This window comes from Burkholderia pyrrocinia (assembly GCF_018417535.1).
In the GTDB taxonomy this organism is placed as follows: Bacteria; Pseudomonadota; Gammaproteobacteria; order Burkholderiales; family Burkholderiaceae; genus Burkholderia; species Burkholderia pyrrocinia_E.
The window spans coordinates 624,065-854,750 of the sequence record NZ_CP070978.1 but is presented as its reverse complement, the minus strand read 5'-3'; the positions used below and the strand labels follow the sequence as shown (position 1 = coordinate 854,750).

The following is a 230,686-nucleotide window of genomic DNA, read 5'->3' as shown; positions in this document are numbered from 1 at the left end:
GCGCGGTGGGTGCCGGGCGCGGGATGTCGTGTTTCGACCTGAAGGGCGGGATCGGTTCGGCGTCGCGCGTTGCCGTCGCGGCCGGCCGGCCCTATACGGTCGGCGCGCTCGTGCTCGCGAATTTCGGCCGGCTGCCGATGCTGACGCTCGGCAGCGTGCCGCTCGGGCGCATCGTCGCGCAACGGCGTGCGGCCGGGGCCGCGCGCGCGGCGCCGCCCGAGCAGGGCTCGATCATCGTGTTGCTCGCCACCGATGCGCCGCTCGATGCGCGGCAACTGTCGCGGCTCGCGCGTCGCGCGGGCGCGGGGCTGGCCCGCACGGGCTCCGTCTACGGGCACGGCAGCGGCGACATCGCGCTCGCATTCTCGACCGCGTACACGATCGCGCACGATACGTCGACCATCACGCTGCCGGCCCTCGTGGCCGATGCGGCGCTCGACCCGCTGTTCATGGCCGCGGCCGAAAGCGTCGAGCACGCGATCGTCGATGCATTGCTGCAGGCCGTGACGGTCGCCGGGCGCGACGGCCACGTGCGGCAGTCGCTGCGCGACGCGGTGCCCGACCTCGACCGGTTGTTCAACGAAAGCAACGAAGGACGTTCTACCCAGTCATGAAGATCCTGATCTCGACCGACATCGAGGGCGTCGCCGGCGTGTTTGCCACCGAGCAGACGCGCGCCGGCAATCCGGAATACGAGCGCGCGCGCCGCTGGATGACCGCCGAGGCGAACGCGGCGATCGAAGGCGCGTTCGCGGGCGGCGCGCAGGCCATCTGGATCAACGATTCGCATGGCGGCTTTCGCAACCTGCTGCCGGACGGGCTCGATGCACGCGCGCGCGTCGTGCTCGGCAAGCCGCGCACGCTCGGCATGATGGCGGGCCTCGAACAGCAGCCCGACCTCGTGTTCATGATCGGCTATCACGCGAAATCGCAGACGCGCGGCGTGCTCGCGCACACGATCAACAGCTTCGCGTTTACGCAGGTATGGCTGAACGGCGTCGAGCTCGGCGAAGCCGGGCTGTACGGCGCGCTGGCGCGCGAATATGGCGCGCACGTCGCACTGGCATCCGGCGACGACGTGTTCGCCGAGGAAACGCAGCCGCTGTTTCCGGATGCGCGTTTCGTGACGGTCAAGACGGCCGGCGGCGCATCGAGCGGCGACACGCTTACGCCCGCTGCCTCGTGTACGCGAATCGCGACCGCCGCACGCGAAACGGTCGCGCAGGCGCTGTCGGCAGGCTTGCGCGCGGGCGCCCATCGGCCCGCGCCGGCCGCTTGCACGCTGCGCGTGCAGACGGCCGCGCTGGCCGACCTGTTCTGCGTGCTGCCGACGCTCGAGCGCGTCGATGCGGTGACGCTGCGCTTCGACGGGCCGTCGGTCGAGCATGTGGTGCGTACGCTGAACAGCCTGTCGGCGATGTCGTTCATGCTGCGGTGATGCGCGCCGCAACGAGGCCGCTTGCGTGCGGCGGGTCAGTCGCTGACGACGGGGTGGTCTGTCGCGGCGAGCAGGAACGCTTCCATCGCCGCGACCAACGCGAGCGGCGTCTCGTTCATCGGATAGTGGCCCGCATTGCGCAGCACGTCGACGGTGGCGCACGGGTAGCGCCGCAGGTAGGTGCGCGCCATCAGCGCCGCGTCGAACGCCGGGTCGTGCTCGCCGATCAGCACGTTCACCGGATGCACGCCCGCGATCTCGTCGCTGAAATCCGTATCGGCCCACGCGCGGAAGTACGCGCCGAATGCATGCGCCGACGAACAGGCTGCCGAATACGCGGCTTTCCACTCGACCCAGGCGGCGGGCAGCCGGCCGCCGGTGCTGCGATCGATGATGGTCCTGCGATCGGCGAGGTGGCCGGCGGCGCGCTCGAATAGCGCACGTCGCTCGGCGTCGAACGGCAGGCCGCCGCACGGAACGGGCGCGATCGGCACCAGCGCGCGCACGCGTTCGGGCGCGACGGCGGCGATTTTCTCGATCGCCATGCCGCCCATCGAATGGCCGACGAGGCTGAAGGTCGGGAAGCCGAGCGCGTCGGCGAGCGCGAGCGTGTCGGCGGCGATCTCGTCGATCGTGTAGTCGCCGCGTGCGTCGCGCATGCGGCCGTAGCCGCGGTAGTCCATGAACACATAGCTGAAGCGCTCGCGCGACAGCCACGCTTCGACGGGTTCGAACGCGCGGGCGTCGCCGAACCAGCCGTGCAGCACGAGAACAGGGTGGGGGCCGTCCCCCACGCGATGAAACGTATTGGGCATATTCGCTCCGATGAGGTTGCAATCCGGCCGATCAGGCCGACGGGTCTTGCGGCCGTCAGGTCGCGCAAGCGTGGAGCGGATCGTAGATCGATCGAAGGAGACCCGCCTTCGATATCGGGTCATTGATGATGGAATTCGGGCCGTGAGAAATACGCTGCTAGATCCCTACGAACACATTCCCCGGAGCGTGGTCGTGACCGCCAACGACTATGCGGCGGGCACGACGTTTCCGGAACACGCGCACGGGCGCGGGCAATTCGCGTTCGCGTCGCGCGGCACGATCAGCGTGTCGACGCCGCACGGCCGCTGGCTGGTGCCGCCGCAGCGCGCGTGCTGGGTGCCGGCCGGCGTGCGGCACGAAATGACGATGACCGGGCCGGTCACGATGCTCAACACGTTCGTGTCGGGCGACGCCGCGCAGGAAGCGGGCCTGCCCGCGCAGTGCGGCGTGTATGGCGTGTCCGCGCTGCTGCGGCAACTGATCGACGATGCGATCGACCTGCCGGCCATGTACGACGTCGACGGCCGTGCGGGCAAGCTGATGGCGCTGCTGATCGCGGAAATCGCGACGATGCCGCGCCTGTCGCTGCATGCGCCGCTGCCGGTCGACGCGCGGCTGGCGAAGGTGTGCCGGCACCTGTTCGCGTCGCCGTCGATCGCGGCCGATCTCGACCGGGTTGCGGCCGACGTGGGCGTGAGCCGGCGCACGTTCACGCGGCAGTTCCGCGCGCAGACGGGCGTGAGTTTTGCCGCGTGGCGTCAGCAGGTGTGCATGCTCGCGGCGATTTCCCGCCTGAGCGACGGACAGCCGGTGACGCGCGTCGCGCTCGATCTCGGGTATGCGAGCGCGAGCGCGTTCACGTCGGCGTTTCGCCGCATTCTGGGCGACACGCCGAGCCGGTATCTGGAGATTCGGCGCTAGCCGAAAGGATTGGGCGGCCGGCGCGGGACACGCCCGGTCGCCCGTCGCCGCGGCAAAAAAATACGCGCCTGCCAAATTCGGCCAGACGCGTTTAAAGGCACTCGGTCAGAAAAAAATGCGCGCACAGCCAGCGGGGCGGTGTCGCGCATTGTTCGCGGGATTATTTCCTCGTCCGATTCAATCCTGTCGGCGCGTAGTGGATACCGAAGAGTACGCCGCATAACGAGCAAACGATATCCCGTCGGCCCGACGATTCATGTGCTGTCGCAGCATGCGTTTCAATCGCGTGTTCGATGTGGGGGCAGAAGCCCCGAGCAATGGACATCGGCAACCGCGTTCCGTCGCGATGCGGCGCAGCATCGAAAGATTGCGACGGAACACGAAAAACGCCGCGTGGCGCGATCCCTGTCGGTATCGCGCCGCGCGGCGGTGCGTCGGCATCCGGAACCGGCCTGCGCCGGCGCGTGCGTCACACGTCGAAGAACACCGTTTCGTCCGGCCCCTGCATGCGGATGTCGAAGCGGTAGACGATCGGGCGGCCCGGCTGCGCGTCGCGTTTCGCGACGAGCGTCGCGCGACGCTCGGCCGGCACCGCGTTCAGCACCGGGTCGGCCGCGTTTGCCGCGGCTTCGTCGTCGAAGTACACGCGCGTGAACGCATGGGTGAGGATCCCGCGCATCATTACGGTCACGTTGATGTGCGGCGCGTCGTCCGCGGCGATGCGGCCCGGCTTCACCGTCTCGACGACGAAGCGGTGCTGCGCATCGGTGCCCGTGCCGACCCGCGCGAAACCGGTGAAGCCGGATGTCGCGATGTCGTCGCGCGACGCGGGGTAGCGGCCCGCGCCGTCCACCTGCGTGAATTCGAGCACCGCGTCGCTGACGACGTTGCCGTCGCCGTCGAATACCTGCCCGACCAGCAGCACGTGCTCGCCTTCGGCGTGCGTCGCGGCGATCGTCGGCGTGAACAGGCTCTTCAGGTCGTAGTCGTATTGCTGCGGGCACAGGCCGTATGCGAAGTACGGGCCGACCGTCTGCGAAGGGGTTTGCTTCAGCGTCGTCATGGTTCAGCGCTCCATCGGGGTAGCGTCGCGGCCGCGCAGCACGATGTCGAATTCGTAGCCGAGCGCATAGCCTTCTTCGGTGATGTCCATCGAGAAGCGCGAGATCAGGCGATCGCGCGCGGCCTCGGGCGTGCCCTGGAAGATCGGGTCGTACGCGAGCAGCGGGTCGCCGGGGAAGTACATCTGCGTGACGAGACGCGAGCCGAAGTAATCGCCGAACAGCGAGAAGTGGATGTGATTCGGGCGCCACGCGTTCGGATGGTTGCCCCACGGATACGCGCCGGGCTTGATCGTCAGGAAGCGGTAGCGGCCTTCGTCGTCGGTCACGCAGCGGCCCGCGCCGAGGAAGTTCGGGTCGAGCGGCGCGTCGTGCCGGTCGACCTTGTGCACGTAGCGGCCGGCCGCGTTCGCCTGCCACACCTCGACGAGCGTGTTGCGCACGGGCTTGCCGCCTTCGTCGAGCACGCGGCCCGTGACGACCATGCGCTCGCCGAGCGGCTCGCCGTTCTTCACGGCGTTCTTCGTCAGGTCGTGGTCGAGCGCGCCGAGATCTTCCGCGCCGTAGACGGGCGCGTACTGGTCGCGCAGCTTGTCCTTCAGCGGGATCAGCGGGCGGGTCGGGCCGCGCTTCACGGACGAACGGTACTCGGGGTGGACATAGGCCGGATGCGACGGCCAGTCGCGCGGCGTGAGGATCGTGGGGGAATCCATCGGGCGTCTCCTGATAGGTATTTCTCGAAGTGGATGGCAGGACTTTAGCCAATCCGGAAAGTTATGCAAAATGACCTTTTTTCGCGAGACGCATAACCGTTCGTTATGTTCTCTGCCCCAATGAAAAATCCGCCGGACAGGGATGCCTGTCCGGCGGATGAAAGCGATCGGGCTTCGCGTCGTCGGTGACGACCCCGTGCACGGCCCTCCAGCCAGCCCGTCGCTATTTTTTGTCTTTTGTTCTTGTTGTTATCCGGTCTCCCTGAGCCTGCCCGTTGTTATTTGCGGTCAGGATCGAACACGATCCCGTCGAATTCGAGCGACAGCGTGCCGCTGCGCAGCAGTGCGGCCGGCGTCGCGGCGCGGTCGGCACCGATCACGTCGCTGACGTACTGCGCGCAGAACCCGCGCCGCGCCCGCAGGTTGAAGCGGTTGCCGAGCAGCGCGTCGATCCGCTGTTCGGCCGTCGCATGTGCGTGGCGTTGCGCGTCGGCGGTCGGTGCCGCGACGCGGCGCGCCAGCGCGATGCGGCCGCCGTCGGTACGGGCGACGAAGCGCGACAGCGGCGTGAGCTTCGTCCACGCCAACGCGGGCTCGGCGATCACGGGTTCGTCGCCCGACGTATCGACGACGATGCCGAAGCGGTTGGCCCATGCGCCCGTTGTGCCCGCCGCGTCGCGCGGCGAACCGGCCTGCACGCGGATGAACACGAGATCGCCGACGTGAGCGGTGGCGGCCAGCGTGCGGACGGTCGCGAGCGGCATTGTGCGATCCGTGTCGCGTGCATCGCGCGGCGCGGTGTGCTGCGGTTCGTAAGCGGCGGTTTCGGTTCGGGTGGCCATTTCGGCTCCGTCGTTGAGTGACAGGACGGAGCGGATTATGCAGACAAGTATCCGAATGTGCCCATATGCATGCGCAGGTGGCCTAATATCTGACCTGAAGCATCATTTTTCGATACCAAAATGACCGAAACCGCCCAACTCATCGAAACGCTGAAGCGCCAGTTGAAGGCGCAGGGAATGACCTACCGCGACGTCGCGCGTGCGCTCGACGTCTCCGAGACGAGCGTGAAGCGGCTGTTCGCGAGCGGCCGCTTCACGCTGGAGCGCGTCGCGGAGATCGCGCAGTTGCTCGGCTATACGCTGGCCGAGCTCGTGCAGGAGGCATCGGCGTCGGCGCCGAGGCTGCACGTGCTGACCGAGCAGCAGGAGGCGCTGCTCGTGTCGGACGAGAAGCTGCTGCTCGTCGCCGTCTGCGCGATCAACTACTGGACCGCGCAGGACATCGTGTCGGCCTATCGCCTGACGAAGGCCGAGTGCGTGAAATACCTGCTGATGCTCGACCGGATGAACGTCGTCGCGCTGCTGCCGGGCGACCGGATCCGCGTGCGCGTCGCGCGCGATTTCGACTGGTTGCCGGGCGGGCCGATCCGCCGGTATTTCCATACGCACGCGCTCGGCGATTTCCTCGACAGCCGCTTCGACGGCGCGGGCGAGACGATGACGTTTTCGCAGGGGATGCTGACGGAGGCCGCCGCCGCGGAGCTCGAACTGGAATTGCGCCGGCTGCGCAGCAAGGCGGCCGCGCTGCATGCGGAATCGTCGTCCGCGCCGCTCGGGCAGAAACACGGGACGGGCTTGCTGATCGCGAAGCGGATCTGGGAGCCGACCGGTTTTCACGCGCTGCGGCGTGACGCGTGACGTTTCACCGAATGCTTGGGCTTATCCGGAAAGTTATGCAAAATGGCATTTCATCGTCATTCGCATAACCACCCGTTATGAATAACCGTATCGCCGACGGCCGCGTCAAGTTCCGGCACCTGCAGTGCTTTCTCGCGGTCGCGCAGTTGGGCGGCGTGCAGAAGGCGGCCGAAAGCCTGTCGATCACGCAGCCGGCCGTGTCGAAGACGATCGCCGAACTGGAGGCGATCCTCGGCGTGAAGCTGTTCGAGCGCGGCCGGCAGGGCGCGCAGCCGACGCGCGAAGCGCAACTGTTCATGCCGCACGCGAACGCGTGCGTGCTGGCGCTGCGGCAGGGCGTCGGGCTGCTCGCGCGCGAGGGCGGGGCCGCCGCGGCGACGCTGGAAATCGGCATGCTGCCGACCGTCGCGGCATCGCTCGCGCCCGCGTTGATGAAGGCGCTGGCCGCGCGCTGGCCGTGCGTCGTCGTGCGGATCGCGACGGCCGCGAACGCCGACCTGCTCGAGCGCTTGAAGTCCGGTGCGATCGAATGCGCGATCGGGCGGCTGTCGGAGCCGGAGCGGATGATCGGGCTCGCGTTCGAGCAGTTGTACAACGAGCCGCTCGTCGCGGTCGTGCGCGCCGGGCATCCGCTGCTGTCGAGCGCGGCGCCGGCCACCGAGCTCGCGCGCTATCCGGTCGTGCTGCCGCCGTTCGGTACGCTGATCCGCCAGTCGGCCGAGCAACTGCTCGGCGCATGCGGCGTGCCGCCGCTGGATTCGTTCATCGAGGTGCTGTCGGTATCGGTCGCGCGCGCGCTGGCGCTCGAGAACGACGCGGTGTGGTTCGTGCCGCTCTATGCGGCCGAATACGATCTGTCGGCCGGTGCGCTGGCGCGCCTGCCGCTGCCGTCCGCGGGCACCGACGAGCCGGTCGGGCTCATCCTGCGCACCGATGCGCAGCCGTCGCCGGTCGCGCGGACGCTGATCGACGCCGTGCGCGACATCGCGCGGTCGCGGTTCGGCGATGCGCGACCGCACCGGGCGCCACGCGCCGCGCGCAAGCCGGTTCGCGGCGATCGTTGATCCGTCGGGTCGGTCGACGGACAAGCCTGGCCCAATCCCTTTCACAGCTTCTGGATTGGCCATCCGGCCAGTAGCCGTCCTCGTGGTGCTTGGCATGCCGTATCGTTTTTGGTACGCTTGGTGGCAAGGCGATGGCGAGACAGCAGATCCAGGTCACGCTTGGCGTGCGGTTCTTCAGCACGGCATGCGGCAACGAGCCGGTACGCGAATGGCTCAAGGCGCTTGAGCGCGCGGAGCGAAGGGCGATCGGCGAAGAGATCAAAACCGTTCAATTCGGCTGGCCGCTCGGCATGCCGTTGGTTCGGAAGATGGCGAGGGATCTGTGGGAGATCAGGATCGTGCTGCCCACGCACAACGCTCGTGTCCTGTTCACGGTTGTCGGCGACATGATGGTCCTGCTGCACGGGTTCATCAAGAAGTCGCCGGCCACGCCGTCGGACGATCTCGACGTCACCGTCGCGCGCCTGAAAGCGCTGACGCACGCCATCTGAATTTCCCGGTTGCGCCGGAACGCACCGTCTCCGACGGTCGGGCAGCCGGCAACGCCATGCACTGGAGTACGACATGACGACCACGAACAACCCGCATATCGGCAGCGACTTCGATACCTTCCTCGAAGAGGACGGCAATCTCGAGGCGGCCACCGCCACCGCGATCAAGCGCGTGATCGCGTGGCAGATCGGGCAGGAAATGAAGGCGCAGCACATCACGAAAACCGCGATGGCCGCGCGGATGAAAACCAGCCGTGCCGCGCTCAACCGGCTGCTCGACGAAACCGACACGAGCCTCACGCTGGCGACGCTCGCGAGCGCGGCCGCCGCGCTCGGCAAACGGCTCAGCTTCGAGCTGGTGCCGGCCTGACCGGCGTGACGAAACGGCGCGCGGTCGGTTTGCGGCGAGCGTCCGCGTGAGGCGCGCGGCGAATTGGCCGGTGATTCGGCCTGCGATTCACCGGCGCGTCGCCGCAAGCGGGCGGGCTTCAGCGCATGCGTATTCGCCGGGTCACATCACATTCGCCGGGTCACATACGCCGGGTCATTTGCGCGGCCCGGTCACCTGCAGATACAGCAGCGCACCACCCGCGAGCAGCAGCGGGCACAGGAAATACCATCCGGTCGTCAGGAACAGCCCCGCAACCGCAACCAGCGAAATCCATGCGCAGCGGTAAGCGATGCCGCCACGCGGCAGCAACTTCAGCGCGGCGGCCGCACCGAGCCCATACACCATCACGAAACACCCGGACGTCACGAGCACGAGCGGTTTCGGCCCGACGTCCGAGATCGTCGTCGCGGCCAGCGCGGCTGCCGCGAGCACGGCGATCACGCCGAGGCTGCGGCGCGGGACGCCGCCGACCTGGCTGCCTTGCGCGAGCCACGCGGGCAACGCACCGTCGCGCCCGAGCGCCGCGCCGAGCTTGGCCGCACCCGCGAAATACGCGTTCATCGTGCCGAGCGTGAGCAGCAGCGCGGCCGCGGCTGCGAGCACCTGCGCGTGGCCGCCGATACCGCCCGCGATCAGTTCGGCAAGCGGCGCGCCCGATGCGCCCGCGGACGGCCCGAGCACTGTCACGCTTGCCGCGGCGACCGACAGATACAGGAACCCGACGACCACGACCGCGATGCCGGCCGAGCGCGGCATGTCGTGCGCGGGCCGGCGGAATTCGGCCGCGAGATGCGTGATCGCTTCCCAGCCGGCGAAGCTCCACACGAGCAGCGCGGCGGCCTGGCCGACCGCGAGCCAGCCGTGCGGTGCGAACGGCTGCAGGTTCGCGGTGCGCGCATGCGGCGCGGACGCCAGCACCGCGGCAAGCAGCAGCGTGACGAGCAGCGCCGACAACACGAGCTGCATGCGGCCCGATACGGTGACGCCGAATGCATTCGCGGCCGACACGGTCGCGATCAGCGCGGCGGCCGTGACGATGATCGTCGTGTGCCCGCCGCCCGTGACGGCCGCGACGTACGCGCCGCCGAACATCGCGGCGGCCGGCGCACCGGCCGGCACCGCAAAGTAGAAGCACCAGCCGACGATCGCCGCCGCCTTCGGCCCGAATGCGCGTCGCGCGTAGGTCGAGACGCCGCCCGCATCGGGATAGCGGGCGCCGAGTGCGGCGAAGGTGGCCGCGAGCGGCCCGGACAGCACGACGAGCGCGGCCCACGCGAGCAGCGACGCCGGGCCTGCCACCTCGGCGGCGAGCGCGGGCAACGCGATCACGCCGGTGCCGAGCACGGCGCCGATATACAGCGCGGCACCCTGGAAAATGGTCAGCGAGCCCGCGTGATGAGCGGCGGGCGAGTCGGCATGCGACGGCATGAGCGGCAGTCTCCGGAAGTCTTGTTTTGTCTGGGCGCGGGAGCCCGCGCGGTGAATCGTTCGATGCTACCCGAACGATGGCGGCAGCGCGGCCCGGCGATCAGTAGTCCGTGCCGCGCGCGTGTCAGCTGATGTCAGCAGTGGCGCGCGAGTCGCAGGCGCGCATCCTCGCGCGCGGCGGGTGACAGTTCAGGCGCGTAGTGAAACGTACCCGACACGAGCGATGCGACTGGCACGCCGTCGCGGAACAGCACGCGATTGCCGGCCAGCGCCGGCACCTTGTCGCCGGGCAGCAGCGTGCCGGCGAGATTCAACGGGTCGGCGCCCGTCACGCATACGTACTGCCCGTCGCCGGGTTGCCGCCGCAGTTCGCGCAGGATCGGGATCGCCTCGGGCAGTGCGAACTGCTCGCCCGCGAGCCCGGCGACGAAACGCCCGCCGCGTATCTCGCCGCGCGCTTCGAGCCGCTGCATGACGCGCACGAGTTCGCGCCAGCTCGGCAGCCAGTCGGCTTCGCGTTCGAGCAGCCGCCAGAACACGACGCCGTAGCGGCGCAGCAGCGTCCACGCGATGTGTTCGAGCGCGTCGGGATCGGTCGCGGCCGGGCCGCGTTTCGGCGCCGGCGCATCGTCCGGCGGTGCCTGACGCTGCACGAGCGCCCAGCGGCCCGCGTCGTCCATCCCGCCGATCAGCGCGCCGCCGCGCCGCGTGCGTGGCGCGTAGGTCGCGCTGCGTTTGACGACCGGTTTCAGCAGCGCGCGCAGGCCCGCGTAGCTGTCCGCATTCACGAGGCCGGCCGACACGAGCTCGCCGAGTGCCTGTTCGAGTTCGACGGGCAGCATGTGCAGGTCGTCGAGCAACGCATCGAAGAACATCGCGCCGTGTGCCGCGAGCGCGTCGCGCACCTGCGTGGCCCGCGCGGACAGCGCCGGTTGCGCGTCGGGATCGCGCAGCGCCTGCCATGCGGCGAGGTGGCGGCGCGGCAGCAGCACGATCGGCGTCGTCTTCACGGGCGTGCCGGCCGCACGCGCCGGCGCGCCGATGCGGGTCCATGCAAGCTTGCCCGAGCGGCACAGCTCGTCGAGGCCGCCCGCCATGTAGTCGGTGAGCCGCGCGGGCAGCAGCGCGTCTTCCCACGCGCTCGCCGCCGCTTCGTAGCCTTCGAGCTGTTCGACCACGGCCGCGAGTGCGTCGCGGCCCGTGCCGCGCGTGTCGGGCGTCAGGTGCTGCCAATGGAACAGGAAGCGCATGAAGTCGGCGCGCTCGACCGGTTCGATCTCGCGGCGCAGCCGCTTTACCGTATAGCGATGAATGCGCGCGAGCAGATGGCGTTCGCACCATTCGTCCGTCGTCGCGCCCGGCGTGAACCGGCCGCGCATCACATAGCCTTCGCGCTCCAGCGCCGTGAGCGCCGTTACGATCGACGCCGGCGGCAGGCCGAGCGGTGTCGCGATCGCGTCGAGCGCAAGCGGCCCGAAGCCGGTGAGCCGTGCGCGGATCACGTCGACGAGTGCGGCATCGGCTTCCCACGGCTGCGCGCAGGCGGCCGGCACCTTGAGTGCCGGCGCTACGCGCGCGTCGGGATGGAGTGCGCGCATGCACACGAGCCGCTCGACCGGCACCCACAGCGCGGCGCCGCCTGGCGCGACCAGTTTGGTTGCGCGGCGGCGTTCCGCGAGTTCCGCGAGCCGGTCGGGCCAGCCTTCGTGGGCCTGTGCTTCGCTGTCGGCGACGCATGCGAGCGTGAGCAGCGCGTCGTGCATTTCGTCGGCGTCGCGCACGAGTGGCCATGCCTCGTCGCGCACCGCATCGATCGCATCGGCGTCGAGCGCGCCCAGATCGTCGGCCGATTCGGGATCGCTCCAGCGGCGCGACTGCACGGCTTGCGTGCGGCGCTCCTCGAGCGGCGCATCGTCGAGGAACGCATAGGGTTTGGCGTTCAGGATCTCGGCCGCGAGCGGCGATGGCGCGGGCAGGTCGCGCGCGACGAGTTCGATCGCGCCGCTTTCGATCCGGCGCAGCAGCGCGAGCCAGCCATCGGTGTCCATCGCGTCGTGCAGGCAATCGTCGAGCGTCTGGTCGACAAGCGGGTGATGCGGTATCTCGCGTTCGCCGACGATGTTTTCGAGGCACGCGACCTGGTCCGGGAACACGGTCGCGAGCAGATCCTCGCTCTTCATCCGCTGCAGTTGCGGCGCGGTGCGCCGCCCGCCCGTGAAGCGCGGCAGCGCGAGCGCGGTCGTCGCGTTCCAGCGCCAGCGCACGCCGAACATCGGCGCGTCGAGCAGCGCCTGGACCAGCACGTGCTCGGCGCTGGCCGAACGCAGGTAGCGCCACACTTCCTCGAGCGCGAAGCTGTGCGCGAGCGACAGCGACAGGATGATCGCGTCGTCGGTCGCGGCGGCCTGCAGTTCGAAGTTGAAACTGCGGCAGAAGCGCTTGCGCAGCGCGAGCCCCCACGCGCGGTTGATGCGGCTGCCGAACGGCGAATGGATCACGAGCTGCGTGCCGCCCGATTCGTCGAAGAAACGCTCCATCACGAGCGTGTCCTGCGTCGGCAGCGCGCCGAGCGCGGCGCGCGTGCGGGCGAGGTAGTCGGCGATCTGGTGCGCAGCGTCGGGCGACAGGTGGAGATCGTCGACGAGCCAGCGCAATGCCGGCGCGAGTCGGCTTTCGGCGGAGGCGAGAGCGGTGCCTGTTTCGGTTTCCGCTTTCGCTTCCGCTTTCGCTTTCGCTTTCGCGTTGCTCGCGGCGTTACCGCCCGCGCGCTTGCGTCCGCCGGTGTCGGCTTGCCGGTCGCCGTCGGCGAACAGCCCGTCGAGCCGCGCGCGCAGCCGGCCGACCGCCGCCGACAGCTCGTCGCTGCGCCCCGGCGCCTCGCCGAGCCAGAACGGAATGTTCGGCGACTGGCCCTGTGCGTCCTCGACACGCACGCGGCCCGTTTCCACGCGAATGATCCGGTACGACTGGTTGCCCAGCTGGAACACGTCGCCGGCCAGGCTCTCGATCGCGAAATCCTCGTTGACGGTGCCGACCTGGATGCCCTGCGGTTCGAGCAGCACCGCGTAGTCGGCCATGTCGGGGATCGTGCCGCCCGACGTCGTCGCGGTCATCATCGCGTTGCGGCGCGCGCGCACCGTGCCGCCGACTACGTCGCGATGCAGGTACGCGCCACGCACGCCGCGGCGGCTCGTGAAGCCTTCGGCGAGCATCTTCATCACTTCGTCGAAGCGCTCGCGCGTGAGCCGCGCGTACGGCGCCGCGCGCGTGAAGCTCGCATACAGCGCGTCCTCCTGCCATTCCGCGCACGCGACTTCGGCGACGATCTGCTGCGCGAGCACGTCGAGCGGCGCTTCGGGAATTCGCAATGCGTCGAGTTCGCCGCGTTGCACGCAATCGAGCAGCGCCGCGCATTCGACGAGTTCGTCGCGCGACAGCGGGAACAGCCGGCCCTTCGGCACGCCGCCGACGTGGTGCCCCGAGCGGCCGACGCGCTGCAGGAACGGTGCGATCCCGCGCGGCGAGCCGACCTGGCAGACGAGATCGACGTCGCCGATGTCGATGCCGAGTTCGAGCGATGCCGTTGCGACGAGCAGCTTCAGTTCGCCGCGCTTCAGGCGTTGCTCGGCATCGAAGCGGTGCTCCTTCGCGAGACTGCCGTGATGCGCGGCGATCGCTTCCTTGCCGAGCCGGTCGGCGAGATGGCGCGCCATGCGCTCGGCGGTGCGCCGCGTGTTGACGAACACCAGCGTCGTGCGATGCGCGGCCGCGAGCCCCGCGATCCGGTCGTACACCTGTTCCCATACGTCGGTGGCCATCACGGGTTCGAGCGGCACGTTCGGCAGCTCGAGCGCGAGATCGCGCTCGCGCGTGTGGCCGGTGTCGACGATCGTGCAGTCGCGCGGCGCATCGGCCGGGCCGCCGACCAGGAACCGCGCGACCGCGTCGATCGGCTTTTGCGTCGCCGACAGCCCGATGCGCGGCAGCGCGTGGCCGGCCAGCGCGTCGAGACGTTCGAGCGACAGTGCGAGATGGCTGCCGCGCTTGGACGACGCAAGCGCGTGGATTTCGTCGACGATGACCGAGCGCACGTTCGACAGCATCTGTCGCCCCGATGTGGACGACAGCAGCACGTACAGCGACTCGGGTGTCGTGACGAGGATGTGCGGCGCGCGCTTGCGCAGCGCGGCGCGCTCGGCCTGCGTCGTGTCGCCGGTGCGCACGGCGGTGCGGATCGCCGGCACCGGCAGGCCGAGTTGCGCGAGCGATTCGGCGATGCCGGCGAGCGGCGCGTCGAGGTTCACGTGGATATCGTTCGACAGCGCCTTCAGCGGCGACACGTAGACGACGAGCGTCGCATCGGGAAGCGTGCCGTCGTGCGACAGCGCATCGCGCACCAGATCGTCGAGCGCACACAGGAACGCGGTGAGCGTCTTGCCGGAGCCGGTCGGCGCGGCGACGAGCGTCGAGCGACCAGCCTTGATGTGCGGCCACGCGAGCGCCTGCGCACCGGTCGGCGCGGCGAACGTGCGCCGGAACCACGCGGCGACGGCCGGGTGGAACACGTCGAGCGCACTGGCGGCAGGGCGGGTAGCGGTGACGTCCATCGGAGCGGTGAAATGGGGTGCGAGCGCGCGGACGGATCGCGCGCGAGTCGAGTCGTCAGTGTGCCAGACGTCGCGCGTGCGTGCCGGGCATCGCGTGCCGCTCGGGCACGCGAGTCGACGATTCGGATTCAGATGGGGTTCCGCATCGCACTTTCAATGGACGGAAAGGTGCGTGCGCGTCGGCACGCCGATTCCGCGCCGAACCTCGACTACACGCGATGCAGCCAGCCGAGCCAGTGTTCGAGCAGCGGCGCGCGCGCCCATAACGACTGCGCGAGCCACAGCGTGCCGCCCCATGCGGCGGCCACCACGATCAGGTCGCAGTGTCCGCTGTTCCACAGGTTGAGCGAATGACGCCGCCAGATCCACGGCACGCCGAGCGGGTTCGGCCAGTCGGCGAGCAGGTGCATCACGCCGCCGCACGCGAAGCCGAACAGCGGCGCGGCCCACAGCGGATGCGGGTGATGGGTGAGCCCGTGCCACCCGAGCGCGAGCAGCGCGACCCAGCCGATGCCCCAGTGCGTGACGGTGCGGTGCGTGATCCACAGCCGGCGCTTGCGGCTCCACCATGCGACTTCGAGCCAGTCGGGCGCGGTGCCGCCCGCGACGCCGGCCGCGAACGCGGCGAGCAGGCCCGCATGCCACGGGCCCGTTGTACCGATTTGTGCGACGAGAACGGCGGCGGCGACGCCGGCCGCGAAGCCGGACGCGTGATGCGCATTGTGTGATGCCATACGGAACGAGACGAAGAAACGTGAAGCGGCGCGTGAACGAAAGAAAATGATGCGGCGCGAAAGCGGGGCGCTATCTTCTCAGATCGGTCTGCGCAGCGGGTGGCTCGTCCGCAGATTTTTTTGTGTGCATGTGTTGCATGCAGCGCAGTTCGCAACTTTCCGTTTTGTGCGTTGCGTAATGACGCGTCGTACCGCATGCAATTTCGATCGATCCGCATGCAAGGGGTGGCGCCACTGCGTGACCGGGCGCACACAATCGAAGCGCTTTCGTGGCGCGCCGCGTGTTCGACCCTTTTTGTCCCCCTATACTACGAAACCGGCATATGGCCGTCGGCGCGCCAGCGGCTATAAGCGGATCAGGTGCTTTTCCTGCCTGAACGAGATCCACATGGGGGACATGCAATGACTACGCTGAATCGCTTCAAATCATCCGCTGTCGTGCTTGCGACGGTGGCCGGCATCGGTTTCCTGCCGAACGCGCCCGTCTATGCGAAAGGGCCGCAGCCGGCGGTCCTGACGAGCTCGGCGGTCGCGGTGGCCGACAAGTACAGCGCGGATGCCGCGGAGCGGATCTTCAAGGAAGGCGGCAACGCGATCGACGCGGCCGTCGCCATCGCATTCACGCTCGCCGTCACGTACCCCGAAGCCGGCAACATCGGCGGCGGCGGCTTCATGACGATCTACAAGGACGGCAAGCCGTACTTCATCGACTACCGCGAGCGCGCGCCGCTCGCCGCGACGAAGGACATGTACCTCGACAAGGACGGCAACGTCGTCAAGGGCATGAGCCTGTACGGCCCGCGCGCGGTCGGCGTGCCGGGCACGGTCGCGGGCATGTGGGAAGCGCAGAAGCGCTTCGGCAAGCTGAAGTGGAAGCAGGTGCTCGCGCCGGCGATCCACTATGCGCGCGACGGCTTCGTCGTCGACGAACAGCTCGCGCAGCGCGGCGTCGACGCGTCGAAGGAGTTCGGCGGCAAGACCAACTTCGACAAGTACTTCTCCGGGCTGAAGGCCGGCGTGAACTTCAAGCAGCCCGATCTCGCCGACGTGCTCACGCGGGTCGCGAACGACGGCGCGGAAGGGTTCTACAAGGGCAAGACGGCCGAGTTGATCGCTGCTTCGATGAAGACCGGCGACGGCAACGGGCTGATCACGACCGAGGATCTTGCGCAATACCGCGCGGTGTGGCGCCAGCCGGTGCAGGCGAAGTGGAACGGCTACGACGTGATCACCGCGCCGCCTCCGAGCTCGGGCGGCATCGGCCTCGTGCAGTTGCTGAAGATGAAGGCCGACCTCAAGCAGGACTTCGAGGGCGTGAAGCTCAACTCGCCGCAGTACATCCACCTCGTCGCGGAAATCGAGAAGCGCGTGTTCGCCGATCGCGCGCAGTATCTCGGCGACCCCGACTTCTACAAGGTGCCGATCGCGCAGCTGACCGCCGATGCGTATATCGCGAAGCGCGCGGGCGAGGTCAACCCGAAGGAGCCGTCGGACACGAAGAGCGTGCAGCCGGGCCTCGGCACGACGATGCCGGAGAAGGCCGAAACGACGCACTTCTCGGTCGTCGACAAGTGGGGCAACGCGGTGTCGAACACGTACACGATCAACGGCTATTTCGGCTCGGGCGTGATCGCCGACGGCACGGGTATCGTGCTGAACGACGAGATGGACGACTTCTCGGCGAAGCCGGGCGTCGCGAACATGTTCGGCGTGGTCGGCAGCGATGCGAACGCGATCGAACCGAAGAAGCGCCCGCTGTCGTCGATGTCGCCGACGATCATGACCCGAGACGGCAAGGTGTCGCTCGTGATCGGCACGCCGGGCGGCTCGCGCATCTTCACGTCGATCTTCCAGGTGATCAACAACATCTACGACTTCAAGATGCCGTTGAAGGAAGCCGTCGGCGCGATGCGTTTCCATCACCAGCTGCTGCCGCCGAACACGATCTTCTGGGAGCCGTACCACCCGATCGAAGGCGAACTCGCGAAGCAGATCGAGGCACGTGGCTACACGCTGAAGGGGCAGGACTTCAGCGGCGATATCCAGGTGATCAAGATCGACGGGAAGACGCCGGAGGCGATGGCCGACCCGCGCGGTCGTGGCGTGACGCGGATCATCCATTGACGTGACGTGACGTGACGTGACGTGACGTGACGTGACGTGTGCGCGTGCGCGTGCGCCAAAGCGGGCGCGCATGCCGTTGCGCCGCCGGGCTTCGACACCCGGCGGCGCAACGCACTCAGCCGGTAGTCCGGATGAATCCGGCGATCCGCGCCGCGATCGCTCCGGGCGCATCCTCGAAGCAGTAGTGTCCGATGCCCGCCAGCCGCTCGACAGGCGCGGACGGAAACAGCGCAGTGAAGAGCGGCAGGAAGTGTTCGGCGCCGAGCGTTCGATCGGCGTCTCCCCAGATCGCGAGCGCGGGTTTGGCGCGTATCGCGTGCAGTGCCTCCGCATCGGGTTCCTCGAACCGGTGCGCGCCGGCGGCAAACCCGCGTGCCCATCCGATCGCGCCGAGACAATCGGCCGGTTTTTCAAACGGCGCACCGTATGCGGCGAGCCAGGTGTCGTTGATGACCGCGTGATTCTCGAAGCCGTTGAGCTTCAGCGTGCTCAGGATATTGAAACCGAGCTGTCCGAGCACCGTTTCGAGTGTATCGTCCGCCGCCGCGCGCATGATCCACTGGAACCACGGGGCGTCGCGACCGTTCGCGGCCAGGCGTTCGGCAAGGTCGGGTTGCCCGAACGGCGTCGGTCCGTTCGCCGACACGATGCGCCGGATCCGGTCCGGATGCCGCGCGGCAAGCCCCATGCCGACCGGGCCGCCGAAGTCGTGCATCACGAGCGTCATGCGATCGAGCTCGAGCGCGAGGACGAAACGCTCCAGGTTGTCGATATGGTCCTGCAGCCAGTAGCTGCGGTCCTGCGGCGTCGCGCCTTTTTCCGAATCCCATGTGATCGGGCACGACGACGCGGTGCGTCGGACTCAGCGCCGCAACCAGATGGCGGAACAGATAACCCCAGGTGGGCTCGCCATGCAGGCACAGGACGGTTTCGCCGTCGCGCGGGCCCTCATCGATGTAGTGCATCCGGAAGCCGGATGCGTCGTCGAAATGCGGGGCGAAGGGAAACGTGCCGTCGAACGTGGCATCGAACCGGATCATCGAGCGCTCCTTTGGTAGTCGGATAGTTTGGTTTCAAGTTGAAACCATGTTGAAGCGTAGGATACGAGGTTTCAAATTGCAACCGCAAGAATGATCCGACCGGCCGCTGAATGGCAGAGTCGTGGTGCGTCGTGGAGCAAGGTATGGTAAAAAGACCGAGATATATCGACCGATCCGCATGAATCGAATCACCAGTCCGCGCTGCAACGTCCGTTCCGTTCATCTATTGCGAACAGGCGGGTCAATACGATTGATCTTTTGCATGGTTGGTTTTATATTGCAACCATTCTTGGCAATCGAAACGACCGCCGTCCGGCCCGCATCCCGGCAACGGCATCGCCGCAAGCATCGATGAACAGACGAACCACGCACGAGGATTCCCTATGCGGCGTTGCCCGCCCGCTGGACGCGATCGGCGATTGGTGGTCGCTGCTGATCGTCCGCGACGCGTTCGACGGGCTGTGCCGCTTCGGCGAGTTCCAGAAGAACCTCGGCCTCGCGAAGAACATCCTGGCGGCGCGTCTGCGCAACCTGGTCGCGCACGGGATCATGGACATCGTGCCGGCCGCCGACGGCGGCGCGCATCACGAATACGTGCTGACCGAGAAGGGGCGCGGCCTGTTTCCGCTGCTCGTCGCGCTGCGGCAGTGGGGCGAGGATTTCTTCTTCGAACCGGACGAGGCGCATGTGCTGCTCGTCGACAGGAAGACCGGGCTGCCGGTCAGGAAACTGGAGCTTCGATCGCAGGACGGGCGCGTGCTCGGGCCGGAGGATACCGTCGTGCTGCCGCCGCCCGACTGACGCTCAACTCCGGTCGTTCGCCGCGTTGCTTTCGAGGAAGCTGTCCACCGCCACCAGCGATTGCTCGTCGAGCGTGCCGAGCACACTCTTCAGCTTCAACTGCAGCTTCAGCGCATCGAGATAGCTGTCGAACAGCTTCTGCCGGATACCCGAGATGTCGCGCCGCAGGTTCAGCGTCTCGTACGTCGTGCTGTAACCGACCTGGTGCGCCTTCATCGACGAATCGTACGCGAGCCGGGCGGCCTGCAGCGACTGCTGCAGTGCACGGATGCGCTTGCCGACCGATTCGAGCGCGGACAGTGCCTCGCGATGATCGGTGCCCAGTTGCTCCTCGACTTCGCGCAGCCGGTTGCGGTACTGCTCGGTCACGTGCTCGGCCTCCACCTGCCGGTAGTACACGCTGCCGCCGGAGAAGATCGGGATCGTCACCTGCACGCCGAACGCGCTTTGATGGAAGTCCGAGCGATCGGTGAGCCCGCGCAGGTTCGGGTTGAGCCCGCGCGAATACGACGCGAACAGGTCGACGGTCGGCAGGTGCTCGGCGCTGACGCGCTTCGCCGCGAGCCGCGCGACCTGGACGTCGCGATAGGCCTGCCGGTACGCGGGGTTGTCCTGCGGCGCGTAGTCGCCGGACGGAATGCGCGGCGACGACCCGCGCATCGCCAGCCGCGGCCAGCGCGAGAAGTCGATCGTCGAACCGAGCAGCGTCTCGTAGCGCGCGCGGCGTGCGTCGACATCGGTCTGCGCGAGCGCTTCGTCGGATTGCGCGAGGCTGCGCCGCGCCTCGATCTCGGCCGTGTCGCCGATCGTCTTCATCCCGAGCTGCGCCATGCGTCGCGTATCGCTTTCGAGCCGCGTGAGCGCGCTCACTTCGTCGTCGGCCGACTGCAGCTTCTCGCGCGCGCTGAGCAGGTCGAAGCACGCATTCGCGACGCGCAGGATCAGATCCTGCTTCGCGACCTCGAGCTTCTGCTTTGCCGATTCCTCGTACTCGGTCGCGCGCCGCATGTCGTACAGGTAGGGTACGTTGAACAGCGCCTGCGTGACCTGCGCGGCACCGTATGCGGCATTGTTCGAGCCGCTGACGTCGATGCCGAACAGGTTCGCGTGCGTGCCGTAGCGCCCCCATTCGAGCTGCGCGGTGGCCTGCGGCAGCATCTGCGCGCGCGCCTCGGGGAATTTCTGGCGGGCCGCATCGTATTCGCTGCGCGCCTGCAGGTAGCGTGGATCGTGCACGGCCGCGTACTGGTAAGCGGTGTCGAGGCAAAACGCATGCGCGTTCGCAGACACGCCGACTATCGTTACAGTGAACAGTGTTACGGTTGCAAGTAGGGGATTCCACCTAGTCGAAAATCTTGATAGGGAATTACCCGTATCCCGCACCGCCGATCCGCGATTCGCGCGCCTCGTTTCAAACATGGCCGTCTCCGTCTCCTGCCCGTGCCGCAACGCATTGCGGCGGGATTTAAACGTTTTGAAATTGAAATTCAAACAGCGTGAATGACTGCTATCCGCAGCGCATCGAAAAACGCGCCTGTAAGAGTGTGTCCTCCATTGAATTCCGATGCGCCCGCATGATAGCCTGATTTCGGCTCGTAATCGCGGTGATTATTAGATTAACAAGTCGCTTGGGATTAAAAGCCGTTTGTCTTTCAATGAAGGTTCTTTGCATCATCTTTATTTTTTACGAGGAGAGAATGATGAAGGTCATGACGACGGAACAGGTCAGGAATGTGCATGGCGGCGGTGCGATCAGCTCGCTGGGTAGCCTCGCCGTTGACGCCGCGCCGGTGGTGACCGCGCTCGGCCAGTTCCTGCCGAGCCTCGGCAATTACCTGCAGAACCCGAAGACGTTCAATAACACCGGCAAGTAACCGCCGTGCGCGGGGAGGCGCCCCCCGCGCGAAATGCTGCGAAACAGAAGCAAAAGAATCGATCGCCGCAACAGGAATAAAGCGAATCCGGAATGAATTATCCTGGTTCTGGAAATTATCAGGGGGCGGGAATGCCGGATTGTCCCCGTAATAAAGTCAACGGTCGTCGAGTATTCGATTGGTTGACGGCTGCAGGCATTCCGACAATATAAAGGCCATAAAAATGCGAGACATCACGGAAGAACAGGCCCGCCAGATTCGCGGCGGCGCGTCGCTTTACTCCAATTCGGCCGCCTATACGGTCGATCTCGTCAACCAGTCGATCGGGTCCACGCTGCAGGGCCTGATGACCCAGTACCAGACCCGCGCCGTCGAACAGTTCCGGATGTCGCTCGGCTCGTCGCGCTGAGCGGCCGGGAACCCCGATCTTCCGTCGCAACCGGCCGCGCGCCGGCTGTGCCCATATGTTTCGCGCACGACCCGCCACGGGCTCGCACCGGTAGGCCCGGGCGTCGCGTTGTCGCGCCCCGGGTGCCCGACCATGCTCTTCAATACGCGTAAAGTCCGTCCGGTCCTGCAGGACGAGGTGACGGAGTGCGGCCTGGCCTGCCTCGCGATGATCGCGTCGTGGCACGGGCGCGAAACGACGTTGCGCACGCTGCGCAACCGCTATCCGGTCCGGATCGATTCCGGGCTGTCGTTCTTCGACCTGATGGAGATCGCGAACGATCTCGGCCTGCGCGCGCGCGGGCTGCAGTTCGACGCCGGCGAACTCGACGCGCTCAAGACACCATGCATCCTGCACTGGGGGATGAACCACTATGTCGTGCTGACGAAGGTCGGCTACGGCAGCGTGCACATCGTCGATCCCGCGCTCGGCGAGACGAAGCTGCCGCTCGCGCAGGCGCTCACGCACATCACCGGCTATGCGCTCGAACTGAATCCGGACATCGGCTTCACGCACGCGGGGCCGGCCGACCGGATCCGGCTGCGCGACTACCTCGAAGGGCTGACCGGCATCCGCAAGAGCCTCGCGATCGGCATCGCGGGCGGCGTCGCCGCGCAGCTCCTGCTGCTGCTCGGCCCGTCATACGTGCAACTGACGATCGACGAGGCGCTGAAGAAGACCGACGTCGACATCCTGTACCTGCTGACGATCCTGTTCGCGATCGTATTCCTGTTCGACACGCTCTATGCGAACCTCGTCGGCAACATCAAGAGCTACCTGCGCAACATCGTGTCGCAGCAGTTGTCGGCGAACATGGTCGGGCATCTCGCGCGGCTGCCGATCGGTTATTTCCTGTTCCACAACACCGGTGATTCGATCTCGCGCGTGTCGTCGGTGTCGGAGGTCGGGCGGTTTCTCGTCGACGGCCTGGTCGGCGGGCTGCTCAATATCGTCACCTGCACGCTGACGCTCGTGCTGATGCTGTACTACAGCCCCGTGCTGGCCGGCATCAGCCTTGCCGGAATGGTGCTGTTTGCGCTCAGCCGGCTCGCGATCCAGCCGCAACTGCAGGACGCGATGTCGCAGATCCTCACGCGCGGCGCCGAAGCCGATGCATTGCTGATCGAGAACATCCGTTCCGCGCATTCGATCAAGCTGCTGTCGGCCGAGACCGCGCGCAGCAGCCTGTGGATCAACGCATTCACGCAGAAGCTGCAGGCGATGCGCCAGCAGGAGCGGCTGCAACTGCTGTTCGATGCGGTGTCGAAGGGGATCGTGCACGTCGAGCAGCTCGTGATCGTTACGTACGGCGCGTGGCTCGTGATGCACGGGCAGAGCACGATCGGCGTGATCTACGCATTCATCCAGTACAAGAACCTGTTCGCGGACAAGTTCATCGATTCGATCCAGCTCTATGTGCGCCGCAAGGTGCTGCAGGTTCACATGGACCGCGTCGCGGACGTGCTGCAGACCGAGACCGAGGAGCCGGCGCCGGATGCGGTCGTGCGGCCGATCGACGGTTTCGACGGCGCGCTGTCGATCCGCGCGCTGTCGTATACGCCGAAGGGCGGCCACCGCCCGATCCTGCGCGATATCGCGCTCGACGTGCCGGCCGGCGGCAAGATCGCGATCGTCGGCCGCACCGGCAGCGGCAAGACGACGCTGCTGAACCTGATCTGCGGGCTGGTGCGGCCCGAACCCGGCACGCTGTTCGTCGGCGACGTCGATCTCGCGGAAGTGAACCTGCGGCAGTACCGCAAGCATCTCGCGGCCGTCACGCAGTCCGACCAGCTGTTTCGCGGAACGATCCGCGACAACATCACGAACTTCGCGCCCGCGCCGCGGATCGGCGCGATGTTCGACGCGGCGAAGCTCGCGTGCATCCACGACGAGATCGATCGGCTCGACCATCGCTACGACACGCCGCTCGGCGATACGCAGAAATTCCTGTCGGCCGGCCAGATGCAGCGGCTGCTGATCGCGCGGGCGCTGTATTGCGAGCCGCGCCTGCTGATCCTCGACGAATTCTCGTCGAACCTCGACCAGGCGACGACGCACGAGATCTGCCGCAACGTGCTGACGCTGCCGTGCACGATCGTGCTCGTCACGCACGATGCGTCGATCCTGTCGATGGTCGACCGGATCTACCGGATGCACGACGGTGTATTGACCGACGCGACCGACGCATGGCGCTCGGTCGAGGAGGCACGGTGATGCTCGGGCGACTCTTCCTGCTCAATCCGTTTTCGTACGCGTTCCTCGCGCGCCGCGCGGTGCGTGCCGTTGCGCTGCGCACGTCGCCCGCGCGCGGGCTGAAGCTGATGCGCTGGTGCTCGGGCGCATGCCTGCGCTGCTTTCCGTGCATTCGCGAATCGATCGAACGCGCGGTCGCGTACATGCTGAGCGCGCACCTGAACGACGATCCGCGACGCGTGCGGGAAGTGTCGGCGGCGATCGTGCGCGAGCTGTTCGAGGCCGAGTTCGCGGGGCTCAAGCTGCGTACGCACAGCCTCGAATCGATGAAGGCGATGATCGACGGCATGGCGTGCGAAGGCGACGCGCAACTGCAGGCGGCGCTCGCGCGCGGCGGCCCGCTGATGCTCGCGGGGCTGCACTTCGGCAACCTGATGCTGTTCGTCACGAAGCTGCGCTTCATGATCCCCGACGACCGCAAGCTGATGGTGATCCTGCACCGGGACGCGCCGGGTGCGTTCTTCGGCGATGCGCTGCGGCTCGTCGCCGAGTACGGCGCCGGCGAGGTCGAATTCATCGACATCGAGGAACGCGTACACCTGCGGCGGCTGATCACGAGCCTGCGGCGCGAGGCACCCGTGTTCCTGCTGTTCTCCGACCTGCACGGCAAGTTCGGCAAGACCAACCGCTGCCGGCTCGGCGGGCGCTGGGTGCGGATGGCCGGCGGCGGCGTGAAGCTCGCGGTCGAGCAGGGGATTCCGTTGCTCGTCGCATACGCGACGGGCGTGCCGTTTCGCGATCGCTGCGCGGTGCATTTCACCGAACTCGCGGCCGGCCCGCTCGCGCCGATGCTCGGTGCGGACGACGACGCGTCGCCGGTGCGCGCGACGCACCAGCGCATCGTCGACCGTCTCGAGCAGGCGCTCGTGCGCCAGCCCGAGCAGTGGCATTTCTGGGAACACTTCACGCCTTACCTGATGCCGACGCCGCTGCTCGATGCGGCCGCGCGGCGTCGCTCCTGACGAGCCCGCCCCATGCCGACCTGGAACTCCGCTTTCCGAGAACAGAAGCCGTCGCGCAAGCTCGCGCGCGGCACGACCTTCGGCACCGTGATCCACGGTGTCGTCGACGTGCCGGTGTCGATGCGGTTCTTCTGCTACCTGTCGCTGGCGATGTTCGCGATGTTCGTGACCGCGCTCGTCGAACTGAGCTACGCAAATACCGAGAGCGTGTCGGGGATGCTGACGCCGCGTTCGGGGCTGATCGGCGTCAGCGCGCCGCCGGGCTGGGCCGTGCGCGACATCTACGTCGGCAAGGACCAGCAGGTGAAGGCCGGCCAGCGGCTGCTGGCGGTGACGCGCGACACGAGCTTCGTCAGCCAGGCGAACAACGTGCAGGGGATGCGCGCGGCGCTCGACCGGCAGCGTGTCGAGGTGACGCAGCAGATCGACGCGGCGCGGCTCGAATACCGGTCGTCGGTGCAGCAGATCAACCAGCAGATCGCCGCGCAGGGCGAGAGCCGCGGGCTGATCGACCGGCAGATCCAGGACCAGAAGCGCATCGTCGACGAGTACGGCGAACGGCGCGCGCGCGTGAAGCAGTTGCTCGACGAACAGGTCGTGACGCTCGAACAGTACAACCAGGTCAACACGCAGTACCTGCAGGCCGGGCAGGCGTACCAGGACCTGCTGCTGCGGCGTGCCGAGCTCGCGAAGAACGCGATGAAGCTGCGCGGCGACCTCGACACGATGCAGAGCAAGTACGACGGCGCGAACGCGGAGCTGAAGATCAAGCAGGAGGAGCTGAACGCGAAGGAATACAACATCGACGAGAACGTGAACCAGGTGCTGTACGCGCCGGCGGACGGGCAGATCGTGCGGCTCGACGTCGTGCAGGGCGGTGTGATCGACCCGCCGGGCACGCGCGTCGTCGAGATCCTGCCCGCGAAGGCCGACGGGTTGATTGCCGAGGTCTACATTCCGTCGTCGAAGGCCGGCTTCGTGAAGAAGGGGCAGGAGGTGAAGGTTGCGTACGCAAGCTATCCGGTCGAGAAGTTCGGCACGTATCGCGGCAAGGTGCTGTCGATCTCGCCCGTCGCGTTCTCGGCGAAGGAGCTGAACCTGCCGGGCGATGCGGCCACGCCGCAGACCTACTTCAAGACCTGGGTCGAGCTGGCCGACCGCACGCCGTCGTTCGACGGGCGGCCGCTGTCGCTGCGGGCCGGGATGATGTTGAAGGCCGACATCGTGCTCGAACGACGCAGCCTGCTCGAATGGCTGTTCGAGCCGCTGTACCGGATCCGCCAGCGCCTGTTCGGCGTGCCGGCCTGAGCCGATGGCGCGTCGCGACCAATGCCGCCGCCGCGCGCGGCCGGGCTCCGCGCGTCCGCTGTCGCGCTGGCTCGGCGCGACGCTGTTCGCGTGCGCGGCCGCCGCGCACGGTGCGCCGCAGCCGGACGGCGACGCAGAGCCGCGCTGGCAGGCCGGCGCCGACGGGATCGGTTTCTGGCCGGGCGGCGACGCGGACGGGTTCGATGCGAGCGCATGGGCCACAGATGCCGGGCCGGCGCGCGGCGGGCGCGACGGTTCGGCCGACGCGCCGCAGCCTGCCATCCCGCTGACGGCGCGCAAGATCACGCTCGGGCAGCGTGCCGACGGGGCGGGGCGCGCATGCGCGGCAGCGCGCGACGACGGCACGGACGGCATCGGCTTTGACGACGGCGGCGCGGTTGCCGGCTGCGATCCGGCCGCCGCGCGCAATGCGGCGGACGATACATCGGCGCACGGCGTCGTTCACGCCGACCGGATGCCGTACGAGCTGCACCCGGTCGATCCGTCGCGGCTGCCCGATCTGCCGGCGGCCCAGGCGCCGCCGTTGCTCGAGCAACTGATGGGCGACGATCGCAACATGGTCGGACTCGGCTGGCACTTCGTCGGGACGACCGGCCGGTCGACGCCCGTGACGACGCATACCGACGCGCTCGGGCTGAACAGCTTCCGGAATCAGGGGTCGAGCCTGTCGCTCGGCAATACGAACACGCTGGCGTTCACGTTCACGCATTTCTTCTCGGAGAACTGGGCGGCCGAACTCGGCGGCGGCATTCCGCCGGTGCTGACGTTGCGCGGGCACGGCAGCATCGCGCTGCCGCTCGACCGGATTTTTTCCGGCGTCCAGGGGCGCTTTCCGCTGATCGATCTCGGGAACACGCAAAGCAACCCGCTCGCGACCACGCGCGCATGGCTCGGGTCCGTCGTGTTCAAGTACTACCTCGGCGAGCGCGACGATCGTTTTCGTCCGTTCGCCGGCATCGGCATCAGCTATACGCGCTTCACGAACACGAACCTGAATCCCGTGTTCCAGCGCAAGCTCGCGTCGCTCGGCGGGCTGCTCGCGGCGGGCGCGGACATCGGCAGCCTGCAGTCGCTGCTGCTCGATCCGGCGCTGTTCCAGCGTATTTGGGATGCCGGCGGCGACCTGCTGCTGTCGGGGAAGACCAATGTGTCCGCGAAGGTGAAGAGCGTGTGGGAGCCGGTGTTCACCGTCGGCGCGAGCTACCAGATCACGCGCCAGTTCTGGGTGACCGGAATGGTCACGTATGTCCCGCTACGTACGAAGATTACGCTGGACATCGACCAGCCGAACCGGCAGCTCGCGTCGAACACGTTCGATATTTCGGCGAACCCCGTGCTGGCCAGCGTACTGTTCTCGTTCCGGTTCTGACGGGTACGACAGACGGCTTTCATCAATTTGACGCGCGATACTGGGATAATGGCGAAGTTTGCCTGCGTCAATGATGGAAGGAGGCCCCATGGGCGACAACGATACCCGCACCGAGACCGACAACCTCACCGATACGAGTTCGATGGAAACGCGCCAGCGCCGTTTCGAGGAAGATCTCGTCGACGCGTACGACGAAGAGCTCGAGATGGAGCTCGACGACCGCCGCTTCGACAACGGCGAGGACCTGCTGTTCTCGCCGGAGCGTCGCGAGGCGCGCAAGGAGTATTTCCGCGAGCTGTTCCGGCTGCAGGGCGAGCTCGTGAAGCTGCAGGACTGGGTCGTGACCACCGGGCACCGGCTTGTCGTCATTTTCGAGGGGCGCGACGCGGCGGGCAAGGGCGGCGTGATCAAGCGCATCACGCAGCGCCTGAACCCGCGTGTCTGCCGGGTCGCCGCATTGCCCGCGCCGAACAACCGCGAGCGCACGCAATGGTACTTCCAGCGCTACGTTGCGCATCTGCCGGCCGGCGGCGAGATCGTGCTGTTCGACCGCAGCTGGTACAACCGTGCGGGCGTCGAGCGCGTGATGAATTTCTGTACCGACGACGAGTACGAGGAGTTTTTCCGGTCGGTGCCCGAGTTCGAGAAGATGCTCGTGCGCAGCGGGATCCAGATCGTCAAGTACTGGTTCTCGATCACCGATCGCGAGCAGGAGGTGCGCTTTCAGGCCCGGATCGAGGATCCGCTGAAGCAGTGGAAGCTGAGCCCGATGGACCTCGAGAGCCGCCGCCGCTGGGAGGCCTATACGGCCGCGAAGGAAGAGATGCTGCAGCGCACGCATATTCCCGAGGCGCCGTGGTGGGTCGTGCAGGCGGTCGACAAGAAGCGCGCGCGGCTGAACTGCATCCACCACCTGCTGGGCCAGGTGCCGTATCACGACGTGCCGCGCCCGACGATCGATCTGCCGCAGCGCGAGCATCACGAGGATTACATCCGCCGGCCGGTGCCGGACACCATGATCGTGCCGGATATTTACTGACGGCGGTGTCTATCAGGCAAGCGCGCCGCACGGGTGGCGCGCTTGACGGCTCTGGATTGGCCGTGCGGGAAAAGGCAGACGCGTCACCCGCGCCTCAAAGGTCCGGAAACCCCGACCGCCCCTGCGTCAGATCGAACAGTTCGGTTCTCGCATCGGCTTCGGCGGTCTCCGGCAGCTTGATCACGAGCTTCACCGTCATCCCGTACGCGCTGTCCACTAGTTCATAACCTGCCTGTTCCACCCAGCGGCGCACGCGCGCCTCGTCCGGGTAGCCCATCTCGATCGCGAGCCGCGTCTGGCGGATGCGTTCGACGCGCTCGGCGTCGAGCAGCGCCGACGCAATCGCATCCGTATAAGCGCGCACCAGCCCGCCCGCACCGAGCTTCACGCCGCCGTAGTAACGCACGACCGCGCCCAGTACGCCGTCGAGATCGTGATGGCGCAGCACTTCGAGGATCGGCCGGCCCGCGGTGCCCGACGGCTCGCCGTCATCCGACATGCCCGACTGGCCGCCCGCCAGCAGCGCCCAGCACACGTGGGTGGCCGCCGGATGCTCGTCGCGCAGGCGCTGCAGCACCTGCATCGCGGCGTCGCGGTCGTCGACGGGAATCGCGTATGCGATGAAGCGGCTCTTGCGGATCTCGAGTTCGGTCGTGCGGGAAGCGGATAGGGTGTAAGTCACGTTGATCGTCAAGGGCAAGCGCGATCGATGCGATCGCTTGCCCGTATTCCGGGTGTTGTCTGGATCGGCCGCGGCGGATGCGCGGCGCGTGTCGAAGCATACCGCGTGCGAGCCGGGAGGGCGGCGAAACGTCTCGCGAACGGGCCCCCGCTCAGCGTCCGCCGCACGCGCCGGTCCGTCGATATCGCGCCCGACGTCACCGCACGCCGACCGACGACCGCAGCGCCGCGCCCAGCGTGCGCAGCGCCTGCCGGGCCCGCGCATCGGTCAGGTTCGAGTAGAGCACGACATCGCGCATCGGCAAGGGCGGCAGGCCGTATCGCGCGCCCACCTCGACCGTACCGGCGGGCGCCACGCGATGCCCGAGCGCCGCGACGGCCAGCCCCGCGGACACCGCCGCGCCGATCGTCGCGACGCCGCCGCCGACAAAGACTTCCGTCCACGCGATACCGGCTTCGTCCAGCGCACCGACCGCCATGCGGCGCACGCTGCAGGGCTCGGCCTGCGTCGCGAGCCGCAGCGATTGCGGCGGATGGTACTCGAAATCGGCCGCGGCCATCCAGCCGAACGACTCGGACAGGATGGTTTCGCCGTCCAGCCGCCGGTTGTCGTGCTGCAGCGCGACGGCCGCGTCGAGCTGACCGCGGTCGAACGCATCGAGCACGTCGGGCGACGCGGCGACGCGGATCTCCAGCACGAGCCCAGGCTCGGCCTCGCTCATGCGCCGAAGCAGCATCGGGAGATCGGCGCCGACGACATGGTGGCTGACGCCGATCACCAGCCGCCGCTGGGCGGTGCCGAACGCGCCGACCGCACCCTGGTGCGCGGCCACCAGTTCGCGCGCCGGTTCCAGGAACGCGGTGCCGTCGGCCGACAGGCGGACCTGCCGCGGCGTGCGCTCCAGCAGGCGGCGGCCGAGCCCGTCCTCGAGCCGCTTGATCTTCAGGCTTACCGCGGACTGCGTCATGTCCATCGCTTCGGCGGCCCGCGTGAAGCTCTTGAGGTCGGCGGTCAGCACGAACGCCTGCACGGCTTCGATATCGAGTGTTTTCATCGTGCACCATTCATTTTGAAATCGAATCATTGAAATATTCTGCCATCGTATTTTCAAATGATTCAAGGTCTTCTACGCTGTTCACAAGCCGTCCGGAATTCCCGCGTTTCTTTCGCCAGGAGTCGACCATGCTGACCGCGTACTACGTGCACCGCCTGCCGGCGGACTACGACCTCGACATCATTCGCAATCGCGTCCGTGAGCGCGGCAAGCTCTGGGACGACACGCCGGAACTGGTGTTCAAGGGGTTCCTGCTGCGCGAGGCCGGTCGCTACGGCGCGACGGAAAACGGTTATGCGTCGTTTTATCTGTGGCGCAACGACCAGGCGTTCGCGGCGTTCGTGACGGACGGCCGCTATCGGGTCGTGACGGACAGCTTCGGGCGCGCGCCGATCGACGTCCGGGTCGCGCTCGATGCGCGCAAGGGGCGCGCGTCGACGGCACGATTCGCTCGTTTCGAGGACATCGACATTCCGGCGGATGCCGATCTCGATGCGACGCTTGCGCACGAGATCGCGCACAACCGCGAAGCGGCGGCGCGGCCGGGTGTCGTCGCGGCCGCCGTCAGCGTCGATCCATTGCGCTGGCGGTTGACGCGGATACTCGTAACGGAACACGAACCGGACAACGGCGGTGCGGGCACGGTGTACCAGGTCTTGCATCTGGCCCAACCGTTGCTCGACACGCTGGAAGGAAGCGGCGCGTGATGGCCGGCGTGTCGCGATCGCGGGCCCGGTTGGCGGTGCGCGGCCGATGGCCCGGCAGGGCGGGCGATGCACCATCGATGCGATTGCCCGCCGGCCTGGCGGTCGGGGCTCATCTGGCGGGCGTGGCGGCGGGGATAGCTGCTATCGCCGTGCTGACGACGTTGCTGGCGCTGATGGTCCGGTAAAGATCGTCAGCGGGCGGGCAAGCCCGGGGGGGCCTCGGAACAAGCAGACAGGACGAGACGCGATGCAGTTCTCGCGCCGTCGCATGACCGGAAGCGCCGCACGCGATACGCGCTGCGCTTCCGGCCGCTTCTCATCGCCGCTTAGTTGCCTTGCAACCGGATATCGCGCGACGACGCGCCGACATACACCGTCCCGCCCGGCACAACGCGCCAGCCGTGGCGCGACGTATCCCACACGCTCTGCATCCGCGGCGACACGGTGACGCGAACATGCCGCGCCTCGCCCGGATTCAGCCGGATCTTCTCCCAGCCGACCAGCCGCTTCGGCGGCTCGTCCTTGTACGGCACGCCGAGATAGACCTGCGGCGTTTCCGCGCCGGCGACGCGCCCGTCGTTGCGCACGGTGAACGCGACGCTCAGCGAGCCGTCCCATTGCTTCGACACCGACAGCCCCGAATACGCGAAGTGCGTATACGACAACCCGTAGCCGAATTCGAACATCGGCTTGATGTTGCGCGCGTCATACCAGCGATAGCCCATGTTCAGCTTCTCCGCGTAGACGGGATCGTTCTCCAATGCGCCGTTTTGCCCCCAGGTCGGCGAATCCTGGTCGCGGGCGGGGAACGTGACGGGCAGCTTGCCGGACGGGTTGACGGCGCCGAACAGCACGTTCGCGATCGCCTTGCCGCCGGCTTCGCCCGGATACCACGCCTCGACGATCGCGGACACCTGGTCCTTCCACGGCATCAGCACCGGATTGCCGCTCTGGACGACCACGATCGTATGCGGATTCGCGCGCGCAACGGCTTCGACGAGCGCATCCTGGTTCGACGGGTTCGCGAGGCTCAGGCTTTGCAGATCGCCGAAATCCTCGCCGGCCGGCTGCGCGACCACGACGATCGCGACGTCCGAGCGGCCCGCGAGCGCGGCAGCCTGGTCGATCTCCTGCTGCGTGTACGCGCGGAACGGCGACTGCTGGTCGCTGTTGCCCGCGTACGTGACCTGCGCGGCCGGCGCGAGCGCACGGATCGCCGCGACGATCGGCACGTCGACCGTCAGCCACGGATTACGCCACCAGCTACAACCCGCCGATGATCCGAACGTCAGGCCGCCGCAGCCCGCGAACGAACCCGTCACCGGGTCGCGCGTGTTGCCCGAGCCGCCGCCCGACAATACGGCCGCATCGGCATGGCCGCCGATCACGGCGATATGCGACAGCGCCGACGCGGCTAGCGGCAACTGGTTGCCGTCGTTCTTCAGCAGTACGATCGACTGCTCGGACGCCGCCTGCGCGAACCGGTTCGCGGCCGCGAAATCGATCGTGCCGCCACCCTTGGCCGGATCGTCCATCACGCCGACGCGGATCATCACGGCGAGCTTGCGGCGCACCATGTCGTCGAGGCGCGCGGTCGACACCGAGCCGTTCGCGATCGCCTGCTTGACGGCCGCCGGCGTCAGGTACACGGTCGTCCCGACGTCCTCTTCCTCGTCGAGCCCGGCGTTGATCGCGGCGGCGGTGCTGTGCGTGGCGCCCCAGTCGGACTGCACCTGGCCCTCGAAGCCCCATTCGTTCTTCAGCACGTCGTTCAGCAGGTGATTGTTCTCGCACGCATACGCGCCGTTCAGGCGGTTGTAGCTGCACATCACGCTGCCGGGCCGCCCGCGCTTCGCGGCGATCTCGAACGGCAGCAGGTAGAGCTCGCGCAGCGTGCGTTCGTCGATCTGCGTGTTGCCGCCCATCCGGCCGTGCTCCTGTTCGTTGCCGGCGTAGTGCTTGATGGTCGCGATGACTTTTTGCCGCTGCGTCGCGAGCGTGCGTTCGGCGAGCAGGTCCCCGGCGAGCAGCGGATCCTCGCCGAGATACTCGAACAGGCGGCCGCCGCGCGGTTCGCGCGCGAGATTGGTACCGCCGCCGAGGCCCATGCCGAACCCTTGCGCGCGCAACTGGATCGCGACCTGCTTGCCGAAGTCGTACGACAGGCGGCGATCCCAGCTCGCGGCGACGGCGATCGTCGCCGGAAACGTCGTGCTGGCCTGCGACGTGCTGCCTGAACCGGTCGCCGAGTCGACCATGTTGAGATCGGGAATGCCGAGCCGCGGCACACCCTGGATATAGCCGGCGCCACCGCCCGGCACCTTCGACATTTCGTATTGCGAATGAATGAATTGCAGTTTCTCGTCGAGCGTCATCCTGCGCACGAGCACGTCGGCGCGCCGTTGCGCGGCGGCCGATGCGAACGCGTCGGTGGCGTCGCCCTGCGAGTTGAAATCGGCGTTGCCCGCGTAGGCGGTGGTGCAGAGGGTCGCTGCCAGCACGACGGCCGGCCAGAGTTTGTCCCGCATGTTGCTCTCCATGATCGTATTGCTCGTTGTTCGGATGATGTCTGGAGCTGCGCACGCCCGGTGGATTCGCACCGGACGCATTCGGCTGGCGATGCAGGGTGGTTGCGCGTCGGCATGCCAGGCCAGGCGGGGAATCGTTACGGCCGGTTGGGCTCGACCGGTCAACGCGGGCGGCGACGCACGGGCCGTCCGACGCTGCCGAATCGGATGTAGCGACTCTCAGCAGCGACTAATGGTATGAATGTAGTTCGACTACAGCATCGGTGTTTCTACCGATACGTACGATCTTTATTCGGGACGGTCGCGCGACGCGGCGAAAAGACGGTCATCGTTCCCGATTGCGACCGTGTGGCGGAGTAAGAAGTACTCGGGCGGGGGGAATCGTCGTCCATCGTGATGTCGTCGAACTGCCGTCCCTTCGTGTCGGATCGATACGCATCCAGTGCGTGCAGCAGCGCCAGGATCCCTGGCCAGTTTCTGCCGTATCGGGCGCGCAAGGATTTTTCGGACCCGCCTGTCCACTTCGGTTATTCCGCGCACCTTTCGTCGAGAAATCCGCCCCTATTCTGAGACTGGTTCGCGCGTTCAGATGCGAGTACGCGCATTGAAGGTGGTCGACAAGGTCGCGAAACGATGTATGCGAGATTGGGTGATCGCCGAGAATCCCGCTATTTAACTTCAATTTTTTGCGTCGCAATGGATTGCGATCGCAGGAGCGCTCAAATGACAGCAGAATTTCCGGCTACGTATATCGTTGGTACGGCGACAGGCCTGACCGCAAGAACGCTTCTCCAGGAATTGGTCGATTTGCCGATGAGTGTGAAGCGGTTCGGGGTGATGGGCGACGGTGTGACCGACGATACAGCGGCACTACAGACAGCGCTCAATGCCGGGATCCCGTTGTATTTTCCACCGGGTACTTACCTGTATGGCAATACGCTTACTGCGACGGCCTCGATCGTCGGGGCCGGGTGGAACTCGATCTTGCAGTGCACGACATCGCAAGGCCAGAATTCGGTGATTTACTGGAGGAAAGTCAGTAATTTCAAAGTACAGAATCTGCAATTTTTTTCGAAAAATTCGACTGCGTATTATCCGGATGAGAATGCCGGTTCAGTCAATATGCTGGACTGCAGTCAGTTTGAAATTTCGGGATGCAAGTTCAATAACTCGGCCGGTGGCGGCACGATAATGCGCAGTTGCGTCAACGGAAAGGTTTTCGATAATACCCTGTTCAATATCTGGCATGACGGCATTCATGTTACCAAGGCAAGCTCGGACATCACCATCACGAATAATGAAGTGATCAATGGCGGCGATGATGCGTTTGCGGTGGTTGGTTATTTTAACGAGGGCGTCCGTCCTCGCCGCATTACGATTGCAAACAACCGGGTTGTCGGAACCAAATATGCACGTGGCATAGCGATTGTGGGTGCTCAAGACATCACGGTGACCGGCAACCAGATCTACAACCCCATGGGGGCCGGTATTTATGTCGCGTCAGAGTTGACGAGCGTTTACCAGTCGTACGGTAACGATAACGTGACGGTCGCCAATAATGTTCTGGATACGTGCGGGGTGCAATCCAACATCGGCGCAATAGTCAATTCGCCAAACGGCCCGATCGGCTATGCGGCATTGGCCGTGACCGCGACGAGTGGATTCAATAATTCGAATATCACGATCGTCAACAACACGATCAAGAACGCGGCGGGAACGCCGATCGGACTATGGCAGCCGGCCGGAAACAACATCCACGTCAATATTTCGCAGAACACGATCAGCAATGCATGGGATCCAAACAACAAGAACGGATTCCCGCTGACGACGATCAGTGCGACCTCGGCGGCTCTGACGCTGAACTTTGCCAATACTCCTGGCGTTGCCGTCGGCATGACGGCCTGGTATTTCAACGGTTCGACAAGCGTACCGATCGGCACGGTCGTATCGGCAGGCGTATCGACGGTAACGCTGAACCAGAATGCGACTGTACCGAGTGGCGGGACCGTGATTTTTTCAGGCGTCGGCTTGTTCGGCGCGACGATCGCAACGACCGCTTCCGCCGCGAGTGCCGCCACGTCGTTGACGTTCGCCGCGACGACCGGCGTCACTTATAACGACAACTATGGCTTTGGGTCGCCTGGCAATGAAACAACGGGCGTGTCGATTGGGCAGAGCGTCAGCGGTACCAACATCGCGTCCGGGACGTTCGTGACCGGTGTGACGGCGAATTCGGTGACGCTCAGCAAGGCGACGACCGGCACCGTGGCGAGCGGTGCTTCCATTGTCTTTACCCCGATGGTCTGCATGACGTCTCAAACGATCACGACCTCGGCCGCATCGGCGACGGGAACCAACACGCTGACGTTTACGCCGTATCCGTCGGCACGCGGCTGTGCGGTGGGGCAAGGCGTATCCGGAACGAATATCCCGGTCGGCACTTACGTGACGTCGGTTTCCGGTAACGGAAATGGCCCGACCGTCACGCTGTCCAATAATTTCACGGGCAGCGGAATTGCCAGTGGCGCGTCGATTACGTTCACCGGGACCGGCGGACTGAGCGCCGTTTCCGGAATCACCCTGTACAACACCCGAGGGTGCATCGTCTCGAAGAACCAGCTGTCCGGCATCTCGAAGGACGGGATCTACGTGGACGGATCCTGCACGTCGTTCACGGAGATCAGCGGCAATACCGGGGAAAATATCGGCTGCTGCAACGGGTTCGCTCGCCTCATGACGATCGGGACGCTCACGGCCGGGGCAGCGCTCAAACTGCGGGGAAACTATATGGCCCAGCCGGTCAATTATCCTCGCGCAATCGACTCGCTGATCTCATCGAGCTCATGGGCCTACACGTCGTGGAGCGAAGACAATATCGCGCAAAACGGCTTTGTCGGCTTCGGCGTGCAACTGACGCCGGTTGCGCAGACGGTGGGTGCTTCGCCGTGGACGTTTGCGAACAACAACCTGAGCGCGATCAGCATGTCGGTCGCCGGCGGTACGGTGTCGTCAATCAGCGTGTCGCGAAACGGACAGCAGGCGTATGCCACCGGGTTGACGAACGGCATGGTCGATCTCAAGCCGGGCGACGCCATGACGGTTACCTATAGTGCAGCGCCCACCGTCACGATGATTCCGAGACTGGGGCAGTAGCGCGGGAATCGAACGCGACGCGCAAGCGGGGAGGGGCGGGCGACGATGATGTCGACCCGCCCCGCGTTCATCTCGGAATGCTGTTTCGTATTCCGGATGAATGGGCCGAAACGGGTCGGTATTTTGCGTCGCGTGTCGATTTTCGGAGGCTGACGTTGCGCAGGGTTACTTGGTGACGAGCGCGCCGGTCAACCCCGCGCTGATCGCCGGCAGCAGCAGGTTCAGCACGCGGCTCGCGCGGACCAGCCCGGTGTTGTCGACATAGACGATGTCCTTCGACGTGAGCGGGAACTGGTTCGCTAGCAACATCGAAACAGGCGACTCCATGTCGAGGTGATAGATGACGGGCGCGCTGTCGGCGGCCTTGCGCAGCACGAACACCTGTTTGGCATTCGACGTCTGCTGGTTGAGCTGGCCGGCTTCCGAGAGAGCTTCACTCAGCGTGAGCGAGCCGTCGCGTTGCGGCGGCACGGCCTGCGGCTTGTTCACTTCCCCCATTACGTAGACGGGATTGTCGTCGCGAGCGCCCACATGCAGCAGGTCGCCTGACTGCAGCATGATAGCGGCGGGGCTCTTGCCCGTTTTCATCATCTGCGCGACATTCACCGGATAGATCGTGCCATTGCGCGTGATCGTCACGCGACTCTGATCCGCGGTCGGTGCAAAGCCACCTGCGCGATTGACCGCTTCGACTAGTGTCATTGGAATGTCGTTGATCGTCTGCGAACCGGGTGCGCGCACTTCGCCGTCTATATACACTTGCTCGGCGCGGAAAGATGCCACGCGAACGGTCACTTGTGGTTTGACAAACACCTTCTTGAGTTCGGCATCGAGTTCCCGCTGGATCTGCGCCGCGGTCTTCCCGGCTGCGTGGATCGGTCGTGTCACGTATGGAAACTGCACGTTACCGTCACTATCGATAACGAAACCCGGCGCTGCGTCAGAGGACTTCGTGTTCTGCGTTGGCTGGCCGACAGCGGCAGCGAACTCCGGGTGATCCCATACCGTGATTTGCAACACGTCGCCCGGGCCGAGCTTGTAGCCATTCGGTTTGCCGAGCAGATTGCTCGGGATTGGCAACGCAGTGCGGCCCTTTTGCTCCGTGCGAATCTGGTTGATCAGAGTCAGATCGATCTGCTTGAGTGGAACCTTCATGTCACTAGTCACGTTGCCGTTGTCGGCGGTCGTGACCGGTAATGCAGCTGGTTCTGCCATGTGCTGGCCTGGCGCAAACGCACACGCCGAAAGCAGAGTGGAAATCGCCAGGGAGAACGCAGCGTACATTTGACGCACCGCATGGTTGTTCTTGTTCGGCACCAACGTGTCGAATAGCTGGTGGTTGTTCATGTCGTCATTCAGCATAGTTAAACAAGAAATATTTACGCGAAGTACTCTGACGTTCGCTATTTTCCGGACCACCACGGAGCGACATCACACGCGTTCGCTCGTGTTCGTGACGTGATTGATTCCATCCCAACGATCTTGCCGATTGCTCGCGTGCAACATCGGAATGCATTCGAAAATCAACGATGACAGCGATGCCGCGTGGAATGTCCGCCTGCGATCCATGCTCAGCTGTCATCGGTTCGGCTTGCCGTTTCGATGAACCGACTATCAAACGCCTTGACTTCGTCGCATGCTGCCAGGCGTGCCGGCCGACCCATGATCCGGGGAGTGGAAAACCGGACAACCGTCGTCTGACGCAGCCCGGTCACATGCGGGCAGTGTGCAAGGCCGAGATTCGTTCCTGCATGGTTCACGTTGTATGATCCAGGGAAGAGGGACGTACGTTAATAGACGGTTTCATAAAGACCTGAAGGGACTGTTAACCTTGCCGGCGAGCTGTTAACACTGACGTTCCAAGTGATGCGAGTCGACGGGATGGGGCAACCAGTCATCGACGACGAATTGTGGACACGGTTCGAACCGTTACAGCCGGTGCGGAAGCCGCGGCGCAAAAAAAAATCCCGGTCGATTGCCTGAAGCGGTACGTGAGGCAGCGATTCGCGTGGTCCGCTTCGATGCGACGGGCTTCTGCACATTGCCGTCGGTTCAGCGTAGTCGGTCACCACGGGGCTGCCTCACAAGATTGAACCGAACAGGCAATACCGGCGCGGTGTCCTTTGGGCAGTGGAATGCGGCACGAACACGCCGATCCATATCCAATGCAGGACCGGCGGTTGATCGATCACAAACCTGTCCTGTTCTATCTGCCCGCCTACAGCCCCAAGCTCAACAAGAACGAGATCGTATTGAGGCAATTCAAATATCGATGGCGACGCTTCTTCATCTGGACCAAGGAAACCATCGATGCGGGAACTGCCGACCTACTGGCCGGAGTTGGCATCAAATTTCAAACCAACTTCTCGTGAATATTTACCGTGCCTTTGCGTACCAGAGCGTTTCATCTTTATATCCTCGCATCAATGATCCCACGCCGCCCTGTTTGAAAAGAATTGTCAAAACTGGGGGCGAAACACTGGATGAGCGATATGACATGGCGCGTCCACGTCATGTGTCTGACTTCGTCATCAAGCCACCGTATTGCCATAATCCGCTCGCTAGCGAAACGGAACTCCTAACATAGCACGAGACGGGTTGGCAACCCAGTGATTCGCTTCACCAGTGTCTCTTAATGTAAGCCATCGCACTTAGCACGCCGAGCATTTATCGCATAGTGGTCCAGGCAAACAGAATCGTTTGTTCTCGGGGCAAGGGTTCGGTGGCGCGCTTTTTGCGTGCCGCGGTCGGATACGGAATAGGTGCCAGAGGTGAAGTGACCCGGCACGAATGGCGCGGCATGCGTGACCGAAAGCACGCACTGCGACAAGAACCCCGTCAGGGTGGAAATTTTGGAGCTTGTGCATGGCATTGGATAGGCCTTCATTGAATGAGCATCGCGACGGAGCAGGAAGTGCTTCTCGCGATACGTTTAGGCTTACGCTGGCCGAATTGCTGGAAAATGTGTTTGATCATCGATACGTCTTTCTTGCCGTTTTCCTGGGGTGTTTGCTGTTGGCACTTATATATGCCATGGCAGCAACGCCGATATATTCCGTTGACACGTTGATACGAGTTCAGGAAAACAAGCATAGTGCGCTGGGTTCGCTCTCGGAGATTTCAAATGCACTGGACATCGAAAACTCGGCGGTAGTCGGCGAAATCGATATCGCTCGCTCGCGCACGGTTGTCACCCAGGCGATCGAGGCGACTGCCGCGCAGGCTGATGTTTCGGTCGGGAACCGGATTCCGCTCGTCGGCGGTTTCCTTGCTTCGATTTTGTCGAAAGATGCGGATGGTCTCGTCGTCCCGTTGTTCGATACGCCGTTCTGGGCGTGGGGCGGTGAAAGAATCGAATTCAGGAAATTCGACGTTCCGGATGCACAGATTGGCAAGAAGCTGGAGTTTGATTATCTTGAAGGCAACCGGTTCTTGTTGAAGGACAGTAACGGTCAGGAGGTGTTGAGGGGGGTAATCGGCAAACCGAGCGCAGGTAATGGTTATCTGGTGGATGTATCGCGGATCGTGGCGCGCTTCGGTACGGAATTTCGCGTGCGGCGGGCCCCCACGCCGGTGCGGCTCGACGCGATCCTGGAGAAATTGAGCGGGGCGGAAACGAAACGCCAGTCGGGCATTATGCAGCTGAGTCTCGAGGACCCCGATCCCGTGTTTGCCGCACGACTACTCAACGCCATTGCTGCGGCCTATCTGGATGCCAATGCAAGACGGCGCTCCGAGGACGCCGAGCACAGTCTGGCGTTCCTTGACACGCAATTGCCGGTAGTGAAGGCGCGGCTGGAGCAGGCGGAGCAGGCGCTGAACACGTTTCGCAACGCGCAAGGGTCGATCGATTCACAAGGCGATGTGAAGCTGCTGATTGACCAGTTGGCGCTGGTCGAAAAGTCGCGCCTCGAAGCCAAGCTCGAATATCAGGACTTGTCGTCCAAGTATGTTGCCGGACAACCTCAGATCGCCGCCGTAGCCAACAAGCTGAAGACGCTCGATCAGCAGTCGGCCGAATTGAAAAGCAAAGTTGCGCATTTGCCGTCGCAGCAGCAGACTTATTTGCGCTTGGCGCGCGAAGTCGAGGTCAACAATCAGCTATATGTCGGTTTGCTGAACAACACGCAGCAGTTGCAGATTGCGAAAGCGGGCACGGTTGGCAATGCGTCCATCATCGACAAGGCTGACGTTAGCGACAAACCGGTTCGGCCGAAGCGTATGCTCGTGATTGTGCTGGGCGCAGCGATCGGACTGATACTGGGCGTTGCTGCGGCTCAAGGCCAGGCATTGTTCTTTCGATACGTTCGCGATCCGAAGCATTTGGAAACGATGGCCGGCGTCCCGATGTTTTGCGTTCTTCCGGCCGCGCCACATCAGATTGACGCCGACATGAGCGATAGGTCTGCGTTCGTCGCCGTGAGGGAGCACCCTGATACGCCGCTGGCCGAAGCACTGGAAAATCTGGCCTTGCTATTGCGTTACAGGGTGACTGCAGAGCGCGGCAAATCAAAGACCGTTCTGATTACATCTCCCGAGCCGGGCCAGGGCAAGTCGACGATCTCCGTCAATCTTGCCTACCTGTTCTCGGAAAGTGGCTTCAAGACCTTGCTTGTGCGTGCCGATGTGGGCGATTCGAGCACTGAGCGATGCTTGTCGGTGAAATACGAGAAAGGTTTGTCCGATGTGTTGAAGGGCTCACTCGAACTCAAGAAGGCGATTTCCCGTATCCATGAAAATTTTGACTTACTGCCTGCGGGAAAACGTGTCAAGCCGTTGCGGAATCTGTTTGGATCGGAAAAGCTGGAGGCGCTGCTCACCTCGCTGCGAGGCGAATACGACATGGTCGTCGTGGATGCGCCATTGGCACGTCCGGTCGCAAACGTCGCCATGTTATCGAGGTTCGCCGACGTTACGTTGATGGTGGCACGGCAAGGCTCGGTCAGCTACACCGGCGTGGTGGAAGCGATTGAGAACTTGAACAAGGTTGGAGCGAATGTGGATGGGCTGGTGTTCAATGGCTTTGAGCCTTCACCGTTTCGTTACGGCTATTACGCGAACGCGCGTCGACCTGCGAAAGAACCCCGGCCGCAGGCAGATTCAGGCGACGTCGTATCCGATACGCTTTTGCTCAGGGCATGGGGCCGATTAAGAAAGGAGCTGCTCAGAAACGTTGTGTGATATTGGTCAACGCGGAGCGTACCAAATAGGTGATTTGGCTGTAGCGGAAAGCATACGTCAAGTCGATTCAGATGCGGCGTGAGTTATGTCGTTCCTCGGGCGTGGTCGATGAGCTGGAATGGCGTGATGCGGTACAGGCTCGTTGTATTGAATTAACGCCGGGCTTTTACGACTTCACCGTGAAGGCGATTGGCATCTTGGCTGAGCTGCGTTCGATCAGGCGTTACCGGACGCAGCTCGTCATGTATCCACTGCGCGCGACCGCAATCGCACGCTTAAGCAGTTTGAGCATGCTGTATCAGGAGGATTGGGTTCTCACGCCGCCAGATATCCACCTGGTCGGCGGACGTGCAGGGGGCATTTTCATCGTGTGCCGCACCCCGGACACGTGCGAGGTTTCATCAAAAAGCTGAAAAACCGGTACGTCGGGTTGACACAGCCGCTGATCGCCGCGGCGGATTTGACGAAGCGGGCCGGAATCAAAGCGTATTTGGTCGGAAACGTGAGCGACGAAGATCCTGGCTATTCTTGATCTGCGGATGTGCATGTAGTGCCGGCATTGCAAGAAGGCGTCGGAAGCACGGCGCTCGAGGCGCAACTCGTGGGTGTCCCGGTGGTTGCGTCGGACCGCCGGTGCACCGAGACGCGATGGAGCATTCCTGATCGCTGCCGACATGCTTAACGCCGCTGTCTGGGGCCGGTAAGCCGGCCGGCTTGTCAATGACGGGTTGCTTAAGGATGGACGGGTGCACAACGGCAAGGCAAAAGCGCAACGACTTTTATCGCAGGCGGTCGGCTCACAGCTGCGTGGTGCACTTGATCGGGCGGTGCATGAGCAATGGAACGAATTTCGGATTGCAGCATGATAGATAAGACGACGCGAGCGATACGGGTCAACGAAGGTCCAATATCCGCAACTGGCGTGATGGTATCGACGCTATTTACGCTTGCGTTGCTGATCAATGCGGTGATGCCGGCGCTCGGAATGAAGGAGTCGAGCGCCATGTGCACGTTGTTGTTGGCGACATTGGGACTCGTCGGTCTGGTCAAATATCGACCGGTGTTTGCAGTGTCAATGCTCTACGTGCTGGCGATCGGACTGACCGCATTCCTTGCGGGGGTGGGATTGGAGGACGGCGGGTATCTTCGGGAAACCGACATCGCCGGTGAAGCGACCGGCGCGTTTAGCCGGCTCTTTTCTTTCTATCTGATTTTTGTCGTCTGTGCGCTCGTTGCATTTGGCCGGTTCCTGGACGAACGCCCTGCGCATGAGCCGATCACGGCGCGGATAACGTTGCAACCGATAAGCATTGTGGTGGGGTTCGGACTTGCGGCCGCGATTATCGTTACCGGTGTGCTCGCGGGGCTAACGTCGGGATTCTCGTTATTTACCGGCATCAATAGGTATGCGTTGCGTAATGACGCCTCGAACGGGACGATGTTCAACCTGTTCCTGAACAACCAGACCTTCATGGGTTTTTTGTTGGGGACCATCGCCACCAGTTATGACAAGCGCATCCGGTTGTTGGCGATCGTTACGATGGCTGTCGACTTGGGGCTTAACGTGCTGCATGGCGAACAGTTCATGGCAGTGCTGCACATCGGCCTGTGCTCGCTGGCTCCGTTTATCGCGATTCATGCGATGAACGGCAAACCGGTCGTTCGTTATCTGGGTGTTGGCGCGGGATTGGCGCTATTGCTCGGCACCGTTTCCATAATTTACGCCTATAGGGGGCAGGGGCTGGAAGTAACCGATGTGATCTCTTCACGCTTCCTGCTGCAGGGCCAGCCCTGGTACGTGGTGGACAGCGACGCACATATGTTCACGGCACCGATGCTGGGTGGCACCGCTGCATTTTGGCGTTTCGTGAACTCTCTCGGTTCCTGGACAATGCCAACCTTTTTCAACGATGCTGAACCGAGTGGCTTGCGTGACTTGATGATGTCGTATACCGAGCCCCAGCTCCTCAAGGCCTACATATTCGACGACGTCACCTTCACGATGGGAAACATGGCAGTGCCCGTGTATTGGTTTGGTTATGCCGGAGGGGCGGTCTTTGTCGCGATCACCGGCGTCGTATACGGTGCGCTGGGCGCGCTACAGATTCTGGTTGCGATGCGCGGCGGGGTCGTGATGCTATGGCTGATGGCGAAGGTCTTTTCATATGCGACCTTCGCTGTTCAGCAAGGCGATTACTGGATGATGTTCGGATCGCGTACGGTCTTTTATGCGCTGGCCGCACTGGCTTGGTGGTATTGGGTCGATACGAGGAACGCAGACTTGAATTGAAGCAGATGAGGTAATCCAGGACTCTTTTGTCCGCGGTAAACATTGACGCTTTGCCGTCATGCTGATTTTCATGGTCGCTATCGGCTGATCATGCAATCGTCGAGCATATCGGAACTTGCGTTGACCTCGGCATTCGTATTGTTCGTCAGCCGATCGTGCTGGGTTCGTCGATGTCCTGGGCCGGATCCAGGAATGGGTGGGTTTTATTGTTTTGTCGGTGTAATGAAATGGATTGTTAATTATTTAATATTGGCAAAATTGTTTATTGGGTTTTCATCATTCCAGTCATGTCAAGAGCGAAGAGTTCGGAGCATTTTCAGCATGTCGATGCCATGCGCGCCGTTGCGGTGATATTCGTCATATGGACGCATTATGCCGAACGCTTTGCCCCCCTTGCGGGCTCGCAACACGTGCTCGACACACTGCAACGCTCCGTGAATTTTGGAAGAATTGGCGTGGTGATCTTCTTCGCGATTAGTGGCATGCTGATTCCTACCAGCCTGTACGGCGAGGTTGGTGCGGGCACGAAGCGGTTCCTTATCCGAAGATTCTTTCGACTGTATCCTGCATACTGGTTGGCGCTTCCTGCTGGATATTTTGTTCATTGGTATTTGTTTGATAAAAAAATGGATATTTATGGTTTTTTTTCAAATGTGACTATGATTCCAGCCGCATTTGGAGAAAGCCTGATCTTGCCGCATGGCTGGACTCTGGAAACGGAGTTGTATTTTTATGGGCTGTGTCTGATATTGTTCTGGTGCGGCGCGCTTCATCGGATGTGCTATTTGTGTCTCGTCAGCATCGGGTTATGCGGCCTATTTGTGGTGACTCTCGAGTTGAGACTCTTTCCAGCCAATGTGCTCAGCGAATACAAGACCATGTCGTATCATCTCGGAATCATGTTTTGGGGTGCCTGTTTTCGCCAGGCGTACGACAATCCTTTTCAGTTGTTACGTGTTCGATGGAAAAGCAGCGGTGCGCTGACTCATGTATCTATAACTTATAGATCGGCGGCAACCTGTGTGGCTATGTTGATTGTCGGCATTGCGCTGATGGGTGCTATCAACGATTGGCGACATCACAACCTGGATCACCTGCCGAATTCGCTCGCTTACTTGATTGGCATCGCGATATTCGTGACACTTGCGACCTTTCTGAAGCTTCGTATCCGCCTGCTTTCATGGCTTGGCGAGATCAGTTACTCAATCTACTTGCTGCACAGTCTCCCGCTTTTCGCTGCATTCTGGTTGTGTCAGCGCTTTCACATCGTTGGCTGGCCTCTCGGTGTTTACATGATCGTGCCGATCGTGCCTTTGATTCCATTGTCTTGGGCCGGCTATCGATTGTGTGAAGCTCCGTTTGTGCAGCTTGCGCGTACGCTCACTGCGCGACGGAGTAGTGGTGCGTTCGCGTCCGGTGGTGCCGACGGCTGATCCGTGCACGTCGATCTTATCGGCGTTCAGGCCGGCCGGAAAATGTGGAAGCCAACGTTTCGTGGAATTGAGAAACGGAGGGTTGGATGAATCGAATTCCAAGAGCGGTCTATACGAAGGGGCGACCCTGTCGCGGAGAGGCGGCTGGAGCAGCCCCTTGAAACACCGGACACAGCCTCTTGCTCAAGCTAGCGGCCAGGCATAAGACCGTGTCTTTGACTAACAACGGGCGGGAAGCGATGGAAGTGTTGACGGGGGACGGAGCGTCGGCGCCGCTGGACGGCGCGGCAGAATCCGGCGATGGTGCGGGGGAGCTTCGAACCGGGGTAGTCGGTTTCGATGGTCGTGTGCCAGTACGACGTGAATCCCAACCAGCAGTTCCACGGGGGCAAGCTGTACCAGGACGGGAGCCTGTCAGCGGTCAAGGCTGGCGAGGACGTGTTTCCGGCCTCGGAGTGGGCGGACGCGCTCAAGCAGATTCGCGAGCTGCAGCGGATGCTCGGCATGACGGCGATGGAGAACGAGATCTTCCACGAAGCGATCGAGTACGGCCTGGCAGAAAAACGGATAGCGCACTTGCCGTTGCTGCCGGAGGACGGTCAGTGAAACTGGTCTGTGAAGTTGTTGGCGTGTCGCGAAGGAGCGTATTGGCACGACTGTCGCGTTCGGCGACGTGGCGCGATGGTCGTCAATCGAAGCGGATCGACGACGATGCGGGTTACACGGCGGACGGCACGCACCGGTTCGCAGTGACCATCGGCCTGAATCCATTGACCACGTCGATGTGCTGCCCACAAAGTAACGGTATGGCCGAGAGCTTCGTGAAGACGATGAAACGCAACCGTGTCGCCTTCATGCCGAGGCCGGACGCAGCGACTGCTGCACGTAACTTGACCATAGTGTTCGAGCATGACGACGAAAGGCATTCCCATCGGGCGCTGAAATCTCGCTCGCCATGCGGGTTCCGGCGCTCGATGAATTCAGCAACCTTCGTGTGATGCCGAATCCGGTATTGCAGGGTCAACTCCAGTTAGTGAAACAACGAAGAGGCTAACAGAGCCGGCGGCGGGTTAACCGCCCCTGCCACTCATTTTGTCAGAGCGAGGACCAAATCATGACACCCATCCAGTTTAATGGATGCGTCGGCTGGCTTCACGAGGGTACTCGAACACATGGCATCGTAATTTGCGAGCCACTAGGTCACGAAGCGCTTTGGCTTCATAAACTCGTGCGTTTGCTCGCCGAGCATCTTTCGGACCGTGGCTTTCCGGTGCTGCGCTTTCACTATCCGGCGAGCGGCGACTCGCTTGGCGACGAACGCGATGCCAACCGCTTTGACAGCATGCTTGGGAGCGTTCGGCTCGCGGTTCAGACATTGCGGGAGCGCGTCGCGCCAGACAGTCTGACGCTCGTTGGCGTGCGTGCCGGCGCGGCGGTTGCGCTCCTCGCTGCGGATGACATCCCCGGGCTTACTCACTTCATCGCGCTTGCGCCCGTGGTGCGCGGTCGCAGCTACCTGCGTGAGCTTTCTTCCGTCGCGCAACGCTGGCTCGACAACGTGCCACCGACCGTGCGGTACGTGGTTCGCGATGAGGCGCCGCTCAATGTGCTCGGACACGTGTATCCCGACGATCTGGTCGCGGCGCTCCGGCGTATCGACCTGTGCCACGCTGCCGGTCAATTGCGTGCGTTACCGGCGCGCGCATTGCTTGTCGATGCACCGTACGGCGACGGTGCGGCGCTATCGGATGCGTTACAGGCGCGTGGTGTCGTGGTGAGCGTCCATCCATGTGCCGACTGGGCGGTCGCAATGCGGGAGCCCCTCTGGTCGCGGCTGCCGGATACATTGCTCGACACGATTGCCGGCTGGATCGACGACGATCCCGACCGAACCGTTCGCGTATCCGCGCGGCGCCCCGACTCTGGTGTCGTACTCACCGGCAAAGGCAGTGTCGAACGAGTGGTTCGCGTGGGGACCCGACAATTGGTTGGGGTGCTGTGCGAACCGACCGAAGACATGATGCGTGCAGCCGCGCCGACCCTGCTGATCACCAATACGGCCGCGAATCCGCGCATCGCAGACGGGCGGCTCGCGGTTCGACTCGCCCGTTCGCTCGCGGCGCGGGGTATCTGCAGTCTGCGCATCGATTCGAGCGGAATCGGTGACAGCAGCGAGCGTGCGCGCGACAACCAATTGGACATCCCGTATTCGGATCAGATGATCGTCGACATGGTCTCGGCCGCAAACTGGCTGAAAGCCGAGGGGCATCATAAGGTCGTCGCATTCGGGATTTGCTCCGGTGCGTACACGTCGCTTCATGCCGCCGCTCGTGGGCCGTTCGCCGGCGTGATCGCGGTCAATCTCCCGCTCTTCGTGTGGCCGCGCGGAGAGACTCTCGCGAACGTGATCAAGAATCAGACGAATTCGATGCGCGGCTATTTTGCATCGCTGCGCAGCCCAGGCAAGTGGCGCCGCCTGCTGCTCGAAGGTCGTGATCTGCGTCCAGTGCTGCGCGTACTGTTGCGCTTCCTTGCGGATTTCATGTCGGTGCCGATCATGCGCGTCGCGGAGCATGTCGGGCGAGGCCCGGGCAAGGATACGCCACGGGGATTGCTGCGCGACATGTCGACGCGCGGCATCCGTACCCATCTCATCTACGGAACGTTCGATCCAGGCGTCGATGCATTGGTCCGGCATTTCGGTCCGGCATCGCGTGCGTTCGCACGCTTGCCGAACGTATCGGTCGACATTCAGGAAACAGTCGATCATTCGCTGCACGGCGGTACCGCCGCGCAATACGTTATCGACCGTTGCGCCGAGCTACTTGCGGGTTGGCGGACGTCGGCGGAGCTTGCGGCACCGGCGAAATCAAAACGTGTGACTTCGTCGCATTCACGCAAGCGTCGCACCGAGTCAACGCGCTAAGCCGCAGCGGGATCATGGTAGACGGGGCGCGTTGTATCGCTGCCGCTACCACGGTCTTCGTTTCGCGTGCTGCGGAAAAATTTTCCGGCGCGCCGAGCAATTCTGACGAGACCGTTTCTAAGTAACCGTGCGAACAGATTCGCCGCTCCCGAAACATTATGGTGGTCGTGTCGTTTTTCGCGTGGCCAATTTTTCGAAGTGGCGCGGCACCGTGACTCCGCTCAGGAGTATCGAGGAAACGAAATTGCAAGGAATGCAGAAAATTGAGCAAACTTTACTGTCAACAAGCGGCCCGCAGTATCACGCGTGCCGCACGGCGGGGCGTCGGATTGCGGAACAGCATCGAGAAGATCGTGCGAAAGCTCGACGACGATGGCACGGCGCCGCTCTGCCGGTATAACGTATATCGAGGTCCGTCGTGATGCGCGTGTTGGTCGTCAACGACTTCGTTCGAAAGGGGGGGGCGGAGGAGGTATACCGAGTGTCCGTCGACGTGCTGCGTGCACGCGACGACGTGGTGGTCGAAACCTTTGACGAGCATGCACTGTCCGGTGTCGAAAATAATCGGCGCGCACGTGCGTGGTCGCCTGCCGCTGCACGTGCCCTCGTGGCATTGCTCGAAAGATTTCGCCCGCAACGAATTCTCGTACACAATTATCACAACCTGCTATCGAGCGCGATCCTGCCCGTGCTCGCCCGCTACAAGAGGCGCTCGGGGTGTGGTTTGTACATGACCGCACACGACTACCATCTTGTGTTTTACAATCCGAGCCTTCAAGTCTATTCCCGCGGACACGCGCAGCCGTTGTCGCTTGATCAGTTGCATGGGGGCAGGCGCTTCGTCTCCATCGCCAGTCCGCACGGCGTTCTCCACGATGTCGCGAAGAAGTTGCATTGGCACGTAGTCAATGCGCTTTTTGACCCGCTTGGCCTGTTTGACGAGATCCTCTGTCCGAGTCCGTTCATGCGTGACCTGATCGCACGATTTGGGCGAACGCGCGCCACACTTCTGTCGAACCCGATTGACGCAACATTGGTTCCGTGCGCACCGAAACCCGCGCGGTCCGCTCGTCTGGATCTTGCGTTCGTCGGTCGTATCGAAGCGGACAAGGGCCTTGCCCAGTTTCTCGCGCTCATGGCCGAATCGGCCGGCGATGCGATTGCATCGTTCACCGTTTATGGCGACGGATCGGAGCGCGGCAACCTCGAGAAACGCCACGCAGACCTTGTCAAAGCCGGAAGGCTGCGTTTTGCCGGTCGTCTCGATCATGCTGCACTTTTCGCCGAACTGCCAAAGCACGACGCTCTTGTGCTGCCGTCGATCTGGGTGGAAAACGCCCCCCTCGTGATAGTCGAGGCAGCGATGCTCGGCCTGCCGGCGCTGGTGCACGACATCGGGAGTCTGTCGACATTTGGGGATGAGATCGGCAACAAGATTCTCTATCGGAACACCCCCAAAGATTTCTCGCGCGCAATCAACGCGCTACGTGCACACCTCGACAACGAAAGTCGCCACTACGATTGGTCGCGTTACTCGGTCGACTGCTACGCATCGTCGCTGTATGCCGTACTGGGCATCGATGCGCACGTACCGCGCACGTACGCACATTGACAGTCGGCGCACTGTTCACTATCAGCCCAGAAGGCACGATGACTGCCATTCGCAAAAACTTCGCCATGTTGTTCGCGTTGCAAATCTCGACGTATGTCGTGCCGCTCGTCACGTTGCCGCTCTTGACGCGTGCGCTCGGCCCCCAGCAGTACGGCCGACTGTCGTTCGTGCTCGCGGTTACGACGTATTTCATCAATCTGGTGAACTACAGCTTCGACCTGACGGCAACGCCGCGTGTCGCGCTCGCACGAGACAGGGTCGAGCGATCGAGAATCTTCTGGACAACCGTTTGCGCTCAGTGGTTGATAACCGTCGTAGGTTTCGCAGTGCTCGTTGCGATGACGCAGTTGATCCCGTACTTTGCGGCGGAACGCACGCCACTGTTGATCGGATTCGGGATGGCAATCGGTGCTGCGCTTACGCCAGGCTGGTACTTTCAGGGAATTCAGAAGTTGAGTGTGTACAGCATGACGGTGGTGGTGTACCGCGCACTCAGCGTCGCCGCCTTCTTCCTGTGGGTCCGCACACCGGACGATATCCTGCACGCGATTGCCATCAACGCGGCGGTGCCGTTGCTTTGTGGATTTACCTTGCTCGCTTACCTGTTCTTTCGTCGCGAGATTGCGAGCGTCCGCGTGCGGTTCGCCGATATCGTCGTCGCGGTGAAAGGCGGCTCGCAGGTCTTCCTCGCATCAACGTCAATCTCGTTCTATGCGTCGACCAATACCGTCCTGCTGAGTATCGTTTCGGGTAATGTCGCCGCAGGCTATTTTGCAGCAGGCGACAAGCTGATCCGTGCCGCCGTTGGCATGTTGCAGCCACTGAGGGCAACCACATACCCGCACATCACCTATTTGATGCATAACGCGCGTGACGAAGCGTTCGCGTTCCTGCGCAAGCTGATCGTCGTGCAGGGTGCGCTAGTGCTGGCAATGTCGGCAGCGATCTACGGGTTCGCGCCGCTCGCGGTCCGGATTCTGTACGGCCCCACGTTTGCGCCGACGGTCGGCGTGCTGCGTTGCCTTGCGCTGGTGCCGTTCATGGCTTGCATGACCGATCTGTTCGGCGTTCAAACGATGCTGCCGCTTGGCATGAAGCGCGTTTTCAGCATCATCCTGATCTCGTCCGGCCTGCTGAACGTAACGATACTGCCGCCACTCGCCTCGCTATTTGCAGAGCGTGGCGCGGCAATCGCGGTATTGATGGTCGAAACGGCCGTGGCCGTTGCGCTCGTGTACGTACTCTGTCGTGAACGGGTCGGCCTGATCAACATGCCGGCGAAATCGAGGTAAGGCGATTCGCGCTCTACATACGCGATGTGCGCGCGGAGCGGTAGCGCGACCGACCGACGATTCTGTCGAACCAACGTGATCGAGTAGAATCGGCCGGGATGTAACGCATGTCCATGCACCATGGCAAAGACGGAGGTGGCGCACAAGACGCTGCCCGCTGGGCACGAGCCGACCGACTGGCAAGGCAGACGTGATCGGCACAGTCTGCCAGCACCTGCATCGTCGGCAGGAATTGGCCGATCTGCCGATGAACGTGAGAGGGAATCGTCGTTGACGGCGACATGACTGACGATACGGCACGGCTGCTCCGGTCATCGCGATGATTCCGAGGTCGAGCGATAGCGCATGTCTTGATTTCGACGAGGATAGGGCGCGAGCGCGGATGATGTCGACTCGCTTCCCGTTCCCAGTGCTCCGTCTCGGCGACGGCTTGCATCGATCGCCCTACAGCCCCTTGAATATTTCCGTCATCATTTCCGCGCTTCTGCTCCAGCGATATTTCTCCGCATGCAGAATTCCCTTCCGCTTGAGCTCGGCTCTGAGCTCGGTGGAATCCAGCAGGTTCCGCAATTTTTCCGCGATGTCGTCCTGCGAATACGGGTCGCAGTACAGTGTTGCATCGGAACAGACTTCCGGCAGCGCCGCGGATTTTCCGACAACCGTCGGGCAGCCATATCGCATCGCTTCAAGAGGTGGTATGCCGAAACCTTCGTAAATCGACGGGTAAAGGAAGCACGCCGCGTGTTGATACAGCGCCTTCAATTGTTCGTCGCTTATATAGCCGACGTACTTGATGTTCGGTTCTGCCGCCGAGACATGATCCGGTTTTCCGAACACGGTGGTGTTCCGCATCCCGACGATGACGAGGTCGACCGACGGATCGTTGATCTGCCGAAACGCCGCGATGAGTCGGCCGAAGTTCTTGGTGGGATTCATGCTGCTGACCGCGAGCACGAACCGGTCCGGCTTCAACGAATGTTCTTCGAGCACGCTCGTGTCCGGTTCCAGTGAGTCGAGGTGATCCGCACCGAGCGGAACGACGCTGATTTTCTCAATGGAAACGCCGCAGTGGTGGGCGAGGCGATCCCGTGAAAAATGGGAATTGGTCAGCACGCAAGCGGAGGTTCGTGCCAGGATCCAGAACATGATCCGGTACCAGGCCCGGAACGGCCGGGAAAAGTGTGCGGGGGTGTCGAATACGGCCGCATCATGCATGTAGATGATCTGGTTGCCGACGAAAATGGAAGCCGAATTGCTGAGATTGACGAGGCGGCTGCGACGTGCGAAAAGGGGGAGCACCAGCTGCTCCCAGACCACACCCTTGTAAAAACCCACCTTGACCGTCTTCGCTCCGCTTACCGCGACGCCCGGCTGCGGTGGGACAAGGACAGTTACCGGATCGTGCGGTTGAAACTCGATCAGGGCGGCGATCAACTCGCGTGCGACTCTTTGTACCCCGGTCGTCTTCTGCGTGGTGAATCGGCCGTTGTACACGAGTTGTTTCGGTTTTTTGAAAGCGATCATGTCAACAATTGAATATCGAAATCGGAATCAGGCTTTGACGTGATTCGGGGCAACCGGCTTGAAATCGCCGGTGTCGGCACGAGACTCGTCGGTGTCCAGCCCGTAAAGGGCATGCCACTGCCGGAATATCGTGCCCATCGAAAACCGCTGAATCGCCAGTTTCCGGGCTGCCGCGCCCATTTGCTCGCGGAGGTGCCGGTCGTCGCGGAGCATGGACAGATACCCGGCCATCTCGTCGGCGCTCGACGCGACGTATCCGCTCACGCCGTGAATCACTACGTCGCGATTGCCGATAACATCCGTTACCACGGCCGGTATGCCTGCAACCTGGGCTTCGATCAGCGCGACCGGCATGCCTTCCCAGCGAGAGGTCTGGACGTAGATATCCAGTTCCGACGTGAGCTCCAGCGCACGTGTGCGGGTTACCCAGCCGCTGCAGACAACGGCCCGGCTTTGGCGGCGATCCGGGATCTCGGCAACGTTGCCGCCGATCCAGAGGAACTCGACGTCGGCGTCGTGCAGCTTGTCGGCGAGGCGCACAAACGCTTCATGGTTCTTCTGGAACGATGCTCGACCGCTCATCCCGATGACGACTTTGCGATCGTCGCGCGCGCGACGGGGCGGGATCTCCGCCACGTCGACACCGTTTTCCACCAGTACCGCTGATTTCGCACGGACCTTTCGCTTGATTTCTCCGAGCTCACTGCCCGAGCACGCGACGATGGTTCCGCCGATGCGAGCTGCGATTCGTTCGAAGCTCAGATACGTGAACTGCTTCATGCGCGAAACGTCGCAGCGCAGGAACGAGAGTCCGTGCGGCGAGTAGAGGACCGTCGCATTCGGGGCGGCGATCCTGGCGGCGACCCGTCCCAGCACGCCAGCCTTCGACGAATGCAGGTGAATCGTGGTCGGCCTGCAGTCGCGAAGGTTCTTGACCAGCGCGCGCAAGCTCAGAAGGTCCTGTTTAACGCTGACCTCGCGAGCCATGTCGACGTGGACGAGCTTCACGTCAGGCCGGAACAACGTTGAAAAATCGGTTGGCGTTTCCGGTCGGATCGAGTGCAGTACCGTCACATCGACGCCGATTGCCGCGGCATGGTTGGCGAGATGGGTCAGCATCGAAAGCACGCCGCCACCAAACGCTTCGGCAATATGAACGATCTTTTCTGTGGTCATCTTTGGGTCTATCGATTCGATCGCGCTTTCCGTCGCCCACCGTGAAGATGGGTGGCCGGGGAATCGTCAGGTCGCCGGCGAGTTGTGCAGGCGCAGCATTCGATTCAGTGAGCTATGTATTCCTAATTGATAAGTGAATGCCAATCGTGGTCATTCGATCCCTCCTGTCGTCGGCAGTCTCGCGGTTGGGGGACGCGGCCGGGTTGCTCGGGCGGACATCGGGCCGACTTTGTCGGCAGGCGATGCAGTGACCAAACATGAAAGCGACCGGCAGCAGGGTGTTGCCCGGGCGCGACGACGTGACAGGAATCAACGCCGTGCGCTACGTGCGGGGTCGGTCCTGCGGTACATCGGATACCGGCGTTCGGTCACGGCGACTCGGGATCACGCAACCGCGAGTGCCTGTCGCGGCGCGTGCATCCACCGGTCCTGACCATTGTGAAGCGCATGCACGACGTGCTGGGTGCGATGGCTTACCGAAGAAGCGATTCGGCGGCGGCAATCCCGGCCCGACGACGTTCATCGAGCATTGGCTCGATGAACGGGCGACTTGCGCGCACGGGCGAGTGGATTGGAGAGATAGCGAATAGCAGGGTTGCTCGGTGTCGACGACGGCAGCAGGCATGCAAGCGACAATCCGGCGCCGGCCAATTTCCTGGACGGGCGACAGAACGGATTGCGCAGTACCGTATGCCAGTCGCGCCCGGATTCGAACAGGAGCCAGCGGCAGCGCTTCGCGAACCGTGCGCACTCTGCACGAGCGCCGAATCGATCGCGTCGCGCAGGTGCGCGCCGTGGTTGCAGTTGCGGATTGCGATGGTCAGTCATGAACGGGGTTCGGGCGAGCCGGGCGCGGATGACCCGGAGGCCCGGCGTCGCTCGTTGCCCATCGGCGCGATGCACGTTGGGGGCGCAACGCCGGCGGCGGGACGTTGTTGTGGGGATCAGGCATTCGCTCGATTTGTGCCGTAACGTGTCGTATGGCGACGGGTCGCAGTGGGGCGTGGCCGGCCGGCGCACACCGGGCGGCCTGGATTCACGACCCGGATCGACCAGCACCGATGCTGCCCGTCGATGCCGAATATCTTGGTCTGCTGACGCACCGAAGCCCGCCCGGATCAAATGATCTAATCGAAAGTATCGTCTCGTCCGTTTCGATGGACCCGCGGACATGCCCCGCGGTCAGCGGTCAACAATCAACGGGAAGGCTGCTCACTACCGCTGCGGGGGCAGTCGATGTCCGCGCATCGGTCGTGAACCGTGTTTTCCGCGGCAAGCAGCCGTTCGAGCGCGTATACCGAGGTGTGCCAAGTTGTTCCAGGGAAATGATTCGATATGCGTAGATCACCATGCCTGTCTCGCGTATGCACCGTGGTCGCCGGCATGTTCATGGCCGGCGGGTTGTCGTGGCCGGGGTTCGCCATGGCTGTATCCGGAGCGCCCGGACCGGGCGCGCTGCATGCGAACGTACCGGATGCGTACGTTCATCCCGCCTCCGACGCAGCCGATCAGGCTGATGAGTTGCAACGCGCGCTGGACGTGTTGCAGCCGGGCCAGCGACTGGTGTTCACGCCGGGGCGGTATGTCGTCGGCCGTTCGCTGGTCGTGCGGCAGCCGCATGTCGTGCTGTCGGGTTACGGCGCGACGCTGATTGCGACCGTCCCGGACGACCAGACGATCGAGATGCGGGGCGACGGTACGATGCTCGTTGGGTTTCAGATCACGGGAACCGGCGCGACGCGCCTCGCGACGCGGGAGTCGACCAAGGTCGAGGTGACGGGGCACGACGTGCAAGTGCTCGACAACGTCATCGACGGCGGCGCCAGCGCCGGTATCTTCGTGTTTGGTGGAGTGGACGTCGCGATCGTCGGCAACAAGGTGCTGTCGACGCTCGCGGACGGCATTCACATGACGCACGGCGCGCGCAACGTGCTGGTTCAGGGCAATGTCGTGCGCGGCACCGGCGACGATATGATTGCCGTGGTGAGCTACCGGGGCGACGGCGTGCTGAGCCGCAACGTGCTGATCACCGGCAACTCGCTCGAAGGCAACACGTGGGGGCGCGGGATCACGGTGGTCGGCGGCGCGGACGTGACGATCTCGAACAACATCGTGCGTAACGTGCAGGTGAGCGCGGGGATTCTCGTTGCCCAGGAAGACAGCTACCGGACCTACGGCGCGTCCAACGTCCGGGTCGAGAACAACGTGATCACGGATATCCAGATGGTCACCGGCCGGACCGATCCGCGCCCGCTCACGCAGCAGGGCGCGATCGAGGTCAGCACGTGGTCGGGTTCGGTGACGCGCGTGGCGGTGATCGGCAACCGTGTGTCGCAAGCGCGGTTCGACGGCATTCGCTTATGGGGAAACGTGTCTGGCGTCCGGCTCGCGGATAATCAATTGTCGGGGATCGGCAGTATGCCGGTCCGGGTTGGTCCCACGCAGGATTGCGCTGCCGGCAACGCGAAAGCTGCGCCGTGTGCGGCGGTGCTTCAATCCCGGTCAGTCGCGCCCGACGTGGTCGGAGCAGATGCGTCGTTGCTGCCGGGCGTACGCGAATTCGTCAGACAGCCCCGCTGACCGCAGAGCGATATCGATTGACGGCGGAACGCACCTATCGAACGATGTCGCTCACTGCGGTGTTCGCGCGCACTTCGGGCGGGGCGAGCTGTATCGCTATATCGGCTATGCCTGTTGCGCAGGCATAGCCTCGACAGGGCGCCCATACTGATCCTCGAAGCGAACGATATCGTCCTCGCCCAGATAGTTGCCGGACTGCACCTCGATGATCTCGAGCGGGATCCGGCCGGGATTCTCGAGTCGATGCACTTCGCCGACTGCGATGTACGTCGATTCGTTCTCGCCGAGCAGGAACGTTTCGCTGCCGCGCGTCACCTTCGCGGTGCCGCGCACGACGATCCAGTGCTCGGCACGGTGATAGTGCATCTGCAGCGACAGCCGCTTGCCCGGTTCGACGACGATCCGCTTCACCTGGAACCGTTCGCCGAGATCGATCGAGTCGTAATGCCCCCACGGACGCTGTACCTTGCGATGCTCGCTCGCCTGCGGACGCCGGTCGCTCTTCAGGCGCGCAACGATGTTCTTCACGCGCTGCACGTCGTGCTTGTTCGCGACCAGCACCGCATCGGGCGTTTCGATCACGACGACGTCCTTCATCCCGACGCATGCGATGAGTCGCCCCTCCGAACGCACGAGGCTGTCCTGCGTGTCCTCGAACACGATCGGGCCGCGCGCGACGTTGCCGTGATCGTCCTTCGGCATGATTTCCCAGATCGCATCCCACGTGCCGACGTCCGACCAGCCCGCCGCGAGCGGCACCACGATCCCTTCGATACCGAGCTCGCTGTTTTCGGCGAGGCGCTCCATCACCGCGTAGTCGATCGAGTCGGACGGACAGGCGTCGAACGCCGCCGCGTCGATCCGGAAGAACGGATCCTCGGCGACGCCCGCGCGCCACGCGGCTTCGCAGGCCGAATGGATCGCGGGCGCCAGTGCGCGGATCGCCTTCAGCCAGACCGACGCGCGCGTGACGAAAATCCCGCTGTTCCACCAGTAGTCGCCCGACTGCAGGTAGCGTTCGGCGAGCGTCGCGTCGGGCTTCTCGACGAAACGCCCGATCGAATGGCCGCCTTGTCCGCCGAGGCGGCCCGTGCGCGGCTTGCCGACCTGGATATAGCCATAGCCCGTTTCCGCGCGGCGCGGCAGCACGCCGAGCGTGACGATCGCGCCTTCCTGCGCGTAACGCGCCGCGCGCGCGATGGTGTCCTGGAATGCGCCGACATCGGCGATCACGTGATCGGCCGGCATCACCGCGAGCACGGGATCGTCCGCGAGCACGCTCGCGTCGAGCGCGGCGAGCGTGAGCGCGGGTGCCGTGTTGCGCGCGCTCGGCTCGAGCAGGATGCGCGCCGGCGCGGCACGGTCGACCACTTGCGCGGCACTCATGATGCGGTGCTGTTCGCCGCACACCAGCAGCAGCGTGTCGCCGAGCGCCGCGTTCGCGATGCCGTTCAGGCGGCGCGCCGTCGCCGACAGCGGCGATTCGTTCGAGGTCAGCTCGATCAGCTGCTTCGGATAATGCTCGCGCGACAGTGGCCAGAGGCGCGTGCCCGAGCCGCCGGCCAGGATGACCGGCAGGATGCAGGGCAGATCGGGTTCGGGAACCGGGCGAAGGGTGCGGGTCATCGGTTGGCTCCGGTATCGGCGGGTAACCGGTTGTGCGCACGGCTGTCGGTGCGCGTGTCGTCGTTGCGCGACCGGGGTGCCGAAACGACCCGGGACAGCAGATGACGCAGCGCGCCGTCGGCGCGATTGGCCGGCCGGACCAGGCCGACGAACGGCGCACCCTGTTCGAGATACGGGCCGTAAGCCTTGCGGAATCCGAAGCGTTTGTAGAACGCCTGGCGTGACGCGGGAGCGTGGGTGCGCACGGCGGTGTCCGGCCATGCGGCGTGCGCGGCGGTGAGCGCACGTTCGATCAGCCGTTCGAGCGTATCGTCGTCGCGGCGCGCTTCGCTCGTCAGGATCTTGTCGATCACGACATCCGGATCGGTGTTATCGCCGGGCAGGATGCGCGCATAGGCCGCGACTTCCACCGCGTCGCCGTCGCGCACGCGCGCGAACACGTGCAGCGCGCCTGCGTCCTTGCCGTCGATGTCGAGATGCGTGTGCGCGTCCTCGACTACCAGCACGGCGTTGCGCGCGCGCAGGATTGCATAGAGATCGACGGCGCTCAGATGTTCGAATTCACAACAATGCCATTCCATGATGCGGTCCTCGCGTGATGCCTTCGGCACGCCATGCGGCGCGGACGCGATCGTTCCGTGCGGCACAGCGATCTTCATCATCCGGATGCGCCGGGCACCGGTCTGTTCGAAAGCATACTCACGCTCCGGTTTCGTGTGGCGGATGCGGGAGACGCGGCGGCGCGCGTGCCCCGGGAATGCCGCAATGTGCGGTAGCACACACCGTCGGTGCCGGTGCCTTTTCATAATTGATCCATCCTGGCGGCTGGCCGAGATGCGCGACCAGCCGACATCGAATGTGAATAAGGAATCGGGGGTGGGACTTGAAGATTGCGATCGTTCATGACGGTCATGCTGCACTGCGGGAAACGAGTGCCGGCACCAGCGATTTCGCGACGGGCAAGGGCAATTCGCCGGAGAATGGCATGCACGAGCGGCGCGCGTCCCGCAGTGCCGCGACACCGCGAATCTGACGCGCGACGCGACGTTGTGGATTACGACGTGTAACGGATCGGCAGGCCGCACGCTGCCGCGATGCGATACGGCCGTTTGGCGGCGAGCGCGATTATGCGATACATGGAATGCGGTGCCGGCCTTTTTCGCGGATTTCGATGAAATTCGCGGGCAATCGACGGCACCAATCTTGTCGAAAAGTAGTATTTGCCACTGATTGACGGGAATGGTCGGAGATAATCAAATCTCAGTGGTCAAAGGCGCGTCGTGCGGGGCGACCGGTGGCGTAACCGGCTGAATCAGGATTATCTTTTGGTAACACGGTCATCTTGAAACGGGGTGTAAATTCAGGAACGGATGAAATGTGGCGGTCATTCCGGGAGCGGGTTGGCGGCCATCCGATTCAGCATCGGGCGCGACTGTCGTGTACGACGCGACGCACATGCGGACGGATTTTCCGTTTGCCGACGTGCCCCGCCTGACGGCGCGTCGCATCAAAGCCGGAACGTCGTGGCTCCCGCGGCCGCGCGTTCCCTTCGAGTTCGATGACAACGAGGCCGGATGACATCCGGCTCGACCTCCGGGGGCTCTCGCCTTGTGCAGTTTCGATCTTCGCCAAAGCTGCGGGAACTCAGCGCGGACAGGCGGCCATGCGCCGCCATCCGCAGCGCACGCGAACGATTCGCGGAGTGGAGAAAGTGATGGTTCGTTATGAATATGCCAATAACGCGCGATAAGAGCGCCGGCGGGGGAAGCGGTAACGGGCAGCGTCCGCTGATTTACTGGACGCAGTCGCCGTCCGTCATGCTGCGAAAGGAACTGGCGCGACGCGACTGGAAGGTTTCGGTCGTCGCGCATGCGAACGAGCTGCGCGACACGTCCGGTGAAATCACCTGCGGCATCCTCGACCTGAGCGGCGGCCATGCCGATGCGATCGGCAGCATCGCGTCGACCTGCGCGTCGATGCGCGACGTCGTGTGGGTCGCACTCGTCGACGTCGGTCAGACCGCGTCCCCGAACGTGCGCGCGCTGTTGCGCGACTATTGCTTCGACTACGTCACCTTGCCCGCGTCGCACCAACGGATCGCCGATACGGTTGGCCATGCGTACGGCATGGAATGCCTGTTCGCGCGCGATCGCGAACAGCTCGAATCGGAGGAGAAAGGCATCGTCGGCACCTGCAGCGCGATGCTGCGGCTGTTCGATACGGTGGGGCGCTTCGCGCGCACCGACGCACCGGTGTTCGTGTTCGGCGAAACGGGTACCGGCAAGGAGCTGACGGCCGTCGCGATCCATCGTCATTCGGAGCGGCGCAACGGCCCGTTCGTCGCGGTCAACTGCGGCGCGATTCCGCCGCATCTGCTGCAATCGGAGCTGTTCGGTTATGAGCGCGGCGCGTTTACCGGCGCGAACGCGCGCAAGATCGGCTATGTCGAGGCCGCGAACGGCGGCACGCTGTTGCTCGACGAGATCGGCGACCTGCCGCACGAGAGCCAGGCGAGCCTGCTGCGTTTTCTGCAGGAGCGCTCGATCCATCGCCTCGGCGGCAGCGATCCGGTGCCGGTCGATGTCAGGATCGTATCGGCGACGCACGTCGACCTGCGCGGCGCGATGGAGGAAGGGCGTTTTCGCGCGGACCTGTTCCACCGCCTGTGCGTGATGCGCATCGACCAGCCGCCGCTGCGCGCGCGCGGCAAGGACATCGAGCTGCTCGCGCACCACATGCTCGAACGCTTCCGCGGCGACGCGCGCCATCGTGTGCGCGGCTTCTCGACCGACGCGATCACCGCACTCTACAAGCACGACTGGCCCGGCAATGTCCGCGAACTGATCAACCGCGTGCGTCGCGCGGTCGTGATGACGGAAGGGCGCCTGATCACCGCGCGGGATCTCGAACTCGAATACTGTCTCGATGCGGCGTCGCCGTCCGTGGCCGACATCCGCAAGTCGATCGAGCGCGAGGCGATCGAAACCGCGTTGCTGCGCACGCGCGGGCGTGTCGCGGCTTCGGCGCGCGAGCTTGGCGTGTCGCGCGCGACGCTGTATCGCTGGATGGAAGCGTACGGAATCGAGCGGCCGCGCGGCACGGGCTCGTCCGACTGACGTTCGAAACGTGACGCTCGCGGCGCATCGCGCCCGCGAGCGTCGCGTCAGCCGGCCTGCGTGGCGCGCACCGCTCGCGCGGCGTTCACTGCACGGATTTCCACGGCAGGCGGCATACCGTCGGCATCCTGAACCTTCCCGGCAGTCTCCAGCGGAACGAGCGCGACGCGCGCCGGCGTGCCCGGCGCGAGATGAAACCAGTCGTCGCGCGGCACGAATCCCGGCGCGTCGATCTGCACGTGGCGCGCGACGTGCCGCGTGTCGATGTCGACGTGCCACGTATCGCCGGTGCGCGACACGCATGCTTCGATCCCGAGTTCGCGGCGCGCCAGCACGGCCGGATGCGTGCGGGACGGGAAATGGAACGCCTGTGACAGCAGCGTGCCGTCGTCGGTACGCAGCGTCGCGACGACGGTGTCGTGTTCGCAGGGCCCGAAACGGTACGCATAAGTCCAGTCGAAGAAGCGGCCGAGCAACTCGGCCGAGCCGATCCGCACCGTGTCGTGCGCGGCGATCCGTACCGGGCAGCCGGCCCGCGCGACCGGCGTGCGGCCGTCGCGCAGCGCGACCAGTTCGACGGCCGCCGACAGCGGCGCCGGGCGTTCGTTGACCACGTGTACGTCGAGCCCGTTCAAGCCTTCGTCGGCGAGCAGCACCTGGATGGGCTGCAGCACTTGCCGCAGCGCATACCACGCCGATTTCGGCCGGTGCGTGGCGTCGATCACCCCCCATCCGGCACCCGGCATCACGTCCTGGAACTGCCACACGAGCGCGCCGGCGCAGCGCGAGCCGGTGCGCCGCCATTCGGAGAACGTCTCGCGCATCACGTCCGCGATCACGGCGCGCGACAGCTCGAAGTAGCGAGCCGGATCCTCGCGCCGCAGCCGGTCGGGCGCGACGTCGTACAGCGTCTGCAGATAGTGGTCGCGAATGTCCTCGAAATCCCACGACGTGCCGGGGTCGCGCGGCACGGCTGCTTTCCAGCGCGGTTCGTGCACGCCTGGCCAGCCGAGGCTGGCCAGCGTCGCATCGCACGGCACGTTCGCGAACGCGAGGCATTCGCTCGCGAAGCGCACATCCGCGCGGCGCGCGTCGTCGAGCGGGCGCAGGTATGCGCCGACGCCGTAATAGTGCGACACGCGTTCGCGCGGCGCGAACGGCAGCACGCCGCCGTCGGGCGAATCGGGCACGTACGGGACGTCGGGCCGGCGCGCGGCCGCATGGCCGGCCAGCCGCTCGGCGGTCAGTTCGAGGAAGCGCTGCTTCGGCCCGAGCCCCGACATCGCCGCCTGTTGCGCGATCTCGCTGCCGCCGCACAGCACCGCTAGCGACGGCGACGCGCCGTGGCGCGCGAGGAATTGACCGGCCTCACGGTCGACGTTGTCCGCGAACGCGGGATCGTCGAGCGCATAGTCGAAGTTCGCGAACATGAAATCCTGCCAGACCAGCAGCCCGAGCCGGTCGCACCACGCGTGGAACGCGTCGGCCTCGTAGGTCATGGTGCCGCCGACGCGGATCATGTTGAAACCGGCGTCGCGCGCGAGTCCGAGCAGGCGGCCGTAGGCCGCGTCGTCCGCGTGCAGCGCGAGCGGCGCGGCGCTGCTCCAGCAAGCACCGCGCGCAAACACGGGCACGCCGTTGATGCGCAGCCCGAAACCCTTTCCGTCGGCACCGGCATCGATCTCGATCGTGCGGAAGCCGGTCGAGCCGAGCGGCCGCCGTTCGTCGCCGATATGCAGCGCGATCTCGTAGAGTGCCGGCTCGCCGTGCGTATGCGGCCACCAACGGCGCACGTTGGGCACCGCGACGCTCGCGCGCAACCGGTCGACGCCGGCGCGTTCGAGCGTGGCGTGATGTTCGCCGCACGACAGCCGCGCTGCGAGCGCGTCGGGCAACGGCGCGGCGAATGTCAGTTCCGCGTCGAGCCAGCCCGTGTCGCCCTCGATGCGCGCACGCAGGTCGCAATCGACCGGAACGGGGCCAGCGGCCGGATCGAGCACGTCGACGGGGCGCCACGGGCCGGCCGGCACGTATGGCGGAAACCAGCCGGGCATGTGCCCGAACAGCGACGTACGGACCGTGCGCAGCGCCGCCGGCTCGGCGAGCCGCGTGCGCCAGCGCGCACGGCGCGGCGCGCGCGCGTCGCGCAGGTGTGGCGCGAGCGCGCGGAAGCAGAGGGTCAGCCGGTGCGTGCCGTCGAGCGACACGGGAACGTCGTGCGCGACGAACATGCTGTCGGAGCGGAGAATCGGCGTGTCGTCGAGCCACGCCTGCGCGAGCGTCGCGAGGCCGTGAAAGCGTAGCACGCGCGGGCCGCGTCCGCGCAGCTCGATCCGGTACCAGTGGTCGCGTTCGTCAAGCGAGGCCGCTTCGTCGAGCCGGCCGGCCAGCGCGAGCGCCTGCGCGACCGTGCCGGGCACCGGCGCCGCGATCCAGCCGTCGCCGGCGGCCGGGAGGTCGCGCGGTGCCTGCGCGGCACCCGCGGTCGTCGCCAGCATCGACCACGCGGGCAGGGCACGCGCGCGCGTCACCGCATGACCGGCACGGGTGCCGCGTCGCTGCGCACGGGCGTCGCGTGCCGCAGCGGCGCGCCGATCTGCCGCGCGCAGGCGACGAGATCGATATAGGCGGCCCCGATCGCTTCGAGCGTCGCCTCGCCGCGTTCCTCCTTGCCGCGTGCGCAGGCGCGCGCGAGCCGGAACTCCAGCACCATCGCTTCGGACGCGATGCGGTCGCATGCGGCGCGGATCTCGGCGAACGGCCCGACGCAACCGCTGGCCTGCAGCCAGCGCGTGTAATGGCCGAACAGTTCGAAATTCGCGCCGAGCTGCCGCACCGAGTTGAACGAGTACGCATGGAAGTGTTCGAGCGGCGCTTCGGCGAGCGTCTTCGCATCGGTCTGCAACTGCCGCCGGAATGCCGCGATCGGATCGACGGTCGGCAGGCGCCGCAGATGGCGCTGCAGCGCGGCGAGCGATGCTTCGCAGAGCGCGCGCTCGTCGAGCGGCGCAAAGCGCCGCTTCGCGCATTCGACGTACGGCGGCAGCGTCATCGGCGAACTGCCGCCGACGAGCCCGCTGTAGTCGAAATCCTCGGCCACGTAATAGCCGCTGTTGTGGAAATAGCCGATCTGGTGCTTCGCGCGGTCGATCGCGTCGATGCCGATCGTCGTCTTCGTGTGCTGCGTGCGATAGCTGCTGCCGCGCGTATCCGGCAGGAACCACGCGTCGACCTCGACGATCATGAGGTGACCGCGCGCGACCTGCGTTTCGATGTGCTGGTCGAGCGGCTCGTAGATCGAGTGCTCCTGCACGACGATCCCGTAGAGCCGCTCCAGTTCGTCGTGCGGAAACTTGAAGAACGTGAACTGGTCGCCCTCGAAATCGAGCGCGATCGTAAACGGCAGCGCCGCGTACGGATTGAAGCCCCACCACCGGAGCACCTCGAGCCACATGTCGACGTAGCAGTTGGTCTGTTTCCAGACCATCTCCTGACTGTGCAGCGGGTGCGGCCGGTAGTGACGCGCACGGTGACGCACGTCGTCGAACGACGCGTCGTTGCCGTCGCGGGAAACGAACCTCATGGTGTGCCCCACAGCACGTCTCGGACGTCGCTCGGCCACGCGTCGATGTCGAAGCCGTGATGGCGGAACAGCGCGAGCGTGAGCCGTTCGAGACCGAAGCCGACGCAGCCCGTGTGCGCGACGTCGCCCGTCGCGGTGCGGATGTCCCACAGCAGCCCGAAATGGTCCATGTGGTAGTTGAAGCTCAGGCACGCGGTCTGGCGGTCGTCGTGCTCGATCGGGATCAGCAGCTCGAACTTCAGGTTCTGCTCGCGCTGGCTGTTCGCGACGATCTTGCCGCCGCGCCCGAAGAACGGGTCGTTCGCGAGATCGATCGCGTTCGGCAGGCGCAGCGCGTCGATCATCCGCGTACCGCGCTCGATCCACGTCTCGCGGAACGCGACGATCTGGTCGGGCGTGCCGATCCGCACGTACTCGCGCATCCGGAACAGCTGCATGCGGGTCGGATCGAGCGACGGCTCGTGGCGGAAGCAGTACGAGAACACGTCGACGATCCGGCCGTCGCCGGGCAGCGCGCCCGCGCGTGCGACGACGGGATAGACGGGGTAGCATGCGGCCGGCGTCATCACGACGTAGGTCGGTTTCTGGTTTTCCGTCCAGTCGTCGCCGCGATCGAGGCACTGCAGCAGGCGCTGGTGCTGCTGCTCGTCGCCGCAGAACGCATGCACGCTGCCCGCGAGCTGCGGGAAGCTCTTCATGTATTCGCTGCGCTCGAATTCGGTGCGGCTCATCGCCGGCGGGAAGCGCAGCACTTCGGCCTGCTGGTCGGCGCCGACGCGCGTGACGAACGCGTCGAGCGCTTCGACGACGCGCTCGAACCGTTCGCTGCGGCCGAACAGGCCCTGGATGCCGGTCGAGACCAGCAGCCCGGCGTCGATCAGCGCATCGCGCAGCGGGTTGACGCCCGCGCGGTCGAGCGGCGCGTCGGCGGGCGTGGAGGCGGAGGAGGGCACGGCGAGGCGATCGTTCACGGATGTTTCTCCAGCGTCGCAGGACGCAGCGCGAGCAGCAGGCTCGCAGTGTTGGCGGCAATGCGGTCGTTGCTGATCATCAGCGGCGCCGCGTGCAGGTCGCGAATGTGGCGGCCGATGCTGAACGGCGTGCCTTGCTTGTAGCCGGCCATCCCGCAAATCATCATCGCCTGGTGCGCAACTTCCAGTGCGGTCGTCGACACGTAGGTCTTCAGCGTGTTGATTTCGGCGGCCCACGCCATGGCGGCCGACCACGAGCGGGCCGACGTATTCGCGTGGAGCCGCAGCACGTTGTCGACGCGGGCCTGCATCGCCTGCATCAGCTCGAGCGATTCGGCGATGCGCCGCGACGCGGGCGACGGCGCGCCGTCGGTCTGGCGTGCCTGCGCGCGGAAGAACTGGTGTGCGCGATGGAATGCGTCGCCGGCCACGCCGATCCAGACCGCGGCCCACAGGATGTGCGAGACCGGCACCATCGTTTCTTCGGCGATCTTCGCGAACGGCACCGGCAGGCACTGAACGGCGGCCCCCTGTGCGTCGAGCACGAAGCCGTTGCTGCAGGTGCCGCGCATCCCGAGCGTGTCCCATTCGCCGCGGCGCGTGAGCGTATAGCCGTCGCGCAGCAGCATGACGAGCACCTGTTCGGAAGCGGGCGCGTCCGCGTCGCGTCGCGCGGTCGCGAGGATGCCGTCCGCGTAGTCGCCGTACGAGATCGTCGGCGCGGACTTGCGCAGCCGGAACTCGCCGCCGTTGGTTTCGAGTGCGCACTGGCTCGCGCGCAGGTTGCCGCCGACGCCGTCTTCCGACGTGGCCGAAGCGAGCAGCCACTGGTAACGCACGAGCTGCTGCAGGAACAGCTTGTGCCAGCCCTGGTCGACCGCGTGGTCGACGATGCAGGCAACCTGGATCTGGTGCATCGCGAACACCATCGCCGACGATGCGCAGGCCTGGCCGAGGATCGAGCAGGCCGACGCGATGTCTTCCAGCGACGCGCCAGCGCCGCCGAGATGGGTCGGCACCATCGCGCCCAGCAACCGGCGCGCGCGCATCGCTTCGATCGCCTCGACGGGGCAGCGCGCGTCGCGGTCGACCGCATCCGCGTGTTGCGCAGCGATCTGCGCGACGGCGTGCGCGGCCTCGTCGAGCCGATGCGATTCGCTGTCGGCCGCGAGTTCGGGAAGCAGCGCGCTCATGCGGAATGCTCGGTGCGCTGCAGCGTGGCGATCGTGTTCGAGAGTGCGTCGATGCTGCGGAACAGGTTGCGGTTCAGCATCTCGTCGGGAATCTCGATGTTGAACTGCTTTTCGATCGCGAGCATCAACTGGATCGTGTCGAGCGAGGAGAGGCCCGCTTCGTAGAGGTCGTCCCGGTCGCCGATCGAATCGATCGCGGCTTCGAGGTGGGCGACGTGCTTGAGGATGGTTCTGATTTCGTTTTTCACGTGCGGCTCCGGCGTGCGTGGTGTCGTCCGCTCGGGCAGACGCGCGCATCGCGCTGACATCCCCCCGGCAGTCCTGCATCAGTAGACCATTCGCACGCACGGCGTTCTGTTCGCCACCCTACAAACCGCTAACTCCGCATGCAGGCGCCGCACGAATCGGTGCGGCAATCACGCACGCGATGCGGCCGGCACGCCCGAGTCGGCCGACAGGATGCGCTTCATCTCGTCGCGCACGATCGCGCGGCAGCCGCACGACATCTTCTCGAGGCCGTCGAGGTCGGCGAGCTCGATCGAGCTCCGGTATTGCCGGATCAGGCCGAGCTTCTGGATTTCGCCGGCGGCATCGGTGACCGTTTCCCGCCGCACGCCGAGCATCTGCGCCAGCATGCTGTGCGTGACCTGGATCTCGATGCTGCGCGTGCGGTCGTACGCCAGCAGGAACCATCGGCATAACTGATGTTTGAGCACATGATGGCGGCTGCAGAACGTGATCTGCGACACCTGCGCCATCAGCAGCCGAACGCAGACGAACACGAGATGGCGGATCACCGGCGATGCGTCGAACGCAGCGGCGAACACGCGCCGGTCGAGCCGGTAGACGAAGCCGTCGCGGCAGGCGACGGCACGGCACGGCATCCGGCCGCTGCCGCCGATCACGTCGTCGCAGACCACGCTCTCGCTGCCGATCTCCGCAACCTCCAGCGTCATGCCGCCGGACGACACGTACTGCAGCGAAATCGCCGTCGTGACGGGCAGGTAGACCGCGGCGAGCATTTCGCCGGGTTCGCACAGCACTTGCCCCGATTTCAGGTGGACGAGTTGAAGGTGGGGAACCAGCGTGGCGAGCTCGTCGCGGTCGACGGCCGCGAGAAACCGGTTCGCATCGAAGCTGTGGGAAAGCTCGATCATGCCGTTCGCGTGCGCGACGGCGTCGTGGGCCTGGTGAGTCACGGCGCATCCTCGTAGGGTGGCGGTCACGCGTCGTCGCGGCGATACCCCGGAAAAGGGAATTTCGCACGCTCGTGCGGACTTGTGTTCATCTCAATTCGAATGACGATGCTGGGAAAAGGCTAGCACGCAATTGAATTCGACCAATTGCATATTGCGTCATTTCACAAAGTTTGACGATCCTGATTCGCTTCAAACGTTATCCGGATTTAATGATTCATTTCCGCGAATTAATCATCCGGAAACGGAGTGGCAGGCCGACCGGTCATTCAATGTCGATCGGGCGTCAATCGATCGACGCCGCGCATCGTACAGGGAAATTGCCGGGCGTACATTAAACATTATTTGACAAATAAACGGGGATTGCATGAGTTGCCATCGGAATCAATGGCTTGCGTGCGATATGTGCGATAGCAGACAGATCATGAAATTAGCGTGGCGATTCAAATTTGAGACAGTTTCAAACAGGTGTGTGAAGCGTGGGGGCACTGTCGCATGCTGTCCGGCACATCACGGAAACAATTGAAAATCTACTGTAAGTATATGGCCGACAAGCCTCGCAGCACCGCTGCGGCCGCGCCGATTCGGCGCGTGCAAATTGATCAGTTGATTGCCGTGCTGTGTCCGTTGCGCGGAAGAGTGTCCGGAAATGAGACGCTTTTTTGAGTTTTAGGTCGGTTATTCGGGCGATCTAAATCGGACGTGATTCATATATTAAGGATGGGCGGGTATTGGCACGTAAATCGCTTATTCGGGAGGGCGTGTCGAAAACAGGACGGTCGGCTCGACCCGGCGGTGACAAGCCGATGGTCAGTCGGATTCAGGGTTGTGGGGGGCCGCAACCGCTGTGGACGTCCGGGCACGCATCGCGATAACGAGTTCCGTGCATGCGGCTACAGGCGGCGCGGGCAATAAAAGGGATACAGACATGCTTCATCTTCACTCGAGCTTCTCGGCGAATGCCATCCTCGATGCCCTCCCGGAGGACAGCATCCGCACCATCGCACCGCATCTCGAACTGGTCAGGATCAAGGCCGGCATGCTTGACCGGGTCGGCGAGCCGATGCGCCATCTGCATTTCCCGACGACGGCAATGATGTCGGTGCAGCATCTGATGGAGGACGGTGCGATGGTCGAGGTGGCGGTGGTCGGCCGCGAGGGCGTGGTCGGGCTTGGCACGCTGGTCGGCGGTGTCGCGGCATCGAACCGGGTCGAGGTGCGCATCGGCGGCATGGCCTATCGCGTGCCCACTTGCGTCATACGCGCCGAATTCGAGCGGTCGCCGCAGACTTACCGGCTGCTGCTCAACTACTGCCAGGCGACGATGGCGCAGATCTCGCGCAGCGCGCTGTGCAACCGGCATCACTCGGTCAGCGAGCAGCTCAGCCGCTGGCTGCTGCTGGCGCACGACCGTATCGACGGCGACGAACTTGCCGTCACGCAGCAGACGATCGCGAACATGCTCGGCGTGCGGCGCGAAGGCGTGACGGAAGCGGCCGGCAACCTGCAGGAAGCCGGGCTGATCCGGCAGCGCCGCGGCCGCATCACGGTGCTCGACCGCGACGGCCTCGAACATCACGCGTGCGAATGTTACGACCTGATTCGCGCCGACTATCGCAGGTTGCTCGGCACGCGCGGGAATGCACGGCCGACGCCGGTGCGCCCCCGCATGCCGGAGGTACGTTGCGGATTCCCGGCACATGGTGCGTGACGATGCAGTCGATGTCCGGTGGAACGAATACGATCCGGCGTGCCGCGATCGCGGCGATCGACATCGTGCTCGTGCTGGCAGGGGCGCTCGCGGCCCAAGCGGCGTCGGGCCTGGCGTGGCGTGAGCTGTCCGATGCGCAGCGCGGTGCGATCGCGCTGTTGTGCGTGTTGACCGTGGCGCTGCTGCCGCGCTACCTGCGCACCGTGCGCGGCGGCGTGGCGCCGCATGGCGGCATGCATGTGCTGACGCAGACGATGGTCGCCGTCGTCTGCGCGAGCGTGCTGACGGTGGCCGGCACGATGTGGGTCATGAACCTCGGCGGCACGGTCACGATACGCTGGATCGTGCGCACGGTGCTGGCCGGCGACGCGGCGCTGCTGCTCGGCCGCGCCGCGCTGCTGGCACTCGCGCTGACCCGTGACGATCCGCGCGCGCGGCAGCGCCGCGTGGCCGTCGTCGGTGCAACCGCGTACGGGCGCGTCGCGATCGAGCGGATGCAGCTCGCATCGAATGGCCCGTTCGTGGCGGCCTGCGTATTCGACGACGACGCGCCGGCTGCCGCGGGTGGCATCGGCGGCGTGCCGGTAATCGACGACTGGGATGCGTTGCGCGACATGATTCGCGGTGGCGAGATCGATGAGGTGTGGCTGACGCTGCCGATGTCGCACGAGTGGCGGATCCAGCGCATCGTGCGCGAGCTGCGCGACGAATTCGTCGAGCTGCGGCTGTTGCCCGACGTGCGGCAGATGGCGGTCGTCGATCGCTCGGCGACCGACGTGCTCGGCATGCCGGCGATCAATCTCGCCACCACGCCGCGCTCCGCGCCGGAGCTGTGGGCGAAGTTCGCGTTCGACCGGCTGTTCGCGTTCGGCGTGCTGATTCCGTTGCTGCCGCTGCTGTCGATGGTGGCGATCGCGGTCAAGCTGTCGTCGCCGGGGCCCGTGCTGTTCCGGCAGCGCCGCAAGGGTGTCGACGGCCGCGAGTTCCACATCCTGAAGTTCAGGACGATGCGCGTGCATCGCGTGCAGCCGGGCGTGCTGCGGCAGGCGTCGCGCAACGATTCGCGTATCACGCGCGTCGGCGCGTTCCTGCGGCGCACGTCGCTCGACGAGCTGCCGCAGTTCTTCAACGTGCTGTTCGGGCAGATGTCGGTCGTCGGCCCGCGTCCACACGCGATCGAGCACGACGACTTCTATCGGCAACTGATCGACTGCTACATGTACCGCTACCGCGTGCGGCCGGGCATCACCGGATGGGCACAGGTGAACGGTTATCGCGGCGAGACGCGCAAGGTCGAGGCGATGGCCGCGCGCGTGAAGTTCGATCTTTTCTACATGCAGAACTGGAGCTTCTGGTTCGACATGAAGATCATCCTGATGACGATCGTGCGCGGCTTCATCGGGCGCAACGCCTTCTGAGGATCACGAATCGTCCGGAAATCGGTGTGTTGTGCGGTCGAACGTATCAACCGGAACACGGGCGGCGGACACGCTGACGGCACGGCAGCATCCCGCGTAACGGGGTGTCCGGCGGCGCGCAAGCGCGCCGCAGCCATCGGAACAGTCACGTTCATGTCGACGTCGATTCGGGAGCGAAGCGCACCTGCGTTGCAGGAGTTGTACGAAGGGTTCGGGCTGCCGCCGCTCGACGCGATGCGGTGCAGCTGTCCCGTCGTCGTGTCGCACGAGGGCGCACTCCCGGAAGTCTGCAGCGACGCGGCGCTGTTCCACGATGCGTATTCGCCGCCGGATATCGCGGCGTCGATCGTGCGCGTGATGGACGATCCCGAACTGCGCGCACGGCTGCGCACGCTGGGCCGCGAGCATGCGCGGCATTACAGTTGGCAGCGCTCGGCGCGCGCGTTGCTCGACATCGTTCGTGCCGATGCTGGACCTGCGATGACGCCACGTTGCGCCGCGGATCGATCGATTTCGACGGCGTTTGCATCAGACGAATCCGGTGATTGCGCGTTTTCGCCTCCGTCCCCAGTTTCCGCAAGCATGCGGCGAGCGCCGCACGGTGCGCTGATTCCGGTCAACACATGCGTGTTCAATGGGTTTATCCTGCGTCGAATGCGTCCGGCGCTTCGTGCGTCCGGGCGCGCATCCGGGCGCGGCGGCGCCGGTCGTGCCTGCCCGCCGCGCACCGGCGCGACACCGCGCGCCGCACTTTCCGCGCGGAACCCGGAACAGGAGAGACGGCCATGGCGCTCGACCAACTACAACGGCAGACGCTGCAACAGCGGCTGAAAGAGAGCGAGCAGACGCTGCGTGCGGAGATCCGCACGAGCGAAGACCAGCGCGCGTCGGAATCCTATGCGGACCTCGCCGGAGCGTCGCCGGACGAGGGTGACGAGGCGAACGCGGATCTGTTCGTCGACGTCGATCATGCATTGATCGGCATGAGGCTGACCGAACTGCGTGCGGTCGGACGCGCACAACAACGGATGCGCGACGGCAGCTACGGCGAATGCATCGATTGCGATGCGTCGGTCGGCTATGAGCGCCTGCTCGCGCGCCCGACCGCCGAACGCTGCACGCATTGCCAGTCGGTCTACGAACGACGCTACGCGACGACACCGCGCGCATCGCTCTGACGTCGCGGTCGTGATTCCGCCTTCTCGCTGCACGCAATGCGCGCCCGGCGTAGGATGAAGAACGGGCGCCCGGCGGCGTCGACATGCGGCGCCGGGCGCGCAGACGCCATCGCGCACGCGCACGGCGCCATCCACGTGGAAGGGAGCCACGCCGATCATGCCGATCCACAATGCCGAGTGCGCGGCCGTGTTCGCCGAGATCGCGGACATGCTCGAAATCCAGGGCGCCAATCCGTTTCGCGTGCGTGCCTACCGCAATGCCGCGCGGACGATCGCCGACTACGGGCGCGATATCCCGACGATGATCGCGAATGGCGACGATCTCGGGAAGATTCCGTCGATCGGGCCCGATCTCGCGTCGAAACTGCGCGAGATCGCCGCGACCGGCACCTGCGAGCTGCAGCAAACGCTGCGCCACGCGCTGCCGGGTGCGATCGTCGAACTGCTCGACGTGCCGGGGCTCGGCGCGAAACGCGTGAAGGCGCTGCATGACGCATTGCACGTCGACTCGCTCGAACAGTTGCGCGCCGAAGCGAAGAGCGGGCACGTACGCGAGTTGCCGGGCTTCGGCGCGAAAACCGAAGCGCATCTGCTCGAAGCGATCGACGACCGCCTGCAGCGCGAACCGCAACGCTTCCTGCTGCCCGATGCCGCGCAATCGCTGATGCCGTTGCTCGAACGCCTGCGCGCGCTTGCAGGCGTCGGCAAGGCCGTGCCGGCCGGCAGTTTTCGTCGCCGCCGCGAGACGGTCGGCGATCTCGACATTCTCGTTACCGCACGCGATCCGGTTGCGGTCGCCGACGCGTTCGTCGGTTACGGCAAGGTGGCGCGCGTGCTCGCGCACGGCAAGACGAAATCGAGCGTCGTGCTCGACAGCGGGTTGCAGGTCGACCTGCGCGTGGTCGACGCCGATGCGTTCGGCGCGGCGCTCGTCTACTTCACCGGATCGAAGGCGCACAACATCGCGCTGCGCAGGATCGCGCAGGCCGGCGGGCTGAAGATCAACGAATATGGCGTGTTTCGCGGCGACGAGCGGATTGCCGGCACAACGGAGGCGTCGGTCTACGCCGCAATCGGGCTGCACGACGTGCCGCCCGAACTGCGCGAGAATCGCGGCGAAATCGACGCGTCGCGCGCCGGCACGCTGCCGGCGCTGGTCGAGCGCAAGCATCTTCACGGCGACCTGCATGCACATACGAACGCATCGGCTGGCCGTGACAGCCTGCGCGCGATGGCCGAAGCGGCGCGCGCACGCGGGCTCGCGTACCTGGCCGTCACCGACTGCGCAGCGCTTGTCGGCGGCGGCCGCAACGGCTTCGAATGGCTCGCGCGGCAGCTCGACGAGATCGATCGCGTCAATGCGTCGTTCGACGATTTCGTGCTGCTCAAAGGCGTGGAAGCGGGCATTCGCGAGGACGGCAGCCTCGATGTGCCCGACGCGATGCTTGGCCGGCTCGATCTCGTCGTCGGCGCGGTGCGCGACGGCTTCGACCTGTCGCGCGGCGCGCAGACCGACCGCATGCTGCGCGCGATGGACCATCCGCATTTCACGATTCTCGCGCACCCGACCGGCCGTGTGCTCGGCGAGCGCGACGCATGCGAACTCGACGTGCCGCGCGTGATCGCGCAGGCCGCGGCGCGCGGCTGCTTCGTCGAACTCGATGCGCAGCCGCGTCGGCTCGACCTGCCGGACATCTGGTGCCGCGAGGCCGCGAAGGCCGGCGTGTCGGTCGCGATCGGCTCGGATGCGTGCAGCGTGGACGAACTCGACAACCTCGCGTACGGCATCGATCAGGCGCGACGCGGCTGGCTCACGCGGCCGGACGTGCTCAACACGCGCACGCTCGCGCAACTGCGGCCGTTGCTGGCGCGCACGATGGGTGAGGGCGGCGGGTCGAAGCGGAGCCGGTCGAAGGGCGCGTGAGGGCGGCCGGCGGCGCGTGCCGCCAGCCGTGCGCTCACATCAGGCCGGCACGGTCATGCCAGCACGCGGGCCGCCGGCACATACGGCAGGCCGAGCGCCAGCGCGACCGCTTCGTACGTGATGTTCCCGTCGCAGACGTTCAGGCCCGCGCGCAGATGCGGATCGTCGGCCATCGCCTGTTTCCAGCCCTTGTCGGCGAGCGCGAGCGCATGCCCGAGCGTCGCGTTGTTCAGCGCGAAGGTCGACGTGCGTGCGACCGCGCCGGGCATGTTCGCGACGCAGTAGTGCACGACGCCGTCGACGACGAAGGTCGGATCCGCGTGCGTCGTCGCATGCGATGTTTCGAAGCATCCGCCCTGGTCGATCGCGACGTCGACGACGACGGCACCCGTGCGCATCGTCGCGATCATGTCGCGCGTGACGAGCCGCGGCGCCGATGCGCCGGGCACGAGCACCGCGCCGATCACGACGTCGGCATCGCGCACGGCTTCGTCGATCGTATGCGTATTCGAGCAGACGGTCGTGATCCGGTTGGCGAAGATCAGGTCGAGCTGGCGCAAGCGGTTCACGTTGTTGTCGAGCACGGTGACGCGCGCGCCGAGGCCGACCGCCATCTGCAGCGCGCCGGTGCCCACCACGCCCGCGCCGAGCACGACCACATGCGCGGCCGGCACGCCGGGCACGCCCGCCATCAGCAGGCCGCGGCCGCCGCGCGGGCTTTCGAGGTGGGTCGCCGCGACCTGGATCGACATGCGTCCCGCCACCTCGCTCATCGGCGCGAGCAGCGGCAGGCCGCCGCCGGGCCCCGTGACGGTTTCGTAGGCGATGCAGACGGCGCCGGACTTCACGAGCGCGGCCGCCTGCTCGGGATCGGGCGCGAGATGCAGGTACGTGTAGAGAATCTGCCCGCGCCGCAGCATCGCGCATTCGGCCGGCTGCGGCTCCTTGACCTTGATGATCATGTCGGCGCGCGCGAAGATTTCGTCGGCGCCGTCGCCAAGCGACGCGCCCGCGGCCGTGTAGTCGTTGTCGAGCAGGCCGATCGCCGTGCCCGCGCCGCGCTGCACGAGCACGGTGTGGCCGTGGCGCGTGAGTTCGCGCGCGCCGGCCGGCGTGAGGCCGACGCGGTACTCGTGGTTCTTGATCTCCTTCGGCACACCGATCAGCATGGGTCACCTCCCTGGCCTTCGTTATCGTTGTCGTGCAGGTGCGCCGCGCGGCGAACGATGCACGTGCGGCCGGTTGCGCAGGGGCATGGCGACCGCAGTACTGGAATACCAGCGTAGTAGTGCGGTGAGGGAAGTCAAGTGGGCGGCCGGCTCGACGAGGCCTGCACACTGCACCGCAGCACGCGTTGCCGCGGGTTGCGACCGGACGTCGCAATGCACGCGTTGCCGGGTTTCGGTATCGTCATGCGTATCGCGGGCCGGGGCCGCGTGCCGGAACCCTTCCGGCAAAACAACGAGACAACGAGACGAGGATCCATACCAACATGACCGGTGCGTATTTCAGCGTGCCGACGCTTTGCGCGCTCGCGTTCGTTCACGTCTACTGGGCGTTCGGCGGGCGGCTCGGCAAGCGCGCGGCCATTCCGGAACAGGACGGCGTGCCGCTGCTGCGGCCGACCGCCGTCGGCACGCTTGCCGTCGCGGCGGCGCTGCTCGCAGGCGCATGCGTGGTCGCCGCGCGTGCGGGCTGGCTGGGGCGCAACGCGTATCCCGGCGCGATCGCGTTCGCGGTCGTTGCGCTCGCATTGATCTTCGCGGTGCGCGCCGTCGGCGATTTCCGCTATGTCGGCTTCTTCAAGCGGATCCGCGGGTCGCGTTTCGCGCGGATGGACACGCTGTATTACTCGCCGCTTTGCGCGGCGCTCGCACTGTCCATCGCGTCGATGTTCTGGCCGTGGTGAGCGGCGCGCGGGTCAGCGCGCACGCGTATCGATCTGCGTGAGATATTCGGCCGGCACGGCGTCGGTCCGCCATCCTCGCGCATTCCGCGTTCCGGATTTTTCAATTGTTGCAATTTTCGACATATTGAATTGCATTGAATCCCCTCGTAATGGAACCGGTTCCATCTATAATTCGCGCCACGCGTTGCCGGACCCGAAAGAGGGTCGTGCACGTTGCGCTTGCCGCCGGCAAACGCGGCGTCCACGTTGGATCAGGGTCATGGCGATGGCGGGCAGGTAAGGGCCGGCAGGCCGGTATTTGTCCGATGAACAGGCCCGCGAAGAGGTCGATCCGCGCAGCGCCTCCGGAATCGGCGCGCACGCGACAGCATCGCGGTTGTTCGCAGCATACGGAAGAACAGGACGGCCAGCCGCATGCGGCATGGCTGCCGTGCCGGACCCGCCGCATGCGGAATGCGCGCGTCCGTACCCCGATCCCCAACGATCAACATCCGACCATGTCCACGCCACCTGACAAACCCAACTCGCGCCGCCGTTTCCTGCGCACGTCGGTCGCGCTCGTGCCGATCGCGTCGGTCGCCGGCTGCGACCTGCGCTCGTCGTCGCCCTCCGCGACGACGGCCGGCAACGCGCCCGCCGCATCGGCCGGCGCCGAACGCGCCCCGTACAAGCCGACCTTCTTCGATGCGAAGGAATGGGCGTTCGTCCAGGCCGCCGTCGACCGGCTGATTCCGGCCGACGCCGAAGGCCCCGGCGCGCTCGAATCGGGCGTGCCCGAATTCATCGACCGCCAGATGGAGGCGCCGTATGCGCACGGCGCGACGTGGTACATGCAGGGGCCGTTCCAGCAGGGCGTGCCCGAGCTCGGCTACCAGCTGAAGCTCGTGCCGCGCGACATCTACCGGCTCGGTATCGCGGCCGTCAACCGCTATTGCGAGAAAGCCCACGGCAAGGCGTTCGCGGAGCTCGACGCACCGACGCGCGACACCGTGCTCGGCGCGCTGGAGAAGGGCGCCGCACCGATCGACGACGTGCCGCCCGGCGTGTTCTTCGGCCAGTTGCTGCAGAACACGCGCGAAGGCTACTTCTGCGATCCGGTGCATGGCGGCAATCACGACATGGCCGCGTGGAAGATGATCGGCTTTCCGGGCGCGCGCGCGGATTTCATGGATTTCGTCAACCAGAACGGCAAGCCCTATCCGTACGGCCCCGTCTCGATCAACGGGGAGCGCACCTGATGGCCGCAGAGAAAAAGCCGCATGTCGACGCGGTCATCGTCGGCTTCGGCTGGACCGGCGCGATTCTCGCGAAGGAGCTGACCGAAGCGGGCCTGAAGGTCGTTGCCCTCGAGCGCGGCGAGTATCGCGACACCTATCCGGACGGCGCGTATCCGAACACGATCGACGAGCTGACCTACAACATCCGCAAGAAGCTGTTCCTCGACCTGTCGAAGACGACCGTGTCGATCCGCCACGGCGTGCAGGACACCGCGCTGCCGTACCGGCAGCTCGCGGCGTTCCTGCCGGGCGAGGGCGTCGGCGGTGCGGGGCTGCACTGGTCGGGCGTGCACTTCCGGATCACGCCGGAAGAGCTGCGCCTGCGCAGCCACTATGAAGAGCGCTACGGCAAGAAGTTCATCCCCGCAGGGATGACGATCCAGGACACGGGCGTCAGCTACGACGAGCTCGAGCCGCATTTCGATTTCGCCGAGAAGGTGTTCGGGACGTCGGGGCAGGCGTACAAGGTCGGCGGCAAGGTGGTCGGCGACGGCAACGTGTTCGAAGCGAACCGCAGCGACAATTTCCCGCTGCCCGCGCAGCTCAATACCTACTCGGCGCAGCGCTTCTCCGATGCGGCGCAATCGCTCGGCCTGCATCCGTACCGGCTGCCGTCGGCGAACACGTCGGGCCCGTACACGAACCCGTACGGCGTGCAGATGGGCCCGTGCAACTTCTGCGGCTACTGCAGCGGCTACGCGTGCTACATGTACTCGAAGGCGTCGCCGAACCTGAACATCCTGCCCGCGCTGAAGCAGGCGCCGAACTTCGAGCTGCGCTCGAAGTGCCACGTGCTGCGCGTCGACCTCGACGATACGAAGAAGCGCGCGACGGGCGTCACCTACGTCGACCCGGCCGGGCGCGAAGTGCACCAGCCGGCCGATCTCGTGATCGTGGCCGCGTTCCAGTACCACAACGTGCACCTGCTGCTGCTGTCCGGCATCGGCAAGCCGTACGACCCGATCTCGGGCGAAGGCGTCGTGGGCCGCAATTTCGCGTACCAGAACCTGTCGACGATCAAGGCGTTCTTCGACAAGGACACCTACACGAACCCGTTCATCGGCGCGGGCGGCAACGGCGTCGCGGTGGACGACTTCAACGCGGACAACTTCGACCACGGCCCGCTCGGCTTCGTCGGCGGCTCGCCGCTGTGGGTGAACCAGGCCGGCGTGAAGCCGGTCAGCGGCATCGCGACGCCGCCCGGCACGCCGCAGTGGGGCTCGGCGTGGAAGAAGTCCGTCAAGGATTACTACGCGCACACGATCTCGATGGACGCGCACGGCACGAACATGTCGTACCGCGACGTCTATCTCGACCTCGATCCGACCTATCGCGATTCGTACGGCCAGCCGCTGCTGCGGATGACCTTCGACTGGAAGGACAACGACATCAGGATGGCGCAGTACGTGACCGGGCAGATGAAGAAGATCGCGGAGGCGATGGGGCCGAAGGCGATCGGCGTGTCGACGCGCGAGTTCGGCAAGCACTTCGATTCGCGCCAGTACCAGACGACCCACCTCGTCGGCGGCGCGATCATGGGCACCGACCCGAAGACGAGCGTGCTGAACCGCTACCTGCAGTGCTGGGACGTGCACAACGTGTTCGTGATGGGCGCCTCGGCGCTGCCGCAGGGCATCGGCTACAACCCGACCGGGATCATCGCGGCGCTGGCCTACTGGTCGGCGCGCGCGATCCGCGAGCAATACCTGAAGAATCCCGCCCCGCTGGTGACCGTATGAAGAGGACGATGAACCACAACGCCGCGCGCCGCCTTTCCCCGGTGCGGCGCGCGCTGGCGGCCGGTGCGGCCTGGGCCGCGTTCGGCCTCGCGGGCACCGCGGCGTTCGCGCAACCGGCGGCAGCGCCCGCGGCGGCGTCCGGCGCGGCGGCCGCACCCGTGGCCCGATCCGCCGATGCGAACCTCGTCAAGCGCGGCGCATACCTGGCCCGCGCGGGCGATTGCATCGCGTGCCACACCGCGAGCGGCGGCAAGCCGTTCGCGGGCGGGCTGAAGTTCGACACGCCGATCGGCGGCATCTATTCGACGAACATCACGCCGGACCCGAAAACGGGGCTGGGCGGCTGGACGGTCGAGGACTTTACCCGCGCGGTGCGCGAGGGCGTGCGCAAGAACGGCGACACGATGTATCCGGCCATGCCGTTCCCGTCGTATGCGCGGCTGACCGACGACGACATGAAGGCGCTGTATGCGTACTTCATGCACGGCGTCGCACCCGTCGAGCACGAGAACCGCGCGGTCGACATCGTGTGGCCGCTGTCGATGCGCTGGCCGCTCGGGATCTGGCGCAAGATGTTCGCGCCGTCGCCGAAGCCGTTCGACGCGACGCCGTACACCGACCCGGTGGTCGCGCGCGGCGCGTATCTCGTGCAGGGGCTCGGCCACTGCGGCGCGTGTCACACGCCGCGCGCGCCGACGATGCAGGAGCGCGGGCTGACCGACGCGGACGGCCCGGACTTCCTGGCCGGCGGCGCGGCGATCGACGGCTGGGTGCCGACGAGCCTGCGCGGCGAGCCGCGCACCGGGCTCGGCACGTGGACGGAAACCGAGATCGTGCAGTTCCTGAAGACCGGCCGCACGCTGCGCACGGCCGCGTTCGGCGGGATGACGGACGTGGTCGGCCACAGCATGCAGCACATGACTGACGACGACCTGAACGCGATCGCGCGCTACCTGAAGACGCTGCCGCCGCGCGTGCAGGGCGAGCAGCCGCACGTGTACGACGCGGCCGCCGCGAAGGCGCTGCACACCGGCGACGCGAGCAAGCCGGGCGCGGCCGTCTATCGCGACAACTGCATGGCCTGCCACCGCAGCGACGGCCATGGCTACACGCGCGTGTTCCCGGCGCTCGCCGGCAATCCGGTCGTGCAGGGCGACGATCCGGCGTCGCTGATCCACGTCGTGCTGGAAGGCAGCGCGCTGGAGGGTACGCGCACCGCGCCGTCGACCTTCACGATGCCGCCGTTCGGCTGGCGCCTGTCGGACCAGGAAGTCGCGGACGTGTCGAACTTCGTGCGCACGAGCTGGGGCAACACGGGCGCGCCGGTGACGGCCGCGCAGGTCGCGAAGGTACGCAAGAGCGTGCCGTCGACCCGGCCCGAACCGCCGCCGGGCGCGCGGTTCCCGCAGGCGTCGCGCTGACGGGGCGGCGGGGCGCTCGCCCCGCCTGTCCGATCCGCTTCAAGGTGCAGGCGCTCCCGCGCGGTGCCTTTCGTTTCGCCGGGGTTGCACCCCGCAAAGGCGCGCCGCCGCGTGAAATTTTCGCGGTGGCGCGCCATTGTTCCGCCTCATCCCTTATCCTTCCATTCTTGAACCTTACTAAATAGTTACAAGAACTTGGGAGGGGGGATGCCTCATGACGTCAGCCTGATTGCGTTGCTCGCGGCCGGTTTCGGTCTCGCGATGATTTTCGGTTACTTCGCGTCGCTGCTGAAAATGCCGCCGCTCGTCGGCTATCTGCTCGCCGGGATCGTGATCGGCCCCGGCACGCCCGGTTTCGTCGGCGACCTGTCGCTCGCGCAGCAACTCGCCGAAGTGGGCGTGATGCTGCTGATGTTCGGCGTCGGCCTGCATTTCTCGCTCGGCGACCTGCTCGCGGTGCGCAAGATCGCGCTGCCGGGCGCCGTCGTACAGATTACGGTCGCGACGCTGCTCGGCGGCGGGCTCGCGCTCATGTGGGGCTGGAGCCTCGGGGCGGCGCTCGTGTTCGGGCTCGCGCTGTCGGTCGCGAGTACCGTCGTGCTGTTGCGCGCACTCGAAGGGCGCGGGCTCGTCGAGACGGTCAACGGGCGCATCGCGGTCGGCTGGCTCGTCGTCGAGGATCTCGTGATGGTGCTGGTGCTCGTGCTGCTGCCGCCCGTCGCGGGGCTGCTCGGCGGCACGCCGCCCGGCGACGCGCATGCGGCCGGCGGCAGCATCTGGGGCACGCTCGGCGTCACGATGCTGAAGGTCGCGGCATTCATCGCGCTGATGCTCGTGGTCGGCAAGCGCGTGTTTCCGCGCATTTTATGGCTCGTCGCGCGCACCGGCTCGCGCGAGCTGTTCACGCTGTGCATGATCGCGGCCGCGGTCGGCATCGCGTTCGGCGCGGCGAAGCTGTTCGACGTGTCGTTCGCGCTCGGCGCGTTCTTCGCCGGGATGATGATGCGCGAGTCGGAATTCAGCCGGCGCGCGGCCGACGAGACGCTGCCGCTGCGCGACGCGTTCTCGGTGCTGTTCTTCATTTCGGTCGGGATGCTGTTCGACCCGAAGGTGCTGCTCGACGAGCCGCTGCACGTGATCGAGGTCGCGGCGATCGTGCTGGTCGGCAAGACGCTCGCGGCGGTCGCGCTCGTGATCGCGTTCCGCTATCCGCTCAATACCGCGCTGACGGTCGGCGCGGGGCTCGCGCAGATCGGCGAATTCTCGTTCATCCTCGCGGGGCTCGGCCGGGCGCTCGGGCTGCTGTCGGCCGAGGGGCAGAGCCTGATCCTCGCAGTCGCGCTGATCTCGATCGCGATGAACACGCTGCTGTTCGCGATGATCGATCCGGCGCTCGCATGGATCCGCAAGCATTCGGCGTTCGCGCGCAAGCTCGAGGCGCGTGACGATCCGCTCGCCGCGCTGCCGATGTCGACGCCGCAGACGCACCTGACCGGGCAGGTCGTGATCGTCGGCTACGGCAAGGTCGGCACGCGGATCGCGCATGCACTGGACGAGCGCGAGATCGCGTATGTCGTCGTCGAGCAGAATCGCGAGCTCGTCGAGAAGCTGCGCGCGGACGGCGTCGCGGCCGTGTCGGGCGACGCGATCGAGCCGATCGTGCTCGTGCAGGCGCATATCGCGCGCGCCGGGATGCTGGTCGTCACGCTGCCCGACGTGTTCGACGTGCGGCAGATCGTCGAGATCTCGCGCACGCTCAACCCGACGCTCGAGGTCGTGCTATGCACGAACAGCGGCGACGAGGCCGCGCTGCTGTCGAGCGAGGGCATCGGCACCGTGTTCATGGGCGAGACCGAACTCGCGCGCGGGATGACCGAGCACGTGCTCGGCCGGATGGCGAAGCCGGTCGCGGTGGCGCATTGACGGCGCGCGGCCGCGCGCCGCGCACCGGACAGGGCGCGGCGGCCCGGGCGGCCGCCGGCCCCGCGTGCTTCAGTAGAACGTTTCGAGCGTCAGTTCCTGCGCCATCACGCGGTTGCCGGCCAGCAGGCCGCCGTCGACCGGCAATGCGACGCCGGTGATGATCCGCGCGGCCCGCGAGCACAGGAACAGCGCGGCCTGCGCGACATCGTCGGGCGTTGCGAAGTCGTCGAGCGGATACCACTTCCTCAATTGCTCGAACACCTGCGGGTTGCGCTGGACGCGCGCTTCCCACGCGGGTGTCTTCACCGTGCCCGGCAGCACGATATTCGCGCGCACGCCGTCGCGGCCGTATTCGATCGCGAGCGATTTCGTGTAGCTGATCAGCCCGGCCTTCGCCGCGCTGTACACCGGATGCCCGAGCGCGTGCACGCCGTTCACGGAACCGACGATCGCGATCGCACCGCGTCCGCGCGCGCGCATCCCGGGCAGCACGGCTTCGACGCTCACGTAGGTGGCCGTCAGGTTCGCATCGAGATCGGTGCGCCAGCTCGCGGGCGTCGTGTCGCGCAGCGTGGTCGACGCGGCCGTGCCCGCATTCGCGACGAGCACGTCGACCTGCGGATGCGATTCGAGCATCGAGCGCAGCCGCTCCGTGTCGGTCAGGTCGTCGACGACCGGCGTCGCGCGTGCGTCGGCGAGCGTATCGATGAAGCGGTCGAGCGCCGGGCGGTCGCGATCGAGCGCGAGGACGCGGTCGCCGGCCGCGAGGAAGGTGCGGCACAGCGCCTGGCCGATGCCGCCGGCAGCGCCCGTCACGAGGGTGGTACGTGTCATGTCGGCTCCTTGCATGCTCACAAACCGAGCGCGGCGCGTGCCTGCTTCTCGTTGTCGCGGGTGATCAGCGTGCCGGACGTCAGCACGAGCGGCGGCGGCGCCTGGTTCTTCGTGATCCAGTCAACCATGTTGATGGCCGTCTGGTAGCCGTGCTGGCGCGGATTCAGCAGGATCGACCCGTAGAAGCCTGTCGGCTTCGGCTTCGCGAATTCGTTGAGCGCGACCTGGCTGCCGTTGATGCCGACCGCGACCATCGCGTCCGCGCCGATGCCGCGCCCCTCGGCGGCGCGCACCGCCCCGACCGTCGTGTCGTCGTTCGAGCCGAACGCGACCCAGCGCTTGAAGTTCGCATGCTTGGTGAGCGCGATATTCGCCGCGTTGAACGCGCCTTCGGTGTCGGCCGTCATCTCGGGCGCGTCGATCACGTTCGCGGCCGGGAAGCCGGCGGCCTTGAGCGCGTCGACCGCGCCGGCGGTGCGCTCGCGCGCGGTCGGCAACTGGTCGTACGCGAGCCGGATGATGCCGACCTCGGCCGGATTCCAGCCGCGCCGCTTCGTCTCGTCCGCGATGGCCTGGCCGACCTGCTGGCCGATCTTGTACGCGGAAATGCCCATGTGCGGCACGCCCTGGAGCGGCGCGCCGCGGCCGTCGACGAGCTGGTCGTCGACCGACATCAGCTTGATCCCCGCACGCTTCGCTTTTGCCGCGATGCCGGGGCCGAGCTTCACGTCGGGCGCGCAGATGATCACGCCCTGCGCCTTTTGCGCGGCGAGGCTGTCGAGCGCGGTCGACACCTTTTCGCCGCTCGGCGTCGCGATCTTGATCAGCGTGAAGTGTCTTTCCTTCGCCGCCTGGTCGGCGAAGCGCCATTCGTCCTGGAACCACGGGTCGTCCGGCTGTTTGACGAGGAAGCCGATTTTCACGTCGGCGGCATCGGCGGCCCGGGCCGGGGCACCGCCCAGCAGCGTGATGCTCGCGGTGGCCAGCACGAGCATTTTCCAGTGGAATCGCATGCGTCTCTCTCCGTTGTTGTAGTCGGGCGCGCGGGCAAGGCCGCCCGCGGCGCGAAAAAATTGTAGGAGGACGCGGCGGGAACGCTCAAATGATGCGGGGCGTTCCTAGAAAGTGGGATGAAAGCGGGGTGAGGGCGACGGGTGCGCGGGCGGTGCGGTACGTCGCATCGCCCGCCCGGCGGCTTCAGCTTGCCGTCGCCTTCGCCGGCACGGCCGTGCGGGACTGCGCGGCCGTCTTCACCGGCGCGGGCGCGTTCGGCGCAGCAGCCGTTTTCGGTTGAACCGCTGCCTTCGGCGCAGCGACCGTCTTCTGCGGTGCAACCGCCTTGGCCGGCTGCGGCTTCTCCGGTTCGACCGGCGCGTCGGGCGGCACGCCGAGCAACTGCAGCGAGCCGCTCGTGACCGACGCGAACACCGGGCCGGCCACCGTGCCGCCGTAGTAGCCCTTGCCGCGCGGCTCGTCGATCATCACCGCGACGATCAGGCGCGGGTTGCTCATCGGCGCCATCCCCGCGAACAGCGCGCGGTACTTGCCCTTCGCATAGGTCGCACCGACCTGCTTGCGCGCGGTGCCCGTCTTGCCGCCGATCCGGTAGCCGTCGACGCGCGCGCGGCGCCCCGTGCCGCCTTCGCCGACCGCCATCTCGAGCATCGAGCGGATCGACGCGGCCGTTTGCGGCGACGTCACGCGGTGGCCGCGATGCGCGTCGATCGTCTGCTGGTCGGTGCCGTTCTTCAGCAGCGACACGGGGTGCAGCGTGCCGTCGCCCGCATAGGCCGTGTAGGTCTGCGCGATCTGCAGCAACGACATCGACAGGCCGTAGCCGTACGCCATCGTCGCCTGCTCGATCGGCCGCCAGCGCTTGTAGCCGCGCAGCCGTCCCGATGCGACGCCCGGAAACGTCAGTTCCGGCGCGCGGCCGATCCCGTATTCCTGGTACTTGTTCCAGATCGTTTCGGCGGGCAGGTTCAGCGCGAGCTTCGCGAGCGCGATGTTGCTCGACTTCTGCAGCGCCTGCGACACCGTCAGCGACCCGTGGTTCGACGTGTCGTGGATCACGGCCGGGCCGATCTTGTAGGTGCCCGGCGACGTATTGATGATCGTGTTCGGCGTGACCTTGCGCTCGTCGATCGACAGCGCGACGACGAGCGGCTTGATCGTCGAGCCGGGTTCGAACGTGTCGATCACCGCGCGGTTGCGCAACTGCTGGCCCGTGAGGCGCGCGCGGTCGTTCGGGTCGAAGGTCGGGTAGTTCGCGAGCGCGAGGATCTCGCCGTTCTGCGCATCGAGCACAACGACGCTGCCGGCCACCGCGTTGTTCTCGACCACCGCCGCCTTGAGCTGGCTGAACGCGAGTTGCTGGATGCGGCGGTCGATCGTCAGCTCGATCGTCGCGCCGTGCTGGGCGGGAACGAGCGGGCGCGTGTCCGACACAATGCGGCCGAGCCGGTCGCGGATCACCTCGCGCTGCCCGGACGTACCCGACAGGCGCCCATTCGCCGCGAGTTCGACGCCTTCCTGGCCTTTGTCTTCGACGTTCGTGAAGCCGACCACGTGCGCGGCCGATTCGCCTTCCGGATAGAAGCGCTTCGAATCGGCGATCTGCGTGATCCCGTCGATCGCGAGCTTGTCGAGCCGGCCCGCGGTGTCCGCGTCGACCTGCCGCTTGAGCAGCACGAACGTACGGTCGTGGCCGAGACGCCGCTTCACCTCGACGAGCGGCATGTCGAGCAGCTTCGCGATCTGCGGGTAGTCGGTATCGGCGACCTGTTTCGGGTTTGCCCAGATTTCATAGGTCGACAGGCTGACCGCGAGCATCGCGCCGTTGCGGTCGACGATGCGCCCGCGCATCGCGTCGAGCTCGATCGTGCGCTGGTAGCGCTTCTGGCCCTGGCCGACGTAGAAATCCTGGTTCGCGACCTGCACCCAGAAGGCGCGCGCGATCAGCGCAGCGAACGCGAGGAACACGATGATCACGACCAGTTTCGAGCGCCACATCGGCAGGCGTGACGCGAGCATCGGATTCTTCGTCGCGGCCGAGTACGGATCGGCGGGGTGGGTCTTCTTTTTTACGCTCATGCAATGGCCGGGTCGGGCCGCCGGGCGGCGGCAGGTCAGTCTGAATAATGCGATTGTAATAAATGAGTAAACGCCGTGTGGGGAAAGTCTGTTCCGGCCCCGCGAAAAAGCGCGTGGTGACGAGCCGGTCAAGCGCGGAAAAGGGGGCAGGAAAGGCGCGACGGAAGCGGATTTTCACCATCGCAGCAGACGATGAAAGGTGGGCGATCCGCTGCGTGTCGATCCGGGCGCACGGCATCCGGTACCCGTCGATTCAGACCGTCGCCGTTACGTGATCAATTGCCCGGATCCTGATTATTTATTTGAATCGAAAAATAAAAAGCGCCCCACAATGGGGCGCTGATAATGCTGAATATCGAAATGAATATCGCTGAAACCGGAATAAACCCGAAAACCGCAGACGATCTACGTCAAATATTTCTATCGGTCGACGGAAATGAATTCATGGTATTCCGGCTCGGTCGTGCAACGATCGACGGCCTGCAGCCGCCACGCGCCGGGGTGGTTGCCGGCGAGCACGGCGGGGCCCTGTTCGCGCTGCGTCGCACCGAACGACAGTCCCTTCAACTGGCATAAGGCGCTCCCGCCGTCGCCCGCGCAGAGCGCCATCGCACCCTCGACGTTGCGGACCTTGCCCCAGGTCGGGAGATCGATGCCCTGATGTGCCTCGCGCGACCACAGGCCCTCGTCGGTATCCACCCACAGCACCGCGAAGGATTGCCGGGTTGCCGACTCGCTGCCATTAATCCGAATAGTGAGGCGCATTGGATCGTCTCCCAAAAAAAATGACACATTTGACCGTTTTGACTTGAACAGTCTAGATAGACTGGTGTGAAACGCAAGTGATAATCCGCAATAAACCCGGATTGAGTCTATTGCGGCTTCCGATGAAACGATGTCTGACGATTCACTGCCATTCCGGCGGCACGCGCAAACGCAAGTGGCATCGGCGATTGTGGTGTCCACGCGCGAATCGGTGACGGTCGAGACATGGGATGACATGGCCGTGGCCGCGTCGATCTGTCGCGCGCGGGCCGCCGCCGAAACCGGGCCGACCGACGCAACCCGGCACCGCCCGAATGCGACTCGAACGCGGCCCGACCGGATGTTTCAGCGCCTTGACGGCGCGGCCGGAGCGACACACTCCGACAATCGCGTACAAATCGGCACACTTTCACGAAACTTTCGGGACAGACTTGCATGCGATCGGGCCCCACACTGGGAACTTCCCGATCCTGTGCCGCGGACGCCCGTCCTCGGCGGCTGCCTGCGCCTCGTGCCAGAGACGCGATCGACGCGATCGCGGGCCGCACGCCCGATCGGGGCAGCCAGGGCGCGCGTCAGCCCCGGCCCGGCCGGCGAGCCGTGCGCAGCCCGCAACCGCGGGCGCCGCGCCGCCCGGCCGACTCTTCGAAGGAGACTATCGTGCTGATCTGGAAAACCGCGTTGTCGCTCAACTGGCGGACGAGCCTCGTGTCGCCGGCCAGCGCACCGGTCGCGGCGGCGAACGTCGGACGGCTGGTGCTGACCGGCGCGACCGGCTTCATCGGCAGTACCGTGCTGACGGCGCTCGTCAATGCAGGGTTGCTCGAACGCATCGTGTGCGTCGTGCGCGCGCAGGACCGCGGCCACGCCGTCGCGCGGCTGCGCGAAGCGGCGCTGCGCGCGGGGCTTGCGCCGTACTGGGCGTCGCGCCTGAGCGATGCGAACGTGATCGTCGGCGCGCTCGGCGACGTGTGGCAGGGTGCCGACGCGCCGTGTCTCGCCGGCGCGACGCACGTGATCCACTGCGCCGGTCATGCGTCGCCGGCCGACGGCGCGCACCTGCAGGCGGACATCGCCGATTCGGTGCGCTTCGCCGAACGCTTCGCGCGTGCGCCGCGCCTGCAGCGCTTCGTGTACGTCGGCACGGCCTATGCGCATGCGGGCCGCGGCGGAATCGTGCGCGAACAAGGGGCGGGCGCCGCGGCGAACGATGTCGCGCAAGACGGCGAGGGCCTGCCGGGCGCGGTGCTCGCGGCGGACTACCTGCACGCGAAGGCGGAAACGGAGCAGCGCCTGCGCGCGCTCGGGCTGCCGCTCGTCGTCGTGCGGCCGTCGCACGTCGTCGGCCACACGGTGCTTGGTACGCGGCCCGCGCCGAATTCGTTCTGGATGTTCCGGCTTGCGCATGCGGCGCGCCGCTTCACCGCGCGGCCGATGACGCGCATCGACATCGTGTCGGTGGACGACGTGGCGCGCGCGACGATGCTGCTGGCCGTCAAGCCGACGCTCGCGCACGATCTCTATCACGTGTCGGCCGGCGACGAGGCGCCGCAGGTCGCGCAGATCGTGCGCGCGATGGACGAGGCGGCAGGAATGACGGGGGCGCCGCGCTATGCGGCGTGCGTGCCGGCCGAGCTGCCGCTGGTGGTGCGCGACGTGCTCGGGCGGCCCGATCCGGCACTCGAGCGCGTGATCGGCCGGGCGCTGCAGCGCTGCGCGGAATTCGCGACGGTCGATCGCGTGTTCGACAACCGCCGCGTGCGCGACGAAATCGATTTCGAGCCGTTGCCGTTCATCGATTACGTCGAGGAATGCATGCGCACGTCGCGCGGCGTCGCGGTGACCGAACTGATGCGCGGCGCGCTGCACTGACCGCCCGCGCTGCGCCGGTGCCTGTTCCCGCGGCTGGCGGGAACGGGCGCCATCATTGCGCGTTGCCGCCGAGTTCGATGAGCCGGTCGAGCGCGCGGTAGATGTCTTCGAGGCCGTCCTGGCCGAAGCGCGACTCGAGCTGCCGGTATTGCTCGTCGATGCGCGGACCGATTTCCGTGACGAGTTTCCTGCTTTGCGGCGTCAGGCTGACCAGCAGCCGGCGCTGATCCTCCTGCGCGCGCGTGCGCGTGATCAGGCCGTCGCGCTCCATCCGTTCCAGCACGCCCGTGAGGCTCGGGCTCAGGATGCAGCAGCGGCGCGCGATCTGTCCCGCTTCGAGCGCATGCGCCGGTTCGCCGTCGAGCACGCGGATGATCCGCCATTGCTGTTCGGTCAGCGCGAATTCCTTGAGAATGGGGCGGAACAGGCCCATCAGCGTTTCGCGGGCCTCGAGCAGCAGCATGGCCAGGTTGCGATGGTCGAGCGTACGGTTCATCGGGGTGGACAGTGGACGGGGACGCATCAATCTTAACAGCCGAAGGTGATGAATTTCGCGTATCAGGGTAATCGAGGTTGCCAGCGCCCGATTGTTTACTTAAGATGTTAAGTATTGACGATGCGCCGCGACGCGCGGCAGGGGAATGACGCATGGAGCTGTCTTGCACGACCGCCGCGGCGCCGCCGTTGCCGGTCGCCATCGGTACCGTTTACGGTGCGCTGCTGAACGAGCGTGCGGCGCTCGACGCGCTCGGCGATGCGGTGAACGCGCCGCCTTACGGCCGCCCGCCGCAGGCGCCGGTCCTTTACATCAAGCCGGCCAACACGCATGCGGCCGACGGCGCGGCCGTCGTCGTGCCGGCCGGCGTCGACGCGCTGGAGATCGGCGCGTCGGTGGCCGTCGTGTTCGCCCGGCGCGCGACGCACGTGCCGGCCGCGCAGGCGCTCGACTACCTGCACGGTTTCACGCTCGTGAGCGACGTGTCGGTGCCGCATCCCGATTACTACCGTCCGGCCGTACGCTTCAAGTGCCGTGACGGTTTCTGCCCGCTGGGCCCGGCGATCGTGCCGGCCGCCGCGCTGGCCGATGTCGACGCGCTTGCGTTAACCGTGCGGATCGACGGCGAGGTTGCCGTGTCCGCTTCGACCGCCACCCTGATCCGCCCGGTGCGCGAACTGATCGCCGACGTGACGGCGTTCATGTCGTTCGACGCGGGCGATGTGCTGCTGCTCGGCGTCGCGGGCGGCGCACCGCGCGCCCGCGCGGGCAGCACGGTCGAGATCGCCGCCGCCGGCATCGGCACGTTGCGGCACACGCTGGTTGCGGAGGAAACACGATGAAGACGGCGCGCGTGATCTACAACGGTGCACTGCATGCGGCCGAACCGGCCGGCGACGGCGCGATCCGCCTCGACACGGGGCGTGTGCTCGCCGAGGACGTGGTCGCATGGCTGCCGCCCGTCGCGCCGCGCACGACGTTCGCGCTCGGCCTCAACTACGCCGATCATGCGAAGGAACTTGCGTTCAACGCGCCGAGCGAGCCGCTGATCTTCCTGAAGGGGCCGAACACGTTCATCGGCCACCGGTCGCGCACCGTGCGCCCGGCGGATGCGACGCACATGCACTACGAGTGCGAACTGGCCGTCGTGATCGGCCGGCCCGCGCGCAACGTGAGCCGCGCGCAGGCGATCGACTACGTGGCCGGCTATACGGTCGCGAACGACTACGCGATCCGCGACTATCTCGAGAACTACTACCGCCCGAACCTGCGCGTGAAGAACCGCGACACCTGCACGCCGCTCGGGCCGTGGTTCGTCAGCCGCGACGAGATCGGCGACGCGGGCGACCTGACGCTGCGCACGACGGTGAACGGCCGGGAGACGCAGCGCGGCAGCACGCGCGACATGATCTTCGACGTGCCGGCGCTGATCGAGCACATCAGCGGCTTCATGACGCTCTCGCCGGGCGACCTGATCCTGACCGGCACGCCCGAGGGGCTGGCGGACACGCAGCCGGGCGACGAGGTCGTGACCGAAATCGAAGGGATCGGCCGGCTCGTGAACACGATCGTCGGCGAAGCAGACTACTATCGCGCCGGCTGAGCCCGTCGCCCACGGAAGGAGAGCACATGACCATCAAGCACTGGATCGACGGCCGCGAAGTCGAGAGCCGCGAGACCTTCACGACGCTGAATCCCGCGACGGGCGACGTGATCACCGACGTCGCGTCGGCCGGCGAAGCCGAAGTCGACGCGGCCGTGCGCGCGGCGAAGGAAGCATTCCCGAAGTGGGCGAACACGCCCGCGAAGGAGCGCGCGAAGCTGATGCGCAAGCTCGGCGAGCTGATCGAGAAGAACGTGCCGATGCTCGCGGCGCTGGAGACGCAGGACACCGGCCTGCCGATCGCGCAGACGAGCAAGCAGCTGATTCCGCGCGCGTCCGAGAACTTCAACTTCTTCGCGGAAGTGTGCGTGCAGATGAACGGCCGCACCTATCCGGTCGACGACCAGATGCTGAACTACACGCTGTACCAGCCGGTCGGCGTGTGCGCGCTGGTGTCGCCGTGGAACGTGCCGTTCATGACGGCCACGTGGAAGACGGCGCCGTGCCTCGCGCTCGGCAACACGGCCGTGCTGAAGATGTCGGAGCTGTCGCCGCTGACGGCCGACCAGCTCGGCCGGCTCGCGCTCGAAGCCGGGATCCCGCCCGGCGTGCTGAACGTCGTGCAGGGCTATGGCGCAACCGCTGGCGACGCGCTCGTGCGGCATCCGGACGTGCGTGCGGTGTCGTTTACGGGCGGCACCGTCACGGGCAAGCGCATCATGGAGCGCGCGGGCCTCAAGAAGTATTCGATGGAGCTCGGCGGCAAGTCGCCGGTGCTGATCTTCGACGACGCGGATTTCGACCGTGCGCTCGACGCGTCGCTGTTCACGATCTTCTCGATCAACGGCGAGCGCTGCACCGCGGGCTCGCGGATCTTCGTGCAGCGCACGATCTACGACCGCTTCGTGCAGGAATTCGCGCGCCGCGCGAACAACCTGGTGGTCGGCGATCCGTCCGATCCGGCCACGCAGCTCGGCGCGATGATCACGCGTCAGCACTGGGAGAAGGTGACGGGCTATATCCGCATCGGCGAGCAGGAAGGCGCGCGCGTGGTCGCGGGCGGCGCGGACAAGCCGGCAGGCCTGCCCGACCATCTGCGCAACGGCAACTTCGTGCGGCCGACCGTGTTTGCCGACGTCGACAACCGGATGCGCATCGCGCAGGAAGAGATCTTCGGGCCGGTTGCGTGCCTGATCCCGTTCGAGGACGAGGAAGAAGGGCTGCGGCTCGCGAACGATACGTCGTACGGCCTCGCGTCGTACATCTGGACGCAGGACGTCGGCAAGGTGCATCGTCTCGCGCGCGGCATCGAAGCCGGGATGGTATTCGTGAACAGCCAGAACGTGCGCGACCTGCGCCAGCCGTTCGGCGGCGTGAAGGAATCGGGCACCGGGCGCGAGGGCGGCGAGTACAGTTTCGAGGTGTTCGCGGAGATCAAGAACGTGTGCATCTCGATGGGTTCGCATCATATTCCGCGCTGGGGCGTGTAACGGGCGCGGGTCGTTTCGCCGCAAGAACGAACGATATGGAGACTTGAACGATGGGCAAACTGTCCCTCGCCGCGAAGATCACGCACGTGCCGTCGATGTACCTGTCGGAAATGCCCGGCAGGCATCACGGCTGCCGCGAAGCAGCGATCCGCGGCCATCAACTGATCGGCGAGCGCTGCCGCGCGCTCGGCGTCGACACGATCGTCGTGTCGGACGTGCACTGGCTCGTCAACGCGGGCTATCACGTGAACTGCAACGCGCGGTTCGCCGGCACGTACACGAGCAACGAATTGCCGCATTTCATCCGCGACATGGAGTACGCGTATCCGGGCAACCCGGCGCTCGGCCGGCTGATCGCCGAGACGGCCAGCGCACGCGGGGTCGCGACGCGTGCACACGAGATCGACAGCCTCGAACTCGAATACGGCACGCTCGTGCCGATGCGCTACATGAACGGCGACCAGCACTTCAAGGTCGTGTCGATCGCCGGCTGGTGCATGTGGCACACGCTCGACGAAAGCCGGCGCTTCGGCGAGGCGCTGCTCGAGGCGATCGAGAAGAGCGATTCGAACGTCGCGTTCCTCGCGAGCGGTTCGCTGTCGCATCGCTTCAACGACAACGGCAGCCCCGAGGAATCGATCCACCAGATCAGCCGCGAATTCTTCCGGCAAGTCGACCTGCGCGTGGTCGAGCTGTGGAAGCAGGGCGATTTCAAGACGTTCTGCGCGATGCTGCCCGAGTACAACACGCATTGCCACGGCGAAGGCGGCATGCACGACACGGCGATGCTGCTCGGCCTGCTCGGCTGGGATCGTTACGACAAACCGGTCGAGATCGTCACCGACTATTTCGCGAGTTCGGGTACCGGGCAGATCAACGCGATCTTTCCGTTGGCCTGAACGCCGCCGCCCCGCATCCGGCTTCGACTGCAAAGCATCGGGTCCAAGCAAGTGCTGAAGCATTAACTTGGTCCGACATAAGCGCTGAAGCGCTAACTCGGTTCGACAGGAGATTAGCTATGCCTCACATCGTCGTCGAATACACCGCGAACATCCGCGACGACGCGCGCATTCCCGCGCTGCTGCGCACGATCAACGCAACGCTGATCGCGCAGGGCGGCGTGTTCCCGACCGGCGGTATCCGCTCGCGCGCGATCGAGCTGCAGGACTACTGCGTCGCCGACGGCACGGAGGACGACGCGTTCGTCCACGTGACGCTGAAGATCGGCTCGGGCCGCAGCGACGACACGAAGAAAGCCGCGTGCGACGCGCTGTTCGACGCGATCAAGGCGCATTTCGCCGAGCTGTACGCGCAGCGCTATCTCGCGCTGTCGATGGAGCTGACCGAGTTCAGCGAAAGCGGCTCGTACAAGCACAACAACATCCACGCCCGCTACAAGCGGGCCGGCTGAACCCCATTCCCGATCCGACCATGCTCGAACCCGCCCTCATCGACCAGCTCGCGCAGCGTCTGCATGACGCCGAGCGCGAGCGCAAGCAGATCCGCCAGATCTCGCTCGACCATCCCGACATCACGATCGACGACGCGTATGCGATCCAGCGCGCGTGGGTGACCCTCAAGCTCGCGGAAGGCCGCACGCTGAAGGGGCACAAGATCGGTCTCACGTCGAAGGCGATGCAGAACACGTCGCAGATCGACGAGCCCGACTACGGCGCGCTGCTCGACGACATGTTCTTCGCGGACGGCGGCACGATCCCGACCGGCCGCTTCATCGTGCCGCGCGTCGAGGTCGAGCTTGCGTTCGTGCTCGGCAAGCGGCTCTCGGGCCCGGACTGCACGATCTTCGACGTGTACGATGCGGTCGATTACGTCGTGCCCGCGCTCGAGATCATCGACGCGCGCAGCCAGTCGATCGACCCCGATACGAAACGGCCGCGCAAGGTGTTCGACACGATCGCCGACAACGCGGCGAACGCGGGCGTCGTGATCGGCGGCCGGCCGGTGAAGCCGCACGACGTGGATCTGCGCTGGGTCGCGGCGATCATGTCGCGCAACGGCGTGGTCGAGGAAACGGGCGTCGCGGCCGGCGTGCTGAACCATCCGGCGAACGGCGTCGCGTGGCTCGCGAACCGGCTGTCGCGCTTCGACGTCGCGCTGGAACCCGGGCAGATCGTGCTCGGCGGCTCGTTCACGCGGCCGTGCGCGGCGCGGCCGGGCGATACGTTCAGTGTCGACTACGGTCCGCTCGGGACGATCCAGTGCTACTTCGAGTGAGCGAGCGATGCAGATTCCTTCGAATGTCTTCAAGGCCGCGCTTGCGCGCGGCGATGCGCAGATCGGGCTGTGGCTCGGCCTCGCGAATCCGTACAGCGCCGAAGTCGTCGCGGGCGCCGGTTTCGACTGGCTGCTGATCGACGGCGAGCACGCGCCGAACACGGTGCCGACGATCCTCGCGCAACTGCAGGCGATCGCGCCGTATCCGTCGCATCCGGTCGTGCGCGTGCCGTGGAACGATGCGGTGATCGTCAAGCAGGTGCTCGATCTCGGCGCGCAGACGCTGCTGGTGCCGATGGTGCAAAGCGCCGACGAAGCGCGCGCGGCCGTTGCCGCGACGCGTTACCCGCCGCACGGGATGCGCGGCGTCGGCAGCGCGCTGGCGCGCGCGTCGCGATGGAATCGCGTCGGCGACTACCTGCACCGCGCGAACGACGAGATGGCGGTGCTCGTGCAGGTCGAGACGCGCGCGGGGCTCGATGCGATCGACGCGATTGCGCGGGTCGACGGTGTCGATGGCGTGTTCATCGGGCCGGCCGATCTCGCGGCCGATCTCGGGCATCTCGGCAATCCGGGGCACCCGGACGTGCAGGCCGCGATCGACGGTGCGATCCGGACGATCAAGGCGGCCGGCAAGGCGCCCGGCATCCTGAGTGCGGATGAAGCGGCGGCGCGGCGGTATCTGGACGCGGGCGCGTTGTTCGTCGCGGTCGGGGTCGATACGACGCTGCTGGCGAGGAGTGCCGAGCGGCTGGCGGCGCAGTTCAAGGGGGAATCTCGCCCGACGGAAAAGAACGGTGACACGACTTATTGAGCGAGGGGCCGTGGCAGATATGCCAAGTAACGCAGAGGCACTGCCTGACGAATCGGAGCATGGGTACAAGGTTTCGCAAAGGGACCGGATGACCTCGCTTGAACTGAAGGCGATCCCATATCGCGATGCGGCGGGTCGTCGACCTGTCCGCGCGATTGACCTGACGCGTTGCAGGGCGGAATGCGATCAGGCGATCGTGGATGTGATGGCGGAACTGAGTGCGCAGGCGCAAGCCTTGGGGACGGGTTACGACTGACTTCCCATTGTCCCGACTTCTGACATTCCCGCTTCCATATACCGCCCCGGCGTCGTCCCCAGCGCGCGCCGGAACATGTCGATGAACGCGCTCACGTTGTCGTACCCGAGATCGAGCGCGATCGTCGTTACCGGCACGCCGTCGGCGATTCTCTCCAGCGCCCGCAGCAGCCTTGCCTGCTGACGCCACTGCGCGAACGTCAGCCCCGTCTCGGCGACGAAGCGGCGGCTCATCGTCCGTGCGCTGATGCCGGCCCATTCGGCCCATTCCTCCAGCCGCCGGTTGTCCGCGAGGTTCGTGGCGAGCGCGTCGGTGATGCGCACGAGCCGCGCGTCGCGCGGCCGCGCGAGACTCAGCGATTCGACTTCCGACGCGGCGATTTCGTCGAGGATCACGTCGGCGATCCGCGTCTGCGCGTCATTCAGTTCCGAACCGTCCCAGCTCGCGGCGCGTCGTACCGCTTCCCGCAGCAGCGGCGACGCACGGATCGCGCGCGGCGTGTCCGGCAGTGCCGCGCAGCGCGCTTCCGCGACGAACGCCGACCAGCCGGAAATCGGCCCGAACGAGCGCAGCGAATGCCGGCAATGCGGAGGAATCCAGATCGCGTGGATCGCCGGCACGACCCAGTCCTGGTCGTCGAGACCGATCGTCAGCAGCCCGCTCAGCGCACCGACGAGCTGGCCGCGTGCATGCGCATGCGGCGCGGTCACGCGCGGGTCGCGTTGCGACAGGACGGCGGCAACGACGAACGGGCCGTCGTCGGACGTGACGAATCGGGCGGGCAGGAGCGGATCGGACATGGCCGGATAGCGGTATCGAATGGCTGTTATACCGGAGATCGGCCGGCTTCGCACGCCTACACTGCGTCTATCGATGACAACCGGAGTACGACACGATGCGAGCCGAACAGATGCTTCCCGACCATGCCGACCGGATCGATGCCGGCGGAACGACGATCCGCAAGGGCACCGTCGGCGCATTTCTGGTCAACGCGCGCGTGCTGACCGATCCCGACGCCACGCCCGCCGACCGGGCACGCGCGGAAGCCGACGCGATCGACGCATTGCCCGTGCTGCGGGCGATCGGCCTGTTCGACGTGATGGAAGTGCGCGATCCCGCGCTGCGCGCGTGGCTCGACGCACGCTGACGTCCCGCGCAACCGTAGATCGAGCAATCCGATTCAAGGAGCCACCATGAAAGCCGCAGTCGTGAAGGGCGCCGGCGAGCGCCCCGTCCACATGGAATTCGAACCGCCGTGCGCGATGCCGGGCCACAGTCTGATCGACGTGACGGTGTCGGCGCTGAGCCGGATCGCGCAGGCGCGCGCGTCCGGAACGCATTATTCGTCGGATGGACGTTATCCGTTCGTCGTCGGCGTCGACGGCGTCGGCCGTCTCGGCGACGGGCAGCGCGTCTATTTCTTCGGCGTCCCCGCGCCGTTCGGCGCGATGGCCGAGCGCACGATCGCGCCCGATACGCAGTGCGTGCCGTTGCCGGACGGGCTCGACGACGTCACGGCCGCGGCGATCGCGATTCCCGGGATGTCGTCGTGGGCCGCGCTGACCGAACGCGCACGGCTCGTCGCGGGTGAGACGGTGCTCGTGAACGGCGCGACGGGCACGTCGGGGCGGCTGGCGGTGCGGATCGCGAAGCATCTCGGCGCCGCAAAGGTGATCGCGACGGGCCGCAACGCGGCCGCGCTGCAGGCATTGCTGAACGCCGGCGCGGACACCGTCGTGTCGTTGCAGCAGGACGACGCGCATCTGGCGCGTGCGCTCGAACCGCATTTCCGCGCGGGCGTGGACGTCGTGCTCGACTATCTGTGGGGCATCAGCGCGCAGACGCTGTTGATTGCCGCGGCGAAGGCGGCGCCCGATGGCCGCCGGCTGCGTTTCGTGCAGATCGGCTCGATCGGCGGCGCGGACGTGCTGTTGCCGGGCGCGGTGCTGCGCGCAACCGCAATCGAATTGATGGGCAGCGGCCTCGGCAGCGTGCGGCTGCCGCGTTTGCTGGACTCCGTGCGCGGCGTGTTCGACGCGGCCGGGCCGGCGGGCCTCGCGATCGAGACGCGTACCGTGCCGCTGTCGGCCGTCGACGAACACTGGGGCGATGCAAACAGCCTCGTGCGCCCGGTGTTCACGATGCGGGGCGAGTGAACGGCGACCGAACCGCAGCGGGGCTGGCTCGGCGCGATGAACGAGCTGCGCGACGATAGCCGGCTATCCGTCGTGATCGCCGCGCATGCGGGGAAAGCAGGGCGGCCGCGAGCGAAAGACGCCCGCCGCCGCCCGCCGCATCAGACTCAGAACCGCTGCTGAATCCCCGCCGTCACGCCGACTTGCGTCGTGCCATAACCGTTGACGTCGCGCGACACGCCGACCTTCTGGTCGTGCTTCGCGATCGCGAACGCACCGGCCGCGTACAGCACCGTGCGCTTCGACAGCGCGTACTGCGCGCGCAGCGACACCAGCGTCGGATCGGCGTCCGTGCCGCCCTTGATGTTCTGGTGATAGACGGCCGCGATCAGCGAGAACGTCGGCGTGAACTGGTACGACCCGCCGACCCAGACCATGTCGCTCAACTGGTTCGCCGCCGTCGTGCGGAACGTGCGTTTGTAATTGCGGTAACCCGCCATCGTCTTCAGGTTGCCGAAGTCGTAGCTCAGGCCCGCGTGGATGCCCTGGATGTAGTTGACCGTGTCGGCCGGCGTGATGCTGTCGGCCGCGCCGTTCTGCCGGTCGAACGTGACCGCTGCCGCGAACGGCCCGGTCTCGTAGCCGAGCGCGACGTCGTATTTCGAGCTGGTCTTCACGCTGCCCGGCACGTTGCCGAAGCCGTACAGCGCGCCGAACTTGAAGCCGCTGAATTCGCCGTCGTAGCGCACCGCGTTCGACGAGCGCGTGAACAGGCCGTCCTTGCGGCCGCCCGTCGCCATCGACGACGTCGCCCACGAGTAGTTCTGCGCGTAACCCATCGGGTCGAACGGCAGCATGTAGTCGTAGGTGACGGTGAAGTTGCGGCCGAGCGACAGCTCGCCCCATTTGCCCTTCAGGCCGACCGTCGCGCGGCGCGCGAAGATCGAGTCGGGGCCGTCGTCGAAGGCGCCGTTCGCGAGGTCGATCCCGCTTTCGAGGCGGAACACGGCCTTCAGCCCGCCGCCGAGATCCTCGACGCCGCGCAAGCCCCAGCGCGACGTGTTCTTGTTGCCCGACTTGAGCTTGAACGAGTTGCCGCCCTGCGGCGCCGCGTGGTTCGTGTATTCGATGCCGGCATCCATGATCCCGTAGATCGTGACCGACGACTGCGCGTGCGCGGCGGGCGCGGCGATGCAGGCCGCGGCGGCCGAGCCCGTGAGGACTACTGTGCGAAAGGAACGTTCTGCGCGTGACTTCATTGACGGTGTCTCCTTGGTTCTTGTGGGGTGGGTGAAACAGGTGCGGCGCGTAGCAGGCCGCGGCGGACGCCGGAAGACGTCCGCCGGGCCGGCATGTCATCGCATGGCGCGATGCGCGCGGCGTGCGGCGTACGGGCCGCCGCGATCGGGTCAGCCCGCTTTCGCGAACGCCCAGCAGTCGTTGGTCGGGAATTCGAGCCAGTGCTTGCCGGCCGCGCGCGGCACGTGGCCGAATGCGCGCAGGCGCATGTCGCCGCAATGGAACAGGTATTCCCAGCGGTCGCCGAGATACATCGACGTGACGAGGTCCGCCTGCAGCCGGTTCGCGCCCGGGCCGTCGGTGACCTGCACGCGTTCGAGGCGGATCACGGCCTGCGCGTCCTGGCCCGGCGCGAACGTGTCGCGCGCCATCGCGCGGATTTCCCAGCCGTCGCCGGCAAGCGTCACGCATTCGCCGTCGATCGCGGCGACGCGCGCGTCGATCCGGTTGTTGCTGCCCATGAACTCGGCCGTATACAGCGAGCGCGGCGCGCCGTACAACTCGGCCGGCGTGCCTTCCTGCTCGATGCGGCCGTTGCGCAGCAGCAGGATGCGGTCGGACATCGCCATCGCTTCGGTCTGGTCGTGGGTCACGCACAGTGCCGACAGCCCGAGCGACACGATCAGCTCGCGCAGCCATGCACGCGCTTCCTCGCGCAGCTTCGCGTCGAGGTTCGACAACGGCTCGTCGAGCAGGATCACCGGCGGGTTGTAGACGAGCGCGCGCGCAATCGCGACGCGTTGCTGCTGGCCGCCCGACAACTGATGCGGAAAGCGTTCCGCCAGATGGCCGAGGCCGAGCTGGTCGAGCGCGGCCTGGACGCGGCGCTTCTGTTCGGCAGGCGCGACGCGGCGCAGCTTCAGCCCGTAGCCGACGTTGTCGGCGACGGTGCGGTGCGGCCACAGCGCGTACGACTGGAACACGAGGCCGAGCGAGCGCTGCTCGACGGGCAGGTCGACGCGCTTCGCGCCGTCGAAGAACACGCGGTCGTCGAGCTGGATGCGGCCGTCGGACGGCTGTTCGAGGCCGGCCACCGCGCGCAGCAGCGTGGTCTTGCCGCTGCCCGACGCGCCGAGCAGGCACACGACTTCGCCGGCCTTCAGTTCGAACGACACGCCCTTGAGGATCGGGTTGGCGCCGTAGCTGAGATGCAGGTCGTCGACGATGAGCTTATCCATGAAGTTTCACTCCGAAGCGCAGGGCCACGCCGAGACCGGCGCCGACCATCGCGATGTTGATGACAGAAAGCGCGGCGACCTGGTCGACGGCGCCGGTCGCCCACAGCGACACGAGCAGCGCGCCGATCACTTCGGTGCCGGGCGACAGCAGGTAGACGGCCGTCGAGTATTCGCGCTCGAAGATCATGAAGATCAGGAGCCACGCGGCGAGCAGACCGAAGCGCACGAGCGGCAGCGTCACGTCGAGCGACACGCGGCTGCGCGTCGCGCCGACGCTGCGGCCGGCTTCCTCGAGCTCAGGGCCGACCTGCAGCAGCGCGCTCTGGATGAGCCGCATCCCGTACGCGAGCCACACGACCGTGTACGCGATCCAGATGCTCCACATCGAGTTCTTCAGCTCGCGCAGGCCGGGGACGAACAGGAAGATCCACAGGAACGCGAGACCGGCGAGCAGGCCGGGCACCGCGCGCGGCAGCAGCACGAGATAGTCGAGCAGCTTGGTCGCCCAGTCGGGGCGGCGGTGGCCGGCGAACGCGACGAGCGAGTAGAAGCCGACCGCGAGCGCGCCGCCGATCACACCGATGCCGAGCGTGTTGACGATCGCGCGCACGAGGTTGTCCTGCTCGAACAACTCGATGAAGTTCGACAGCGTCAGCACTTCCGCGAGCGCGACGCCTTCGCCCCAGTTGGTCACGAATGCGCGCAGCACGATGCCCGAGATCGGCACGATCACGGTCAGCATCAGCCACAGCGCGACGATCGCGAGCGCGACCCAGCGCCACACGCCGAGGGGCAGCACTGTCGAGCGGCCGGCCTTGCCCTTCACCGTGACGAAGCGGTTCGCGGTCTTCAGCAGGCGGCGTTGCAGCAGCACGAGCGGGAACGTGATCGCGACGATGCACACCGCGACCGCGGCCATCAGGTGGTACGACGGCACGCCGAGCTTGTTGGTCAGCTTGTACAGGTAGGTCGCGAGTACGAGGTGGCCTTCCGGATCGCCGAGCACGAGCGGCAGCCCGAACACCTCGAAGCCGAGGAAGAACACCAGCACGCCGGCGAACAGCAGCGCGGGCATCGTCATCGGCAGGCTCACGTCGAGCGCGACGCGGAACGGGCGGGCGCCCGCAACGCGCGCGGCTTCCTCGACGTCCGAGCCGAGGTTGCGCAGCGCGGCCGACGAATACAGATACACGTGCGGCACGTGCGTGAGGCCGACGATCACGGTGATCGCGAAGATCGAGTACACGTTCCAGGGCACGTTTTGCACCCCGAACAGTTCCTTGAACCACACCGAGTAGAAGCCGACCGGGCCGGCCGCGACCACGTAGCCGAACGCGAGCACCATCGGCGACACGAACACGGGCGTGAGCAGCAGCGGTTCGAGCCAGCGGCGGCCGGGCAGGTCGGTGCGCACCATCAGGAACGCGAGGATGCCGCCGAGCGGGATCGAGATGAACAGCATCCCGCTGGCGATGATGAACGAGTTCTTCACGGCCGACCAGAAGTCGGGATCGCTGAAAATGAAGCGGAAACCTTCGATGCCGAGCGCCTTGTTCGCGTCGAAGAACGGCGCGGTCAGCAGGCTCTGGAACAGGATGAAGCCGAGCGGCAGCGCGACCGCGATGGTCAGTACCGAGACGACGATCCAGCGCAGCATGCCGGCGAGCGGCTGCAGGCTGTTGACCGGCAGCGCGGGAATCGCGTCGCGCAGGCCGGTGGCGGGCGCAACGGCAGGCGCCGTTCCGCGTGTGCTGGTTGAAAGCATGAGTTCGCCCCTGCGGCCATCCGGATGGCCGCCTCTAGGAAGTCGGTAAGGGGAAGGGGCCGCCCGCGCGGTGTGCGGCGGGCGGCCGGCAGTCAGCGGATCAGCGCTTGATCGACTGCTGCCATTGCTTCAGGAAAGCCAGGCGCTTCGACTGGTCGAGATAGACGAGCAGGCCGGTGCCGATCTGGATCGGCTTCAGCGAATCGCCGAGTTCCTTCGACAGGCTCGCGGCCGACGTTTCGCCCGTGACGTCCGTGCGGATCGCATACAGGTTCGCCTGGTCCGCGATCAACGTCTGGCCGCGCTTCGACAGCAGGTAGTCGACCCACAGCTTCGCGGCGTTCGGGTTCTTCGACTTCTTCGAGATCGTCGCGAGGCGGCTCACGATCTGCGTGTAGTCCTTCGGAAACACGTAGCCGATCGACTTGTCCTTCTTCGCTTTCGCGTACGCGTACGAACCGATGATGTTGTAGCCGATCAGGTTCTCGCCCGACGAGATCCGCTCCATCATCGCGCCCGTGCTCGACTGCAGCTTCGGGCCGGTCGCGCCGATCGCCTTCACGAGCTCCCACGTGACCTTCTCGTTCAGGTGCGCGTCCTGCGTCAGCGCGTTGAAGCCGACGCCCGATTTCTCGACGTCGTAGGTCGTGACCTTGCCTTTGAACTTGTCGGGTTGCGACGTGAGCAGCTTGATCAGGTCGGCGCGCGTTTTCGGCACTTCGTTTTCGGGAATCAGGCGCTTGTTGTAGACGATCGCGAGCGGCTCGAACGTCGTGCCGTACGCCTGCTTCTGGTATTGCGCCCATTGCGGCACGTTCGCGCTTTCGGGCGAATCGTAGGGTGCCATCAGGCCGTCGTTGACGAGCTTGACCTGCAGGTCCATCGCCGAGCTCCACAGCACGTCGGCGCTGGTGCTGCTCGCCGCGTTCTCGCTGATGTAGCGGTTGTACAGCTCGGTGCTGTTCATGTCGTTGTACTCGACCTTGACGCCGTACAGGCTTTCGAAGTCCTTGATCAGCGGGCGCACGAGGCCCGTGTCGGTCGTCGAGTAGACGATCAGCTTGCCTTCCTTCTTCGCGGCGTCGATCACGCCCTGGTAGTTACCCGGATACCCGGCCGGAGCCTGTGCGACGGCGCTGCCGGCGGCAGTGCCCAGGACGATCGCCAGCGCGGCGGCGAGGTGCTTCGGTGCAAACGGCATGTCTTCCTCCAGTTACGCATAGATGTTGTTCGAGTGACGCGGATGTTAATTGCGAGGCACTTTCAGCCTGCTTTCATTTCCGTTCACAATCGCGTCCTTTGTGTCATGGATTTCCCGAGGTCGAAACGACGGCGGCCGCGGTTTTCGCGGCGCGCGGGGCGGTTTGAAAAGGGCAGGAAGCGGGTCGCCGCCGGACGCGGCAACGATGGCAAAGACGGCTACGCGGGTTGCGCCAGCAGCTTTCCGAGGATTCGGCCGCCATGCCGCGCGTGCGCGGTCGTCAGTGCCGAATAGCCGACGACGACACCCGCTTCGCACTCGGCGCTTCGACAGAATCCGTGGATCGTCTGCAACGCGACGCCGGCCGCGTGAGCCTGCGCGACGAACGATGTGTCGTCCATCCCCGGCGGCAGCCACAGCACGAAATGAAATCCCGCGTGCTCGCCGGACACCGTGTACCGCCCGCCGGCGTGCTTCGCCAGCTGGTCGAGCACGATGTCGCGCCGCTGGCGGTACGCGTGGCGGCTGGCGCGCAGGTGCTTCGCAAAGTCGCCGTGCGCGATGAAGCGGGCCAGCGCGAGTTGAGGTGCCACGCCGACGGCGCGCGCGGTCGCATGCCACACGGCCGACAGCATCGGCCGCAGTTCCGCCGGCACGACCATGAAGCCGATGCGCAGCCCGGAGAACAGTGTCTTGTTGAACGAGCCGCAGTAGATCACGCGGTCGCAGGTGTCGAGCGATTTCAGCGCGGGCAGCGGGGCGGTCTGGTAACTGAATTCGCCGTCGTAGTCGTCTTCGATGATCCATGCCCGGCTGCGCTGCGCCCAGTCGAGCAGTTCGAGCCGGCGCGACACCGACATCGTGACGCCGAGCGGTGCCTGATGGGCGGGCGTCACGTAGGCCGCGCGCGCGTCGGGATGGCGATCCAGCGACGCTGTGTCGATCCCTTCCCGATCGACCGGCACGTCGATCACGGTCGCGCCCGCAAGCGTGAAAATCTGCCAGGCCGATGCATAGCCCGGATCTTCCATCAGCACCGTCGAGCCGGGCGCGAGCAGCGTTCGCGCGACGAGATCGATCGAATGCCGGATGCCGGTCGTGATGAAGATGTCGCCGGCCTCGCACGGAATGCCGCGGTATTCCCGCAGGTACGCGGCGATTTCGGCGCGCAGGCTTTCGACGCCTTGCGACGGCGTCGCCCCGAGGTCGTCCGCCGTCGCGGCGAGCAGGCTCGCCCCGAGTGCTTTCTTCCATTGCTGCATCGGCAGCAGGCCCGGATCGGCGAGTCGCGCGACGAACGGGACGCCCGGGCGCACGCCGTGTTCCGGCGCGGCCGCGTCCGTCGTGCCCGCCGACGCGCGGGGCGTGTCGGGGCGGTGGGGGCTGCCATCGCGCGGCTGCGCGGTCGCGCGCAGATAGCTGTCCGGCACCACCGCGCACACCCGCGACCCGGACCCTCGCGTGCGTGCGATGTAGCCCTCGGAGCACAGCAAGTCGTACGCCGCTTCGACGGTTCCCCGTGCAACGCACCAGCGCGCGGCAAGGGTCCGGCTGGACGGCAGCGGGCTGTCGCCGGGGAGCAGGCGCTTCAGGATCGCGTCGCGAATCGCGTCGGCAATGCACGCCTGCTTCGACTGCGGGCTGCCGGTCGACAGCCCGGAAGGGCACGGCAGATCAAGCGGAATCGCGGCTTTGCCTCGCGGCATAGTGGTCCAGTCAGTATTCGATTTAATGGTTCTTCAACTTATATCACTTTCCCCTTAGATTGCTGTCGGCCACACCGACCACACCCATCCGACCGGAGACGGACTCACCGCATGAAGACGCGTTCCTTGCCCCAGTGGGGCTGGCTGTTCCTGTTGATGCTCGTCGTGTGCCTGCCGCGGGTCACGATCGATGCATATCTGCCGTCGCTGCCTGCGATGGCGGACGCGCTGCACGGCACCGACGCCCAGTTGCAGCTCACGCTGACCCTCTACATGGTCGGGTATGCGCTGTCGATGCTGGTGTCGGGGCCGTTGTCCGATCGGTACGGCCGCCGTCCCGTTCTCGTTGGCGGCCTGTGCGTCTACGTCATTGCGAGCATCGCCTGCGCGCTGTCGACCAGCATCCCCGCGATCATCGCCGCACGCATCTTCCAGGCGCTGGGCGGTTGCAGCGGAACGGTGATCGGGCGCGTCATCGTGCGCGAGCGCTTTCCGACCGCGATGCAGGCCACGATGCTCGGTCGAATCTCGGCCGGCATGGCGCTGTCGCCGGTGATTGCGCCGCTGGCCGGAAGCGCGGTCGCCGAGTGGCTCGGCTGGCGCGGCGTGTTCGGATGGCTGGCGGCGGGCGGGCTGGTCGCGACGGCGATGGTGCTGCGCTGCCTGCCGGAGACCCGCGCACGCGACGCGCGGCCGGTGCCGGGCCCGGGCCTGCTGCGGACGTACGCCGGGCTGCTTCGCGAGCGCCGTTTCCTGCGCTATTCGCTGGCCATCAGCTTCGCTTACTGCACGTACTATCCGTTCATCGCGGAATCGTCGACGCTGTTCCAGCGGCAAATGGGCGTGTCCGGCCCGGTTTATGCCGCGATCTTCGGCCTGACCGTGCTCGGCTACCTGATCGGCTCGAGCGTGTTCGCGCGCACCAGCGGCCGCTGGAAAGCCGATTCGGTCATCGCGGCGGCGGCCGGCATCAATCTGGTCGGTGCCGCGGTGCTGTGGGTCGGCGGCACCATCGCCCCGGCGGTGGTGGCGGCCCTCGTCGTCCCGATGTTCGTCGTGATGATCGCCGTCGGGATCGCGATTCCGGCCTGTCAGTTCGCGGTGATGCAGCCGTACACGAAGATCGCCGGCACGGCGTCCGGGCTCTTCTTCTTTATCCAGATGGCGATCACGGCCGCGTGCGGCGGCGTGCTGGCGTGGCTGTCGGACGGCACCGCCCGCCCGATGATTGCCGTCACGGTCGGCGCGAGCGTCGCGTTCCTGGCGGTGGTCGTCGGTTTTCGCGAGCGGCGCGTGACCGACGGTTCGCGCTTCGCGACCGGGAACCGTCCCGCTGCCGAGCGATGAGCGACGGCCGGTCGGGCCGGGCGCTGCGGGTTCGCAGGGGCGGCGCAACCGGTGTTTCCGCGAGGCGTCGACATGGAAAGGATCATGTAATGTAGCGGCCTGTCGCTGACCTTACCGGAATCCCCATGCGTGTGCTGCTCGTCGAAGACAATCCGAACCTGGCCCAGTCGCTGAACGACGCGCTGAGCGCCGCGCGCTTCGCGGTCGATCACATGGCGGATGGCGAAGCGGCGGACCACGTGCTGCGCACGCAGGATTACGCGCTGGTGATCCTCGATCTCGGGCTGCCGAAGCTCGACGGGCTGGAGGTGCTGCGGCGGCTGCGCGCGCGGCGCAATCCGGTGCCGGTGCTGATCCTCACCGCGCACGGGTCGGTCGAGGACCGCGTGAAGGGGCTCGATCTCGGCGCCGACGACTATCTCGCGAAGCCGTTCGAGCTGACCGAACTGGAGGCGCGCGCCCGCGCGCTGATCCGGCGCAGCCTCGGCCACGAGCATTCGCGGGTCGAATGCGGGCCGCTTTCGTACGACAGTATCGATCGCAGCTTCCACCTCGCGGGCGAACCGCTGTCGCTCACGCCGCGCGAGCGCTCGGTGCTCGAGGTGCTGATCCTGCGCAACGGCCGCGCGATCAACAAGGACACGCTGTCGGAGAAGATCTTCGGGCTCGACGAATCGGTCAACGCCGACGCGATCGAGATCTACGTGTACCGGCTGCGGAAGAAGCTCGAGAACACGGGCGTCGCGATCGTCACGCTGCGCGGGCTCGGATATCTGCTCGAAGCGAAGGCGGTATGAGTTACGACCCCCACGCTCACTGGCGTTCGCTGCCCCCCAAGGGGGCGCATGCCGTCCACGGCCGGCTTTGCAAAGCCGGCCGGCTGCGCGGGCGCAGAGCGGTGCTCCGCGAATTCCCCGCTACGCCCCTTGGGGCGGCCCGGCGGGAGGCATGGTGACCCGCCCGAACCTGCGCACGCAGGTCGCGCTGTGGCTGCTGCTGCCGCTGCTCGGCCTGCTCGCGCTCGACTCGTGGCTCACGTACCAGCGCGCGATGAGCGCCGCGCACGTCGCGTTCGACCGCACGCTGTCGTCGTCGCTGAAGTCGATTCGCGAAGGCGTGCGGCTCAACGACGGCGAGATCGAGGTCGACCTGCCGTATCTCGCGCTCGAAATGCTCGAATCGAGCGACGGCGGCAAGATCTACTACCTGATCCGCGAGGACAACGGCCACACGATCACCGGCTACCCGGACCTGCCGCTGCCGCAGGGGCGCGACGCGGGCGACGGCGCGCTGTTCGTCACGCGCTACTACGACGTCGTCTATCGCGGCGAGCAGTTGCGGATGGCCGCGCTGCGCATTCCGGTGCACGACGTGCCGACCGCGCAGTCGCGCATCGTCTGGGTGATGGTCGGCGAGACGATCGAGGCGCGCCAGGCGCTCGCACGCGAGATCCTGGTCGGTTCGCTGCTGCAGGAAGGGTTGCTCGTCGTGCTCGCGCTCGGGATCGTGTGGCTCGGCGTCGGGCGCGGGCTGCGGCCGCTGAACCGGCTGTCGGCGACGGTCGCCGCGCGCAGCGAGGACGACCCGACGCCGCTCGACACCGGCGCGATGCCGAGCGAGCTTGCGCCGCTCGTCGATTCGATCAACCAGTACATCGGCCGCACGCAGCGGATGCAGGTCGCGCGGCGCCGCTTCTTCGCCGATGCGGCCCATCAGTTGAAGACGCCGCTCGCGGCCGTGCAGGCCGGTGTCGAACTCGCGCTGCGACCCGACGAGCAGCCGCGCGTGAACGGTCACCTGCGGCGCGCGAACGGCGCGGTGCGACAGGCCGCGAAGATCGTCCAGCAACTGCTGTCGCTGTCGCGGCTCGATTCGGACAGCGGCCATGCGATCGCGCACAAGCCGGTCGCGCTGCATCGGCTCGCGCGCAGCGTGACGCTCGACTGGTCGCCGGTTGCACGCGCGCGCGACATCGATCTCGGCTTCGAACACGAGGCCGATGTCGACGTGCATGGGCAGTCCGACCTGCTCGGCGAGATGATCGGCAACCTGATCGACAACGCGATCCGCTATGCGGGCGACCGCGCGGTGATCACGGTGCGCGTGTCGCGCGACGACGAGCACGCGCGGCTCGATGTGATCGACAACGGGCCGGGGATTCCAGAAAACGAGCGCGACGCGGTGTTCGAGCGCTTCCATCGCGGCAGCAAGACGCAGACCGTCGAAGGGACGGGGCTCGGGCTGTCGATCGTGCGCGAGATCGCACGCGTGCACCAGGGCAGCGTGACGCTTGCCGATGCGGCCGGCGGCGGGCTGGTCGTGACGATCCGGTTGCCGGCGGTGAACGACGCGGCGTCGCGAGCGGCATGACGACGTGCCTGCGGCTGGCCGATGATCCCGCGGCAGGGTAGGCTGCGAAGCCGACGCCGGCACATGCAGGCAAGCGTGCCGGCGCCATGCGCGCCGAGGCCCGATAACCGTCAGGATAATGCCGTGAATTTCACTACCGCATCCTTTTCCGCCGCGCCGGCGCGGCACGCGCAGCGCATTCGTCGTGGCCGCGCCGCGATGCTCGGCGTCGCGGCGCTGTTCGCGCTCGGGGCGACGATGCCGGCCTATGCCGCGACCGCGCCAACCGTCGAAACCGACCGCGCGGGCAATCGCATGGAACCGCTGAGCGTGACGGTGCCCGCGAAATTGGCCGATGCGGAGCAGGGCTGCACGGACGATCGGCAGGTTTGCGTCGAGATCCGGAGCGGCGATGTCGACCGTCCGGCCGCGCTGCGTGTCACGCGAATCGACGGGCAGGCGGCCGATGTGCGCGCCGACTTCGACGATCTGTCAGGCGACAACCACGGCGGCTTCACGCTGTGGCCGCATGTGCTGCGCGTCGCCGACGCGGCCGGCGGCGTGATCGTCGGCGTCGAGTACAACCTGTCCACCGGCTATTCGGGCGGCGGCGCATCGGCGTCGGAATTACGGCTGATCCGCGTCGTGCCGGAAGGCGCCGCGTTCCGTACGCAGGAAGTGCTGACTGTTTCGCTGTCGGGTTCGGCGATGATCCGCGCGTGCTTTTCCGAGCGCGACGAGCGCAGGCGGCTCGGCGCATGTCACGACGAATACGCGTTCAATGCAACGCTGCACCTCGACCGGGCCGTCGGGTCCGGTTTTCCGCGACTGCTGTACGCGACGCGCGCAACGAGCTTTCCGGGGCATGTGTCGCGGGACAAGGATTCGCTCGCCGCACCGCCGCTGCGCAAGCGCGATCTGGTCACGGTCGTCGATCGGCAGTGCACATATCGGCGCAGCTTCGGGTTCGAGCCGGCTTCCGCGACCTACGTGCCGGACCGGCTGCTGCCCGCTTGCGACGGCTATACGGTGCCGTAAGCGCGGCTCAATCGCCGAACCCGATCTCCGCTTCGACCGACTGCCCGATTTCGAGCCACGCGCCCGCGCCTTCGACGACGATCGCGTTGATGCCGAACGTCAGCGCATCGTCGTAGTTCGGATTCGCGCGATAGGTCTGCATCGTGTCGGTCGGCTCATGCGGCCATGCAGGGTCGGGCGCGCCGGTGACCTGGTCGATCGTCGGCATCGGGCAGCGCGTGCACGGCTTCACGAGGCGCAGCCGCACGGGCGTCGCGCCGTCGGTGTCGAGGTGTTCGACGAAATCCTCTTCGTATGCATCGAGGTCCGACACGACGATGTTCGGGCGGAAGCGGTTCATCGGGATCGCCGGCGCGCCTTTCGCGACGAGCCGCGCATTCAGGTCGTCGAGCGACGTCTGGCCGATCACGAGCAGCGGATAGCCGTCCGCGAACTGCGTGTGCGTATCGATCTCGCCCGTCCATTTGCGGTTGCAGCCGCGACGCGCGTCAGGCCCGAAGCGCGCGAGCTTCGTCGGCATGCCGAGGAATTCGGTGAGCCACGCGGCCGTTTCGGCACCCGTGTCGATCGCGTCGACCGTGTCGCGCCAGACGGTCGCGGCCATCTTCGGCGTGGCGGGCGACACGTCGCCGTCGAGCGGCGTGCGAATCTCGCGCATGCCCGGCGCGTTCAGCACGAGTGCATCGCTGTCGAGTGCGGTGCGGATCAGCGCGAGGCGCGGGTGTGTGCGCTGCGTGATCATCTGCCCGGCGGGATCGGTGATCAGCCAGTGGCGGTCGTATGCGAGGCCCGTTTCGAGCAGTTGCGCGCGCGGCAGCGCGATGCCGGCGCAGGATTTGATCGGGTAGACGAAAAGTTCGCTGATGGCTGGCATGGCGCTGGCTTCGAATGACGTGGATAGTCAAAGCGCGATTGTGCCAGATCGTGCCGAAGCCGTTCGGTCGGTTGCGCACCGCCGCGCGGCCGGTCATGCGAGCGGGAAGCCCGGGTCGAACGTCGTGCGCACGTCGAGCGGCTGGCGCAGCAGCCCGGCCTTCAGGTAGAAGTCGGCCGTGCGCTGCTGTTCGGCGATCACCGACGCGTCGATCGGCAGCCAGCGCGTGTTGCGGCGCTCGAACTGCAGCTTCGCGGCCGCCGGCGGAATGCCGATGATGCGCGCGAGCGCCGCGGAATATGCGTCGACATGCCGGTACGACCATGTCTGCGCGCGCACGACGCGCCGCAGGAAATCGTGCAGCACGTCGCGCTTCGACGCGATCGCGGTGTCGGTCGCCGCGATGTAGCTGAGGCCCGACCACAGGCCGCGGCCGTTGACGAGCACGCGCGCGCGGCCGCTCGTTTCCGCGAGCGCGGTATAGGGCTCCCACGTCGCCCATGCGTCGATCGATCCGGTCGCGAGCGCGAGCATCGTGTCGGCCGGCGGCAGGAAGCGGAACGACACGGCATCGGGCGGCAGGCCGGCCGCGTCGAGCGCCTTCAACGTGACGAAATGGCCGATCGAGCCGCGTGTGGTGCCGATGCGCTTGCCCTTCAGGTCGGCCGCGCCTTTCAGCGCCGCGTCGGGCTGCACGAGCACGGCCGTGCCGTACGGATCGGAACGGTTCGCGCCGATCACCTTGATGCGTGCGCCCGACGCGAGCGCGAAGATCACCGGCGCATCGCCGATCGGCCCGCAATCGACGGCGGCCGCGTTCAGCGCTTCGGCGAGCGGTGCGGCGGCCGGGAACTCGGTCCACGCGATGTCGTACGCGAGGCCGTTCAGTTCGCCGGCCGCTTCGAGCAGCGCGCGCAACCCGCCTTTCTGGTCGCCGGCGCGCAGCAGCGGCCGTGCGCCCGATTGCGCGCGCAGCGCGGTCGGGGCCGCGGCGATCGTGGCGAGGGCGCTCGCTTGTGCGAGGAAATGGCGTCGGGTCGAATTCATCGTGAAGTTGGGTCGATCGAAAGAAGGGTTCGGGAATTCAGTGCGGGAGCCCGGCCTGCACGTCGCGTACGGGTTCCGCGTCGACGCGCAGCAGCAGCGCGGTCAGCGGGTCGCCGTTCGCGGCGGGCGCGGCCGGCACGGCGGGCGCGGCTGGCCGTGCAGCGGTATCGGAACGGCACAGCAGGTCGGCATCCGACCAGCCGGCGCTGCCCGGCAACGCGCGCGCCCGCAGCCAGCCGCGCCGATCGGCGAGCAGTTGCGTACCGCCGAGCGCGTCGGGTGCGACGCCGGCAATCGTCGCGAACGCAAGCCACGCATCGGGCGTCGACGCGACGCAGTTCGCACGCGTGCCGGTTGCCGGCGGCACGGACGCGCCCCGTGCGGTGACGAGCAAGGTTTGCCAGCGCGCATCTTCCGGCGGCGGCGCGGCGCCTGGCGCGAGTGCGACGATGCGCACGCGCTGGCCTTCGCGCCAGCGATCGAGCGGTTGAGGCGCGGCGCCGCCGCAGCGTACGTCGAGCGCCGGCAGCGGGACGGGCACGGGCCACGCGCCCTCCGCCTGCGCGCCGCTGCCGGCGGCGAGCGCTTTCAGGTAGTCGAGCACGGCCCACGTGTCCTGCGGGCCGAACGTCGCGGCGAAGCCGGGCATCGTCGGCGCGCCGTGTTCGTCGTGCGTGCCGTGGCGCACATGCCAGAACAGTTCGCCGTCGAGGCGACGCGCAAGCAGCGCGCCGGCAAAGGTCGGCGGCCAGTGCGCGAGCGTGGCCGCGAGCGGCCCTTCGCCACGGCCGTCCGCGCCGTGGCAGGCGGTGCAGTGTTGCGCATACAGATGCGCGCCGTGCATCACGTTCGACACCGAAAACGGCGCGGGATCGCGCTGGAAACTCGTCGGCACCGCGGGCGCGAGCCATAGCGACGACGGCGGCCATGGTGCGAACCATGCGACGGCGATCGCGGCGATCGCGGATGCGAAGCGCCATTTGCGCGAAGCGAGCGCGACGACGCCGAGCGCCACGGCCAGCGCCGTCACCGCACAGGCGAACGCGAGTTGCCGCGTGAGGCCCGCGTCGATGCGCAGCGTCTCGAGCGCGATCCGGTACGTCCACGGCCACGCGGCCTGACCGTCGGCGTCGCCGGTCAGGCCGACCGCATGCAGCATGCGCGTCAACGCGATTTGCGCGCGATACAGCAGTTGCAGGAATGCGAGCGTCCAGTCGGAGAGCGGCGGCGCGTTCATCGGCCGCGTTCCCGCCGCGCCGCGGCCCATCGTCGAACGGCACCCTGCATCTACCAGCTCGCATCGAGCCCGAGATGCCGCAGCGCGTCGTGGCGCAGTTCGGCTAGGCGCGGGTCGCCGCGATGGCGCGGGTAGGGCAGGTCGACGTGCAATTCGGCGACGATCCGTGCCGGACGCGGCCCGAACACGATCACGCGCTGCGCGAGAAACAGCGCTTCCTCGACATCGTGCGTGACGAGCAGCGCGGAGAACCCGTCGCGTTGCCACAGCGTGGTCAACTCGGCCTGCATCGTGAGTCGCGTCAGCGAATCGAGCTTGCCGAGCGGCTCGTCGAGAATCAGCAGGCGCGGATCGTTGACGAGCGCGCGGGCGAGCGCGACCCGCTGCGCCATCCCGCCGGACAGTTGATGCGGAAACACATTCGAGAATTCCTGCAGCCCGACGCGCGCGAGCGCATCGTCGACGCGATGCTGCGCGACCCGCGCCACGCCGCGCGCTTCGAGGCCGAGCGCGACGTTCGCGCGCACGCGTCGCCACGGGTACAGCGTCGGGTCCTGGAACACGACGATGCGCGACGGATCGGGTCGTTCGATCGGCACGCCGTCCTGCGCGATCGTGCCTTGCCGCGCGGCGTCGAGGCCCGCGACGAGGCGCAGCAGCGTCGATTTCCCGCAGCCGCTCGGGCCGAGCAGCGCGACGAATTCGCCGGCCGCGACCGACAGCGTGACGTCGTCGAGCACCGGCAGCGGGCCGCCGGGGCCGTCGAATGCATGGCTCACGCGGCGGATGTCGATGCGCGCACCGCGCGGTGCCGTGACGGTGGACGAAGCTGCAACGGACGGTTCGAGTACGGCGGCGCTTACCATTTGACGGTTCCCTTCTGCCACGCGAGCACGCGGTCGCGCACCGCGAACAGCAGCGCGATCAGCCCGGAAAACAGCAGCGCCATCACGATCAGCGCCGCATACATGTTCACGTACGATGCCCAGCCCTGCGCCCAGCTCAGGTACCAGCCGAGCCCCGACTTGACGCCCATCATCTCGGCGACGACCAGCACCGTGAACGACGCGCTCAGCCCCATGAAGATGCCGACGAACACGTGCGGCAGCGCGGCCGGAATCGCGACGCGCAGCACGAGGAAGCGCGCGTTCGCGCCGAGCGTGCGCGCGACGTCGTAGTACTGCCGGTTGACGCTCGCGACGCCCGACCACGTCAGCACGGCGACCGGGAAGCCGGTCGACAGCGCGATCAGGAACGCGGCGGCCGAATAGCTCGACGGGAAGAAGTAGAACGTGAGCGGCAGCAGTGCGGTGGCCGGCACGGGGCCGAGCACGCGCAGCACCGGATGCACCCAGTAGCCGATCCGGCGCGACCAGCCGATCGACACGCCCACCGCGAAGCCGACCGCGACGCCGTAAACAAACCCGAGCGCGAGCAGCTTCAGCGTGTTGCCGGCGCTGCCGAGCAGGCGCGGCCAGTCGTCGACATAAACCTCGATCAGCGCCTGCGGCGGCGCGAAGAACGGCGTCGGCAGCCAGCCGGTTTTCGCGGTGACGATTTCCCATGCGGCGAGCACGAGCGGCAGCGCGACGAGCCACGGGCCGGCCGGACGCACGCGCGCGAGCCGCGAGCGTGTGGCGGGGACGAGATGGCCGAGCGTCGCGGCGGCGAGCAGCAGCGCGGCGATCGACCACGCGGCCGTGCCGAACGTGTCCGTGTAAGCCCAGTCGCTGAAGCCGACGACGCGGTTCGGCCACAGTTGCGTGAGCGCGCCGAGCGCGGCCCATGCGAGCGCAGCGGCGATGCCGGTCGGCCAGGTCCGGGCGCGGCGGGCGTCGGCGGCCAGCGTAGCTTCGCAGGCCGTGCAGGCGACGCGCAAGGATGCGGTGGAGGCACTGGCGCTGCCGCCGGCCGGTGCTGCGGTGGGAGCGTGTTCGATCGTCGACATCGCGTCACCCCAGCACGTTCGCATAGACCTGCTGCGCGAAGCGCTGCGGGTCCGTGCTTTTCTTCAGCACGCTGATGCGGCGGAAATCGTCCGCATAGAACGCGATTTCCTGCTGCAGGTCGACGTTGGTCGGGTGATGTGTATAGGTGAGCGTCGCGTAGAGCTTGCGCAGATCCTCGGGGCTGATCTTCGGCGAATACTTCGCGAACACCTTCGCGGCCTCGTTCGGGTTGTCGTGCGTGTACTCGGTGGCCTGCACGATCGAGCGCGCGAGCGCGGCGGCCGACGGCCGGTCGTTGCGCACGAGATCGCCGCGCGCGCCGATCACGCAGCACACCTTGCGCGCGTATTCGCCGGACAGGTTCGTCGCCAGTTCGGTATACGCGCCGTTGCTGCGCTTCTCGAGCAGGAAGAGATTCGGGTCGCCGTCGGCGATCGCATGGATCTCGCCCTTGTCGACCGCGACGCCGAGCAGGTCGGCCGGATACTGTCGCCACGTGATGTCGCGCTCGGGATCGATCCCGTTCTTCGCGAGGAGGATCGAGAAGAAATGCTTGCCGGGCGCGGCGAGATCGCTGACGCCGACCGTCTTGCCCTTCAGCGCCTGCAGCGTCGTGACGCCGGCCGCCTTCGCGCCGAGCAGCCGCACGCAGCCGCCGTGCGAGCTGCCGATGATCTTCACGTCGAAGCCGGCTTCGAGCGGCTTCAGCCAGCGGTGGATCATCCCGACCGCCGCATCGGCCTTGCCGGTCGCGATCGATTCGAGCAACTGGTCGGTCGATCCGCTGTAGTTGATCAGCTCGACCTTCAGGCCGTTCTTCTCGAAGAAGCCGCGTTCCTGCGCGACGACGATCGGCGTCAGGCAGAACGCGTTCTGGTTCCACGCGAACGTGAGCTTCTTCAGCGGCGGCGCGGACCATGCGTTGCGGCCGAGCGTGATCGCGGGCGCGGCAAGCGCGGCGGCGCCGGCCGCGCGCAGCAGCCGGCGGCGTTTGTCGTCGTGCGCGTCGGCCGGCGCCGGTGCGGTGGGTTGGGTCATTGTGTGGTCTCCGGGCTTGCGGATAGGCGCTCAGTCGAGCAGGTCGGGTTCGTCGGCGACGACGCGCGCGAACAGGCTGCCGAACGCATGCAGCGCACCGTCGGGGCCGCCGATCTGGCCGTGCGTGTGGCGCGCGGTCGCATGATCGATCGGCTGCGGCGTGCCGGCCGCTTCGGCCAGCAACTGCGTGTGCGCGGCGTTGTCGAGCGCGATGTACCACCACGCGGCGGCCTCGACCGTCGGGCCGGCCGTCAGGATCCCGTGGTTCTTCAGGATCGCGCCCTTGTGCGTGCTGCCGTCCGGCTTCGCGAGCGCGTGTGCGATCCGCGCGCCTTCGCTGGTGTCGACGACCATCCCCGTGAAGTCGTCGAACAGCGCGTGATCCTCGTAGAACACGCACGCGTCCTGCGTCAGCGGATCGAGCGGGCGGCCGAGCGTCGACCACGCCTTGCCGTAGGTCGAATGCGTATGCGCGGCGGCGACGATGTGCGGATGGGCTTCGTGGATCGCCGCATGGATCGCGAACGCGGCCTTGTTCAGCGGCCGCGTGCCGATCGCGGTTTCGCCGCGCGCGTTGACGAGCAGCAGGTCGGACACCTTGATCTGCGAGAAATGCACGCCGAGCGGATTCACCCAGAAGTGGTCGGGCAACTCCGGATCGCGCGCGGTGATGTGGCCGGCGAGCCCCGACGCGAACCCGAAGCGCGCGAACAGGCGGAACGCGGCCGCGAGCCGCTCCTGCCGGTGGCGGCGTTCGGCGGCGACGTCGATGCGCGGCGCGGGCGGGTCGAACCAGAAATGCTGGCGCGGCGCTTCGGCGAGCACGAGGCCCGATGCGGTGCGAACGGGCGTGGCGAGGACGGCGGACATGGCGTGCGGCTCCGTTGGCGTCATGCGGCGCGCAGCGCCGCGTCGCGTGCGGCGACGGCGCTGCGCACGCGCGGAATCAGTTCGCGGCCGTAGTCGATCGCGTCTTCCAGCGGATCGAAGCCGCGGATCAGGAACGTCGTCACGCCGAGGTCGTAGTAGTCGAGCAGCGCGTCGGCGACCTGTTCGGGTGTGCCGACGAGCGCCGTCGAGTTCGAGCGCGCGCCGGTGAGCTTCGCGATCTCGGTCCACAGCCGCTTGTCGACGCGCGTGCCGCGTTCGGCCGCGGCGAGCAGGCGGCGCGCACCTTCGCTCTGCTGCGGGCCGCCGGCGCCGAGGCCGGCCGCTTCGCGCAGCCGGCGCGTTTCGTCGAGGATGCGATACGCGCGCGCCCACGCTTCGTCCTCGGTCGCGGCGAGGATCGGCCGGAACGATACGGAGAAACGCACCTGCCGGCCGTGCTGCGCGGCTTCGGCGCGCACGCGCGTCGTCAGGTCGCGCACCTGGTCGAGCGATTCGCCCCACAGCGCATAGACGTCCGCGTGCTTGCCGGCCACCGCGAGCGCGGCTTCCGATGCGCCGCCGAAGTAGATCGGCACATGCGGCTGCTGGAACGGCTTCACTTCAGAGAAGCCCTGCTTGAACCGGTAGTGCGCGCCGTCGTGATCGAACGGCTGCGCTTCGGTCCAGATCCGCCGCAGGATGCCGAGGTATTCGTCGGTACGCGCATAGCGCGCATCGTGGTCGAGGAAATCGCCGTCGCGTTGCTGCTCGCTGTCCGAGCCGCCGGAGATGAAGTGCACGGCGAGCCGGCCGCGGCTGAACTGGTCGAGCGTCGCGATCTGCCGCGCGGCGAGCGTCGGTGCGGTGAAGCCCGGGCGATGCGCGAGCATGAAATGGATGCGCTCGGTCGCGGCCGCCGCGAACGCGATCGTCAGCGTCGCCGACGGGCCGGTCGAGTGATGCGGCACGAGGATCCGGTCGAAGCCGGCCGTTTCGTGGGCGCGCGCGAAGTCGCGCACATAGTCGGGATCGACCACGGGGCCGGACGCCGGGTGGATTTCCGACTGCTTCTGGCTCTGGATCATGCCGATGAATTCGACGCTCATCTGGGTCTCCGGTGCAGGGACGGCCCGGCGCACGGCCGGGCAGGAATGGAGCGCAGGTTAACGCCGCGATCATGCGGAATGGAAATAATCAATCCCGATTTGAATATCAGATTTGCATGGTTTGGGTGGATGGGCGCTGCGCATACGCTGTGGGCTCACGAACGATCGGGCGGGTGCGCGTTACGTTACGCATCGCCGACTTCACGCGAACCCGCGCCGCGTGACGATCGATCATCGCTATTGCCGGCGTTGCCGCGTTTGCACTACCCAGGGAATCCGTCTCGATGTCCGCCAGCCTTGCCGCTTCCTCACAGTCGCCGCAGCAGCCTTCGCTGCGCCTTCTGCCTGCCGACGACGCCGACGATGCCGACGATGCAGAAGACGCGCGCGTCGCCGCGCTGCTCGACCGCCTCGCACCCGAGCTCGCCGCCGACGCCGCTCGCAACGACGTCGACGGCCGCTTTCCGCACGAGAACTTCGCGCGGCTGCATCGCGCGGGGCTGATCGCGCAGGTCGTGCCGCGCGAGCATGGTGGTGCGGGCGCGACGCTTGCGCGGGCGAGCCGGATCGTCGCCGCGGTCGCGCGTGCCGACCCGGCGACCGCGCTGGTGCTGACGATGACGTATCTGCAGCATCGCGCGCTCGGCCGTGCCGACAACCGCTGGCCTGCACCGGTGCGGCGTGCGGTGTTCGACAGCGCGGTCGCGCACGGCGCGCTGATCAACGCGCTGCGCGTCGAGCCGGCGCTCGGTTCGCCGTCGCGCGGCGGCCTGCCTGACACTGTTGCGCGCCGCGACGGCGACGGCTGGCGGCTGTCCGGCCACAAGCTGTACAGCACCGGGATTCCGGCGTTGCGCTGGCTGGCCGTGTGGGCGCGTACCGATGAACCGGAGCCGCGCGTCGGCGTGTTTCTCGTGCCGCGCGACCGCGACGCGGACGGCGACCGCATCCGCGTGATCGAAAGCTGGAATCACCTCGGCCTGCGCGCATCGGGCAGTCACGAGGTCGTATTCGACGACGTGCGGCTGCCGGCCGACCATGCGGTCGACGTGCGTGCGCCGCACGCGTGGGCCGTGTCGGCCGCGACCCATGCGGATGCCGACGCGCAAGCCGACCAGCAGGCGTGGATGGTCGCGCTGCTCGGCAGCCTGTACGACGCGGTGGCGCGCGCATCGCGCGACTGGCTGGTCGGGTTCGCGACGACGCGTGCGCCGAGCGGGCTCGGCGCGCCGCTCGCGACGCTGCCGCGCGTGCAGGAGGCGGTCGGTGAAATCGAGGGCTGGCTGCATGCGAACCGCGTGCTGCTCGACGATCACATTGCGCGGACCGACGCCGGCAACGCGCCGTCGGTCACGACGAGCGGCCTCGTCAAGCGGACCGTGACCGAGCACGCGATCCGCGCGGTCGAGCAGGCGCTGAAGCTGTCGGGCAACCACGGGCTGAGCCGCGGCAATCCGCTCGAACGCCACTATCGCGACGTGCTGTGCAGCCGCGTGCATACGCCGCAGGACGACGCGATCGCGGTGGCGGCCGGGCGTGCGGCGCTCGAAGCGGCGGGGCGGGGCGAAACGACAGCGGAGGCGGGCGGGGCGTCACGCAACGAGGTCGAACGCGATCGAAACGATGCGTGAGCGGTGCAGCGCTGCCACGCAAGCAAACAGGGCGGCGCGATGCAGACGCCGCCCCGTCCGGTCACGCAGCCTTGCCGTGCGTCTGTTCGGGCAACGCGAACGCCGTGCGCGCATGCGCGGCGATGGCCGCGAGCGGCGCGTCGAAGCGGGCCGCATCGTGCCGGCGCAGCAGCCACAGATCGATCTGCGGCTTGAAATCGGCGAGCGGCACGATCTCGAGCGCGTCGCGCAGCGGGCTGCCTTCGACGAGCGGCAGCGGCATCAGCCCGATGCCGAAGCCGTTCGCGACGCTCTGCAGTTGCAGGTCGCGGCCGTAGGTGTCGAGCGTGACCGGCATCGGCAGGCCCTGCGCGTCGAGCGCGCGCCGCAGGCCCGCGCGAAAGCCGCAACCGTCGGGATTGAGCACCCAGCCGCGCGCGTGGCAATCGGCGAGCCGGTAGCTGCGGCGCGGCCAGTCGCCCTTGCGGCCGACCGCGACGAGCCGCGTGGCCAGCAGCCGAGCGCCTTCGACCTGCGCCGGCAGCACCATCTCGCGCGCGAGGAACACGAGCGCCGCGTCGAGTTCGCGGCGTGCGACGCGCTCGACGAGCATGCCGCCCCATGCGGTCGTGACCTGCGTCGCGAGCGCGGGCCACTGCGCGGCGAGTTCGGCGATGAGCGCGGGCAGCATCAGTTCGCCGAGCCCCTGCGTGAGCCCGATCCGGAATTCGCCGGCGGGCGGCTGCTGGCCGGCCGTCAGTTCGCGCAGCGCATCGACTTCGCGCTGGATCGCGCGACACTGCTCGACGACCTGCCGGCCGATATCGGTCGGGCGCGGCGGCTTCGTGTTGCGATCGAGCAGGATCACGCCGAGCGCTTCCTCGAGATTCTGGACGCGCCGCGTGATCGCGGGCTGCGTCATCCCGAGCTCGGCCGCGGCCTGGCTCAGGGTCTGGCAGCGGACGACTGCTGCAAAAGCGTCGATATCGCTAATTTTCATGTTTGTTCTGCATGGTCTTTCGGGTGCATCATGACGATCCATCATATTCGGCATCATATTCGAGGAGGCAGCCGATGAGTACGCTTTCGTTGCAGCAGACGCCGCTGTGGCCGTTCGTCGACGGTCTGGGCGCGCTGCTCGCGTCCGGCGCGAACGAGGCGCGCATCCTCGACGAGGGTGGCGCGCTGCTCGCTGCGCTCGTCGCACACGACGACTGGTTGCCCGACGCGTTCGCCCAGCCCGATCCCGTGCGCTATCGGCAGTACCTGCTGTATCTCGATCCGGACGAGCGGTTCTCGGTCGTCAGCTTCGTGTGGGGGCCCGGCCAGACGACGCCGATCCACAACCACACGGTGTGGGGGCTGATCGGGATGCTGCGCGGCGGCGAGTTCTCGCAGCCGTACCGGTTCGACCAAGCGGGCCGGCCCGTGCCGTCCGGCGAAGCCGTGCGGTTGCAGCCGGGCGAGATCGAGGCCGTGTCGCCGCGCATCGGCGACGTCCATCGCGTGACCAACGCATTCGACGACCAGGTATCGATCAGCATCCACGTGTACGGCGCGAACATCGGCAAGGTCGAGCGCGCGGTGTACCTGGACGACGGCACCGTGAAGCCTTTCGTGTCGGGCTATTCGAACGCCTGATGCAGCGCCCGCCGGCGCGGCCCGTTGCGGGCACGCGCCGGCAGGCCCGGGTTTCATCCGTTTCGCTTTCTTCACCGACTTCAACAGAATCAGACAGAGACATCGTGACGCAATCCGCCGATTCCACTTCCCGCTTTTCCGCCGCGTCGTACCAGGACGTGCGCGCGCGCCTGCTTGCCCGCGACGAGATCGCGCTGATCGACGTACGCGAGGAAGATCCGTACGCGCAGGGCCACCCGCTGTGGGCCGCCAACTTTCCGCTGTCGAAGCTCGAACTCGACGCGTGGACGCGGATTCCGCGCCGCGACACGCCGATCGTCGTGTTCGGCGAAGCGGGCGGCGAGGATCTCGCGCCGCGCGCGGCCGCGAAGCTCGCGCAACTCGGCTATACCGACGTGCGGCTGCTCGACGGCGGCCTCGCGGGCTGGCTGGCCGCGGGCGGCGAACTGTTCATCGACGTGAACGTGCCGAGCAAGTCGTTCGGCGAATGGGTCGAGGCGGAGCGGCATACGCCGTCGCTGTCCGCGCAGGAAGTGCAGGCGCTGATCGATGCGAAGGCCGACGTCGTGATCGTCGACGCGCGCCGTTTCGACGAATACCAGACGATGAACATCCCGACCTCGACGAGCGTGCCGGGCGCGGAACTCGTGCTGCGCGTGCGCGCGCTCGCGCCGAATCCGCACACGCAGGTGGTCGTCAACTGCGCGGGCCGCACGCGCAGCATCATCGGCACGCAGTCGCTCGTCAACGCGGGGCTGCCGAACCCGGTCGCGGCACTGCGCAACGGCACGATCGGCTGGACGCTCGCCGGCCAGACGCTGGAGCACGGCGCGGCGCGCCGCTTTCCGGACGACATCGACGCGACGCAGCGCGCCGACGCGCGCCAGGCTGCGCGCGCGGTGGCCGAACGCGCCGGCGTGCCGCGCATCGCGCTCGCAGGCATCGCCGCGCTCGACGAGCCGGGCCGCACGCTGTACCGCTTCGACGTGCGCACGCCGGAGGAATACGAGGCCGGCCATCTGCCGGGCTTCCTGAGCGCGCCGGGCGGCCAGCTCGTGCAGGAGACCGACCATCACGCGGCCGTGCGCGGCGCGCGGATCGTGCTCGCCGACGACGACGGCGTGCGCGCGGACATGACCGCGTCGTGGCTCGCACAGATGGGCTGGGACGTGCGCGTGGTCGAACCGGCCGGCGCGGCGGCGTTCGGCGAGCGCGGCCAGCCGCCGCGCGACGTGCCGGCGACGCCGCCCGCGGCCGACGTGTCGCCTGCGACGCTAGCGGGCTGGCTGAAGGAAGCCGCGCCCGGCGAACTCGCGATCGTCGACGTGACGGCCAGCGCGAATTACGTGAAGCGCCATATTCCGGGCGCCTGGTTCGTCGTGCGCGCGCAGTTGCGCGACGCGCTCGCGGCGGTCCCGCCCGCGAAGCGCTACGTGTTCACGTGCGGATCGAGCCTGCTCGCGCGGTTCGCGGCGGACGACGCGCGCGCGCTGCTGCCGGCGTCGGCCGAGATCTCGGTGGTGACCGGCGGCACGGCCGCCTGGATCGATGCCGGGCTGCCGCTCGAAAGCGGCGAGACGCGGCTCGCGTCACCGCGCGTCGACCGCTACCGGCGCCCGTACGAAGGCACCGACAACGCGGCTGCCGCGATGCAGGCGTATCTCGACTGGGAATACGGGCTGGTCGACCAGTTGAAGCGCGACGGTACGCACCACTTCAGCGTGATCTGACCGATACGGCGGCCACCGGGCGCGGCATGCAGTGCGCCGCGCCCGGCTATCGCGCGTTCGGCACGTTCAGTGTGTTCAGCGCTTGAACGTATCGACCGCCGTGCGGCCGACGGCCGGATCGTCGGTGAAGAAGCCGTCGATGCCCGCGCGCAGGTAAGCCTGGATCTCGCGCACCGAGCCGGCGGTGTTGCGCGTGGCCGGCGTGCCGCCGTCCTTCAGCGACGCGGGCAGGAAGTTGTTTTCCGGGCGGAACGTGTACGGATGCACGACGAGGCCGGCCTCGTGCGCGTAGCGCACGTACGGCGTCGGCTGCTGCAGCGTGCCGTCCGCGGCGACCGCGATGATCGACGTCTTGTACGGGCCGACGCCGTTCGCATAAGTCGCGATCTCGCGCATGCCGTCGCGCGTCGACAGGTCGCCGTAGGTGCGCTTGTCGTTCGCCTTCACGAAGTCGAACGGGCGCTGGCCGGCTTCGTCCATCAACTGCACGAGCTTCCAGTTCGGCTGGCTCGACTTGATCCGGTTGCGGATCGTCTTCAGGTTCGCCACTTCGAACGACTGGATGTAGACGGTCGCGGTGCGCGACGTGTACGAATCCTTCAGCAGCGCGTCGACGAGGCGATCCTCGAGCGGCAGGTTGATCGACTGGAAGTAGGTCGGATGCTTGGTTTCCGGATACAGGTGGATCGTGCGGCCGGTCTGCGCGGACATCTGCTTCGCGAGCGCGACGATCTCGTCGAAGGTCGGAATCTCGAACTGGTCGTTGTATGCGGTGTTCGCGGGGCGGACCTGCGGAATGCGCTCGCGCGCACGCAGCGTCTTCAGCTCGGCGAGCGTGAAATCCTCGGTGAACCAGCCCGTGAGCTGCGCGCCGTCGATCGTCTTGGTCGCCTTGCGGCTCGCGAACTGCGGCAGCGCCGACACGTTCGTCGTGCCCGAGATCTCGTTCTCGTGGCGCGCGACGAGCACGCCGTCGCGCGTCGACACGAGGTCGGGCTCGATGACGTCCGCGCCGTCCTCGATCGCCTTGCGATACGACGCGAGTGTGTGTTCGGGGCGCAGCGCGCTCGCGCCGCGATGGCCGACCACCTGGACCTTCGCGGAAATCGGCTGCGTGGGATCGGACGTCAGGTCGTCGTCGCCGCCGCACGCGGCGAGCAGGAAGGCGGCGGCACAGGCGAACGGGACGTAGCGCAGGGCGGTCGGGCGCGTGAAGAACATGTCGATGAACCTTCGAAACGGGAGTCGGAAAAGGGGCGCTCGCTCCGCCGGCGCGGCTGTTTTGCCGTGCCGTACGGAATCGAACGGGACGCGATCGTCGCATCGAATAATTACATATGTATTACTTTGGCCTTTCTGCTTTGTTCGGCGGTGCGATGAGGGCGGCGGGAGGGGCGCGGCATCCATGTGCGTGCCGCATTCCGGCCGTCGCAGGCAGGCCGCGCGCCGGATGCACTAAACTTGCGGGAATTTTGCATCGCAGCGCCCGGGCCGACGCCCGCGCGGCGCGACGATGCGGCGACTCGCGGGCCGGCGCGGGCGCCCGGCGCCCGTGTGCGTCCGGCGCCCGCGCCGGCCGATTTTTCCCGACCCATGACGACTCGAACCGATTCCGCCTACTTGCTCGGCGACCTGCTGAAGCACGTTTCCCGCTCCTTCTACCTGACGCTGCGCGTGCTGCCCGACGGCATGCGCGACCCGGTCGGCCTCGCGTACCTGCTCGCGCGCGCGGCCGACACGATCGCCGATACCGCGCTCGTCGCGCCCGATCGCCGGGCGGCGTTGCTGACCGACCTGCGCGACGAGATCGAGCGGCTCGGCGACGGCGCGGCGCTGTCGCGTTCGCTCGAGGACGTGACGCGGATGCAGACGGATTCGCACGAGCATGTGCTGCTCGGCTCGATGGAGCCGATGCTCGCGCTGCTGCGCGCGCAGCCGGACGCCGACCGCGCATCGATCCGCAAGGTCGTCGCGACGCTCACTTCAGGAATGGAATTCGACCTGCGCACGTTCCCGGACGAGCAGTCGGGGCAGGGCGCGTCGCTGCCGACGCGCGACGTGCTCGACCGCTACACGTATCTTGTCGCGGGCTGCGTGGGCGAATTCTGGACCGACATGACGGGCGCGCACACGCGTGCCGCGCGCGGCTGGGACTTGCCGGACATGCGCGAGAAGGGCATCCGCTTCGGCAAGGCGCTGCAGATGACCAACATCCTGCGCGACTGCGCGAAGGACCTGCGCATCGGCCGCTGCTACCTGCCCGACGACGTGCTGGGTGCGCACGGGATCGGCCTTGCCGACCTGATGTCGCCCGATGCGTCGGCGCGCGCGCGCGGCGTGCTGGTCGACCTGCTGCGCGTCGCACTCGACCAGTATCGCGACGCGTGCCTGTACACGCTCGCGATCCCGCGCCGCTTCGTGCGGCTGCGGCTCGCGTGCCTGTGGCCGATCATGATCGGCCTCGAAACGCTCGAACTGCTGGCTGGCCACGATGCGTGGCTCGACCCGGCGAAGCCGGCCAAGGTGCCGAGAAAACGCATCTACCGGATCATGGCGTCGTCGCTCGCGCTGGTCGGCTCGAACACGGCGATCCGTGCGCGGATGACCGCGCTCGCCGATGCGGTGAACACGCGGCTTGCCCGTCCGGCATCGCATTGAATATTGTCGGCGCGCCGCGCCGGCATTGCCTCTCGGCCCGCATTCGCCGGGCCGTTCCCGTCCGATCTCCCGCGCACGGACTGAAACGTTTTCATGATTTCGTTTTCCGAAATGTGGGTGTCATGAACGTCAGCGATCCTGCGCGGCGGCGTGAATCGCGATGTCGGATGCGATCGCGCATTTGTAAGATGATTTTTGCCGAAGGCGTCTGACGACATCGGGCGGTCTCGTTACACCAGTAAAAATGTAAAGCTAGGGTTTTCACCGGGAAATGCCGGAAGTGCCCATCGCGTAAGCGTTTTCAGGTGTTATGTAACCGCTTGGTGAACCCGTGCGTTGCGTCGATCATACGATGACCGACTGCGCGTGTTGGGAAATAATCGGTAATCCGTCAGAATTGCGCCGGCATGTACTCGCACATGTGTCAGTCATAAAACCACACCAGAAAAGAAATCATTCTTTGAGGACGGAGAATCAATGAAAAAGCGCGTCGCTTTCGCCATGACGGCAGCGGGCCTTGCAGCCGCTACCGCCGCCCACGCCCAGAGCAGCGTGACCCTGTACGGTATCGTCGATAACGCTATCGCTTACCAGAACAACTCGTCGGCGACCAGCGCGGTCTCGGGTGGTCACTCGAAGGTGCAGATGGCCACCGGCATTTGGGCAGGCAGCCGCTTCGGCCTGAAGGGCAGCGAAGATCTCGGCGGCGGCACGAAGGCGATTTTCCAGTTGGAAGCCGGCTTCAACGCGAACAACGGCTCGTCGCAGTGGACGAACGGCATCTTCACGCGTCAGGCGTGGGTTGGTCTGACCAACGCAACGTACGGTACGCTGACGGCAGGCCGCCAGTACACCGCGTACTACACGCTGCTGTCGCCGTATAGCCCGACGACCTGGCTGACCGGTTACTACGGCGCGCACCCGGGCGATATCGACTCGCTGGATACCAGCTACCGCGCGAACAACTCGCTCGTCTACATGTCGCCGAAGTTCTACGGCTTCACGGTCGGCGGTTCGTACTCGCTCGGCGGCGTGGCAGGCAGCTTCAACCGCGGCTCGACCTGGAGCGCGGCGGTCCAGTACCTGAACGGCCCGGCAGGCATCGCAGTCGGCTATCAGCGCATCAACAACGCGACGCTCGGCGGCGGCGTGTGGGGCGCGAACTCGACCGCGCAAAACGGTCTGGATTCGAGCGGCAACGGCGCGGAGCAGGCCGTGTCGTCGATCAACGGCGGCTACAAGACGGCACAGTCGCAACAGCGTCTCGCCGTGACGGCCGGTTACCAGTTCACGCCGGCGTGGGACATCTCGGTGTCGTACTCGAACGTCCAGTACATCCCGGGCACGCTGTCGGCATTCCGCAACACGGCGATCTTCAACACGGCAGGCGCCGTGCTGCACTGGAAGGCATCGCCGCAGTGGGACTTCGCGGCAGGCTACTCGTACACGGCGGCAACGCAGTCGAACGGTGTTTCGAGCTCGGCCAAGTACCACCAGGTCACGCTGTCGCAGTACTACAGCCTGTCGAAGCGCACGGGTCTGTACGCGGTTGAAGCGTACCAGCACGCTAGCGGCAACACGATCAGCGGCCTTACCGGCGGCATCGTCAATGCAACGACGTCGATCGGCGACGGCGTGGGCGCAGGTTCGAAGCAGAACCAGATCGGCGCCGGCGTTGGCCTGATCCACCGCTTCTGATGTCGCGCGGCGCGCGAGCGCCGCTCACGGCATGCAGTATGAAAAACCGGCCTTCGGGCCGGTTTTTTTATTTCGTGCGCCCGGCAGGGCGTACTCACAGTGTCGGGGACAGGCGCAGGCGATGGGCATCGGCATCTGCGTGGCTTTCCCGGTGGGACCGCGGCAGTTGGCGCGGCCCCACCCCTATCGGGGCTTGAAAAGCTCCGCGCTCATGAAGTCGATGAACGCGCGCAGCTTCGGTGCCAGGTGCTTGCTCGACGGCCAGAGCATGCGGAAGGTGCCCTGATGCTGGTTGAAGTCATCCAGCACCGTCACCAGTTCACCTGCTGCGATCGCGTCGCGCACCATGAAGTCCGGCAGGCAAGCGATTCCAAGGCCGTCGCGGGCGACGTGCACCAGGGCCTCGGTGGTGTTGCACACCATTGACGCCGAGAGGACGGGTTCCGCCTCGTCCTCCGGCACGCGCACGGGCCACGGCTCGAACCTGCCGGTGCTCGGGAACTTGTGTTGCAGGCAGGCATGAGCCGCCAGGTCAGCGGGCACGCGCGGCGTGCCGTGCGCCGCGAAATACCGGGGCGCGCCGACCAGCAGCAGCTTGAAGGTGCCCAACGGGCGGGACATGAGCCGGGAGTCCGTCGGCTCCCCGGTGCGGATAACGGCATCGAACCCGTCCTCGATCACATCGACCATCCGATCCGAGAAATCCACGTCCAGTTCGATGGCCGGGTAGCGATGCATGAAGGCCGTCAGCGCCGGCACGACCAAGCCGCCGACCAGCGGCAGGCTCACGCGCAGCTTGCCCCGGGGTGCTTGCCGGGTTTCCGACAGTTCCAGTTCGGCCGCCTCGACCTCGCAGAGGATGCGCCGACAGCGCTCCAGAAACAGTGCCCCTTCGGCCGTCAGCGTGATGCTGCGCGTGCTGCGGTGGAGCAGGCGCACGCCCAGCCGCTCCTCCAGCCGCGCCACGCTCTTGCCCACGGCGGAGGACGAGATACCGAGGACGCGCCCGGCTTCCGAGAAGCTACGGGCGTCCGCCGCTTGCACGAAGAACGCAATGCCATTGAGAGAGTCCATCTCGTCGCCGATTTAAGAAATTTGGTCCGATATGTTGGGAACATTAGCCTATTTTTCTTGATGGTGCGCGCCCCTACGCTGACGGCTGCGCAGGTTGGATGCGGTCGTCTCGGCTTTCGAAATACGGCTTCGGTGTCTGCCTGTCCCTTCACGGACTCTTTGCGGACGTTTTCCATGACACAAGCCCCGGCCGCCACAAGCGGCACCACTGGCCGCGACTGGTTGCAATTGCTCGCCGCCTGCCTCACCGGCCTCCTGATCCCGTTGTGCTTCACCGGGCCGGCCGTCGTGCTGCCTTCCATCAGCCGGGAACTGGGCGGAACGGCGGTGCAACTGAACTGGGTGGTCAACGGTTACATCCTGACCTACGGGAGCGCCATGATGGCGGCTGGCAGCCTGACCGATACCTATGGCCGCAAGTGCGTGTGGCTGGTCGGCCTGGCACTGTTCGCGCTGGTGACGTTCGCCATCCCGTTGGCGCCAACGGTCGGCTGGATTGACGGCCTGCGCCTGCTGCAAGGACTGGGCGGCGCGGCGGCCTTCGCGGGCGCCATGTCCTCATTGGCGCAGACCTTCCACGGCCCCATCCGCACGCGGGTGTTCAGCCTGCTCGGCACCACGTTTGGCATCGGCCTGGCCTTCGGGCCGCTGGCGTCCGGCTGGCTGGTGGAGGTTGCCGGCTGGCGCTGGGTGTTTCTGGCGACGGCGCTGATCGGGGTGGCCGGCTTCGGGCTGGTATGGGCCAGCGCCACGGAGTCCCGCGACCCGCAGGCCACTGGCCTGGACTGGCCGGGCGCTATCAGCTTCACCGCCGCGCTCGCTCTGTTCACCTACGGCATCCTGCTGGCGCCGGAAGAAGGCTGGCGCAGCGCCTCGGTCATTGGGTCGCTGCTGGCGGCAGCCGTGCTGTTCGTGGCCTTCGTGCAAATCGAGCGGCGCGCGGTGCGGCCGATGCTCGACCTGTCGCTGTTCGGTCGTGGGCGTTTCGTCGGCGTGCAGGTACTGGCCGCGTCGCCGGCCTTCTTCTTCGTCACGCTGATCGTGATGCTGCCGGGCCGCTTCATCGGCATCGACGGGCTGGGTGCGCTTGAAGCGGGACAAATGATGATTGCCCTGGCCGCACCGCTGCTGGTCGTGCCGTTCCTGGCCGCGCTGCTGTCGCGCTGGTTCACTTCCGGCGTGCTGTCCGGCGTCGGGCTGCTGCTGGTGGCGGTCGGGCTGGTCTGGCTGGGCCAGGTGCTGGCTGGCGGCCCCGGCCCCGCGCTGGTGACGCCGCTGGCGCTGATCGGCATCGGCATTGGCCTGCCGTGGGGATTGATGGACGGGATGGCCGTGAGCGTGGTGGAGAAAGAACGCGCGGGCATGGCGACCGGGATCTTCAATTGCGTGCGCGTCTCGGCCGACGGCATCGCCATTGCGGTAGCCGGTGCGCTGCTGGCGTTCCTGATCCAGGCCGGGTTGCTCGGCGCCTTGGGCGCAACCGATCCAGCCGTTGTGATCGAGGCGGCCAATCGTGCCGCGCTCGGCGATCTGGCGCAGGCCAGCGCCCGCGTCACTGGAGAGCGCGCCTTGCTGCTGGCGACCTACGACCACGCATTCCGCTGGGTCTTGTACGTCCTGGCCGCTGCGTCGGCACTGACCGCATTGCTGGTGTTCGCCTTGCTCGGCCGCTCGCGCGCGCATGAAGAAGCGGGAGCGACGGCATGAACCCAATCAGGACAGGTTCTCTGCCCACCGACCTTGCACGGCATCGGGCCTATGCGCGGGTTTTTCAGCCGGGACAGCTCACCTTCGGTTTCATCGCTCCACTGGAGGGCTACCCGGATGCCCCCGCGCCCACGCTGGAGAGGCATGCGGCGCTGGCTCGCCAGGCCGACGCACTCGGTTTTGCGGCGATCTGGCTGCGCGACGTACCATTCCTCGATCCGAGCTTCGGGGACGTGGGGCAAATCCACGATCCGATGGTCTATGCCGGCTGGCTGGCAGCGGTCACCCGGCACATCGCCGTCGGCACGGCCGGCATGGTGATGACCCTGCGCGATCCCGTGCTGGTCGCCAAGCAGGCGGCCAGCGTCGATCAGCTCTCCGGCGGCCGGCTGTTGCTGGGGCTGTCCACGGGGGACCGGGCGACGGAGTACCCGGCGCTGGCCCAGCCCTACGATAACCGGGCGGAACGCTATCGGGAGGCGCATGCGCTGCTGCGCGTCGTGACCGAGCAGCCTTTCCCCATGCACCAGACGGCGCACTACGGGCGGCTCGATGGAAACCTCGACCTGGTGCCCAAGCCCGTGGGCGGCCGCCTGCCGACGCTGGCGATCGGTCGCTGCGGCCAGGACGTCGACTGGCTCGCCAAGCACATGGATGGCTGGATCTGGCATCAAAGCGACTTCGACCGCCTGCCCGACGTACTGGCGCAATGGCGTGCCAGCGGCGATGGGCAGGTGTTCAAGCCTTACGGCTATGGCGTCTTTTTCGACCTCGACGAGAACCCGGACGCACCCTTGCAGGTCGGCCGCGGCATCCGCACGGGCAGGAATGCGCTGATCGCCCTTTGGAAGCGGCAACAGGCGCAAGGGGTGTCCCACGTCGCGTTGAACCTGAAACCGTTGCGGCGTCCCGCCGCCGAAGTTCTGGCGGAACTAGCGGAATACGTGCTGCCGGAGTTTCCCGTCGGGGTGGTCGATGCGGCGATACAAGACGCCGGAGAGGCCCGGCCATGACCGGCCGCACATCGACGGTTTCCATGCTCGGCGCGGCATGGCTGGTGACAGCCGTGTTCATGCTGTCCAATTTGCCAACCCCGCTGTACGTCCACTGGCAGCAGGAACTCGGTTTCTCCACCGGCATGCTGACGGTGATCTTCGCCCTCTACATCGCCGGCCTGCTGGGCACCTTGCTGGTGGCCGGGCAGTTGTCCGACCGCTATGGCCGCAAGCCGGTGTTACTGCCGGGCCTGCTGGCCGCGCTGACGGCCTGCCTGTTGTTCGCCGGTGCGCAATCGGTGCTGGCGTTGGGCATTGCCCGCCTGCTGACTGGCATTGCCGTGGGCATCATGGTATCGGCCGGCATGGCGGCGGTCGGCGACCTGGGCGGCAGCGAACGCAGGCGCCAGGCGGCACTGCTGGCTTCGGTGTCGATGGTCTTCGGGGCCGGGCTGGGGCCGCTGCTCGCAGGCGGCCTGGCGCAAACGCTGGCGCGTCCGATCCTGCCGGTGTTCGGCACCGAGTTGGTTGCACTCGGCAGTGCGCTGATCGTTGCCTGCCTGTTGCCCTTGCGGCGTCCGCTGCGATCCGGCGGCCAACCGTTTCGGCTTCGGCTGCCCACGGTGCCTGCCACCAATCGACGGCATCTGGCTTACGGCATCGCCACCTTCGGGCCGGGTATCACGGCAACCTCGTTCGTGCTGGCGCTGGGGCCATCGCTGTTGTCCCGGTTGCTCGACGTGCGCAGCCCCATGATCGCCGGCGGCATGGCGTGCGCGATGTTCTTGACCGCGACCGGCGTGCAGTTCGCGGTGCGTCACTGGCCGGTACGCGCGATCTTCCTGTGCAGCACCACGGCCACGGTACTGGCGATGGCGAGCCTGGGCATCGCCGTACATGCCTCGCTCGCGCCGATGCTGCTGGCGGCGGCGCTGCTGGCGGGTGCCGGTCAGGGCCTGGGCCAGTTGGGCGGCCTGACCCTGATTGGCCTGCACGTGCCCGACGGACGGCGCGCCGAGGCGAATGCAGTGCTCAACATCGGCGGCTACATCCCGGCAGGGTCGCTGCCGGTCGCGGCGGGCTACCTGATCGACTGGCTTGGATTGGCGGGAGGCGCCACGCTGTTCGCCATCGTGCTGGCCCTGATCGCAGGCTTGGGCGGATTGTTCGTGTTCAAGGCGTTGACGGTACTTGGTGAACCTCGCGCAGCACAAACCCCAGGGAGGGAATGACGATGGAGCTGCGGCATCTGCGTTGTTTCCTTGCCGTGGCCGAAGAACGCCACTTCGTGGACTGGCATCGGGATCGTGTCTTCGCCGGTGCGGCGTCGACCACGCTGCTGGGCGTCGGCGCCGAGCTGGCCGCGCCGGAGAACCGGCAGGACGGCGATCGCGTCATCGTCGCCGGGCGCGACACGCACCGGACAGCATCGATCAGGTCGGTCATGAGATGACCCGGCGCAACCTCGACATCCAGCCCACCTTGACTGAGCGGCCGGGTCTGCCGGTTCGCATCATCGTCAACCGTGATTGGGTGTTGCGGCCGTACCAGCCGCTTTTCCTCAACAGGGGGCTTCACGATGACGACGCGCAAGCTGCGGCTCGGGCCGCTACCGAAAACGGAATCCACGAAGCTGACCTTTGCTTGCCCGGCCAGCCTGAAAGCCGACCTCGACCGCTACGCCGCGCTGAACGCGCAGACCTACGGCGAAGCGGTCGACGCGGCGACGCTGATCCCGCACATGCTCGAAGCCTTCATGGTGGGGGATAGGGGATTCAGGAAGGGTGGCTCGGGCGCGGGTAAGGCAGCTCCGCCGACGCCAAGCTGATGCTGCTGGATTCCGCTGGCGGCTATTCCTCGAACGCGCAGCCCAAGGCTGCGCGTTCTTCGTTCTGGAGGGAGACAGCCGATTGGGCTATGATCGGCGCACGTCCGCCGTCTGCTGGCAATCGCTCCCGATGCAGCACGCACGCTCCGGCTTTCCGCCGCGACGCTCTTATGTGGCTCCTGGCCCACAATGCCGCACTCCCGCAAAGCGGCCCGAAGTAGAGCTAAACCCGCGTCCCGTATAGTCTTTCAATCGTCAAGCCGTTTGTGCAAACGGCTTGACGCCGTCCATTTCTTATTTGCGTTACGCGCATTTCGTCATCGACTGGCTTTGGCCAGGCAGCATCCGGCCTGTGTCACGGCCTTCCTGTCGGTCACTGCGCCGAGTCATCCATCCAGTTCCCCGCCAGCGCCTGAAACAGCGCCGCCGTATCGGCAAGCCGGTCGGCCTGCGCGCGAGTACGGTCGAGCGCCGTCTGCAGCGCCTGCCGCTGCGCGTCGAGCAGGTCGAACGTGCTGATCCCGCCCACCGCGTAACGGTCGCCGGCAATCGCGTTGCTTGCCGCCGCTTCCTGCGCGGCGGTGTCTCTGGCCTGCAATTCGGCCGCGTCGTGTTCGACTGCGCGCATCGCGTCGGCTACCTGCTGAAGCGCCTGCAGCACGGTTTCCCGATAGCTCGCGAACGCGGCGTCGTACGCCGCTTCGGCCGCGCGTTTCTTCGCGTGCAGCTCGCCGCCGTGAAAGAGCGGCTGCGCAAGACCAAGGCCGACGTTCCAGACATTCAACCCGCTCACGATATCCGCGATGCGCGTGCGCTCCGAGCCGATCCCCGCCGAAATCGAAAAACGCGGATACAGGTTTGCGGTAGCCACGCCGACGTTCGCGCTCGCCTGGTGCAGCACGGCTTGCGCCGCGCGGATGTCGGGCCGTTCGCGCGCGAGCGTCGACGGCAGCGTGACGGGCAGCGTGCGCGGCAGCACGAATGCATCGAGCGTGAGGTCGGGCAGCACGGCGCTGGACGGCGGCACACCGAGCAGGATCGCGAGCCGGTGGCCGGCCTGTGCGAGGCGGGCCGCGAGCGGCGGCAGCGATGCCTGTGTCTGTGCGAGCAGCGCGCGTTGCGCATGCACGTCGGCCTGCGACACGCCGCCTGCCGCGAAGCGCGCTTCGACGATGCGCAACTGCCGCGCCTGCGCGTCGACCAGTTGCTGCGTGAGCGCGACCTGCTGCGCGAGCGACGCGCGCAGGATCGCGGTGGCGACGACGTTGCCCGCGAGCGTCAGCCGCGCGGCGTCGAGCGTGTACGACCGATAGTCGACCTGCGCGCGCAGTGCTTCGAGTGCGCGCCGGTTGCCGCCGAACACGTCGAGCACGTACGACACGCTGACCGACGCGTCGTACAGCGTGAACGGCCCCGGATTCGGCACGTTGGCCGGCAGCCCGAACGCCGTGGTGTCGACCTTCTCGCGCGTGGCGGACAGGTTCGCGTCGACGCGCGGCAGCATCGTCGCACCGGCTTCGGCCGCATGGTCCTGCCGCGCTTCGTCGAGCCGCGCGCGGGCCTCGGCGAGCGTCGGGCTGTTTTGCCACGCGGTGTCGACAAGCCGGTTCAGCGGTTCCGAGCCGAACTCGGTCCACCAGTGTCGCGGCGCGTGCACGGCCGATGCGAACGTCTGCGCGTCGCCGGCCGGGCCGCCGGCGGCCGCCGTCGTGACGGGCGGTTCATCGCGCGTGTATTGCTGCGTGGCCGGCGCATCCGGCGTGCGGAAATCCGGCCCGACCGCGCAACCGGCGACGAGCAGCGCAGCGGCGGCCCACGCAAAGCCGCGGGCAGCGATGGAGGCGCGATGCGAAGCCGGTTTCATCGTGCGCGCCTAATCGAGCGTGCGCCGGTAGAAGCGCAGCGCGATGCCCATCACGACGACGGTGAACAGCGCGACCGGCCACACGGACGGCCACAGGTCGGCCCACCCGTTGCCTTTCAGCAGGATGCCGCGCACGAGGCGGTTGAAGTAGGTGAGCGGCAGCAGGTTGCCGATGAGCTGCGCCCACTTCGGCATCCCGGCGAACGGGAACATGAAACCCGACAGCAGGATATTCGGGAGGAAATAGAACACCGCGAGCTGCATCGCCTGCAACTGGTTCTGCGCGAGTGATGAAAGCGTGATGCCGACCGTCAGGTTCGCGGCGATGAACAGCAGCGCGGACAGGTAGATCGCGAACACGCCGCCGACGAACGGCACGTGAAACACGAACCGCGCGGCCGCGAGAATGATCGACACCTGGATCAGCCCGATGAACACGTACGGGACGATCTTGCCCGTCATCACCTCGAGCGGCCGCACGGGCGTCGCGAGCAGGTTCTCCATCGTGCCGCGCTCGCGTTCGCGCGTGATCGCGAGGCCCGTCATCATCACCATCGTCATCGTCAGGATCACGCCCATCAGGCCCGGCACGACGTTGTATTGCGTGATGCCTTCGGAGTTGTACAGCCGGTGCAGCACGACGTCGAACGCGGCCGGGCGGCCGTTCAGGTGCGCGAGCGGCCCTGTCAGGTCCTTGTCCGCGACGGGCTGCACGAGGCCCGGCAGCGCGCCGATCGCCGATGCGGTCGCGACGGGATCGGTCGCGTCCGCCTCGACGAGCAGCGACGGACGTTCGCCGCGCAGCAGCCGCCGCGAGAAATCGGCCGGCACGCTCAGTACGAACTGCACGTCGCCGCGGGCGAGCGCATGCCGGCCGGCCGCCTCGTCGGGCAGCGTCTCGACGATGTCGAAGTACGCGGAATTGCGCATAGCGGCGATGAAGCTGCGCGCGAACGGGCTCGAATCGGCGACGATCACCGCGGTCGGCAGGTGCTTCGGATCGGTGTTGATCGCGAAGCCGAACAGCGCGAGCTGGATGATCGGCACGCCGACGATCATCGCGAACGTCACGCGGTCGCGGCGCAACTGCAGGAACTCCTTCAGCACGATGCTCCACCAGCGCGCGACCGAGAACGATTCGCGCAGGCCCGCCCACGCGTTCATGACGATGCTCCGCCGGGCGGCCCGGATGCGCGGCCCATCATGAAGATGAAGACGTCTTCGAGCCCCGTGTCGGCCGGCGCGATCTGCAGCGTTGCACTCCCGTCCGCCTGCGCCGCGACCTGCGCGAGCGTCGCGTCGAGCAGCGCGCGATCGCGGCCGCTCACGTGCAGCGCGGAACCGAACACGACGGTTTGATCGACACCCGGCATCGTGCGCAACCGCGCGGACAGTTCGGTCAGGTGCCCGCCGGTGATCGTGCGCGTCGACAGGCGCTGCGATGCGACGATCTCCGCCGACGTGCCCTGCGCGAGCAGTTCGCCGTACGCGATATACGCGAGCTTGTGGCAGCGTTCGGCTTCGTCCATGTAGTGCGTGCTGACGAGCACTGAAATCCCTTGCGCGGCCAGCCGGTGCAGTTCCTCCCAGAAGTCGCGGCGCGCGGCCGGATCGACGCCGGCGGTCGGCTCGTCGAGCAGCAGCAGTTCGGGCTCGTGCAGCATGCACGCGGCCAGCGCGAGGCGCTGTTTCCAGCCGCCCGACAGCGCGCCCGTGAGCTGGTCCGCGCGGCTCGCGAGGCCGAGCCCGTCGAGCGTGCGCGCGACGGCCGCCTTGCGGTCGGGCATCCCGTACACGCGCGCGACGAAATCGAGGTTCTCGCGGATCGACAGGTCTTCCCAGTACGAGAAGCGCTGCGTCATGTAACCGACGCGCCGCTTGATCTGCGCGCTGTCGCGCACGATGTCGTAGCCGAGGCAGGTGCCGCTGCCCGAGTCGGGTGTGAGCAGGCCGCACATCATCCGGATCGACGTCGTCTTGCCGCTGCCGTTCGGTCCGAGAAAGCCGAAGATCTCGCCGCGCGCGACGCGCAGCGAGACGTCCTTCACGACGTGCTTGTCGCCGAAGCGCTTGTTCAGGCGATCGACGTCGATCGCGTACGGAGCGGCCGGCGCGTTCATTGCACCCCCACGGCGACGGGCTGGCCAGGATGCAGCTTCGGCGCGTCGGCGACGGCGGGGCGCGCCTCGATCATGAACACGAGCTTGGTCCGGCTCTCGTTGCTGTAGATCACGGGCGGCGTGTATTCGGCCTCGCTCGACACGTAGGTGACGCGCGCGGGCACGTCGGCCGCGCAGCCGTCGCAGCGGATCGCGACCGCGCGCCCCGGCGCGAGCGATGCGATGGCGGCTTCCGGCACGAAGAAGCGCACCTTCAGGTTTTGCGGCGGCAGCATCTGCACGACCGGATTGCCGGCCTGCACCCATTCGCCGACGCGGTACAGCGTGTCGTACACGCGCCCGGCGGCGGGCGCGGCGACGCGCTTCTGGTCGAGCTTCCATTGCGCTTCGGTGACTGCCGCCTGCGCGGCGTCGACCTGCGCGGCCTGCGCGGCGACCTGCTGCGCGCGGCCCGGCAGGCGCGCGACGTCGACCTGGTTCCGCAACTCGCGCATCTGCGCGGCGGTGGTCTGCGCGGACGTGTGCGAATCGTCGAGCTGCTGCTTCGACAGGCCGCCGGCCGCGTACTGGCGTTCGTCGCGCGCGAGCTGCGCGGCGGCCCGCGCGGCCTGCGCGGTGGCCTGTACGAGCTGCGCCTGCGTGACGGCCACTTCCGGCGGGCGCTTGCCGGTCTGCAGGTCGGCAAGCTGTGCACGCGCCGCGGCGAGTTGATGTTGCGCCTGCAGCAGCGCGGCTGCTTCGTTCGCGGCTTCGAGCGAGAACGCCGGCGCGCCGGCGGCGACGGCCTGGCCGCGTGCGACCGACAACTGCGTCAGCGTGCCCGATTGCGACGACGACAGGTACACGAATTCGCCTTCGACATAGCCCTGGTAGGTTGTGCCGTGGTCCGTCGACCGTCCGCAACCGACGAGCAGCGCGATGGCGGCCAGCGCGAGCGGCCGCGCGCGGGCCGCGTTCACGACGGCCTCCGCGGCGAGCGCGTCCGGGCACGCGGCGCGGCGGCCGGCGGCTGCATGCCGGAACCGAGCAGCGCGCGGACGTGCCGGTGCAGCACGTCGCGGTCGATCGGCGGCAGGCCGCGCGCGCTTTGCCACAGCTTTGCGGTCGCGAGCGGCAGCATCACGAGCGCGATGATCGAATGGAACAGGAAGGCGGGTTCGAGCGCAGGGTTCAGCGTGCCGGCCTGCTGCGCGGCGCGGATGCGTTCGGCGAAACGCCCGACATGCTCGAGCGGAATGCGCCGGAGCATCCGCTCGCGCAGCAGCCCGCCTTCGTGGACGATCTCGCGCAGCCAGATCGACGGCAGCCACGGCATGCGGTGCGTGACGTCGAAGAAGCGATCGACGAGTTCGGCGACGAGCGCGAACGGATCGTTCTCGATCCGCGGCTCGGTCGGTCGCCACACGAACGCGATGACCTGCGCGAGCCGCTCCTCGACGATCGCGTCGAGCAGTTGTTCGCGGTTCGTGAAGTAGTAGTGGACCATCGCGGACGTGACGCCGGCGGCGGCGGCGATCTGCGCGACCGTCGTCGCGGCGATGCCGTGCTCGGCGAACAACTGCATCGCGACGTCGAGCATGTGGTCGCGCAGATCGAAATCGCCCGTCGACGGGCGGCGCCCGCGCGGCCTGGCAACGGTGGATTTCGCGTTCATGCAGACGACGCTAATTGATGAGTTAGTTAATTTCAAGAAAGGGTTTTCGCCTGCGTTGATCGCGATCGGACGCGCGTCGAATGGCGGCGCGGACGGGCAGGGAGATGACGCGGCGGCGCGCGGTGTGCCGGCGGCGGAGTGTAGGGAGCGGCTAATGGGGAAACGGCGGAGGGGAACAGCGAAAAGCGGCGGAGAAACCGCACGGACCCGGCGGGAAAACCGGTCGCGAATCGGAGGCGCGGGCCTGACACGGCACGCACCCCCGAAACGTCGTCACTGATCGATCGGCGACTTCAGCGGCGCGTGTTCGCCGGTCAGCCCGAACACGACGAGCTGCGCGGGCTCGGTCGCACTCGCGTTGCGCGACACCTGGTGGCGCGAGCCGGGCGGCTCGTACCAGCCTTCGCCGGCGCGATGGCGATGCAGCGGGCCGCCGTTGACCTGCGACAGTACTTCGCCTTTCGACACGACCGCGAACACCGAGCCGAGGTGCCGGTGCGCTTCGGAAGCCTGGCCGGGCGCATAGTCGACGGTCGCGACGACGACGAGCTTGCCGGGCGCTTCGGGCACGGCTTGCCGCATGATCGCGTGCACGTTGTCGCCGGCGTCGTGCGCATGGGCGGCGGCCGGCAGTGCGGCGCCGAGCGCGAGCCCCGCGCACAGGGCGGCTCGACGGAGCGTGGAGCGGATCATCGTCGGCGCCTTACTCGGGCATCTTGCGGAACGCGATCGCAAAGCGGTTCCACGAGTTGATCGTCGCGATCAGCACCGACAGGTCGAACAGCTCCTCGTCGCTGAAGTGCGGCTTCACGGCTTCCCAGACGGCATCGGGCACGTGATTGCTGGCGACCAGCGTCAGCGCCTCGGTCCATTCCAGCGCCGCGCGTTCGCGCTCGGTGAAGAACGGCGTTTCGCGCCATGCGACGACGGTCGCAAGACGGCGGTCGGTTTCGCCGCCCTTGCGCGCGTCGGTCGTGTGCATGTCGACGCAGAACGCGCAACCGTTGATCTGCGACGCGCGCAGGCGGACGAGTTCGGCGAGCGGCTTCTCGATCGAGCTCTTCGCGAGGAATTCCTCGGCGTTGCGCATCACCTTGATCGCATTCGGGCTGGCGGCATAGAAGTTCAGGCGCGGTTGCATGGCGGGTCCTTGTTCGGTTGGTGCGCCCGGCGGCGCGACAGGACCCACTTTAAGACGTTGATTGGCCTTCTTGAATAACCAATTGTTTGGAAAATCAGGTAACCAGTGCCGGTGCGCCGACGCTGCCGGCACCCAGCAGCCCGGCCAGCTTCGCGAGTGCCGTGTCGATGCGCGGCGCGTCGATCCCGCCATAGCCGAACAGCAACCCCGCGCGGACCGGCACGCCGACGTGGAACGCCGAGATGCCGTACAGGCCGATGTCCTGCGTGCGCGCCGCGCGGACCAGCGCCGCTTCGTCGAGCCCAGGCTTCAGGTGCGCGGCGAGGTGGATGCCGGCGGTCGGCACGATCGCGTCGAACCACGGCGCGAGTCCACCGCGCAGATGCGCGATCAGCATCTTGCGGCGCGCATCGTAGTGCTTCTGCACGCGCTTCAGGTGCCGCGCGAAATCGCCTTCGAGCATGAAGCGCGCGAGCGCCGCCTGCGTCAGCGTGCAGGTGTGCCAGTCGACGATCTGCTTCGCCTTGGCGAGCGCGCCGCGCAGCGCGCGCGGCGGAATCGCGTAACCGATCCGCAGTTCGGGAAAGATCGTCTTGGAGAACGTGCCGACGTACGCGACGAGGCCCGTCCGGTCGAGGCTCTTCAGCGATTCCACCGGCCGGCCTTCGAAGCGGAACTCGCCGTCGTAGTCGTCCTCGATGATCACCGCGCGGCGGCGCTGCGCCCATTCGAGCAGCGCGATGCGCCGCTCCAGCGTCATCGGCATCCCGAGCGGGAACTGGTGCGACGGCGTCACGTAGACGAGGCGCGCTTCGTCGGGCAGCCGTTCCGTGACGAGACCGTGCGCGTCGACCGGCACGCCGATCACCGTCGCGCCGAGCGACGCGAACGCGGCGCGCGCCGGCGGATAGCCGGGATCCTCGACCGCGACCACGTCGCCGGGCCGCACGACGACGCGCGCGAGCAGATCGAGCGCCTGTTGCGCGCCTTGCGTGACGAGCACGTCGTCCCAACTGCAGGCGACCGCGCGGCTGAACGCGACGTAGCGCGCGATCGCGCCGCGCAACTGCGGATCGCCGGCCGGGGCGTGATACTGGCCGGGGCCGCGTGCCTGCTGGCGCAGCGCGTGGTGCAGGCAGCGCCGCCATGCGTCGAACGGGAACAGTGTCTTGTCGGTCACGCCGCCGCGGAAGTCGAAGCCGGGCGAATCCTGCGGCGCGGGCATCGCGAGCGCGTCGGGCAGGTCGTTCCACAGCGCGCGCGCGTCGACCGCGTCGATGCGCGGCGTGTCCTCGACGAGCGACGGTGCCGACATGGCCGCGGCATGCGGCACGCGCGCGAGGCCATCGGCGACGAACGTGCCGTCGCCCGCACGCGTATTCAGGTAGCCCTCGGCGACGAGACGCTCGAACGCGTCGAGCGTCGTCTTGCGCGATACGCCGAGCTGCTTCGCGAGATCGCGCGTCGACGGCAGCCGGGCGCCGGCTGCCAGGCGCCCGTCGACGATCGCAGTGCGCAGTTGCCGGAAGATTTGCCCTGTCAGGTCGTGGCGGCCTTCGATGCGGATCGCGATGTCCATCGCAGTGGTTACCTCGGTTTGTGCTGTTTTGCCGAAACTGGTGTGCCGCCAGTATGCCGCCGGCGCGCGGATTCGGGTTGGCGGGATGTTGCGTTCGACGCGGTGTGGGGGCGGGGAACCGGAGGGTGGGAGCGGTGATCGAGCGTTAGAAACCGGCGAAACCGGCGAAACCGGCGGGCCATTCGAGCGGAACGCCGAATGAAGCGACGTTTGCCCGACACCTGCCCACCCATCCGCTGCATCGAACGCCATCCGATTGGACCGCCGCTTGCCACTGCCTTACGATCCACCGGAGCCATCACAACCCCAGACCAACCCCACACCGGAGCGCCCCATGCTGTCCGAAGACGAACTTGCGCTGCTCGACGCGATCCGCGCGACCGGCAGCCTGTCGCGTGCCGCCGCGCGCCTCGGCAAGGCGCCGTCGACCGTGTCGCACGCCGCGCGCCAGCTCGAAACGCGTTTCGACGCGCTGTTGTTCGACCGGCGCGGCTACCGGCTGAAGCTCACGCCGGCCGGACAATTGCTGGCCGATGAAGCGTCGCGGCTGGCGCTGGACGTCGCGCGGCTGACGCAGCGCGTGCGGCAGGTCGCGAGCGGCTGGGAGGACCGGCTGTGGATCGTCAGCGACGAGGTGCTGGAGTTCGACACGCTGCTGCCGGTCGTCCGTGCGTTCGACGCGCTCGATTCGGGCGTGTCGCTGCGCTTCACGCACGAAGTGCTCGGCGGCACCTGGGAAGCGCTGCGCGACGGTCGCGCGGATCTGGTCGTCGGTGCGACCAACGAGCCGCCGGCGATTCCGGGCCTCAAATGGTTCGAGCTGGGCGCGATGGAGTGGGTGTTCGCGGTGTCGCCGCGCCATCCGCTTGCGTCGGTGAGCGACGTGCTGACGCGTGACGCGATCGGCGCGCATCGCGCGGTCGTCGTCGCCGATTCGTCGCGGCGCGCGGCCGGACGCGCGTATGGCCTGCTCGGCGGGCAGGCCGTGCTCGCGGTGCCGTCGATGCGCGCGAAGATCCTCGCGCAGCGCGATGCGCTCGGCGTCGGCTGGGTGCCGCGCCGGCGCGTGGCGTCGCTGCTCGCGCGCGGCGAACTCGTCGAAAAACAGACGACCAACCCGCGCGAACCGAACCTGCTGTATGTCGCGTGGCACAGCGACCGCGATGGCCGTGCGCTGCAATGGTGGCTCGAGCAATTGCACGAGCCGAGACTCGCGCAGCGGTTGCTCGACGGGATCGACGTGGCCGGCTGATCACGCCCACTCAAACATGTTCGACGTTTTCGAACGTGTTCGTCGCGCCCGTCGTACGGCTACGCCGAACGCCGCGCGCATCCTGTGTTCACGGTCAACTCACCGGTTCACAGGAGAACATCATGCAACGCTTCGAAGGAAAAACGGTCCTCGTCACGGGCGGCAACAGCGGCATCGGCCTCGCGGCCGCCAAAGCATTCGCGGCCGAAGGCGCGCGGGTCATCATCACCGGGCGCGACGCGCAGACGCTGGAAGCCGCACGGCAAACGCTCGGCGAAGGCGCGCTCGCGATCCGCAACGAGGCCGGCAGCGTCGCGTCGGCCCGCGCGCTGGCGGACGCGATCGCGACGGCGGGCGCGCGGCTCGACGCCGTGTTCATCAACGCGGGCGTCGCGAAACTCGCGCCGTTCGCGGATAGCGACGAGGCCATGTGGGACCTCGTGTTCAACACCAACGTGAAGGGCGCGTATTTCCAGATCCAGTCGCTGGTGCCGCTGCTGAACCGCGGCGCATCGATCGTGATCAACGGCTCGATCAACGCGCACATCGGGATGCCCGGCTCGTCGGTGTACGCGGCGAGCAAGGCGGCCGTCAATTCGTTCGCGAAGACGCTGTCGACGGAACTGCTGCCGCACGGCGTGCGCGTGAACGTCGTGAGCCCGGGGCCCGTTCAGACGCCGCTGTACGGCAAGCTCGGGCTCGATGCGGCGACGCTCGACGAGACGGCCGCGAAGATCAAGGGCCTGGTCCCGATCGGCCGGTTCGGCACGCCGGACGAAATCGCGTCGACGGTGCTGCACCTCAGCGCGGCGGAATCCGCGTTCATCGTCGGCGCGGAGATCATCGCGTCGGGCGGGATGGGGTTGCTCTGAGCCGGGAAGCCGGCAGGGCGGCCCGCGCCCGACGCGACGTCGGGCAGGCGGGCGGCCCGCGTCGTCGCCTGCGAGGCTATCGCGACGTGCAAGCGTCACGCGGCTCGCCGCGCCCGTCGAGCCGCGTCACCGTGAGCCCGGAGAACGTCGCGCGGCCATGCTCGGCAAACACCGCGACGCGATCCGCGTCGAGCGGCGGAAAGATCAGGTCGGTGAGCGCGACGCGACCGCCGTTCGCAAACACTTCGACCGACCCGCGATCGACGACGATTTCGAGCCGCAGTTGCCCGTGCTCAAGCGGCAGGTCGACGATGTGCTCGCGGCTGAACGTACCGGCGAAATTCGTTTCACCTGACTGCGAGCGGTCGAGCGTCAGCATGCGTTTCGCCGTGTCGTACACGATCCGGGTGCCGGTCGTGCCGTCCGCCGAGCGCCGGACGATGAGACCGGCGCGCGCCGCGCGCTGCGGCGTGATCGTCACCGTGATGCGTTGCACGACGCCGCGCGTCGCAGCCGACAGCTCGCGCGTGGCGGACTCGACGGCGAGCTCGCCTTCGTGCACGGCGGGCCGACCGTCCGTCCACGCGTCGAACGCGGCGGCCGGCGTGACGACGAGCCGGGGTTCGCCGTCGATCGTCTCCAGCGCCAGCTCGCGCGGCAGGGTCGTCGCGCCGCGCCACGGCGTCGTCGGCACTTTTGCCGCGTAATCCCAGTTGCTCATCCACGCAATCGCGACCGGCCGGGTGCCGGGCGCGCCCGAGAAGGTGCCGGCGGCATAAAAGTCGGCGCCGTGATCGACCCAGCGGAATTGGACGGGATCGGAACCGGCCGGCGCGACACGATCGGGCGTGAACGTGCGGCCGTCGAAGTCGCCGACGAAATACATCGCGCCCGAGCCGCCCGCGATCGACCACGGATTCACATTGACGATCATCACCCACTTGATGTGTCGACCATCGCCGTCGAGCGGCAGCGGCACGAGGTCGGGCATCTCCCATAGTGCGCCTGCGTGCGGCACGTCCGGTAACGTGAAGTCGCTCAGGAACGACCAATGGATCAGGTCGTCGGAGCGATAGAGCTTGACGACATGCGCGTCGGCGACGACCGTCGTCATCAGCCAGTAGCGTCCCGGCGCGTACCACGACACCTTCGGGTCGCGGAACTGCTTCGATTCGGGATCGAGCGTGAGCACCGGGTTGTGCGCGTAGGGCTGCCACGTCGTGCCGTGGTCGACGCTGTAGGCGAGCGACTGCGCCTGCGTGCCGGGCGCGTGACCCGAGCCGTCCTTGTAGACGCTCGTGTAGAGCGCAACCAGCGGTGTCGTGCCTGGCGACCCGAGGCCCGACGTGTTGTGCGTGTCGGCGACGATCGAGCCGGAGAAGATTTCCTCGGTGGCGTTCGCGCGCATCGCGACCGGTTGCTCGCGCCAGTGAACCAGATCGGCGCTGGTCGCGTGGCCCCACGACATGTTGCCCCAGTCGTTGCCGGCCGGGTTGTACTGATAAAACAGGTGGTAGCGGCCGTTGTCGTAGACGAGGCCGTTCGGATCGTTCATCCAGTTGCGCTGCGGCGTGTAATGCAGCGCGGGGCGCCATTGCGGCGTGCCGTTTTCGGGCGATGTGCCGCAGGGCGCGGCGGCGGCCTGCGTGCAGGCCGCGCCCGCCGCACACGCGAGCAGCAGCCGGGCGATCCGGAAGGAAAAGCGGAAAAACGTCGATCTCATGCGGGGTCCGGTGCTCCGTCGCGCGAAGCGGGAAAGGAGGGCGCATGCCGCTTGCGACGGCGGCACGCGCGATCTGCGAAAGAAAAAAGGGGCGGCGCGCACGCGACACGCGCGATGTGCGCCGCCTCAACGCTTGCGGGCGGTACCCGCTGCGACCGTAACGGAACCGTTACGGACGGGTGCCCGGGCCGTCGTTGTGGCCGGCGCCCGTCGCGGGCAGGTTCGACGGGATGTCGCCGTAACCGCCGAGCCCGCCGCGTCCATACGCGCGGTCGACCGCCGTCGACGCGCCGTTGATGTTGACCTTCACCGTCGGCGCGAGCGTGCCGCCGCGACGCGCGCCGATCGCATCGATGAACGATTCGACGAGCCCGCCTGGCATCACGTAATGCGAATACGACTGGAATTCGCGCGGGTTCTGGTTCGGATCCTGCGAATACGGTGCGCCGGCCGGTGCGGAGAAATCGGTCGGGTTGCCGAGCACGAGGCCGCTGCCGCCGTTCAGCGGCAGGAAGTCGCTGCGGATGCCGTTGCCGACGAAGCCGTACACGCCGTCCGGCCCGTCGACGCCCGCGGCCATCGTCGTACGGTGGCTGATCGTGAACAGGTAGTACTTGCCGTCCTTCAGGTAGATCTGCGGACGCTCGGTCTGGTCGTCGACGCAGTTCGCCGACAGGATCGGCGGCAGGAACTTCCACTCGGTCAGTTGCGGGTTCGTCGCGACCGCCAGGCCGACGTTGGCCTTTTGATACACTGCGCCCGAGTTCATCACCGCGTTGAGGTCTTCCTTGTACGGATCGTTCGGCGCATAGCCGAGATCGGCTTCGGTACAGGTGCGGGCGCCGCGCTGGCCGCCCGTATTGCCTTCGAAGACCATGTAGGTCTTGCCCGGGTGTGCGGGATCGGTGAACACGAACGGATCGCGGAACGAGAAGTAGGTGTTCTGCTGGCCCGTCTGGTAGTAGTTGCCGTCCGGCTGCAGCAGCGCCTTGTGGTCGTCGAAGCCGCTGAACCACACGTGCTTGTCGTCGGCGTGGATGTGGCCGTCGGCGCGCGTGATGATCGCCTGCGGCGGCGTGATGTCGGCACCGCCGGGCGCCGAGCGGTTGAACGACGTCGCGGTGTAGTAGAGGCTGACGTTGTCGCCGTGCGTGAGGCGCGCGGAGCCCGACCATTCGGCGTTATTGGTCATCGGCGAGGTACCGAACACCTTGACGCTCGCGCCGTCCGGGAACAGGTGGCCGCCCCAGGTCCAGCCGCCGTTCGCGGGCCGCTGCGACGCGGGGACGCCCGCGCGGCGGTAGAAGAAGCCGATGCGCGCATGGACGTGGCGGTCATCGAACGTGTAGCCCGCATGCGGATCGGCGGTGAGCGAGAAGATCACTTCCCAGCCCTTGTAGCTGAGCTGGTTCGCGCGCAGGTCGGCCAGCGGCCAGGTATCCCAGACCCACACGTTCGAATTGATCAGCGGGAAATCCTGCGGGATGTCCGGCATCGTCAGCGCTTGCGGCAGCGAATTCCTGTCGGCGCCGGCCGTGTGCGACTGCGCGACGATCTGGCGGATGTCCGCGCGGGTCCAGCGCATCGTGAAGTTGCCTTCGGGATCGTAGGCCTGCTGCGTATGGGGCGTGGGCACCGGCGCGCCCGTGCCGCCGGACTGCGCGTGCGCGACGGACGCGAAGGCGGCGAGTGCGCCGCCAGCGAGGAGCAAACGTTTGGTCGCGGGCGAACGGAACAGGGGAAAGTGTTTCATCTCGTCGTTGTTTCCTGGGAAAGTGAAAGTGAACGGCTAAGTGGGCATCGATGTCCAAACCGGTTTGGATGCTATTTCAAACCGGTTTGGAACGCAAAAGATATTTATTTGACGGTAATACTTACCAAATGGAAATAATTACCCGATCGGGGCGTCCGGGCCTCCGGCGTCCGGGCCTCCGGACGACCGGGCGGACCGGCGAATGCGAGGAGCGACGGTGAAGGTGAATCTGAAGGCGCTGTCGGATGCGCTCGGGCTGTCGCGCACGACGGTCAGCCGCGCGTTGAACGGTTACGACGACGTCAGCGAGGCGACGCGCGAACGCGTGGCGAAGGCTGCACGGGAAATGGGCTACGTGGCGGATCCGACCGCGCGCCGGCTGGCGACCGGGCGGGCCGACGTGATCGGGATCGTCTATCCGTTCGGTGCGGGCGATCTCGGCGATCCGCGTTTCGGCGAGGTCGTCGCGGGCATCACCGAGCGGCTCGCCGAGCGCAATCTCGATTTCATCATCGCGTCTGCGCGACCGAATGCGGAACTCGACACCTATCGGCGGATCGTCGACGGCAAGCTCGTCGACGGGCTGATCGTCGCGCGTACGCTCGTCGACGATCCGCGCATCGCCTACCTGCAGTCGAGCGCGTTTCCGTACGTCGCGTACGGCCGCACGCAAGCTGCCGAGCCGTATGCGTGGTTCGATTTCGACAACGAGGCGGGCGCGCGCGATGCCGTCCGTCGGCTGATCGGTTTCGGGCATCGGCGCATCGCAATGATCAGCGCGCCGCTGGCGCTGAATTTCGCCGCGCAGCGTCGCGCAGGCTATCTGTCGGCATTGCACGAAGCCGGTATCGCGCCGGATCCGGCGCTGCTCGTCGAGGGTCCGTTTACGCACGACGGCGGGCTGCAGGCCGCACGGGCGCTGCTCGCGCGCGCCGAGCGGCCGACGGCGCTGCTGGTCGACAACAATCTCGCGGGCGGCGGCGCGTTTCGGGCGCTCGTGGACAGCGGGCTGCGCCTGGGGCAGGACCTGTCGCTGATCGTCTATGACGGCGTGCCGCCGGACCTCGCGCATCCGCATCGCGTGACGGCGGTCATGCAGCCGACCGGGCACGCATCGGGGCGCGCGCTGGCGGAATTGATGCTGAGGCGGCTGGACGACGGCGTACGCGAGCATCGGCTCGAGGCGCCGGTAATCGAGGCCGGCGATACCGACGGCCCGGTGCGCGGCTAGCCGGCGCGACGGACCCGGGCAGGGCGCGATCGGTGGCGGACGTTGCCGGATCGCGCCCGGCCGAAAAGGCCATGACGCGTGCAGGGATGAATGCCCGTTCTCTAGACGACCGGTCTAATCAGCGGATATCATCCGTCCTCATGAATGCGACGACGCCTCCCGGCTCGGGCAACGCGGACGCGAAAATGCCATATCGCCCTGCGATGCTGAACATGCAGCGAGACGCCGTCGTTTTTTTCGGATTTCTTCTAGACGACTGGTCTAATAGGTCGGGCGGTATTTTGGCGTCGCGAGCGGCACGTTGGCGCGCCGTATCTGACTAACCGACAGGCGTGCCGTGCCGGCCGATGCCGGGCCGCGCGGCCCCGTTCCCCCCATTTTCGAAGGAGATTCGATCATGAAGATTCTGGTTGTCCTGACCTCGCACGACACGCTCGGCGACACCGGCAAGAAGACCGGCTTCTGGCTCGAGGAACTGGCCGCGCCGTACTACGCGTTCAAGGATGCGGGCGTCGAGCTGACGCTGGCGTCGCCGAAGGGCGGCCAGCCGCCGCTCGACCCGAAAAGCAACGATCCGGCCGCGCAGACCGACGCGACGCGCCGCTTCGACGCCGATCCGGCGGCCAAGGCCGAACTTGCTTCGACGCGCAAGCTGGCCGACGTGTCGGCGGACGACTACGACGCGGTGTTCTACCCGGGCGGCCATGGCCCGCTGTGGGATCTCGCCGAGGATCTGCATTCGATCGGCCTGATCGAGCGCACGCTCGCGGCCGGCAAGCCGGTCGCGGCCGTCTGCCACGCGCCGGGCGTGCTGCGTCACGTGAAGAACCCGGCGACCGGCGAATCGGTCGTGCGCGGCAAGCGCGCGACGGGGTTCACCAACAGCGAGGAAGCGGCCGTCGAGTTGACGGAAGTCGTGCCGTTCCTCGTCGAGGACATGCTGAAGACCAACGGCGCGCAATTCGAGCGCAGCGCCGACTGGGCGCCGCATGTCGTCACCAACGGGCTGCTGATCACGGGGCAGAACCCCGCGTCGTCGGCGCCCGCTGCCGAGGCGCTGCTCGCGAAGCTCGGCCAGCGGTAAGCACCTGGCGCCGGCCGGGCCGGCGCCGTTCCGTATCCGTCGCCGGGCGCAGCCGGCCCGCCGACGGCCCGAATCGTTGCGCCGTGCGCGTCGCGCGGCGAGTTCCCAGTCGTTTTGCAGAACCAAGCAAAGGAGTCGTGGATGTCAGCCCTGTTCGAACCGTTCAAACTCAAGGATGTCACGCTGCGCAACCGCATCGCGGTGCCGCCGATGTGCCAGTACGTCGCCGAAGACGGCGTCGTCAACGACTGGCATCACGTGCATCTGGCCGGCATCGCGCGCGGCGGCGCGGGCCTCGTGATCGCGGAAGCGACGGCCGTGTCGCCGGAAGGGCGCATCACGCCGGGCTGCGCGGGGCTGTGGAACGATGCGCAGGCCGAAGCGTTCGCGCCGTCGGTCGCGGCGATCAAGGCGGCCGGCGCGGTGCCCGGCATCCAGATCGCACACGCGGGCCGCAAGGCGAGCGCGAACCGTCCGTGGGAAGGCGACGACCATATCGCCGACGGCGATCCGCGCGGCTGGCAGACCATCGCGCCGTCGGCCGTGCCGTTCGGCGCGCACCTGCCGAAGGTGCCGCGTGAGATGACGCACGACGACATCGCCCGCGTACAGGCCGACTTCGTCGCAGCGGCGAAGCGTGCGCGCGACCTGGGCTTCGAATGGCTCGAACTGCACTTCGCGCACGGTTATCTCGGCCAGAGCTTCTTCTCGGTGCATTCGAACCGGCGCGGCGACGAATACGGCGGTTCGGCCGAGAATCGCGGCCGTTTCCTCGTCGACACGCTCGCAGCCGTCCGCAAGGTATGGCCCGAGCATCTGCCGCTGACGGCACGCCTGGGCGTGATCGAATACGACGGCCGCGACGAAGAAACGCTCGCCGAGTCGATCGCGCTCACGCAGCGGATGAAGCAGGAAGGGCTCGACATGCTGAGCGTGTCGGTCGGCTTCACGACGCCCGACGCACGGATTCCGTGGGGCCCGGCGTTCCTCGCGCCGATCGCCGAGCGCGTGCGCCGCGAGGCCGGGCTGCCGGTGTCGTCCGCGTGGGGGATCGACACGCCGCAACTGGCGAACCGCGTGGTGGCCGAAGAGCAGCTCGATCTCGTGATGGTCGGCCGCGCGCATCTCGCCGATCCGCACTGGCCGTACTACGCGGCGAAGCAGCTCGGCGTCGAGCGTCCGTCGTGGACGCTGCCCGCGCCGTACGCGCACTGGCTCGAACGCTACCGGATCGCCGACAAGGTGGCCTGAGCGGGCGCGGCAACGTAGCGCCGGGGCGGCCCGCGCATGACGCGCGCCGCCGATCCGGCGCCGATGGATAGAATGGCGGTTCGTGCAGGCAGGTTGCCTGCGCGAGCCGCCATTTTTCCATTTCGATAGAGGTTTCATGGGCGCACATGTCCCGTCGTCTCACGAGTCCGCCGCGCGGCCACGCGTGCAGCAGATCGCCCGCGTCGTGCTGTATGCGGCGCTGCTGGTGCTTGCGCTGTGGGTGATCCGCGACTTCATTCCCGCCATCGCGTGGGCCTGCGTGATCGCCATCGCGATGTGGCCGCTGCTGAAACGCTTCGAATCGCACCGGCTGTTCCGCAACCGGCCAACGGTCATCGCGCTCGTCATCACGGCGGCGATTTCGCTGCTCGTCGTGTTGCCGATCGCCGTCGCGGCGACCCAGGCGGTCGGGCAGGCGCACGACCTGCGCGAGTGGCTGCGTACGATCCAGGACAACGGCATTCCGCTGCCCGACGTCGTCAGCCGGCTGCCTTACGGCTCGGTGCAGATCGCCGAGTGGTGGCAGGCCAATCTCGGTCATCCGCTGCATGCGTCCAGCGCGATGCATGGCGTCAGCAGCGAGAAATTCCTCGCGTTCGGCCGGCAGTTCGGCACGAAACTCGCGCATGTGCTGCTCGAATTCGGCTTCATGCTCGTCACGCTGTTCGTGATCCTGCGCGCGGGCCACAAGCTGTCGGGCGCGTTGCTGCAGGGCGCGCAGCGCGCGTTCGGCCGCAACGGCGCGGAACTGATCGACCGGATGGTCAAGGCCGTGTACGGCACGGTGACGGGGCTCGTCGTCGTCGGGCTCGGCGAGGGCGCGCTGCTCGGCATCGCCTATGCGCTCGCGGGCGTGCCGCATGCGGCGCTGCTCGGCCTCGTCACGGCGATTGCCGCGATGCTGCCGTTCTGCGCGCCGGTCGTGTTCTGCGGCGCGGCGCTCTGGCTGTTCGTGCAGGGTGCGACCGTGTGGGCCGTCGTGGTGGCGGTGCTCGGTTTCGTCGTCGTGTTCGTCGCCGAGCACTTCGTGCGGCCGGTGCTGATCGGCAGTTCGGCGCGGCTGCCGTTCCTGCTCGTGCTGTTCGGCATCCTCGGCGGCGCCGAGACGTTCGGCCTGATCGGGCTGTTCGTCGGCCCCGCGCTGATGACGGTGCTGACGATGCTGTGGGCCGAATGGATCGCGTGACGACGCTCGCCGTCGCGCCGATTCGATGCATCGGCGCGACGGGATGGATGCGCGTGCAAGCATGCGCCGGGGCGACGATCCGGCTTGCGCACGGGCATGCAAGGCAGGGGTTCGTATAGGGATCTCTATATTTCTTTTCGATCCGGACCCAAAGGTCTAGTAGCATGGGGCTTTCGATCACGCCGGCATGGCGCAGCAGATTTCCCCAAGCATGCGATTGATTCCGATGTCCCGTCCTGCAGCGGCGCTGTCCCTGGCCGCCGGTTGCCTGATGTTGCATGGCTGCGCGTGGTTCGACTCGTGGCTACCGTTCTCGTATTCGCGCACGCCGCTCGCGCGGGCCGCATCGCGGCATGGCGCGACGCGCGCCGACGTCGTCCGCGCCGGCGGCAACCCGCGCAGCGTATGGATGGTCCGCAACGGCAGCGGCGTCTGCTACAACTACTTCATCGAGCACGGCAACGATCACCGGCCTTACTTCGTCGTATTCGACAAGGCCGGCGTCGTTACGCAATACGGCTTCGATTCCTGCATGGACGCCGACCGCAAGGGCACGCTCCAGCCGGACAAGGCCGCTTCGCGCTAGCGCGGCGGCACGCCGCGCCCGGCTGTCAGGCGAGCGTATCGACCACGCCGCCATCGACGCGCAACGCCGCACCCGTGGTCGCCGAAGCCTGCGGCGAGCACACGTACACGACCAGGTTCGCGACTTCCTCGGGCGTCGCGGGTCGCTGGATGATCGAGCTCGCGCGATGTTCGCGTATGAAATCCACGGCCACGTCTTCGACACTGCGGCCCGTTTCGTCGGCCGTTTCCTTCAGCAGCGCGCGCACGCCTTCCGACAGCGTCGGCCCCGGCAGCACCGAGTTGACGGTCACCTGGGTGCCGGCCGCGAGCTTCGCAAGACCGCGCGCGATCGACAGTTGCGCGGTTTTCGTGAACCCGTAGTGAATCATGTCGACCGGGATGTTCAGGCCCGATTCCGACGAAATGAACACGATGCGTCCGGCATTGCGTTCGATCATCCCTTTCAGGTAATGCCGCGCGAGCCGCACGCCGGACATCACGTTCATCTGGAAGTAATGTTCCCATTCGGCGTCGTCGATGTCGAAGAACGCCTTCAGGCCGTAGATGCCCGCGTTGTTGACGAGGATGTCGGCATCGGGCGTGTGCTGCGTGACGCGCGCGACGCCGGCTGCGTCGGACAGGTCGGCGGCAACACCGTCGACGCTCGCGCCGGGCACGGCGGCGCGCAGTTGCGCGAGCGCGGACTGTACCGATGCGTCGCTGCGGCCGTTGACGACGACACGCGCGCCGGCGCGCGCGAGCCCTTTGGCGATCGCGAGCCCGATGCCGGCGGTGGAGGCGGTGACGACCGCGGTCTTGCCTTTCAGATCGATGTGCATGAGTGTGACGGGAGAGGAGTGAACGGGAGTCGCCGCGCTCGCCGCGGCGGGCGGAATTCAAAGCTTAGGCCAAACCGCGCGATCCGGCATCGAAGGTGCAAGGCGTCGGTTGCATCGGCCCGCACAGTCTTGTACGGTGAGCGTTCGCCGCCCGAACCAGGAGCCCGCCGCGTGAGCCGTCCCACCAACCGATCCGCCGTGCCGTCGCCGTTCTGGCGCGATGCCGCGCTGCCATTCATCGAGGCGCGCACCGTCGACGACGGGCGCGCGATCTGCTACGCGAAGCATACGCATGACACGTTTTCGCTGGGCGCGATCGTCGGCGGCACGAGCACCTACGTGAACGGCGCGACGAACGCGCATGTCGGGCGCGGCGTGCTCGTGATCATCGATCCGGAGCAGGTGCACGCGTGCAATCCGTATGGCCCCGACGCATGGGCGTACCGGATGGTCTACGTCGACGTGCCGTGGCTCGCGCGGCTGCAGCACTCGCTGGGCCGCGATCCGAACAGCGATTTTCACGGGTTTTCGCCGAAGTTGACGGAGCGGCGCGACCTGTTCGCGCAATTTGGCGGCTTCTACCGCACGCTCGTGTCGTCCGGCGTCGATCCGCTCGGCAAGGAGAGCGCGGCGATCGAATTCTTCACGCAACTGCACGGCGCGCTCGATCGCGAGCTGCCCGGCCTGCGGCCCGCGGACGACAACGCCAAGCTCGCGCGAGCGGCCGACTACATCGCCGCGCATTGCCGCGAGGGCGTCACGCTCGATGCGATCTGCGCGGCGGCCGACCTGTCGCCGTCGTACCTGATCCGCGCATTCAACGCGCGCTACGGGATGACGCCGCATGCGTTCCTGATCGATCGCCGCGTGCAGTACGGGCGCACGGAGCTGCGCCGTGGGCGGCCGATCGCCGAGGTCGCGCTCGACGCGGGTTTCGCGGACCAGGCGCATTTCCAGCGCGCGTTCCGGCGGATCGCGGCCGCGACGCCCGGGCAGTACCGTAGCGCGATGAACTGAACGGCAGGGCGCGACTGCGCTTGCGCTGTCGATGCGTGGCAGCGGCTGATCCGCAGGCCGGCCGGCTAGACGTCGAGCAGAAAGAGTGCGCTGCCCGCGAGCAGCAATGCCATCAACCGGTTGAATACGCGCATGCGCCGCGCGTTCGCGAGCCGGTGCCGCAGCGACGCGCCCGCATATCCCCAGCACGCGATCGACGCGAAACAGATCACCAGATACAGCGCGGCGAATAACCAGACCTGCGTGCGGTCGCCATCGGCCGCATACGCGCCCATCGCGGCCACGCACGCGAGCCACGCCTTCGGATTCAGCCACTGCATCGCCGCGCCGGCCGCCGCCGACGGGCCGGCCACGTCCGGGTCGGCCGCCAGCCGGCCGTCATCGAGCGCGAGCCGCAGCGCCATATAGAGCAGGAACGCGATTCCCGACCACTGCGTCGCGGTCGTCAGCACGGGCCAGCGCACGAGCGCCGCGTGCAGGCCGAGGCCGATCAGCAGGAACAGCGCGACGAAGCCGAGCGTCGCGCCGGCCGCATAGCGCAGGCTCGCGCCGAGGCCGTGGCGTGCGCCGGCACTGAGCGCGACGATGTTGACGGGACCGGGGGTGATCGACGAGGCGAGCGCGAACGCGGCCATCGAAACCAGCATGCTCATCAGGTGTCTCCATGCGAAATGTCGAAAGTCGCATCGAGACTACGGGAGCTGCGCCGGCCCGTATTGAAGAAAACTGCCCTCGGCGGCGCGCGGCCGCCGTCAGTGCAACGCGCGCGGCGCGTGCGCCGGCTGCGTCGCGTGCGGATCGGCCGCGCCGGCGGCATCGCCCGGGCGCAGCGGGCCGCCCGCGCAGGGTTGCGTCGACACCGAGAAGCCGAACGTATTGACGCCGCCCGAACACGCGACGAACACGCTGCCGCCGTGCATCTCGGCCACGGCCTTGACGATCGACAGGCCGAGGCCGTGGTTTTCCTTGCTGTTCGCGCGCGCTTCCTCGAGCCGGTAGAAGCGTTCGAACACGTGCGAACGCTGCACGGGATCGATCGGCTCGCCGGGGTTCGAGACGGCCATGTCGACGAGCGTGTCGCGGCGCGTGATCGTCACGTTCACCGTCGCGCCGGGCGCCGAATGCTGGATCGCGTTGATCAGCAGGTTCGTCATCGCGCGGCGGAACAGCGACGGATCGACGGCCGCGCGCGCATCGCCGTGCAGTTCGGCGCGCAGTTGCGCTTCGTCGAGCGGGATTTCGAGGAAGTCGAGCATGCGCCGCACCTCGTCGGCGAGCGACACGTCCTTCAGGTCGGTCGCGCGTTCGCCGCGATCGCTGCGTGACAGGAACAGCATGTCGTTGATGATCACGCGCAGCCGTTCGAATTCCTCGAGGTTCGACTGCAGCGTCTGGCGCATCCGGTCGACCGAGCGGTCGCGGCTCGTCAGCGCGACCTGGGTCTGGCCGATCAGGATGCTGACCGGCGTGCGCAGCTCGTGCGCGACGTCGGCGTTGAACGCTTCGAGCCGCGCGTAGGTTTGCTGGATGCGTTCGAGCGCGCCGTTGAACGAGGTAGCGAGATCGCGCAGCTCGGCCGGCAGCGCGTCGGTCTGCAGCCGCTGGCGGCGGTTCGCGAGGCTGATCGCCGACGCGTCCTGCGACAGCCGGTCGAGCGGCGCGAGCCCGAAGCGCGCGACCGCGCGGCTCAGCAGCAGCGTGATGACGGTCGCCGTCGCGATCAGCGCGGCGAGCGTCAAGCCGAAGCGGCGGAGCATCCGTTGCGTGCGCTCGCACGAGCTGGCGACGATCAGCTTCAGCGCCGGGCGCTCGCCGCTGCCGGCCACGGTGACGGTCTTCGTCATCACGTCGTAGCTGCTGTCGTTCAGCGCATAGCGCTGGAACGCGCCGAATGGCGGATCGACGGGCACGCCGTTTACCGGCGTTCCGAAGCGGAATGCCGGGTTCGTGCTGTCGACCTGATAGCGCGTCGAGCCGTCGGGCGGGACGAGATCGGCGAGTTTTTCCTGCATCAGGCGACCGCGCGCGGCCGTCGTCGCATGCGACACGATCATCTCGGCGACCTTGGTGCGCGTATCGAGCGTCGCGCGCAGTTCCGCGAAGAGCTGGCGTTCCATCATCACGAACAGCCCGCAGCCGACCAGCGTGAACACGAGCAGCGACACGATGCCGAACATCGCCGAGAGCCGCAGGACGATCGAGCGTTTCATCAAGCGTGCCTCTCGGTGTCGCCGTCCTCGCGCGCCTCGAGCACGTAGCCCATCCCGCGGATCGTGTGCAGCAGCTTGTCCGCGAACGGGCCGTCGAGTTTCGCGCGCAGGCGCTTGATCGCCGTCTCGACGACGTTCGCGTTGCTGTCGAAGTTCACGTCCCACACGAGTTCGGCGATCGTCGTCTTCGACAGCACCTCGCCGCTGCGCCGCGCGAGCACGCCGAGCAACTGGAATTCCTGCGCGGTCAGGTCGAGGCGCGTGCCGTCGCGGGTCGCGCGGCGGCCGATCAGGTCGACGCGCAGGTCGCCGATCGAGATCAGCGTCGATTCCTGCACGCGCGCGCGGCGCGTCAGCGCGCGCAGCCGTTCGATCAGTTCGAGGAACGAGAAGGGCTTGGTCAGGTAGTCGTCGGCGCCGCCGCGCAGCCCGCGCACGCGGTCGTCGACGCGGTCGCGCGCGGTCAGCATGATGACGGGCGTCTGCTTCTGCGCGCGCAACGCGCGCAGCACGCCGAAGCCGTCGAGCTTCGGCAGCATCACGTCGAGCACGACCACGTCGTAGTCGAATTCGACGGCCTTCCACGCGCCGTCTTCGCCGTCGAGCGCGGTGTCGACGACCCAGCCTTCCTCGGTCAGGCCGCTCTTCAGGTATTCGACGACTTTCGGTTCGTCTTCGACGATCAGGACTTTCATGTTGGTTGTCCGCCTAATCGGGTTAAGGGTCGACGCCCGCGGTGCGCTGCGGACCGGCCGCCGCGACGTCGGACGGCGCGGGGCCGTTCGTCGCGCCGCCGTCCCAGCCGCCGCCGAGCGCCTTCGCGAGAAAGACGACGAGCGTCGCGCGCTGGCCCTGGATCTGCACGGCCTGGCGCTCGCTCGTCAGCAGTTGCTGCTGGGCCGTCAGTACGTCGATGAATGGTGTCAGGCCGCCCGCGTAGCGATCCTGCGCGAGCGACACGAGCTTGCGCGCATCGTCGACGGCCGCCGATGCCTGCTGCGCGGCGTCGGCCAGCACCGACAGGCCCGTCACCGCATTTTGCACCTCCTGGAATGCAGTGAGCACGGTCTGCCGGTAGCTGGCCTGCGCGGCGGCATAACCGGCCTGCGCGAAATCGACGCCGGCCTTCAGCTTGCCGCCTTCGAACAGCGGCTGGCTGACCGACGCGCCGACCGACCACAGCAGCGCCGGCACGGTGAACAGGCCCGCGAAGCGCGTCGCATCCCAGCCGATGTCCGGCGACAGCGTGATGCGCGGGAAATACGCGGCGCGCGCGACGCCGATCTGCGCGTTCGCGGCGGCCATCGCGCGCTCGGCCGACGCGACGTCGGGGCGCCGCTGCAGCAGGTCGCTCGGCATGCCGGTCGGCAGCGCGGGCGCGTTGATCGGCACCACGCGCGGCGGCAGCGAGAACTCGGGGGCCGGCGTGCCGACCAGCGTCGCGATCGCGGTTTCGACCTGCGTGCGCTGCTGGATCAGCAACTGCAACTGCGTGCGCGTCGCGTCGAGCTGTGCGCGCTGCTGCAGCAGGTCGAGGCCCGATACCGCGCCGAGTTCGTGGCGCGCGTTCACGTAGTCGAGCGCCTTTTGCTGCAGGTCGATCGAGCGCTTGACGACGTCGATCTCGGTGTCGAGTTCGCGCAGCGCGAAATAGCTCGATGCGAGATCGGCGGTCAGCACGAGGCGCGCGTTCGCGAAATCGTCGTGCGCCTGCTCGGTGCTCGCCTGCGCGGATTCGACGCTGCGCCGCACGCGGCCGAACAGGTCGAGTTCGTAGCTGACGCTCGCACCGACCTGGATGTCGTTCTGCACCGTCGATGCGTTTTGCGTCGCGTAGTTGGTCCGCGGCCGGTCGGCGGAGATCTTGAAGCGCTGGCCGCTCGCGTTCAGGCCGACGGCCGGATACTGCGCGGACGCGACCGATGCGAGCGTTGCCTTCGCCTGGTCGTAGCGCGCGGCGACGACCTTCAGGTTCTGGTTGTTGCGCAGCGCGTCGGTTTCGAGCGCATCGAGCTGCGGATCGCCGAACGCGGTCCACCACGCCGGATCGAGCGGCGCACGGGCCGGCGCGGCCGGGTGCCAGTACGCGTCGGCCGGGTCGAGTCGCCATGCGGCCGGCGTATCGACGGCCGGGCGCCGGTAGTCGGGGCCGACCGTGCAGCCGGCGACGGCGGCTGCCGCCACGACGGCGACGAGCGCAGCGGGCCGCACGCGGGCGCGCGTCGCGATCACGACTTCGCTCCCGCGGCGGCCGATGCGGGTTTTGCCGCCGGCGTCGACACGACGACCGGGTCGCCGTTCGCGAGCGCGTCGCTCGGGTTCGCGACGAGGCGGTCGTTCGGCGTGAGCGGCCCGTCGACTTCGAGCGTCTGCCCGATCGTGCGCACGACCGTCACCGGTTTCAGGCGGACCTGGCCGTTCGCGTCGACGGTCGCGACCGTCGGGCCTTCGGCGCGGAACAGCAGCGTATTGGCGGGGATCTGCAGGCGGCCGACCGGTGTCATCGGCAGCGTCGCCTGCACGTACGCGCCGGGCAGCAGCCGTGCATCCGGGTTCGGCAGCGTGATCTCGATCTGCAGCGAGCGCGTCGCGACATCGATCGCTTCGGACGTGCGCGTGATCGTGCCGTCGAAGGTCCGGCCCGGCAGCTCGGCCTGCGTGACGCTCACGTGCTGGCCGACCTTCACCTGCTGCGCGTACGCCTGCGGCACCTGTACGTAGAGGCGCAGCCGGTCGGCCTGCACGACGGTGAACAGCGAGCGGCCCGCGTTGCCGGAGCCGACGAGATCGCCGACGTCGACGTTGCGCTGCGTGACGATCCCGTCGATCGGCGCGACGATCCGCTGGAAGCCCTTCAGTTCGGTGAGCCGGCGCATGTTCGCATCGGCCGCGGCGAGGTTCGCGGTGCCCTGGTTGAATGCGCCCTGGCGGTCGTCGAGTTCCTGCTGCGACACGGCATCGCGCTGGCGCAACTGCTGCGCGCGGTCGAACGACGTCTTCGCGAGCGCGAGCGCCGCCTGCGCCTGCTGCCGTTGCGCGGTGGCCTGTGCGAGCTCCTGGTTCAGCTCGGGCGTGTCGAGTTCGGCGAGCACTTGCCCCTGCTTCACGTGCGCGCCGATGTCGGCCTGCCAGCGCAGCACATAGCCGCTCGCGCGCGCGTAGATCGGCGCCTCGACGAAGCCGCGCAGCGTGCCGGGCAGCGTCAGCTTGCCGCCGGTGGCCGCGTCGACCGGGCGCACGACGTTCACGTACTGGCGCGTGTTCTGCTCGGCGATCGCGTCGAGCCGGTTGCGGTTCAGCACGTTGACGACGATCGTGCGCGCGGCGCCCGCGGCCAGCAGCACGACGATCACGACCAGTACGATTCGCCCGCGCCGCGACACCGACGTGCGCGTCGGCAGGTGCATGCCGTGTTCGTCCACCTGGATGCCGACGGAGCTGTGATGTTTCTCTTCCATGAATTAACCGGGTCTATAGGCGAAGGTCAGTGTCCGGCCTGGCGCGCGCGCCGGCGGGCCAGCCGCGAATGCACGCCGCCGAACACGAGCGGCACGAACAGCAAAGTCGAAACGGTCGCGAACAGCAGCCCGCCGATCACCGCGCGGCCGAGCGGCGCGTTCTGCTCGGCGCCTTCGCCGAGACCGAGCGCCATCGGCACCATCCCGATGATCATCGCGAGCGCCGTCATCAGCACCGGCCGGATCCGCGTCGCGCCGGCCTCCAGCGCGGCCGTGAGCGGCGGCGCGCCGGCCGCGAGGCGCTGGCGCGCGAACGACACGACGAGAATGCTGTTCGCGGTCGCGACGCCCACCGTCATGATCGCGCCGGTCAGCGCGGGCACGCTCAGGTGCGTGCCGGTGATGAACAGCATCCACGCGATGCCGGCGAGCGCGGCCGGCATCGCGCTGATGATGATCAGCGGGTCGAGCCACGACTGGAAATTGACGACGATCAGCAGGTAGACGAGCACGATCGCCATCGCGACACCCGCGCCGAGGCCGATATACGACGTGCGCATCGTCTCGATCTGGCCGCGCATCGTCAGGTCGGTGCCGCGCGGCAGGCTCGCGCGCATGTCGGACACGATGCGCTCGATCTCGCCCGCGACCGAGCCGAGGTCGCGGCCCTCGACGCTCACGTACAGGTCGATCGCCGGGCGGATGTTGTAGTGCGTGATCACGGCCGGGTTCGCGGCGGTGCGCACCTGCACGAGGTTGCCGAGCAGTTGCAGCGGCATGCCCGTGCGGCCGCTCGCCGAAATCGGCGTGCCGAGCAGGTCGTCGACCGACGAGATGTCGTATTGCGGGGTCTGGATCTGCAGCGGGTACTGGACGCCGGTACGCGGGTTGATCCAGAACGACGGCGTCGTCTGCGAACTGCCGGACAGCGAGATCAGCATGTTCTGCGCGACGTTCTGCGCGGAGAGATTGAGCTGCTGCATGCGCGTACGATCCATGTCGGCCAGCAGGGTCGGCTCGTCGTTGCGTTGCAGCACGTGCACGTCGACGGCGCCGGGGATTTGCCTGACCTTTTTCATCAGGTTGCTCGCGATTGTCATGTTACTCGCGAGATCGTTGCCGAGCACCTGCACGTCGATCGCGGCCGGCTGACCGAAGTTGAGGATCTGCGTGATGATGTCCGACGGCTGGAAGAAGAACTCGACGCCCGGGAAGCGCTCGGGCAGCAGCTTGCGCAGCGTCTGCACGTAATGCCGGGTCGCCCGGTGGCCGGGCTTCAGCGCGATCAGCAGTTCGCCGTCGAGCGTGCCGATCGTGCCGGCATTGCTGTACGACAGGTTGATGCCGCTCACGGGCAGGCCGAGGTTGTCGACGATCGCGCCGAGCTCGTCGGGCGGCACGGCTTCGCGGATCACGCGCTCGACCTGGTCGGCGAGGCGCGCGGTTTCCTCGATCCGGTAGCCGGTCGGCGCGCGCATGTGCAGCCGGATGTTGCCGGAATCGGCATTCGGGAAGAAGTCGCGGCCGAGCGCGAACACGAGGCCCGTCGACACCACGCAGAAGCCGAGGAAGCACATCGCGTAGAAGCGGCGGCGCACGAGCAGCATGCTGAGCAGCACGAGGTACCACGCGCGCAGCCCCTCGAACGCGTTGTTGAACGCATGATGCACGCGTGCGAAACGCGACGTCGCATGATCGGGGCCGGTGCTCGCCTGCTGCGGGCGGAACAGCAGCATCGCGAGCGTCGGCACGAGCGTGCGCGACAGCACGTACGACGCGAGCATCGCGAACACGACGGCTTCCGCGAGCGGCCCGAACAGGTAGCGCGCGACGCCCGTCAGGAAGAACATCGGCACGAACACGATGCAGATGCACAGCGTCGACACGAACGCGGGCACCGCGATCTCGCCGGCGCCTTCGAGGATTGCCTCGTGCAGGTCCGTGCCGAACGACGACCCCCGCGCTCCCTCCGGTCGCTGCCCCCCGAGGGGGCCGCTCGGCACGCTTGGGGCGGCCCGGCGCGTGCCGAGATGCAGGTGCCGCTCGATGTTCTCGATCGTGACGGTCGCGTCGTCGACCAGGATCCCGACCGCGAGCGCGAGCCCGCCGAGCGTCATGATGTTGATGGTCTCGCCGAGCGCCGACAGCGCGATCAGCGACGTGAAGATCGACAGCGGAATCGAGATCGCGATGATCAGCGTGCTGCGCCAGTTTCCGAGGAACAGCAGGATCATCATCGCGGTCAGCACGGCGGCGATCAGCGCCTCGTGGATCACGCCCTGCACGGCCGCATTGACGAACACCGACTGGTCGAACAGCGCCGTGATCGCGAGCCCTTCGGGGAGTGTCGGAATCACCTTCGGCAACAGCGCCTTCAGGTCCGACACGACCTTGAGCGTCGACGCGTCGCCGCTTTTCAGGATCGACACGAGCACGCCACGCTGGCCGTTCTGGCGCACCACGTTGGTCTGCGGCGCGAAGCCGTCGCGCACCGCCGCAACCTCGTTCAGGTAGGTCGTCGCGCCGCCGACGGTCTGGATCGGCAGGCGGCTGATGTCCGCGATCGTGTCGGCCGACGCGTTGGTGTCGATCCGGTACTCGGTCTGGCCCATCTTCGCGGTGCCGGTCGGCAGCACGAGGTTCTGCGCGTTGACCGCGTTGACGATGTCCGCCGGCGTGAGCCCCTTCGCGAGCAGCGCCTGCGGGTCGATGTCGATCGCGACCACGCGCGTGCGGCCGCCGTACGGGAACGGGATCTGCACGCCCGGAACCGTGATCAACTGCGGGCGCAGGAAGTTGAGCGCGATGTCGGCGAGCGACTGTTCGCTGAGCGTCTTGCTCGACAGCCCGAGCTGGATCACCGGGATGCTCGACGCCGAATAGGTGATCACGAGCGGCGGCGTCGCGCCCTGCGGCATCTGCCGCACGATCGCCTGCGCGGACGAGACCGTCTGCGCGATCGCTGTCTGCACGTTCGCGCCGGGCTGCAGGAACACCTTCACGACCGCGATGCCGGGCAGCGACGTCGACTCGACATGCTGGATGTTGTTGACGGTCGTCGTCAGGATCCGTTCATGGACGGCCGTGATGCGGTTCGTCATCTCCGTCGCGGAGAAGCCGCTGTAATTCCAGATCACGCTGATCACGGGGATGTTGATCGCGGGCAGCACGTCGACCGGCGTGCGCATCAGCGCAAGCGGGGTGGCCAGCACGATCATGATGGCCATGACGATGAACGTGTAGGGGCGCCTGAGCGCGAGATTGACAATCCACATGGAGGCAGCGGGACAGGCGGTGATCAGGCGTCGGTGAAGGGAACCCGAATGATAGGCGTCGGCGTGGAACGGGTTACTGTCGCGAAACTGGCGGAACTGTCAGGTTGTGGCGCGGTCGCGGTCGGTCGATTCTGCAGACGGAAGGCATGCGCATGCTGCGACCCGCGAACGGTTGCGGCAACGGATGCGCGCATCGAGCCGGCGACGGCTTCGCTCATCGCGCCGCGCTCAGATCTGCTCCATCCCGACGCGCGCGAGCGCCCCCAGATCGACGACCTCGATCTGGTTGTACGCGAGCCGCAGCGCGCCGAGTTTCTCGAGTTGCTGCAGCGCCTGGTTGATCCGCTGCCGCGATACGCCGACGAGCATGCCCAGTTCCTCCTGCGAGATCGACAGCGACGGGCCGGTGTCCGGATACAGGTCGGGGTTGAAGAGCTGCGCGAGCGCCTGTGCGACGCGCGCATCGACGTCGAGCAGCCGGCTGTTCTGGATCGACGCGATGAATTCGCCCATCCGGTTGTTCAACTGGTGGATCACGAAACGCGTAAACGGCAGGCTCGTGTCGAGCAGCGCATGGAACGTGTCGGCCGGCACGAACAGCACGGTCGAGCGCTGGATCGCGACGACCTCGTACTTGCGCAGCTCGCGCTTGATCACGCTGCCTTCGCCGAACCAGCCGCCCGACGGCACGCCGGAAAACGTGCAGCCGCGCCCCGACGCGTTGAAGATCGCAAGCTTCAGCAGCCCGCGATGCACGCCGATCCAGTATTCGGACGGCGCGAGCCGGTGCGCGATCACGTCGCCGGCCTCGCACTGCTCGACGCGCGACTGCGCGAGCACCAGCGCCTGGTGTTCGGGCGCGAGCGTGCGGAACCACGCGCACTGGCCGAACAGCGTCGACAGCGCCGGCAGCGGGCCCGGTTCGGGAAGCGCGTCGGCCGGGCGGGCGGTCGCGTCGGGCGGCGCAACGAGGTGGTCGTGCATGGGTGCGGGTTTGCGAGGATAGGGATAACGCGCGGCACTCGAAAGGCACTCTGTCGTTTCGATGACAGACGGCTCACAATAACGCCCGTTAGGCTGTCGGCAATTGAACCACATCAAAACGATTCGGGGTGCATGCACACCGGTCGACAGAACACGGGAGACAGGATCATGACGCAGATGTTCGAGGCCGGGCTCGGCCGCCGCGATGCCAATTACGTACCGCTCACCCCGATCGACTTCCTGGTCCGGACGGCCGAAGTCTATGGCGAGCGCCTCGCGATCGTGCACGGCGACGTGCGGCGCACGTGGGGCGAGACCCATACGCGCGCGAAGCAACTGGCGAGCGCGCTCGCGCAGGCCGGCGTCGAGCGCGGCGACACGGTCGCGGCGATGCTGCCGAACATTCCGGCGATGGTCGAGGCGCACTTCGGCGTGCCGATGGCCGGCGCCGTGCTCAACACGATCAACACGCGGCTCGACGTGCCGTCGGTGCTGTTCATGCTGCGTCACGGCGAGGCGAAGGTGCTGATCGTCGACACCGAATACGCGGAGCTCGCGCATCGCGCGGCGCTCGAGGTGCCGGGCCTGAAGATCGTCAGCGTCGCCGACGCGATGCCGGCCGATCCCGACCGTTTCACGGGCGCGACCGACTATGAAGCATTCGTCGCCGGCGGCGACGCCGACTACGCATGGACGCCGCCCGCCGACGAATGGGACGCGATCGCGCTGAACTACACGTCGGGCACGACCGGCGACCCGAAGGGCGTCGTCTATCACCATCGCGGCGCGTATCTCGCGGCGATCAGCAACCTCCTCGAATGGGACATGCCGAAGCACGCGGTGTATCTGTGGACGCTGCCGATGTTCCACTGCAACGGCTGGTGCTTCCCGTGGGCCGTCGCGGCGCGCGCGGGCGTAAACGTGTGCCTGCGCAAGTTCGACGCGAAGACCGTGTTCGACCTGATCCGCCGCGAGCGCATCACGCACTATTGCGGCGCGCCGATCGTGCAGAGCGCGATCGCGAACGCGCCGGCCGAATTCCGCGAAGGGATCGACCACACGGTGCACGCGATGGTCGCGGGCGCGGCACCCGCGCCGGCCGTGATCGCGAAGATGAAGGAGATCGGCTTCGACCTGCTGCACGTGTACGGGTTGACCGAGGTCTACGGCCCTGCAACCGTGTGCGCGAAGCAGTCGCACTGGGAAGCGTTGCCCGATGAAGAACGTGCGCGGCTCAATGCGCGCCAGGGCGTGCGCTACCACCTGGAAGCGGGCGCGACGGTGCTCGATCCCGACACGATGGCGCCGGTGCCGGCCGACGGCGAGACGCTCGGCGAGATCATGTTCCGCGGCAACATCTGCATGAAGGGTTACCTGAAGAACCCGAAGGCGACCGACGAGGCGTTCCACGGCGGCTGGTTCCATACGGGCGATCTCGGCGTGCTGACGCCGGACGGCTATATCCGCATCAAGGACCGCCGCAAGGACATCATCATCTCGGGCGGCGAGAACATCTCGAGCATCGAGGTCGAGGATGCGCTGTACCGGCATCCGGCCGTCGCGGTCGCGGCCGTCGTTGCGATGCCCGACCCGAAATGGGGCGAGGTGCCGTGCGCGTTCGTCGAACTGCGCGAAGGCACGAGCGCGACCGAGGAGGAGATCGTCGCGCACTGCCGGCAACTGCTCGCGGGCTTCAAGGTGCCGAAGGCCGTGCGCTTCGGCGAGCTGCCGAAAACATCGACCGGCAAGATCCAGAAGTTCCAGTTGCGCAATGCGGTCGGATCGGACAAGGCGATCGACCTCGCGGGCGACAAGAAATAAGAGACGCGTGGCGCGTCGCGCGGCTCAATGCACGACGAGCCACGCGACCGCCAGATAGCGGCCCACCTTCGCGATCGTGACGATCGCGAGAAACGTCGGCAGCGGCTCGCGCAGCACGCCGGCGATCATCGTCAGCGGATCGCCGATCACCGGCGCCCAGCTCAGCAGCAGCGACCAGCGGCCGTAGCGCGCATACCAGCGTTCGGCGCGCGCGAGCGCGGACGGCTTGACCGGAAACCAGCGGCGGTCGCGGAAATGCTCGATGCCGCGCCCGAGCGCCCAGTTGATCACGGAACCGGCGACGTTGCCGATGCTCGCGACGAGCACGAGCGCCCACACGGGTTCGCGCCCGGCGAGCAGCAGGCCGGCGAGCACGGCTTCGGACTGGAGCGGCAACAGGGTCGCGGCGACCATCGACACGGCGAACAGGCCGCCGTAAGTGAGCAATTCGGACATCGCGCGATTGTACCGGCCGTACGGCTGCCGCCCTGGGTCACAGGGTCGGGCGGCATCGGCCGTGCCGAACAGCAGGTGCGAGATCGCCGACTTGTCGATGGTCACGACGAAGCGCGCACCCGGTCGTTCAGTTCCAGCCGACCATGATCGCGCCCATCCCGACGAGAAGCCCGCCCGTCACGCGGTTCATCGCGCGCATCCGTGCGGGCCGCTGCAACGCGCGGCTCAGCCGGTGCGAGAACAGCGCCATCGATGCGACGCCGCCCGCGAACAGTAGCGCGAACGTCGCGGCGAGCAGCAGGAATTGAAGATTCAGGCTCCAGTCGGCATTCGGGCTGATGAACTGCGGAAAGAACGACGGAAAGAACAGCAGCGTCTTCGGATTCAGGCCCGACGTCGCGACGCCGCGCCAGAACAGCGCGCGCCCGGTGTCGGTGTCCGGTGCGGCGCTCGCCGCCGCGGCTTCGGACGATGCGGCGGGCGCGCCGGCCGGTGCGCGGTTGAGCCATTGCTTGCCGCCGAGCCACACGAGATACGCGGCGCCGGCCCAGCGCAGCACGGTCAGCGCGTGTTCGTTGACGTGGACCAGCGAATTCAGGCACAGCGCGGTCAGCGCGAGTTGCAGCAGCACGGCGAGCGTGCCGCCCCACACGCACGGCAGCGCGCGACGCCAGCCGGCGCGTAACGCCTGGTTCATCGTGAGCAGGTTGACGGGGCCGGGCGCGTAGATGAGAACGACGGAAGCAGCGAGGAACGACAGATAAAGCCTGAACGACATGGCGGGAAGGGCAGGAACGGGGATGCAGGCACCGGCTCCGCACGCGGTCGGATAGGCGTGCGGGCGGCGGGGAATCGCATGCCTGCTTGTCCGGCACCGCAACTCGTGATTGCGGCCGTGCGTCCCGGTGCGAAGGGGTTGTCGCGGGGAGCGTGCCGGGCAACAGGCATGGTGAAAATGTATCAAGCGAGCCGGTTAAAAGGCTTCCTGTTTTCCGGCAAAACGGGCCTGAAACCAGAATCCTGTTCAGATAGAATGCCGATTTTCAGTAGAAGATTCTTCTCATCATGGCTATCCGCGAACGCACGCCGAAAACGCTCGACAATCAGGACCGCAAGATCCTTGGCGCATTGCAAAAAAATGCGCGGCTGTCGAACGCCGAACTGGCCGAACAGATCGGCATGTCGACGACCGCGTGCTGGAACCGCACGCGGCAGCTCGAAGTCGACGGCTACATCGACGGTTACGTTGCGCTGGTCAACCAGCGCATGCTCGGCTACGCGGACATCGTGATCCTCGAAGTCACGCTCGATCGCCACGAAGACGATGCGCTTGCGCGTTTCGGCGCCGAACTGGCGGCGCTGCCGGAAGTGCTCGAGGCGTATCTGGTATCGGGCGAGTACGACTACTGGATCAAGGTCGCGGTGGACGGCACGGCCGGCTACGAGCGTTTCCTGCGCGAAAAGCTGTACAGGATCTCGAGCATCCGTCACAGCCGCTCGATGTTCGCGCTGCGCTGCATGAAGGATGTGCCTTCGATCCAGGTGTGAACGTTCGGGGCGTGGGGCGCTGCGCGCGCGACACTGCGCGTGTTGTCGGTCGCCCGCGATCGGTGTGCCCGCCCGTCGTCGACGCGCAATGCGCACGGTCCTGCGCTCGCACCGAGTCGTGACGGAAAGCAAAACGAAAGAACTTGAAATGCCTTCGGCAAGGTTGGCGTCACCGGTGGTTCATTCGCGGTCATTATCCTGCTGTTCGTTACGAATTATTACTGCCCGTTACGGCGGGCCAGTGAAAACGTTCTCATCGACGAACAGGAGCATCCGTGTACAAGATTCTCGTCCTAGCCGGAGCGGTTGCCGCGACATTGACCGCGTGCAACAGCGATTCCGTGAACACGACCGCGACGCTCGGCGACACGACATCGACGCTGCTGTCGACCGGACAGCGCATCACGCCGGCGGCCGCGCCCGGCACGACGCTCGTCGCGCTGAATCCGGGGCTGCAGGATGTGCCGGACCTGATCGCCGGCCAGCCGGTGTCGGAGGCGCTCAGTCCGGACCGCAAGACGCTGCTGGTGCTGACGAGCGGCTACAACAACAGGCTGGACGCGGGCGGCAAGCTGATCAATGCCGATTCGAACGAGTATGTGTTCGTGTTCGACGTGTCGGGCGGCACGCCGGTGAAGAAGCAGGTGCTGCCGGTGGCGGACACCTACGTCGGCATTGCTTTCGCGGCGGACGGCCAGCATTTCTACGTGACCGGCGGCGGCGACGACAACCTGCACGTGTTCGCGTTGTCGCAGGGCGTGTGGGGCGAAGCCGGCGCGCCGATCGCGCTGAATCACAAGGGCGGCAACGGCCTCGGCAGCTCGCCGCTCGCGACCGGCGTCGACGTGACGGCGGACGGCAAGCGCGCGGTCGTCGCGAACCGCTATCACGACAGCGTCACGCTGGTCGATCTCGCCGCGGGCGCCGTGCTCGCCGAACGCGATCTCCGCCCGGGCAAGAGCGGTGGCGCGTCGGGCACGCCGGGCGGCGAATATCCGAACGCGGTGCGCATCGTCGGCAACAAGACGGCCTACGTGTCGAGCGAACGCGATCGGGAGGTCGTCGTCGTCGATATCTCGACCAATGCACCGCAGGTCGTCACGCGTATTCCGGTCAAGGGCAACCCGAACAAGATGGTGCTGAACCGGGCGCAGACGCGCCTCTACGTCGCGTCAGACAACGCCGACATCGTGTCGGTGATCGATACGGCATCGAACAAGGTCGTGTCGAGCGTGTCGACGGTTGCGCCTGCGGGGCTCGTCACGGAAATGCAGTATCGCGGCGCGTCGCCGAACGGGCTCGCGCTGTCGCCGGACGAAACCGCACTGTACGTGACCAATCGCGGCACCAACGACGTCGCGGTCGTATCGCTGTCCGGCGATACGGCGAAAGTCACCGGACTGATTCCGACCGGATGGTATCCGTCCGATGTCGCGGTCGGCGCGAACAACGCGCTCTATGTGGTCTACACGAAGAACATGCCAGGGCCGAATCCGGGCAACTGCAAGGACAGCGGCCGGACCGTGCCGTGCCCGGTCAAGAACTCGCCCGTGCACCTGGTGCAGAACCAGTACATCGAGCAGTTGAGCAAGGGCGGCTTCATGTGGATGCCCGCGCCGGACAGCGCGACGCTCGGTCTGCTGACGAAGCAGGTCGCCGACAACAACAGCTTCAATGCCGCGCTCTCCACGGCCGATGTCGCGACGATGAACGCGCTGCGACAGAAGATCAAGCACGTGATCTATATCGTCAAGGAGAACCGCACGTATGACCAGGTCCTCGGCGATCTGGGCCGCGGGAACGGCGATCCGTCGCTGGCCGAGTTCCCGGACGCGACGACGCCGAGCATGCACGCGCTCGCGAAGACGTTCGTCACGCTCGACAACTTCCACGATTCCGGCGACGTGAGCGGCAACGGCTGGCCGTGGTCGACCGGCGCGCGCGAATCCGACGCCGGCGCGAAGATGCTGCCCGTCAACTATGCCGGCAGCCCGGCGCGCAGCGGCTCGCGCGGCGGCTCTTACGACTGGGAAGGCCAGAACCGAAACGTCGACGTGGGCCTGACCGGCGCGCAACGCACGACGGCGAACCCGCTCACGCCGGCCGATCCCGACCTGCTGCCCGGCACGGCAGACGTGTCGGCGCCGGACGGCCCGTCCGACGCCGTACAGCAGGGCTATATCTGGAACGCCGCGTTGCGCGCGGGCCTGACGGTGCGCAACTACGGCTTCTTCATGGATATCTCGCGCAACGGCGGCCCGAACGCGATTCCGATGGATCGCGCGCCGTTCGCCGACAACAAGGTGCAGGGGTACAGCGTGACGCCTGCGCTCGTCGATCGCACCGATCCGTATTTCCGCGGTTATGACAACGCGTATCCGGACCTGTACCGCGAGCTGGAGTGGGAGCGCGAATTCAACCAGTTCGTCGGCAACGGCCAGATGCCCGCGCTGACGTTGTTGCGCCTGCCGCATGACCATACCGGCAGCTTTGCGTCGTCGCTGGACGGCGTCAACACGCCGGAGCTCGACATGGCAGACAACGACTATGCGGTCGGCCGCGTCGCGCAGACGCTGGCGAACAGCCCGTATGCGTCGGACACGCTGATCTTCATCGTCGAGGACGATGCGCAAGACGGACCGGACCACGTCGACGCACATCGCAGCACGGCATTCGTGATCGGGCCGTACGTGAAGCAGAACGCGGTCGTCAGCACGCATTACACGACGGTCAACATGATCCGGACGATCACGGAGGTGCTGAATCTCGATCACCTCGGGCTGTTCGACGCGACGCAAGGGCCGATGACCGACGTGTTCGACATGAGTCAGTCGAAGTGGACGTACAAGGCGGTCGCGTCGGGCCTGCTCGCGAATACGCAGTTGCCGATCCCGGCGGGCGACATCAAGACGGCCGCGTTGAAGCCGACGCACGGGATGCGCTACTGGGCAGCGGTCACGCGCGGGATGGACTTCTCAGTCGAGGACCGGCTCGATGCGGTCGCATACAACAAGGTGCTGTGGAAGGGGCTGATGGGTGCGAAGGCGTACCCGGTGCGGCCGGGCGACACGCAGCAGGCGACGCGGCGGCACGACGACGATGACGACGCGCGGCCGACGACCGCGAAGCATGCGGTGAAGGGCTGACGCCCGTCCGTCGCGGGAACCTGGCCGGGAGACCGGCGCAGGCCGCGGCGGAAAGCATGCCGGATGACGAATGACGGTCCGCTCGACGGACCGTCATTCATTTCAAACCTGTGCAGCCCCGGTCGTTCCGCTCAGCGCGGGAGGCGCGCGTGTGCTTCGGCGATGACTTTGCAGTTCTCGAGGTGGAGTTGCCAGGCTTCTGCAAGCAGCTCGCCGACACGTGCGAGCCAGCCAGCGGATTGGGTGGAACGATCGGAGACATTGGACGTTTGCATGACGAAGCCCCATAGAGGTGGCGAGTTAGGGATAACCCTAATCATAGCGAAACGTCACCGCCTTGTGAAATGCGATTTCGTTATATGAGAATTACTGACAATTTATGTTGCTGCTGCGCAACATGAATTTGGGCGATTCGCCAGGTCGCGGACAGGCGCGACAAGGCCGTGGCAAGCACGGCCTTGCGAGGAGAACGAGAGGGGGAATCGAGCGACGGGGAGGACGGCAGCGGCGCTGCGTCGATTACCGGCCGATCCACCCGAACCGCCACGACAGCCGCCGCGTCGCGGCGAGCAGCGTCTGCGCGAGGTCGCTGTCCGGCCCGCGCGGGAAGCCGCGCGACGAGCCGATGATCGCGATCACGAGCCGGATGCTGCCGGTGTGATCGAACACGGGCGCGGCGACCGTCCCGATGCCCGGCACCGGCGCGTCGAACGCGAAATCGAGCGCGTCCGCGCGGATCGCCGCGAGCCGCGCGCGGAATGCATCGTCGGCCTGCGCCGGGCCGCTGCCGGCGAGGCGCACGGGTTCGTTGGCGAGCAGGTCGGCCAGCACGTCGTCGGACATGCCGGCCGCGAAGATCCGGCCGATCGCCGTATTGACGAGCGACATCACGGTGCCGACCTGCAGGCTCACGTGCTGCGGCCGCGCCGATTCCTCGAGGCGGATCACGGTCGGCCCGAGCGGCCCGAGCGTCGCAGCGGCCACGCTCATGTCGGTCGCGGCGGCCAGCGCGACGATCTCGGCTTCCGCGTCGCGCGTCGGCGACACGCGCTGCATCGCGATCAGGCCGAGCGCCTGCCCGAGCGGGCCGCCGTCGAAACAGCCCGCGTCGTCGCGGCTCAGCAGGCCGATCTTCTGCAGGCTGACGAGATGCGGAAACGCCTTTGCCGCCGGCATCCCGGCCGCCGCCGCGAGATCGCGCAGCGGCAACGCGCGTCCGGCCGATACCAGCGCGAGCAGCAGTTCACCGGTGCTGTCGAGCGCATTGATCCCGCGCTGCGCCTTCGCGTCGTCGGCCAGCGCGGGCGGCACGCGCGGTGCGCCCGCCGCGGGCACGGGCGACGGTTCCGCACGTTCCGCGCCGAGCGACGCGGTGGCCTGCCGCGCCGCATCGCGCAAGGCGGCCGCGATCGGGCCGTCCCAGCCGACATCGATCGACCCGCTCGAGCCGATTACCGTCAACGCGAGCTGCAGGCGCCCGTGCGCGTCGAATACCGGCACGCACATCGCGCTGACACCGGGGCTCGGCCGGTCGACGCCGCGTTCGATGCCGCGCGCGCGGATCGCGTCGAGTTCGGCCAGCCGTGCTGCGGCGTCCGGCGCCGGCTGAGCGCCTTCGGCGCCCGCAAGCGTATCGCCCGCGCCGGCCTGGCTGGCCGCCATCGCGTCGAGTTGCGCGGGATCGCCGAACGCGCGGAACACGCGGCCGGTCGCCGTCGTGTCGAGCGACATCACCGAACCGACGTGCAGGTTCACGTGCAGCGGATAGCCGCCGTGCTCGATGCGCACGATCGTCGGGCCGAGCGCGCCCGGTACCGACAGCGCGACGCTCAAGCCCACCGCTTCCGCGAGCCGCACCGCGTGCGGCAGCGCCGCGCGGTAGGCCGGCTGGCGCTCGATCGACATCAGCCCCAGCCGTAACGACAACGGGCCCGGCTCGTAATTGCCGGTGATCGCGTCGCGCTTCACGAGCGCGAGCCGCGTCAGGCTGACGAGATAGGTATGCGCCTGCGCGGTCGACAGGTCGGCTGCCGCGGCCAGCTCCGACAGCCCGAGCGGCTTGCGCCGGCGCGCGAGCGCGTCGAGCAGCCGGCCGCCGACCTCGACACTCTGGATCCCGCGCTGCGCCTTGGGCGGCGCGTCGTCTGCGCTGACTTCGTGGTTCTGCACGCGATGATTCTTCCGTTGACGAAACCCCGCATGGTATCCGACGCCATTTATCGCGCCAGCCCGCAGGTTTACCCGTATTAGACAATAGCAAGCACGTTTGCCATTGACAAATAAGCGACGCGGGAAGATGATCCGCTCACTCCCCTCAACACATGGCTCGCAGCCACGGAACGCAACATGGCCAAAGCATTCGCCTCCCAAGCCGATCTGGAAGAGAAGAAAGTCACCTGGACGCAGTTGTCCGAGAACGCGTACGCGTACACCGCCGAGGGCGATCCGAACTCGGGCGTGATCGTCGGCGACGACAGCGTGCTGATCGTCGACACGACCGCGACGCCCGCGATGGCGCAGGACCTGATCGCGAAGATCCGCAGCGTGACCGACAAGCCGATCAAGCACGTGGTGCTGTCGCACTACCACGCGGTGCGCGTGCTCGGCGCGTCCGCGTATTTCGACGAAGGTGCGCAGCACGTGATCGCGAGCCGTGGCACCTACGAGATGATCGTCGAGCGCGGCGAGGCCGACATGAAGTCGGAGATCGAGCGCTTCCCGCGCCTCTTTGCCGGCGTCGAGACGGTGCCCGGCCTGACCTGGCCGACGCTCGTGTTCGAGCGCGAGATCACGCTGTTCCTCGGCAAGCTCGAAGTGAAGATCATGCATGTCGGCTCGGGCCATACGAAGGGCGACACGATCGTCTGGCTGCCGTCGCAGAAGGTGCTGTTCTCGGGCGACCTCGTCGAATACGACGCCGCGTGCTACTGCGGCGACGCGCAGCTCGAACAGTGGCCGGCCACGCTCGAGGCGCTGCGCGCGCTCGGCGCCGAGAAGCTCGTGCCGGGCCGCGGCCCCGCGCTGCTGAATCCGGCCGACGTGAACAAGGGCCTCGACTACACGAAGGATTTCGTCACGACGCTGCTCGCGCAGGGCCGCAAGGCCGTCGAACGCAATCTCGACCTGAAGGCGTCGATGGCGCTCACGCGCGAAGCGATGGATCCGAAGTTCGGCCACGTGTTCATCTACGAGCACTGCCTGCCGTTCGACGTGTCGCGCGCGTTCGACGAGGCGAGCGGCGTCGCGCATCCGCGCATCTGGACGGCGCAGCGCGACAAGGAAATGTGGGCCGCGCTGCAGGACTGAGCGGCACACGGCGGCGGGGCGTTCGCGTGAACGCGTCGCCGTTTCCCTGAGGGCTGCGGGAATCGCTGCGGCGTTGCGCCGAGGTTCCGGCAGCCATATCCGGTCTCACAAGAAAGCAGGGCGCATGCACGCCCTCGGAGACTGCTGCGCGCTCGATTCGCGCAGCCCGTTTGGAGAGAGACATGCCCCAATCGCTTCCCGCCGAAGCGACGCTCGCGCACGCAAGCGCTTCGGCGTCGACTTCCGCATCCGAATCCGGCGACGCGCTGCTGTTCCGCAAGATCGCGTGGCGGATCGTCCCGTTCCTGTTCCTCTGCTACGTCGTGTCGTTCCTCGACCGCATCAACATCGGCTTCGCGCAGTTGCAGATGAAGCACGATCTCGGCTTCAGCGATGCGATGTACGGCCTCGGCGCCGCGGTGTTCTATGTCGGCTACGTGTTCTGCGAAGTGCCGAGCAACCTGCTGCTCGCGCGTTTCGGCGCGCGCCGCACGTTCACGCGGATCATGCTGCTGTGGGGCATTGCGTCGACGGGGATGATGTTCGTGTCGCAGCCGTCGCATTTCTACGTGCTGCGCTTCCTGCTCGGCGTGTTCGAAGCCGGCTTCTTTCCCGGCATCGTGCTGTACCTGACCTGGTGGTTCCCCGCGAACCGGCGCGCGGCGGCGATCTCGGTGTTCTTCGCGGGCGTCGCCGTGGCCGGCGTGCTCGGCGGCCTGATGTCGGGCTGGATCATGCGCGACATGAGCGGCGTGCTCGGGCTGCACGGCTGGCAGTGGATGTTCGCGATCGAAGGCGCGCCGGCGATCCTGCTCGCGTTCGCCGCGTTCACGTTCCTCGTCGACCGGCCGCGGGACGCCGCCTGGCTCACGTCCGATGAAAAGGCGCGCGTCGCCGCGCTGTGCGCGGACGGCCGCGGGCACGGCGGCGCGCACGACGGGCGCAGCCTCGCGGCCGCGCTCGCGAACCCGCGCGTGTACCTGTTCGCGTTCATCTATTTCTCGCTGACCTGCGCGTCGCTGACGCTCAACTTCTGGATGCCGCTGATGATCCGCGACTTCGGCGTGACCGACGTCGTTGCCGTGAGCCTCTACACGGTCGTGCCGAACGCGGTCGGCGCGGTCGGGCTGATCCTGATCGCGCGCCGCTCGGACCGCACCGGCGAGCGCCGCAAGCACTTCGCGTGCTGCACGATCGGCGGCGGGCTCGCGCTCGCGGCGCTGACGCTGCACCTGCACAGCTTCGCGGCGATGCTCGCGTGCCTGTCGATCGCGGCGACGCTGATCTTCGCCGCGCTGCCGATCTTCTGGGCCGTGCCGACCCGTTACCTGTCGGGCAACGCGGCCGCGGCCGGGATCGCGCTGATCAGCAGCATCGGGATCACGAGCGGCATCGTCAGCCCGTGGGTGATCGGAATCATCCGCACGCGCACGGGCAGCATGGATCTCGCCGTGTACCTGCTGGCCGCGCTGCTGGTCGCCAGCGGCATCGCGCTGATGCTCGGCGTGAAGGGCGAAGCCGCGCAGCGCGACTGAGCAACGGCCGGCCGCTGCCCGCGGGCGGCGGCGGCCGGCGCGTCGTGTTCGCTCCGCATTCGAATCCATCGAGGAGACGATCGATGTCAGCCCCTCTTCAAGCGAGCGCCGCGCGCGCCGTCGCATCCGGCACCGGTTCGACGGACGACGACGCGCTGTACCGCCGCATCGGCATGCGGATCGTGCCGTTCCTGTTCGTCTGCTACATCGTGTCGATTCTCGATCGCAGCAACATCGGCTTCGCGCAGTTGCAGATGCGGCAGGATCTCGGCCTGACCGACGCGATGTACAGCCTCGGCGCCGTGCTGTTCTTCGTCGGCTACGTGCTGTTCGAGGTGCCGAGCAACGCGCTGCTGCGCCGCTTCGGCGCGCGCCGCACGTTCGCACGGATCATGTTCTTGTGGGGCGCGGTGTCGGTCGCGATGATTACCGTCGACAGCGCGAAGCATTTCTACGTGCTGCGCTTCCTGCTCGGGCTGTTCGAGGCCGGGTTCTTCCCGGGCGTGGTGTTCTACCTGACGTACTGGTATCCGGCGCGGCGGCGCGCGTCGGTGCTGTCGATCTTCTACGCGGGTGTCGCGGTGGCCGGGATGGTCGGCGGGCTGCTGTCGGGCTGGCTCATGCGCGGGATGTCGGGCGTGCTCGGGCTGCACGGCTGGCAATGGATGTTCGCGATCGAGGGCGCGCCCGCGATCCTGCTTGGCGCGATCGCGTGGTTCTGGCTGTGCGATCGTCCGGAGCACGCACGCTGGCTGTCGGACGCCGACCGGCAGCGGCTCGCGTCCGACCTGGCCGCCGATGGCGCCGGTGCGGGCACGCATGCGCCGCATTCGCTGCGGCAGGTGCTGGCCGAACCGCGCACGTACCTGTTCGCGTTCATCTATTTCTCGCTGACCACCGCGCTGCTGATGCTGCTGTTCTGGATGCCGCTGATGATCCGCGAATTCGGCATCCATGACGTCGTGCAGATCAGCCTGCTGTCGGTCGTGCCGAACGCGATCGGCGCGGCCGGCCTGATCGCGATTGCGCGGCGCTCGGACCGCAAGCGCGAACGGCGCCGGCACTTCGCCGCGTGCGCGTTCGGCGGCGCGGTGGCGCTCGCGCTGCTGACGCTGCACCTGCCGAGCATCGTCGCGATGATGGCGTTGCTGTCGGTCGCGGCGATGCTGATCTTCGCCGCGCATCCGGTGTTCTGGGCCGTGCCGTCCGCGTATTTCTCGGGCGCCGGCGCGGCGGGCGGGATCGCGCTGATCAGCAGCATCGGCGTGTCGAGCGGGATGATCACGCCCTGGCTCGTCGGGCTGATCCGTACGCGAACCGGCAGCATGGATTCGGCGATGCTGATGATCGCGGCGCTGCTGGCCGCGTGCGCGGTCGCGATGTTGCTGGGCGTGCCGAGCGGCGACGCGGGCGCGCGAGCGGAGGCGCCGCGTTGAATGCGAGGTCGGGCGATTGGGCGGCCGGTGTTGCCGCTGTCCGTCCGGTTCGAGGCGGGGGCCCTTGCCGCCACGGCTACGCCCGATACACCTCGATCCGGTTGCGCCCGCGTTCCTTCGCGAGATAGAGCGCCTTGTCGGCGCGCGACAAAGACTGGTACGCGCCGAAGTCGGACGCGCGCATCGCGTCGATGCCGATGCTGACGGTCAATTCGACCGGCTGACCCTCGTGCATGAGCCGTGCCTGCAGCGCATGCTGCTGCAGGCGGCGCGCAAACGCGAACGCCGTATCGAGGTCCGCTCCCGGCAGCACGATCGCGAATTCCTCGCCGCCGACCCGGCCGACGATCCCGTCCGGTCCGGTTTCCGCGAGCAGCAGTCGCGCGAAATGCCGGAGCGCGCGGTCGCCGAGCGGGTGGCCCCAGCGGTCGTTCAGCGCCTTGAAGTGATCGAGATCGAGCATCAGCACCGCGGCGGCCCGGCCGGTCGCGCGCACGCAGCGCAGCGCGGCTTCGCTTTGCCGCATGAACGCGTGGCGGTTCGACAGTTGGGTCAGGTGGTCGGTCGTCGCCATCCGGTGCAGTTCGGCCTCGATGCGTTTGCGGTCGGTCGCGTCGGTGATGAAGCCGTGCCACACGGTGCCGCCGTCGGCCGTGCGTTGCGGGCGCGCATCGCCTTCGCGCCATCGCAGGCCCTGGCCGGGCAGCAGCACGCGATATTCGAGTCGCCACGGCGTCAGTCGCGCTGAAGACTCATGCAGCGACTGCCGATACGCGATCAGGTCGGCCGGATGGATCCGTGCCTCGACCGCCTCCGCGTTGCGGGCGATCTGCTCGGGCGTGAGTTCGTAGATGTCGCTGACACCCGCACTCGCATAGGAAAAGAAGCGGTGCCCGTCGGCCGCTTGCCGCAACTGGAACACGAGCCCGGGAACCTGGTCGGTGAGATCCGTGACGAGCGCGGCCGAGTCGCGCAGCCGCATGGCAAGCTCGCGCAGCGCCGTGATGTCGGTGGTCGTGCCGACCATGCGCAGCGCGCGGCCGTTGCCGTCGCGGCTGATCACCTTGCCGCGGCTGCGGATCCACTTGTACGTGTCGTCCTTGCAGCGGATGCGGTGCTCGACTTCGTAGCTGTCGGTCCGGCGCTCGAAGTGCGCGAGCATGGCTGCTTTCACGTCGTCGATATCGTCCGGATGCAGCCGTTCGTACGCATCCTCGATTCGGCAGCTCAACTCGTGCGGCGCGTAGCCGAGCATCGCCTCCCAGGCCGGCGAGTAATGGATCTCACCGGTTTCCACGTTGCGATCCCACACGCCGGTGCCGCTTTCGGTCAGCGCGAGCGTCGTCAGCGTGCCGTGTTCCTCGACGATGGTGAGCCGTTCGCGCAACGCGGCTTCCGCAATCGCGCGGGCAAGCGCGCGTTCGGCCAGCGCGGCGAGGTCGCGCAGCAGCGCGCATTGCGTGGCGTCGAGCGTCAGGGCAACAGGGTTGACGATGCACAGCGTGCCGAGCGCAGCGCCGTCGGGCGCGACCAGTTCGCAAGCCGCGACGACCTGCGGCGCGTGAGGCGGACTGTCGTCGGATTGCAGGTTGCCGCTCGCGCCGAGAAGGACGAATCGTCTGTCGGCAGACGGATCTCGTTCAGCCGGTGGCGGGAAGAAATCGCCGGGGAGCGGGGCGGGCAGCGTCCCGTCGGCCGCCAGCACGTGTTGCATGCCGGCTTCGGCGTGCGCAACGAAAGCGCCGGCCGTGCCGAAATGCGCACGCGCGACGCGGCAGACGGTCTCCAGTTCGGGCGGCGCAAACGCCGGCTGACCGTCGGCCGAACCACGCGCGGCGGCCGGCGCGGCGCCGGCCTCGGTGATGAACATACGGAACCGCATGGTCGAATTCCGCAACGGACGATTGCCCAGGTGATCGGACGAATGCCGACCGGATGATGTGCTGCTCGGGAAACTGCGATCGTAGAGCTTACTGTTGCACAAATTGTGTGGCAAGCGGGTTGGAATGGGATTTCAATGCGATCCATTTGCGCTTGCCGGGAAAGAATCCGGGGGTGTTTTCCCGGCGTTTTCCCGGCACGCGGGTGGCCGGACGCCGTGCATCGCCGGTGCCTTCCCGCAGACGAATGAGGCGACCGACGCTCGCCCGGAAATGTGCCGCCGAACACCGGATGACCGCCGGCCGATTCTCCGCGTGTCACCTCGTGCCGTAGCACGCTTCGGTGTTCGGCAAGTTTGCCGCCTTCGATCCTCAGGAAGTCCGGCGCGATCAGCGTACCGACGCGTAGCGCGGCGCGGGCGTATCGGTCGACAGGTGCGGCGCCATCGTGCGGCGCGCGGCTTCGTACGCGTCCCATTCGTCGGCCGCGTGCAGCGACGGAATCGTCACGAGTTCGCCGCGATCGAAACCGACCAGCGCCGCGTCGACCATGTCGGGCGCCGGCATCACGATTTCCTTCGGCAGGTGTTCGAGCGGCAGGCCGCCCGTCTGCCAGAAATCGGTGGCCGTCGCGCCGGGCAGCACGGCCTGCACCTGCACGCCCTTGTCGGCGAGTTCGTGATGCAGCGACTGGCTGAACGCGAGCACGAACGCCTTGCTGCCGCCGTACACGCCGTTCAGCGTTTCCGGCGAGATCGCGACGATCGACGAAATATTGATCACCGCGCCGTGGCCACGGGCGACGAAGCCGGGCACGGCCGCATAGGTGAGGCGCGTGAGCGCGGTCACGTTCAGGTCGATCATCCGCGTCATCGCGTCGACGTCGCTGTCGAGCAGCGGCGCATGCGTGCCGACACCCGCGTTGTTCACGAGCAGCGTGATGCTCGCGTCCTGCTTCAGCTTCGTTTCGACGGCGGCGAGCGCCGCGCGGTCGTTGAGGTCGGCGTCGACGATCTCGACGCTGCGCTGCGTGTCGTTCGTGATGCGCTCGGCGAGGGCGGCCAGCCGGTCGCGGCTGCGCGCGACCAGGATCAGGTCGTAGCCGCGGCGCGCGAGCCGGTCGGCGTAGACGGCGCCGATGCCCGACGAGGCGCCGGTAATGAGGGCGGTACCGCGATGTGCTTGAGTCATGATGTCGCTCCGTGTCGATGAAGTTGGCCGAATGGCGTGAATGCATTCTGGCCTCGGATCGCTGCGACACAAATGACGTAGATGGGTATGATTCAGGACATAGGGCCGCTCGCCGTGCCCGGGACTGGAGAACACGCATGCACCGAATCGGCTTTCTGATCAGCGACGGCTTCCAGATCATGGCGCTCGCCGCGCAGTCGGTGTTCGAGTACGCGAACCTGGGCGCGGGCGAGCCGTTCTATGTGATGGACAACTATTCGGTCGAAGGCGGCGACGTGCGCTCGTCGCTCGGGTTGTCGGTCGCGACGCGAGCGCTGCGCGGGCGGATCGACGTCGATACGTGGATCGTCGCGGGCGTCAACGATCCGCTCGCTTCGCCGGCGTCGGCCGGCGTGGTCGCGTTCCTGCGCCGCGCGAACGCGCGTGCGCGGCGGATCGCCGGTATCTGCACGGGCGCATTCGTGCTGGCCGAGGCCGGACTGCTCGCGCAGCGTCGCGCGACGACGCACTGGGCGTTCGGCCGAGACATGCAGCGGCATTACCCGAAGATTCGCGTCGAGGAAGACCGGATCTACATCGTCGACGGTCCGATCTGGACCTCGGCCGGGATGACGGCCGGCCTCGACCTCGCGCTCGCGATGGTGGAAAAGGATCTCGGTGCCGATGCCGCGCGTTCGGTCGCGCACAAGCTCGTGATGCACCAGCGCCGGGCCGGCGGCCAGTCGCAGCATTCCGAAATGCTGGAGCTCGCGCCGAAATCCGACCGGATCCAGAACGCGCTGAACTACGCGCGGCAGAACCTCGGCCGTGCGCTGACCGTCGAGGAACTGGCCGATGCGGTCCACCTGAGCCCGCGGCAGTTCAGCCGCGTGTTCGCGCTCGAAACGGGGCAGTCGCCTGCGAAGGCGATCGAGCGGTTGCGGCTCGAGTCCGCGCGTCTGATGATCGAACAGAGTCGCCATCCGCTCGACGTGATCGCGAAGGAGAACGGTTTTCGCGATCGCCGGCATATGCGCGAGGCGTTCGTGCGCGGGTTCGGCGTGCCGCCGCAGGCGATGCGTCGCGAAGCGCGCACGGATGACCGGGGAGGTCGCTAGGTCGGTGGTCGCCGCGGGCAGGGGCAGGCGGACGAATCGGGGCGGAGTGGGCGGGAGTTGTTGTCGGCTGGATTCGGCCATCTACAGACGTTCGCCCACGTCTTCGCACGGACGTTCACACGTTGGCGTTGCACCGCTATCGGACGTTGGCACGCCGTTTCTGTCCGGCGCGTCGTCGGCCAATAACGGCCGTTCAGGTAATCGACGAAGTTAACGGCATCGTCTTATACATAAATCAGCTCTCCGCAACCGTAGACCGGAACGAATCGTTTTCGATCAATGAGATGGACCGTGGCTTGTAAACTTTCGGCGCATCGCGTTTACTCTCGCCTTTTGCGTGAACGCCTTGGCTCTGGAAGCACCCTGCTGGATGATGCACATGGGCCGCAGTTGCCCCGATCTGGAAGCCGAACTGTTCTTCGATGCCGATGAAATACGCGGCATGTATTTGCTGACCGACCTCAAGCAGCCGGCCAAGCCAAAGCTCAACGAGGTGCTGCGCCCGATCGCGCGCCTGGGCGGATTCCTCGGCCGCAAGGGCGACGGCGAACCCGGTGCGAAAGCCATCTGGCTCGGACTCAAAGAGGTTCATGTCGCTGCCAAGACGTTGCAGAAGTTGCGTGCCGGCGGTCACACCGACAATTGTGTATAAGCCGATGGCCCAAACCCGCTCGCTCCAGTTGCTTCAAGATCTTCTCGCCGGCTTCCATCATGTCGTGTGCGTCGTCGACGTCTTGCGAGCGCTACTCGTAGTCCACGAATCGGACAAGCCGAAGGTATCGCGCGTTGGCTAATGTGGAGTTCCTGGGATTTCGCGGAGAGTCTGTAACCAACGGGCAGGAAGGTTGCATCGGTGCACCGCGCACTGCGCCACATCGACAAGCTGGCGCGCGCTGCCGAGAGGTAACCGATGGAAAGCGGTGCCCCCGATGCGTTTGCGCTCGACAAGCTCCGGCGAACGATCGGCGTCGCGAGATTCGACTGACCTGCATCCGCCGCACGGACGACAGGCTGCGCCGCGTTACCAAAAAATGAAAACAATCAACCAATTTGAACAATTTCCTATCAATTTAAATATTCAAATCAACTAATCCTCATCATCTTCGGAAATGCGAGCGGTTGCCGTAATAAACGGATCAAACGACATAATCGCCGTTCCGTCATCAAGATTCAAAGTCATACTGTATTGGATTTTGTTGCCAGCCTTTGCAACAAACGCCTGCGCGCTGACTGCACCACCCGTCGGGATTGGGGGATCAACGATAATCATGCCGCTCTCGACGGCCTGCCCGGTAATAGCGGTTATTGCGACATCATTCCCGGGATTAATCGATGCAACAGTCCACTGAATCGTATCTTTCACCTTGCACGTCGTCAGCAATTCATTTCCGCCCTCTCCGTTGATTCCGACATATCCTGTCGAATCCACCATGTACACATATTTTGAGAGGTTCTTCTCTTGAATGGCTTTGGAAACATTGACCACCACAAGAACGTAACGAGTCGCCATGGAATCCGCTTTTATCAAGGTTGATGGAAGTCCAGAAAATCAGCCCGAGATGCCCGAAAAAACAATCGGCTCAAGTAAAAATTTCCAAAGCTGTATCCAAGAGCATCTCACGCGGTCTGAATCTATGCCATCGCAGCGCGGAAATCAATTACAGGCAGGTGTAATGTTTCGCAGAAAATAGTTTCAATCCGTTCGATTGTTAAAAAATCCGCAAAACTTCATTTTTGGTTGGAAAATCAAAATTTTCATCTATGCTTGATTCCCGAGTCGCATCGAAACGCACAATCCGCACCCAATTTCATGATGGAGAGAAAAATGGAACATGACGCCCCCTTGAATCTCGAAACTTACACGGACGTAATAGTCTCTCGAATCGAAGCAAGTCCCAGCCTCTACGTCAACAACCCGATAATCACCCTGTCGAAAGTGAACGGGGAGGAACTGCAACAGAAATTCTACGTAGATGTAGCAAAGAGCCTATATGCGGTAGATCACATTTATATCGCACTGTTGGCGGGGCTTTTCTCAGGTCGCCCGCTAATCGTGCAAACTACCGAGATAATAACGAATGGATATAGAAACATCACCAACTGCATCATTTCTGGCCCTTCTCGATCACAATAAGCCTAAAGAATTCCATTCAGCCCATTGCCGCGGCTGAATACGATCGCGAGTTCGCGCGCGACCGGTTGCTACGCTACCTGAACCGCTGAAGCGCCTACACCGGCCAGGCATACAGCATGTCGTTATACACATCGTGACCGGCGAATCGGGGCGGCGAATGAATACGTTTACTTTCAATGACATAGAACAGGGCTTGTAAACTGTAGGCGGATCGCGTCTACTCTCCGCTTTTGAGCGGATGCCTTGGTGACGGAATCGACGCCCTGGACGCAAACGGAATTCGAGCAACTGGACCTGGGAGACGCGCGCCTGACAAGCGAGCGAGGCTTTTGATGGAAAGAATGGCGGCCGATCCGACGGCCAGCTTGCCGCAGGCATGTCATGGTTGGGGCGAAACGATAGCTGCGTACCGCTTCTTCGACAACGACAAGGTCCAGTGGCATGCGATTCTGGAGCCGCATTGGCTGCACACGCAAAAGCGGATGCAAGCGCATCAGGTCGTGCTCTGTCTGCAAGACACCACCGAGCTTGATTTTAACGGTCAGGAGACGATCGGACTGGGGCCATTGACCTACGAGGCGCAGCGCGGGATGTTGGTTCACCCGACCTATGCGGTGACGCCGCAGCGCGAGCCGTTGGGTATTCTGGACGCGTGGATGTGGGCCCGCGAGAAGAAGGACGAATCGGGTCAGCGTGGCGGCCCCAAGGAAAGTTTGCGTTGGATCGAAGGCTATGAGCGCATCGCCGAGATGGCGCCGGAAATGCCATCGACCCGCCTGGTGTATGTGGCCGACCGCGAAGCGGATCTGATGGCGTTGATGGAGTGCGCCGATGCGCTGGGCAACCCGGCCGACTGGCTGGTACGTGCCGCGCATAACCGCTGTCTGCCTGAAGGCGATAAGTTGTGGGAGCGCACCACGCGCGGCGAAGCGGTGGGCGAAATCGCCTTCACGATGGCCGCGCGCCAAGGCGTGAGAGCGCGCACGGTGCGCCTGCGTCTATGGCTGCAGCGCGTGGCGTTGCCCGCGAGCAAGGGCAAAAGCATCGCTGCAACGTGCCTGGTCGCGCGGGAGTTTGACGCGCCTGCTGGCGTCAAGCCGATCGAATGGCGCTTGCTGACTAACCGGGCGGCTACCACGCTGGATGAAGCGATCGAATTGATCGAGTGGTATCGGGCGAGATGGGAAATCGAGATCCTGTTCAACGTTCTGAAGAACGGCTGTCAGGTCGAAGAATTGCAGTTGGGCACGATTGAACGACTTGAGCGTGCGTTGGCGCTGTTTCTTGTGGTGGCTTGGCGCGTGAACAATCTGATGCGGCTGGGCCGGACCTGTCCTGATTTGGACGCGCATCTGTTCTTCGATCCCGATGAAATTCGGGCTGCCCACTTGCTCACGAAATCGCGTATGCCAGCGCAACCCAAGCTCAACGACGTGTTGCGCCTGGTCGCACGCCTCGGCGGTCTCCTCGCTCGCAAGGGCGATGGCGAACCCGGCACAGAGACCATCTGGAAGGGACTCACGAAAGTTCATATCGCCGCGGAAACCATCCGCCTATTGCGCGACGACGGCGGTGACGAGACTTGCGTATAACGAGATGAGTTAACGGTCCCGAATGTCGGCTCGCGGCTAACCCGAGTAGGCGCAACCAACCACGCAACCTGACCATCCCGCGTCCGACCCTCGATTCGTCGTCAAGCACGAATGAGGTTTCCAGTTACTGAAGTTTGTCAGATGGATGCGCGCGACTATACTTCCATCGTCTGACGAAATTGGGCCAATCTTTGGGGCGGGGCTTGACTACAACACCTGCGCGCCCGACATACGGGATCCCGCGGTGAGTCGACGTTGACGCATTGAACCAAAATCGCCGCAAGCGCCGAGCGGCCGGAATCGTCCAACTGTCCTAAGCAATCGTGTATCTGCGGACCGACCCGTCACCGTGGAGCCTTCGACCGACCTCACATTGCCGATTGGTTCGATACGAGTGCAATCGCGACGGGCGGGATCGATGCGTCCCTATACGTGTCCGGCGCACTTTTTGTCGGCGAAACACTTGAGATCGGTTCGTTTCAGCGGCAACCGTTAGCGGGATTGCGGGGAGAACCTGGCATGCGTTTTCAATCTAGGCTTCACCACGGACAGGGGGAGGCACGGTCCTGGCCTCACGCCGGGGCTTACATGGAACCGCACAGGCTACCCAAGGGCGTGCGCCCCGGCAGACACAGTGCGACGACGCCTGCAAAGCCGAGATCGTTGCCCTGGACCCACCACTGGCACCGTGAAGGGATCTGCGTGAGCGCGCCGAGAGATCCAGTCAATCGTCGCGTCCTCGTGATCAACGACAATGTTGCGGCTCACCAGAGTTTCCGCAAGATTCTCGCTCGCCCACTGCACAGCGAAACTGCGCTGGCCGCAACCCAGGCGTCCTTTTTCCGCGAGGTTCCAGCCGGTCGCGCGGCGTTTCAGATCGATTTCGCGTATCAGGGCCGGGAAGCGCTGGAGCGGGTCGTGCGCGCGCTGGCGGAGAACAAACCCTATGCGATGGCCTTTGTCGACACGCACATGCTGCACGGTTGGGACTGCCTTCAGACCATCGAGCGACTCTGGCAAGTGGACCCCAAGTTGCAGGTTGCCCTATGCAGCCCGCATTCCGATCCCCCTTGGGGCACGCTGGCCAGGCGCCTGGGCGCAGACGACCGGCTGCTCGTTCTCAAGAAGCCATTGAACAACATCGAGGTCCGTCAGACGGCCAGCGTGCTGACCACGAAGTGGCAGATGACGAAAGAGGCGGCCGTCAAGACGAGCGACCTGGAAGCGGTCGTCGAGGAAAGAATCAATGCGCTTGCTGAAGCCAACATCATCGTCCAGAACAGTCCAGTCATCCTTTACCGTCTGCGCGGCGTGCCGTCGTTTCCGCTCATCTACATATCGCATGACATCGCCAGGTTCGGCCACGACCGCGCTGCCTTGCTTGCTGCGCCAGTCTGGGCCAACGAGCTTGTCGCCCCGGACGACCAGGCCAAAGTCGATGCGGCACTGGCGCGAGTACTGGACAAGGACACCGAAGGGGTCACGATCGAGTTCCGCTTGCGCACTGGCGACGGCGCTTACTGTTGTGTCGAGAATCGCTATGTTCCGGTCCGCGACAAGGATGGACGGCTAATCGAAGTTGAAGGGATCATCATCGACATTGCCGAGCGCAAGGCAGCGGAGGAAAAGATCGCGCGGCTCGCTCACACCGATGCGCTCACGGGATTGGCGAATCGGGCCGGCTTCCTCGCGCGGGTGCACCAGGCTTTCGCTGCAGCCCAACACGGCACCATGCCGTTTGCGATCTTCTTTGTCGCTCTCGACCACTTCAAGCGGGTCAATGACAGACTGGGTTACCCGATCGGCGACCTGTTGCTTCGGGAGGTGGCAGAGCGTCTCAGGAATTGCATTCACGAAAGCGACCTGGTTGCCCGGTTGGGCGGCGATTCGTTTGCCGTGCTGCAGGGCGAGATGGTCGAGCCGGCGAACGCCGGGGCACTGGCCGCGAAGCTCCAGGCGACGCTGGCGGCTCCCTATCTGCTTGATGGCAACGATGTGCGTATCTCGGTGAGCATTGGCATCCGTGCGTACGTCCAGGGCGACAGCGGAGCAGACGCCATGCTGGCGCAGACCGATTTAGCGCTCCACCGTGCGAAGCATCAGGGCGGCAACCGGTATCGCTTTCATTCCGACGAACTCGACCAGGAAGTATTCAAACGTGTCGCACTCGCCGACGACTTGAGAGGAGCGATTGATCGCGGCGAGTTGGAACTCCAGTACCAACCCGAGGTCGAGTTGTCCTCCGGAAACATTCTAGGGATGGAAGGACTGGTTCGCTGGCATCACCCGACGCGGGGCCTCATTGCCCCTGGTGTGTTTATTCCGATCGCCGAGCGGGACGGCACCATGGCAGCGCTTGGGCACTGGGTGCTGGACCAGGCGTGCCGGCAAATGAGAGTATGGCGCGACGAGGGGGTGGCCCCGCTGATGATCGCGATCAATCTGTCTCTGTTCGAGCTCAGGAGTGCTCAAACGTTTGTGCGCGATGTTACTGAAGCCGCCGCGAAGTGGCGTCTCGCCCCCTCCGATTTGGAATTCGACGTGACTGAGGCGACTCTGGCCAGGCTGTCGTGGGCACAAAGCGACATACTCCCACAGCTACATGAGCTCGGCGCGAAGATTGCCATCGATGATTTCGGTAGCGAGTATGCGTCATTTGAGTATGTCAAGGCTTATCGTGTGAACCATCTCAAGATCGCGCAATCCCTCATCCGCCGGTCTACCAGCGATCCCGAGAGTGCGGCGACGATCCGTGCCATCGTCACCTTTGCGCACAGTATCGGGATCGGGGTCATTGCCCAAGGCGTGGAGACCGAGCAACAGCGTGCGCTGCTGGCTGCGACGAATCGGGCGACGAGCGCGCAAGGCTTCCGTTTCAGCGAAGCAGTGGGGGCCGCTCGAGCCAGCGAACTCCTGCGCCAAGGCCACATCGCGCCATGCGCGGGGCCTGGTTCGGAAGAGTAGGCGTTCAATTGTTGCGGCTGCAAGTTTCGCCAGGCCCACGGTGCTGTCGGTTCATTCGGGTACGCAGTGAACGTCGAACCTGACGAGCCTGGTTGGACCAAAGGGCATTACTGATGGCAGCGTCAATGGCATTCCGCGCGCGCCCTCGACACCCGGCCGCTTCGCGACGTGCCGTTGCGCGGATCGACGGTTTGCCAGCAGCCGCCCACGTGACATCGAACCAGGCTGAGAAATCCATTTGGCTGTAGCGCGGAGGCAAGGCGACATCACTGGTACCCGTTCACGAAAACCGAAAACAGACACTCATAGCACTTCGATAGTGCCAAAGCCGACCGACTGGTTCGGCCGAGTACTTGCCTGTCGACATGATTGCATGAACGACCGTTCCACCTTGAAAGGCACCGTTGAGATCACGGCAGGTCGAAAGACCGAGTTGGGTCGCAATCCGCCGGACGAAATTCCACGCGCGTTGCGCGAATCTCAGGCACCGAGACAACGACCCATCCGACGCCACGCAAGCGCCGATACAGTGCATCGGCACCGCCCACGGCAATGACGGCGATCAATCCGCGGCGAGCGCTCTGGCCAGCACGCGTGCGTGCGCGGCGAACCGCTCGGCAACGGGGCTCCGTGTCCGGTTCCGCAGCGTGATCAGCATCGTCGGTACAGTCCAGGTCGGCAGGTCGATCCGGCAGGTCGATCGGCAGCACCTTGATCCATTCCTGATCGGGGCCGAAGCGCAGCAGCGAGTGCGGCATGACCGTAACGAAACGCCCGGTGCGAAGCAACGTGCGCCGCAGATTCAGCGATCCGGTCAGCGCGCGGGCGGTCGGCGGAGCCGCGCCGATCGCCTGGAATGCTTCAACGATCGGCGAATGCAGCCCGACCTCGTTCGGCGACAGGATCCACGGTGCGTCGACAAGATCGGCGAGCGAGGGGCGGCGCCGCTTTCTGGCCCGTTCGCTGCGGTTCGACACGACGATCCGAAACTGTTCGCGAAACAGCGGTTCGCCGTTCATGTCCGGACCGGGTGCCGCAGCGAATGGCCTCGCAATCACCAGCTCGCAGCGTCGCTCGCGCAGGAAGTGGGCCTGCAGCACCGGCGCGTCGCCCGATGCGACCGGGAAATCCGCTTTCTGACATCCGCCGAGGCGGCCGCGGTGCTGCGCAAGAAGGGGCTCGCGCGAACGACGCCATGACCGGCAGGCATCAACATGTCAATCCCGACCATCCGATTCGGTAATCGGCCACACGAAAGAACACATCATCCGTTTTTCCGCGGTCCTGCACGCTCCGGCGCATGATGCGCCGGGACTTTGCCAGGACCCGGCGGATGGTTCTTCACATGATCGATGAACGCGCGCAGCTTCGGCATGATCTGCCGACGGCCCGGATAGTAGAGAAACACGCCCGGCCTCACCGGCGCGAACGGCTCCAGCACGTGCACCAGGGTTCCCGCTTTCAGCGCTTCCGAGACCATGGGCTCAGGTAGCTGCGCGAGGCCCAGGCCTTCGACTGCCGCACCCAGCAGGGTGGGAAAATCATGCGCGATAAGCGGGCCCGATACGGCGACCTCGATCTCGCGGTCGTTGTCGTTGAATGACCACGGCGCGAGCGCACCGTTGGATCTCCGCCATCGCAAGCACGCATGTTCGCGCAGATCGTCCACGCGTTCGGGACGGCTGCGGCCTGCAAAGTAGGCCGGACTGCCGACGAGGACGAGACGGAACGGGGGCGTCAACGGCACCGCGACCATGTCGGCGGCGACGAACTGGCCCAGGCGGATGCCGGCGTCGAACCCTTCCGCCGCGAGATCGACCAGCGCCTCGTTCGCGGCAATCTCGACTTCGATCTCGGGATACGCCCGGCAAAAGGACGCAATCAGCGGTTCCAGCAGGATCGGCACCACCGCGCGCGGCACCGAAAGTCGCAACAGTCCGGTGGGCCGCTGGCCGAGACCGCGGGCTACCTCGCTGGCGGCGACGAGCTCTTCGAACGCTGGCTTGGCACGCGACAGAAATCGTTCGCCGGCTTCCGTCAGGCCGACACTGCGCGTGGTGCGGATGAAGAGTGCGGCGCCAATGCGTTCTTCAAGCACACGCACGGCCTGGCTGACGGCCGACGGCGTGACGCCGAGTTCGGCGGCTGCGCGGCGAAAACTGCGATGCCGGGCAACGCTGAGGAACGCTTCCACACCATCGAGTGCGCCTTGCCTGACTGTGAAGTTCTGCTTCATGGCTCATCAACATTGTGATGAATAGTCGCTCGCCAGCGGCCATGGTACACCTACGCATGCAGACGAGGCATCGCGCCGATTTCGGCACGCAAGCCCGGAACGATCTGCTCGAAACCATGGAGGAACCTCACCATGAACGATGCGCTTGATGGCGTGCGCGAGCACTATCGCGCGACCGGCCTGACCGAGCGGCTGAAAGCCGCACTCGCGGTGCTTGGACCGGAGGATCAACCGTTCGCACCGCGGCAACTGGACGCCCTCGACCAGTTTCACACCCGCGGGCTGGCTGCCACCGACGAGCTCGCCGAATTGGTCGGGATCACTGCCGACATGGCGGTGCTGGACGTCGGTTCGGGCATCGGCGGGCCGGCTCGCGTTCTGGCTGCAACCCGTGGCTGTCGGGTGACGGGGATCGATCTCAGCGAGCCGTTCGTGGATGCCGCGCGCTATCTCGCGCAGCGCACCGGGCAGAGCGGGCAGGTGTCGTTTCGTACCGCCAGCGCGCTGGATCTTCCGTTCGACGACGGTCGTTTCGATGTCGTGCTGCTGCAGCATGTGGCGATGAACATCGCCGATCGCGCACGGCTTTATCGGGAGATCCGGCGCGTGCTGAAATCCGACGGCAAATTCGCGACGTACGACGTCGTCGCAAACGGCAGCGAACTGCACTATCCCGTTCCGTGGGCGCGAACCCCGGCCACGAGCTTCCTGATGACGGCCGACGCAACACGCGAGGCCATCGAGACAGCAGGTTTCCGCACGCTGACATGGCAAGACGACACGGAGGCCGCAAAAGCGTGGACCGCCCAACGGCGCGTGTCCGGGCCGCCACCGTCGCCGAATCTCGGCATCGTGCTGGGGCCGGACTTCGCGCAACTGTTCGCGAACCTGGGACGCAATCTCGTCGAAGGCCGGATCGGCATTCTCACTGCGGTGTTCGAGGCCGACGCCACGAATACCCGGAACCGCATGGAGGCCCGCTGATGAAAGCCGCTCCTTTTCCTGCCGGTATCGTCCCGTCGAGTGCCGCCTGGCGCGGCTTGCTCTGGATCGTACCGCTGACGGTCTTGTGGATCGGCCTGATCTACTGGCAGCCGGCTATCCCGGCGAGCGGCGTTCCAGTCACCGCTCACCAACTGGCGGTCCATGTAGTCGTCGCGATCGGTTTATGGCTCGGCCTCGAACGCACCGGCCTGACGCCGGGCCAACGCAGCACGACCTGGCTTGCGGTCATGATTCCGTACACGCTCTGGTTCGCTGTCGCGTGGAGCGCGACCATCGATGGCACGTTCCGCGCGGGCACGCCGGACTCGCCGCCTTTGCTGCCGTTGGCGATTGTTCTGCCGGTGCTGATCGGCGCGCCACTGTTGCTGTTGTCGAGGCGGGTCGGGCAGGTGCTCGATGCGATGCCGGCGACGTGGCTCGTCGCGATTCAGCTTTACCGCGTATTCGGCGGTTGGGTGCTCGCCGCGTGGCTGCATGGAGGGATGCCCGGCGTGTTCGCGTTGCCGGCGGGAATCGGCGACGTGCTGACCGGCGTGTTCGCCGTGCCGGCGGCAATCGCCGTCGCAACCGGCACGGCCGAGGGGCGGAAGGCGGCGATCATGTGGAATCTCTTCGGCCTCGCGGATTTCGCTATCGCGATCACGTTGGGAATGATCACGTCGCCCGGCCGGTTCCAGTTAATCGTTCCGAATGTGCCAAGCATCGGTGCCGGTGTTTATCCGGATGTGTTGACCCCGGCGTTCGTGGTGCCGACCTCGATCCTGCTGCACGCGCTGTCGCTGCGCCAGTTGATCCGACGGTCCGCTGACTAAGCGGGTGCGGCGATGCGGCGCGGCCCCGGCATTTTGACGCTGAGCGTGCATGCGCCGATCGCCGGATCCGACCGCGCCCGACGTCAGCGCGTCACGAACGCCACGGCGGCTTCCGGCGCCGTCCGCGCATGCTTGCGCTGGCGCAGCAGCGCGACGCGGCAATTCTCGCGGGCGGTCTCGCGGCTGTCGTCGTCGAGCAGCACGAGATCGCCGCGCATCACGTTCAGCGTGATCACGTCCTCGCCCGGCGCGCCGAGCGTTTCCGGCGTATGCACCGAGCCGGCCGGTTCGAGCACCGTCGAGCCGGCATGCGCGATCCAGTCGTATTCCAGGTAGCGCCACGCGCCCTGCAGCGTGTGGACGAACACCTCGCCGTCATGGCGATGGCGCGGCAGCGTGCTGCCGGCCGGCATCTTCAGCAGCGCGGTCAGCGTGTCCTCGGCCGCGTTGATGTGCAGGTACTTGATCGCCAGCCCCGGCAGGTCGGCGCTCATCGGCAGCCACGGCAGCGCGTCGCCGGGCAGGCACGAGATCGGCGGCAGGTCGGTGGAGAGCGGGGCGGGCGGCTGCGTCATGGCGGGAGGCGGAGCGGAAATGGGGAGCCCGCATTATCGCAGAGCCTGAACGCATGGCTGAACGCGACGTTGCGCGTTCGTGTCCGATTCGCGAGCCTTCCTTCACAGGCGCGTGTCCGTCGCTCCTCGATATATACAGTCAAACTGTACAGTTTTTCTGTATATATGCTATCGTGGACTTCATGAACACGCCACCGTCATCCTCCGACGCGCTCCCACTGGCCGGTCTCGCCGGCGAACTCCGCATCTCGGTCGGCAAGCTGATGCGGCGGATGCGGGAGCAGACCCACCCGAACGACCTCACGTCTTCCCAGAAATCGGTATTGCTGCGGCTCGATCGCGACGGCCCCGCGACCGTGTCGGCGCTCGCGCGCGCCGAAAGCGTGCGTCCGCAGTCGATGCGCGTGACGGTCGCGACGCTGGAGGCGCTGGGTGCCGTCAGCGGCGCGCCCGATCCGACCGACGGCCGGCAGACGCTGATCGCGCTCACACCCGGTTTCCGCAAGGTGCTGCAGGCCAACCGCGCGGCCAAGGACGACTGGCTGTTCCGCGCGCTGCACGCGCAACTGTCGGAGCAGGAACAGGCCGAGCTTGCAGCGGCCGTGAAGCTGCTGCAGCGGCTCGCCGAATTCCAGGACCCGGCGCGCCCTTGAACCCCATCGATCCGCCCGCCGAAAGGACAGCCCGAACATGAACTCCCTGCATCTCGTGTCGTACTTTTTCGGCGGCGCGTTTCTCGCGAACGCCGTTCCGCATCTCGTCAGCGGGCTGCGCGGCGAGCCGTTCCAGACGCCGTTCGCGAATCCGCCGGGCCGCGGGCTGTCGTCGTCGACGGTGAACGTCGTCTGGGGCTTCGTGAATCTCGCGATCGGCTACGCGCTGGTCGGCCGGGTCGGGGCTTTCGACCTGAAGGCGACGGCCGACGCGGCCGCGCTCGGCCTCGGCATCCTCGCGCTCGGCCTGTTCCTTGCACGACGCTTCGGCGCGCTGCACGGCGGCAACGATCCGGAGCGGGAACGGCCATGAGCGTGCCGGCAGCAGGCGTGTTCCGCTCGCTTCGCAGTTTCAACTATCGCGTATGGGCGATCGGCGCGCTGGTGTCGAACATCGGCACGTGGATCCAGCGCACCGCGCAGGACTGGCTCGTCCTCACGCAGCTCACGCATCACGACGCGTCGGCGGTCGGCACGGTGATGGCGCTGCAGTTCGGGCCGCAGCTCCTGCTGTTGCCGTGGACCGGTTACGCGGCCGATCGTTTCGACCAGCGCAAGCTGCTGATGGTGACGCAGGGGTTGATGGGCGTGCTGGCGCTGGCGCTCGGCGCGCTGACGGTCACGGGCGTCGCGCGGCTCGAGCATGTGTACGTGTTCGCGTTCCTGTTCGGCTGTGCGTCGGCATTCGACGCGCCCGTGCGGCAGACCTTCGTCGCGGAACTGGTCGGCGACCGCGAGCTGGCGAACGCGGTCGCGCTCAATTCGACGTCGTTCAATGCCGCGCGGATGATCGGCCCGGCGGCGGCGGGCTTCCTGATCGCGTCGATCGGCACGGGCTGGGCGTTCCTCGCCAACGGGCTCAGCTTCTTCGCGGTGCTGGCATCGCTGTCGCTGCTTCGGGAGGACGAATTGCGCGCGAATGTGCGGGCGGGCCGCTCGCGCAGCGGCCTGCTCGACGGGTTCCGCTATGTGTGGCGGCGCGACGACCTGAAGGCGATCCTCGTGATGCTGTTCCTGATCGGCACGTTCGGGCTCAATTTCCAGTTGTTCATCTCGACGATGGCGGCCAGCGTGTTTCACGTCGACGCGCGCGGCTTCGGCGTCCTGTCGTCGATGATGGCGGTCGGCACGGTCTCGGGCGCGCTGCTCGCGGCACGCCGCGAGCAGCCGCGTTTCCGGCATCTGTGGTTCGGCGCGGTGCTGTTCGGGCTCGGCTGCGCGCTCGCCGCGCTGGCGCCGGGCTACTGGCTGTTCGGGGCCGCGCTCGTGCTGACCGGGATCGCCGCGATCACCTTCATGAACTCGACCAACAGCCTGATGCAACTGTCCACCGAGCCGGCGATGCGCGGACGCGTGATGGCGCTGCGGCTCGCGGTCGCGCTCGGCGGCACCCCGATCGGCGCGCCGGTGGCGGGCTGGGTCGCGAACCATCTCGGCCCGCGCTGGGCGCTCGGCGTTGGCGCGGCATCCGGCTTTGCGGCCGCGCTCGTCGCGACGCATTTCGTGAAGCGCAGCCGGGCCAGACCGCGCGCGGGCGGCGCGGTCGATCAGGGCGACGGCGCGTGACGTAACAGGGCGGAGACGAAGGGGCCGCTGCGCCTGCCCGTCTCGTATTCGATGCAGGCGCGCGTGCGCAGGGCCAGCCGAGCGTACCGCTCGCGCGATGCTGCACGGCGCACCGCCGGGAACCGGATGCCCCGCGTGAGCCGCCTACGCCGCCGGCCGGGCCGTCGCATGCGCGGCTTCGAGGCACGACTGGAACAGCAGCGCCGCCCGCGACGGCCGCGGCGAGCGCCGCAGCAGGCTCACGAACCGGCACCGGTAGTTGAACCGGTGCGGCGCGATCGGCTGCATCAGCCCCTTGTTTTCGAAGCTTTCCGCGTAATGATCGGGCAGGAAGCCGAGATAACGGCCGGACAGGATCAGCGTCGCGATCGACTCCTGGTCCGACGCGGTCGCGCCGCGCGTAAGCTTCGCGCGATGGCTCAGTTCCATGTTCGGCGAATGGAAGCCGAGCCCGGCGAACGCATGGTCGCGGATCGTCGTCCACGTGAGCTTGCCGTGCGGCGCATCGTAGAGCGGATGCTGGCGGCCGCAGTACAGCAGCATCCGTTCGTCGAACAGTTCCGAATACACGAGGCTGCCCGAGTTGCGGTGCGCGGGAATGATCCCGACCTGGTAACTGCCGTCGATGATCCCGCGCTCGACCTCGTTGATCGACGCGACATGCAGGTTCAGCGCGACGTCGGGTGCCTCGTCCGCGAACTGGCGGATCGCATCGCCGAGCCGCGCGTTCGCGTTGGTGGCCGTCTTGTCGAACACCGCGACGTGCAGTTCGCCGCCCATCCGGTCGTGTATGCCGTCGATCCTGCTGCGAAATGCTTCCATCGACGCGAGCAGCCGCAGCGTCTCCTCGTACACCGTCTGCCCCTCGGGCGTCAGCGTGAAGCCCGCGCGGCCGCGCCGGCACAGCACGAGGCCGACGCGCGTTTCCAGATCCTTCACGTGCCGGCTGATCGTCGAGATGCCGATATTCAGTTCCAGTTCGGCCGCCGCCATCCCGCCGCACTGCACGACGCCCTTGAAAACCCGCAGCAGGCGGAGATCCATGTCGCTGAGCTGCCCGAGCAGCGCGCGGCTCTTCGGTTTCTTTGCTTGCATAGTTGCGCAAGTGAACATTGATATTGCGATATTGAAGAGACTAATTGGCCTCCCGACAATGTGCAACATCATCACAAGAAGGAGGGGCGCGCCGCGCCGACCGACATGACCGACATCACCACCGCCGCGCAGCAGGACGACACGACCATCCGCACCGACGCCGCCTGGCTCGACGCGCACTGGATGCCGTTCACGGCCAACCGCCAGTTCAAGGCCGATCCGCGCATGATCGTGTCGGGCCAGGGCGCGTATTACACGGACGCCGAAGGCCGCAAGATCTTCGACGGCCTGTCGGGTCTGTGGTGCACGGGCCTCGGTCATGGCCGCACGGAAATCGTCGAAGCCGTGAGCCGCCAGGTCGCGCAGCTCGACTACGCGCCGGCGTTCCAGTTCGGCCATCCGAAGTCGTTCGAGCTCGCCAACAAGATCAAGGACCTGACGCCGGCCGGCCTCGACTATGTGTTCTTCACGGGGTCGGGCTCGGAAGCGGCCGACACGTCGCTGAAGCTGGCCCGCGCGTACTGGCGCGCGAAGGGCAAGGGCACCAAGACGCGCCTGATCGGCCGCGAGAAGGGCTACCACGGCGTGAACTTCGGCGGCATCTCGGTCGGCGGGATCGGGCCGAACCGCAAGCTGTTCGGCCAGGGCCTCGACGCCGATTTCCTGCCGCACACGCAACTCGCCGAGAACAAGTTCTCGCGCGGGATGCCCGAACACGGCGCCGAGCTGGCCGATCGCCTGCTCGACCTGATCGCGCTGCACGACGCATCGAATATCGCGGCCGTGATCGTCGAGCCGTTCTCCGGTTCGGCGGGCGTGGTCGTGCCGCCGAAGGGTTATCTGAAGCGCCTGCGCGACATCTGTACCGCGCACGACATCCTGCTGATCTTCGACGAGGTCATCACGGGCTTCGGCCGCGCCGGCGCGATGACGGGCGCCGACGCATTCGGCGTGACGCCGGACATCCTGAACTTCGCGAAGCAGGTGACGAACGGCGTGCAGCCGCTCGGTGGCGTGGTCGCGACGAAGGAAATCTACGACACGTTCATGGCCGCAGGCGGCCCCGAATACATGCTCGAGTTCCCGCACGGCTACACGTATTCGGCACACCCGGTCGCGTGCGCGGCCGGCGTCGCGGCGCTGGATCTGCTCGAGAAGGAAGACGCGGTGGCCCGCGTGCGCGATCTCGCGCCGCATTTCGAGGCGGCCGTGCACGGGCTGAAGGGCCAGCGCCATATCGCGGACATCCGCAACTACGGCCTCGCGGCCGGCCTGACGATCGCGGCGCTGCCGGGCGAACCGGCACGGCGCCCGTACGAGATCGCGATGCGCTGCTGGTCGAAGGGTTTCTACGTGCGCTACGGCGGCGACACGATCCAGCTCGCGCCGCCGTTCATCTCGGAAAAGCGCGAGATCGACAATCTGGTCAACGCGTTGTCCGATGCGCTGAACGAAGTGGACTGAGCCATCGCTCGCCCCAAGCGACAACCGAATTCACGAAAGAGCCCGAACGATGAAACACGACAGCAATGTGACTTCCACCCTCGGCCACCTGATCGACGGCAAGCGCGTCGACGGCGGCAGCCGCGTCCAGCCGGTGTTCGACCCGGCCACCGGCGCATCGGACAAGAGCGTCGCGCTCGCCGACAAGGCGACCGTCGAGGCCGCGATCGCGTCCGCGCAGGCCGCGTTCCCGGCGTGGCGCAACACGCCGCCGCTGAAGCGCGCCCGCGTGATGAACCGCTTCAAGACGCTGCTCGAGGAGCACGCCGACGAGCTGTGCGCGCTGATCACGGCCGAGCACGGCAAGGTGCTCGCCGACGCGATGGGCGAACTGCAGCGCGGGATCGAGAACGTCGAATACGCGACCTACGTGCCCGAGCTGCTGAAGGGCGAGCACAGCAAGAACGTCGGCCCCGCGATCGATTCGTGGAGCGAGTTCCAGGCGCTCGGCGTCGTCTCGGGTATCACGCCGTTCAACTTCCCGGTGATGGTGCCGCTGTGGATGTGGCCGATGGCCGTCGCGTGCGGCAATACGTTCGTGCTGAAGCCGTCCGAGCGCACGCCGTCGTCGACGCTGCGCATGGCCGAGCTCGCGCTCGAGGCCGGCCTGCCGCCGGGCGTGCTGAACGTCGTGAACGGCGACAAGGAGGCGGTCGACACGATCCTGACCGATCCGCGCGTGAAGGCCGTGAGCTTCGTCGGCTCGACGCCGATCGCCGAATACATCTACTCGACCGGCTGCGCGCACGGCAAGCGCGTGCAGGCGCTCGGCGGCGCGAAGAACTTCGCGGTCGTGATGCCCGACGCGGACATCGGCAATGCGGTGAACGCGCTGATGGGCGCCGCGTACGGTTCGTGCGGCGAGCGCTGCATGGCGATTCCGCTGGTCGTCGCGATCGGCGACGAGACGGGCGACCAGGTCGTCGCGGGCCTGAAGGCCGAAATCGACAAGATGAAGGTCGGCCCGGGCAACGGCGCGGGCGTCGACATGGGCCCGCTCGTCACGCAGCAGCATTTCGACAAGGTGACGGGTTTCGTCGAAGCGGGCGTGGAAGCGGGCGCGACGCTCGTCGTCGACGGCCGCGGCGTGAAGGTCAACGGCCACGACGGCGGCTACTACCTCGGCCCGTGCCTGTTCGACTACGTGAAGCCCGGCATGCCGATCTACCAGCACGAGATCTTCGGGCCCGTGCTCGGCGTGATCCGGCTGAAGTCGCTCGACGAGGCCATGGCGCTGATCGACGCGCACGAATACGGCAACGGCACGTGCCTGTTCACGCGCGACGGCGAGGCCGCGCGCTACTTCAGCGACAACATCCAGATCGGCATGGTCGGCATCAACGTGCCGCTGCCGGTGCCGGTCGCGTACCACTCGTTCGGCGGCTGGAAGCGTTCGCTGTTCGGCGACCTGCACGCATACGGCCCGGATGCCGTGCGGTTCTACACGAAGCGCAAGACGATCACGCAGCGCTGGCCGTCGGCCGGCGTGCGCGAAGGGACGGTGTTCAGCTTCCCGTCGAACCGCTGACGCGCATGCCGGCTGCATGCAGCGCCGGCCTGTCGGCTGGCGCTGCAAGGTGGCTGACGTGAAGATGCGAAGGCCCGCCCCGATCGACCACGATCCGGGCGGGTTTTTTACGTCCGCGCCCGTTGCGCGGACGGCGGCCGAAAAACGCTTACGGCGCGACGACGTGCCACATGTCCTTGAAGTTGTCGCCGTTGCGGTCGCCCTGTTTCATGTCCTTCGAGAAGAAGTACAGCGGCCGGCCCTTGTACGCCCATTGCGGGCTGCCGTCGTCGCGTTTCACGATCGTATAGGGCCCGACCGGTGCGTCGGTCGCGCTGGCCTTGTACGGCGGCCAGAAGGATTCGCACTGGCCCGTGCACGCGCTGGTGCCGGCGTTGGGCTTGTCCTTGTCGAACACGTAGACGGTCATCCCGTTCGCGGCGACGAGCGCGCCGTTTTCGACTTTCGTGATCGAGCCTTGGGCCGAGGCCGAAGCGGACGCAATGGCGAGCAGGGCGGAGCTGACGAGCAGCGCGGCTTTCATGAGTGCCTCCTGTAATCCGGTGGGCGGCTGCAATCGCGCGCACGGGCGAGCGGGCGCGACGATCGCGATGAATGGTGCCGGAACGCGGTGCCGTTGCCGCCGGTGCGAGCGACGCAGGGTCGGATGGCGGCGAACGGGGCGCTTCATTCACGATAGGCGGTTTTTGGCGGGGCTGCGAGAAAGTCCGGGCGCGTAGCGGCGGCGCGCAGGCGTTACGCCACGGTGCGGCGAGTGCCGTCGCGTTCCGGTATTCGGAATCCGTCCCCGAGCCCGCGTGGCGCGTGCGCCGATACGTCAGCGCGGTGCGCGATTGGTCAGCGCGACGCCCGCGATCACGAGCGCGCCGCCGGCCAGCATCGATTGCGACAACGGTTCGCCGAGCAGTGCGACCGACAGCAGCACGCCGAACACCGGCACCAGGTTGGTGAACACGGCCGCACGGGCCGGCCCGAGCTCGCGGATGCCTTGCGAATACCACACGAACGCGACCACGGTGCCGATTGCGCCGAGATAGATCATCGACACGACGGCCTGCCACGTCAGCGGCGTGCCGCCGCTCGTGCTCGGGCCGAACAGGTGCGCGACGACCAGCAGCGCGAGGCCCCACAGCGTCGCGTATGTCGTGGCCGCAAGCGGCGACAGCCCGTCGAGCGCGCGCCGGCCGATCACCGTATAGGCTGCCCAGCTCAGCACCGCGCACAGCATGTATCGTTCGCCGGCGCCGAACGTGTTGCCGAGATCGGTCAGCACGCGCAGCCATTCGCCGCGGCTGATCACGACCAGTGCGCCGAACAGCGCAACGGCGATGCCGGCCCAGCGCGCCGGCGACAGGCGTTCCCGCACGACGACCGACAGCAGCACGGCGGTGGCGACCGGATTCAGCGCGACGAACAGCGCGGTACGGCCGGCCGGCATCCGCGCGAGCGCCGCGAAAAAACACACGTTGTACAGGAAGATGCCGGTCGCGCCGAGCGCGAAGGTCGTCACGATCTGGCGGCCGCTCGGTTTCGGCAGACCGCCTTCGAACTTCCATGTCAGCGCGACCAGCAGCAGCGCGGCGATCGCGAAGCGGCCGGTGGCGGCCGAGGTCGCGGACATCGACGCAGCCAGGATCCGGCCCGCGATGAACGTGCCGCCCCAGAACAGCGCGACGAGCGTGAGCTTCACGTAGATGGCCGCATTCGGCCGGGTGGCGACGATGCCGGCGGGTGCGGCAGGAGCGTTCATGTGCGGTGGTTTCTCGAAAGGTGGTCGCGGCCATGCGTGCACGACCGCGCGCGGCTGACGATGCCGAACCGTGCGACGACTGTCCCGCAGGCCGATTCAGGGGGATGGGGTTGGGTGCCGTGCCGTCAGCGAAACGCGGGCGCCGATGCGAGCGCCGTCAGCACGACGGGCATCGCGAGCGCCGCGGCGACCGTCTGGAACGCGGTGATGCCGGCCATCAGCGGCGCGTCGCCGCCGAGCTGGCGCGCCATGATGTACGACGCCGACGACGTCGGCAGCGCCTGGAACAGCAGTGCGACCGTCAGCGCCGCATCGCCGAGCCCGAACAGGCGGCCGGCCGCGAGCGTGATGAGCGGCATCGCCATGAATTTGAACGCCGACGCGATGCACACCGGCTGAATCCACGTACGGGCCGCGTCGAATTTCAGCGCCGCGCCCACGCACAGCAGGCCGAGCGGCATCGACGCCGCGCCGAGTGCGCGCACGGCCGGCTCGACGGCCGCCGGGAACGCGACGCCGCCGACCTGCATCGCGATCCCGAGCGCGCACGCGACGACGAGCGGATTCGACAGGATCTGGCGTGCGAGTGCGCTTGCACCGAGCCGCGTATCGCCGTAGCGCGCGAAGACCAGCACGCACATCAGGTTGACGGTCGGGACGATCGCCGCGACACATACGGCCGCGAGCGCGATGCCCTTTGCGCCGAACAGCCCGGCGGCCAGCGCGGTGCCGACATAGTTGTTGAAGCGCACCGCGCCCTGGAACACCGACGTGAAGCCGGCGCCGTCGACCCGGACCAACGGGCGGACCAGCAGAAGAAGCGCCGCGGCGAGGGCGGTCGAACCGACCAGCGCTGCCGCGAGCGGTAAAACGGGCAGCGCTTGCAGTCGCGCGTTCGCGAGGCCGTCCGCGAACAGCGCCGGCAGCAGCACGTAGTAGCAAAGGCGCTCGGCCTGCGGCCAGAACGCTTCGGCGATGAAGCCCGTGCGGCGCAGGCCGTGGCCGAACGCGACCAGCAGCGCGACCGGCGCCAGCGCGAGCAGGATCGGGCCGATCATCGGCGCGCCTTCGCGCGGGCCGGGCGGGACGCTCGGAGCGGCTGGCAGGCGGAGCGGCGGAACGAGGCGGGAATCCATCCGGCGGGCAACATGGCGGCACGCAATCGAAAGAGTGACGATGTCGCCAAGTTAACACGCGAAAGCAACAGGAATAATGGTTAATTATCGGGTGTTCAATGAGAAATTCTCATCGATGATGCGGTGACTTCGGCGGCCAGCGCGCGGGCGAAACGCTCGGCCGGACGCGACTGGTGTTCGAGCAGGACAACCGCGCGCCCCATCTGCGGCTGACCGAACGGCAAGCGCGTGACGGGCGGCAGGCGTGCGAGCGTCGAATCGGGAAGCGCGACGATCGCCGCGCCGAGCCCTCTCGCCACCATCCGTGCGATCGTTTCCGCGCTGTCCAGCACCATCTCTTCGCGCACGCGCACGCCGATGCGGCGCAGCTCGGCGGCGATCATGCGGCCGGCCCATGCCTGCGCATCGAAGCGGATGAACGGCAGCGCGTCGAGCAGCGTGCCCGCGTCGCGTTCCGCATGGTCCGGCGGCGCGAGCAGCCAGAAGCGATCCTCGTACAGTGTCGTCCATGTCAGCTCCGCCGGATGCGGGCGCACGGGGCGCGTCGTGATCGCCGCATCGAGTTCGCCGGCGGCGACGCGGTTCGCCAGCTCGGCCGACATGCCGGCCGACACATGCACGCGCAGCGACGGGTGCGCCGCGCGCAGCGCGAGCAGCGCGTCGGGCAGCGGGCCGGACAGCGCGGTCTGGATCGCGCCGATCCGCAGGCGGCCGACGAGCTTCTTCTCGTCGCTGAGCGCATCGGGAATCCGGTCGACCATCGCGAGCACCTGCTCGGCCTGCGCGAGCAGGATGTTGCCGGCCTCGGTCAGCACCGGCTGCCGGCGCGAACGGTCGAACAACTGCACGTTGTATTCGCTTTCCAGCGTCTTGATCTGCAGGCTCACCGCCGATTGCGTGAGCCCGATGGCTTCGCCGGCGCGCGCGAAGGTCCGGTATCGGGCGATGGCGACCAGCGTTCTGAATGCGCGTAGTGACATGGACGAAGTGACGTGGGAGGCTGGCCGGCATGCGGATTGCTCGCGTGTCGGCGGCAGCGTTCGCGTGACACGCCGCTCAGGTGCGGCGAGGTCGGCGAGAATCAACGAAAAAATCGGCCGGCGAGTTCGCGGACATCATGCCCGTGCCCGCCGAATCGGGCAACCGCGGCATTGCCGGCTTACGATGGAAAGCGCAGGGGCTGCCGGCCGATGCGGCCTGGCGTGGGTGGCAACGGGCGCGTTCCGCCGGAACACCTGAAGCCGCGCGAGCGAGGCCCGCACCGACCCTTCGAGGAGGACAGGACGATGCTTCAGAACCCGGGCGACGTTGCGCGCGCCAGCTATCGCGCGTATGCCGACAAGGACCGCGACGCGATCGAAGCGCTGATTGCGCCGGACTTCCATTTCACGAGCCCGCTCGACAACCGGCTCGACCGCGACACGTATTTCGCGCGCTGCTGGCCGAACAGCGCGATGCTGGCTCGCTTCGATTTCGTCGACGTCGTCGTTCACGGCGAACACGTATTCGTCGTGTACGAGGCGGAAACGAGCAGCGGCAGGCGGTTCCGGAATGCGGAGCGGTTGCGCGTCCGCGGCGGGCGGATCGTCGAGGCCGAGGTGTATTTCGGCTGGAACGTGCCGCACGATGCGCCCGACGGCGGCTTCGTCGAACAGCGCGGTTGAGTGGGGGCCGCGAGCGGGCCGTGCATCGCGAATCGGAGGGCCCGGCGGGATCGACCGCCGCCGCGTCACACCCAGAGCCGGTACATCCAGAACGACTCGTCGTCGATAAAGCGTTGCGTGAATTCGCTCGGCGAGAATCCCGTGATGCGCTTGACCTCGCGGCTCAGGTGCGCCTGGTCGGCGAATCCTTCGTCCAGCGCCAGCGTCGCCCAGTTGAACGCGGTGCCGGCTTCGAACCGGTCGCGCGCCGCGAAGAACGCGCTTTCCGTCCTGACGAGCGCCTGCCATTCGCGCAGCGATCGGCCGCTGTAGGTCTTGATGCGCCGTTCGACCTGACGCGGGCTGTGCGTGCCTCGCCATTCGCGTGCCTGTAGCGCCAGGCGCTCGACCCAGCTACGCCCCGCATGACGGAGCGACGACAGCGGCGTCGCAGGCCGAAGCGCCTGCCAGCGGGGCGCGAGATGGCGATCGATCGCCGCCAGCGCGTCGGCGTCGCGATCCGCGCCGATCAGCGCATCGAGCAGCGGGTGCCAGTCGCGGCCGAGGCACGCGTGCGCGTCGAGCACGCGGTCGTGGATATCCGGCAGCGCGATGCCGAACAGCGTCCGCGCCGCATCGGCGGTGAAACAGATCATGCCGATCAACCCACCCGTCGGCGCCCACGCGACGGTGGGGGCCGAATGGCTGCCCGACAGCGTCGCGGCCGCGCCGAAGGGGCGCCATTGCGGGCCGTCGGCCGTTGGTTCGACGAAGCCCACGTCGAGATCCCGATACCACGACACGCAGACGAGCGGCGTGGCTGGAAAGTGCGAAAGTCGCTGCGCGTCGCTCAATGTGACGCCGCGCGTGTCGTGCAGGACGATCGCGACCACCGCACCCTGCAGCGCGGCCGGTGCGGGATGCAGCCGCGCGTGCGGCGACTGTCCGCCGCTCGACACACGGGGTGCGCGCGCAAGCGGATCGGGGCACGACGGCGGGATCGATGGCGGTCCGGAGAACATGACGCCGGAGTATAGGGACCGGCCGCACGCGTGTCGATGTCGTTTGCGTTCAAGACCGCCGGCTCGCCGATGCGGACAATCCGGCGCATGAACACACGATCCTCTTCCCGATGTCCATTCCATGCGGGCACCGCTGCGCCGGCGCCCGCGCTTCACCCGCCCGGCGTATGGCCGCCGGGGCCGCGCGCCGGCCTGACGGGGTGGGGGCTGCTGCGTGCGATGTCGCGCGACCTGATCGGCACGCTGGCCGGCTGGCAGCGCGCGTACGGCGACGTCGTGCACTTGCGCGTGCGGCCCGAGCACGCCGTGGTCGTGACCGATCCGGCGCTCGTGCGCGAGCTGCTGGTCACGCAGCACGATGCGCTCGGGCGCTGGGAGCGCGCCATCCGCGTATTCGCGCAGGTCCACGGCCATAGCGTGCTGGTCGCCGAGGGCGATGCGTGGCGCGACAAGCGGCATGCGCTGCAGCCGAACTTCATGCCGAAGCCGGTTCAGGCGTTCGTTCCGGCGATCGCGGCGACGGCCGGTGATGCACTCGCGCAGTGGCCCGCGCGCGATCCGGACTGGCCGATCGAAAGCGCGCTGACATCGCTGGCGATGGACGTGATCATGCGCACGATGTTCTCCGATGCGATCGGCGACGATGCGCGCGCGGCCGAGGAGGCGGTACGCGTGGTGAGCGCCGCGGCCAACGCCGAGTTCTACCTGCCGGCGAGCACGCCGGACTGGGTGCCGTGGAAGCGCGACAAGGCGCGGGCGAAGGCGGTGTTGAACGGGCTGATCGACCGGCAACTGCATGCGCGCCTCGACAGGCCCGAGCGTACGTGGCCCGACGACCTGTTGTCGCGCCTGTTACGGCTGCATCGCGCGGATGCACGGAAATGGCCGCTGCAGGCCGTGCACGACGAATGCATGACGGCGTTCCTCGCCGGTCACGAGACGACGGCCGGGGCGCTGACCTGGTGGGCATGGTGCATGGCCACGAATCCGGCGGTGCAAGCCGCCGCGCGCGACGAGGTTTCCCGTGTGCTGGGTGGTCGCGCTCCGTCCGCCGAGACGCGATCGTCGTTGCGCTACCTGGCGCAGACGCTCGACGAAACGCTGCGCCTGTATCCGTCCGCGCCGATCCTGATCAGCCGTCGCGCATCGCGGCCGATTGCACTGGGTGCGTGGCAGTTTCCCGCGCGCACGCTGTTCATGCTGCCGCTGCAACTCATGCATCTCGATGAACGATGGTTTCCGGAGCCGCATGCGTTCCGGCCCGAGCGCTTCGCCGACGACGCGCCGGCGCTGCCGCGCGGCGCGTACATGCCGTTCGGCACGGGCCCGCGCGTATGCCTCGGGCAGCATCTGGCGATGACCGAGATGACGGTTGTCGCCGCAATGATCCTGCAGCGTTTTGTGTTGTCGGTGCCGCCCGGCATGGCGCCGCCGCGCGCGGTGCTGAACGTGACACTGCGGCCGGAGCGGGCGCTGCATCTGGCAATCGCGCCGACGGGGCTGACGGCCGATACGGTCTCCGCATGATGGGGGCATAAGCGGTCGATTCGACCCGGCCTGCATCGCGCGGGCGATTGCCGTTTGCGCGATGCGGTGTCATCGAATCGTCGGAATGTGAATGCGTGCCGGCAACTGCTTGCGGCGCCACTGGCGCGGCGTCGCGTAGCACCTATGCTTGAAGGGCCCAGGCCGGGCGGAGCCCAAGGAGGATGGTCATGCGCATGCTTCTCAACGTACGAATCCCTCACGAGCCGTTCAACACGCTGGTGCGCGATGGCAGCGTCGGCGACGTGATCTCGCGAATACTCGAAGCGGTCAGGCCGGAGGCCGTGTATTTCACGGAGCAGAGCGGCGGGCGCGGGGCGGTCGTGATCGTCAATCTGGATGACCCGTCGCAGATCCCGGCGCTCGCGGAGCCGTGGTTCCTGATGTTGAATGCAGACTGCGAGTTCCGCGTGGTGATGCTGCCGGACGATCTCCAGAACGCCGGGCTCGCGCAACTCGGCGCGAAGTGGAGGTAGCAGGACGCTGCGCATGCCCGTGCCCCTGCCCGAAAACCGGGCGGGCGGCATGGCGCGGCGTTCGCGTGCCGGCTATTGCGCAGACTGTGACGGCTCGACGTTTGCTGCTTGCCTGTCTTTCGGCCGCAGCAGCAACAGCAGGCCGCTCAGCGCAGCCGCGCCCAGGAACATGAAAAAACACCGTTCGTTCCACACGGTCAGGCTGTCGGGAACAACGCCGCCCGCACTCCCGGCCGCAGCGCCGGCCTCCAGCAGGAACGTGAAGACCGCCGGCACCGGCGCGGAACCCAGGTAGGCCAGGAACGCGAACTGCAGCCGGCCGCGGGTCAGGATCGACCAGACATCCTTCCCCATCAGGAAGGCGACCAGCAGCAGCGGCGGCACGAGCATGATCGATGCGGCGCTGATGGCGCACAGAAGCAACCAGCCAAGTCCGACGAGCGGAATGAGCGACATGGATCGGGGTTCCTGTTTCCGGGCAGCCTGGTTGTCGACGGAACATCCGCGTGTGCTTCACCGGACGACCACGGATTGCGGCGATTCACGGATATTGCACGATTCCGCGCCCGTTGCCATCCGTCCTGCTCGGTGCGCTCATCCGGTCGCGTCTTCCCCCAACGCCTGGATGAACCGCGAAAACAGTTCGGGTTGCGACGAGATCCCGAGTTTCGCGTACAGATGGCGCCGATGCACCTTCACCGTTTCCGGCGAAATCGCCAGCCGCTCGGCAATCGCCTTCGACGAATTGCCGCGCAGCACCATTCTCGCGATCGACATCTCGCGATCGGTCAGTACGCCCGCGCCGAAGCGCGCGAGCGCCTGCTCGACGCGCGCGCCGAGATCGGCGTCGGGCGTCGTGCGCGCGGCGTCGCCCACCAGCCGCCAGTGCTGACGGATCGTCGCCAGCACCCACGGCATCGCGGCCGTCAGCTTGCCGAGCGGCTCGACGTCGAAGCGCGCGGCCGCGCCGAGCGACAGCGACAGCAGCGTGTCGGCGTTCGGCCGCACCAGGATCTGGATCTCGTCGTCGCCGACCGCATCGCGGAAGTAGCTCAGGAAATACTCGCTCTGCCGGAACAGGTCGGGCGCGACTTCCTCGAGCCGGTAGCAGCCGTCGGCGAGCCCGTCGTGCGCGGCCTGCAGGAACGGGTCGAGCAGATATAACCCATTCAGGTAAAGCGGCACCGGCGACGCGGTGTCGGTGCCGCCCGTGTCGTATTCGTCGAGCACGAGCGGCACGCCGTCGTGGCCGATCGCGGTCGCGAGCGCATTGTCGAACGGCGCCATTTCATTGAGCAGCAGCACCAGGAACCGCCAGAAGCGCGGCTGGCCGAGATGATCGATTGCGCGGCCAAGCGCCTGGTGCATCGCGATTTCGGAAAAGAGACGATCCATACCACCACCGGAAGGGCGTAACACGAAGGGGGAATAGCGGTCCTGAAATTGGCTTCCTAGACTGCAACGCAATCAATCGGGCCCGAGTATGGGCGTTCAAAAAAGTGCAGCACAGGAGAACGAAATGGCGATGATGTCGGAATCGACGGGCACGCTGCAAGCGGCGCCCGCAACGGAAGACGCGCCGCGCGCGCTGTCGCAGACGCTCAGCGTACGCGACGCGGTGATGATCACCGTGTCGGGCGTGACCCCCGCAAGCTCGATCTTCGTGATCGCGCCGTTCGCGATCCAGCAGGCCGGCAGCGGCGCCGTGCTGTCGTTCCTGCTCGGCGGCGTGCTCGCGCTCGCATTCGCGCTCTGCTATGCGGAGCTCAGCGCCGCGCATCGCAGCGCGGGCGGCGAATACGTGATGGCCAAGCGCGTATTCGGCACGCTGCCCGGTTACCTGACCTTCATCACGGTGCTGTCCGTCAGCGTGTTCATCCCGGCCGTGCTCGCGAGCGGCGCCGCGCCGTACCTGAACAACGCGCTCGGCACGCACTTCAGCAACCAGTCGGTCGCGCTGACGATCGTGCTGCTCAGTTACCTGCTCGGCATGCTGAACATCAAGACGAATGCGTGGATTACCGGTGCGTTTCTCGTTGTCGAGATCGGTGTGCTGATGCTGATCGCGGGGCTCGGCTTCGGCTCGCTGCATCGCGGCGCCGACGTGCTGGTCGCGCCGGTCGTCGCGAGCGGCAACGCGCTCGTGCCGGCGACGCTCGCCGCCATCGTGCCCGCGATCGGTACGGCGATCTTCTGCTACAACGGCTTCGGCTCGGCTGCCTATCTCGCCGAAGACCTGCGCGGCGGCAACCGCAACGTCGCGAAGGCCGTGATCTATTCGCTGCTCGTGATCCTCGTCGTCGAACTGGTTCCGCTCACCGCGATCGTGCTCGGCGCGCCGTCGCTGACGGAACTGACGAAGAGTACCGACCCGATCGGCTATGTCGTGCGCTCGCTGAGCAACCCGGCCGTGTCGCGCGTGGTCAGCGCGGGGATCTTCCTGTCGGTGTTCAATGCGATCATCGCGATCGTGATCACGATGGGCCGCCTGCTGTACAGCAGCGGCCGGCATGCGCTCTGGTCGCGCACCTGCAACCGTGCGTTCTCGACGATCCATCCGCGCCTCGAATCGCCGTGGCTCGCGACGATCGCGCTCGCGGTGCCGTCGGCGGGGCTCGTGTTCGTGTCGAGCCTCGACGAGCTGACCGCGTTCACGGTCGACCTGCTGCTGCTGATCTATCTGGTCGTCGGGCTGGCCGCGCTCGCGAGCCGGTTCGTGCGCCGCGACGTCGAACATCACTACCGGATGCCGCTGTGGCCCGTGACGCCGCTCGTCGCGGTGGCGGGCGCCGCGTATACGCTCTACACGACGCTGGCGACGGCAACGAAGCCGACCGACCTGATCATCATCGCGGGGCTGCTGGTTGCCGCACTCGTGATGTATGTCGTCTGGGCGCGCCACAGCGAAGCATTCCGCGCGCTTTGAGCGCCGGATCGTCACCTTGCAACACCGAAACACCGAACCATTGAAAGACTGGAGGAATTGCATCATGCGCACGAGGGATCTCGGCATCCGCATCGGACTCGGCACGCCGGGCCGCTTCAACGCGATCACGGACGTTCCGGGCGTGCGGGTCGGACATTGCACGCTGAACGTCGAGAACGGTGACGCATCGATCCGCACCGGCGTCACCGTCATCGAACCGCGCGCGGGCGCCGCGCACGATTCGCCCTGTTTCGCCGGCGTGCACGTGCTGAACGGCAACGGCGATGCGACGGGGCTCGAATGGATCCGCGAGGCCGGCCTGCTGACGACGCCGATCGCCTATACGAACACGCACAGCGTCGGCGCGGTGCGCGACGCGCTCGTCGCGAACGAGCGGGAAGCGGCGGCCGGCCGCGTGTACTGGTGCATGCCGGTCGTGATGGAAACCTACGACGGGCTGCTGAACGACATCTGGGGGCAGCACGTCAACGCCGCGCACGTACTGCGCGCGCTGACCGCCGCGCAGTCGGGGCCGGTCGCCGAAGGCGGCGTGGGCGGCGGCACGGGGATGATCTGCCATGAGTTCAAGGGCGGCATCGGCACCGCGTCGCGCGTGCTCGCGGCCGATGCGGGCGGCTGGACCGTCGGCGCGCTCGTGCAGGCGAACTACGGCGTGCGCGAGATGCTGCGCGTGGCCGGCTATCCGGTCGGCGAAGTGCTGCGGCACGTGCATTCGCCGTTCCGGGCCCCCGACGCGACAGGCGAGGCCGGCATGGGTTCGATCGTCGTCACGATCGCGACCGACGCGCCGCTGCTGCCGCATCAATGCACGCGCCTCGCGCAGCGCGCGAGCGTCGGGCTCGCCCGCGTCGGCGGCGGCACCGAGGATTCGAGCGGCGACATCTTCCTTGCGTTCGCAACCGACAATGACGGGCTGCCGGCCGCGAACTACGGCAGCAAGGGCGCACCGACCACCGGCGTGAAGATGGTCAACAACGACCATATTTCCGCGCTGTTCGTCGCGGCGGCGGAAGCCGTGGAGGAAGCGATCGTGAACGCGCTCGTCGCGGGCGGCGACGTCGAATCGCGTGGTGCGCGGGTCGAAGGGCTCGGGCAGGCGCGCTTGCTGGATGCGTTGCGAGAAGTGGGGTGGCGGCCGGGGCGCGGCGCCTGAAACGGCATGCGCCGCTTCAATCGAAGCGGCGTGGAGCGGGGCGGCGATGCGGCGATCGGCCGGTCCGCCGCCCGCCCGCGGATTCGATGCGGGCGTTGCGGGCCTGGCCGTGACGACGCGGCGTCATGCTCAGCTGCCGAAGTAGATGTTGCAGAAGCTGACGGGGCCGACACAGGCGTTCGGGTCTTCCTGCTTCGATTGCGCACGATCGACGCGGCCTGCGGCCTTGACGGCTTCGGCGCGGTTCGCCTGTTGCCGTGCGACGTCGGCCGGCGCGGGCTGTGCGTGGGCGACAGCAGCGGTGAGCGACAGGGCAACGAGGGCGAGATGCAGCGGCTTCATTTTGTTTCTCCTGGGTGAGTGCCAGTCTCGCTGGCAGTGAGGAAACTATAGGCTCGCACTGCTTAAAGATTAATCACCGCGCCTGTAGAGCTTATTTCCATTCGGAACAAGGATCCCGTTGCGCGCGCACCGATGTTCAATGGCGATGCCGGTTGAACGGCGCGTCCTTGTCCAGCAGCGCGCTGCGCATGAAGTGCAGGCAGCCGACGATCCGCTGCATGCTGCGGCGCGCGTCGGGCACCGCATGCCACGCCTGCAGCGTGTGCTGCGCCGCGCGGATCGCAAGGTTCACCGATTTCAGCGTGCGCGCGTGATGGCCTGGTGTCGGGTCGTCGAAGAAGCGCGGCAGCTCGTGCAGCACCGCGTCGATCGAACCGGTCCAGTGCAGCGTCTGCGGCGGTTTCGATGCGCAGAACGTGTGCAGTTCGTCGCGCAGGTCGATCACCGCATGGCCGACCTCGAGCGTCGACAGCATCCAGCGCAGCGCGTCGCGGTGCTGCCGCGTGCGTCGCACGAGCAGCGTGCGCAACTGCGCCATCAGGTCGTGCGTGCTCGACTGGAAGCGCTGCGCGAGGCCGTCCGGCGCGCCTTCGCACGCAAGCGTGACCTGGCGCCGCAGGTCGTGCGCGATGCGGCCCGTGAGCCACGGCATGTGGGTGGGGAACACGACCGCGAACACGATCGAGCAAGCGAGCATCGCGACGACGACGGCCAGCCCGTTGTTGATCAGCACCTCGGGCGTATACGCGATCGCATTGTCGGGGCCCGCGAGCAGGCAGAAGAACACCGCGAAGCCGATCCCGTAGCCGGACAGCCCCGGCCGCATCGCGAGAAACGCGCCGAGGCCGAGCACCGGCGCGAGCGTCGCGCACAGCAGCGGGAAGCCGTCGATGTTCGGATACACGTAGCACAGGAACAGGTAACCGACGGCGGTCGCGAATGCGGCGCCGACGCCCATCTGCGCGACGAACTTCGGCGCGCGCGGCGACGTCGAGCTGAGCGCGCACGCGATCGCGGTGGCGATCACCGCGAGCGAGCCGCTCGGCCACTCGGACGCGAGCCAGAACGCGCTCATTGCGCCGACGGCGACGATCGTGCGCAGGAACGCGAAGCCGACGAAGAACGAATTGGTCTTCACCGCGTAATGCGTGACCGAGCGCTCGAATGCGTGATCGTCCTGGTCGAGCGACGCGTAGGTATCGGCGTAGCCGAGATATTCGCCGATGAAGCGGTACAGCAGCTCGATCGCGGTATCGAAGTCGAGCAGGCCGCCGGCCGCATGCTCCTCGATGCTCCGCCGCGACGCGCGCGCGGCCTTAGGCAACGCGCTGTGGAAGCGGCGAAGTTCGAGCAGTGCGCCGGTGGCCGGCGCGATGCCGCGCTGTCGCTCGTCGCGCAATGCGGCGAACCGCTGCGCGAGCGCGTCGACGTGCGGCGCCAGCGCGTCGAGCACCGCGTCCGAGCCGTTCACGCGCAGGCGCTTGACGAGCTGGTGCAGCGCATGCAGCCGCGTGCATGCGTTCATGAACTCGCTGTTCAGCCGCGCGAGCCGGCGGCTGCGCGCGCGAATGTGCGGATCCTCGAACGACGCGAAAGCGCGGTTCGCTTCGAAGCCGACGATGTCGTCGACGAAATCGGCGAAGCGCCGCTCGAAATCGCCGCGGGCGACGTCGCCCGCGAGCGCGCCGGCCGTGAACGCCGCGAACGTCGAGTGGCGCGTGCTCAGCGAGCGCATCAGCGCCTTCGCCGAGCTGAGCGGCAGGATCAGCGCGCTGACCGCGCCCGAACACGCGATGCCGAGCGCGACTTCCGCGGCGCGCGTGAGCGCGGACTGGAACAGCGTCTGCGGCGTCATCACGGCCGGCAGGCCGATCAGCGCGGCCGTGTAGCCGGCGAGCACGAAGCCGTACCAGCGGAAGTGGCGGTTGCGCACCGCCAACGCGATGCAGCCGCCGATCCACAGCGTGATGCCGGCCATGTACAGCTCTGGCTGCTGCGCGAACAGCCCACCGAGCGCGAGCGCGGCGACGAGGCCGGCCGCCGTGCCGAGCACGCGATAGAAACTCTTCGCGAACACCATCCCCGACAGCGGCTGCATCAGCACGAACACGGTCGTCATCGCCGTGCGCGGCTGCGACATCTCCAGACGCATCGCGATGCCCATCGCCAGCAGGGCCGCGAACACGGTTTTCGCGAGGTGCAGCCAGATCAGCCCGTCGTTGGCGGCCCAGTCGCGCGCCGCGTCGCCGAGCGGATCGAGCCATGCTCTCCATCGTGCCGGTTCGATGGAAGGTCGCTCGATCGCAGGTTGTGGCTTCATGAAAAGAGGGGGCCCGTGCGGTGCCGGGCAAGGTACCGCGGCGCTTCGAAACGGGTCCGTTCGACTGGTGAGGCGCCGATTGTAGGAGTGCGGCGCCCGCGCATTAACGCAGTTGCGGGGAAACGATAGTTGCAGCCGGAGTAACAATCTGTCGCATCCGGTGGAGGAAAATAGCGGCTCCGCTACAGGTTGCTCACAGGAATGGATACCCTACAAAACATGCGGGTGTTTTCGCGCGTCGTCGAGACCGGCAGCTTCACGGCCGCCGCGCAATCGCTGAATTCGACGACGGGCGCGATGTCGCGCGCGGTGTCGGAGCTCGAGGCGCGCCTGCGCACCCGTCTGATGAATCGCTCGACGCGCCGCCTCGCGCTGACGTCGGCCGGCGAAAGCTATCTGCGGCGTTGCCGCCAGATCCTCGCCGACGTCGACCGCGCGGAAGAAGAGGCGAGCTGCGCGCACGAACGGCCTGCCGGCGTGCTACGCATGCACAGCTTCGCGAGTGTCGGTCATCACTATGTATTGCCCGCGCTGACGCGCTATCACGCGCAGTTCCCGGACGTGTCGATCGAACTGTCGCTGTCGCAGCGCATGCCCGACCTGTTCGACGGCACGAACGACATGGCCGTCGTGACCGCGTCGTCGCTGCCCGATTCGGAACTCGTGTCGCATCTGCTCGGCTCGACGTTCAGCATCCTGTGCGCGTCGCCCGACTATGTGAAACGACACGGCGTGCCGGCCCGTCCGCAGGATCTCGCCGCGCACGCGTGCCTGACGCTGTGTACGCCCGCGTTCCCGACACACGAATGGGTGCTCGAAGGGCCCGAAGGCGTCGAGCAGATCCACGTTGCCGGGCCGGTGCAGACCAATACGGCCGAATCGCTCGCACTCGCGATCCGCGACGGCATCGGGATCGGCATGCTGCCGCTGTACTCGGCGATCGACGCGCTGCGCGACGGCACGCTCGTGCGCGTGCTGCCCGCGCATATCCTGCAGAAGATGAACGTGTACGCGCTGTATCCGTCGCGCCGCTTCGTCGACGCGAAGGTGCGGACCTGGGTCGAGATGCTGCGCGCACAGGTGCCGGGGATGATTGCGCGCGACGTCGAGATGCTGAACGCGATCGACCGCGAACCGCAGGCGGCCTGAGCGCCGGGCGTGCATCGGTACGTCGATACGTTACGTTGGCCGGTGATCGCGCAACAGGCTTCTTCATGCAGACGCGACATGCGCGCCGCCCGCGGCACACGATTCGTGCGGGCGACGCGCATCGTCACATCGTCACAGCGCGGGCTTCGCCGCCGCGCCCGATTCGGTTGCGGCTGCACCGGCCGGGCCGTATGCGGCTTGCGCGGCCTTGTGCTCGGCGAGACGCTTCGCTGCAAGACGCGCCTGCGCGGCCATGATGTCGTCCGGATAGTTGCCGGCGTCGCCGAGCGACGGGTTGTAGCCGACCGATTCGAGGTCGTACAGTTCCTGCAGCACCTGCGCGCGCGTGACGGGCGACTTTGCCGACTGGGCGAACGACAGGACCGGTGCGGCAAGCAGGACGGCAGCGGCGGCGGTAACGACGAGCGATTTCACGAGGTTCTCCTGGGTACGGGGTAGGGGCCGGTTCGACGCGCGATGCGTGACCCTGACCTTCAACGCCAGTCTACGCAGCGCCCGCACGCGCAAAAACCCCGATTCCAGGCAGGCTGCCTTCCAGATGGAACAACATTGGCGCACGTCGCCCGCGGCGAACGAACCCGTATGCGAACACGGGTTCGTGGCCGGCGGGCGACGCTGCGTCACGCCGGTCAGAAGCGCGTACGCATGCCGATCGTGCCGACGACCTGGTTCGCCGTGCTCGATGCGCCGCCCGACGTGTTGATGAACGCCTGGTAGCCGCGCCCGGACGCGTGCTGGTACATCGCTTCCGCGTACAGGTCGGTGCGGCGCGACAGCTTGTACACGGCCTGCAGGTCGACCTGGTGCCACTTCGGATCGGTGCCGTGCTTGCTGTCGGGGTTCGACACGCTGGCGTCCGTGTACACGTACGCGGCGCCGAGGCTGACGGCCGGCGTCACCGCATAGCGCACGTTCACGTCGTAGTTGTTGAACGCGACCTGGCCGGTCGAGCCGAACGAGCCCGTGTTGTCGTACTGCGAACGCGTATAGACGAAGCCGACGGTTGCCGGGCCGAACACGTAGCTCACGCCGCCGCCGTACGTGCGCATGCGATCCGAGCCGATCGACCAGCCGCCCTGGCTCACGCTCTTTGCTTCGGCGGAATCGGTCGCGCCGGGGCTCGCGCTCGTCGAGCCCTTCGTGCCGTTCATCTGCAGGTACGCGCCGGCCACCTTCAACGGGCCGTTCGTGTAGCTCGCCGCGACGCTGTATGCGCGGTTGGCGCTGAAGTTCGTCGAGTTGGAGAACGCGTACATCGCGCCGACCTTGAAGCCCGCGAGCGTATCGCTCGTGTACTTGACCGCGTTGTTGATGCGCAGCGAGTGGTTCAGGTTGTCGTTGTCGAACGGATGCGCGAAGCCCGCATCGCCGAAGTCGCCGGCCGTCGCGGACAGCGGCGCGACGAAGTCGACCATCGTGTCGTACTGGCGGCCGAGCGTCAGCGTACCGTAGCCGGCCTGGCTCAGGCCGACATACGCGTGGCGGCCGAACAGCTTGCCGTCCTGGCCGAGCCCGCCGTTGTTCGCGTTGAAGCCGTTTTCGAGCACGAACAGCGCCTTCAGGCCGCCGCCGAGATCCTCGCTGCCGCGCAGGCCGAAGCGGCTGCCGTTGATCGTGCCGCTGGCCATGCGCCACTGTGACGCGCCATTCACGTTGTTGGTGTACGCGATGCCGGCGTCGATCAGGCCGTACAGCGTGACCGAGCTTTGCGCGTGTGCGAGCGGCGCGAACAGCGCGGCGCTGCATGCGCCGGCGATGAGGGTTTTTTTCATGGTGAGGCTCCTGCGTGTGGGACTGGAAACAAAAGTTCGGCGCAAGTATAGGAATGCACGGCGCGCGCAAGGCCGCCAGGGCCGCGAGCGCACCTTTCCGGATCCGGCAAGAGTCCTTCACAAAACTGACACGACGCGCCGTGCGCGGCCGAGGCGGGTCGTTCATGCGTGATGACCGGCACGCTGCCTGCGCCCGGCGCGGCTCGGATGTCGCGCCGTTGCAACATGCGCGGCGCCGGCTGCGGCGGTTGATCGGTACGGTCGACGCGCGGAGAATGAGTCGCTCGTGCCCACGACCGGAGACACACGATGCGCCAGCCCGACCGCCATCCGCCTATCAGCGTCGCCGTGTACTACCGCGATCCGCGCACCGCGCTCGAATGGCTGGAGCGCGCGTTCGGCTTCGCGCGCGGCATCGTCGTCCGTACGCCCGACGGGCAGGTCACGCATGCCGAACTCACGCATCGCGGCGGCGTCGTGATGATCGGCGGACACTGGGCCGATTTCGTCGCGAGCCCGCAGGAGATCGGCGGCAGGAACACGCAAAGCGTGCACGTGCAGCTTGCCGACGGCCTCGACGCCCATTGCGAACACGCGCGACAGGCCGGCGCGGAAATCCTGCAGGAACCGGCCGACCAGTTCTACGGCGACCGCACCTATCGCGCGCGCGATCCGGAACAGCACGTGTGGACGTTCGGCCAGCACGTGCGCGACGTGACGCCCGAACAAGCGGCGGCCGAAACCGGCCTTGAGTTCGAAGGCTGGTCCTGATCCGCGGCGCGTGCGCGCATCGCTGCTTTTCATCCATACATGCGGCGCAAACCGGCGCGCATCACGGATCCGGATCGATCGGATCGATCCGGAAGGCGGTTACATGCCGCCCGTGTTCGGGCATTCATGAAATGCATGAGTCGATTCGAAAAATACGTTTGTCTCATGAGAGACGCAGGCCTACGATGCGGTCCTGACGACGGCGCGCGTGTTGCGCGCCGTCTTTTCGATCCCCGTTCGCCAACCTCATGCGCCTCGATCTCCCGTCCGTTCCCGCATCCTCGTCGCCGCCGGCCAGCCCGTTCGTGCGCATGGCCGCCGTCACGATCCTGACCGGCGTCGGCGCGGGGCTCGGCGGCACGCTGCTCGCGCTGCTGCTGCACGCGATCCAGCACGTCGCGTACGGCTACAGCGTCGCGCACGTGATCGGCACCGAGAGTTTTCTCACCGGCGTGACCGATGCCGATCCGCTGCGCCGGTTCGCGGTGCTCGTCTTCTGCGGGATCGTCGCCGGCGGCGGCTGGTGGGCGCTTTACCGGTACGGCCGGCCGCTCGTCAGCATCCGCCGTGCGGTGCGCGCGGCCGATCCGCGGATGCCGTTCGTCAGCACGACGATTCACGCGCTGCTGCAGATCGTCACCGTCGCACTCGGCTCGCCGCTCGGCCGCGAAGTCGCGCCGCGCGAGATCGGTTCGCTGCTCGCCGGGCGGCTCGCGCATGCCGCGGGGCTCACGCCCGACGACTGCCGGCTGATGGTCGCGTGCGGTGCCGGTGCCGGGCTTGCCGCCGTCTACAACGTGCCGCTCGGCGGCGCGATCTTCGTACTCGAAGTGCTGCTCGGCACGTTCGAACTGCGTGCGCTGGTCGTGGCGGTCGTGACGTCCGCGATCGCGGCGGCGGTCGCGTGGATCGGCCTCGGCAACGAACACCAGTACACGGTGCCGGCGTTTGCGCTGAGCGCGCCGCTCGTCGCGTGGTCGATCGTCTGCGGGCCGCTGTTCGGCTTCGCCGCGTACGGCTTCGTGCGGCTCACGACCCGTGCGCGAGCGAACGCGCCGAAAGACTGGCGGTTGCCCGTGCTTGCGCTCGTCAACTTCGCGGTGATCGGCGTGCTTGCGATGCGGTTTCCGCAACTGCTCGGCAACGGCAAGGGGCCGGCGTCGCTCGGCTTCGACGGCACGCTGACGTTCGGCCTCGCGGCAACGCTGCTCGTGCTGAAGGTGCTGATCGAGGCGGGCAGCCTGCGGGCCGGCGCGGAGGGCGGCCTGCTGACGCCGGGCCTCGCGAACGGCGCGCTGCTCGGCATCGTGTTCGGCGGGCTGTGGAGCCTCGTCTGGCCGGGCGCGTCGATCGGCGGGTGTGCGCTGATCGGTGCGACCGCGTTTCTCGCGGCGTCGATGCAGATGCCGATCACGGCGGTCGTGCTGCTGCTCGAATTCACGCGCGCGAATCACGACAGCCTCGTGCCGATGCTGCTCGCCGTGGCCGGGTCGCTTGTTGCGTACCGGTTTGCGCAGCGGCAGGCCGAGCGGCGAGCGAAGGCGATTGCGATGGTGGGCGAACACTCGGCAGCGACGCGCTAACGCGCACGGGCGGTCAAAGGCCGGGTATCGCCGGCGCATTCATCGCCAGCAAGTCACCGAAAATTAACGATCCGCATTCGTTTTGATGCATGCCGTCGCTGTGGGGACTCGCACGGAACGACGAAGCTGAACGATCGGAAGTGCAAGCCGGGAGTCGCTGCAAAGGAACGGCACGAGATCGATCAATTGCGCCCGAACGCATTCCCGTATCGACTCCCGACCCGATGAGCCTGTTGTCCTCCCTGCGTCGTTCGCGATAGCCTTGCCCGCTCGTTCGAATTCAAACTATCTGAGAGAAAATGGCACATTCGTACAAGTACGGCATTCATGACGGCTTGAGCCGCGAAGCGTTGCTCTTCCTGGTCTTCATCGAAGAGACTGGCAAGCAGGTGGGGGTAAATGATGCAGTCGGTATCGCGATGGTGTTGCTGGGCCAGCGCTTTATCCCGACGCGCGGGAAGTTTGCGAACGCCGTCAAGGGCACCTCCATCGCGTCTGTCGTTTCCCGTCGCTTGCTGCCGTACGAGCTGAAGCATCGGATTTTGCCTACCGTTACATCGTTCACGAGTCTTATCATGTTGCGCATCAAGTTCACGCGGAATATCGGCGCATTCGTTGGGCGCGCGATTCCAGGAGCAGGTTGGGTACTCTTGGCAACGGATGTATCGCTGATCACTTATCGCACGGTTATCACCTACAACAGCATGGTGAAGCCCGAGGATCGTCTGTATGGCTGACGCATGGAAGAGTCTCGAAGCGTTTATTGCGACCGATATCGGCAGGCTTCCGGTCGATCGAATCGAACTGACGCGGGACACGGACCTCTATCACGATCTCGACCTGGAGCCGAATGACATCGACGAACTCGTCAGGCAATGGGCCGTGACGTTTGACGTCGACCTCTCTGCGTTCGACATCCACTATTACTACCCGTCCGCGAAACTCGGCATCGGTTCGTTCCTTGCGGCGGTCGTCAAATCCCCGTTCAGCAACGACGCGCGCGAGACATTGGGCGGCCGGTCACTGACGCTCGGAATGATGGAACAGGCGATGGAGCGCGGACGCTGGGAGTTGTGACCCGTCAGGCGTCGCACGTTGCGGACCGGATGCCTGTTTTTGCGTGCGCGCCTTCCCCCACGAATGCCGGCCTGCGACGTGTTTTTCATTGAGCGTCGCCGATAGGCTCACGATTCAACGGCAATACGTGCTATGACCACTGCTATTTCAATGAACCGGGCGCACGGTATCGTACGGATCGTGCGAATTTCTGGAGTCTGTCATGAAGGGAGCCTGGATCGCGGCCGTGCTGGCGTGCGTCGCGCTGCATCCCTCGGTGGTTTCGGCGAAGGATGCAGCGCAAGCGTCACCGGCGGCCGGTTCGCGGACTTACATCCAGAACTTCAAGGACATGGTGCTCGCGGAGTGCCTGGCGACCGCTTACAAGCAGGCGCCCGGCGCGAGCAAGGATATCGGCAGCAGCACCAGCGCGTTGCGCGACTGGACTTACTACGACATGGAGCGTGCGCCGGACGTCGTTCAGTCGCTGGTTGCCGCTTATCTCGCGCGCGATTACCGGAATCCGGTCGTCGAATCCGACGTCAAGGACGTGAAGTTCGACTTCCTGAAGTGCATGGATCTTTACCACGGAAAGGCGCTGGACACCGCGGCGCGAAAGCTCGTATTGCGGCCGAACGGCACCTATCGGTCAGAGAGCGGAAAGAAGCCGCGGTAACCCGATCAGGAACGGAGCGCGACGCGCGCGCTCCAGCCGCCACACCCGCACGCGCCGGTCAACCCGCGCTCAATGCTGCGCCGGCTCGTCAGTCAACGTGCCGAGAAACGCTTCGATATCCTTGATATCCTGCGCCGTCATCGCGGGTTTGTCGCCCGGCTTGCGATCGAACGGAGCGTCGGTCACGTCGACGTTCGCGCGATACCTCGGCGGAATATCGTCGTACTCGTCGACCTTGCCGTCCGCGCCGCGCGAATAGAACTTCTGCGGCGAGATGCTGCGCTCGTTGTAGAACGCCATTACCTGGTCGAGCGTATGGAACACGCCGTTGTGGAAGAACACATGACGCGTCGCCGAATTGCGCAGCGTCGGCGTGAGGAACATCCCGCAATACTGCGTCTGGTCCTTCAGGTCGTCGCGGAACGGCCCGCACACGCCGAGGTCGTAGAACGCCGCGTTGCGGTTCTGCGCCAGTTGCTTGTTGCGCGGCGCGCCGAGCGCCTCGTACTGGTAGTCGGTAAACATCGGCGGCAGCCCGTCCTTGCCGGGCTTCGACAAGTGGCAGCCCGCGCAATTCGCCTTGTCCGGATCGTTGAACAGGCGCAGCCCGCGCAGCTCGGCCTGCGACAGGCGCGCGCGGCCTTCGAGCCAGCGGTCGTACTTGCTGCTGTACGGATGGAACGACGGATCCTCGACCTGATACCGCGCGATCGCGAACATCGCCTCCGATACCGCGAGCTGCGGGCTGTCGAACACGCGCGTGCCGAACAGTTGCTCGAACTGCGCGCGGTGCGGCGACTGCGCGAGCTTGTGCGCGACGTCGTCGATGCTCGCGTTCGCCATCTCGACCGGATTCAGCAGCGGGCCGAACGCCTGCTGCTGCAGCGTATCGGCGCGGCCGTCCCAGAACATCCCGCCCTGCGGCACGAGCTGGGGCGCGGCCGACGTGCCAGCCACCTTCTGCGCCTTGACGACGCCGGCCGCCGACGCGGCCTGCTGCGCGACACTCGGTGCGGCGTCGTTTTCACCGGCATCGGGGCCGATGCTGAAATTCGGTTGACGGTACAGGTACATCAGCGACGGCGGCGGGCGATACCCCTGCTGCGTCATCGCGAGGCCGCCCGGCTGCACGTCGAGCGCGTTCGGCGGGCCGTACGCATGATCGGGGCTGTGGCACGACGCGCACGACTGCTTGCCCGACGCGGACAGCGACGGATCGACGAACAGCGCGCGCCCGAGCTGCGCAACCGCCGACAGCGGCTGCGCGGCCGGACGCTGCAGCACGACCGGATGCGGATTCGCGCCCGTCCAGTCGGCGACGACGGTGCCGAGCGCCGCCGGCACCTGCGCGGGGAACGCGATCGCGAACGCGCCATAGCCGAGCACGGCCGCGCCGAGCACGAACGCCGCGCGGCGTAACCGGCGGGAAGGGGCGCGCGGCGCGGGGGTGCCGGAGGCGTCGGGAGACGGGAACGCGGGGCGAGCTGTCATGCTGTCGGTCGGAAATCGGGCGCCGCACGAAGCGGCGCATTAAATGGAAACGGCCGGCGCGTCACGCGCCGGCCTGCGGTCAACGGATGCCGGTCAGATCGACGGTGCCGCGCTCAATGCCGTGCCGAGCGTCGGGTCGAGGTACAGCGGCGTCGTGTTCGGCTTCGACGTGAAGTCGAACAGGCTGCGCAGGTCGCCCGCCGTCGCATCGAACGAACCGCCGCCGATGCGCTGGCCGCCGAGCCAGTTGTCCTCGATGAAGCGCACGACGGACGCCTGGTCGATCATCGTGTGGTCGACGTAGTTCTGCTTCGCATACGGCGAGATCACGATCAGCGGGATGCGCACGCCCGGGCCGCAGCGGCCGTTCACGGTCGCGCCGTTCACGCCGGTGGTGCCGCCCGTGCCGCACTTGCCGCTGCCGTTGACCTGGTCGACCGGGTCGGACGACGAACGCGTCGGCGCCGTGTACACGTGGTCGTACCAGCCGTCCGAGTCGTCATACGTGACGATCACGGCCGTGTTCTGCCAGTCCGGCTGCTGCTGCAGGAAGTTGACGACCTTCGTCACGAACGCCTGCTCGTCGAGCGGATCCGAATAGCCCGCGTGTGCGTCCTGCGCGGCCGGTGCCTTCAGGTAGCTGACCGACGGGAAGTTGCCGGCCTTCACGGCTGCGAAGAAATCGTCCGTGTCGTACTGGTGGTTCGCGGGTTCGGCGGTTTTGCCGTCGGTTTCGAGGCTCGAACCGATCGCGGCGACCGAGCTCGGCCGCGTGTGCTGCGGGTTCGACGTCGACGCGTAGTACTGGAACCAGTTGTGGTGCGGGATGTAGTCGGCCGTCGCGGCGTTCACGGCGGTGGCGACCGTGCTGCGGTTGCAGCCCGTCGTGCCGTTGCCGTTGGTCGTCGACAGGTTGAAGCCGCCCATGAAGCCGCCCCACGTGATCTTCGCGCCGTTCAGCAGGTCGCCGATGTTCTTGCCGCTCATCAACGCCTGGTCGGTCGTGCTCGAGCACACGTCGTTGCCGGGGTCGACGTCGTTGATCATCGTGAAGCCGCCCTGGCCGTCATTGATGTAGTACGAGCTGGCTGCGAGCGTCGAAGGCTGCTTCGACGTCTTCACGATCTGCATCCCGTTGGTCTGCCCCGACACGACGTTCAGCGCGCCCGGCGTCGACGGGCCGTACGACGTCGTGTACATGTTGTCGCTCATCGCGAAGCGCTGCGCATAGTTCCACAGCGCCGTCACGGTGTTGCCGTCGAAGTAGCCCATCACCTGGCCCTTCGTGCCGAACGCGCCGGCGCCGCCGGACGAGCCTTTGCCCGTGTACTTCGGGAACAGGTCGGCGAGGCCGTTGTCCTCGGCCTGCTGCTCGGCCGTGTACGCGTGGTTCTGGTCGGCGGTCGCGGCCTGCGTGCGGTCGAGGCGGAACGGGTTCGCCGCGTCGGTGCCGTTGGCCGTGTTCGTGAAGTTCGGGTTCGCGGAGAGCAGCGTGCCCGTCAGGCCATTCGGCGTCGGCGTGCCGGCCTTCGCGGTAAACGCCGGTTCGCCCGACGGGTTCGTCGCGTTCGGGTAGGTGCCGAAGTAGTGGTCGAACGAGATGTTTTCACCGTAGATCACGACGACGTGCTTGATCGGCGTGGCGGTCTGCAGCGCATCCTGCGACGACACCGCGGGCGTCGACGTCGGATCGTCGCTGCCGCCGCAGGCGAACAGCGCAAGCGCTGCGGCTGCGCAGGCGGTGACGAGCAAGGCTTGACGGAACATCGGGAAACTCCAGGTAAGGCCTTCGATGGTGGAGAGCGGCCCCGTCGCCGTGTCGGTTCGGCGCGTGGCTCGCGAGAGAGCACGCGCATTGGAACAGTCGCGTATGAAGATATGGGGACGGGGTGGTTTCGCGACGATTGCGCTGCGGTATCGATTTCATTACGGCGCAAGGCCGTGCGAAAGAGAACGGAAAGGGGCCGGCCGCATGCAACCGTGGCGACACATTTCGCGGCGCGTCAGGCCGTTGCCGTGAATACCGCGCGGGGCGGACGAGTGGGTGCCGTCGGCCGGTTCGTGTGCGATGCAGTGCGCGCCGCCGTTTTTGACAATCGGATGACGTATTCATACGATGGATCCCCCGCAGCGACGATTTCGCGTTGCCGACCGTCAGCGAGTATTCAGCGTGCCGATTCCCGTTCTGTTTGCCGTTCTGTGCGCGGCGTTCCTGCATGCGTCATGGAATGCGCTCGTCCGCAGCAGCGGCGACCGGCTGCGGTCGGCCACGGTGCTGCAGATCGCGATCGGGCTGTTCGCGCTGCTGTTCCTGCCTGCCGCCGCGCCGGTCACGCCCATGAGCTGGCTCTGTGTCGTTGCATCGGCCGTGATTCACGTCGTCTATACGCTGCTGCTGGTACGCGCCTACGAGCACGGCGACCTGACCGTCGCGTACCCGGTTGCGCGCGGCACCGCGCCGCTGCTCGTCACGCTCGGCGCGGCGGCGTTCGCGGGCGAGCACCTGAACGCCGGTGCGCAAGGCGGGCTCGTGCTGATCTGCGCGGGCATCCTGGCGATCGGGCTCGAGGGCGGGCGCGGCGCGAAGCACCGGATGACGCAGGTGTTGCCGACCGCGTTCGCGACCGGCGCGTCGATCGCGGCCTACAGCGTGGTCGACGGGATCGGCGTGCGGGAAAGCGGCAGCACGGTCGGCTATACCGCGTGGATGTTCGTGTTGACGGGCGCGATGATGGCCGCGTATTACCGGCTGCGCGCGGGGCCGCTGCGGCTGACGCAGGATGTCGGCGAGACGGCGAAGGCTGCGTGCGGCGGCGTGTTCGCGGCGCTTGCGTACGGCATCGTGATCTGGGCGATGGATCGCGCGCCGATGGGCCCCGTGTCGGCGCTGCGCGAAACGAGCGTGGTGTTCGCGGCGCTGATTGCGCGCGTGTATCTCGGCGAGCGGCTGACGCCGCGCCGTGCGGCCGGTTGCGCGGTGATCGCGGCAGGGGCGCTGCTGATCAGTGCGTTCGAGGCGGTGCGCTGAAGGCGACTGCCGAACGTGCAGGGCGTTCGCCCTGGTAAATCAGCTTTCCACCGGCATCGCACTCGTGCACTTGATCTCGTCGAGGCACACGCTCGAATGCACGCCGCTCACGCCGGGAATCCGCATCAGCGTTTCGAGCAGGAACCGCGACAGCCCCTTCAGGTCGTGTGCGACGACCTTCAGCACATAGTCGATATCGCCCGTCACCGAGAAACACTCCTGGATCTGCGCGAGATCGGACACCAGTTTCTGGAACTTCGACAGGTCGCGGATATGCCCGCGCTCCATCGTCACGTGCACGAACGCGGTGACGCCGAAGCCGAGCGTGTCCGGGCAGAGCCGGGTTTCGTAGCGGCGGATCGCGCCGATCTCTTCCAGCCGCCGGTGGCGCCGCAATGTCTGCGCGGGCGACAGGCCGACAGCCTTCGCCAGGTCGAGGTTCGACGCGCGGCCGTTCTCCTGCAGGATCGAAAGCAAGTGGCGATCGATGCGGTCGAGAACCGGTTCAGGCATTTTTGTTTCCTCATTTGTCTCCTGGATGCAATCTTATCTCATAATGTAGGGTTTGCATGAACGGGTTACGAAACCCGATTTCGTCGTCGCGACGCTAAACTGACGCCGGATTTTCGTGTGCGGCCGCAGCAATGCGGCGCGGGCGGCAAGTCGGCGGCCGGTCCAGGGCCAGCGCAAGCCCGTTATTGGCGTGAACGGGCCCTCGGCACGCCGACATGAATCGGGCGCCGCCACGCGAAGATTGCAGTCCCCAACCCGGTGGCTCCACGAACGGCCGCCGGCACAGTAAAACAGCGCCCGGCACACCGAGGCGCGCCGCACCGCTTCCGGCGGAGGCGGACAGAGTGGAGAAGACATGGTTTCTGGAAACGAGAGCGACGGCCTGAAGCGCGGGCTGAAGAACCGGCACATCCAGTTGATCGCGCTCGGCGGCGCGCTCGGCACCGGGCTGTTCCTCGGCATCGCGCAGACGATCAAGATGGCCGGCCCGTCCGTGCTGCTCGGCTATGCGGTGGCCGGCATCGTTGCGTTCTTCATCATGCGCCAGCTCGGCGAGATGGTCGTCGACGAGCCCGTCGCAGGTTCGTTCAGCTACTTCGCCAACAAGTATTTCGGCCACTTCACGGGCTTCCTGTCCGGCTGGAACTACTGGGTGCTGTACATCCTCGTCAGCATGGCCGAACTGTCGGCCGTCGGGATCTACGTGCAGTACTGGTGGCCGGGCGTGCCGACCTGGGTGTCGGCGCTCGTGTTCTTCGTCGTGATCAACCTGATCAACCTGACCAGCGTGAAGTCCTACGGCGAGACGGAATTCTGGTTCTCGATCATCAAGGTCGCCGCGATCGTCGGGATGATCTGCTTCGGCGGCTGGCTGCTCGCAAGCGGGAATGCCGGGCCGGAGGCCAGCGTCAGGAACCTGTGGCAGCACGGCGGCTTCTTCCCGAACGGCGTGTCGGGCCTCGTGATGTCGATGGCCGCGATCATGTTCTCGTTCGGCGGGCTCGAGCTCGTCGGCATCACGGCGGCCGAGGCCGACGATCCGAAGCGCAGCATCCCGCGCGCGACCAACCAGGTCATCTACCGCATCCTGATTTTCTACATCGGCGCGCTCGCCGTGCTGCTGTCGCTGTATCCGTGGGAGAAGGTCGTCAGCGGCGGCAGCCCGTTCGTACTGATCTTCCATGCGCTGAGCAGCAACCTGGTCGCGAACGTGCTGAACGTCGTCGTGCTGACGGCCGCGCTGTCGGTCTACAACAGCGGCGTGTACTGCAACAGCCGGATGCTGTTCGGCCTCGCGCAGCAGGGCAACGCGCCGAAGGTGCTGTGCTCGGTGAACAAGCGCGGCATTCCGCTTGCCGCGCTCGGCGCGTCGGCGCTCGCGACCGGCCTGTGCGTGCTGGTCAACTACTTCATGCCCGGCAAGGCGTTCGAGGTGCTGATGGGTCTCGTCGTGTCGGCGCTGATCATCAACTGGGCGATGATCAGCCTGATCCACCTGAAGTTCCGCCAGGCCAAGCGCGCAGCCGGGGAGAAGACTTCCTTCCGCAGTCTGGGCTATCCTTTCACGAATTACCTGTGCCTGGCATTCATGGCCGGCATTCTCGTCGTGATGTACCTGACGCCGGATCTCCGCCTGTCGGTGTACCTGATCCCGGTATGGCTCGCGGTGCTCGCGATCGGGTATCGCTTCCGTCAGAAGAATGCAGGCTATGCGATGCGCGACAGCGCATCCGCACGCTGACGCAGGTCACCACCGATCATTCTTCCAAACGAGACCGACTCAAGCCATGTTCGAACACATCGACGCGTACCCGGGCGATCCGATCCTGACGCTCAACGAGAACTTCCAGAAAGATCCGCGCGACCAGAAGGTCAACCTGAGCATCGGCATCTACTTCGACGCCGAAGGACGGATTCCGGTGATGGGTGCCGTGCGCGAAGCCGAAACCGTACTGCAGCGCGAAAGCGGCCCGAAGCCGTACCTGCCGATGGTCGGCCTGCCCGCGTATCGCGACGCCGTGCAGGCGCTCGTGTTCGGCGCCGATCACCCGGCCCGCGCGGCCGGCCGCATCGCGACCCTGCAGACGCTCGGTGGCTCGGGCGCGCTGAAGGTGGGCGCCGATTTCCTGAAGCGCTATTTCCCGGACGCGCAGGTGTGGCTCAGCGACCCTAGCTGGGAAAACCACCGCTTCATCTTCGAGCGGGCCGGCTTCATGGTGAACACGTACCCGTACTACGACGAGGCGACGGGCGGCCTGAAGTTCGACGCGATGCTCGCGGCGATCGACGCGCTGCCGGCGCGCAGCATCGTGCTGCTGCACGCGTGCTGCCATAACCCGACCGGCGTCGACCTCGACGAAGGCCAGTGGGAAAAGCTGATCGACGTGATCGAGGCGCGCGGCCTGCTGCCGTTCGTCGACATGGCATACCAGGGCTTCGGCGCGGGCCTCGACGCGGACGCGTTCGCGGTGCGCGAACTGGCCCGCCGCGGTGTGCCGGCGCTGGTTGCGAACTCGTTCTCGAAGAACTTCTCGCTGTACGGCGAGCGCGTGGGCGGCCTGAGCGTCGTCTGCGAAGATGCGGCCGCGGCCGACCGCGTGCTCGGCCAGCTGGCCGGCGCCGTGCGCTCGAACTACAGCAACCCGCAAACCTACGGCGCGAAGGTCGTCGCGGCCGTGCTCGGCACGCCCGCGCTGCGCAAGCAGTGGGAAGAGGAACTGTCGGCGATGTGCCGCCGCATCGCGCGGATGCGCCAGTCGATCCACGACGGGTTGCGCGACCACGTCAGCGGCGAAGCGCTCACACGCTACGTGAAGCAGCGCGGGATGTTCACGTACACGGGCCTGACCGAATCGCAGGTCGACGCGCTGCGCGAAGTGCACGGCGTGTACATCCTGCGTTCGGGCCGGATGTGCGTGGCGGGCCTGAACGACTCGAACGTCGGCATCGTCGCGGACGCGATCGGCAAGGTGCTGAAGAGCGGCGTCTGATCGCCGCGCGCCCGGCGCGCAACGCTGCTGGCCGAACCGGCTGCCTCCCGTCGCGGAGGCAGCCGGTTTTTTGTTGCGCGGCCGCACGGTGCGCTGCCCGGCTGACGCGCGCGCAGGCTCGGCGGTACGATCACGGAATCGGACGCAAGACAGAGGAGCGACATGGGCATCCGGATCATCCAGCTCGGCACGCCGCGCGCGGCCGGCGAGGGCCTGCGGATCGGCACGGTGCGACGGCCGCCGCGCGGCGTGCCGAAGGCAGAATTCGCGTCGCGCAACTACTATGATGTATGGTTGCCGACGTTGTCGCCGAGCCCCGAACTCGTCGCGCAGGCGCAGGCGGCCGAAACGGACGCCGAATGGAACGCGTTCAAGCGCCACTTCCGCGCGGAGATGGCGCATGGCGATCCGGCGAAGGTGCTGGATCTGCTGGCCGCGCTGTCGGCGACCACCGCGTTCTCGATCGGCTGCTACTGCGACGACGAGCGCCGTTGCCACCGCAGCGTGCTGCGCGAACTGCTCGCGGAGCGCGGCGCGGCGATCGAGCCCGACGCGGGCTGATGCGGGCTGTTGCGGCGGCACGAACCCGCACCGCGATCGTGCGGTGCGGCGAACCGGTTGACGTGGGTCAAGTGCGTGGCCGCGCGCGCCACTATGCTCTCGTCATGGAGCCATCACGACAATGACAGGCGGACAGATGCAGATTGCCTTCCCGCCCGAGCCGGCCGAATATTGCGCGCGCGACCTGGTCGTCGCGTTTTCGGCGCTGGTCGACGGACGCTGCGTGCAGTGCGCGGTCACGGCCGAGGCACTGGAAGACCATTTCGGCGCGCCGTCGCTGCTCGAACGCGACCTGCTGGCCGCGTTCGACGCGCACCGGTCGGCGATCGAGGCAATGGCACGACGGATGCTCGAGGAAATCGGCGGCCGGCCGGTGCTGCTGCACAGCGGCCACTTCCGGCTCGGCGACTGACACCGCAGGAGGGCGCATGACACTGCTGGGCAACATTCACGAACGCGACTGGTCGGTCGAGGTCGAGACGCGCCCGTGCGAATCGGGCGAATTCCGTTGCCGCGTGTCGGTCGAGCACGGCGCCGGTGCCGCGCGCTTTCATCATACGTTCGAGCACAGCCACGCGTATCCGACCGAGCGCGAGGCGATGATCGAAGGGCTGCGGGCCGGCATGACGTGGATCGAGATGAAGACGTCGCAGGTCTTCAACGTATGAACGGTCCCGCGCGGATGGAGGCGCGGGCGGACCCTGTCGGCAGGCCGGCGATCGAAGCATTCGCGCCACGCCACGGGAAACGCGTGCCGCCGCCTTTCGGCGCGGGCGACGCATGCAAGGCGGTCGACGAGCGGGCGGCCCCGTCAGGAGTCAGGAGAAACGACATGGGCGTGGGCATGCAGATCGCCTGCCTCGGATTCACGGGTTCCGCCGCGATCGAAGCCGAAGCCGGCGCGCAACTGGTGCGGCTCGAACGGTTCCGCGCGCTGATCGGCGGCTGCCACCTCGCAATCGAATCGCGCGTGGCGGCCGACGGCGCGCGCACGTATGACGTATGGCTCGACCTCGTGTTGCACGACGCAGCGCTCAGGCCGCTACCGCCCTGCATC

At 66.7% G+C, this 230,686-nt stretch carries 194 protein-coding genes and 5 pseudogenes (2 of these 199 cut by a window edge); 111 read left to right on the top strand and 88 right to left on the bottom strand.

Annotated features, from left to right (window positions below; genetic code table 11):
* Together JYG32_RS21930 and JYG32_RS21925 are read left to right on the top strand one after the other, a co-directional pair.
* A protein-coding gene (locus tag JYG32_RS21930) for a P1 family peptidase (RefSeq protein ID WP_213266948.1) crosses the window boundary here: on the top strand, positions 1-614 show its 3' portion. The gene continues 469 nt to the left of window position 1, outside the view; the window shows 614 of its 1,083 coding nt (coding positions 470-1,083); its start codon lies off the left edge, out of view; it ends in the stop codon at positions 612-614.
* Complete coding sequence (locus tag JYG32_RS21925; protein WP_213266947.1) at positions 611-1,438, top strand: M55 family metallopeptidase; 828 nt, start codon at positions 611-613, stop codon at positions 1,436-1,438. The genes JYG32_RS21930 and JYG32_RS21925 overlap by 4 nt, the downstream gene beginning before the upstream one ends.
* Positions 1,439-1,473: 35 nt before the next feature.
* Here the strand turns inward: JYG32_RS21925 and JYG32_RS21920 are convergent, their stop codons facing one another.
* Positions 1,474-2,253, bottom strand: coding sequence for an alpha/beta fold hydrolase (locus tag JYG32_RS21920; protein WP_213266946.1), 780 nt, complete (start codon positions 2,251-2,253; stop codon positions 1,474-1,476).
* Between the two features lie 142 nt (positions 2,254-2,395).
* On the opposite strand from JYG32_RS21920, the gene JYG32_RS21915 reads away from it, so the two are divergent.
* Positions 2,396-3,175 (top strand): AraC family transcriptional regulator, encoded by a 780-nt coding sequence (locus JYG32_RS21915; protein WP_213266945.1) that lies wholly within the window; start codon positions 2,396-2,398, stop codon positions 3,173-3,175.
* 469 nt (positions 3,176-3,644) lie between these two features.
* Here JYG32_RS21915 and pcaG read toward each other — a convergent pair whose 3' ends face one another.
* From pcaG to JYG32_RS21900, 3 genes are all read right to left on the bottom strand, one after another.
* Entirely contained in the window at positions 3,645-4,238 is a 594-nt protein-coding gene (pcaG, locus tag JYG32_RS21910) for a protocatechuate 3,4-dioxygenase subunit alpha (RefSeq protein WP_174383130.1), read from the bottom strand.
* A 3-nt stretch (positions 4,239-4,241) separates the two neighbouring features.
* Positions 4,242-4,949 carry a protocatechuate 3,4-dioxygenase subunit beta gene (pcaH, locus tag JYG32_RS21905; protein WP_213266944.1) on the bottom strand — a complete coding sequence of 236 codons (708 nt, stop codon included), beginning with the start codon at positions 4,947-4,949 and terminating at the stop codon, positions 4,242-4,244.
* 278 nt (positions 4,950-5,227) lie between these two features.
* Positions 5,228-5,791 carry a YiiX/YebB-like N1pC/P60 family cysteine hydrolase gene (locus tag JYG32_RS21900; protein ID WP_174383128.1) on the bottom strand — a complete coding sequence of 188 codons (564 nt, stop codon included), beginning with the start codon at positions 5,789-5,791 and terminating at the stop codon, positions 5,228-5,230.
* 120 nt (positions 5,792-5,911) lie between these two features.
* Between JYG32_RS21900 and JYG32_RS21895 the strand changes: the two genes are divergently transcribed.
* The 4 genes from JYG32_RS21895 (at position 5,912) to JYG32_RS21880 (ending at position 8,574) form a co-directional block, all read left to right on the top strand.
* Positions 5,912-6,649 carry a helix-turn-helix domain-containing protein gene (locus JYG32_RS21895; RefSeq protein ID WP_213266943.1) on the top strand — a complete coding sequence of 246 codons (738 nt, stop codon included), beginning with the start codon at positions 5,912-5,914 and terminating at the stop codon, positions 6,647-6,649.
* A 77-nt stretch (positions 6,650-6,726) separates the two neighbouring features.
* Positions 6,727-7,713, top strand: coding sequence for a pca operon transcription factor PcaQ (gene pcaQ / locus JYG32_RS21890; protein WP_213266942.1), 987 nt, complete (start codon positions 6,727-6,729; stop codon positions 7,711-7,713).
* A gap of 131 nt (positions 7,714-7,844) precedes the next feature.
* Positions 7,845-8,204 carry a type II toxin-antitoxin system RelE/ParE family toxin gene (locus JYG32_RS21885; RefSeq protein WP_213267440.1) on the top strand — a complete coding sequence of 120 codons (360 nt, stop codon included), beginning with the start codon at positions 7,845-7,847 and terminating at the stop codon, positions 8,202-8,204.
* Positions 8,205-8,277: 73 nt separating this feature from the next.
* Positions 8,278-8,574, top strand: a complete 297-nt coding sequence (locus JYG32_RS21880) for an XRE family transcriptional regulator (RefSeq protein WP_011355454.1) — start codon at positions 8,278-8,280, stop codon at positions 8,572-8,574.
* A gap of 174 nt (positions 8,575-8,748) precedes the next feature.
* Here JYG32_RS21880 and JYG32_RS21875 read toward each other — a convergent pair whose 3' ends face one another.
* The 3 genes from JYG32_RS21875 to JYG32_RS21865 form a co-directional block, all read right to left on the bottom strand.
* Complete coding sequence (locus JYG32_RS21875) at positions 8,749-10,023, bottom strand: APC family permease (protein ID WP_213266941.1); 1,275 nt, start codon at positions 10,021-10,023, stop codon at positions 8,749-8,751.
* Positions 10,024-10,157: 134 nt separating this feature from the next.
* The gene (locus JYG32_RS21870; RefSeq protein ID WP_213266940.1) at positions 10,158-14,630 is read right to left on the bottom strand and encodes a DEAD/DEAH box helicase; all 4,473 of its coding nucleotides are present in this window, start codon (positions 14,628-14,630) and stop codon (positions 10,158-10,160) included.
* Positions 14,631-14,839: 209 nt separating this feature from the next.
* Positions 14,840-15,364, bottom strand: coding sequence for a metal-dependent hydrolase (locus JYG32_RS21865; protein ID WP_174383122.1), 525 nt, complete (start codon positions 15,362-15,364; stop codon positions 14,840-14,842).
* 402 nt (positions 15,365-15,766) lie between these two features.
* Here JYG32_RS21865 and ggt point away from each other — a divergent pair, with 402 nt between their 5' ends.
* On the top strand, positions 15,767-17,488 hold the full coding sequence (gene ggt / locus JYG32_RS21860) for a gamma-glutamyltransferase (protein WP_174383121.1): 1,722 nt from the start codon (positions 15,767-15,769) through the stop codon (positions 17,486-17,488).
* 115 nt (positions 17,489-17,603) lie between these two features.
* Here the strand turns inward: ggt and JYG32_RS21855 are convergent.
* Positions 17,604-18,528, bottom strand: a pseudogene (locus JYG32_RS21855) (alpha/beta fold hydrolase).
* A gap of 351 nt (positions 18,529-18,879) precedes the next feature.
* On the opposite strand from JYG32_RS21855, the gene JYG32_RS21850 reads away from it, so the two are divergent.
* On the top strand, positions 18,880-19,329 hold the full coding sequence (locus tag JYG32_RS21850) for a winged helix-turn-helix transcriptional regulator (RefSeq protein WP_213266939.1): 450 nt from the start codon (positions 18,880-18,882) through the stop codon (positions 19,327-19,329).
* A gap of 3 nt (positions 19,330-19,332) precedes the next feature.
* Here JYG32_RS21850 and JYG32_RS21845 read toward each other — a convergent pair whose 3' ends face one another.
* On the bottom strand, positions 19,333-20,748 hold the full coding sequence (locus JYG32_RS21845; protein WP_174383973.1) for a TolC family protein: 1,416 nt from the start codon (positions 20,746-20,748) through the stop codon (positions 19,333-19,335).
* 281 nt (positions 20,749-21,029) lie between these two features.
* Between JYG32_RS21845 and JYG32_RS21840 the strand changes: the two genes are divergently transcribed.
* The 7 genes from JYG32_RS21840 (at position 21,030) to ppk2 (ending at position 28,603) form a co-directional block, all read left to right on the top strand.
* Positions 21,030-21,203, top strand: coding sequence for a hypothetical protein (locus tag JYG32_RS21840; RefSeq protein WP_006495012.1), 174 nt, complete (start codon positions 21,030-21,032; stop codon positions 21,201-21,203).
* A gap of 223 nt (positions 21,204-21,426) precedes the next feature.
* The gene (locus JYG32_RS21835) at positions 21,427-21,612 is read left to right on the top strand and encodes a hypothetical protein (RefSeq protein ID WP_031396799.1); all 186 of its coding nucleotides are present in this window, start codon (positions 21,427-21,429) and stop codon (positions 21,610-21,612) included.
* Between the two features lie 132 nt (positions 21,613-21,744).
* Complete coding sequence (locus tag JYG32_RS21830) at positions 21,745-23,865, top strand: peptidase domain-containing ABC transporter (RefSeq protein WP_213266937.1); 2,121 nt, start codon at positions 21,745-21,747, stop codon at positions 23,863-23,865.
* Positions 23,862-24,866: a hypothetical protein gene (locus tag JYG32_RS21825; protein WP_213267439.1), complete on the top strand. Its 1,005-nt coding sequence runs from the start codon at positions 23,862-23,864 to the stop codon at positions 24,864-24,866. The genes JYG32_RS21830 and JYG32_RS21825 overlap by 4 nt, the downstream gene beginning before the upstream one ends.
* A 12-nt stretch (positions 24,867-24,878) precedes the next feature.
* Positions 24,879-26,174: an HlyD family efflux transporter periplasmic adaptor subunit gene (locus tag JYG32_RS21820; RefSeq protein WP_213266936.1), complete on the top strand. Its 1,296-nt coding sequence runs from the start codon at positions 24,879-24,881 to the stop codon at positions 26,172-26,174.
* Between the two features lie 4 nt (positions 26,175-26,178).
* Positions 26,179-27,564: an OmpW/AlkL family protein gene (locus JYG32_RS21815; RefSeq protein WP_213266935.1), complete on the top strand. Its 1,386-nt coding sequence runs from the start codon at positions 26,179-26,181 to the stop codon at positions 27,562-27,564.
* An 88-nt stretch (positions 27,565-27,652) separates the two neighbouring features.
* Entirely contained in the window at positions 27,653-28,603 is a 951-nt protein-coding gene (gene ppk2, locus JYG32_RS21810) for a polyphosphate kinase 2 (protein WP_213266934.1), read from the top strand.
* A gap of 94 nt (positions 28,604-28,697) precedes the next feature.
* Here ppk2 and JYG32_RS21805 read toward each other — a convergent pair whose 3' ends face one another.
* On the bottom strand, positions 28,698-29,285 hold the full coding sequence (locus JYG32_RS21805; protein WP_213266933.1) for an IMPACT family protein: 588 nt from the start codon (positions 29,283-29,285) through the stop codon (positions 28,698-28,700).
* A gap of 196 nt (positions 29,286-29,481) precedes the next feature.
* Positions 29,482-30,339 carry a LysR family transcriptional regulator gene (locus JYG32_RS21800; protein WP_213266932.1) on the bottom strand — a complete coding sequence of 286 codons (858 nt, stop codon included), beginning with the start codon at positions 30,337-30,339 and terminating at the stop codon, positions 29,482-29,484.
* 128 nt (positions 30,340-30,467) lie between these two features.
* On the opposite strand from JYG32_RS21800, the gene JYG32_RS21795 reads away from it, so the two are divergent.
* Positions 30,468-31,046 (top strand): DUF4865 family protein, encoded by a 579-nt coding sequence (locus JYG32_RS21795; RefSeq protein ID WP_213266931.1) that lies wholly within the window; start codon positions 30,468-30,470, stop codon positions 31,044-31,046.
* A 326-nt stretch (positions 31,047-31,372) separates the two neighbouring features.
* Here JYG32_RS21795 and JYG32_RS21790 read toward each other — a convergent pair whose 3' ends face one another.
* A complete protein-coding gene (locus JYG32_RS21790; protein WP_213266930.1) occupies positions 31,373-33,574 on the bottom strand; it encodes a glycoside hydrolase family 3 C-terminal domain-containing protein in 2,202 nt (733 codons plus the stop codon).
* 723 nt (positions 33,575-34,297) lie between these two features.
* Between JYG32_RS21790 and JYG32_RS21785 the strand changes: the two genes are divergently transcribed.
* Positions 34,298-36,727 (top strand): glycosyl hydrolase family 28-related protein, encoded by a 2,430-nt coding sequence (locus tag JYG32_RS21785; RefSeq protein WP_213266929.1) that lies wholly within the window; start codon positions 34,298-34,300, stop codon positions 36,725-36,727.
* 165 nt (positions 36,728-36,892) lie between these two features.
* On the opposite strand, the gene JYG32_RS21780 is transcribed toward JYG32_RS21785, so the two are convergent.
* A complete protein-coding gene (locus JYG32_RS21780; protein ID WP_174381768.1) occupies positions 36,893-38,074 on the bottom strand; it encodes a polysaccharide biosynthesis/export family protein in 1,182 nt (393 codons plus the stop codon).
* A 788-nt stretch (positions 38,075-38,862) separates the two neighbouring features.
* Between JYG32_RS21780 and JYG32_RS21775 the strand changes: the two genes are divergently transcribed.
* From JYG32_RS21775 to JYG32_RS21735, 10 genes and pseudogenes are all read left to right on the top strand, one after another.
* Entirely contained in the window at positions 38,863-39,099 is a 237-nt protein-coding gene (locus JYG32_RS21775) for a transposase (RefSeq protein WP_213266928.1), read from the top strand.
* Between the two features lie 493 nt (positions 39,100-39,592).
* Positions 39,593-41,908: a GNVR domain-containing protein gene (locus JYG32_RS21770; protein ID WP_213266927.1), complete on the top strand. Its 2,316-nt coding sequence runs from the start codon at positions 39,593-39,595 to the stop codon at positions 41,906-41,908.
* A gap of 101 nt (positions 41,909-42,009) precedes the next feature.
* Positions 42,010-42,321, top strand: a complete 312-nt coding sequence (locus JYG32_RS21765) for a hypothetical protein (protein ID WP_213266926.1) — start codon at positions 42,010-42,012, stop codon at positions 42,319-42,321.
* Positions 42,322-42,449: 128 nt separating this feature from the next.
* Complete coding sequence (locus JYG32_RS39720; RefSeq protein ID WP_433960869.1) at positions 42,450-42,590, top strand: hypothetical protein; 141 nt, start codon at positions 42,450-42,452, stop codon at positions 42,588-42,590.
* Positions 42,591-42,770: 180 nt separating this feature from the next.
* Positions 42,771-44,198 (top strand): DUF6418 domain-containing protein, encoded by a 1,428-nt coding sequence (locus tag JYG32_RS21760; protein WP_213266925.1) that lies wholly within the window; start codon positions 42,771-42,773, stop codon positions 44,196-44,198.
* Positions 44,199-44,485: 287 nt separating this feature from the next.
* A complete protein-coding gene (locus tag JYG32_RS21755; RefSeq protein WP_213266924.1) occupies positions 44,486-45,631 on the top strand; it encodes an acyltransferase family protein in 1,146 nt (381 codons plus the stop codon).
* A gap of 239 nt (positions 45,632-45,870) precedes the next feature.
* Positions 45,871-46,629 (top strand): annotated as a pseudogene (locus tag JYG32_RS21750) (transposase).
* 116 nt (positions 46,630-46,745) lie between these two features.
* Positions 46,746-48,557 carry a serine aminopeptidase domain-containing protein gene (locus tag JYG32_RS21745; RefSeq protein WP_213266923.1) on the top strand — a complete coding sequence of 604 codons (1,812 nt, stop codon included), beginning with the start codon at positions 46,746-46,748 and terminating at the stop codon, positions 48,555-48,557.
* Between the two features lie 421 nt (positions 48,558-48,978).
* The gene (locus JYG32_RS21740) at positions 48,979-50,169 is read left to right on the top strand and encodes a glycosyltransferase (protein WP_213267438.1); all 1,191 of its coding nucleotides are present in this window, start codon (positions 48,979-48,981) and stop codon (positions 50,167-50,169) included.
* A gap of 38 nt (positions 50,170-50,207) precedes the next feature.
* Positions 50,208-51,461: an oligosaccharide flippase family protein gene (locus tag JYG32_RS21735; RefSeq protein WP_213266922.1), complete on the top strand. Its 1,254-nt coding sequence runs from the start codon at positions 50,208-50,210 to the stop codon at positions 51,459-51,461.
* A gap of 444 nt (positions 51,462-51,905) precedes the next feature.
* On the opposite strand, the gene JYG32_RS21730 is transcribed toward JYG32_RS21735, so the two are convergent.
* Together JYG32_RS21730 and JYG32_RS21725 are read right to left on the bottom strand one after the other, a co-directional pair.
* Entirely contained in the window at positions 51,906-52,985 is a 1,080-nt protein-coding gene (locus JYG32_RS21730; protein ID WP_213266921.1) for a glycosyltransferase family 4 protein, read from the bottom strand.
* A gap of 27 nt (positions 52,986-53,012) precedes the next feature.
* Entirely contained in the window at positions 53,013-54,161 is a 1,149-nt protein-coding gene (locus tag JYG32_RS21725; protein ID WP_213266920.1) for a glycosyltransferase, read from the bottom strand.
* Positions 54,162-55,496: 1,335 nt separating this feature from the next.
* Here JYG32_RS21725 and JYG32_RS21720 point away from each other — a divergent pair.
* On the top strand, positions 55,497-56,741 hold the full coding sequence (locus JYG32_RS21720; RefSeq protein ID WP_213266919.1) for a right-handed parallel beta-helix repeat-containing protein: 1,245 nt from the start codon (positions 55,497-55,499) through the stop codon (positions 56,739-56,741).
* 105 nt (positions 56,742-56,846) lie between these two features.
* Here the strand turns inward: JYG32_RS21720 and JYG32_RS21715 are convergent, their stop codons facing one another.
* Positions 56,847-58,367 carry a mannose-1-phosphate guanylyltransferase/mannose-6-phosphate isomerase gene (locus JYG32_RS21715; RefSeq protein ID WP_213266918.1) on the bottom strand — a complete coding sequence of 507 codons (1,521 nt, stop codon included), beginning with the start codon at positions 58,365-58,367 and terminating at the stop codon, positions 56,847-56,849.
* Positions 58,364-59,029, bottom strand: a complete 666-nt coding sequence (locus JYG32_RS21710; protein WP_174381782.1) for a drug:proton antiporter — start codon at positions 59,027-59,029, stop codon at positions 58,364-58,366. The genes JYG32_RS21715 and JYG32_RS21710 overlap by 4 nt, the downstream gene beginning before the upstream one ends.
* Before the next feature lie 221 nt (positions 59,030-59,250).
* Here JYG32_RS21710 and JYG32_RS21705 point away from each other — a divergent pair, with 221 nt between their 5' ends.
* Together JYG32_RS21705 and JYG32_RS21700 are read left to right on the top strand one after the other, a co-directional pair.
* Entirely contained in the window at positions 59,251-59,400 is a 150-nt protein-coding gene (locus JYG32_RS21705; protein WP_213266917.1) for a hypothetical protein, read from the top strand.
* Positions 59,401-60,091: 691 nt separating this feature from the next.
* Positions 60,092-61,483 (top strand): sigma-54 dependent transcriptional regulator, encoded by a 1,392-nt coding sequence (locus JYG32_RS21700; RefSeq protein WP_174381780.1) that lies wholly within the window; start codon positions 60,092-60,094, stop codon positions 61,481-61,483.
* 47 nt (positions 61,484-61,530) lie between these two features.
* Here JYG32_RS21700 and JYG32_RS21695 read toward each other — a convergent pair whose 3' ends face one another.
* The 6 genes from JYG32_RS21695 to JYG32_RS21670 form a co-directional block, all read right to left on the bottom strand.
* Positions 61,531-64,014: a glycoside hydrolase family 2 protein gene (locus JYG32_RS21695; RefSeq protein ID WP_213266916.1), complete on the bottom strand. Its 2,484-nt coding sequence runs from the start codon at positions 64,012-64,014 to the stop codon at positions 61,531-61,533.
* Positions 64,011-65,066, bottom strand: coding sequence for a DUF1839 family protein (locus JYG32_RS21690; RefSeq protein ID WP_213266915.1), 1,056 nt, complete (start codon positions 65,064-65,066; stop codon positions 64,011-64,013). The genes JYG32_RS21695 and JYG32_RS21690 overlap by 4 nt, the downstream gene beginning before the upstream one ends.
* A complete protein-coding gene (locus JYG32_RS21685) occupies positions 65,063-66,037 on the bottom strand; it encodes an amino acid--[acyl-carrier-protein] ligase (RefSeq protein WP_213266914.1) in 975 nt (324 codons plus the stop codon). The genes JYG32_RS21690 and JYG32_RS21685 overlap by 4 nt, the downstream gene beginning before the upstream one ends.
* Positions 66,034-67,230, bottom strand: a complete 1,197-nt coding sequence (locus tag JYG32_RS21680) for an acyl-CoA dehydrogenase family protein (protein ID WP_174383592.1) — start codon at positions 67,228-67,230, stop codon at positions 66,034-66,036. Before JYG32_RS21680 ends, JYG32_RS21685 begins: the two co-directional genes overlap by 4 nt.
* A complete protein-coding gene (locus JYG32_RS21675) occupies positions 67,227-67,478 on the bottom strand; it encodes an acyl carrier protein (protein WP_213266913.1) in 252 nt (83 codons plus the stop codon). The genes JYG32_RS21680 and JYG32_RS21675 overlap by 4 nt, the downstream gene beginning before the upstream one ends.
* Positions 67,479-67,646: 168 nt before the next feature.
* Complete coding sequence (locus JYG32_RS21670) at positions 67,647-68,429, bottom strand: Crp/Fnr family transcriptional regulator (RefSeq protein WP_174383594.1); 783 nt, start codon at positions 68,427-68,429, stop codon at positions 67,647-67,649.
* Positions 68,430-69,354: 925 nt separating this feature from the next.
* Here JYG32_RS21670 and JYG32_RS21665 point away from each other — a divergent pair.
* The 5 genes from JYG32_RS21665 to polX all read left to right on the top strand — a co-directional run bounded on the left by JYG32_RS21665 (position 69,355) and on the right by polX (position 74,657).
* The gene (locus tag JYG32_RS21665) at positions 69,355-70,137 is read left to right on the top strand and encodes a Crp/Fnr family transcriptional regulator (protein WP_174383595.1); all 783 of its coding nucleotides are present in this window, start codon (positions 69,355-69,357) and stop codon (positions 70,135-70,137) included.
* Positions 70,138-70,148: 11 nt separating this feature from the next.
* Positions 70,149-71,555: an undecaprenyl-phosphate glucose phosphotransferase gene (locus JYG32_RS21660; RefSeq protein ID WP_213266912.1), complete on the top strand. Its 1,407-nt coding sequence runs from the start codon at positions 70,149-70,151 to the stop codon at positions 71,553-71,555.
* A 153-nt stretch (positions 71,556-71,708) separates the two neighbouring features.
* On the top strand, positions 71,709-72,386 hold the full coding sequence (locus JYG32_RS39010; RefSeq protein WP_283842738.1) for a glycosyltransferase: 678 nt from the start codon (positions 71,709-71,711) through the stop codon (positions 72,384-72,386).
* Positions 72,341-72,733, top strand: a complete 393-nt coding sequence (locus JYG32_RS21650; protein ID WP_174383597.1) for a TraR/DksA family transcriptional regulator — start codon at positions 72,341-72,343, stop codon at positions 72,731-72,733. Before JYG32_RS39010 ends, JYG32_RS21650 begins: the two co-directional genes overlap by 46 nt.
* A gap of 157 nt (positions 72,734-72,890) precedes the next feature.
* Positions 72,891-74,657, top strand: coding sequence for a DNA polymerase/3'-5' exonuclease PolX (gene polX / locus JYG32_RS21645; protein WP_213266911.1), 1,767 nt, complete (start codon positions 72,891-72,893; stop codon positions 74,655-74,657).
* A gap of 53 nt (positions 74,658-74,710) precedes the next feature.
* Here polX and ald read toward each other — a convergent pair whose 3' ends face one another.
* Positions 74,711-75,826 carry an alanine dehydrogenase gene (gene ald / locus JYG32_RS21640; RefSeq protein WP_174383599.1) on the bottom strand — a complete coding sequence of 372 codons (1,116 nt, stop codon included), beginning with the start codon at positions 75,824-75,826 and terminating at the stop codon, positions 74,711-74,713.
* A gap of 323 nt (positions 75,827-76,149) precedes the next feature.
* Between ald and JYG32_RS21635 the strand changes: the two genes are divergently transcribed.
* From JYG32_RS21635 to JYG32_RS21615, 5 genes are all read left to right on the top strand, one after another.
* On the top strand, positions 76,150-76,566 hold the full coding sequence (locus tag JYG32_RS21635) for a DUF3995 domain-containing protein (RefSeq protein WP_174383600.1): 417 nt from the start codon (positions 76,150-76,152) through the stop codon (positions 76,564-76,566).
* Positions 76,567-77,063: 497 nt separating this feature from the next.
* Positions 77,064-77,804, top strand: coding sequence for a gluconate 2-dehydrogenase subunit 3 family protein (locus tag JYG32_RS21630; protein ID WP_213266910.1), 741 nt, complete (start codon positions 77,064-77,066; stop codon positions 77,802-77,804).
* Entirely contained in the window at positions 77,804-79,582 is a 1,779-nt protein-coding gene (locus JYG32_RS21625; RefSeq protein ID WP_174383602.1) for a GMC family oxidoreductase, read from the top strand. The genes JYG32_RS21630 and JYG32_RS21625 overlap by 1 nt, the downstream gene beginning before the upstream one ends.
* Positions 79,579-81,003 (top strand): c-type cytochrome, encoded by a 1,425-nt coding sequence (locus JYG32_RS21620; protein WP_213266909.1) that lies wholly within the window; start codon positions 79,579-79,581, stop codon positions 81,001-81,003. Before JYG32_RS21625 ends, JYG32_RS21620 begins: the two co-directional genes overlap by 4 nt.
* Positions 81,004-81,210: 207 nt before the next feature.
* Positions 81,211-82,926: a cation:proton antiporter domain-containing protein gene (locus JYG32_RS21615; protein WP_213266908.1), complete on the top strand. Its 1,716-nt coding sequence runs from the start codon at positions 81,211-81,213 to the stop codon at positions 82,924-82,926.
* Positions 82,927-82,995: 69 nt separating this feature from the next.
* Here JYG32_RS21615 and JYG32_RS21610 read toward each other — a convergent pair whose 3' ends face one another.
* The 3 genes from JYG32_RS21610 to JYG32_RS21600 form a co-directional block, all read right to left on the bottom strand.
* Entirely contained in the window at positions 82,996-83,760 is a 765-nt protein-coding gene (locus JYG32_RS21610) for an SDR family oxidoreductase (protein ID WP_213266907.1), read from the bottom strand.
* 17 nt (positions 83,761-83,777) lie between these two features.
* Complete coding sequence (locus JYG32_RS21605) at positions 83,778-84,773, bottom strand: arabinose ABC transporter substrate-binding protein (RefSeq protein ID WP_213266906.1); 996 nt, start codon at positions 84,771-84,773, stop codon at positions 83,778-83,780.
* A 184-nt stretch (positions 84,774-84,957) separates the two neighbouring features.
* A complete protein-coding gene (locus tag JYG32_RS21600; protein WP_213266905.1) occupies positions 84,958-86,853 on the bottom strand; it encodes a peptidoglycan D,D-transpeptidase FtsI family protein in 1,896 nt (631 codons plus the stop codon).
* A gap of 199 nt (positions 86,854-87,052) precedes the next feature.
* On the opposite strand from JYG32_RS21600, the gene JYG32_RS21595 reads away from it, so the two are divergent.
* Positions 87,053-87,196 (top strand): hypothetical protein, encoded by a 144-nt coding sequence (locus JYG32_RS21595; protein WP_174382193.1) that lies wholly within the window; start codon positions 87,053-87,055, stop codon positions 87,194-87,196.
* Positions 87,197-87,273: 77 nt separating this feature from the next.
* Here the strand turns inward: JYG32_RS21595 and JYG32_RS21590 are convergent, their stop codons facing one another.
* Positions 87,274-87,618: a DUF3564 family protein gene (locus JYG32_RS21590; protein ID WP_174382200.1), complete on the bottom strand. Its 345-nt coding sequence runs from the start codon at positions 87,616-87,618 to the stop codon at positions 87,274-87,276.
* Between the two features lie 660 nt (positions 87,619-88,278).
* On the opposite strand from JYG32_RS21590, the gene JYG32_RS21585 reads away from it, so the two are divergent.
* On the top strand, positions 88,279-89,490 hold the full coding sequence (locus JYG32_RS21585) for an SDR family oxidoreductase (RefSeq protein WP_213266904.1): 1,212 nt from the start codon (positions 88,279-88,281) through the stop codon (positions 89,488-89,490).
* 52 nt (positions 89,491-89,542) lie between these two features.
* On the opposite strand, the gene hpaR is transcribed toward JYG32_RS21585, so the two are convergent.
* Entirely contained in the window at positions 89,543-89,986 is a 444-nt protein-coding gene (gene hpaR / locus JYG32_RS21580) for a homoprotocatechuate degradation operon regulator HpaR (protein WP_174382191.1), read from the bottom strand.
* A 152-nt stretch (positions 89,987-90,138) separates the two neighbouring features.
* On the opposite strand from hpaR, the gene JYG32_RS21575 reads away from it, so the two are divergent.
* The 8 genes from JYG32_RS21575 (at position 90,139) to JYG32_RS21540 (ending at position 96,384) form a co-directional block, all read left to right on the top strand.
* Positions 90,139-90,828: a fumarylacetoacetate hydrolase family protein gene (locus JYG32_RS21575; protein ID WP_174382190.1), complete on the top strand. Its 690-nt coding sequence runs from the start codon at positions 90,139-90,141 to the stop codon at positions 90,826-90,828.
* Complete coding sequence (locus JYG32_RS21570; RefSeq protein WP_213266903.1) at positions 90,825-91,589, top strand: fumarylacetoacetate hydrolase family protein; 765 nt, start codon at positions 90,825-90,827, stop codon at positions 91,587-91,589. Before JYG32_RS21575 ends, JYG32_RS21570 begins: the two co-directional genes overlap by 4 nt.
* A gap of 26 nt (positions 91,590-91,615) precedes the next feature.
* On the top strand, positions 91,616-93,079 hold the full coding sequence (gene hpaE / locus JYG32_RS21565; RefSeq protein WP_047903437.1) for a 5-carboxymethyl-2-hydroxymuconate semialdehyde dehydrogenase: 1,464 nt from the start codon (positions 91,616-91,618) through the stop codon (positions 93,077-93,079).
* Positions 93,080-93,129: 50 nt separating this feature from the next.
* Positions 93,130-93,978, top strand: a complete 849-nt coding sequence (hpaD, locus tag JYG32_RS21560; protein WP_174382187.1) for a 3,4-dihydroxyphenylacetate 2,3-dioxygenase — start codon at positions 93,130-93,132, stop codon at positions 93,976-93,978.
* A gap of 119 nt (positions 93,979-94,097) precedes the next feature.
* Positions 94,098-94,490 carry a 5-carboxymethyl-2-hydroxymuconate Delta-isomerase gene (locus JYG32_RS21555; RefSeq protein WP_174382186.1) on the top strand — a complete coding sequence of 131 codons (393 nt, stop codon included), beginning with the start codon at positions 94,098-94,100 and terminating at the stop codon, positions 94,488-94,490.
* A gap of 20 nt (positions 94,491-94,510) precedes the next feature.
* Positions 94,511-95,314, top strand: coding sequence for a 2-oxo-hept-4-ene-1,7-dioate hydratase (gene hpaH, locus JYG32_RS21550; protein WP_213266902.1), 804 nt, complete (start codon positions 94,511-94,513; stop codon positions 95,312-95,314).
* 7 nt (positions 95,315-95,321) lie between these two features.
* Entirely contained in the window at positions 95,322-96,128 is an 807-nt protein-coding gene (gene hpaI, locus JYG32_RS21545; RefSeq protein WP_213266901.1) for a 4-hydroxy-2-oxoheptanedioate aldolase, read from the top strand.
* A gap of 88 nt (positions 96,129-96,216) precedes the next feature.
* Positions 96,217-96,384, top strand: coding sequence for a hypothetical protein (locus JYG32_RS21540; RefSeq protein ID WP_213266900.1), 168 nt, complete (start codon positions 96,217-96,219; stop codon positions 96,382-96,384).
* On the opposite strand, the gene JYG32_RS21535 is transcribed toward JYG32_RS21540, so the two are convergent.
* Complete coding sequence (locus JYG32_RS21535) at positions 96,375-97,184, bottom strand: AraC family transcriptional regulator (protein WP_213266899.1); 810 nt, start codon at positions 97,182-97,184, stop codon at positions 96,375-96,377. The genes JYG32_RS21540 and JYG32_RS21535 overlap by 10 nt on opposite strands.
* Positions 97,185-97,279: 95 nt before the next feature.
* On the opposite strand from JYG32_RS21535, the gene JYG32_RS21530 reads away from it, so the two are divergent.
* Both JYG32_RS21530 and JYG32_RS21525 read left to right on the top strand, forming a co-directional pair.
* Complete coding sequence (locus JYG32_RS21530) at positions 97,280-97,531, top strand: hypothetical protein (protein ID WP_213266898.1); 252 nt, start codon at positions 97,280-97,282, stop codon at positions 97,529-97,531.
* A 46-nt stretch (positions 97,532-97,577) separates the two neighbouring features.
* On the top strand, positions 97,578-98,540 hold the full coding sequence (locus JYG32_RS21525) for a quinone oxidoreductase family protein (protein WP_213266897.1): 963 nt from the start codon (positions 97,578-97,580) through the stop codon (positions 98,538-98,540).
* A gap of 146 nt (positions 98,541-98,686) precedes the next feature.
* Here JYG32_RS21525 and JYG32_RS21520 read toward each other — a convergent pair whose 3' ends face one another.
* From JYG32_RS21520 to JYG32_RS21500, 5 genes are all read right to left on the bottom strand, one after another.
* Positions 98,687-99,778, bottom strand: coding sequence for a porin (locus tag JYG32_RS21520; protein WP_213266896.1), 1,092 nt, complete (start codon positions 99,776-99,778; stop codon positions 98,687-98,689).
* 150 nt (positions 99,779-99,928) lie between these two features.
* Entirely contained in the window at positions 99,929-100,996 is a 1,068-nt protein-coding gene (locus tag JYG32_RS21515; RefSeq protein WP_174382181.1) for an ABC transporter ATP-binding protein, read from the bottom strand.
* A complete protein-coding gene (locus JYG32_RS21510) occupies positions 100,989-102,761 on the bottom strand; it encodes an ABC transporter permease (RefSeq protein WP_213266895.1) in 1,773 nt (590 codons plus the stop codon). The genes JYG32_RS21515 and JYG32_RS21510 overlap by 8 nt, the downstream gene beginning before the upstream one ends.
* 100 nt (positions 102,762-102,861) lie before the next feature.
* A complete protein-coding gene (locus JYG32_RS21505) occupies positions 102,862-103,962 on the bottom strand; it encodes an ABC transporter substrate-binding protein (RefSeq protein ID WP_213266894.1) in 1,101 nt (366 codons plus the stop codon).
* Positions 103,963-104,180: 218 nt separating this feature from the next.
* Positions 104,181-105,668, bottom strand: a complete 1,488-nt coding sequence (locus JYG32_RS21500) for a PLP-dependent aminotransferase family protein (RefSeq protein WP_213266893.1) — start codon at positions 105,666-105,668, stop codon at positions 104,181-104,183.
* Positions 105,669-105,779: 111 nt separating this feature from the next.
* Here JYG32_RS21500 and JYG32_RS21495 point away from each other — a divergent pair, with 111 nt between their 5' ends.
* From JYG32_RS21495 to JYG32_RS21480, 4 genes are all read left to right on the top strand, one after another.
* Entirely contained in the window at positions 105,780-107,015 is a 1,236-nt protein-coding gene (locus JYG32_RS21495) for a multidrug effflux MFS transporter (RefSeq protein WP_213266892.1), read from the top strand.
* Positions 107,016-107,140: 125 nt separating this feature from the next.
* Positions 107,141-107,812 carry a response regulator gene (locus JYG32_RS21490; RefSeq protein ID WP_174382176.1) on the top strand — a complete coding sequence of 224 codons (672 nt, stop codon included), beginning with the start codon at positions 107,141-107,143 and terminating at the stop codon, positions 107,810-107,812.
* A gap of 154 nt (positions 107,813-107,966) precedes the next feature.
* Positions 107,967-109,385, top strand: a complete 1,419-nt coding sequence (locus JYG32_RS21485) for a sensor histidine kinase (RefSeq protein ID WP_213267437.1) — start codon at positions 107,967-107,969, stop codon at positions 109,383-109,385.
* Positions 109,386-109,508: 123 nt separating this feature from the next.
* Complete coding sequence (locus JYG32_RS21480; RefSeq protein WP_213266891.1) at positions 109,509-110,402, top strand: hypothetical protein; 894 nt, start codon at positions 109,509-109,511, stop codon at positions 110,400-110,402.
* Between the two features lie 7 nt (positions 110,403-110,409).
* Here JYG32_RS21480 and JYG32_RS21475 read toward each other — a convergent pair whose 3' ends face one another.
* From JYG32_RS21475 to JYG32_RS21440, 8 genes are all read right to left on the bottom strand, one after another.
* Positions 110,410-111,276, bottom strand: a complete 867-nt coding sequence (locus JYG32_RS21475; RefSeq protein WP_213266890.1) for an MOSC domain-containing protein — start codon at positions 111,274-111,276, stop codon at positions 110,410-110,412.
* A 93-nt stretch (positions 111,277-111,369) separates the two neighbouring features.
* On the bottom strand, positions 111,370-112,323 hold the full coding sequence (locus JYG32_RS21470; protein ID WP_213266889.1) for an ABC transporter substrate-binding protein: 954 nt from the start codon (positions 112,321-112,323) through the stop codon (positions 111,370-111,372).
* Between the two features lie 37 nt (positions 112,324-112,360).
* Entirely contained in the window at positions 112,361-113,560 is a 1,200-nt protein-coding gene (locus tag JYG32_RS21465; protein WP_213266888.1) for a c-type cytochrome, read from the bottom strand.
* 50 nt (positions 113,561-113,610) lie between these two features.
* Complete coding sequence (locus tag JYG32_RS21460) at positions 113,611-114,426, bottom strand: ABC transporter ATP-binding protein (protein ID WP_213266887.1); 816 nt, start codon at positions 114,424-114,426, stop codon at positions 113,611-113,613.
* On the bottom strand, positions 114,420-115,508 hold the full coding sequence (locus JYG32_RS21455; protein WP_213266886.1) for an ABC transporter permease: 1,089 nt from the start codon (positions 115,506-115,508) through the stop codon (positions 114,420-114,422). Before JYG32_RS21455 ends, JYG32_RS21460 begins: the two co-directional genes overlap by 7 nt.
* Positions 115,509-115,512: 4 nt before the next feature.
* Complete coding sequence (locus JYG32_RS21450) at positions 115,513-116,547, bottom strand: ABC transporter substrate-binding protein (protein WP_174384277.1); 1,035 nt, start codon at positions 116,545-116,547, stop codon at positions 115,513-115,515.
* Between the two features lie 30 nt (positions 116,548-116,577).
* Positions 116,578-117,417: a class II aldolase/adducin family protein gene (locus JYG32_RS21445; protein WP_174384278.1), complete on the bottom strand. Its 840-nt coding sequence runs from the start codon at positions 117,415-117,417 to the stop codon at positions 116,578-116,580.
* Between the two features lie 20 nt (positions 117,418-117,437).
* Positions 117,438-118,523 carry an LLM class flavin-dependent oxidoreductase gene (locus tag JYG32_RS21440; protein WP_213266885.1) on the bottom strand — a complete coding sequence of 362 codons (1,086 nt, stop codon included), beginning with the start codon at positions 118,521-118,523 and terminating at the stop codon, positions 117,438-117,440.
* Positions 118,524-118,807: 284 nt separating this feature from the next.
* Here JYG32_RS21440 and JYG32_RS21435 point away from each other — a divergent pair, with 284 nt between their 5' ends.
* Positions 118,808-120,154 carry an acyl-CoA dehydrogenase family protein gene (locus JYG32_RS21435; protein WP_213266884.1) on the top strand — a complete coding sequence of 449 codons (1,347 nt, stop codon included), beginning with the start codon at positions 118,808-118,810 and terminating at the stop codon, positions 120,152-120,154.
* 61 nt (positions 120,155-120,215) lie between these two features.
* Here JYG32_RS21435 and JYG32_RS21430 read toward each other — a convergent pair whose 3' ends face one another.
* The gene (locus JYG32_RS21430) at positions 120,216-121,190 is read right to left on the bottom strand and encodes a LysR family transcriptional regulator (RefSeq protein WP_213266883.1); all 975 of its coding nucleotides are present in this window, start codon (positions 121,188-121,190) and stop codon (positions 120,216-120,218) included.
* 17 nt (positions 121,191-121,207) lie between these two features.
* On the opposite strand from JYG32_RS21430, the gene JYG32_RS21425 reads away from it, so the two are divergent.
* Together JYG32_RS21425 and JYG32_RS21420 are read left to right on the top strand one after the other, a co-directional pair.
* Complete coding sequence (locus JYG32_RS21425; RefSeq protein WP_213266882.1) at positions 121,208-121,774, top strand: cysteine dioxygenase; 567 nt, start codon at positions 121,208-121,210, stop codon at positions 121,772-121,774.
* A 104-nt stretch (positions 121,775-121,878) separates the two neighbouring features.
* The gene (locus tag JYG32_RS21420; protein WP_213266881.1) at positions 121,879-123,504 is read left to right on the top strand and encodes a rhodanese-related sulfurtransferase; all 1,626 of its coding nucleotides are present in this window, start codon (positions 121,879-121,881) and stop codon (positions 123,502-123,504) included.
* A gap of 75 nt (positions 123,505-123,579) precedes the next feature.
* Here JYG32_RS21420 and JYG32_RS21415 read toward each other — a convergent pair whose 3' ends face one another.
* Positions 123,580-124,725, bottom strand: coding sequence for a glycerophosphodiester phosphodiesterase (locus JYG32_RS21415; protein ID WP_174383642.1), 1,146 nt, complete (start codon positions 124,723-124,725; stop codon positions 123,580-123,582).
* 372 nt (positions 124,726-125,097) lie between these two features.
* Here JYG32_RS21415 and JYG32_RS21410 point away from each other — a divergent pair, with 372 nt between their 5' ends.
* Together JYG32_RS21410 and JYG32_RS21405 are read left to right on the top strand one after the other, a co-directional pair.
* Positions 125,098-126,162, top strand: coding sequence for a phytoene/squalene synthase family protein (locus JYG32_RS21410; protein ID WP_213266880.1), 1,065 nt, complete (start codon positions 125,098-125,100; stop codon positions 126,160-126,162).
* A gap of 477 nt (positions 126,163-126,639) precedes the next feature.
* Positions 126,640-127,860, top strand: a complete 1,221-nt coding sequence (locus JYG32_RS21405) for a porin (RefSeq protein ID WP_174383644.1) — start codon at positions 126,640-126,642, stop codon at positions 127,858-127,860.
* A 183-nt stretch (positions 127,861-128,043) separates the two neighbouring features.
* On the opposite strand, the gene JYG32_RS21400 is transcribed toward JYG32_RS21405, so the two are convergent.
* Positions 128,044-128,934, bottom strand: a complete 891-nt coding sequence (locus tag JYG32_RS21400) for a LysR family transcriptional regulator (protein ID WP_213266879.1) — start codon at positions 128,932-128,934, stop codon at positions 128,044-128,046.
* A gap of 174 nt (positions 128,935-129,108) precedes the next feature.
* Between JYG32_RS21400 and JYG32_RS21395 the strand changes: the two genes are divergently transcribed.
* The 5 genes and pseudogenes from JYG32_RS21395 (at position 129,109) to JYG32_RS21375 (ending at position 133,464) form a co-directional block, all read left to right on the top strand.
* Positions 129,109-130,641, top strand: coding sequence for an MFS transporter (locus tag JYG32_RS21395; RefSeq protein WP_213266878.1), 1,533 nt, complete (start codon positions 129,109-129,111; stop codon positions 130,639-130,641).
* Positions 130,638-131,654 (top strand): LLM class oxidoreductase, encoded by a 1,017-nt coding sequence (locus JYG32_RS21390; protein WP_213266877.1) that lies wholly within the window; start codon positions 130,638-130,640, stop codon positions 131,652-131,654. The genes JYG32_RS21395 and JYG32_RS21390 overlap by 4 nt, the downstream gene beginning before the upstream one ends.
* Positions 131,651-132,868 carry an MFS transporter gene (locus JYG32_RS21385; protein WP_213266876.1) on the top strand — a complete coding sequence of 406 codons (1,218 nt, stop codon included), beginning with the start codon at positions 131,651-131,653 and terminating at the stop codon, positions 132,866-132,868. The genes JYG32_RS21390 and JYG32_RS21385 overlap by 4 nt, the downstream gene beginning before the upstream one ends.
* A 56-nt stretch (positions 132,869-132,924) precedes the next feature.
* Positions 132,925-133,208, top strand: a pseudogene (locus JYG32_RS21380) (TrbI/VirB10 family protein); the annotation flags it as partial.
* 7 nt (positions 133,209-133,215) lie between these two features.
* On the top strand, positions 133,216-133,464 hold the full coding sequence (locus tag JYG32_RS21375) for a DUF2274 domain-containing protein (RefSeq protein WP_213266875.1): 249 nt from the start codon (positions 133,216-133,218) through the stop codon (positions 133,462-133,464).
* Positions 133,465-133,837: 373 nt separating this feature from the next.
* Here JYG32_RS21375 and JYG32_RS21370 read toward each other — a convergent pair whose 3' ends face one another.
* From JYG32_RS21370 to JYG32_RS21335, 8 genes are all read right to left on the bottom strand, one after another.
* A complete protein-coding gene (locus JYG32_RS21370) occupies positions 133,838-135,328 on the bottom strand; it encodes an efflux transporter outer membrane subunit (RefSeq protein WP_213266874.1) in 1,491 nt (496 codons plus the stop codon).
* 9 nt (positions 135,329-135,337) lie between these two features.
* Positions 135,338-136,492, bottom strand: coding sequence for an ABC transporter permease (locus JYG32_RS21365; RefSeq protein WP_213266873.1), 1,155 nt, complete (start codon positions 136,490-136,492; stop codon positions 135,338-135,340).
* Positions 136,489-137,448, bottom strand: coding sequence for an ABC transporter ATP-binding protein (locus tag JYG32_RS21360; RefSeq protein WP_213266872.1), 960 nt, complete (start codon positions 137,446-137,448; stop codon positions 136,489-136,491). Before JYG32_RS21360 ends, JYG32_RS21365 begins: the two co-directional genes overlap by 4 nt.
* The gene (locus JYG32_RS21355) at positions 137,445-138,407 is read right to left on the bottom strand and encodes an HlyD family secretion protein (protein ID WP_213266871.1); all 963 of its coding nucleotides are present in this window, start codon (positions 138,405-138,407) and stop codon (positions 137,445-137,447) included. Before JYG32_RS21355 ends, JYG32_RS21360 begins: the two co-directional genes overlap by 4 nt.
* On the bottom strand, positions 138,404-139,102 hold the full coding sequence (locus tag JYG32_RS21350; protein ID WP_213266870.1) for a TetR/AcrR family transcriptional regulator: 699 nt from the start codon (positions 139,100-139,102) through the stop codon (positions 138,404-138,406). The genes JYG32_RS21355 and JYG32_RS21350 overlap by 4 nt, the downstream gene beginning before the upstream one ends.
* Before the next feature lie 273 nt (positions 139,103-139,375).
* Positions 139,376-139,795, bottom strand: coding sequence for a cupin domain-containing protein (locus JYG32_RS21345; protein WP_213266869.1), 420 nt, complete (start codon positions 139,793-139,795; stop codon positions 139,376-139,378).
* A gap of 10 nt (positions 139,796-139,805) precedes the next feature.
* A complete protein-coding gene (locus tag JYG32_RS21340) occupies positions 139,806-140,243 on the bottom strand; it encodes a carboxymuconolactone decarboxylase family protein (protein WP_213266868.1) in 438 nt (145 codons plus the stop codon).
* 94 nt (positions 140,244-140,337) lie between these two features.
* The gene (locus JYG32_RS21335; RefSeq protein WP_213266867.1) at positions 140,338-141,822 is read right to left on the bottom strand and encodes a PLP-dependent aminotransferase family protein; all 1,485 of its coding nucleotides are present in this window, start codon (positions 141,820-141,822) and stop codon (positions 140,338-140,340) included.
* A 334-nt stretch (positions 141,823-142,156) separates the two neighbouring features.
* On the opposite strand from JYG32_RS21335, the gene JYG32_RS21330 reads away from it, so the two are divergent.
* Complete coding sequence (locus JYG32_RS21330) at positions 142,157-143,074, top strand: LysR family transcriptional regulator (RefSeq protein ID WP_174382808.1); 918 nt, start codon at positions 142,157-142,159, stop codon at positions 143,072-143,074.
* A gap of 122 nt (positions 143,075-143,196) precedes the next feature.
* Positions 143,197-143,946: an SDR family oxidoreductase gene (locus JYG32_RS21325; RefSeq protein WP_174382811.1), complete on the top strand. Its 750-nt coding sequence runs from the start codon at positions 143,197-143,199 to the stop codon at positions 143,944-143,946.
* A 76-nt stretch (positions 143,947-144,022) separates the two neighbouring features.
* Here the strand turns inward: JYG32_RS21325 and JYG32_RS21320 are convergent, their stop codons facing one another.
* Together JYG32_RS21320 and JYG32_RS21315 are read right to left on the bottom strand one after the other, a co-directional pair.
* Entirely contained in the window at positions 144,023-145,669 is a 1,647-nt protein-coding gene (locus JYG32_RS21320; protein WP_213266866.1) for a glycoside hydrolase family 32 protein, read from the bottom strand.
* Positions 145,670-145,838: 169 nt separating this feature from the next.
* Entirely contained in the window at positions 145,839-147,422 is a 1,584-nt protein-coding gene (locus JYG32_RS21315; RefSeq protein ID WP_213266865.1) for a glycoside hydrolase family 68 protein, read from the bottom strand.
* Between the two features lie 202 nt (positions 147,423-147,624).
* Between JYG32_RS21315 and JYG32_RS21310 the strand changes: the two genes are divergently transcribed.
* The 5 genes from JYG32_RS21310 to JYG32_RS21290 all read left to right on the top strand — a co-directional run bounded on the left by JYG32_RS21310 (position 147,625) and on the right by JYG32_RS21290 (position 152,781).
* Positions 147,625-148,653, top strand: coding sequence for a substrate-binding domain-containing protein (locus JYG32_RS21310; protein ID WP_213266864.1), 1,029 nt, complete (start codon positions 147,625-147,627; stop codon positions 148,651-148,653).
* A 397-nt stretch (positions 148,654-149,050) separates the two neighbouring features.
* Complete coding sequence (locus JYG32_RS21305) at positions 149,051-149,737, top strand: type 1 glutamine amidotransferase domain-containing protein (RefSeq protein ID WP_213266863.1); 687 nt, start codon at positions 149,051-149,053, stop codon at positions 149,735-149,737.
* Positions 149,738-149,878: 141 nt separating this feature from the next.
* A complete protein-coding gene (locus JYG32_RS21300) occupies positions 149,879-150,988 on the top strand; it encodes an NADH:flavin oxidoreductase/NADH oxidase (RefSeq protein ID WP_213266862.1) in 1,110 nt (369 codons plus the stop codon).
* 136 nt (positions 150,989-151,124) lie between these two features.
* The gene (locus JYG32_RS21295; RefSeq protein WP_213266861.1) at positions 151,125-152,195 is read left to right on the top strand and encodes an AI-2E family transporter; all 1,071 of its coding nucleotides are present in this window, start codon (positions 151,125-151,127) and stop codon (positions 152,193-152,195) included.
* A gap of 211 nt (positions 152,196-152,406) precedes the next feature.
* Positions 152,407-152,781, top strand: a complete 375-nt coding sequence (locus tag JYG32_RS21290) for a hypothetical protein (RefSeq protein WP_174382818.1) — start codon at positions 152,407-152,409, stop codon at positions 152,779-152,781.
* 25 nt (positions 152,782-152,806) lie between these two features.
* Here JYG32_RS21290 and JYG32_RS21285 read toward each other — a convergent pair whose 3' ends face one another.
* Positions 152,807-153,601 (bottom strand): SDR family NAD(P)-dependent oxidoreductase, encoded by a 795-nt coding sequence (locus JYG32_RS21285; RefSeq protein WP_213266860.1) that lies wholly within the window; start codon positions 153,599-153,601, stop codon positions 152,807-152,809.
* Between the two features lie 171 nt (positions 153,602-153,772).
* Here JYG32_RS21285 and JYG32_RS21280 point away from each other — a divergent pair, with 171 nt between their 5' ends.
* The gene (locus JYG32_RS21280) at positions 153,773-154,618 is read left to right on the top strand and encodes an AraC family transcriptional regulator (protein ID WP_213266859.1); all 846 of its coding nucleotides are present in this window, start codon (positions 153,773-153,775) and stop codon (positions 154,616-154,618) included.
* 65 nt (positions 154,619-154,683) lie between these two features.
* On the opposite strand, the gene JYG32_RS21275 is transcribed toward JYG32_RS21280, so the two are convergent.
* From JYG32_RS21275 to JYG32_RS21245, 7 genes are all read right to left on the bottom strand, one after another.
* Positions 154,684-155,271 (bottom strand): LysE family translocator, encoded by a 588-nt coding sequence (locus JYG32_RS21275; RefSeq protein ID WP_174382821.1) that lies wholly within the window; start codon positions 155,269-155,271, stop codon positions 154,684-154,686.
* Positions 155,272-155,370: 99 nt separating this feature from the next.
* The gene (locus JYG32_RS21270) at positions 155,371-156,828 is read right to left on the bottom strand and encodes a heavy metal sensor histidine kinase (RefSeq protein ID WP_213266858.1); all 1,458 of its coding nucleotides are present in this window, start codon (positions 156,826-156,828) and stop codon (positions 155,371-155,373) included.
* Positions 156,828-157,523 carry a heavy metal response regulator transcription factor gene (locus JYG32_RS21265; RefSeq protein WP_174382823.1) on the bottom strand — a complete coding sequence of 232 codons (696 nt, stop codon included), beginning with the start codon at positions 157,521-157,523 and terminating at the stop codon, positions 156,828-156,830. Before JYG32_RS21265 ends, JYG32_RS21270 begins: the two co-directional genes overlap by 1 nt.
* Before the next feature lie 22 nt (positions 157,524-157,545).
* Positions 157,546-159,060 (bottom strand): efflux transporter outer membrane subunit, encoded by a 1,515-nt coding sequence (locus JYG32_RS21260; RefSeq protein WP_213266857.1) that lies wholly within the window; start codon positions 159,058-159,060, stop codon positions 157,546-157,548.
* Entirely contained in the window at positions 159,057-160,286 is a 1,230-nt protein-coding gene (locus tag JYG32_RS21255) for an efflux RND transporter periplasmic adaptor subunit (protein WP_213266856.1), read from the bottom strand. Before JYG32_RS21255 ends, JYG32_RS21260 begins: the two co-directional genes overlap by 4 nt.
* A 26-nt stretch (positions 160,287-160,312) precedes the next feature.
* Entirely contained in the window at positions 160,313-163,561 is a 3,249-nt protein-coding gene (locus JYG32_RS21250) for an efflux RND transporter permease subunit (RefSeq protein ID WP_213266855.1), read from the bottom strand.
* A gap of 228 nt (positions 163,562-163,789) precedes the next feature.
* Entirely contained in the window at positions 163,790-164,545 is a 756-nt protein-coding gene (locus JYG32_RS21245; protein ID WP_213266854.1) for a Crp/Fnr family transcriptional regulator, read from the bottom strand.
* A 168-nt stretch (positions 164,546-164,713) separates the two neighbouring features.
* Here JYG32_RS21245 and JYG32_RS21240 point away from each other — a divergent pair, with 168 nt between their 5' ends.
* On the top strand, positions 164,714-166,366 hold the full coding sequence (locus JYG32_RS21240; protein WP_213266853.1) for an acyl-CoA synthetase: 1,653 nt from the start codon (positions 164,714-164,716) through the stop codon (positions 166,364-166,366).
* Between the two features lie 24 nt (positions 166,367-166,390).
* Here the strand turns inward: JYG32_RS21240 and JYG32_RS21235 are convergent, their stop codons facing one another.
* Together JYG32_RS21235 and JYG32_RS21230 are read right to left on the bottom strand one after the other, a co-directional pair.
* Positions 166,391-166,822: a YqaA family protein gene (locus JYG32_RS21235; protein ID WP_174383951.1), complete on the bottom strand. Its 432-nt coding sequence runs from the start codon at positions 166,820-166,822 to the stop codon at positions 166,391-166,393.
* A gap of 127 nt (positions 166,823-166,949) precedes the next feature.
* The gene (locus JYG32_RS21230) at positions 166,950-167,600 is read right to left on the bottom strand and encodes a LysE family translocator (protein WP_213266852.1); all 651 of its coding nucleotides are present in this window, start codon (positions 167,598-167,600) and stop codon (positions 166,950-166,952) included.
* 287 nt (positions 167,601-167,887) lie between these two features.
* Here JYG32_RS21230 and JYG32_RS21225 point away from each other — a divergent pair, with 287 nt between their 5' ends.
* Together JYG32_RS21225 and JYG32_RS21220 are read left to right on the top strand one after the other, a co-directional pair.
* Positions 167,888-168,370, top strand: a complete 483-nt coding sequence (locus JYG32_RS21225) for an Lrp/AsnC family transcriptional regulator (protein ID WP_213266851.1) — start codon at positions 167,888-167,890, stop codon at positions 168,368-168,370.
* A 275-nt stretch (positions 168,371-168,645) separates the two neighbouring features.
* Entirely contained in the window at positions 168,646-171,516 is a 2,871-nt protein-coding gene (locus JYG32_RS21220) for an alkaline phosphatase family protein (RefSeq protein WP_213266850.1), read from the top strand.
* 519 nt (positions 171,517-172,035) lie between these two features.
* Here the strand turns inward: JYG32_RS21220 and JYG32_RS21215 are convergent.
* Entirely contained in the window at positions 172,036-173,685 is a 1,650-nt protein-coding gene (locus tag JYG32_RS21215; RefSeq protein WP_213266849.1) for an IclR family transcriptional regulator, read from the bottom strand.
* Positions 173,686-173,862: 177 nt separating this feature from the next.
* On the opposite strand from JYG32_RS21215, the gene JYG32_RS21210 reads away from it, so the two are divergent.
* The 3 genes from JYG32_RS21210 to JYG32_RS21200 all read left to right on the top strand — a co-directional run bounded on the left by JYG32_RS21210 (position 173,863) and on the right by JYG32_RS21200 (position 177,793).
* Complete coding sequence (locus tag JYG32_RS21210; RefSeq protein ID WP_213266848.1) at positions 173,863-174,822, top strand: MBL fold metallo-hydrolase; 960 nt, start codon at positions 173,863-173,865, stop codon at positions 174,820-174,822.
* Positions 174,823-175,004: 182 nt separating this feature from the next.
* Complete coding sequence (locus tag JYG32_RS21205; RefSeq protein WP_213266847.1) at positions 175,005-176,357, top strand: MFS transporter; 1,353 nt, start codon at positions 175,005-175,007, stop codon at positions 176,355-176,357.
* Positions 176,358-176,440: 83 nt separating this feature from the next.
* On the top strand, positions 176,441-177,793 hold the full coding sequence (locus JYG32_RS21200; RefSeq protein ID WP_213266846.1) for an MFS transporter: 1,353 nt from the start codon (positions 176,441-176,443) through the stop codon (positions 177,791-177,793).
* Between the two features lie 76 nt (positions 177,794-177,869).
* On the opposite strand, the gene JYG32_RS21195 is transcribed toward JYG32_RS21200, so the two are convergent.
* Complete coding sequence (locus JYG32_RS21195; RefSeq protein WP_249744843.1) at positions 177,870-179,675, bottom strand: sensor domain-containing diguanylate cyclase; 1,806 nt, start codon at positions 179,673-179,675, stop codon at positions 177,870-177,872.
* 388 nt (positions 179,676-180,063) lie between these two features.
* Entirely contained in the window at positions 180,064-180,864 is an 801-nt protein-coding gene (locus tag JYG32_RS21190; RefSeq protein WP_174383335.1) for an SDR family NAD(P)-dependent oxidoreductase, read from the bottom strand.
* 137 nt (positions 180,865-181,001) lie between these two features.
* On the opposite strand from JYG32_RS21190, the gene JYG32_RS21185 reads away from it, so the two are divergent.
* Together JYG32_RS21185 and JYG32_RS21180 are read left to right on the top strand one after the other, a co-directional pair.
* Positions 181,002-181,961, top strand: coding sequence for a GlxA family transcriptional regulator (locus tag JYG32_RS21185; RefSeq protein WP_213266845.1), 960 nt, complete (start codon positions 181,002-181,004; stop codon positions 181,959-181,961).
* A gap of 370 nt (positions 181,962-182,331) precedes the next feature.
* Positions 182,332-182,613 (top strand): annotated as a pseudogene (locus JYG32_RS21180) (IS4 family transposase); the annotation flags it as partial.
* Between the two features lie 435 nt (positions 182,614-183,048).
* Here the strand turns inward: JYG32_RS21180 and JYG32_RS21175 are convergent.
* Positions 183,049-183,471 carry a hypothetical protein gene (locus JYG32_RS21175; RefSeq protein WP_213266843.1) on the bottom strand — a complete coding sequence of 141 codons (423 nt, stop codon included), beginning with the start codon at positions 183,469-183,471 and terminating at the stop codon, positions 183,049-183,051.
* Between JYG32_RS21175 and JYG32_RS21170 the strand changes: the two genes are divergently transcribed.
* The 3 genes and pseudogenes from JYG32_RS21170 (at position 183,470) to JYG32_RS21160 (ending at position 188,651) form a co-directional block, all read left to right on the top strand.
* Positions 183,470-183,652 (top strand): hypothetical protein, encoded by a 183-nt coding sequence (locus JYG32_RS21170; RefSeq protein WP_213266842.1) that lies wholly within the window; start codon positions 183,470-183,472, stop codon positions 183,650-183,652. The genes JYG32_RS21175 and JYG32_RS21170 overlap by 2 nt on opposite strands.
* A 686-nt stretch (positions 183,653-184,338) precedes the next feature.
* Positions 184,339-185,687 (top strand): annotated as a pseudogene (locus JYG32_RS21165) (IS4 family transposase).
* A gap of 741 nt (positions 185,688-186,428) precedes the next feature.
* Positions 186,429-188,651 carry an EAL domain-containing protein gene (locus tag JYG32_RS21160; RefSeq protein ID WP_249744842.1) on the top strand — a complete coding sequence of 741 codons (2,223 nt, stop codon included), beginning with the start codon at positions 186,429-186,431 and terminating at the stop codon, positions 188,649-188,651.
* A 410-nt stretch (positions 188,652-189,061) separates the two neighbouring features.
* Here the strand turns inward: JYG32_RS21160 and JYG32_RS21155 are convergent, their stop codons facing one another.
* The gene (locus JYG32_RS21155; protein ID WP_213266839.1) at positions 189,062-189,751 is read right to left on the bottom strand and encodes a LysR substrate-binding domain-containing protein; all 690 of its coding nucleotides are present in this window, start codon (positions 189,749-189,751) and stop codon (positions 189,062-189,064) included.
* A gap of 164 nt (positions 189,752-189,915) precedes the next feature.
* A complete protein-coding gene (locus JYG32_RS21150; RefSeq protein ID WP_213266838.1) occupies positions 189,916-190,887 on the bottom strand; it encodes a LysR family transcriptional regulator in 972 nt (323 codons plus the stop codon).
* Between the two features lie 132 nt (positions 190,888-191,019).
* Here JYG32_RS21150 and JYG32_RS21145 point away from each other — a divergent pair, with 132 nt between their 5' ends.
* Positions 191,020-191,871, top strand: coding sequence for a class I SAM-dependent methyltransferase (locus JYG32_RS21145; protein ID WP_174383330.1), 852 nt, complete (start codon positions 191,020-191,022; stop codon positions 191,869-191,871).
* Entirely contained in the window at positions 191,871-192,704 is an 834-nt protein-coding gene (locus JYG32_RS21140; RefSeq protein ID WP_213266837.1) for an MFS transporter, read from the top strand. Before JYG32_RS21145 ends, JYG32_RS21140 begins: the two co-directional genes overlap by 1 nt.
* Positions 192,705-192,787: 83 nt before the next feature.
* Here the strand turns inward: JYG32_RS21140 and JYG32_RS21135 are convergent, their stop codons facing one another.
* Positions 192,788-193,279 carry a 2,4'-dihydroxyacetophenone dioxygenase family protein gene (locus JYG32_RS21135; RefSeq protein WP_213266836.1) on the bottom strand — a complete coding sequence of 164 codons (492 nt, stop codon included), beginning with the start codon at positions 193,277-193,279 and terminating at the stop codon, positions 192,788-192,790.
* Positions 193,280-193,461: 182 nt separating this feature from the next.
* On the opposite strand from JYG32_RS21135, the gene JYG32_RS21130 reads away from it, so the two are divergent.
* The 3 genes from JYG32_RS21130 to JYG32_RS21120 are packed head-to-tail and all read left to right on the top strand — an operon-like array spanning position 193,462 to position 195,558.
* On the top strand, positions 193,462-193,932 hold the full coding sequence (locus tag JYG32_RS21130) for a MarR family winged helix-turn-helix transcriptional regulator (RefSeq protein ID WP_213266835.1): 471 nt from the start codon (positions 193,462-193,464) through the stop codon (positions 193,930-193,932).
* Positions 193,933-193,969: 37 nt separating this feature from the next.
* Positions 193,970-194,305 carry a hypothetical protein gene (locus tag JYG32_RS21125; RefSeq protein ID WP_174383326.1) on the top strand — a complete coding sequence of 112 codons (336 nt, stop codon included), beginning with the start codon at positions 193,970-193,972 and terminating at the stop codon, positions 194,303-194,305.
* The gene (locus tag JYG32_RS21120; RefSeq protein WP_213266834.1) at positions 194,302-195,558 is read left to right on the top strand and encodes an MFS transporter; all 1,257 of its coding nucleotides are present in this window, start codon (positions 194,302-194,304) and stop codon (positions 195,556-195,558) included. Before JYG32_RS21125 ends, JYG32_RS21120 begins: the two co-directional genes overlap by 4 nt.
* A gap of 144 nt (positions 195,559-195,702) precedes the next feature.
* Here the strand turns inward: JYG32_RS21120 and JYG32_RS21115 are convergent, their stop codons facing one another.
* Positions 195,703-196,653, bottom strand: a complete 951-nt coding sequence (locus tag JYG32_RS21115) for a LysR family transcriptional regulator (protein ID WP_174379547.1) — start codon at positions 196,651-196,653, stop codon at positions 195,703-195,705.
* A 105-nt stretch (positions 196,654-196,758) separates the two neighbouring features.
* Here JYG32_RS21115 and JYG32_RS21110 point away from each other — a divergent pair, with 105 nt between their 5' ends.
* Together JYG32_RS21110 and JYG32_RS21105 are read left to right on the top strand one after the other, a co-directional pair.
* Complete coding sequence (locus JYG32_RS21110) at positions 196,759-198,117, top strand: aspartate aminotransferase family protein (RefSeq protein ID WP_213266833.1); 1,359 nt, start codon at positions 196,759-196,761, stop codon at positions 198,115-198,117.
* Positions 198,118-198,166: 49 nt separating this feature from the next.
* Entirely contained in the window at positions 198,167-199,684 is a 1,518-nt protein-coding gene (locus JYG32_RS21105; protein ID WP_213266832.1) for a CoA-acylating methylmalonate-semialdehyde dehydrogenase, read from the top strand.
* Between the two features lie 148 nt (positions 199,685-199,832).
* Here the strand turns inward: JYG32_RS21105 and JYG32_RS21100 are convergent, their stop codons facing one another.
* The 4 genes from JYG32_RS21100 to JYG32_RS21085 all read right to left on the bottom strand — a co-directional run bounded on the left by JYG32_RS21100 (position 199,833) and on the right by JYG32_RS21085 (position 203,550).
* Complete coding sequence (locus tag JYG32_RS21100; RefSeq protein ID WP_174379550.1) at positions 199,833-200,207, bottom strand: COG4315 family predicted lipoprotein; 375 nt, start codon at positions 200,205-200,207, stop codon at positions 199,833-199,835.
* Between the two features lie 294 nt (positions 200,208-200,501).
* Entirely contained in the window at positions 200,502-201,434 is a 933-nt protein-coding gene (locus tag JYG32_RS21095) for a DMT family transporter (protein ID WP_213266831.1), read from the bottom strand.
* 125 nt (positions 201,435-201,559) lie between these two features.
* The gene (locus JYG32_RS21090; protein WP_213266830.1) at positions 201,560-202,492 is read right to left on the bottom strand and encodes an AEC family transporter; all 933 of its coding nucleotides are present in this window, start codon (positions 202,490-202,492) and stop codon (positions 201,560-201,562) included.
* A gap of 173 nt (positions 202,493-202,665) precedes the next feature.
* Positions 202,666-203,550 (bottom strand): LysR family transcriptional regulator, encoded by an 885-nt coding sequence (locus tag JYG32_RS21085; protein ID WP_213266829.1) that lies wholly within the window; start codon positions 203,548-203,550, stop codon positions 202,666-202,668.
* Between the two features lie 306 nt (positions 203,551-203,856).
* Here JYG32_RS21085 and JYG32_RS21080 point away from each other — a divergent pair, with 306 nt between their 5' ends.
* Positions 203,857-204,234, top strand: coding sequence for a nuclear transport factor 2 family protein (locus JYG32_RS21080; RefSeq protein WP_213266828.1), 378 nt, complete (start codon positions 203,857-203,859; stop codon positions 204,232-204,234).
* Between the two features lie 65 nt (positions 204,235-204,299).
* Here the strand turns inward: JYG32_RS21080 and JYG32_RS21075 are convergent, their stop codons facing one another.
* Positions 204,300-205,235 (bottom strand): helix-turn-helix domain-containing protein, encoded by a 936-nt coding sequence (locus tag JYG32_RS21075; RefSeq protein ID WP_213266827.1) that lies wholly within the window; start codon positions 205,233-205,235, stop codon positions 204,300-204,302.
* A 219-nt stretch (positions 205,236-205,454) separates the two neighbouring features.
* Here JYG32_RS21075 and JYG32_RS21070 point away from each other — a divergent pair, with 219 nt between their 5' ends.
* Positions 205,455-206,762: a cytochrome P450 gene (locus JYG32_RS21070; protein WP_249744897.1), complete on the top strand. Its 1,308-nt coding sequence runs from the start codon at positions 205,455-205,457 to the stop codon at positions 206,760-206,762.
* Between the two features lie 188 nt (positions 206,763-206,950).
* Complete coding sequence (locus JYG32_RS21065; protein WP_174379557.1) at positions 206,951-207,256, top strand: panthothenate synthetase; 306 nt, start codon at positions 206,951-206,953, stop codon at positions 207,254-207,256.
* Between the two features lie 72 nt (positions 207,257-207,328).
* Here JYG32_RS21065 and JYG32_RS21060 read toward each other — a convergent pair whose 3' ends face one another.
* Together JYG32_RS21060 and JYG32_RS21055 are read right to left on the bottom strand one after the other, a co-directional pair.
* The gene (locus JYG32_RS21060; protein ID WP_213266825.1) at positions 207,329-207,712 is read right to left on the bottom strand and encodes a hypothetical protein; all 384 of its coding nucleotides are present in this window, start codon (positions 207,710-207,712) and stop codon (positions 207,329-207,331) included.
* Between the two features lie 138 nt (positions 207,713-207,850).
* Positions 207,851-208,651: a helix-turn-helix transcriptional regulator gene (locus JYG32_RS21055; protein WP_174379559.1), complete on the bottom strand. Its 801-nt coding sequence runs from the start codon at positions 208,649-208,651 to the stop codon at positions 207,851-207,853.
* A gap of 124 nt (positions 208,652-208,775) precedes the next feature.
* Between JYG32_RS21055 and JYG32_RS21050 the strand changes: the two genes are divergently transcribed.
* Positions 208,776-210,182 carry an APC family permease gene (locus JYG32_RS21050; RefSeq protein WP_174379560.1) on the top strand — a complete coding sequence of 469 codons (1,407 nt, stop codon included), beginning with the start codon at positions 208,776-208,778 and terminating at the stop codon, positions 210,180-210,182.
* Between the two features lie 64 nt (positions 210,183-210,246).
* Positions 210,247-211,356 carry a P1 family peptidase gene (locus JYG32_RS21045; protein ID WP_213266824.1) on the top strand — a complete coding sequence of 370 codons (1,110 nt, stop codon included), beginning with the start codon at positions 210,247-210,249 and terminating at the stop codon, positions 211,354-211,356.
* 129 nt (positions 211,357-211,485) lie between these two features.
* Here JYG32_RS21045 and JYG32_RS21040 read toward each other — a convergent pair whose 3' ends face one another.
* Positions 211,486-211,698: a hypothetical protein gene (locus tag JYG32_RS21040; RefSeq protein WP_213266823.1), complete on the bottom strand. Its 213-nt coding sequence runs from the start codon at positions 211,696-211,698 to the stop codon at positions 211,486-211,488.
* A 136-nt stretch (positions 211,699-211,834) separates the two neighbouring features.
* Positions 211,835-214,018, bottom strand: coding sequence for an FUSC family protein (locus JYG32_RS21035; protein WP_213266822.1), 2,184 nt, complete (start codon positions 214,016-214,018; stop codon positions 211,835-211,837).
* Positions 214,019-214,219: 201 nt separating this feature from the next.
* Between JYG32_RS21035 and JYG32_RS21030 the strand changes: the two genes are divergently transcribed.
* The gene (locus JYG32_RS21030) at positions 214,220-215,167 is read left to right on the top strand and encodes a LysR family transcriptional regulator (protein WP_174379564.1); all 948 of its coding nucleotides are present in this window, start codon (positions 214,220-214,222) and stop codon (positions 215,165-215,167) included.
* 132 nt (positions 215,168-215,299) lie between these two features.
* On the opposite strand, the gene JYG32_RS21025 is transcribed toward JYG32_RS21030, so the two are convergent.
* Together JYG32_RS21025 and JYG32_RS21020 are read right to left on the bottom strand one after the other, a co-directional pair.
* Positions 215,300-215,602: a DUF4148 domain-containing protein gene (locus JYG32_RS21025; protein WP_174379565.1), complete on the bottom strand. Its 303-nt coding sequence runs from the start codon at positions 215,600-215,602 to the stop codon at positions 215,300-215,302.
* Between the two features lie 215 nt (positions 215,603-215,817).
* Positions 215,818-216,960: a porin gene (locus tag JYG32_RS21020; protein WP_213266821.1), complete on the bottom strand. Its 1,143-nt coding sequence runs from the start codon at positions 216,958-216,960 to the stop codon at positions 215,818-215,820.
* A gap of 309 nt (positions 216,961-217,269) precedes the next feature.
* Here JYG32_RS21020 and JYG32_RS21015 point away from each other — a divergent pair, with 309 nt between their 5' ends.
* From JYG32_RS21015 to JYG32_RS20995, 5 genes are all read left to right on the top strand, one after another.
* Positions 217,270-217,731, top strand: coding sequence for a VOC family protein (locus JYG32_RS21015; protein WP_174379567.1), 462 nt, complete (start codon positions 217,270-217,272; stop codon positions 217,729-217,731).
* Positions 217,732-217,979: 248 nt separating this feature from the next.
* A complete protein-coding gene (locus tag JYG32_RS21010) occupies positions 217,980-219,314 on the top strand; it encodes a chloride channel protein (protein ID WP_213266820.1) in 1,335 nt (444 codons plus the stop codon).
* 299 nt (positions 219,315-219,613) lie between these two features.
* A complete protein-coding gene (locus JYG32_RS21005) occupies positions 219,614-220,051 on the top strand; it encodes an STM2901 family protein (RefSeq protein WP_213266819.1) in 438 nt (145 codons plus the stop codon).
* Entirely contained in the window at positions 220,044-220,391 is a 348-nt protein-coding gene (locus JYG32_RS21000) for a DUF1493 family protein (RefSeq protein ID WP_174379570.1), read from the top strand. Before JYG32_RS21005 ends, JYG32_RS21000 begins: the two co-directional genes overlap by 8 nt.
* A 202-nt stretch (positions 220,392-220,593) precedes the next feature.
* Positions 220,594-221,046, top strand: a complete 453-nt coding sequence (locus JYG32_RS20995; protein ID WP_213266818.1) for a type VI secretion system amidase immunity protein Tai4 — start codon at positions 220,594-220,596, stop codon at positions 221,044-221,046.
* A gap of 69 nt (positions 221,047-221,115) precedes the next feature.
* On the opposite strand, the gene JYG32_RS20990 is transcribed toward JYG32_RS20995, so the two are convergent.
* Positions 221,116-222,537: a cytochrome-c peroxidase gene (locus tag JYG32_RS20990; protein WP_213266817.1), complete on the bottom strand. Its 1,422-nt coding sequence runs from the start codon at positions 222,535-222,537 to the stop codon at positions 221,116-221,118.
* 93 nt (positions 222,538-222,630) lie between these two features.
* Positions 222,631-224,304 (bottom strand): phospholipase C, encoded by a 1,674-nt coding sequence (locus JYG32_RS20985; RefSeq protein ID WP_213266816.1) that lies wholly within the window; start codon positions 224,302-224,304, stop codon positions 222,631-222,633.
* A 349-nt stretch (positions 224,305-224,653) separates the two neighbouring features.
* Between JYG32_RS20985 and JYG32_RS20980 the strand changes: the two genes are divergently transcribed.
* The gene (locus JYG32_RS20980) at positions 224,654-225,565 is read left to right on the top strand and encodes an EamA family transporter (RefSeq protein ID WP_213266815.1); all 912 of its coding nucleotides are present in this window, start codon (positions 224,654-224,656) and stop codon (positions 225,563-225,565) included.
* Positions 225,566-225,604: 39 nt separating this feature from the next.
* Here the strand turns inward: JYG32_RS20980 and JYG32_RS20975 are convergent, their stop codons facing one another.
* Positions 225,605-226,078 carry an Lrp/AsnC family transcriptional regulator gene (locus tag JYG32_RS20975; protein ID WP_174379575.1) on the bottom strand — a complete coding sequence of 158 codons (474 nt, stop codon included), beginning with the start codon at positions 226,076-226,078 and terminating at the stop codon, positions 225,605-225,607.
* 355 nt (positions 226,079-226,433) lie between these two features.
* Between JYG32_RS20975 and JYG32_RS20970 the strand changes: the two genes are divergently transcribed.
* From JYG32_RS20970 to JYG32_RS20945, 6 genes are all read left to right on the top strand, one after another.
* Positions 226,434-227,819 (top strand): amino acid permease, encoded by a 1,386-nt coding sequence (locus JYG32_RS20970; protein ID WP_213266814.1) that lies wholly within the window; start codon positions 226,434-226,436, stop codon positions 227,817-227,819.
* A 46-nt stretch (positions 227,820-227,865) separates the two neighbouring features.
* Complete coding sequence (locus tag JYG32_RS20965; RefSeq protein ID WP_213266813.1) at positions 227,866-229,068, top strand: amino acid aminotransferase; 1,203 nt, start codon at positions 227,866-227,868, stop codon at positions 229,066-229,068.
* Positions 229,069-229,230: 162 nt separating this feature from the next.
* The gene (locus JYG32_RS20960) at positions 229,231-229,629 is read left to right on the top strand and encodes a DUF488 domain-containing protein (RefSeq protein WP_174379578.1); all 399 of its coding nucleotides are present in this window, start codon (positions 229,231-229,233) and stop codon (positions 229,627-229,629) included.
* A 121-nt stretch (positions 229,630-229,750) separates the two neighbouring features.
* Complete coding sequence (locus JYG32_RS20955; protein ID WP_174379579.1) at positions 229,751-230,041, top strand: DUF1488 domain-containing protein; 291 nt, start codon at positions 229,751-229,753, stop codon at positions 230,039-230,041.
* Between the two features lie 16 nt (positions 230,042-230,057).
* Positions 230,058-230,297, top strand: coding sequence for a UDP-glucose 4-epimerase (locus JYG32_RS20950; RefSeq protein ID WP_174379580.1), 240 nt, complete (start codon positions 230,058-230,060; stop codon positions 230,295-230,297).
* A gap of 164 nt (positions 230,298-230,461) precedes the next feature.
* Positions 230,462-230,686, top strand: partial view of a metal ABC transporter ATPase gene (locus JYG32_RS20945; RefSeq protein ID WP_213266812.1) — the 5' portion only. It continues 126 nt past the right edge of the window; the window shows 225 of its 351 coding nt (coding positions 1-225); it begins with the start codon at positions 230,462-230,464; its stop codon lies off the right edge, out of view.

Coding starts and splice junctions, on each gene's coding strand:
- JYG32_RS21120 (WP_213266834.1), top strand. CDS start 194,302: ATGAGCGTGCCGGCAGCAGGCGTGTTCCGCTCGCTTCGCAGTTTCAAC.
- JYG32_RS21430 (WP_213266883.1), bottom strand. CDS start 121,190: ATGATGCCGAATATGATGGATCGTCATGATGCACCCGAAAGACCATGC.
- JYG32_RS21575 (WP_174382190.1), top strand. CDS start 90,139: ATGGAGCTGTCTTGCACGACCGCCGCGGCGCCGCCGTTGCCGGTCGCC.
- hpaR (WP_174382191.1), bottom strand. CDS start 89,986: ATGAACCGTACGCTCGACCATCGCAACCTGGCCATGCTGCTGCTCGAG.
- JYG32_RS20990 (WP_213266817.1), bottom strand. CDS start 222,537: ATGACAGCTCGCCCCGCGTTCCCGTCTCCCGACGCCTCCGGCACCCCC.
- JYG32_RS21460 (WP_213266887.1), bottom strand. CDS start 114,426: ATGGTAAGCGCCGCCGTACTCGAACCGTCCGTTGCAGCTTCGTCCACC.
- JYG32_RS21310 (WP_213266864.1), top strand. CDS start 147,625: ATGCGAGGAGCGACGGTGAAGGTGAATCTGAAGGCGCTGTCGGATGCG.
- JYG32_RS21195 (WP_249744843.1), bottom strand. CDS start 179,675: ATGCGGTTCCGTATGTTCATCACCGAGGCCGGCGCCGCGCCGGCCGCC.
- JYG32_RS21710 (WP_174381782.1), bottom strand. CDS start 59,029: ATGATGAAGATCGCTGTGCCGCACGGAACGATCGCGTCCGCGCCGCAT.
- JYG32_RS21620 (WP_213266909.1), top strand. CDS start 79,579: ATGAAGAGGACGATGAACCACAACGCCGCGCGCCGCCTTTCCCCGGTG.
- pcaH (WP_213266944.1), bottom strand. CDS start 4,949: ATGGATTCCCCCACGATCCTCACGCCGCGCGACTGGCCGTCGCATCCG.
- JYG32_RS21650 (WP_174383597.1), top strand. CDS start 72,341: ATGGCGCTCGACCAACTACAACGGCAGACGCTGCAACAGCGGCTGAAA.
- JYG32_RS21200 (WP_213266846.1), top strand. CDS start 176,441: ATGTCAGCCCCTCTTCAAGCGAGCGCCGCGCGCGCCGTCGCATCCGGC.
- JYG32_RS21270 (WP_213266858.1), bottom strand. CDS start 156,828: ATGAAACGCTCGATCGTCCTGCGGCTCTCGGCGATGTTCGGCATCGTG.
- JYG32_RS21050 (WP_174379560.1), top strand. CDS start 208,776: ATGGCGATGATGTCGGAATCGACGGGCACGCTGCAAGCGGCGCCCGCA.
- JYG32_RS21010 (WP_213266820.1), top strand. CDS start 217,980: ATGCGCCTCGATCTCCCGTCCGTTCCCGCATCCTCGTCGCCGCCGGCC.
- JYG32_RS21570 (WP_213266903.1), top strand. CDS start 90,825: ATGAAGACGGCGCGCGTGATCTACAACGGTGCACTGCATGCGGCCGAA.
- JYG32_RS21285 (WP_213266860.1), bottom strand. CDS start 153,601: ATGCACATCGATCTGAAAGGCAAGACCGCGGTCGTCACCGCCTCCACC.
- JYG32_RS21885 (WP_213267440.1), top strand. CDS start 7,845: ATGGCGAGACAGCAGATCCAGGTCACGCTTGGCGTGCGGTTCTTCAGC.
- JYG32_RS21440 (WP_213266885.1), bottom strand. CDS start 118,523: ATGAGCGTCGAATTCATCGGCATGATCCAGAGCCAGAAGCAGTCGGAA.
- JYG32_RS20960 (WP_174379578.1), top strand. CDS start 229,231: ATGGGCATCCGGATCATCCAGCTCGGCACGCCGCGCGCGGCCGGCGAG.
- JYG32_RS21030 (WP_174379564.1), top strand. CDS start 214,220: ATGGATACCCTACAAAACATGCGGGTGTTTTCGCGCGTCGTCGAGACC.
- JYG32_RS39010 (WP_283842738.1), top strand. CDS start 71,709: ATGTCGACGTCGATTCGGGAGCGAAGCGCACCTGCGTTGCAGGAGTTG.
- JYG32_RS21305 (WP_213266863.1), top strand. CDS start 149,051: ATGAAGATTCTGGTTGTCCTGACCTCGCACGACACGCTCGGCGACACC.
- JYG32_RS21100 (WP_174379550.1), bottom strand. CDS start 200,207: ATGAAAGCCGCGCTGCTCGTCAGCTCCGCCCTGCTCGCCATTGCGTCC.
- JYG32_RS21770 (WP_213266927.1), top strand. CDS start 39,593: ATGGCATTGGATAGGCCTTCATTGAATGAGCATCGCGACGGAGCAGGA.
- JYG32_RS21815 (WP_213266935.1), top strand. CDS start 26,179: ATGGCGCGTCGCGACCAATGCCGCCGCCGCGCGCGGCCGGGCTCCGCG.
- JYG32_RS21665 (WP_174383595.1), top strand. CDS start 69,355: ATGCTTCATCTTCACTCGAGCTTCTCGGCGAATGCCATCCTCGATGCC.
- JYG32_RS20985 (WP_213266816.1), bottom strand. CDS start 224,304: ATGTTCCGTCAAGCCTTGCTCGTCACCGCCTGCGCAGCCGCAGCGCTT.
- JYG32_RS21530 (WP_213266898.1), top strand. CDS start 97,280: ATGCGAGCCGAACAGATGCTTCCCGACCATGCCGACCGGATCGATGCC.
- JYG32_RS21105 (WP_213266832.1), top strand. CDS start 198,167: ATGAAACACGACAGCAATGTGACTTCCACCCTCGGCCACCTGATCGAC.
- JYG32_RS20995 (WP_213266818.1), top strand. CDS start 220,594: ATGAAGGGAGCCTGGATCGCGGCCGTGCTGGCGTGCGTCGCGCTGCAT.
- JYG32_RS21715 (WP_213266918.1), bottom strand. CDS start 58,367: ATGACCCGCACCCTTCGCCCGGTTCCCGAACCCGATCTGCCCTGCATC.
- JYG32_RS21175 (WP_213266843.1), bottom strand. CDS start 183,471: ATGGCGACTCGTTACGTTCTTGTGGTGGTCAATGTTTCCAAAGCCATT.
- JYG32_RS21375 (WP_213266875.1), top strand. CDS start 133,216: ATGACGACGCGCAAGCTGCGGCTCGGGCCGCTACCGAAAACGGAATCC.
- JYG32_RS21600 (WP_213266905.1), bottom strand. CDS start 86,853: ATGAGCGTAAAAAAGAAGACCCACCCCGCCGATCCGTACTCGGCCGCG.
- JYG32_RS21700 (WP_174381780.1), top strand. CDS start 60,092: ATGAATATGCCAATAACGCGCGATAAGAGCGCCGGCGGGGGAAGCGGT.
- JYG32_RS21755 (WP_213266924.1), top strand. CDS start 44,486: ATGTCAAGAGCGAAGAGTTCGGAGCATTTTCAGCATGTCGATGCCATG.
- JYG32_RS21680 (WP_174383592.1), bottom strand. CDS start 67,230: ATGAGCGCGCTGCTTCCCGAACTCGCGGCCGACAGCGAATCGCATCGG.
- JYG32_RS21415 (WP_174383642.1), bottom strand. CDS start 124,725: ATGTTCTTCACGCGCCCGACCGCCCTGCGCTACGTCCCGTTCGCCTGT.
- pcaQ (WP_213266942.1), top strand. CDS start 6,727: ATGAATAACCGTATCGCCGACGGCCGCGTCAAGTTCCGGCACCTGCAG.
- JYG32_RS21080 (WP_213266828.1), top strand. CDS start 203,857: ATGCTTCAGAACCCGGGCGACGTTGCGCGCGCCAGCTATCGCGCGTAT.
- JYG32_RS21225 (WP_213266851.1), top strand. CDS start 167,888: ATGGCTATCCGCGAACGCACGCCGAAAACGCTCGACAATCAGGACCGC.
- JYG32_RS21350 (WP_213266870.1), bottom strand. CDS start 139,102: ATGAACGCGAAATCCACCGTTGCCAGGCCGCGCGGGCGCCGCCCGTCG.
- JYG32_RS21635 (WP_174383600.1), top strand. CDS start 76,150: ATGACCGGTGCGTATTTCAGCGTGCCGACGCTTTGCGCGCTCGCGTTC.
- JYG32_RS21435 (WP_213266884.1), top strand. CDS start 118,808: ATGTCCGCCAGCCTTGCCGCTTCCTCACAGTCGCCGCAGCAGCCTTCG.
- hpaD (WP_174382187.1), top strand. CDS start 93,130: ATGGGCAAACTGTCCCTCGCCGCGAAGATCACGCACGTGCCGTCGATG.
- JYG32_RS21040 (WP_213266823.1), bottom strand. CDS start 211,698: ATGAAGCCGCTGCATCTCGCCCTCGTTGCCCTGTCGCTCACCGCTGCT.
- JYG32_RS21005 (WP_213266819.1), top strand. CDS start 219,614: ATGGCACATTCGTACAAGTACGGCATTCATGACGGCTTGAGCCGCGAA.
- JYG32_RS21340 (WP_213266868.1), bottom strand. CDS start 140,243: ATGCAACCGCGCCTGAACTTCTATGCCGCCAGCCCGAATGCGATCAAG.
- JYG32_RS21790 (WP_213266930.1), bottom strand. CDS start 33,574: ATGCGGGACAAACTCTGGCCGGCCGTCGTGCTGGCAGCGACCCTCTGC.
- JYG32_RS21060 (WP_213266825.1), bottom strand. CDS start 207,712: ATGTCGCTCATTCCGCTCGTCGGACTTGGCTGGTTGCTTCTGTGCGCC.
- JYG32_RS21490 (WP_174382176.1), top strand. CDS start 107,141: ATGCGTGTGCTGCTCGTCGAAGACAATCCGAACCTGGCCCAGTCGCTG.
- hpaH (WP_213266902.1), top strand. CDS start 94,511: ATGCTCGAACCCGCCCTCATCGACCAGCTCGCGCAGCGTCTGCATGAC.
- JYG32_RS21475 (WP_213266890.1), bottom strand. CDS start 111,276: ATGCCAGCCATCAGCGAACTTTTCGTCTACCCGATCAAATCCTGCGCC.
- JYG32_RS21275 (WP_174382821.1), bottom strand. CDS start 155,271: ATGAGCATGCTGGTTTCGATGGCCGCGTTCGCGCTCGCCTCGTCGATC.
- JYG32_RS20965 (WP_213266813.1), top strand. CDS start 227,866: ATGTTCGAACACATCGACGCGTACCCGGGCGATCCGATCCTGACGCTC.
- JYG32_RS21145 (WP_174383330.1), top strand. CDS start 191,020: ATGAACGATGCGCTTGATGGCGTGCGCGAGCACTATCGCGCGACCGGC.
- JYG32_RS21880 (WP_011355454.1), top strand. CDS start 8,278: ATGACGACCACGAACAACCCGCATATCGGCAGCGACTTCGATACCTTC.
- JYG32_RS21720 (WP_213266919.1), top strand. CDS start 55,497: ATGCGTAGATCACCATGCCTGTCTCGCGTATGCACCGTGGTCGCCGGC.
- JYG32_RS21095 (WP_213266831.1), bottom strand. CDS start 201,434: ATGAACGCTCCTGCCGCACCCGCCGGCATCGTCGCCACCCGGCCGAAT.
- hpaI (WP_213266901.1), top strand. CDS start 95,322: ATGCAGATTCCTTCGAATGTCTTCAAGGCCGCGCTTGCGCGCGGCGAT.
- JYG32_RS21370 (WP_213266874.1), bottom strand. CDS start 135,328: ATGAAACCGGCTTCGCATCGCGCCTCCATCGCTGCCCGCGGCTTTGCG.
- JYG32_RS21090 (WP_213266830.1), bottom strand. CDS start 202,492: ATGATCGGCCCGATCCTGCTCGCGCTGGCGCCGGTCGCGCTGCTGGTC.
- JYG32_RS21605 (WP_213266906.1), bottom strand. CDS start 84,773: ATGCGATTCCACTGGAAAATGCTCGTGCTGGCCACCGCGAGCATCACG.
- JYG32_RS20955 (WP_174379579.1), top strand. CDS start 229,751: ATGACAGGCGGACAGATGCAGATTGCCTTCCCGCCCGAGCCGGCCGAA.
- JYG32_RS21690 (WP_213266915.1), bottom strand. CDS start 65,066: ATGAGGTTCGTTTCCCGCGACGGCAACGACGCGTCGTTCGACGACGTG.
- JYG32_RS21235 (WP_174383951.1), bottom strand. CDS start 166,822: ATGTCCGAATTGCTCACTTACGGCGGCCTGTTCGCCGTGTCGATGGTC.
- JYG32_RS21470 (WP_213266889.1), bottom strand. CDS start 112,323: ATGAATTCGACCCGACGCCATTTCCTCGCACAAGCGAGCGCCCTCGCC.
- JYG32_RS21065 (WP_174379557.1), top strand. CDS start 206,951: ATGCGCATGCTTCTCAACGTACGAATCCCTCACGAGCCGTTCAACACG.
- JYG32_RS21400 (WP_213266879.1), bottom strand. CDS start 128,934: ATGGACTCTCTCAATGGCATTGCGTTCTTCGTGCAAGCGGCGGACGCC.
- JYG32_RS21410 (WP_213266880.1), top strand. CDS start 125,098: ATGACGACTCGAACCGATTCCGCCTACTTGCTCGGCGACCTGCTGAAG.
- JYG32_RS21055 (WP_174379559.1), bottom strand. CDS start 208,651: ATGGATCGTCTCTTTTCCGAAATCGCGATGCACCAGGCGCTTGGCCGC.
- JYG32_RS21725 (WP_213266920.1), bottom strand. CDS start 54,161: ATGACCACAGAAAAGATCGTTCATATTGCCGAAGCGTTTGGTGGCGGC.
- JYG32_RS21900 (WP_174383128.1), bottom strand. CDS start 5,791: ATGGCCACCCGAACCGAAACCGCCGCTTACGAACCGCAGCACACCGCG.
- ald (WP_174383599.1), bottom strand. CDS start 75,826: ATGCTGATCGGTGTGCCGAAGGAGATCAAGAACCACGAGTACCGCGTC.
- JYG32_RS21250 (WP_213266855.1), bottom strand. CDS start 163,561: ATGTGGATTGTCAATCTCGCGCTCAGGCGCCCCTACACGTTCATCGTC.
- polX (WP_213266911.1), top strand. CDS start 72,891: ATGCCGATCCACAATGCCGAGTGCGCGGCCGTGTTCGCCGAGATCGCG.
- JYG32_RS21625 (WP_174383602.1), top strand. CDS start 77,804: ATGGCCGCAGAGAAAAAGCCGCATGTCGACGCGGTCATCGTCGGCTTC.
- JYG32_RS21020 (WP_213266821.1), bottom strand. CDS start 216,960: ATGAAAAAAACCCTCATCGCCGGCGCATGCAGCGCCGCGCTGTTCGCG.
- JYG32_RS21085 (WP_213266829.1), bottom strand. CDS start 203,550: ATGTCACTACGCGCATTCAGAACGCTGGTCGCCATCGCCCGATACCGG.
- JYG32_RS21205 (WP_213266847.1), top strand. CDS start 175,005: ATGCCCCAATCGCTTCCCGCCGAAGCGACGCTCGCGCACGCAAGCGCT.
- JYG32_RS21865 (WP_174383122.1), bottom strand. CDS start 15,364: ATGGCATCACACAATGCGCATCACGCGTCCGGCTTCGCGGCCGGCGTC.
- JYG32_RS21290 (WP_174382818.1), top strand. CDS start 152,407: ATGCGATTGATTCCGATGTCCCGTCCTGCAGCGGCGCTGTCCCTGGCC.
- JYG32_RS21070 (WP_249744897.1), top strand. CDS start 205,455: ATGTCGCGCGACCTGATCGGCACGCTGGCCGGCTGGCAGCGCGCGTAC.
- JYG32_RS20980 (WP_213266815.1), top strand. CDS start 224,654: ATGGATCCCCCGCAGCGACGATTTCGCGTTGCCGACCGTCAGCGAGTA.
- JYG32_RS21730 (WP_213266921.1), bottom strand. CDS start 52,985: ATGATCGCTTTCAAAAAACCGAAACAACTCGTGTACAACGGCCGATTC.
- JYG32_RS21510 (WP_213266895.1), bottom strand. CDS start 102,761: ATGCTTTCAACCAGCACACGCGGAACGGCGCCTGCCGTTGCGCCCGCC.
- JYG32_RS21240 (WP_213266853.1), top strand. CDS start 164,714: ATGACGCAGATGTTCGAGGCCGGGCTCGGCCGCCGCGATGCCAATTAC.
- JYG32_RS21425 (WP_213266882.1), top strand. CDS start 121,208: ATGAGTACGCTTTCGTTGCAGCAGACGCCGCTGTGGCCGTTCGTCGAC.
- JYG32_RS21795 (WP_213266931.1), top strand. CDS start 30,468: ATGCTGACCGCGTACTACGTGCACCGCCTGCCGGCGGACTACGACCTC.
- JYG32_RS21835 (WP_031396799.1), top strand. CDS start 21,427: ATGCGAGACATCACGGAAGAACAGGCCCGCCAGATTCGCGGCGGCGCG.
- JYG32_RS21170 (WP_213266842.1), top strand. CDS start 183,470: ATGGAATCCGCTTTTATCAAGGTTGATGGAAGTCCAGAAAATCAGCCC.
- JYG32_RS21925 (WP_213266947.1), top strand. CDS start 611: ATGAAGATCCTGATCTCGACCGACATCGAGGGCGTCGCCGGCGTGTTT.
- JYG32_RS21045 (WP_213266824.1), top strand. CDS start 210,247: ATGCGCACGAGGGATCTCGGCATCCGCATCGGACTCGGCACGCCGGGC.
- JYG32_RS21745 (WP_213266923.1), top strand. CDS start 46,746: ATGACACCCATCCAGTTTAATGGATGCGTCGGCTGGCTTCACGAGGGT.
- JYG32_RS21735 (WP_213266922.1), top strand. CDS start 50,208: ATGACTGCCATTCGCAAAAACTTCGCCATGTTGTTCGCGTTGCAAATC.
- JYG32_RS21385 (WP_213266876.1), top strand. CDS start 131,651: ATGACCGGCCGCACATCGACGGTTTCCATGCTCGGCGCGGCATGGCTG.
- JYG32_RS21540 (WP_213266900.1), top strand. CDS start 96,217: ATGACCTCGCTTGAACTGAAGGCGATCCCATATCGCGATGCGGCGGGT.
- JYG32_RS21210 (WP_213266848.1), top strand. CDS start 173,863: ATGGCCAAAGCATTCGCCTCCCAAGCCGATCTGGAAGAGAAGAAAGTC.
- JYG32_RS21000 (WP_174379570.1), top strand. CDS start 220,044: ATGGCTGACGCATGGAAGAGTCTCGAAGCGTTTATTGCGACCGATATC.
- JYG32_RS21845 (WP_174383973.1), bottom strand. CDS start 20,748: ATGTTTGAAACGAGGCGCGCGAATCGCGGATCGGCGGTGCGGGATACG.
- JYG32_RS21315 (WP_213266865.1), bottom strand. CDS start 147,422: ATGAAACACTTTCCCCTGTTCCGTTCGCCCGCGACCAAACGTTTGCTC.
- JYG32_RS21110 (WP_213266833.1), top strand. CDS start 196,759: ATGACCGACATCACCACCGCCGCGCAGCAGGACGACACGACCATCCGC.
- JYG32_RS21230 (WP_213266852.1), bottom strand. CDS start 167,600: ATGTCGTTCAGGCTTTATCTGTCGTTCCTCGCTGCTTCCGTCGTTCTC.
- JYG32_RS21830 (WP_213266937.1), top strand. CDS start 21,745: ATGCTCTTCAATACGCGTAAAGTCCGTCCGGTCCTGCAGGACGAGGTG.
- JYG32_RS20970 (WP_213266814.1), top strand. CDS start 226,434: ATGGTTTCTGGAAACGAGAGCGACGGCCTGAAGCGCGGGCTGAAGAAC.
- JYG32_RS21495 (WP_213266892.1), top strand. CDS start 105,780: ATGAAGACGCGTTCCTTGCCCCAGTGGGGCTGGCTGTTCCTGTTGATG.
- JYG32_RS21555 (WP_174382186.1), top strand. CDS start 94,098: ATGCCTCACATCGTCGTCGAATACACCGCGAACATCCGCGACGACGCG.
- JYG32_RS21335 (WP_213266867.1), bottom strand. CDS start 141,822: ATGGACATCGCGATCCGCATCGAAGGCCGCCACGACCTGACAGGGCAA.
- JYG32_RS21255 (WP_213266856.1), bottom strand. CDS start 160,286: ATGGAAGAGAAACATCACAGCTCCGTCGGCATCCAGGTGGACGAACAC.
- JYG32_RS21455 (WP_213266886.1), bottom strand. CDS start 115,508: ATGTCGACGATCGAACACGCTCCCACCGCAGCACCGGCCGGCGGCAGC.
- JYG32_RS21015 (WP_174379567.1), top strand. CDS start 217,270: ATGCGCCAGCCCGACCGCCATCCGCCTATCAGCGTCGCCGTGTACTAC.
- JYG32_RS21590 (WP_174382200.1), bottom strand. CDS start 87,618: ATGCGCCTCACTATTCGGATTAATGGCAGCGAGTCGGCAACCCGGCAA.
- JYG32_RS21140 (WP_213266837.1), top strand. CDS start 191,871: ATGAAAGCCGCTCCTTTTCCTGCCGGTATCGTCCCGTCGAGTGCCGCC.
- JYG32_RS21920 (WP_213266946.1), bottom strand. CDS start 2,253: ATGCCCAATACGTTTCATCGCGTGGGGGACGGCCCCCACCCTGTTCTC.
- ggt (WP_174383121.1), top strand. CDS start 15,767: ATGACTACGCTGAATCGCTTCAAATCATCCGCTGTCGTGCTTGCGACG.
- JYG32_RS21780 (WP_174381768.1), bottom strand. CDS start 38,074: ATGAACAACCACCAGCTATTCGACACGTTGGTGCCGAACAAGAACAAC.
- JYG32_RS21740 (WP_213267438.1), top strand. CDS start 48,979: ATGCGCGTGTTGGTCGTCAACGACTTCGTTCGAAAGGGGGGGGCGGAG.
- JYG32_RS21295 (WP_213266861.1), top strand. CDS start 151,125: ATGGGCGCACATGTCCCGTCGTCTCACGAGTCCGCCGCGCGGCCACGC.
- hpaE (WP_047903437.1), top strand. CDS start 91,616: ATGACCATCAAGCACTGGATCGACGGCCGCGAAGTCGAGAGCCGCGAG.
- JYG32_RS21450 (WP_174384277.1), bottom strand. CDS start 116,547: ATGACCCAACCCACCGCACCGGCGCCGGCCGACGCGCACGACGACAAA.
- JYG32_RS21345 (WP_213266869.1), bottom strand. CDS start 139,795: ATGATCCGCTCCACGCTCCGTCGAGCCGCCCTGTGCGCGGGGCTCGCG.
- JYG32_RS21265 (WP_174382823.1), bottom strand. CDS start 157,523: ATGAAAGTCCTGATCGTCGAAGACGAACCGAAAGTCGTCGAATACCTG.
- JYG32_RS21760 (WP_213266925.1), top strand. CDS start 42,771: ATGATAGATAAGACGACGCGAGCGATACGGGTCAACGAAGGTCCAATA.
- JYG32_RS21320 (WP_213266866.1), bottom strand. CDS start 145,669: ATGAGATCGACGTTTTTCCGCTTTTCCTTCCGGATCGCCCGGCTGCTG.
- JYG32_RS21500 (WP_213266893.1), bottom strand. CDS start 105,668: ATGCCGCGAGGCAAAGCCGCGATTCCGCTTGATCTGCCGTGCCCTTCC.
- JYG32_RS21515 (WP_174382181.1), bottom strand. CDS start 100,996: ATGGATAAGCTCATCGTCGACGACCTGCATCTCAGCTACGGCGCCAAC.
- JYG32_RS21075 (WP_213266827.1), bottom strand. CDS start 205,235: ATGTTCTCCGGACCGCCATCGATCCCGCCGTCGTGCCCCGATCCGCTT.
- JYG32_RS21135 (WP_213266836.1), bottom strand. CDS start 193,279: ATGACGCAGCCGCCCGCCCCGCTCTCCACCGACCTGCCGCCGATCTCG.
- JYG32_RS21775 (WP_213266928.1), top strand. CDS start 38,863: ATGCGGCACGAACACGCCGATCCATATCCAATGCAGGACCGGCGGTTG.
- JYG32_RS21610 (WP_213266907.1), bottom strand. CDS start 83,760: ATGACACGTACCACCCTCGTGACGGGCGCTGCCGGCGGCATCGGCCAG.
- JYG32_RS21875 (WP_213266941.1), bottom strand. CDS start 10,023: ATGCCGTCGCATGCCGACTCGCCCGCCGCTCATCACGCGGGCTCGCTG.
- JYG32_RS21535 (WP_213266899.1), bottom strand. CDS start 97,184: ATGTCCGATCCGCTCCTGCCCGCCCGATTCGTCACGTCCGACGACGGC.
- ppk2 (WP_213266934.1), top strand. CDS start 27,653: ATGGGCGACAACGATACCCGCACCGAGACCGACAACCTCACCGATACG.
- JYG32_RS21505 (WP_213266894.1), bottom strand. CDS start 103,962: ATGCCGTTTGCACCGAAGCACCTCGCCGCCGCGCTGGCGATCGTCCTG.
- JYG32_RS21630 (WP_213266910.1), top strand. CDS start 77,064: ATGTCCACGCCACCTGACAAACCCAACTCGCGCCGCCGTTTCCTGCGC.
- JYG32_RS21820 (WP_213266936.1), top strand. CDS start 24,879: ATGCCGACCTGGAACTCCGCTTTCCGAGAACAGAAGCCGTCGCGCAAG.
- JYG32_RS21895 (WP_213266943.1), top strand. CDS start 5,912: ATGACCGAAACCGCCCAACTCATCGAAACGCTGAAGCGCCAGTTGAAG.
- JYG32_RS21130 (WP_213266835.1), top strand. CDS start 193,462: ATGAACACGCCACCGTCATCCTCCGACGCGCTCCCACTGGCCGGTCTC.
- JYG32_RS21330 (WP_174382808.1), top strand. CDS start 142,157: ATGCTGTCCGAAGACGAACTTGCGCTGCTCGACGCGATCCGCGCGACC.
- JYG32_RS21395 (WP_213266878.1), top strand. CDS start 129,109: ATGACACAAGCCCCGGCCGCCACAAGCGGCACCACTGGCCGCGACTGG.
- JYG32_RS21300 (WP_213266862.1), top strand. CDS start 149,879: ATGTCAGCCCTGTTCGAACCGTTCAAACTCAAGGATGTCACGCTGCGC.
- JYG32_RS21185 (WP_213266845.1), top strand. CDS start 181,002: ATGCACCGAATCGGCTTTCTGATCAGCGACGGCTTCCAGATCATGGCG.
- JYG32_RS21035 (WP_213266822.1), bottom strand. CDS start 214,018: ATGAAGCCACAACCTGCGATCGAGCGACCTTCCATCGAACCGGCACGA.
- JYG32_RS21325 (WP_174382811.1), top strand. CDS start 143,197: ATGCAACGCTTCGAAGGAAAAACGGTCCTCGTCACGGGCGGCAACAGC.
- JYG32_RS21785 (WP_213266929.1), top strand. CDS start 34,298: ATGACAGCAGAATTTCCGGCTACGTATATCGTTGGTACGGCGACAGGC.
- JYG32_RS21360 (WP_213266872.1), bottom strand. CDS start 137,448: ATGAACGCGCCGGCCGCTCCGTACGCGATCGACGTCGATCGCCTGAAC.
- JYG32_RS20950 (WP_174379580.1), top strand. CDS start 230,058: ATGACACTGCTGGGCAACATTCACGAACGCGACTGGTCGGTCGAGGTC.
- JYG32_RS21405 (WP_174383644.1), top strand. CDS start 126,640: ATGAAAAAGCGCGTCGCTTTCGCCATGACGGCAGCGGGCCTTGCAGCC.
- JYG32_RS21390 (WP_213266877.1), top strand. CDS start 130,638: ATGAACCCAATCAGGACAGGTTCTCTGCCCACCGACCTTGCACGGCAT.
- JYG32_RS21850 (WP_213266939.1), top strand. CDS start 18,880: ATGAACAGACGAACCACGCACGAGGATTCCCTATGCGGCGTTGCCCGC.
- JYG32_RS20975 (WP_174379575.1), bottom strand. CDS start 226,078: ATGCCTGAACCGGTTCTCGACCGCATCGATCGCCACTTGCTTTCGATC.
- JYG32_RS21520 (WP_213266896.1), bottom strand. CDS start 99,778: ATGAAGTCACGCGCAGAACGTTCCTTTCGCACAGTAGTCCTCACGGGC.
- JYG32_RS21465 (WP_213266888.1), bottom strand. CDS start 113,560: ATGAACGCGCCGCCGCTCTCCGACTGGACGCTCGCATTCCTGCAACTG.
- JYG32_RS21115 (WP_174379547.1), bottom strand. CDS start 196,653: ATGCAAGCAAAGAAACCGAAGAGCCGCGCGCTGCTCGGGCAGCTCAGC.
- JYG32_RS21150 (WP_213266838.1), bottom strand. CDS start 190,887: ATGAAGCAGAACTTCACAGTCAGGCAAGGCGCACTCGATGGTGTGGAA.
- pcaG (WP_174383130.1), bottom strand. CDS start 4,238: ATGACGACGCTGAAGCAAACCCCTTCGCAGACGGTCGGCCCGTACTTC.
- JYG32_RS21870 (WP_213266940.1), bottom strand. CDS start 14,630: ATGGACGTCACCGCTACCCGCCCTGCCGCCAGTGCGCTCGACGTGTTC.
- JYG32_RS21125 (WP_174383326.1), top strand. CDS start 193,970: ATGAACTCCCTGCATCTCGTGTCGTACTTTTTCGGCGGCGCGTTTCTC.
- JYG32_RS21660 (WP_213266912.1), top strand. CDS start 70,149: ATGTCCGGTGGAACGAATACGATCCGGCGTGCCGCGATCGCGGCGATC.
- JYG32_RS21445 (WP_174384278.1), bottom strand. CDS start 117,417: ATGTCCGCCGTCCTCGCCACGCCCGTTCGCACCGCATCGGGCCTCGTG.
- JYG32_RS21190 (WP_174383335.1), bottom strand. CDS start 180,864: ATGACTCAAGCACATCGCGGTACCGCCCTCATTACCGGCGCCTCGTCG.
- JYG32_RS21800 (WP_213266932.1), bottom strand. CDS start 30,339: ATGAAAACACTCGATATCGAAGCCGTGCAGGCGTTCGTGCTGACCGCC.
- JYG32_RS21245 (WP_213266854.1), bottom strand. CDS start 164,545: ATGCACGACCACCTCGTTGCGCCGCCCGACGCGACCGCCCGCCCGGCC.
- JYG32_RS21615 (WP_213266908.1), top strand. CDS start 81,211: ATGCCTCATGACGTCAGCCTGATTGCGTTGCTCGCGGCCGGTTTCGGT.
- JYG32_RS21365 (WP_213266873.1), bottom strand. CDS start 136,492: ATGAACGCGTGGGCGGGCCTGCGCGAATCGTTCTCGGTCGCGCGCTGG.
- JYG32_RS21525 (WP_213266897.1), top strand. CDS start 97,578: ATGAAAGCCGCAGTCGTGAAGGGCGCCGGCGAGCGCCCCGTCCACATG.
- JYG32_RS21840 (WP_006495012.1), top strand. CDS start 21,030: ATGAAGGTCATGACGACGGAACAGGTCAGGAATGTGCATGGCGGCGGT.